This window comes from Cellulomonas fimi, from assembly GCF_028583725.1.
Lineage (GTDB): Bacteria > Actinomycetota > Actinomycetes > Actinomycetales > Cellulomonadaceae > Cellulomonas > Cellulomonas fimi_B.
The window spans coordinates 4,245,057-4,475,742 of sequence record NZ_CP110680.1; the positions used below are offsets into that span (position 1 = coordinate 4,245,057).

Sequence of the window (230,686 nt, forward strand, 5' to 3'; positions counted from 1 at the left end):
GGCTGCACGTGGCTCCAGAACGTGCCCGACAACGTGCGGATGACCGTCGACGTGTGCGACTGGATCTACATGTCGTCCAACCGCAACCGCTGGTTCTGCCAGAGCATCACGATCACGTCCTGACGCCGCTCGTGGCTCCGCGTGCCGGCCGGCTCGTCCTCGCGACGGGCCGCCGGCGCGCGTCCGGGTCCTCCACCCGCGGCCCACGCGGCACGGCCGCGCGTCCCGGCACAGGAAGCTGTCAGCGCACGTCCAGGTGTGCGACCTAGGCTCGGACGCATGACGACGACGGCGCCCGGCGACGCGACGCCCGCCGACCCGGGGCGCACGAGCGCCACCGCACACGCGACCGTGGTGTCACCCACCGACGACGACGCCCGGCCCCCGTTCGCTCCGCCGCCCGGTCCGCGCGCGGTGAGGCGCCGGCTCACCGCGGAGATCTGGATCGTCCTCGGTCTGTCGCTCGGCCGGTCCGGCGTCTACGCCGTCGTCGCGATCCTCGACCGGCTGACCCGCGAGCAGGCGCTCGGGGACCAGACCGCCACGCTCAACCCGAGCCGCTCGCCGCGCCCCTGGCTCGACCTCACCTACCAGCTCCTGTCGATCGGGTTCGCCCTCGTCCCCGTCGCGCTCGCGCTCTACCTGCTGTCCGCCAACGGCCGCTCGGCGGTGCGCCGCATCGGGCTCGACGGCACCCGGCCGTGGCGTGACCTGGGCGTCGGCGCCGGGCTCGCGGCGCTCATCGGGATCCCCGGCCTCGGCCTCTACGCGGTCGGGCGTCTGCTCGGCATCACGGTCGAGGTGCAGGCCGCGGCCCTGAACGCCGCCTGGTGGACCGTGCCCGTCCTCGTGCTGTCGGCGTTGCAGAACGCGCTGCTCGAGGAGGTCATCGCCGTCGGGTACCTCATGGAGCGGCTGCGCGACCTGCGCTGGAGCGCGCCGGCGATCGTCGTCGCGAGCGCGCTGCTGCGCGGCTCGTACCACCTCTACCAGGGGTGGGGCGCGTTCGCGGGCAACGTCGTCATGGGCCTGGTGTTCGCGGAGTACTACCGGCGACGACGTCGTGTCATGCCGCTCGTCGTCGCACACACGCTCATGGACGTGTTCGTGTTCGTCGGGTACGCGCTCGTGCCCGACGAGTGGCGGGACGCGCTGCTCCTGTCCTGACGCGCCCCGCCGCTCGCGGACCCGTGCGCGTCAGACGACCGCCGAGCCGCGCCCGACCGCCCGCACGAACGACTTCGTCGCGAAGCCGCTGACGATCAGCACGACGCCGCCGACGAACGCGAACAGCCCGAGCAGGACCATGACGACCGCGATCGTCTCCTGCGGGTTGATGAGGACGAGCAGGCCGAACAGGAACGAGACCAGCCCGAACGTCAGCACCCAGTACCAGCCGATGTCCCGCGCCCGGTACAGGGTCACCGACGCGATGATCGCGAGGACGCCCAGCACCAGGATCCAGAGCGAGATCAGGTAGAACACGACCGTCACCGACTTGTCGGGCCACACCATCGCGATCACGCCGAACGCGATCCCCACGAGCCCCGCGACCGCCCACCAGCCGGCCCCCGGCTCCTTGCGGTTGCCGAGCCACATCCCCAGCGACAGCACGCCGTCGATGACGGCGAACACGCCCCAGATCCACATGAGCAGCGTCGCCGTGTCGATCGGTCGGACGAGCATCAGCAGACCCAGGACCAGCAGCACGGCTCCGCGCAGGACGGGGAGCCACCAGATCTTGCGCAGCGTCGTCTCGACCTCTGCGCCCACCTCGTCGACCACGTGACCTCCTCGGGCACACGCCCCGGGGCACCTCGCGGGACCGCACCCGCACGCCAACGGTGTCCCTCGTCGGCCACGCTAGACCTGCGGATCGGGACGAAGCGCGTCGAACACGCCCGCACCGGGCGCGGACCGGCGTCCACGTCACGTACAAGCTCCCGGGCGGACCGGCCCCCGCTGCCTAGACTCGCCGGTATGTCGTCGACGCCGCCCTCGGGTCGTGCGGCCGCCGTCGACGCGGACCGCACGCGCGGCGGCGCGCCCGCCGACCCCACGGTCGACTCCCACGGCGGCGACGAGGCGCACGACGCCCGCGTCGTCGTCGAGGACGTCCCGACCGTCCGTGTGCACCACCCGACGGACCTGCTGAACGCGGTCGTCGCCGCCGTCGGCGTCGTCCTCGTCCTCGCGCTCGCGTTCTACGCGCCCAACACGACGAGCGGCGTCGCGGAGGACGTCCAGGGCTTCGCCGACCTGCTGCGCAGCATCCTGTTCATCCCCGTGCAGCTGCTCGAGGTGCTCGTCGCGCTCGTCATCCCGCTCGCCGTGCTCGCGGAGCTCGCGATCCGCCGGCTCGGCCGCCAGCTCCTCGAGGGCGTGACCGCGGCGGTCGTCGCCGTCGCCCTCAACGAGGCGCTGCGGTTCGTCATCGTCGAGTGGGCGTCGAGCGACCTCGCCGACGGTCTGTCGATCCGGGTGAACGGCGACCTCGTGGTCTCGCTGCCGCCCGTCTTCGCGATGGTCCTCGCGCTGCTCACCGTCGCGGGTCCGCGGGGCCGCCGCCGCACGGTCGACTGGTCGTGGAACGTCGTCTGGATCAGCGCCGCGGTGCTGCTCGTCATCGGGCGCGTCTCGCTGCCGGGTCTCGTCGTGTCGCTGCTCATCGGGCGCGTCGCGGGCATGGTCGTGCGGTACGTGTCCGGCGTGCAGTCCGAGCGTGCGTACGGCACGAGCCTGCTCGACGGGATCCGGCGCGCCGGGTTCGAGCCCGGCCGGCTCGCCCGCGTCGCCGACGACACGACCGACGCCGACGCGGCACGGCTCGCGGCCCGCGAGGGGACCGACCCCGTCCAGCTCGACGGGTCGCCCGCGTCCCGCGCCCTCACGCGCTCGACCGGCCACCGCGTGTACGAGCTCACGACGACCTCCGGGGACGAGCTCGACGTGCTCGTGATCGACGGTGACCGTCAGGTCGTCGGCGGCCTGGAACGCCTGTGGCGGTCGATCCGCATGCGCGGCATCGAGGGCCGCTCGGTCGTCTCGCTGCGGCAGGCCACGAGCCGGGCCGCGCTCCTCGCCTACGCCGCACGCGCCGCCGGGGTCCGCACACCGCAGCTGCTGTCGATCGCCGAGGCCGAGGACTCGATGCTCCTCGTGCAGGAGCGCCCCGGCCGGGCCGTGCCGCTCGCGGACCTGCCGCCCGAGCGGCTCACCGACGACCTGCTGCGGGAGATCTGGGCGCAGCTGCAGCTCGCGCACGCCGCCGGGGTCGCGCACCGCGCGCTGACCAGCGACGCCGTGCTCGTCGACGACCTCGTCGGGCAGCCCGTCGTGTGGCTCGTCGGGTGGGAGCAGGGCGACGTCGCCTCGTCCGACCTCGCGCGCCGGATGGACGTCACGCAGCTCGTCGCGCTCCTCGCGCTGCGCGTCGGGGCGAACCGCGCGCTCGCGTCGGCCGCCGCCGTCCTGCCCGAGTCGGACCTCGCCTCGGTCGGCCCGCTGCTCCAGACGATCACCCTGCCGCGCGAGACCCGCGTGGAGATGCGCGCGCACAAGGAGGTGCTCGCCGACCTGCGCACGTCGCTCGTCGCGCGGCTGCCCGAGGCGTCCGTGGAGCCCGAGCAGCTCGTCCGGTTCGGCGCGCGGACCGTCCTGACGATCCTGCTCACCGTCGTCGCGATCTTCGCGATCCTCACGACGATCAACGTCGAGCAGATCGGCGAGGCGCTCGCCGAGAGCGACTGGCGCTGGTCGGTGCTGGCGTTCGCGCTCGGCATGAGCACCCTCGTCACCGCGGCGCTGGCGTTCGTGGCGTTCTCGCCCGTCCGGCTGCCCGTCTGGCGCGCGACGCTCGTCCAGACGGCCGCGACCTTCGTCGCCCTCGCGGCGCCCGCCGGCATCGGCCCGGCGGCGCTCAACCTGCGGATGCTCACCAAGCGCGGCGTCTCGACGACGCTGTCCGCGGCGACGGTCGCGCTCGTGCAGGTCAGCCAGTTCATCGTGACCCTGGTGCTGCTGCTCGGGCTCACGATCATCTCGGGCCGGAGCGAGTCGCAGCTGCCGATCTCCGGCGCGATGCTCGTCGCCATCGGGATCGCCGCCGCGCTCGTCGGCGCGTCGCTGCTCGTGCCGCCCGTCCGCCAGTGGGTCCTCGCGAAGTCGCTGCCGACGCTCCAGCGCACCTGGCCCCGACTCATCGAGGTGCTGGGGCAGCCGTGGCGACTCGCGCTCGCCGTCGGCGGCAACCTCGCGATGACCCTCGGGTACATCCTGGCGTTCGACGCGTGCCTCCAGGCGCTCAACCAGGACGCGAGCCTGATCCAGGTCGCGCTCGTGTACCTCGCGGGCAACACCGCCGGGGCGCTCGTCCCGACGCCGGGCGGCATGGGCGCCGTCGAGTTCGCGCTGGCGACGACGCTCGCGGGCGTCACCGGGATGAACATCGGTGTCGCGACGTCGATCGCGGTCCTCTTCCGCGCGCTCACCTACTGGCTGCGCATCCCCTTCGGGTGGGCGGCGATGCGGTACCTGCAACGCACCGGCGAGCTCTGACGCCGACGGGCCGGCACCCACGCGCGGGGTGCCGGCCCGTCGCCGGTCTCGTGCCGGCGCCGACCGTCAGGCGAGCGCCTTGGCCTTGAGGCGGCTGAACTCCTCCGGGGTGATGACGCCCTGGTCGAGCAGCGCCTTGGCCTCGGTGATGTGCGCGGCCGGCGACGTCTCGGCCACCTCGCGGATGTAGCGGTCGGTGTCCGCCTGCGCCTTCTTGACGACGGCGACCTGGCGGTCCGCCATCCCGTTGCCGCGCGCGATGACGTAGATCAGCGCCGTCAGGAACGGGAAGACGATCAGGCCGACGATCCACACGGCCTTCCACCAGCCGCTGACCGTGCGGTCACGGAAGAGGTCCGTGAGGATCTGGAAGAGGATGACGAGGTACGCGAAGAACAGGAACCACCAGATCAGCAGCCAGAACCAGCTCCAGAAGCTGTCCATGCGACCTTCTCTCGGAAGCGAGCCGCCCCGAGTGGCGAGCCCGGTGAGGCGAGGCTAGCCAAGAACCACCCCGAACGACGCGAACCGGGCGCTCGCGTCGTCGGGCGCGGCCGGCGTCGGTCGGGGGCGGCCGGCGTCGGTCGGGGACGCACAGACGCGAACGCCGGCCCCGGGTGCACCGGGACCGGCGTTCGTGAGGTGGTGTCGTCAGGCGGCGAGGTAGTCGCGCTGCGCCGGGACGAGCTCGAGGGTGTGCTGCCGCTCCGCGAGAGCCGCCCAGGCCTGCAGGCGCGAGGCCGGGAGGACGAAGGGGGTGGCTGCCTCGGAGGGGTCGACGGAGAACCCGCGCTGGTCCATGTCATCTTCCTGTCTGTTCGGTAGCCCGGCTGACCTCGTGGGTCCCGTGGCTTTGCGTCCCCCCCTTGCGGAGGGTTTGCCGTTTCGCTGACAAGTCCGACATTAGAGCAACATGAGACGAGAAGGGAAGCGCTACCAGCTCCGAGTTTGATACGGGCGTCCAATTCACCCGGTCGGCGCACATCCCGGGCCAGTCCCGCACGAACACGCGGTTCGGCACGTGTCACCGGGCGGGCGGACCCACGACGCGGAAGGCGAGCTGGGTCTCCCAGCGGCTCATGTCGGGCTCCACGCGCGGGTCGGTCAACATCAGCTCTAGTCGGCATCCCCACGCCTCGCCGGCCTCCGTCGGCCACCGGTCCCACTCCTCGCCGTGCGCCTGCGCCCAGGCCAGCACGTCCGCCGTCACCTGCACCAGCTCGTCCGGATGACCCACGTGCGTCGTCACCACGTACCGCCCCGCAGGCAGGACGTCGGGCGTCACCTCGCCGTCCGGCTCGGCCACCGCCTCGTCCAGCGGCAGACCCACCTCGACGAGCAGCTCGTGCTCCGCGTCCACGACGCGGTACCGGAAGAACGGCGGGCCCGCCGGCGTCAGCGAGTGGGCCGCTGCCCACGCGAAGAGGTCGTCGAAACGATCGGTCAGGGACGACAGCGCCGCGGGCGTGACGCGCGCCGCGACGCCCACGTACGGCACCTCGGGCCGCTCGACGACCACGGGCTCCGCGCGCCGACGCTCCATGCGACGAGCGTAGGGCGAGCCACGCACGCACGCCGGACGACCGGGGGCGGCACCGCGGACGGCGCCCGCACGACCGGGGGCGGCACCGCGGACGGCGCCCGCACGACCGCGGCCGCACCGGGACGCCGACCGCACGCGCGCCGTCGCGGCGCGGGACGCCGACCGCATCGCGACGCGGGACGCCGACCGCACGCGCGTGATCGCGCCGTGGGACGGGCGACCGAGGCCGGTCAGGACGGGTCGAGCGTCCCGCCGCACAGCCCCGCGCGCACCGACGCGGTGCCCACCCCCGCCTCCCACGCACCGCCCGCGCCCGCCTGCGCGAGCACCGACCGCGGCACCGGCAGGACCAGCCCGCCCAGGACCGGGCCGTCGTCCGGGACGAGCGTCCCGCGACGGACCGTGCCGCCGAGCTCCGCCACCGGGTCACCCGCCGCCGTCGTGACCCGCACGCTCAGGCGGGTGCCGTCGGGCGCCTCCTCCTGGTCGGCCACGACCCACGACACCGTCGCGTCCGCCGGGCCGCCGACCTGCCGGGTCACACCGAGCCGCGTCTGCCGGGTCGTCGGCGGGACCCGCAGCTCGACCGACGCGATCGGCGGGTCCTCCCCCATCGGCCGGTCCGCGAGCCCGCACGTCCGGTCCGACGCGGGCGTCTCGGCCGTCGACCCCACCGCGGCGAGCGCCACCGCCGCGCCGCACAGGGCGACCGACGCCGCCGTCACCACCGCCCCGGCCCGGGCCCCGCGCGCCCGCTCGCGTCCGGCGGCGGCACCGCGCCGTCGCCCGTGCGGCCCGCCGCGGCGCGGGACGCCCCGCGCGACCTGCACGTCGGTGCCGCACAGGCTGTCCGCGAACGTCCGGCGCTCGGGGTCCCACAGCGGGCGCACGAAGCCGACGAGGAGCAGCACGTCGAGCACGTGGGCGGCGGTCCGGACCAGCGTGCGCACCGGACCGAGCGGCCGGCCGTCCCTGCGGCCGACCACGACGACGCCGACCACCCGCTTGCCCGGCGTCGCACCCGTCCACGCCTGCGCGGCCAGCAGCACGAGCCACGTCGCGCCGACGCACACGAGCACGCCGACACCCGGGACCGGGTTGGTGCCGCCCAGCACGACCGACCACTCCCACGGCCAGCCGCCCGGCCCGACGACCAGGAACGTCACCGCACCGACGACGGACGCGTCGAGCACGAGCGCGACCGCCCGCCGCCACCAGGGTGCGAACGGGGTGCCGTCGACGCCGACGCGCACGTCGTCGGGCACGTCCACCGCCGCAGTCATGCCGAGCATCCTGGCAGCCGGTGGGCGCCACCCGGGGGTGAAACGTCCGGTGCTCGCCCGGGCGCCGAGCCGTCGCGGACGGCGCGAGAGCCCGGCGGGCGGCGGCGTCGCGGGCGGGGCGAGGTTCAGACGGGCGGGGCGGGGCTCAGGCGGGCGGCGGCGTCGGGGACTCGTCGCGTAGCCGCGGCTCCGTCCGGCGGGACGGGGTGTGGCCGGCCTTGTCGGCGTAGAACGCGCGCACCAGGTCCATGTCGGCCCGCACGTCACCGGTCAGCGTGAGGGTTGGGCCGAGGCCCGTCGTGCGGGTCGTCCGGTCGACGTACCCGAGGGTCACCGGGAGGCCGGTCGCGCGGGCGATCCGGTAGAAGCCCGACTTCCACCCGTCGCCGCGACGCGTCCCCTCGGGCGTGACGACGAGGTAGAACCGCTCGCCGCCGCCCAGCCGCGCGACGAGCTCGTCGACGAGCCCCGCCGGGTCGCGCCGGTCGACGGGGATCCCGCCGAGCGCGCGCATGAGCGGGCCGGCGACGCCACGGAACAGCGTGTGCTTGCCGAGCCAGCGGAACGTCAGGTCCGCCTCGCCCGCGATCGCGAGCATCAGGACGAAGTCCCAGTTCGACGTGTGCGGGGCGCCGATGAGGATGCCCGCGCCGTCGGCCGGGACGCGCTCGGTGCGCAGGGTCCAGCGGCTGACCCGCCAGTAGGCGCGTGCGAGGGTGCGGCGGACGCTCACGATCCCGCCACCGCGTCGACCGGACCGGCCGTCCCGGTGAGCGCGCCCTCCGCCCGCACGGCGGCGAGCAGGCGCGCGACGATCTCCTCGCCGCCCGCGACGCCAGCACGGCGCGTGACCGTCAGGTGCGGCGCCTGCCAGCCGGCCTCGTGCAGCTCGCCGTGCGCGGGCCGGAACGCCCGGTCGGCGGCGACGAGCAGGTCCGCGTCGAGCAGCGAGTCGCCCGCCGCGAACGTCAGGTCGGCGCCGACGCGCTGCGCGACCTCGGCGACCGCGGCGGACTTCGTCAGCGGGGCGGGCACGCAGTACACCTTGCGCCCCTGCAGCGACACCGTCCACCCGCGCTCCGCGCACCACGCCGTCAGGTCGTCGACGAACGTCGGCGGCAGCAGGTCGCGGTTCACCACGAGGTACGTGAACAGGTCCTCGGCGACACGGTGCTTGCGGACCCACGGCTGCTCCGCGACGACGCGCAGGTGCTCGACGACCTCCGCGAGCGGCGCGCACTCCCCCAGCCGCGTCCGCACGGTCGCCGACCAGTCCTCGCACGGCTCCCCGTCGACGAGGATGTGCCCGCCGTTCGACGTCACCGCGTACCGCGGGCCCGGCTCGGGGAACCGCACGCGCGCGTACTGCTTGCGGGTGCGCGTCGTCGTCGGGACGAACCAGGCGGCCTCGACGAGGTCGCCGATCATCTCCTCCGCGTCGCGCGTCCAGAACGACACCGGCTCGCCCTCGAACACCTCCGCGACGGTCATCGCGGGCGCCTGCTCGTCGTCGCCGCCGAGCCGCAGCGCGGCCGCCGAGTAGATGAGCGTACGGTCCAGGTCGCACGCGACCACGACCGCGCTCACGCGTCACCCCGCACGGCCCGGCCGTCGGCGCCCGTCGCGCCGGCGGTGAACCGCGGGTGGATGAGGCCCACGCACGAGTAGGGCAGGTCGGCGACGGTCTCCACGGGTACTCCTCGTTCGGCGGCCAGGTGCCGGACGTGCGCGACGTCGGCGGGGTCGACGTCGGGGCGGACGAGGACACGCCACGGTACGCGTCGCAGCAGCACGCGCGTCGTCTCGCCCACGCCCGGCTTCACGAGGTTCACGTCCCCGATGCCGTACTCCTCGACGATCCGCTCGACGGCCGCCCAGCCGGCCCAGTCGACGTCGGCGTGCGCGTCGGCCAGGCCGCGCCAGTCACGCTCGACGGCCTCCCGGACGTCGGGGAAGCGCGCGGCGACCGCGTCGAGGAAGCGTCCCGAGACGTCCGCGGGCGCAAGGTCGGCGTAGAACTTCGCGCCGTGGAACTGGTCCGGGCCGATGAGGTCGCGGTTCAGCACCGTGCGCGACACCAGTCCCGACACCGTCGAGTTCAGGCACGCCGACGGCACCAGGAAGTCGTCGCGCGTCCCCGCCAGCCGCACGCAGCGGCCCGGGTCGGCGAGCACCGCGAGGTCCCGCGGGAACGCGACGCCCGTCCGGCCCTCGTGGTCGGCCAGCGCGGCGTCGAGCTCGCGCGCGATCGCGCCCTTGCCCGTCCAGCCGTCGACGAACACCACCGACGCCGGGTCGTGGTGCGCCGCGAGGTACCGCAGCGCGACGTCGTCGATGCCGCGACCGCGCACGATCGACACCGCATGGTGCGGCAGGTCGACCCCGTGCACGAGCTGCGCCCACCGCCGCACGAGGATGCCGACGGGCGTGCCCGCACGGGCCAGCGACACGAGCGTCGCCCCGTCGCCGCGCGCCGCGAGGATCTGCTCCGCGACGACGCCGACCGCGTGCGCGAGCCGCTCCGCACCCGCCTCGAGCGCCTCGTCGAACAGCCGCACGTACGCGGCGCTCGGCTGGTACTCGACCGGCAGCGACTCCGCGTAGTGCGCGCCGCCCGACTGGACCGCCTCCTCGCGCTCCTCGACCGGCGCCTCGAGCGCGACGCCCGACAGGTCCGTGAGCAGCCACGTCACCTCGTCCGGGGCGTACGAGCCGAACGCGGGACCGCGCAGCGGCTGGGGCAGCGGCTCGGGCAGCGGGGTGTCGACGGGCGGCACCGTGCCGGCGGTCGAGCCGGCACGTGTCGCCGTCGCGCGCCGCGCCGCGGCGTCGGGGAGCACGACGAGCAGCACGTCGTCCGTGTGCGCCGCGACCTCGTCGAGCAGCCCGCCCGGTGCCGTGAGCGCGGGTGTGTCACCGGGGGCGTCCGTGACGACGACGACCGCGCCGAACCGGTCCGCGGGCGCGCTCGGCGCGACGTTGTACGCGAAGCGGCGGTGGCCCGGCTCGCCGGGGGCCGCGTCCGCGGGGTCGTCGTGCGCCGCGAAGGTGAGCGCCGACCGGATCGCGTACGCCGCGTCGTCGACGGCCAGCACCGGCGAGCGGGTCGTCGTCGAGAAGCGCACGTCGGTCGACCCGTCGAGCGCCGTCGCGAGCGCCTCGCCCAGGCGCAGCGGCGCGTCCATCAGCTCCTCGGTCCCGAGCACCAGCACGCGGCGGCCCGCGACGCGCGCACCCGCGGGTCCGCTCACGATCGCCGCGGTGAGCGCGGTCGTCCCGGCCGCGACGGCCGCGTCGAGCGCCCGCCGGTCGTCGGCCGTCACGCCGTGCCGCCCGGTCTCGGGGACGTCCGCGGGCCAGCCGACGTCGATGCGCCGCACGGTCGCCCGGCCGGGGCGCCCGGCCGCCGTCGTGCTGCCGACCACCCGGCCCGCGGCGTTCGCCGCCGTGGACGCGTCGACCTCGGCGACGAGCGCGGCACCACGGGCCACGACGTCCGCCGGCGCCTCGACCTCGCCCGCGGCGAGCGCGACGACGTCGATGCGCGTGCCCAGTCGGTCCGCGAGCGCCGCGGCACGCGCGCGGTCGTCGTCGGTGCGCAGGTCGACGAGCGTCGCGACGACGTACCGGTCGCGCGCGGCGAGCCGGTGCACGGCCTCGATCGTGTGCAGCGCGGTCGTCCCCGTCGAGAGCTCGTCGTCGACCAGCACGAGCGGCGCGTCCGACGCGAGCAGCGCCGGGTCACCCGGCAGCAGCAGGTGCGTCGTCGCGTGCGAGTGGTCCTCCTCGAACGCGCCGACCGACGGCACGCCCGCGACGGGTCGCCGCGTCGAGTGCAGGTACGGCGCACCGCCGAGCGCGTCGGCGACCGCGTGCCCGAGGGCCGTCGCCGTCTCCGCGTACCCGAGCACGACGGCGCGCGCGGGGGCGTCGGCGACGAGGTCGGTGACGAGGTCGGCGACCACCCCGGCGAGCAGCGCCGGCGCGACGGGGTCGCCGTCGAGCGCGTCGCGCAGGACCGCGCCCGCGCTCACCAGGCGGCCGTCGAGGTCGGACGTCGCGGCGGTCTCGACCCCGTCGACCGAGGCGTCCTGCGCGCTGCCGCCCGTGCCGGGCGCGGCAGCGGGCGGCCGCTCGTCGAGGGAGCGGGACGCGAGCGCGCCGAGCAGCAGGCCCGCACCACGGACCACGCGCGGGTCCGTGGGGACGTGCTTGCCGAGCACGCGCGACACCAGCAGGTGCGCGCGGCGCGGGTTGCGCCGGACCGCGAGCCCGACGAGGTCCGTCAGGTCGAGCCCGACGGCCGACCCCGTCGTCCGCAGCGCGAGGTCCAGGCGGTCCGACACCCACGCCCCGGACCAGGCCGCACCGGAGCCCGCGTCGGGCGTCGCACCGGGCGTCGCACCGGGCGCCGCGCCGGCCGTCGCACCGGGAGCGGTCGGGCGGAGCGCGTCGACGGGCGCCGTCACGCGCGTCCCGCCGTCGCCGCCAGCAGGTCGACGAGGCCCACGTCCTCCGCGGCGACGCCGAAGGCCCGCGCACGCAGGACCGTCCGCTCGGCCCAGGACAGGTGCGGCTTCGACTCGTTCATCTTGTTGCCGTAGCGCGACGCCGAGACGCCGGACCGACCGGCTGCCTCCAGGACGTCGGTCGCGTCGGCGTACTCCTCGTGCGTGACGACGGACAGGGCGTGCACCACGGGCACGTGGCTCGGGTGGATGACGGTCTTGCCGGTGAGGCCGTTGACCTTGTCGAGCACGACCTCGCGGATCAGCCCGTCGAGGTCGCGCGTGATGAGGTCGGCGCGCAGCCGGTTCGCGTCGTGCTGGTCGAACGGCGTGTGCCGCAGCTGCGGCTTGAACAGCCGCTCGTCGCTGCTGAAGTACTCCCACACCGGCCCGGTGACGACGAAGCCCGTCCCGTCCGTGCGGCCGAGGACGTTGATGACGTCCGTGAGCACGCCCGCGACGAGCCGCACGTCCCAGATCGTCAGGTCACGCCCGCGCCGGATGCCGTACACGCTGCACAGGTCGGTCGCGCCGGTGCGGACCGCGAGCACCGACGAGCGGTGCTTGTCGAGCAGCCGCTGCACGCCGAGCAGCGCGTCCTCGCGCGTCTCGCGGTGGATGATCTCGGGCGACTCGATGACGGGCATCGCGAGCAGGCGGACGCCCGCCGTCGCGGCGGTGTCGTCGACCGCGTCGAGGAACGCGGCGCCGTGCGTCTCGGTGAACTTGGGCAGCACGAACCCCGACAGGATGCGCGCGTCGTCGCCGAGCGCCGTCACGATCGCGGGGATCTGCTCGGGGTGGCGCACGCGCACGAAGACGAACGGCGCGGCGGACTCGTCACGCGCGAGCTCCCGGAGCTGCGCGACGACGTTGCGCTCGGCCTCCGGCACGTCGGCGTCGGCGACCGAGTCCTCCAGGCACACGACCGAGCTCACGGCGCCCGCGGCGGCCCGTCGCACCAGGTCGCGCGCGAGCTGCGGTCGCGTGCCCGGCATGTAGAGCGTCGCACCGAGGGCCACCGCGAGGAGCGCGGGCGGGCACGAGCGGCCCAGCGCCTCGGGCGGCCGGGAGAACAGGCGCTCGACGTCCTCGTCGGGCAGGTGCGAGAAGTGGCGCGCGCTCACGCGGCGCCCGGTCCCGGGGGTGTGGTGACCTGCATGTCGACTCCGTCCGTCTGCGGCCCGCCGCGAGGGGGTGGTGCGGGGCGCGCGGACACGGTAGCCCAGCGGTGTTCCGCGCACGACGCGTCCAGGTGAACGTCCGGTGCACGTCCCCGGTTCCGACGCCGCCGACAGCGCTCGCGCCGCACACCCGACCGGCCCGTCCTCGCGCCGGCGTCCCCTTCGCGGCTCCGACGCCCGCCGACCCGGGCCTGGTGACCGGTGCGGGGCCCTGAGCGGTACCCCGCCCCGGGTCGCGCCGGTCGAGCGTGGGTGGGGGACGTCGCGGTCAGGTGAGGGGGGTCCAGGGGTCGACCCACGTGATCGTCGTGAAGCCGTAGGCCAGAGCCGCGTCGCGGAAGGTGCCGTGGACCAGCTCGTCCTCGGCGCGCAGCACGAGCTCGCCCGCGACCTGTGTGATCGACAGCGCGACGAGCACGCCCGACGCGGGCTCGCGGTCGAGAGCCACGTCGACGCGCCCGCCGTCCGCGGTCTCGACGAGCAGCGCCCCGCCCCACCGCAGCGTCGCCCCGGACGGCGAGAACGCGAGCACGACGAGCCGCTCGAGCCGGCGCACCTGCCGCAGGTCGAGGCGGAGCACGTCACCGTTGTCGCGCGCCGCGACGACGACGTAGCGCGACGTGCCGACCGGCGCGACGGTCAGCCCGCGCGCCTCGTCGAGCACCGACGACTCGCCCGTCGTCAGCCGGTACGCCGCCGCGAGCCGCAGGTCCCCGATGTGCTCCGACACCGCCGCCCGGACGGTGAGCACGCCGATCCCCGACTGCAACCGGTCGAGCGTGAGCGTCGGGCGGTCGTCGGTGAGCGACGCGCGCCCGCCGGGGGCCAGGCGGTCGGGCGTGTAGCCGAGAACCAGGTCTCCGGTCGCGGCGGACGGACGCGGGCGCGCGGCTCGCGACGGTGCCGCCACGGGCGACGCCGACCCCGACAGGTCGAGCGACGTGCCCGACGACGCGGACGCCGAGCGTGCCGCCGACGGCAGGTCGAGCGACGTGCCGGACGCGGACGACGGTGCAGACGGCCGCGCAGGCGTCGACAGGTCCAACGACGTCCCGGACGAGGGCGCCGAGGGCCGCTCGGGCGTCGAGACGTCGAGCGGCGTGCCCGAGGACCCGCCCGTCCCGGCGGCGGCGGGACCCGAGAAGTCCAGCGACGTCCCGCCCGCCGGCGCGGCCGGGGGCGCGGAGAGGTCGAGGGAGGTGCCCGAGGAGGCCGCGGGCCGCGGCGGCGAGGGCGGAGCGGCCGGCCCTGCCGACTCACCCGACGTCGGGCGGGCGGGAGCGTCGGGACGCAGGCGCCGACGGCGGAGCCAGGGCAGGTCGTCGCGCGGCGGTGCGCCCGCCGGTCCGAGGCCGACGCCGCTCACGGTCGCAGGCCGTGGTCGCGCAGGATGCCCGCGATCCCGTCGGCGTACCCCTGCCCGACGACCTTGAACTTCCAGTGCGGACCGTTGCGGTAGAGCTCGGCGAGGACGAGCCCGGTCTCGGTGGACAGCGCGGGCGCGAGGTTCTCGGACACGACGAGCTCGTCGTCCCCGGCGAGGTCGAGCACGCGGACGCGCGCCTCGCGGAGCTGCCCGAGCGAGCGCCGGTGGCCCAGTCCCTCGTTGATGTAAGCGACGACGACGATGCGCGACACCTCGGCGGGCACGTCGCGCAGGTCGACCTCGATCTGCTCGAGGTCGCCGGTCGCGCGCGCCTTCTCGAGCTGCGTCACGGACAGGTCGGGCGACGTGAGCTGGTTGAAGAACACGACGTGCTCGCGCGAGAGCAGCTGGGTCGCGTCGTCGCACAGCAGGGTCGCGACGACGAGGTTGTCGACGAGCACCGTCTCGGGGGACGCGAGCGCGACGCCGACGACGACACCCGTGAGGTGCGGGATCTCGCGCGTGAGGTTGGCGTTGCCGCCGCGGGGCATGGGTCGGGCTGCCATCACAGGTCTGCTCACAGGTCCAGGTCGGAGCGGGAGAACTTGGTACGGAGGAACGCGCCCTGCGTCATGAGGGCGTCGGCGTCCTGGTGCTGCACGGCGTCGAGGGTGGCGGCGACGGACGTCGTGAGCGTGTCGAGCTGCATCATCAGCGCCTGCGTCGGCGTGTGGCCGGACCCGCGTGGGACGTCGCGCAGCGACTCGTCGACGGCCAGGTAGGTGCGCAGCGTCGTCGGCAGGTAGTCGGTCGCGGTGCCCTGCACGGACATCACGGCGTACACGTCGAGCGGGCGCACCTCGGACGTGTCGACGACCTCGCGCAGCAGGTCGGTGAGACGGCGCGCGTTGACGACGGCCGCGACGGGCAGGTCGCCCGACCGCGAGTTCACCAGCCGGACGACCTCGGCGACCGCGCGGCGCAGCTCGGCGGGGCTGTCGCCGGACGGGGCCGGCGGCTGCACGACGGCGACGGGCTCGTCGCGGTCGCGCAGCCGCTGCCAGAACCCCCGGCGGCGGGCGCCGCCCTCAGGACTCGAGCTCACGCCGGCGGGTGCGCTCCAGGTACGGCTGGGCGCGCTGGATCTGGCCCTCGAGGGCGGTGACGGTCTGCGCCATGGAGTCGACGGCCTGCGCGCGGAAGGTGTCGAGCGCGTCCATCGTCTGGAAGACGTTGTCGAACGCGGCCTGCAGCTTCGCGACGTCGAGCGTCGCCTCGGACGCCTGCTGGTTGATCGCCGCGCCCTGGATCTTGAGCTGCTCGGACGTCGACTCGATGAGGTTCGAGGTCACGGTGTTGAGCGCGGTGATCTGGTCGAGCACGAGCTTCTGGCGCGACAGCGCCTGCGCGACGATGACCGCGGTGCGCAGCGCGGCGACGGTCGTGGTCTGCGCGCGGTCGACGCCCTTGATGAGCTCGAGGTTGTTGCGGCGGACCAGGTCGAGCGCCATGTAGCCCTGGACCGAGACGGCCATCTGCGTCATGAAGTCCTGCCGGCGCTGCCGCACGGGGAACAGCGCGTCGGCGCGCACGGCGTCGGCGTCCTCCTGCCGGCCGGCGGCCTCGAGCTCGGCGATCTTCTGGACGAGCGCGTCGTCGAGCGCGGACGCGAGCGAGTTGTACTCGGCGAGGCGGCCCATCGCGGCCCACAGGTTCGCCTTCTCGGTCTCGATCGCGGCGTTGTCCTTGCGGAGCTCGTCCTGGCCGGACGCGAGCGCCTTGATGATCGCGTCGAGGTGCTGCTGCGCCGACTGGTACTTGGCGAAGTACTGGTCGATCTTCGAGCCGCCCGGGATCCACTTGAGGACCTTCTTGGCACCCGTGAGGTCGGCCCGGTTCGGGTCGAGGTCGGTCACCGTGTTGCGGAGGTCGACGAGCGTGTTCGCGACGCGCGTCTGGGCGTCGCCCTTGTTCTTGCCCTGCACGATCGCGGCCGGACGGTCGAGCATGCGGCTCGACACCGTCGCGGCGGCGCGCATGTCCTGCTCGCCCATCGACGTGATCGACGCGACCTTCTGGCTGAACGCGGGCGACTTGGCGTCGATCGCGGTGAGCTCGGCGACGAACGCGGTCGCCTTCGTGCGCAGCTCCGCCTGCTTCGCGTCCTCGAGCGGCACCGCCCCGACGGCCTGCTCCTCCTTGACCACGACGACCGGGGCGGGCGGCGTGAGGACGAGCGCACCGGGCGCCGCGGCCGCGGGGGCGGCGGGGGCGGTGGGCGTCGACCCGAGGTCGAGCTCGGACATGGGGAGACCTCCAGGCAGGGCGTTCGGGCGGGTGGCCCGGCGCCGCCGGGCACGATGACGACTCTAGGACGCCGCGGCGACCCGTGTGCTCGTCCGGGCGGGCGGATCATCCCGGAGTCCGACGTCCCGGGCACCGATGCGTGGATAGCATCGCCCGGAACCCCAGCCGCCACCGGGTCGTTGGGATCGTCCGACGGGCGGGAGAGCCGCTCCCCCCGGTCCGCGAAGGAGGAGCACGTGTCTCTCAGCCTCACCAAGGGCGGGAACGTCAGCCTGACGAAGGCGGCGCCCGGGCTGACCGCCGTCGTCGTCGGTCTCGGCTGGGACCTGCGCACGACGACCGGTGACGACTTCGACCTCGACGCCTCGGCGATCGTCGTCGGCGCCGACGGCAAGGTCCTCTCGGACAAGCACTTCGTCTTCTTCAACAACCTCACGAGCGCCGACGGCTCCGTGCAGCACCTCGGCGACAACCTCACGGGTGAGGGCGACGGCGACGACGAGCAGATCAAGGTCAACCTCGCCGGCGTGCCGGCCGAGGCCGACAAGATCGTGTTCCCCGTCTCGATCTACGACGCCGACAACCGTCGCCAGACGTTCGGCCAGGTCCGCAACGCGTTCATCCGCGTCGTGAACCAGGCGGACAACAGCGAGCTCGCGCGCTACGACCTGTCGGAGGACGCGTCGACCGAGACCGCGATGGTCTTCGGCGAGCTGTACCGCAACGGCGAGGAGTGGAAGTTCCGCGCGGTCGGCCAGGGCTACGCGTCCGGCCTGGCGGGCATCGCCCGCGACTTCGGCGTCGGCGTCTGATGGGCGTCGTCCTCGCCAAGGGCGGCAACGTCTCCCTGACGAAGGAGGCGCCGAACCTCACCAAGGCGCTCGTCGGGCTCGGCTGGGACGTCCGCACCACGACGGGTGCCGGGTTCGACCTGGACGCCAGCGCGCTGCTCGTCGGCGCGAACGGCAAGGTCCTCTCGGACGCGCACTTCGTGTTCTACAACAACCTCACCAGCCCGGACGGGTCCGTGACGCACACGGGCGACAACCGCACGGGCGAGGGTGACGGGGACGACGAGGCGATCGTGCTCGACCTGGCCGCGGTGCCGGCCGACGTCCAGCGGATCGTCTTCCCCGTCTCGATCTACGACGCACCCGCGCGGCAGCAGAGCTTCGGGCAGGTGCGCAACGCGTTCATCCGCGTCGTCGACCAGTCCGACGGCAACGAGCTCGCGCGGTACGACCTGTCCGAGGACGCCTCCACCGAGACGGCGATGATCTTCGGCGAGATCTACCGCAACGGCGCCGAGTGGAAGTTCCGCGCGGTCGGCCAGGGCTACGACACCGGCCTGGCGGGCATCGCGACCGACTTCGGCGTCCAGATCGGCTGAACCGCTGCACGGCCGGCCGCGGTCGCTCCTAGACTGCGGTCGGCCCTGCAGCGGTCACCCCACCCCTCCACGAGATCGAGAGTCCCGTGTTCTTCCGCATCTTCGGCTGGTCGTTCGCCGTCACGATCGTGTCGCTCGTCGTCGCGTTCTTCTACGGCGGCTGGAACGCCTTCGTGCTGTGCCTCATCCTCGGCGTCCTCGAGGTGTCGCTGTCCTTCGACAACGCGGTCGTCAACGCGAAGATCCTCGAGCGGATGAGCCCGTTCTGGCAGCGGATCTTCCTCACCGTCGGCATCGCGATCGCCGTCTTCGGCATGCGCCTCGTGTTCCCGCTGCTCATCGTGGGCATCACCGCGAACCTCAACCCGGTCGAGGCGATCCAGCTCGCGATGGAGAAGGGCAACCCCGAGGACCCGGGCACCTACGGGTACCTGCTCAACGAGGCGCACCCGCAGATCGCGGCGTTCGGCGGCATGTTCCTGCTCATGCTGTTCCTCGACTTCATCTTCGAGGACCGCGAGATCACCTGGTTGTCCTGGCTCGAGAAGCCGCTCGCCAAGATCGGCAAGCTCGACCAGCTCTCCGTCGTCGTCGGCGGCATCTCGCTCGTCCTCGCGGCGGAGCTCCTCGCGGAGGACCCCGCGATCGTCATGGTCTCCGGCGTGCTCGGCATGATCACGTACATCGCCGTCAACGGCCTGGGCTCGCTCTTCAACGTGCCGGACGCCGCCGACGAGGACGCCCCCGCCGAGGTCGAGGCCGTCGCGGACAAGGCGACCGGCCGCTCCGGCCCGACCGAGCTCGCGAAGGCCACCGGCAAGGCCGGCTTCTTCCTCTTCCTCTACCTCGAGGTGCTCGACGCGTCGTTCTCGTTCGACGGCGTCATCGGCGCGTTCGCGATCACGCCCGACCCGATCATCATCGCCCTGGGCCTCGGCTTCATCGGCGCGATGTTCGTCCGGTCGATCACCGTGTTCCTGGTCCGCAAGGGCACGCTGTCCGAGTACGTCTACCTCGAGCACGGCGCGCACTGGGCGATCGGTGCGCTCGCCGCGATCCTGCTGGTCAGCATCGGCTTCCACGTCGACGAGATCATCACCGGCCTGGTCGGGGTCGCGTTCATCGGCGCCGCGTTCGCCAACTCGGTCGTCCGCAACCGGCGCGCACGCGCCGCAGCGGGCGACGCGTCGGAGGACGACCGCGAGCCGCAGCTGACGCCGGCTCCCTGAGCCCGGCCCCTGATCCCCGCTCCCCCGTCGAAAGGCCGCACGTGTCCGTCAACCTCACCAAGGGCCAGACCGTCTCGCTCACCAAGTCCGACGGCGGCACCCTGACGCAGGTCCGCATGGGCCTCGGCTGGGACGCGATCAAGGTCCGCGGGCTGTTCGGGCGCGCGAAGGAGAAGTCGGTCGACCTCGACGCGTCCGCGCTGCTGTTCGACGCGAACGGCGCGCTCGTCGACCAGGTCTGGTTCAGCCAGCTGGCCAGCAAGGACGGCGCGGTGCAGCACACCGGCGACAACCGCACGGGTGCGGGCGACGGCGACGACGAGTCGATCCGCGTCGCGCTGACCGGCGTCAACCCGGCGGTCAAGACCCTCGTGTTCGTCGTCAACAGCTACACCGGCGAGACGTTCGCGCAGATCGAGAACGCGTTCTGCCGCCTGATCGACGAGACGACGGGTCAGGAGGTCGCGCGCTACGACCTGTCCGGCTCGGGCCCGCACACCGCGCAGATCATGGCGAAGGTGACGCGCGACGGCGCCGGCTGGAGCATGACGGCGCTCGGCGTCCGCACCAGCGGCCGCACGATCAAGGACATGCTGCCGGCGGTCTCGCAGGTCCTCTGACCCAGCGCGCACCGCACGACCGCCGAGGGCGGGTCACCTGCCGGGGTGACCCGCCCTCGGACGTCTCCGGCGTCGTCGTTGCTGCGGGACAAGGGGAGCACCCCCATGCGCGGGATCAGCGGTGCCGTGGGTGCGGTGATGACCACCATCTGCGCGAGCGTCGCCACCGCTGACATGCACGGCGCTGCGACGCAGGCGCCGGTGCCCGCTTCAGGACCGTGCGGTCGCGAGCGTCGCGGCGCCGACCGGGGCGTCGGCCCGCCGTGTCGCGTCGTCGCCGACGCGTCGCGCACGGTGGGCGTGGCGGCGGCGCAGCTCGGAGGGGATCGCCAGCGCACGGCGACGGGACGGCATGAAGCGCAGGAAGAACACGAGGCGCAGCGCCCACGCGAGCGGGCCGGTGACGCTCAGGCCCCACACGTCAGCGACGCCGTGGCCGACACCGAACGCCGCTCCCTGACCGAGCCCGAGGTAGCGGAACGGGAGCCCGGGACGGCTCTGCAGCGCGCGGGCGACGTTGCGACCGACCTGGTCGCCGGCCTTGATCGCCCACAGGGCGTTGGCCGGGACCGGCTCGCGCGTGCGCGGGTGCAGGACGCGTGCCGCGTCGCCCGCCGCCCACACCCCGTCGCGGACGGTGAGGTCGGGCAGCGTGCGCAGGCGGCCGTCGTCGTCGCGGGCCAGGGGTTCGGTGCCGGGCAGGCGGACCGGGCGCTGGCCCGTCGTCGCGAGCACGGTCCGGGTGCGGACGCGGGTGCCGTCGGAGAGGTCGACGCCGTCGTCGTCGGCGGCGACCACCGCGACGCCCGTGCGCACGTCGACGCCCAGCCGGTCCAGCTCGCGCTCGACGTGCCGGGCGAGGCGCGGGCGGCGCGCGTGCAGCGCCGGGACCACGCGCTCGCCGCGGTGCACCAGCACCACCCGACCGGGCCGGCCGCCCGAGCGGTCCGCGAGCGCCCCGGCGAGCTCGGCACCCGCGAGCCCGCCGCCGACCACCACGACGGGGTCCGGGTCGTTCTCGGCCGCTTCCGCACGCGCCGCGAGCGCCTCCAGCCCGCCGGGGTGGCGCAGCGTGAGGGAACGGCCGGTCAGGCCGTCGACGTCGTCGACCGGCTCGCTCGCGCCCGTGCCGAGCACGAGCGCGTCGTAGGCCACGGAGCCGGGCTCGCCACCGTCCGCGGGCCGGTAGGTGACCGTGCGGGCGGACAGGTCGACGTGCTCGACGCGCGCGTGCACGACGGTCGCGAGCGGCATGGCCTCCGCGAGCGGCGTCTGCGTGAGGCGGGCGGGCAGCAGGCCCGACACGACCTCACCGGTGAAGCCGTGGAAGTTGTGCACGGGGTTCTCGGACACGACGACGATCTCGACGGACCCGTCGCGGAGCATCCCGCGGACGCGGCGCACGAGGGCGCCGTAGGCGTGCAGCGTGACGTACCCGCCGCCGAGCAGGACCACCCGCCGGGTCACCGGACCGTCCCCACCGTGACGAGCCCGGCACCGCTCCGCCCGGATCCGGCCTCCCCGTCACCGTCGCCCCAGCCGCGCTCCGGCGACCCGGGGGTGGTGACCGGTCCGGACCGCGTCTGCGGTACCCACGCCCGGGTCGTCACGTGCGCGGCCGGCCGAGCCGTGCCGACCGGCTCGTGCGAGGTGGCGACCGCCTCGACGGCGGCGCGGTGGTCGGTGCCGTCGGTCGTGAGCGGGCGGCCGAAGGTCGTCGGCGGCGCGGCGCGGAAGCCCAGGCCGGCGAAGCGGCGGGCGATCGTGCGGAGGTGGTCGACCTGGTCGAGCGTCGGGACGCCGAGCGAGAAGTGGCCGGTGTGCCCGTACAGCGCGAGCAGCGCGGTCTCGGCGAAGCAGCCGTAGGTGAGCCCGGGCGGCTGGCCGATGTCGCCGCCGCGCAGCCGCAGGCCCGGCACGGCGACGACGCCCCCGTCGACGACGGTCACGTCGGGCCGCTCCACGAGCAGGTCGGGCGACGTGTTGCGGGGCTGCGTCGCGTCCAGCACGACGGCGCCGTCCGCCAGGTGCTCCGACCGCAGGAGCGCGTCGGCCGCGGCGGTGAGGAGCACGACGACGCCGCACCCGCGCACGTCGTGCAGGTCCGTCGAGACGGTCGTCGGGATGCGCCGGCAGACCTCGCCCGCGAGCGCCCCCAGCCGGCCGCCGGCGCGCGCGACGAGGGTCAGGTGCTCGACGGCCCGGTCCCGCGCGAGCAGGCGGACGAGGGTCGTCCCGACGCTGCCGGTCGCACCGACGACGGCGACGCCGCGCGCGCGGTCCGGCTGTGCGGCGAGCAGCGCGCGCAGCTGGTCCTCGACGATCGCGGCCGTGTACGCGTTGCCGTTGGTGACGCCGATGTCGGTGCGGCCCGCGAGCGTCGACCCGCCCGCGGTCACCGTCGCGGTGAGCGCGCCGAGCCCGACGATCCCCGCGCCGTGCCGGGCGGCGAGGTCCACGGCCGCACCCACGCGGTCCCGGGCGGCGTGCGGCGCGTCGAGCATGTGCCGGGCGCCGAAGGGGACGAGCACGACGCGGCCGACGGGGTCGGGGGTCACGTCCGGCAGGTGCACCCGGGCCATCGTGAACGGGCGCAGCGGGAGACGGCGCACCGCCCGGTCGGCGACGCGCTCGGGGATGCGACCGAGCGGCGACCAGACGCGCGCGAGGTCGTCGGACACCCGGACCCGCGGATGGACCAGGAACGCGAACGGGACGGCACTCATCGGCGGTTCTCCAGGGGATCGCGGCCGCGGGAGGCCGGTCGAGGGTGCGGCCCGGGGGCCGCGACGGAGGTGAAGAGGTCCGGCGGCGGCGGCCAGATACGTCGGTCACCCGGTCGGCCGCCCGTGCACGCCCATGCTCCCGGCGCGCGAGACCCGGGGGCGTCCGCCGTCGGTCGCGTCGTCGGCGGCGCGTCGTCCCCCGACGGGCTGGTCCTGCTCCCGCGCATCCACCGGGCGACGGACCTCAGAGCTCCGTCGGGACGCCCGGAGTCGGGGGTGACCCTGAGGGGACATCCGGGGGCATACCGGATGTCGGCCCCCGGTGCGGGATCCCTAGGTTCGGGCCATGACCTCCGACCAGCCCAGCGCGACCCTGACCGCGCCGCCCGCGGCCGCAGCTCCCGCCGTCGCCGCCCCGCCGCCGGCCGCGCCGGACCGCCGCTCGCTGGCCCCCGACCTCGCGCGCGGCATGCTGCTGCTGTTCATCGCCCTCGCGAACGTGTGGGGCTACCTGTGGTCGACCGGCGACACCGGGCCCGGCGGCCGACCGGCCGGCGGGTCGGGCGTGGACCACCTCGTCGACGGGCTGACCGCCTTCTTCGTCGACGACCGCTCGCGGCCGATGTTCGCGATCCTCTACGGGTTCGGCCTCGCGACGATGGCGAGCCGGCTCGCGTCGCGCGGCGAGGATCGCAAGGGCGTGCGCCGGGTGCTGGCGCGGCGCAGCGCGTGGCTCGTCGTGCTCGGCCTCGCGCACTCGGCGCTGCTGTTCGGCGGCGACATCCTCGCCGCCTACGGCGTGACGGGCCTGGTCGCGCTCGCGTTCCTGCACCGGTCGCGCGTGACGCTCTGGGTCTGGTTCGCCGCCGGCACGCTGCTGTCGACCGCGGCGGGCGTCGTCGTGCTGGTGTTCTTCCCGGACGGCTTCGGTGGTGACGGCACCCCGACGACGAGCTACCTGGCGTCGGTCGGCGAGCGGCTGGTGTCGTCCGGCGCCTCCCTGGGCCTCGCGGTCGTGCTGCTGTTCTTCGTGCCGCAGGTCGTGCTCGGCATCCTGCTGTCCCGCTCCGGGTGGCTGACCCGCCCGTGGGAGCACCGCCGCCGCCTCGGCCAGGTCGTCGTCGTCGCGCTCGCCGTCAACGTCGTCGGCAACCTGCCGTGGGCGCTCGTCGTCGGGCACGCGTGGGAGCCGTCGGCCGCCGTCGGCGGGGTCCTCGAGATCGTCCACATCGCGTCGGGCGTCGTCATGGGCCTCGGGTACGTGTGCCTGTTCGGCTGGCTCGCGGCCGTCTGGCACGACCGCCGCGACCTGCCCGTGGTGCGGGCCGTGACCGCGGTCGGCGAGCGGTCGCTCACGTCGTACCTGCTGCAGTCCGTGATGTTCGCGCCGCTGCTGAGCGCGTGGGGCCTCGGGCTGGGCGGCCGGATCGGCACGGCGACGGCCGCCGCGCTCGCCGTCACCGTCTGGCTCGTGACCGTGGCCGTCGCCGTCGCGCTCGACCGCGCCGGCCGCCGCGGTCCTGCCGAGGTCCTCCTCCGCCGCCTCACGTACGGCCGCCGCCCGTCGTCCCGCTGACACCGGCGACGCCGGGACGCCCGCGTGGAAGTCCTCGGCCGACGTCAGCAGGGTGGAAGGATCGTCGCCCATGAGGCGATCGAAGGCTGTCCTGCGGGCACGCGTCGAGGACGGGACGACCTACGACGACCCGTCGGAGGACGCGCTGTTCCTGCTCTTCGAGGACATCGAGTCGGGCGACGGCACGTGGCTGGTCGTCGAGAACCTCACGGACCGCTCGCACCAGACCTACGCTCAGTGCGCCCGGCAGGACGACGGCTCGTACGAGGTCGAGCACCGCGCGGGTTCCGCCGACCGGCACTTCACGACGACCGTGCTCGACTTCCGTGCCGCGCACGAGGTCGTGACGGCGTGGGCGTTCGACCTTCCCGGCTGGCAGGACCTGCCGTGGGAGCGTCTCGAGCTCTGATCGGCTACGCCTGGGCGCCCGGGAGGCGGGAGCGCCAGGTGTGGGTGGGCTCGTAGCCGAGGAGGCGGCGGGCCTTGTCGATGGACAGCAGCGTCTCGCGGCCCTCGACGGGTCGGCGGAGCTCGACGTCGGGGAACTCGGCGGCCAGCAGCTCGGCCGACGGGGTTTCGAGGACGGTGTCGGGTGCGGCGATGATGAACGCCTCGAAGCCCGTGAGGTCGCTCTCCAGGGCGAGTCGGACGGCCTGCGCGCCGTCGCGCGCGTCGATGTAGCCCCACAGGTTCCACCGCCGCGACTGCGCGGTGAAGACGCGGAACGCCGGGTAGTCCTCGTCGACCATGACGTTCGAGAACCGGAGGCCGATCAGCTTGGCGGACGGGTCCCAGCGCGTGAAGTGCCGGGCCATCTCCTCCTCGACGGCCTTGCCGAGCGAGTACGTGCTCTCGGGGCGGACCGGGTACTCCTCGTCGACGGGCGCGTACGGCGGCGGGGTGTCGAACGGCAGGCCGAGGACCGTCTCGCTCGACGCCCAGACGACGTTGCGGATGCCCGCCCGGCGCGCGGCGGAGAACACGTGGTGGGTCGACACGACGTTGTTCGCGAACGTCGCACCGCTGGGGATCAGACCGGGCGCGGGGATCGCGGCGAGGTGCACGACGGCGTCGACGCCCTGGTAGCGGTCGTCGATGCCGGTGAGCGCCTCGGTGACCTGACCGAGGTCGGTGAGGTCGACGCGCGTGAACAGCGCCGGCTGGCCCGGCGGCGGCGGCGCGACGTCGACGTTCACGACGTCGTACCCGTGGGCGGCGAGGTCCTCCACGACCGCCCGCCCGAGCTTCCCGCTGCCACCTGTCACCACGACGCGCGTCATGCGACGACCGTAACCCGGCACGCCCGCGACGCCGACCGGGCTACGCGTACCGGCGGTGCTGGAGAGGCAGGAACCGGTCGACGGAGTGCCGGAGGCTGAACCGCGGCTTCCGCAGCCGGACGTCGACGGAGTAGTAGTCGGCCCACGTCCGGAACGCCTCGTAGCCGCGCCAGTCGAGGTCCAGCCCCTCCACGACCTCGACCGCGCGCGCCGCGAGGTCCGGCCAGCCGAACCGGCGCGCCGCCTCGTACGGGTCGGTCACGCGCGCCAGCAGCGGGTCGCGGCCGTCCGACGGCGGGACGTCGCCGTCGAGCACCATCTCGGCGATCGCGCGCACGCTCGTCGCGCGGTCGACGAACGGCAGCGTCAGCCGCGCGAAGTCGTCGACGATCACCTGCGGGAACCCCGGCGTCTCGGCGGTGTACTCGCCGCGCCACCCGAACGCCGCCGCGGCCTGGTTGTACTGGTGCACGAACCGCTCCGCCGCGGTCTGCTGCCCCTCCGCGGGCGCGCACTCGACGGTGATCGTCCGGACCCGGTCGACGCGCGCCTGCGGCTCGCACCGCACGACCATCGCGACGTCGCCCGACCGCCCCCGGAACACCGGTCCGCCGCGCGTGAAGCCGCGCTCCGCGAGGAGCGGCTCGAGCGCGCCGGGCAGGTCGAACGTCGCGCCGGGGGTCGCGTCGGTGCTCACTCGGCGTCGAGCCAGGTGCGGGCGGGCGGGAGCAGCGCCTCGAGCTCGGGCCACAGCGCGTCCGGGAGCTCCGCCGACGCGGCCGCGACGGTCTGCTGGACCCGCTGCGGGCGGCTCATCCCGACGATCGTCGCGCCCACGCGCGGGTCGCGCAGCGAGAACTGCAGCGCCGCCGTCGCGATGTCGGTGCCGTGCGCGGCGCACACGCGGCGCATCGCGTCGGCGGCCTCAAGCACCTCGGGCGGTGCCTCGCGGTACCCGTACGTCGTCGGGCCGCCCTCCTGCTTCGCGAGGATGCCCCCGCCGTGCACGGCCGCGTTGAGGATCCCCATGCCCTGCCGCTCGGCCTCGTCGAGCAGCGGACCCGCCGACCGGTCGAGCAGCGTCCAGCGGTTGTGCACGAGCAGCACGTCGAACACCCCGAGCGCCAGGTAGCGCGCGATCTCCTGCACGCGACCGCCCGCGAGCCCGATGGCCCCGACCTCGCCCGACTCGCGCAGCGCGACGAGCGCCTCGACGGCACCGCCCGGACCGGCGAGCTCGTCGAACGACCAGGTCTCCGGGTCGTGCAGGTGCACGAGCGGCAGGTGGTCGAGGCCCAGGCGCTCGCGGCTCTCCGCGACCGACGCCCGCACCCGGCCGCCCGAGTAGTCGCCGTCCTTCGGGTCGACCTTCGTCGCGACCGTCACGCCGGCCGGCAGCCCGCCGACCTCGCGCAGCGCCGCACCGATCCGCCGCTCGCTCTCGCCGTCGCTGTACCCGTTCGACGTGTCGACGAACCGGATCGGGCTGTCGAGCGCGGCGAGCACCGTCGCCACGCCCTCGTCGGCCGGGACGTCCCGCCCGAACAGGTTCGGCATGCTCCCGAGCGGGCCGCCGCCCAGGCAGACCGCGGACACCTCCAGACCCGTACGGCCCAGCGGGCGGATCCAGCCGGGCGTGCCGGGGGCGAACGACGTCATGACGGGCTCCTGGGGGCGATCACGGATCGACGGCGATCCGACGGCGGCGGGCTCGTCGCATTCCATCACGGGACGACGTGGCCGGCCGACGCTCAACGCAGGCGGGCGAGCGAGTCCAGCGCGGCGACCGGGTCCGGTCCGAGGGGGAACAGGACCGCCGACGACACGCCCGCGTCGAACAACGCGTCGAGCCGCGCACGTGCGGCGTCGGGCGGCCCGACGATCGCGAGGTCGTCGACCCACGCGTCGGGCAGCGCCGCACCGAACTCCTCGGGCGACGCGACGCCGGCGCGCAGGGCGGCGATCTCGTCGGCGTACGGCAGCGGGGCGAGGTGGGGCGCCCAGTCGGGCTCGCCGACCCACGCGAGCGTGGGGCGGGCCAGCGCGCGGGCGGCGTCCGCGTCGTCGTCGACCGCGGCGACGCAGTACGCGACGACCCGGTGCTCGCGCGTGGGGGCGATGTGCCCCAGCGCCGTCGCGACGTACTCGGGCGTCACGGGTTCGGCGAGCACCGTCCCGTCGGCGTACCGGCCCGCCACGGCCAGCGACTTCGGCCCCCGCACACCGGCGAGGATGCGCGGCGGCTGCGCGGGCGGGGACTCGAGCTGCACGCCGTCGAGGTGGACGTACCGGCCGTCGGCGTCGACGCGCTCGCCGTGCACGATCGCGCGCACCGCCCGCAGGTGCTCCTCGAGCATCGTGAGCGGGCTCGCGGGCCACGCGCCCACCTGGCGCATCCAGCCGGGCATGCCGTGCCCGATGCCGACGTCGACGCGGCCGGGGAACAGCTCGGCGAGCGTCGCCGCCTCCATCGCCGTGAACGCGGCGTCCCGGACCGCGGCCGGGAGGATGCCGATGCCGACGCGGATCCGCTCGGTCCAGGCCAGCACGGCGGCGGCCTGCGCGACACCGCCGCGGAAGAAGCAGTCCTCGACGACCCACACCTCGTCGAAGCCGAGCGTCTCCGCACGGAGCGCGAACTCGCGGACCCGTCCGACGGGCAGGTCACGGGGCAGCAGCACGCTCAGGGCACGGTCGGTCATCGTCGTCCTCCTCCGTCGCTCCCGCCCGGGACCGGGCGGGCGACGACCGCGCGTCAGCCCGCGGCGGCCTCGAGGAATCGCTCGAGCAGCGGGCCCGCGGTCGTCGAACCGTAGTCTCCGACATCCACGAAGACGGCGACGGCCAGGTCGCCCTGGATCGCGATCATCCACACGTGGTTCTGCAGGTTGGCCGCGTCGCCGAACTGCGCCGTCCCGGACTTCGCCATGACCTCGCCGCCGGGCGTGTCCTGCAGGAACGACCCGCCACCCTCGGTGACGACCGCGCGCATCAGGGTCTGCAGCGACGCGGCCTCGGCGGCGGTGAGCGGCACGTGCGGACGCGCCGTCTCGGTCTCCGCCGCGGGGGTGGGCGCGTCGGACGGGTCGGCCGTCGCGTCGTCGGCGGCGGCCGTGGCGTCACCGGCGTCGAGCACGAGCCGCGGCGTCACCGTCGAGCCGGCCGCGACCGACGCCGCGACCGTCGCCATGCCGAGCGGGGACGCGAGCACGCGCCCCTGGCCGATCATCGACGCCGCGTGGTCCGTGCCGTCCGAGTCCGACGGCACCGCGCCGAGGAACGCCGCGAACCCCAGCGTGGCGTCCGGCACGAGGCCGAGCGACCCCGCGGCGTCGACCAGCGCGGACTGCTCCGCCTTGTCGCGCGCCGAGATGAAGGCCGTGTTGCACGACTGCGCGAACGCCGTGCGGAGCGGCACCTCGCCCAGCGCGTTCGACGGGTAGTCCGGGAAGTTCTGGAACTGGCGCCCGTCCACGGTGGTCGTCGGCGGACACGAGACGGTCGAGTCGGCGGTCAGGCCGGAACGGAGCAGGGCCAGCGCGCTCGCGACCTTGAACGTCGACCCCGGCGCGTACTGCCCGAGCGTCGCCGTCGACATGCCCTCGCCGCCCGGTCCGCTCGCCGCCGCGACGACGTCGCCCGTCGACGGGCGGATCGCGACGATCGCGCTCGCCGGGCCGACGTCCGCGAGGATCGTCTCCGCGTCGTCCTGGAGCGTCGGGTCGAGCGTCGTGCGGAGGTCCGCGCCGGCGGTCGGCTCGGACGTGAACAGCTGCCGGACCGCGACCCCGTCGGCGGGCACGGCCTCGACCACGAGGCCCGGCCGGCCGCGCAGGAGGGCGTCGTACTGACGCTGGAGCCCGGACAGCCCCGTGAGGTCGCCCGCCGCGATCGCGCCCTCCGACTTCTCGACGATCTCGGCCGTCGCCGACCCGACCGTGCCGAGGATCGGGCGCGCGAACCGGCGCGACGGGGCCAGCGGGATCGTGTCCGCCACGGCGCGCACGCCCGGCGTCGCGACGAGCGCGTCGACGTCGTACTGCGGGTCGCCGTCCCGCACGACGATCGCCTCGACGAACGCCTTCGGCCCCGCCGCCACGACGCGCTGCACGTAGGCGTCGACGTCGGAGCCCAGGGCCGTGGCGAGCGCACGGGCCGCCGCCTCCTGGCCCGCGGCGTCGACCAGCGTCTTGTCGACGCCCACCCGGCGCACACCGCGCGGCTCGACGATGACCTGGTCGCCGGCGCCGAGCACCCGGCCGCGCTGCGCCTGCTGACGCGTGACCCGCAGCGTCTCCGTGGGCTGGAGGTCGGGCACGAGGATCGCGGGCTTCCACGCGACCCGCCACACCGCGGCGTCCTCGGCGTCGCGCGCGAGCGACACCTGCGTCGTGTACGTCCAGTCGGTGTCGCCGTCGTCGACGTCCCACGTGTACGCGAGCTCCGCCGTCGCGACGTCGGCGTCGTCCTCCGGGACCGTGACCTCGCCCCTCCGGACGTCCGGCACCCACGGCTCGACGCCCTCGAAGGTCGCCGCGCGGAGCTCCGCCGCGGCCGCCGCGTCCCCGGAGCCCGCCTGGAACTGCACGTCGCCGAAGTCGCCGGACTCGATCGCCTGCGTGAGCGTCTCGATCGCCTCGTCCGGGCCGGGCGGCTTCGGAGAGCACGCCGTCAGGCTCCCGACGACCAGCAGCGCCGTCGCGGCGACCGCCCCCAGCGCCGCCGGCCCGCGGCGGTGACGCGGTCGCGGCCGGAGGGCGGGCGCGTCGTCGCGCGCACGGTCGAGCGTCATCAGGTCTCCTGTCGTCGGACCGGCGGCGGCGCCGGCCCGTCTGCGTTCCGTCCGAGCGGTCATCCTGGCCCGTCGCGCGGGCCCGGGGCCAGCGAGTTCGAGAGGCGGGACGTCCCCGGCAGCGTGGCACCACCCGCGGTGGGAGCGGGTGAGAACACGGAACCCTTCACCCTTCCTCCTCACCGCCCGGTCGCCGTCGCCGGCCCCGACCGGGACGAGGGTCCCGGGTCGGCGGCGCGGGTCGGCGGCAGGGCGGCGGCGCGGGCGCGCGGTCAGCGCTCGGGCAGCGAGGTCCCCGTGAGATCCTCCGCGACGTGCCACAGCCGCGCGGCCGTCGCGTCGTCGCGCATCCGTCGCCCGAGCCGCGCGGGCCCCGGCGGTCCGACGATCCCGAACGTCCCCGTCGGCCCGAGGTACGCGCCCTGCGCGACGTCACCCGTCGCCGCGAGCAGCAGCGACCCCGCACCCTCGGCGGGCGCCATCGACGGCAGCAACGACCGCTCGCCGAACGGCGACCGTCGCGGGGTGTCGCGCCCGACCGACGCGCCCGCGGTCTGCAGGTTGGTCCGCGTGAACCCCGGGTGCGTCACGGCGGACAGCAGGGGCCAGCCGCGACGGTCCGCGACGTGCGCGAGGTGCCGGGCGAGCAGCACGTCGGCGAGCTTGGACTGCGCGTACGCGCGCCACGGCCGGTAGCGACGGCGGGCCTGCAGGTCGTCGAACCGGATGCGGCCCACGTGCGCGACGCCGCTGCCCGTCCACACCACGCGCGGCGCGGGCGCGTCGAGCAGCAGCGGCAGCAGCCGGTTGGTGAGCGCGAGCGGACCGAGCGCGTTCGTCGCGAGCTGGAGCTCGAAGCCGTCCACGGTCTCGTGCCGGTCCGGCACGGCCATGACGCCCGCGTTGTTGAGCAGCGCGTCGAGGTGCGGCAGGTCCCGGGCGAGCGCGTCGGCGAACGCCGCGACCGACGACAGGTCGGCCAGGTCGAGGAGCCGGAGCTCGACCTGCGCGCCCGGCGCCGCGGCACGGATCTCGTCGACCGCGGCCGTCCCCTTGGCCTCGTCGCGCGCCGTGAGGACGACGTGCGCCCCCGCGGCGGCGAGCCGCTGCGCCGCCTCGCGGCCGATGCCGCTGTTCGCGCCGGTGACGACGACCGTGCGGCCGGTCTGGTCGGGGACGGGCTGCACGGCGCTCTCCAGGGCTGGACGGCGGGACGACGGGCTGGACGGCGGGACGACGGGCTCGACGCCGGGACGACGTGCCCGCTCCGGACGGACGACGGGGCGACGAGCCCGGCGGCGGGTGGACGACGACCGGGGCGACGCGCTCCCGCTGGGCTCCGGTCGACGAGGCGCCGCCAGCCTCGCACGCGCCGCCGGGGCGTGCGCGTTGCGCGCTACGCGTCGACGAGCGCCGGCGCGCGGCGAGGCCAGAGCGCGACGGCGGCGGCGGTCGCGGCGGCGCACACGAGCGCGAGGGCCACCGCGGCGCCGGTGAGCCCGACGGCGCCCAGCCACCCCGCGACCGGGTACGTCACGAGCCAGCACGCGTGCGACAGCGAGAACTGCGCGGCGAACGCGGCGGGGCGGTCGGCCTCGGGCAGGTCGCGCACGACGAGCCGCCCGACCGGTACCTCGGCGCACGCCCAGCCCGCACCGACGACGAGCCAGAGCAGGCCGACGAGCAGGAGCCCGGCGCCGGCGAGCACGCGCAGCGCGACGGGCACGAGCGCGGTCGCGACGGTGAGCGCGACGGCGCCGCCGAGCATGACGGTGCGGTCCGGGACCCGGCCGAGCACGCCCGGCAGGAGCAGCGCCGCGGCCATCGACCCCGCGCCGTTCGCGGCGAGCAGCAGCGCCACGGCGGTGTCGCCCTGCCCGAACGTCGAGCGCGCCACGACGACCGTCTGCACGAGGACGAAGGCGCCCGCGGCGGCGACCGCGAGGTTGAGCGCGAGCACGGGTCGCAGGGCCGGTGTCCGGACGAGCAGCACGGCGCCGTGCCGCACGCGCGCCCCGAGTGGGAGCTCGGCGAACCCGGCGTCGTCGCCGGACGTCGGACGGGGGCGGCCGAGTGCGACCGACGCGACGAGGACGGCGGACGCGGCGAAGCCGACCGCGGTGCCGACGAACAGGGCGTGCGACGGGATCACGAGGAGCAGGGCGGCGGCGAGCACGGGCGACAGGACCATCTCGAGGTCGTCGGCGAGCCGCGCCAGCGAGAGCGCCTGCGTGTACTCGCGCTCGTCGGGCAGGACGTCGGGCACGAGCGCCTGCCACGTCGGCGTGTGCGTGGCCGACGCGGCCTGCAGCACGAGCACGAGCACGTAGACCTGCCAGGTCGCGTCGACGAACGGCAGGCAGAGCGCCGCCGCGGCGCGCACGACGTCGGCGGTCACGAGCACGGCCCGGCGCGGCAGCCGCACGACGAGCGCCGCGGCGAGGGGGGCGACGACGACGTACGCGACCATCTTGATCGCGAAGACCGTGCCGAGGACCTGACCCGCGCGGTCGCCCGCGACGTCGTACGCGAGCAGGCCGAGCGCGACGGTCGCGAGCCCGGTGCCCGCGAGGGAGACGACCTGCGCGGTGAACAGCCGGCGGAACGTCGGGTGGACGAGCGGGGTCATGGCGTCACGGGCGCCCGGTGGTGCGGGGGGACGTCCTCCAGGGCGTGCTGCGCCTGGTAGAGGGCCTGCGTCACGAGCGTGCGGGCGTGCTCGTCGACGAGCGAGTAGAAGACGCGCGTGCCGTCCTGGCGGGTCTTGACGACGCGCCCCCACCGCAGCTTCGCGAGGTGCTGCGAGACGGACGTGGGCGACTTCTCGACGAGGTCGGCGAGGTGGTTGACCGACAGCTCCTGGTCGCGCAGCGCGAGCACGATGCGCACGCGGGTGGCGTCGGCGAGCAGGGAGAACACCTCGACGACGAGGTCGACGTACGGCGAGTCGACGGCGAGACCGTCATCCTGCATATCTGCATGCATGCGCAGATAATAACGAATCGTCGGGTCGTGGTCGCGCGTCCGGTGCTCGCTACGGCCGCAGGCGCGTCGTCGGCACGATCTCCGACGCCTGCGACGTGCTCGACCACCGGAGCTGGGCGACCGCGTGCCCGACGCCGTCGAAGTACTCGAGGACGATCGGCACCGCCTGCCCCCCGGTCAGCGTGACCGTGCCGGTGTCGACCCGACGGGCGTGGTTCGTCCAGGCGTCGATCACGAGCCGCCCGTCGACCCAGAGCCGCACGCCGTCGTCCGACGTCGTCGCGAACGTGTAGGTCTGCGAGTAGCGCGGCACGACGGAACCGCTCCAGCGGACCGAGAACGTGTCCGCCCGGATGCCGCTCACCGGCGCGGCGGTGCCCCAGTCGAACGCGACGACCGGGTCGACACGGGTGACCGTCGTCCCCGTGAGGTCCGCGTTGTCGTAGTACACCGCCCGCAGGCCACGCTGCCCGAGCGTCGCGGTCAGGGTCGTCGCCGACGCGGGCGTCGTCCACGTCCGGGTCGCCGCCGTCGACCCGTCGGACCACCGGTCGAGCTCGTACGGTCGGCCCTGCGCGTCGGTCTGCGACGGCACCGCGAGGCGCAGGTCGAAGCCTGCCCACGACGTCAGCGTCGTCGGGCCCGTGACGGTCTGGCCGTTGACGGTGAGCGTGCGCCCGGCGGGCGAGGTCGCGAGCGTGACGTCGACCTTGCGGGGCAGGAAGTCGCGCGTGACGGTCGTCGTCGCGCCCTGCGCGTCCGTCGCGGTCAGGGCGATCCGCAGGTGGCTGTTCGCGGCCGCCGCGAGGTCCTCGGGGCCGGGTGCGTCGAACGACACCGACGACCCCGTGACCGGGCCGAGGAACGGGTGCGTGTGCTGGTCGTGGACCCGCACGACCGTCCACGACAGGCGCGACCCGGGGAGCGTGCCGTCCTGCGCGTCCGTCGCCGAGCCCGAGAGCGCGTACGGCTGCCCGACGACGAACGTCGCACCCGCCGCGGGCGACGTGATCTGCGCGGTCGGCGCGGTGTTGCCCGAGCTGATCCGGGTCGTCACGGCGGCCGACGTCGCGCCCTGCGGGTCGCGCACGCGCAGCGTCGCGGTCCACGTGCCCGCCGCGTAGGTGTGCGCGACCGTCGGGGTCGTCGTCGTCGCGTCGGGCGTGCCGTCGCCGAACTGCCACAGGTACGTGAGCGCGCCGCCGTCGGGGTCGCTGCTGCCGCGGCCGTCGAGCGTCGTCGTGAGCGGAGCCGCGCCGCTCGCCGGGGACGCGGTCAGCACGGCCGTCGGCGTGCGGTTGGCGGTGCCCGTGTACGCGAGCCGGCGGATCTCGCCGCCGTTCGCGTACGTCGTGTAGTAGAGCGCCTGGCTGCCCGACCACGGCCCGAACTCCAGGTGCACCGCAGCGCCGAGGCCCGTCGAGACGTCCGTGCGCGTCCCGCCCTTGAGCATCATGAGCCGGCCGCAGTTGTAGTCCGAGAAGAGGTACCCGTCCTCGTACGCCGCGGGCCAGATGCCGTCCGGCACGAACGCGCCGCCGGTGATCGAGCCGCAGCCCGTGCTCCGGTCGTAGTCGTGGATCGGGTTCGTCATTCCCGCGGGCAGCGCCCCGCCGCAGCTCGTCGCCGAGCCCGTCTGCGCGCAGTGCCCCTCGCGCACCGGCCAGCCGTAGTCGGCGCCCGACGCCCCGAGGTCGATCTCCTCCCACACGTTCTGGCCGACGTCGTTGACGTGGAACACCGTGCCGCTCGCGTTCGGGTCGAACGCGAACCGGAACGGGTTGCGCAGCCCCCATGCGAACGTCTCGCGGCAGATCGTCCCCGCGGCGGCCGGTGCGAGCCGGCACGTCGCCGTCCCCGTGCCGAGGAACGGGTTGCCCGGGGCCGGTGCGCCGGTCGTCCGGTCGACGCGGAGGATCTTGCCGAGCAGCACGTTGCGGTCGCGCGACGCGTCGTTGTTTCCCCCGCAGCCGCTGTCGCCCCTGTAGTCGCAGCCGCCGTCGCCCGTCGACACGTAGAGGTAGCCGTCCTTGCCGACGTGCAGGTCGCCCGCGTTGTGGTTGCCCGCCGGGGACGCGATGCCGTCGAGCAGCACCGTCTCGCTCGCCGGGTCGACCCGGTTGTCGTCGCCGAGGACGAACCGCGACACCCGGTTCACCGGCGCACCCGCGGGCGTCCCGCCCTGGCTCGTCGGGCACGAGGTGCCCGTGCGCGCGGTGTAGAAGAGGTAGATCGCACGCGTCGCGGGGTCCGGGTCGGTCGCGACGCCGAGGAGGCCGCGCTCCGAGTTCGCGCACAGGCGGCTCGCCAGGTCGAGCGCGGGCGTCGAGAGCAGGGTGCCCGCCGCCGTGCGGACGCGCAGCAGTCCCGACTGCTGCGTGACGAGCATGCGCCCGTCGGCCGTGAAGGCGATCGCCGACGGGTTCGGCACGCTCGCGACGAGCTGCTCGGTGAACCCGGCCGGGACCGCGGCGGTCGCGGGTGGCGACCCGGTCACGGTCAGCCCGGCGGCGACCAGGGCCCCCGCCACCACGGTCACGAGCGCACGCATGCGGTTCATCGAGGGCCCCCGTCCTCGTCGACGCGTCAGGCCGCCACCCTCCCTCCGCACGCGCCGGACCGCAACGGCCCGGACCGATTCGTACGGCACCCCGGACTCGCCCCCGATCCGCCGTCGGCCGACCCGGGGTCTGTTGCCGGAGGTCGGCCCACACCGGTCACCACACCCGGGTCGACGGGCGGGGGTGGGTGGGTGGGGGCGGGTGGGCGGGGGGTTGGGTCGGCGGGGGTGGGTGGGTTGGCGGGGGTGGGTGGGGCGGCGAGGGTGGGTGGGGCGGCGGGGTGGGTGGGGTCAGCCGCCGATGATGACCGTCGGGCAGCCCGGGCCCGGGACGACGGGGGTGCCGTGCATGCTCGTGTCCGCGAGGCGGGCCGCCGGGAAGTTGCCGATCAGCACCGTGAGCGACCCCATCGCGATCCCGTTCGGCGCGGGTGACACGCACGGGATCCCGCCGGGCATCGCGTTGGCGACGGCGGCCGGCTGGTTGCCGATGAGGACCGTCATGACCCCCGCGGCCGGGGTGATCGGCCCGCCGACGTGCGGCTTCGGGCCGTCGAACAGCGGGCACAGGGCGGTGTCGCCGACGCGCAGCGCGGGACCCATCGGCACGGCGGGCCTCCCGTCAGGGCGCCGGCGGCGGGGCCGGGACCGCGAGCTGGCCGCTGAACACGAGCGCGTCGTCGCACTGCGTCGGCGGCGGCGTCTGGTTCTGCGGGACGCCCGGCGCGCGGCACAGCACCGACATCGTGAGGGCCGTCCCGGCCGGCAGGACGATCGGCGTCTGGAAGTGGAAGTCGTTGTCGCGGAAGTTCTCCAGCGCGACGTCGAACAGGACCACCGGGTCGCCGCCCGCGGGGGTCTGGGTCAGCAGCAGGCGGCCGAAGTCGCCCTGCGGGTTGTTCAGCACGAGGTCGGTCAGCCGGAACGTCCCGCCCGCGGGGACGACGAACGGGTCGGCCGACGCGGCCGTCGCCGACGGTCCCGTCTGCACCGTCATGCGCTGCGTCGTGGGCGTGAGGATCTCGGTCGGCGGCAGGAAGTTCTGCGTCAGGTCCTCCATCTGCGCGACCTGCTCCTGCGCCGCGGCCGCGGCCTGCCCGGCACCGTTCGACGCCTGCTGCGCGGAGGTCGCGGCCTCCTGCGCCGCGGCGGCGGCCTCCTGCGCCTGCGCGACCTCGTCCTCGACCGACGACCGCGCGGCCGACTCGATGACGGGCTTGAGCAGCGTGAACCACAGCAGCGCGAGCAGCGCCAGCAGGAGCAGCAGCGCGAGCAACGCCTTGAAGAACCACTTCGGGATGGTCGCGACCTGCACGTGCGCGCCGTCGAGCAGCACGGGCGTCGTGTTCTCGGCCGCCGCCGTGACCGTGAACGGCATCGTCACGTCGGGACCGCGCCACAGGCGCTTCTCCGGCTTGACCCGCACGTCGGCGAACTCGACGGTGCCCGGGTCGACCGACACGATCTGCGGCCGCACCCGGAAGTCGAGCGCGCCGTTGTCGTCGGCGGCGGTCAGCGAGACGGTCACCGGGACGTTGCCGCGGTTGTCGAGCGCGACGCGGTGCCGTCCCCCGTTCCGGCCGTGCGACGTCCGGGGCAGCAGCTCGGCGGTCGTGTCGAGGAACGGCAGGACCTCGACGACGCCCTCGGGGATGACGGTCTCGTCGACGTGCTCGAACGGGACGACGCGGATGCCGAAGTCGAGCGTCCCCGCGGGCACGGCCGCGGACCGCGGCGGCGCGAACCGCACGGTCGCCGTCGTCGTCGTGCCCGGGTAGAGCCCCTCGATGACGGCCGGCTCGACGGTCGTCCACGCGGCGGGCGCACCCAGCACCTCGATGCGGTAGCCCTCCACCACGTCACCCGTGTTGCGGATCTGCAGCGGGACGACCGCCTCGGTGCCGGGGCTGAGCTCCACGCGCGCCGAGTCCAGCTTCGCCGTCGTCGTCATGCTCGCGACGCTAGGAGCGCGCACCGCGGCGCGGTACGGCGTCCGGCCCGGCCGTCCGGGCACCCGCCGTGCCCGTTGAGTCGTTGTTGACTGCACGATCAGTACGCCCGGGCACGCTGTCGACCTGCGCACCCGAGCAGCGGGTGCCACGGGCCGGGGGGCGACGATGGACAGGGTGGCGGTGTGGGTCAGCGCGAGGGACCCGATCTCGGAGGCGGGAGTGGTCAGCGCGCTGCGGCCGCGACCCGAGGTGCGCGTGGTGCCCGCCGAGGAGGCGTCGAACGCGCAGGTCGCGGTCGTCGTCGCCGACTCCGTGGACGACGACGCGCTGCGCCTGGTCCGGATGGTGCGACGGCAGAGCGCCGCGCAGGCCGTGCTGGTCGCCGGCCGGCTCGAGGACGGGGACGTCGTCACGGCCGTCGAGGCCGGCGTGCTCGGGCTCGTGCGCCGCGCGGAGGCCACGCCCGACCGGCTCGTGCGCGTGATCTGCGGCGCCGCGACCGGCGAGGGCAGCGTGCCGCCCGACCTGCTGGGCCGCCTGCTCGACCAGGTGGGCACCCTGCAGCGGCAGGTGCTCCGCCCGCGCGGGCTGACGTTCACCGGTCTCGCGTCGCGCGAGATCGAGGTGCTGCGCCTCGTCGCGGACGGGTACGACACGGCCGAGATCGCCCAGCACCTCGCGTACTCCGAGCGGACCGTCAAGAACGTCCTGCACGACGTCACGACCCGCCTGCAGCTGCGCAACCGGTCGCACGCCGTGGCGTACGCGCTGCGCGAAGGGCTCATCTGACGCTGCCCGTCCGGGCGATCGCGCTGCCCGCCCCGGCGGGTGCGCGCCGGCCGCGTCGCCGCACACCGCGTGCGGCGCGGCCGGAGCGGTCGCAGAAGGAGTGCTGCCATGCCTCGTGCGCGCCGTTGCACCGCGCTCGCCGTGGGCGCCGTCCTCGTCCTGCCTGCGGCCGGCGCCGCGGGCGATGCCCCGCTCGGTGGGCGCGTCGCGAGCGCGCTGCCCGTGGTCGAGGACCGGGCGCCCCGGCTCGCCCTCACCGACGAGCTGACGACGACGCTCGTCGAGGTGCCCGTGACGCACCCCGTGCGCAGCGCCTTCCTCACGGGCGGGACCACGCCCCCGACGGCCGTCGTGCCAGGCACGCCCCCCGTCACCGAGTGGTCGGGGCAGGCGCACGTCGCGGACGTGTGGGACCTCGGGCGGACGTGGGTGTTCGTCACGAACCGCGACGAGGTGCCGGACCGGCACGCCGCGGGCGACGTGTACGCGGCGACGGCGGTCGACGGCGGCTGGGACGTCCGGCGGCTCACGTGCGACGACGCGCGGGAGTCGCACCCGGTCGTCCACCCCGACGGCACGGTCGCCTACGCGACCGACGTCGACGGCGACTGGGACCTCGCGCTCACGACGCTCGGCCCGGACGACGCGTGCGAGGACCCGCCGCCCCCGCCGCTGCACGCCCCCGGCGACGACCTGTGGCCCGCGTGGCTGCCGCAGTCGCGGCTGCTCGCGTTCTCCAGCACGCGCGCGGACCCGCTCGCGGACCTGTTCCTCCTCGACGCCGACGCGCCCACCGCCGAGCCCGCGCGACTGACGTCGTCGCCCGAGGCCGAGACACAGCCCGCGGTGTCCGGGCTGGACTCCGCGGGTGACGGGTCCGTCGCCTCGCTCGTCTACGTGCGCAGCGCCGCCGACGAGCCCGCGGGCACGCTCAACATCATCGACCTGCGGGACACCGTCCGCGGGAAGGACCCGTTCTCGCCCGACGCGTTCTCCGCGCCGTACAAGGTGTGGGGCGGGTGGCAGGCGTCCGAGCCGGCCTTCGGCCCCGACGTGACGACGACGGACGACGAGGTGCCGCCCGACGCGCGGGTGCTCGCGTGGACGTCGACGCGGTACGACGCCGCGGGCGACGTCGTCGCGACGATCGCGACCCGGCTGCCCGAGCAGGAGGGACGTCTCGACCTCGGCGACGACGTCAGGGTGGCCGGCGAGCCCGGCCGCGCGGAGTCGCACCCGGCGTGGTCGAGCGGGTTCTCCGAGGTCGACGACGGCCGCGAGCAGACGTGGCTCACGGTGCAGGTCGCCGACGGCGACGCGGACCTGGTCGACGTCCGCGCGGACGACGGCGGCGACGGCCGGGTGCTCGCGTCGAGCGTCTACCCGCCGCCCGACGACTCGTCGGCGGGACCGCGACCCGACGCGCTGGGCGACGTCGGCCCGGCGTACTCCCCGACGGGCGACCGTCTCGTGCACAGCGCGCAGCGGCAGGTGGTGCCCGGCTCGGAGGACCTGCGCACGGCGTGGGCGCTGCGGCTGCACGACGCGCGGTCCGGCGCCGAGCTGCCGCTCGACTACCCGCGCGAGCCCGACGACGTGGACCTCGACGCCGCCTGGTCGCCCGACGGCGGGCGGGTCGCGTTCGTCCGGCACCGCCTCGTGGCGCCGACCGCGACCACACGCGAGGCCACGTTGCAGGTCCTGGACCTGCGCGCGACGCCTCCGACCCTGACGCAGGTGCCGCTCCCCGGCGACCGGTGGCGCGGGCAGGTCGGCCTGCGTGACCCGTCGTGGTCGCCCGACGGCACGCGGATCGTCGTGTCCAGGTCCTTCGAGTCGTTCGGGATCGGGCTCGCGGCGGCGGTGCCCGACGACGAGGGCGACGAGTCGGAGCTCTGGGTCGCCGACGTGGTCGCGGGGACCGCCGCGCCGCTCGCGACGGTCGTGCCGCCGTCGGAGTGCGTGCCGGGCGAGCCGTGCGAGCCGTTGCGGCTGGCGGTCCAGGGTCGTTCGCCGGCGTGGTCGCCCGACGGCCGGGAGATCGCCGCGGCGTCGCTCGGCGTGTGGCTGCCCGAGCTGTCGGACGTCCGCTGGTTCCAGCGCGCCCAGGTCGGTGTCGTGACGCTGGAGTCGCCCGCGTCGACCGCGATCACCGCGGTGCGTGCGCTCACCGGGTTCGCGCAGGACGGCTCGCCGACGCCGACGCGTGCGGTGCTCGCCGCCGCCGACGACCCGGCGTGGTCGCCCGACGGCCGCGAGATCGCCCTGACCGGGGTGCGTGCGGGCCGCGAGCGCGACACGAGCGTCTGGGTCCTGGCCGCCGACGGCAGCACCGCGCGCCCGCTCGTCGACACCCCGGTGCTGGAGCGCGAGCCCGTGTTCCAGCCGTGGACCGACCTGGTGCTCACGCTCGCCGCGTCGGTCGGGGGCGAGGGCGCGGGCACGGTGACGGCCGCGGTCGCGAACGCCGGGCCCGGCCCGGTCGACGACGCCACCGTCACGCTGGCCCTGCCGGCGGGCGTCTCCACGTCCGGCGCACCGGGCTGCACGGTGGCCGGTGCCGAGGTGACGTGCACGGTGCCCGGCCGGCTCGCCGCGGGGGGACGTGCCGACGTGGTCGTGCCCGTCTCGGGCGCCGGGGGTCTCGCCGACCCGACCGTGCGGGGGGTCGCCACGAGCACCACGCCCGAGCGCGTCGTCGCGAACAACTCCGCGACCGTCGACCTCGCCGCGGCGGGCAGCGTCGGCGTGCAGGTCGTGCTGTCCGCGCCCGTCGCGTGGGTCGGGGGCCGGACGGTCGACGCGACCGTCACGGTCCGTAACGCCGGCCCGTCCCCGGCGACGGACGTGCGCCTCACGACCGGCTACCCGGGGACGGTCGTGCCGTCGGGGCTCGCGCCGTGCGCCGCGCCGGCGGGCACGTGCGACCTCGGCACGCTGCCCGGCGGCGCGTCCGTGGTCCTGACCGTGACGCTCGATCCGAGCGTCGTCGTCGAGGGGCCACCGCAGACGGGCATGGTGACCGCCGCGGTGACGACGGCGACGCCCGACGTGCAGCCCGCGGACGACACCGCGTCGGCGCCGCTCGAGGTCCGACGACCCGTGCTCACGCTGTCGCCCGGCGTCACGCGGCCCGGCGAGGTCACGTTCGCCGTCGGGGACCTGCTCCCGCCGGGCGAGCAGGTCGTGCTCGCGTGGTCGACCGGGATCATGAGCGCACCCGGACCCCACGTGGTGGCGGCCGACGGGAAACTCCGGGTGACGCTCCCCGTCGTCGCCGACACGCTGCTCGGACCGCGCACCCTGACGGCGTCGTCGCCCGCCGTGCCACCGACGTTCGGCCCGGTCACGACGTCGCTGCTCGTCGTCCCGCGGTCGGCTCAGGCGCCGTCGTTCCTGTTCCGCGACTGAGCCGCGCGGCGGGCGGACCTGCACCGCGCACCGCGCCCGGCCCCTGACCCGGCACGCTGCCCTTTCGGCCCCGGGCGGCTGCCCCGACGGCTGACCGCCTGCGGCTCCTCGACGGACGTGCCGGGCGGCACCGTGAGACGGCACCGGTCGCGGGAGGAGGCGTCGTGCGTCGAGCACTCACGGCAGGGCTGGTCGCTGCCGTCGTGCTGCCCTCCGCGGTGCTCGCGGCCTCGGGCGTGGGGCCACGCCCGGCGGCGCTGCCGACGCCGCTCGTCACGGAGCCACGGCTCGCGTACGCGGACTCCGAGCAGAGCCTCGTGTCCGTCCTCGTCAGCGACCCGCCCGAGGAGGAGGACCCCGAGATCCCCGAGATCGAGCGTGGTCCGGGGGGCGCCGGCGCGGGGCTCGGTGCGCGCGCGCCCGTCGGCGCGAGGACGGTGCTGCCCGCGTTCGGTGACCTCGACGTCGAGAGCATCGACCCCTGGGACGCCGTCGAGCAGGACCACCGGTACGACGCCGAGGCGTCGGTGCAGCAGCCGGGCGGCCGTCCCGCCGGCCGGTTCGAGACGCAGCCGCCGACGGCGTTCGTCAGCGCGCGCCACCTCCCCGAGGGCGACGTGTACCTGCGCTACGAGCCGTCCGAGGAGTTCGGCTCGGGCGTCGTGCGCATCACGTGCGACGCCGCCGTCGACTCCCACCCCGTCATCTCGCCGGACGGCGCGTGGCTCGCGTGGGCGACGACGCGCGACGGGACGTGGTCGATCGTCCGCGCCTCCCTCGACGACCTCGACTTCCCGGACGACCTGGACTGGTGCGAGGAGGTCGGCGACCGGGCCGAGCCCGTCACGACGGGCGACTTCGACGAGACGTGGCCCGCGTGGACGTCCGACAGCGACCGGATCGTCTACAGCAGCACCGAGTCCGACCCCCTGGGCGACCTGTGGTCGGTGTCGACCGAGACGCTGGTGCCGGTCCGGCTCACCTCCGGCGCGGCCGCCGAGACCCAGCCGACGGTCTCGCCGTGGGGCGACCCCGTCGCGACCGTGGCGTTCTCGACGACGCAGTTCCGCCCCGACGGGTCGATCGCGCTGGTCGGCATCGCCCGGGACGGGGAACCGGCGAGCCTGTTCGAGGGCAACGAGGGCGAGGTCGTCGACGTCTACCCGCCGGGGTCCGGCACCACGGAGTACCCGAACCGCGTGCAGGGGTCCGAGCCGACGTTCGGGCAGGTCGACGACGTCGCGTGGCTCGCCTGGACCAGCCGGGAGCTGGACCCGGCGGGCGACGTCTGGGTCGGCTTCCTCGACGACGGTGCCGTCGGCATCGGCGTGATGTTCCAGGAGCCGGTGATCGCGAGGCTCGGGCGGGCGGAGATGCACCCGTCCTGGGGGTCCGTCTTCGAGTCCGACGAGGGCGGGACGCCCGCGGCCCGCCTGACGTTCACCGACGCGCCGCGGCTCGTCGACATCCACGACGTGCGCGCCGACGGCAGCGGTGACCTGCGGGTCCTCGCGCAGCGGACCGAGCAGCCGCCGCCCGACCAGCCGAGCGCCCCGTCGCCGGAGCCGCTGCACGAGCTGTCGCCCGCCTACCGGCCCGCGGGCGACGCGCTGTCCTACGCGTCGGAGAACGCCGTCGCCCCGGAGTTCGGCGACTGGATCCTGACGCAGGTCGTCCGCACGACCCCCGCCGACGTGAACGCGGGCGTCGTGGAGGACTACCCGGCGGGCCCGTTCGACGCGGAGCCCGCGTGGTCCCCGGACGGCACCCGGCTGGCGTTCGCCCGGTCCCCGGACCCGGCCGGCAACGCGCCGACCCTGCTGTACGTCGCCGACTTCCGCACGAGCCCCGCGACGGTCACGCAGGTGACGCAGGGAGGCACGGGAGAGACCTTCGAGGACCACGACCCGACGTGGACGCCCGACGGGTCGCGGCTGTTCTTCAGCCGCTGGTCGCTCACCGACCGCGGGACGGGCGTACCGGCCTCCGAGCGGTACGCCGTCGAGGCGACGACGATCTGGTCGGTCGCCGCGTCGGGCACGACGCCTGCGCAGCCGGTCGTCGTGTCGGACCCGTGCGCGCCGCTCGCGCTGTGCCCGCGCGTCCTCGCCGGGCGCTCCCCCACGCTGTCGCCCGACGGCACGCGCCTCGCCGTCGTCGACCTCGGCACCCGGACACCGAACGCCGAGGGGAACCCGTTCGTCGGGGTCGCGCCCGGCGGGATCGGGATCGTCACCCTCGGCCCGACCGCGGGCGCACCCGTCGTGCAGAGCGCCGTCGCGCTGACCGGCATCCGCAGCGACGGCACCGCCACACCGGCGCGGCTCGTCGTCGACGGCACCGACAACCCCGCGTGGTCGCCGGACGGGAGCGAGGTCGCGTTCTCCGCGCACCGCGCGGGCCAGCCGCAGCAGCGCGGGATCTGGGCCGTGTCCTCCGCCGACGGGTCGGGCCTGCGCGTCGTCACGGACACCCAGGGCACCCAGGACGAGCCCGCGTACCGGCCGTACGCCGACCTCGCGGTGACGCTCGACGTGACGCCGTCGGCCGACGGGTCGGCGACGCTCGTCGTGAGCGTCTCGAACGCCGGGCCGGGCCTCGTCGACGCCGCGCAGGTCGACGTCGAGCTGCCGCCGGGGCTGTCGACGACCGGCGTCCCCGGCTGCACCGTCACCGGGCAGCAGCTCACGTGCCCCCTGTCCGAGCCCCTCCCGCCCGGGCGCGCGCCGGTCGTGCTGGGCGTGCCCGTGCAGGGCGTGTCCACGACGGTGGGGCCGATCACCGCCGTCGTGACGAGCACGAGCCCCGAGCGGGACGTCACGGACAACACGGCGAGCATCACGCCGACCGTCGCGCAGGGCGTCGCGGTGACGCTCACCGTGACCCCGCCGACGCTGTGGGTGGGCGGGCTGCCCGCGACGGCCACGTTCACCGTGACCAACCTCGGGCCGCAGTCGCTGGGCGACGTGACCCTCACGACGACCTTCCCGCCGTTCGTCACCACGGCCGGCTCGCCGAGCGCCCCGTGCACGCAGGCGTCCGGGACGTGCACCCTCGGCACGCTGGGGCCGCGCGACACCGCGACGCTCACGACCGAGCTGCGGTCCGTCGACTTCGCGGGCCCGCCCCAGACGGGCCAGGTCACGGGTGCGGTGACGACCTCCTCCCCCGACCCCGCGCCGGGCGACGACACGGCGAGCGCACCGGTCGAGGTCCGCGCGCCGGAGCTCTCGGCGTCGCCGGGCGTCGCGCGGCCGGGCGGTGTCGTCTTCGTCGCCGGCCGGTGGTTCCCGCCCGGCGAGCCCGTCCGGCTCGGGTGGCAGCCGGGGATCATGAGTGTCCCCGGTCCGTACCCCGTACAGCCCGACGGCACGTTCCAGGCGTCCGTGCCGGTCGTCGCGGACACCATCCTCGGGCCGCGCCGGCTGGTCGGCACCGGCACGACGCCCGGGCCCGCGTTCGGGCCGGTCGAGGTCCCCGTGCTCGTCAACCCGAGCTCCGTCGCCGCGCCCGACTTCCTGTTCCGGAGGTGACCACGTGATCGGCTCGGTCGACGAGGCGCTGCGCGCCCTGGTCCGCGAGGCCGTGGACAGCACGTCCGTCGAGGTCGTCCTCGACGCCCCGACGAAGGACTGGGCCGCGCGACGCAACGCGCCCACGGTCGACATGTACCTCTACGACCTGCGCGAGGACCTGCGCCGCCGGTCGCGCGGCTTCCTGGAGAACCGTGTGGAGGGCGCCGTCCAGACCCGGTTCCAGCCGCCGCGGCACTTCCGCCTGTCCTACCTCGTCACCGCGTGGACGCAGCGGCCCGAGGACGAGCACCGGCTGCTCGACGCGGTGCTCGTGCACCTGCTGCGGTTCGACGCGCTCCCGGCGCGCGTGCTGGAGGAGCGGCTCGTCGCCGCGGGTGCCCGGGTGCCGCTGTTCGTCGGGCTGCCGCCGCCCGAGGACCGCGGCTTCGCCGACGTGTGGTCCGCGCTGGGCGGCGAGCTCAAGCCGTCGATCGACGTCGTCGTCGACGTGCCCGTCCTCACGCCCGTGCCCGGCGACGTCGTCGGGCCTCCCGTGCAGGCACCGCTGCAGCTCGACGTGCGCGACACGGACGGCGGCGGGTCGGACAGCGGCGTGCACCGGCACGTCCCGCCGCCGCCGTCCGGTCCGGACGGGTCCGGCTCCGGACCCGCGTCCGCTGAGGGGCGGACCGGGACGCGACCCGTCGCCCGGGCACGGAGGCGGCGGTGAGCGTCGAGGCCGGCGCCGGGCGCGCGACCGACGCGAGCACCGCGCACGTCCTCGGCCGGCTCGCCGCCGTGGAGGAGCGGGTGCGGGCGCTCGTCGCGCGTCGTCGCGTCGGTGACCCGCAGCCCGACGACCCGTTCCGCGGCCTGTACCTCAACGACGAGACCGTCGACCGGCTGCTCGCGGGCCACGGCACCGAGATGCTGTCCCCCGCGGTGGACGACCGGACGCGCGCGGCCGAGCGGGCCGCCGACGCCGCCGAGGCCGCCGGGCACGTCCTGCGGCTGCGGGCGCTCGTGCGCGCGTTCGGGCTCGACGACCTCGACGTGGAGCTGCTGCTCGTGGCGCTCGCGTGCGAGGTCGACGTGCGGTTCGAGCAGCTGTTCGGCTACCTCAACGACGACGTGACGCGGCGGCGGCCGTCCGTGTCGGTCGCGCTCGCGCTGTGCGGCGTGCCGCTCGCGTCGGCCGCCGGGCGGCACCGCGTGCAGCAGGGGCCGCTGCTGCGCGGCGGGCTGCTCGAGGTCGAGGACCTCGACCGTCCGCTGCCGGGCCGGCAGCTGCGGGTCCCGGACCGGGTCGTGGGGCACCTGCTCGGGGACGACGCGCCCGACCCGGCGCTCGCCGCCGTCCTCGTCGACGACGAGGACGTGCCGTGGGGCGACCCCGGGCGGCTCGTCGCGGCCCTGACCGCCGGGACGCCGCTCGTCTACCTGCGCGAGCCGCCCACCGGCTCCGGCCGGGTTCTCGCGGTCCGCGCCCTGCAGGCCGCCGGCCGCGGCGCGCTGGTCGTCGACGGAGCGGCGGTCGCCGCGGCGCCCGAGCCCGAGGCCCTCGCGCGCACCGCCGCGCGCGAGGCGCTGCTCACCGGTGCCGGGCTCGTCGTCCTCGGGACCGAGCCGCTGACCGAGCAGCCGCGCGCGTCCCGGGCGCTGCTCGCCGCGTCACCCGTGCTCGTCGTCGGGCGCACCACCTGGGACCCCGTGTGGAGCGAGTGGCCGCCGCTGCTGCTCGACGTCCCGCCGTCGACCGTCGCGGAGCGCACGACGCTCTGGCAGCAGTCCCTCGGCCCGTCGCCCGACGCCGACGGCGTCGACACCGCCCGCACGACCGCGCCCTACCTGCTGCGCCCCGAGCAGGTCGCGCGCGCCGCCCGGGCCGCCCGGCAGCAGGCCACGCTCGACGGCGGCCTGACCGCCGAGCACGTGCGCGTCGGCGCGCGCGCCGAGAACGGCACCGCGCTCGAACGGCTCGCCCGGCGCATCGAGCCCGCCGTCGGCTGGGCCGACCTCGTGCTGCCGCCCGACGTGCTCGGGTCGTTGCAGGAGGTCGCGACCCGCGCCCGGTTCCGCGAGCAGGTGCTCGGCGACTGGCGGATGCGTCCCGGCGGCGGGCGCGGGCACGGCGTCGCGGCGCTCTTCGCCGGGGACTCCGGCACCGGCAAGACGATGTCTGCGGAGGTCGTCGCGCACGAGCTCGGGCTCGACCTGTACGTCGTGGACCTCGCGACCGTCGTCGACAAGTACATCGGCGAGACCGAGAAGAACCTGGAACGGATCTTCGCGGGCGCCGCCGGGGTCAACGCCGTCCTGCTGTTCGACGAGGCCGACGCCGTGTTCGGCCGCCGCAGCGAGGTCAAGGACGCGCACGACCGGTACGCCAACATCGAGTCCGCCTACCTGCTGCAGCGCATGGAGACGTTCGACGGGCTCGCGATCCTCGCGACCAACCTGCGCGCCAACATCGACGAGGCGTTCGTCCGCCGCCTCGACGTCGTCGTCGACTTCCCCCTGCCCGACGCGACGCAGCGGGTCGCCCTGTGGGACGCCTCGCTCGGCCCGCGGGTGCCGCGCGCGTCCGACGTGGACCTCGAGTTCTGCGCCGACGCGTTCGAGCTCGCGGGCGGCGCGATCCGCTCTGCCGCCGTCACCGCCGCGTACCTCGCCGCGCACGACGGTGGGACGGTGGGGATGCGGCACGTCGTCGCCGCCGTCTACCGCGAGTACCGCAAGCTCGGGCGGCTCACGCTGCCCAGCGAGTTCGGCCGGTACTGGAGCCTGCTGGCCTGATCCGCGGCCCGGCCCGAGGCCCCGGACGGGTGCCCGATCGGGCGGGCCGGAGTGCCTCATGGGGTGGACCGGGCGCTCCTGTCGGGCGGCACCGGACGGTGGCAGCGTCGGGTCGGTCGAGGACGACCTGCGTCGAGAGGGGCCGACGATGCACAGCCACGACCACCTGGAGGGCACCGAGACGCTGCGGCCCAAGGCCGCCCGCGTCGACGAGCGGGACTCCGCGCCCGTCGTCGCCCGCGCGCTGTCGGAGGGCCGTCCCGACCGGCTCGACGCGAACGGGCTGGCGTACCTGCAGCGCACGGCCGGGAACGCGTCGACTGCCGGCCTCGTCGAGGAGGAGCGGTCGCCGGTGCTCGACGTCGTCGGGTCCGGGGGCGGTCGCCCGCTCGACCCGGACACGCGGTCGGACATGGAGGGCCGGCTCGGCGCCGACTTCGGCGACGTCCGCGTGCACACCGACGGTGCGGCGTCCGACTCGGCCCGGTCCGTCGGCGCGCACGCGTACACCGTGGGGTCGGACATCGTGTTCCAGCGCGACGCGTACGACCCGACGTCGACCGCGGGCCGCACGACGCTCGCGCACGAGCTGACGCACGTCGTGCAGCAGCGCAGCGGCCCCGTCGACGGCACGCCCACCGGGAGCGGGATCAGCGTCTCCGACCCGGGCGACCGGTACGAGACCGCCGCCGCCGCGAACGCCGAGCGCGTCATGGCCGACCCCGCGCCCGCAGCCGCGGCGACGAGCGCGGACCCCGCCGGCGCCGCTGTCGTGCAGCGCGAGGAGGCCCCCGAGGAGGAGCAGGAGGAGCCCGTGCAGGGCTCGTTCGTCCAGCGGCAGGAGGCCGAGGAGGAGCTGCCCGAGGAGGAGCCCGCGGGCTGACCGACCCGGGTCCGGGGCATCGAGGGAGGGTCCGTGCCGGGCCACGCTCATCCGCGCGGGGCCGAGCACGACCCGCGCGTCGACCGCCGGCCGCCCGTCGCGCGGGTCGACGCATCCCCCGGGCCGCCGGCCCTCGCCCCGTCCGCCGTCGCGTCGTCGGACCGTCCGCTCGAGCCCGTCGCCGTCGCGCCCGACACCGCGCGCGGGTCCGCCCGCGTCGCGACCCGGCCCGCGGACCTGCTGCGGTTGCAGCGGCTCGCGGGCAACGCCGCGGTCGCCGCCGCCCTGCGCCCGCCGCGCCCCGCGCCCGCGCGGATCCCCGACCCGGCCCGTCAAGCGCCGTCACCCGCCGCACGTCCGGGCCAGGGCCACGCGACGCCGACCGGCACGACCGTCGACGCGGCCGCCGCGACGCCGACCGACACGACCGTCGACGCACCCGCCGTCACACCCGCCACCGTGCAGCGCGGCCTGCTCGACGACGTCGTCGACGCGGCGGCGGGCGCCGCCGGAGGGGTGCGCGACGCGGCGCTCCAGACGGTCCGCGACTACGCGCGCCGCATGCCGGGGTACGAGCTCCTGTGCGTCGTCCTCGCGCGCGACCCCGTGACCGGTCAGGCCGTGCCGCGCACGGCCACGGCGATCATCGACGGGTTCCTCGGCCTCGTCCCCCGCGGCGACGCGCTGCGGCAGCAGCTGCGCGACTCGGGGGCCGTCGAACGGGCCGGGGCGTGGTTCGAGCAGGAGATCCCGCGGCTCGGGCTCACGTGGGAGACGATCCGCGGGCTGTTCAGCCGCGCCTGGGACGCGCTCTCCGTCACCGACCTGCTCGACCCCGCGGGTGCGTGGGCGCGGCTGTCGACGATCTTCGGCCCGCCGCTCGCGCGCCTCCGCGACTTCGCGACCGGTGCCGTCACCCAGGTCGCCGAGTTCGTGTTCGAGGGCGCGATGACCGCCGCGGGCGGGGCGGGCGCCCAGGTGATGGGCATCGTCCGCCGGGCCGGCGACGTGTTCCAGACGATCCTGCGTGACCCCGTCGGGTTCGCCGGCAACCTCGTCGCCGCCGTCCGCGGGGGCCTCGGCCAGTTCATGACGAACATCGGGCGGCACCTGCGCACCGGGTTGATCGGGTGGCTCACCGGTGCGCTCGGCGGGCTCGTCCGGATCCCCGCGAGGTTCGACCTGAGCGGCGTCCTCGGCATGGCCCTGGAGCTCCTCGGCCTCACCTGGGCCAACGTCCGCGGGCGGATCGTCGGCGTCGTCGGCGAGCGGGCCATGAACGGCATCGAGCAGACCGTCGAGGTCGTCGGCGAGGTCCGCGAGCGCGGCCTGTCCGCGCTGACCAGCCGCATCGCGCAGTTCACGTCGGGCCTCGTCGAGACCGTCGTCGGCGGCATCCGGGACTGGGTCGCGAACAGCGTCGTCGGCGCCGCGATCACCAAGCTGATCTCGATGTTCAACCCCGCCGGGGCCGTCATCCAGGCGATCATCGCCGTCTACAACACCGTGCAGTTATTCATCGAGCGCGCGCAGCAGCTCGGTGCCCTCGCGAACGCGGTGTTCGACTCGATCTCCGCGATCGCGTCCGGCTCGCTCGGCAGCGCGATGACCGCCGTCGAGAACGCCCTGGGCCGCACCGTCCCCGTCGTCCTCGGCTTCCTCTCGCGTCTCATCGGCCTCGGCGACATCGCCGCGCCGGTGCGGAACATCATCCAGCGGGTCCGCACCGTCATCGACGGCGCGCTCGACCGCGTCGTCGGCTGGATCGCCGGCCTCGCCCGCCGTGTCGGCGGCGCGGTCCGCGGCGTCACGTCCCGCGTGGGCGGCGCGATCCGCGGCGCGACGGCCCGTGCGGGTGCGGCGGCGCGGGCCGTCGGGGAGCGGCTGGGGATCGTCCGCCGCCGCATCTCGATCGCCGGTGAGGACCACACCCTGATCGCAGATCCCCAGACGGGCCACATCTCGATGGCGAGCGTGCAGGAACGGCTGTCCGCGAAGGTCGAACGGCGCAGGGAGGCGCTCCTGCGCGAGCCGGAGACCCCGGAACGCCCGCGCGCGGTCGTCGTCCAGGAGGCGGACCGACTGCTCGCGGCCGTCCGGCAGGCCGAGGCGGCGATCGCGGCTCGGCGGCAGGGAGCCGACGCGACCGCGAGCGCCCGGCTCGACCAGCTCGCGTCGGTCGTCGTCGGCCTGTTCACGCGGTTCTCGTGGGCGGGTGCGACGCGGCCCGGTGACCGTGGCAACGCCCCTGCTGGGCTGGGCGCGGTCGTCCGCTACTCGGCGAAGGGCTCCCAGGTCACGGACCAGACCCGGGGCCTGTTCGAGGGCGAGCACGTCATCCCCTCGAAGACGATCTCCTACCTCTTCGTCAACACCGGCCTGCCCCCGATGACGGAGAGCGAGTACCGGGAGCAGCACGTCGTCCTCATCTACCGGTCCGCGGCGAGCCTCAAGACGCACGAAGGGTCGGGGACGCTCGACGAGGACTCGTACGTCATCCGTCAGCTACGGCAGCTCTCGACGGTCGGCAGCAGACGGCTCGAAGGGTCGAGCAGGAAGGCGCAGGAGACGCGCGAGCGCTTCGAGGGTGACGAGGAGGGCTACCGGCGGTTCGTCGAACGGGAGGCGAACAAGGCGCCGGAACGTCAGCGCCGGTTCGCGGAGCTGCTGCCGTACATCCTCGCGCCGCGCGTGCGGCTCACGGCGCGGGCGGTCGCCGACGACCACGCAGCGAAGGGCTACACCCACCCGGTGCACCCCGGACCCGCGGAGATCACCGACGCCGCCACCCGGCAGGTCCACGACATCGTCGCGATCTGGCTCCGGCGGATCTGACGTCGCCTGCGGACGCCCGATCGGGCAACACCCGTTCCCTTCCGAGCGTCCGGGCGGACGGGACCGCCGACGGGTCCCGTCCCAGGCTGGGACACACGACTCCCTGTGCCCGAAGGAGGGGACATGCCGACCTACCTGTCACCCGGCGTCTACGTCGAGGAGGTGGAGGCGGGCACCCGGCCCATCGAGGGGGTCGGGACGTCCGTCGCCGCGTTCGTCGGCCTGGCGGCGAAGGGACCGTTCAACACGCCGACGCTCGTCTCGAACTGGACCCAGTACGCCGAGACGTTCGGCGACTTCCTGCCGAACTCGTACCTCGCACACTCCGTGTACGGGTACTTCCTCAACGGCGGCTCGAACGCGTACATCGTGCGGATCGGCACCGACGGTGCCGCCGACGACGCGGACGCCCAGCCGCGGACCCGCACGTCGCCCAAGGCGCTGCCGGCGGTGCCGCAGGCGGTGCTCGGCGCGTACCGGGTGTCCGCCGCGGACAAGGCGCCGAAGACGAAGAAGCTGAGCGTCGAGGTCGCGGAGCCGGGCGGCGAGAACCCGCCCGACGACCACTTCAAGCTGGTGGTCCTGGTCGACGGCAAGGCGACCGAGACGTACGACAACGTCACGACGAAGCGTGGCGACGACAACGTCGCGACGAAGGTCAACACGCAGTCGAAGCTCATCACGATCGAGGAGCTCGCGAGCGGCAGCGCGCTCGTGAAGCCCGACAAGGGCGTCGCCGACCTGATCGAGCCGGAGCCCGAGCCCGAGCCGCCCGCGACCGGCGACCTGGGCGCGGACGACTACATCGGCGACGCGGCCGACCGCACGGGCTTCTCGGGCCTGGAGGCGATCGACGAGGTCACGATCGTCGCGGTGCCCGACCTGGTCGCGGCGCTGGAGCAGGGCGCGATCGACCTGGAGACGTTCCAGGCGGTCCAGCTCGCCGTGATCGCTCACTGCGAGCTCATGGGCGACCGCATGGCGATCCTCGACCCGCCGCCCGGGCTCGGCCCGCAGGCGATCAAGGACTGGCGCGTCGACACCGCCGGGTACGACTCGAAGTACGCGACGCTGTACTGGCCGTACATCAAGGTGTTCGACCCCGCGTCGGGCTCGAACAAGTTCGTGCCGCCGTCGGGCCACATGGCCGGCATCTGGGCGCGCAACGACGACACCCGCGGCGTGCACAAGGCGCCCGCGAACGAGGTCGTCCGCGGCGCGATCACGCTGCAGACGCAGATCACGCGCGCCGAGCACAACCTGCTCAACCCGGTGGGGATCAACGCGATCCGCACGTTCCCGGGCCGCGGGGTGCGCGTCTGGGGCGCCCGGACCCTGTCGTCCGACCCGGCCTGGCGGTACGTCAACGTGCGGCGGCTCTTCAACTACCTGGAGGAGTCGATCCTCATCGGCACCCAGTGGGTCGTGTTCGAGCCGAACGACGACGCCCTGTGGGCACGGATCCGTCGCACCATCGCGGCGTTCCTGGTCAACGAGTGGCGCAAGGGCGCCCTGTTCGGGCTCAGCCCCGAGGAGGCGTTCTTCGTCCAGTGCGACCGGGAGACCAACCCCGCCGAGGCGATCGACGCGGGTCAGGTCACCTGTCGCATCGGGGTCGCGCCGGTCAAGCCCGCCGAGTTCGTGATCTTCCAGCTGTCCCAGTTCTCCGGCGGCACGAGCCTCGTCGGCGAGTGACCGGTCCCCACGACCAGAAGGAAGGTGAACCATGGCGCTTCCCGACACCTTCGATCTCGCCACCGCGTACTCGTTCTCGGTGAAGATCGACGGCATCCAGGTCCCGCACGTGATGGAGGTCAGCGGCCTCAAGGCCGAGGTCGACAAGGTCACGTACCAGCAGCAGGCGTCGGACGGGAAGTTCGTCACGCGCCAGATGATGGGCCGGCAGAAGGCCGGTGAGTTCAAGGTCAAGCGCGGCCTGACGGACTCCACGACCGTGACCGACTGGCTCAAGGCGGTCTTCGAGGGCAAGCTCGCCGACGCCCGCAAGACGGCCGAGGTCGCGATCTACACGTCCGACAACCAGCTGCTCAAGCGGATGAACTTCCGCAACGTCTGGGTCAAGGACGTCGAGCTCGGCGGCACCCTCAAGGCCGGGTCGACCGAGCCGCTCTCCGAGACGTTCACGGTCTGCTGGGACGAGATGGAGTTCGCCTGATGCGACGCTCCCTGCCCGTCCAGCTGGACGAGCCCGAGGTCGACGAGGTGCCCACGGGCACACCGTCGGCCTCGGCCGTCCGGCGGGACGCGCTGCGCACCGAGTTCGACTTCCAGCTCCCGCGCGGGTACCTGGACGGCGACGGCGTGCTGCACCGGCACGGCACCATGCGGCTCGCGACGGCGCGTGACGAGCTGCTGCCGCTGTACGACGCGCGCGTGCAGGAGAACCCGGCCTACACGACGGTCGTGCTGCTGAGCCGCGTCATCACGTCGCTCGGCACCCTCGGCGCGGTCACGCAGAGCGTCGTCGAGAACATGTTCGCGTCCGACGTCGCGTTCCTGCAGGACCTGTACCGCCGCATCAACGCCGAGGGGCACACGCGCGCCGCCGTCACGTGCCCGTCGTGCCAGCACCGCTTCGACGTCGACATCTCCGGTGGGCGCCTGGGGGAATCGTGACGTACGCGCCGGCCCGCATCCGGGAGGAGGTCGCGTACGTCGCCTACCACTTCCACTGGTCCCACGACGAGATCCTCGACCTCGAGCACCCGCAGCGGCTGGCCTACGTCCAGGAGATCGCGGCGATCAACCGTCGCATGAGCGAGGAGCGCTGACGTGCGCTGGCCGTGGCAGCGGGACCGTCGCGTCCCGCCGGTCGCCGACCCCGGGGCGCGTCCGGCGGGGACCGGCGCGAGCGCGGTGTCGACGCCGCCCGGGTCCGGCGACGCGCCGACGAGCGCCCCGGCCGTCACCGCGCCCGTGGCGCGCGAGTCCACCGCCGGGTGGGCGTTCCTGCCGCCCCTGCAGCGCACGGTCGGGCCCGTCGAGCTGACCAGCCGCCCCATCGCCTTCCTCGCGGACCTGCCGACCCGCTCCGGGCCCCGGTTCACCGGTCCCATGACGCACGTCGTCGACCACCGCGCGCCCTCGGGGATCGTCGACGGCGACGGCGACCGGTCCGCCCCGCCGGTCCAGCGGTCGGCGGACGTCGACCTCACGGTCCTGCCGCCCGCCCCGCGTGCCGCTGCTCGTGTGCAGCGCCGCACGGGTGGCCTGGTGGCCCTCGACTCGGCGCCGGTGGGAACGCCACGACTGCGGGCCGTGCCCGTGGACCCACCGGCGCCGGACACGCCTGTCACCGCGCCGGACCTCGCTCCGGAACCCGTCGCCGTCCCCGCGCCGTCCGGCGACGGGTGGACGGCCGACGGCTGGGCCGCGCCGGACGCGCCCGACGGTGCCGCCGACGGGTCGTGGCGTGACGGTGGCGCGACGACCGTGCCGATCGGCTCCGTGACGCCACCCGCCCCGACCACGACGCCCGCCACGCCCGCGCGACCGGACGGGTCCGCCGCCGTGCAGCGCCGTGTCGGCCTCGGGGCGCCGATCAGCCGGTCGCCGCTCCCCGCGACGCCGCCCGACCTGCCGCTCGTGCAGCGGGAGGTCTCGTCCGAACGCGGGTCGGCTCGCGCGGACCGAGAGGGCGCGGCAGCGGTCGGACGGTCGGCCGAGACCGGCAGTGGTGGACCCGACGGCGGCGCGACCGTCGCACGGTCGGCCTCCGGCGACGCCCCGACGACGTCCTCTCCTCCCGGCGCCGGCGGCGCCGGGAGCCCGACGGCCTCTCCCCCGTCGGGATCGCCTGTCGCACCGCCGTCGACGCCCGCCACCGCGCCACCGTCGGCAGGTCCCGGCCCGGGCCCCGCGTCCGGCGACAGCGTCGTGCAGCGGTCGAGCGGCCCCGTCCCCGCGTCCGGCGACGGCGTCGTGCAGCGGTCGAGCACGGCCCCGGACGGCGGAGGCGACCCCGCCGGCGACGCGCCGGCCGTGCCCGTCGACCCGCCGTCCGCCGCGAGCGCACCCTCGCTCGACGTTGCGCGACGCGTGTCGCCGCCCTCCTCCGACCCCGGTGGCGCCCTCACGGCCGGCGGCGATCGGGTCTCTGCCGAGCCGGTCGGAGGCGGGACCGCCCCGAGCGACGGCGGCGGGAGCACGACGATGGGCGGCGCGGGCTCGTCGATCGGTGACGCCGGTACGGCGGCCGGTGACGTGGCCGCGGCGCCCGGCGAGACGCCCGGCGCCTCCGGCGTCGGCGCCACGACCTCCCCGGACGCGGCGTCGTCGTCCGGTGGCGGCGCACCCGCGACCGGTACCGGTCCGGACGCGCCGAGCGTCCAGCGGGTGGTGGGCGAACCGTCGGGCGCGCTCGGAGCGCTCGGCACCGACCCGTCGTCGCGCACGTCGGCGTCGACGTCCGACGCCCGGGGCACGGACGCACCGGCGCCCGTCGTGCCCGAGGGTCCCCGGCACCCGTCGACGGAGGCGCTGCCGGTCGCCCAGCGCCGGACCGACGCCTCAGCCGCCGGCTCGGGCGGCGCGACGTCCCGCGGTCCGGCACCCACGGCCGCGGCGACGCCCTCCCTCGCGGGCCGTCGTGACGAGGCGCCGAGCGGGCACGGCGGTGCCGCGACGTCCCCTGCGCCCTCCGCGAGCGTGCAGGCCCTGTCGTCGGCGTCCGCCCCCGCGGCCCCCTCCCCCGCGACCGACGCGTCCCCGGGACTCCCCGGCACCGCGGGCCCGGGCGGCGGGGAGTCCGCCGCCCGCCGAGCGGACCCGGCGAGCGAGCCCGACGCGTCCACGGCCGCGGCGTCCCGGGTCGACTCGGCGGATCCGGGCACGAGCACCGTCGACGTCACGGACTCCGCCCCCACGCTGGGCGGCACCGCACCCCTCACGGCGCTCGACGACGCGGACCGGGCGCCGGACGCGCCACGTCCCGGCGCGACCGCGCACGGTCCGGGTGCCGCCGTCGACCTCGCGGTCGTCACGCCGTCGACGTCCGTCCAGCGGTCGACGGGGACGACCTCCGAGCCCGCCGGGCCGACCGCGTCGCTCGCGCCCACACCCCCGGATGCCGCACCGCCCGCGCCCGGCCCGAGCAGCGCCGACCGTCCGAGCACCGCCGACGGGCCGACCGACGCCGCCACCGGACCGACGGGCCCGACCGGTCCGGGCCCCGGTCCGGGTCCGGGAGCGCCGTCGACCCCGACACGCACGCTGCACGTCGGTCCCCTGCTCGCGGGCGCACCAGTCGCCGTCCAGCTCACGGTCCGCCCGTCCCCGACGCTGCTCGCGGGCCGCCCCGCGGGCCGTCGAGCCGTGCCCGTCCAGCGCGCCGTCCTCGGCGCACCCGCACCCGCACCGGAGCGGGCGGCGGGCTCGACGGTGTCGGCCCCTGCGCTCGACCGTGCGCCCGGTGGCGCGTCGGCGGGTGCCGTCGTCGCGCGGCGTGCGGACGGCGCGTCGCACCCGGCGGACCCGGTCGCCGGGACGGGCTTCGCCGGGCCCGGGGCGGTCGCGTCGCCGCCCGCGGCGGCCACCGACCCGGACGACGCCGGCCCCTGGACGGCGGAGGGTGGTGCGTTCACGGTCCCGTCGGCGCCCGGCTCCCCTGCGCCCGGCTCCCCGGTGCCCGGCCCGCTCACGGTGCTCCAGCGCTCGACCGCCGCGACGTCGCGGTCCGGCCCCGTGGCGGACGCCGCAGCCGCGACCGCCCGGGGCGTGCGCGCGACCACCGACCGGCCCCCGGCACCCCTCTCCCCAGGCGGCGCCGGGGCGCCGGTCGGCCTGACGGTGGCCCGCACGACGACACCGGTCGGGGCCACAGCGGTCGGGGCCACAGCGGTCGGGACGACCCCGGTCGCGCCGGGCCGGGTCGGGACGCCCGACGGCGCCGACGCGGCGCCCGCGGAGCTCGCGGTGGTCCAGCGCCGCGCCGAGCGTGCGCCGACGGCGAGCACCACGGAGCCGCCGAGCACGCCGAGCACGCCGCCGACGGTCCAGCGCGCCGAGGACGCCGCCCCGCCGCCCCCGCCCCCGGCACCGGTCGTCGCGCCCGACGCGGCGAGCGCGGCACCGGAGTCGTCGGGGGCCTCGCCGTTCGCGGCGGCCACCCCGGCCGACCTGGACGAGCTGGCACGGCGCCTCATGACGCCGCTGATGCGCCGGGTCCGCGGGCAGCTCCTCGTGGACCGCGAGCGCCGCGGCACGCGGATCGACCGGTGAACGACGAGCAGGGCGTGACGACGACCGAGAGGAGGGACCCGTGCTGGAGGACACCGCGACAGCCGTCGGGCTGCAGTACTTCGTGACGGTCGACGGTCACAAGCTCGGCGCGTTCAGCTCGTGCGAGGGGCTCGGGCTGGAGGTCGTCGTGGAGAGCCGCGAGGAGGGCGGCTTCAACACGGGGGTCTGGCAGCTGCCGACGCGCGTGAAGTACCCGAACGTGAAGCTGACCCGGCCGCTCGGCAAGGAGACCGCGGACGTCATGGCGTGGCTCTCGACGGTCAGCCAGGGCCTGGTGGCGACGACGGCGAGCATCGAGGCGCGCACGACGGACGGCACGAAGGTCGTGCGCTGGACGCTGCAGGGCGTCGTGCCGATCCGGTGGACCGGGCCGTCGCTGACGCCGGACACGACGAAGGTCGTGACGGAGACGCTCGAGCTCGCGCACCACGGCTTCGGCAAGGGGTCGTGAGATGGGCTCGGCGACGGGGTTCAACGCGAGCGCGGCCTCCGCGGCACCGGCGGGCGCGTCGACGCTGACGCACGCGAAGCTCGACCTGCACGAGCCGTCGAAGGACGGTGCGCTGGACAAGCCGGGGCCGCTCATCGGGTCGGTCGCGTTCCAGTTCAACCCGAAGGAGCTGACGCTCCAGAAGTCGGCGAAGTGGACGCGCCCGACGACGAAGGGCAGCACGCGGTCGAGCCCGCCGCAGTACCAGGGGCCGCAGCCGTCGAAGCTGACGCTGGAGATGTTCCTCGACGAGTCGGTGTTCTTCGACCCGGGCAAGAAGCAGGACGGGTCCGTCGTGAAGACCGTCGAGCAGCTCTTCAAGTGCTGCGTACCGACGGACGCGTCGCACGGGCAGAAGAAGGACTCGCCGCCGTGGGTCAAGTTCTCGTGGGGCGGCCTGACGGGCTTCCTCGCGTACATCGAGCAGGTGCAGGTGAAGTACACGCTGTTCACGCCGGCGGGGCTGCCGGTGCGGGCGGTGTGCACGGTGACGTTGCAGGAGCTCGCGGGCGAGCCGCCGGGCACGAACCCGACGTCGGGCGGCCGGGTGCCGCACCGCGAGCACGTCGTGGTGCAGGGCGACACGCTGCCGGGGGTCGCGTACCAGGAGTACGGGGACGCGGCGCTGTGGCGCGCGGTCGCGGACGTGAACGGCATCGACGACCCGGCGCGGCTGCGCCCGGGCCGGCGGCTGCTGCTGCCGACGGCGGACGAGCTGCTGCGCACAGCGGCCCCGACCGCGCCGCGCACGCCGCTGACGACGCCGAGGCCGGGCGCACCCGCGGTCACGCCCGCGCCCCGCCGGGACAGGGAGGTGGCCGGTGCCGTTCGGTGAGGAGCACAGCGCGACGCTGCTGGTGTCGGTCGACGGAGCACCGCTGCCGGCGGACGTCGCGCCGCTGCTGGTGTCCGGGTACGTCGACAGCGCGCGCAGCGTGCCGGACCTGTTCGTGCTGCGGTTCTCCGACGAGCACGGGACGGTCCTCGCGAAGGGCGGCTTCACGATCGGCGCGAAGGTCGAGCTCCAGGTGCAGGCGAGCGGGCCGGGCGGCCCGAAGCCGCTGCTCAAGGGCGAGGTCACGGCGGTCGAGGCTGAGCTCGACCCGGAGGGCCTGTACACGACCGTGCGCGGCTACGACGTGTCGCACCGCCTCTTCCGGGGCCGCCGGATGGAGGCGTACCGGACGATGAAGCCGGGCGAGATCGTCCGCAAGGTCGCGCAGCGTGCGGGCCTGACGGTCGGGACGGTGTCGTCCGAGGGCGCCGTCATCGAGCACGCCGTGCAGGACGACGTCGACGACTGGACGTTCGTGTCGACGCTCGCCGACGAGCTCGGCTGGGTCGTGCGCGTCGTCGACGGCAAGCTGCACGCCGGTCCGCCCGCCGAGGCGACGGCCGCGCCCGCGACGAGCGGCGAGGCGCGCAAGGACCCGCTCGTGCTGGAGGCGGGCGTCAACCTGCAGTGGCTGCGGGCGACGGTCACCGCCGCAGGTCAGGTGCCGGACGTGCAGGTGCGCAGCTGGGACGTCAAGCAGAAGAAGGCGCTCGTGGGCACGGCGACCGCGTCGACCGTGAGCGCGCAGCTCGCCGACGCGGACCCCGTGAAGCTCGCGAAGAAGTTCGGCGGGCCGACCCTGGTCGAGCCGGCGTCGCGGCTCGGGACCCAGTCGGCGGTGACGGCGCGCGCCAAGGCGCTCGCGGACCGGATCGCGGGCGGGTTCGCCGAGCTCGAGGGTGCGGTGCACGGCAACCCGACGCTGCTCGCGGGAGGGTCGGTCGCGGTGCGCGGCATAGGGTCGCCGTTCGACGGCCAGTACGTGCTCACGTCGGTCCGGCACGACTTCGACGCCGAGCGCGGGTACGTCACGTCCTTCACGGTGGCAGGCGCATCGGAGCGGTCGCTGCTCGGCACCGTGCTCGGGTCGTCGGGCGGCGGGATCGGTGCGGCGGGCGGGCCGACGGGTCGCACGCCGACGCTCGGGGTGATGCCGGCGATCGTCACCGACGCGAAGGACCCGGAGTCGCTCAACCGCGTGCGGGTCAAGCTGCCCGTGCACTCCGACACGTACGAGTCGGGGTGGGCGCGCGTCGTGCAGCCGGGTGCAGGCGCGTCGCGCGGGACCGGCCTGCTGCCGGAGGTCGGCGACGAGGTGCTCGTCGCGTTCGCCGAGGGCGACCTCGCGCAGCCGTACGTCCTCGGCGGGCTCTACAACGGCAAGGACGCGCCCGACAAGGACCAGGTCGGCGGCACCGACGGCAAGATCCAGAAGCGCGTCTTCGTGTCCCGCACGGGGATGCGCGTCGAGCACCTGGAGAAGCCGGACGGCGAGGAGCTGACCATCTCCACGAACGCGGGCGCGCAGAAGGTGCGGCTCGTCCAGAAGCCGGACGCGGCGATCGAGATCATCTCGGAGGGTCCGGTCACGGTCACCGCGAAGAAGGCGGCGACGGTCACCGCGCAGAACGACGTGTCGGTGACGAGCAAGACCGGCGCGGTCACCGTCAAGGGTCTCGACGTGACGCTCGAGGGCTCGAAGTCCGTCATGGTCAAGGGGCCCAAGGTGACCATCGAGGGCACCGCGACCACCGACGTGAAGGGCGCCGTCGTCAAGGTCGCCGCGCAGGGCACCGCCGAGCTGTCGGCGTCCGGCATCACGACCGTCCGCGGCTCGCTCGTGAAGATCAACTGAGGGGGCGCGTCGTGGGCCAGGAGTTCATCGGTGCCGGGTGGGCGTTCCCCGTGCGCACCGACGCGACGGGCCGCATCGCGCTGTCCCGTGAGGGCCGCGAGATCGAGGAGAGCATCCGCCTGATCCTCGCGACGGCCCCCGGCGAGCGGCCCATGCGTCCCGAGTTCGGCTGCGCGGCGCACGACTACGTGTTCGCCCCGGCGGACGCGTCGACGGCGGGCGCGATCGCCGACGCCGTGCGCGTCGCGCTCGACCGGTGGGAGCCGCGGATCGACCTGCAGGACGTGCTCGTGCGCTACGACGAGGTCGACCGCGGCCTGCTCTACATCGACGTGCAGTACGCGCTGCGCGGCACGAACGACCCCCGCAACCTCGTCTTCCCCTTCTACACGATCCCCGACGAGCGCCCGGGCACCCCCGCGGGCACGGGCGCCGCCGGGCCGACGGGCGGAGGTGCCTGACGTGCTGCCCACCCCGAACCTCGACGACCGCCGGTTCCAGGACCTCGTCGACGACGCGAAGCGCATGGTGCAGCGGCGCTGCCCGGAGTGGACCGACCACAACGTGTCCGACCCGGGCGTGACGCTCATCGAGACGGTCGCGTTCATGGCGGACGAGCTGTTCTACCGGCTCAACCGCGTGCCCGACCGGCTGTACGTCGCGTTCCTCGACCTGCTGGGCGTCACGCTGCACCCGGCCGGCGCGGCGACCGTCGACGTGACGATGTGGCTGTCCGCGCCGCAGCCGGAGACGGTCGTCGTGCCCGAGGGCACCGAGTCCGCGACCCAGCGCGCCGAGGGCGAGGAGCCCGTCGTGTTCGCGACGACCGCCGAGCTGCGCATCCCCCCGCGGTCGCTCACGCACGTGCTGACCCAGCGCCCCGGCGGCGAGCCCGTCCCGCACGACGAGCAGCTGTCGTTCCGCGAGCCGTTCCCCGTGTTCGCCGACGTCCCGCAGCTCGACGACGTGCTGCTGCTCGGCCTCGACGACGCGGCCCCGTCGTGCGTCGTCGTCCTGCGCTTCGACTCCGACGTGCAGGGCGTGGGCGTCGACCCCCGGCACCCGCCGATCGTCTGGGAGGCGTGGGACGGGCGCGCGTGGGTGTCGTGCGACGTGGACAGCGACGGCACGGGCGGCCTCAACCGTCCCGGCGACGTCGTGCTGCACGTCCCGCCGACCCACACCGCGCACGTGCTCGCCGACCGCCGCGCGGGCTGGCTGCGCTGCCGGGTCGTCCCGCCCGACACCGACTACACGGGCTACTCCGCGTCGCCGACGGTGCGTGAGGCGAGCGCGTTCACGATCGGCGGGACCGTCGCGGCCGTGCACGCGGCGACCGTCGAGGACGAGGTCGTCGGGCTGTCCGAGGGGACGTACGCGCAGGTCTTCCCGCTCGAGCACGGGCCCGTCGTCGCGGGCCCGCCCCTGACCCTGGAGGTCGCCGCCGGGCCCGGCTGGGACACGTGGACCGAGGTCACGTCGTTCGCGGGGCACGGGCCCGACGACCAGGTGTTCCTCGTCGACCGCGCCGCCGGCGCGCTGCACCTCGCCCCCGCCGTCCGGGAGGCCGACGGCACCCTCCGCGCGTACGGCGCCGTCCCGCCGAAGGGCGCCCCGATGCGCCTGCCCCGCTACCGCACCGGTGGCGGGCCCGACGGGAACGTCGCGCCCGGGACCATCCAGGTGCTGCGCGGTGCCGTGCCGTTCGTCGACCGTGTGTCCAACCGTCGCGCCGCCGTCGGCGGGGTCGCCGCGGAGACCGTCGACGAGGCGAAGGAGCGCGGGCCGCTCGCGCTGCGCGTCCGCGACCGGGCCGTCACGACCGAGGACTACGAGGAGATCGCCCGCGACGCGACCACCGGCGTCGCCCGCGTCCGGGCCGTGGCCGCGGGCGACGGTGCCGACGCCGGGGCGGTGCGCGTGCTCGTCGTGCCGACCGCCGTCCCCGACGCCGCCGGGATGCTGCGGTTCGAGGACCTCGTCCCGCCCGCGGAGACGCTCGCCGCGATCGCCGACCACCTCGACGACCGCCGGCCCGTCGGCGCGCGCGTGCTCGTCGAGCCGCCGTTCTACCAGGGCGTCACCGTCGTCGCGCGCCTGTCCCCCCGCCCCCGGGCCGACGTGGCGCTCCTCGCAACCGAGGCCGAGCGTGCGCTCTACCGGTACTTCGACCCGCTCACCGGCGGGCCCGACGGCGACGGCTGGCCGTTCGGCCGGCCCGTCCAGGCCGGCGAGGTCTACGCCGTCCTGCAACGGCTGTCCGGCACCGAGCTCGTCGAGGACGTCAAGCTGTTCGCCGCCGACCCCATCACGGGCCGACGCGGCGAGGCCGTCCAGCGCATCGACCTCGACAAGCACGCGCTCGTCTTCTCCTTCCGGCACCAGGTGAGGGTGGCGAAGCACTGATGCCCGACGTGCGCGGCCGGCGCGGCATGGTCGACGGGCTCACGACGCCCGTCCCCCTCGGCACCCGCCTGCCCGCCGTGCTGCAGGAGGACGAGTTCCTGCTGCGGTTCGTCGCCGCGATCGACGACACCTTCGCGCCCGTCCACCTCACGCTCGACGCGCTCGCCGCCTACGTCGACCCGTACCTCGCGCCCGCCGACTTCCTGGAGTGGCTGTGCGCCTGGGTCGGCATCGAGCCCGACCAGACGTGGAGCGTCGAGCGGCGACGCGAGGTCGTCGCGCACGCGTCCGCCGTGCACCGCTGGCGCGGCACCGCACGGGGCGTCGCCGAGGCCGTGCGGCTCGTCGTCGACGGCGACGTCGAGGTGACGGACACCGGCGCCGCCGGCTGGTCCGCGACCCCGGGCGGCCCCGTGCCCGGCGAGCCCGTGCCCGGCCTGCTCGTCCGTGTCCGCGCGAGCGGTCCCGTCGACCGGCGGCGCGTCGAGCGAGTCGTCGGCGCCGTCACCGCCGCGCACGTGCCCTTCACGCTCGACCTGGAGGAGGAGACCTCATGATCGTGTGCCCGTCGTGCGGCAGCCGGAACGAGGACGACGAGCAGTTCTGCGGCGAGTGCGGCAACTACCTCGACTGGGACGAGGTCCAGGTCGTCGAGGAGCCGGCCGCCGTCGCGGCCCCCGCACCCGCCGCGTCGTCGGTCGCCGGAACCGCACCGGCCCCCGCGCCCGCTCCCCTCGCCGAGCCGGCGCCCGCGGACCCCGGTCCACGCGTCGAGCGGGCACCCGACGCCGGCCCGAGCACGCGCGAGGTGCCGTCGCCGCGCACCACGGCACGCCACCAGACCGCGACCGACGGACTCCCGCCGGCACCGAGCACCGCGTCGGTACCTGCCGCGAGCGACGACGCATCCGACCCGGCCGTCGCCGCAGCCGCCGCCCCCGACACCGAGCAGGACGTCGCCGAGCGCGCCGCTGCCGCCGAGCGCGACGCCGAGGCACGGGCCGCGGCCGAGCGCGCCGCAGCCGACCAGGCCGCGGCCGAACGCGCGACCGCCGAACGCCGCGCCGCGGAGCGGGAGGCCGCGGACCGCGCGGCCGCCGAGAAGGCCGCCGCGCAGAAGGCCGCCCGCGACGAGGAGGCCGCCCGTCAGGCCGCCGCCGACGCCGCCGCCGCGCAGCAGGCCGCCGAGGCGCGCGCCGCCGCGGACAAGGCCGCGGCGGAGAAGGCCGCCGCCGAGCGCGAGGCCGAGATCAAGGCCGCCGAGGAGAAGGCCGCGCAGGAGCGTGCCGCGCGGACCGCCGCGGCGGCCGCCCTCGTCGCACCCCCGCCCCCGGCCCGCCCGGCCGCTCCCGTCGCCGCCCAGCAGCCGGCGGCCGTCAGGCCGGGGACGCCGCAGGCGCCGCGCAAGCCCCGCCCCGCCCCGAAGGCCGACGACGCCCCGCCCGCGCCGGGCGACCTCGTCTGCGGCCACTGCGGCGCGGGCAACGCGCCCACCCGCAAGTTCTGCCGCCGCTGCGGCACGAGCCTCGCCGACGCGCCCGTCGCGCAGCGCCGGTCGTGGTGGAGCCGGCTGTGGCGCCCCGACCCGAAGGCCGCACGCGCCGCCGGCTACCGGCCCCCGCGCCGGCGACGGTTCCCGACGCGGCCCGTCGTCGCGATCGTCGTCATCGGCGCGATCGTCGCCGCCGTGCTCGCGTTCCGCCCCGAGATCGACCGGGCCCGCATCTCGCTGCTCGACCGGTTCCAGGGGAACACCGCGGTGAACCCCACCCAGATCGCCGCGTCGAGCGAGCTCCCCGAGCGGCCCGCCGCGCAGATCCGCGACGGTGCGACGAACCTCGCGTGGTCGCCCGCGGTACCCGGCGACGGCGTCGGGCAGTTCGTCGACATGGCGTTCGCGCAGCCGTTCCGGCTGACCCGCGTGCTCGTCATCCCCGGGGCGTCGGACGTCGAGAAGGACTTCCTCGAGGGGTCGAGCCCGCGCGTCCTCACGCTCACGGCGACCACGTCGGCCGGCACGCAGCAGACCGTCGACCTGCCGCTCGCCGACCGTGTCGGCCTGCAGTCCGTCGCGACCTCGATCGACGACGTCGTGGCGGTCCGACTGACGATCAGCTCCACGTACCGCGCGACGCCCGAGACCCACGTGGCGATCGCGGAGGTGGAGTTCCGCGGGCGGTCGTGACCGCCGGACCGGTCGGCCCCACGGGGCCGCGCAGGGGCGTCGGGACGACGCCGACCGCCACGGCGGCGGGCTCGTCGCCCACGGCCACCCCGAGCGTGTCGAGCATCGCGCGGTAGCCCTGCGTCGCCCGGTGCGCGGCGGCCGCGTCGCCCGCCGCGGTGAACGCCGTGACGAGGAGCCGCCACGCGTGGTCGCGGCACTCGTCGAGCCGGATGGCCCGCGTCGCGGCGGCGACGGCACGGTCGAACCGCCCGTGATCGACCTCGAGCTCGGCGAGCTCCACCGCCGCGTCGGCCGCCGTCAGACGCAGCCGCTCGCGCTCCCCCACGACCCACTCGGCGGGACCGTCCTCCGGCAGCAGGTCGCCCGTGTACAGGTCGACGGCCCGCCCGAGCTCGTGGCGCGCCCCGGCGTGGTCACCCACCGCGCGTCGGCGACGCCCCTCGCGCACCGCGCGGTCGAGCTGCGCCACGTCGCTCGTCGACCCGGGCCGCAGCACGAGCGTGTACGTCTCGCCGTCCCGCACGAGCAGTCGGCTGCTGCGCGTCGGCACGCCCGGCTCGAGCGCACGCCGCACGGCCGACAGGCTCACGTGCAGGTTGTGCAGCGCCGCCCGGGGGTCGAGGTCGCCCCACAGCGCCTCCGCGAGCTGCTCGCGGTGCACGGGCCGCCCCGCGTGCAGCGCGAGCACCCGCAGCGCGGCGCGGGCGCGCGGGCGCACGCCCGACAGGTCGGCGTCGACGCCGTCGACGCGCAGCCGGAACTCGCCGAGGCAGCGCACGTCGAGCAGCGGCACGCCACCCCAGACCGGGTCGTCGACGGCCCGCGGACGCGTGCCGGGTGTGCCGGGGCTCGTCGCGTCGAGCACGGCCCACGGGCGCACGTCGACGCCGTGGTCCTCGGCCGTCGCGACCGCGAACGCCCGCAGCTCCGCGCCCCCGTCGGGATCGGTCGCGGCCAGCGCCGCGTACGCGTACGCGAGCGCGCCCGGCGACCCCGCGGTGCGCGCGACGGCCTCGGCGGTCCGCGCGTCCTCGCGCGCCTCGGGGAGCTGCTGCGCGGCCGAGGCGAGCGCCCGGCACGCCGTCATCCACGCCGCCGGGACCGCCGCGTCGAGATCGCGCCACCGCCGGTCGAGGTCGTCCCACACGTCCGTCTCGGCGGACCCCGCGGTCATCGCCGCGAGCGCCGCCCACGTCAGCACGAGCGCGGCCCCCCACGGGTCGCCGGACCGCTCGGCGCGCGCCGCGATCGCCGCCGCCTCCGCGCGGGCCGTGCGGGTGCCGTCGGCGCCGACCACCAGACCGTGCGCGAGCCGCGCCAGCCACGGCAGGCCGTGCGCCCGCGCGGCCGTGTGCACCCGGTCGAGCGTCGTGAGCGTCCGGCCCGGCGACCCGACCGTGAGCACGGCGTCCGCGAGCGCGGCACCCAGCGCGAGCGCGGGCGGCGCGTCGGGGTCGGCGGCGGCGCGGCGCAGCGCGTCCCGGCCGGACCGCTGCGCCCCCGCGAGCACCAGGCACAGGCCCTCCGCGAGCGCACGGTCCGCGCCCGTGAGCGCGGCGGCCGACCGCGCGCCCGCGAACGGGTCCCGGTGCGTCGCGGCACGGACGACCGACGCCCACGTGCGCAGGGCCGTGGACGTCCAGTCGGTGTCGTACCCGCGCGGTGGTGGCGTCGCCGGCGGCTCGTCGCGGCGGGCGACGAGCACCGCCCGCTCGCGCCACGCGCGCGTCGCCGCCGGGCCCAGGTGCTCGGCGTGCGCGGCGCGCAGGTGCCGGCGCAGCACACGTGGCAGGCGGTACCGGACGCCGTCGTCGGTCCGCGCGAGCGACCACCGGCGGTCCAGGGCCCGCAGCACGCCGGCAGCGCCGTCGGCGGTCGGGGTCTCGCCCCCGACGAGGTCCGCGACGCGGCGCGCGGTCAGGTCGTCGAACGCCGAGCCCCAGTGCAGGACGTCGAGCTGGCCGCGGTCGAGCGGCGCGAGCACCTCGTCGACCAGGTAGTCGCGCACGTACCCGGTGTCGGTGGGGAGGCCGCGCACCGCGCGGCGGCGGTCCGCCGGGAGCAGGCCCGACGTCGACCGGTGGAACAGGTGGACGGCGGCCGCCCAGCCCTCGGTCTCGTCCGTCAGCAGCTCCACGTCGTCGAGCGCGAGCGGGTGCCCGTACACCTCGCGGAACAGCCGGTCGACCTCCCAGACGCGCAGGCGCAGGTCGTCCGCGTCGAGCACCGTCGGCGGCGGGAACTCCGACCGGGCGAGGCTGAACGCGGGCCGCCGCACCGTCCCGAGCAGCACGTGCACGTCGGGCGTCGACGACAGCAGCAGCCGTTCCAGGTCGTCCTCCACCCGGCCGACGAGCAGCTCGTGCGCGTCGTCGAGGACCAGGAGCGTCGGCGCGCCGCGCGCGAGGACCGTCCGCCCGACCTCGTCGGGCGCGAGCACCTCGGTGCGCGCCCCGGACCGCACCGCGACCCCCGCGGGCGTGCAGCGCCCCCACACCACCGGCAGCCGGCTCGACCGCGCCCACTGCCGCATCACGGTCGTCTTGCCGGAGCCGCGCGGGCCCACGACGAGACCGCACCGCGTGGTCAGGACGTCGTCCAGCCGGTGCATCAGCGCACGCCTGACCACGCCTCGCCCGGCGGCAGGGACGCACGCGTCCAGCGCCGGGACGGCGACGGCATCGCGCCCTCGCGACATCGAGCCCCCCGGACCCCCTTGGGTGCCGGGCAGCCCCCGTCGCCGGCACCTCTCCGGCGATCCTCGCAAAGTCATCAGCCCGATAACAGGGCGATACCGGGCGAAATACTGCGATACGGGATGGGCACTCCCCGTCGCCCGGTGCGGCGCGTCAGACCTCGGGCGCGACCAGGTCGGCGAGGAGCACGGCGACACGTCGCTGCTCGAGCGTCGGGCGGGCGATCCGGGTCGACGCCGTGATCAGGAAGCACCCCGCGGTCGACTCGCGCGTCCGCACCTCGAGCGTGATCGTGTCGTCGGTCGGCAGCCCGTGCCGCTCCACGTCGAAGGGACGCCCGTCGCGGGTGACGGTGCCGTCGTGCCGCAGGGTGGTCGCGGACGGCGGGAGGGGCTCCGAGCGCGCCCGGAACCGGCAGCCGTCCGCACCGAGCAGGTCCGTCATCCGGTGCGCGACGTCGTCGAGGAGCGCCGCGGTCGGCCCGGACCGGAGCGCGGCCACGTCCGTGACGGTGAGGACGCCGTCGAGGTAGCCCGCGCGTCGACTCGCCCGCGCCTCCTGCCGTCGGCCCCACAGCGCCAGCTCCGAGACGGCGACCCCGACGACGAGCAGCAGGATCGCCACCGTGACGTCCTCGGCCGACGTGATCGCCAGGCTGGTGTACGGCTCCGTCAGGAAGTAGTCGAACCACAGACCCGCGGAGAGGGCGGCCCCGACCCCCGCGGCGCGGGAACCCGTCGCGGCTGCTGCGACCACGACGAGGACGAGCACGAGGACGGCCGTGCTCGGCGCGACCTGCTCGCGCAGCGCCCCCATGGCCGCCGCCGCGACGAGCGGTGCCGTCACCGCGTACGCGAAGACCACCCAGCGGTGCGACTCGATCACGGCCCAAGTCATCGTCTGTCAGCCTCCCGTCTCGAGCGCGACACCGACGCGCCCGGCCGACTCGTCGGTGCGCGCATGTGTCGTCGAGGCCAGCATCCGCGCGACGCCGGACGGCGGTGCTCGCCCTGACGGCTTCCGTACGACCGCCACCGGGATCCTGACGCTCCCCTGCCGCCCCGGCGCGCGGGCCGGCGCGACCCGACGTAGCGTGACGCGTCCCCGACGCACACGGAGCGTGGTCCCGATCGTGACCGGTCCCCATCACCACGACGTTCTCGTGATCGGCGGCGGCAACGCCGGCCTCTCGCTCGCGGCGAAGCTCCGCCGCGACGGCTGCCGCGACGTCGCTGTCGTCGAGCCGAAGGACGTCCACGAGTACCGCCCGCTGCTGTCCTACGTCGCCGGCGGCATGGCGACGCTCGACGACCTGCGACGACCGCAGACCGACGCGATGCCGCCCGGGGTGCGGTGGTACCGGGACGCGGTCACGGCGGTCGACCCGGCGCGGTCGGCGGTCCGCCTCGCGAGCGGCGGCGAGCTCACGTACACCGACCTCGCGGTGTGCCCCGGCTCGCAGGTGGACTGGGACGCGATCCCGGGCGCGCAGGACGCCGTGCGCACCGGGTCCGCGTCGACCAGCTACCTGCCCGAGCACGCGCCCGCGGCCTGGGAGCTGCTGTCGTCGCTCACGTCGGGGACGGCGGTGTTCGCGATCTCCGACCGCCACGTCCCGTGCGCCCCGGTGGGCCTCAAGCCGCTGTTCCTGGCCGCCGACCACTGGCGCCGGGCGGGGGTCCTCGACGGGATCCGGGTCGAGCTGCTGCTCGAGGGCGACCGGCTGGTCGACCTCCCGGAGTCCGACCGTGAGCTGCGGGCGGCAGCGGCCGGGTACGGCGTGCACGTCCGGACGTCGACCGCGGTCGAGCACGTCGACGGGACCGCCCGACGTCTCCGGCTCCGGACCCCGGGCGGCACCGACGACCTCGCGTACGACGCCCTTTTCCTCGCGCCGCCGCACCGCGCGCCGCAGTGGCTGGCGTCGAGCGGGCTGACCTCGTCGAGCAGCGACGGGTTCCTCGCGGTCGACCCGCGGACGCTGCAGCACCCCGACCACTCGACCGTCTGGGGTCTGGGCGACGCGGCCGAGGTCGACGCCCTCCCCTCGGGCGGTGCGCTGCGCAAGCAGGTCCCGGTCGTCGCGCACAACATCGCCGCCCGGCGGACGGGCGCGACCATGCGGCACTACGACGGGTACTCGGTCGCTCCCGTGACGACGTCCCGCGGCCGGCTGCTGCTCGCGGAGTTCGACCGTCGGCGCCGCCCCGAGCCGACCGTCCGCGTGCCCGACCTGGCGCGGCCCCGCCGCAGCCTCCTGATCTTCGACCGGTACCTCGAACCGCCGATCTACTGGCGGCGGCTGCTGCGCGGCAAGGTGTCCTGAGCGACGCGGACGCCGCTCCCGACCGGTGTGACCGGGGCCCGCGTCATGCGCCCGCCGGGACGGGTGCGGCTAGCCGCGCACCGGCTCCGGCCGGGCGACGACGGCGGGGTCCGGGGCGTCGTCGTGCCACCGGAAGCGGCTCACGACCGGAGGGGCGGCGGGCACGCGCGACAGCGCGACGAACGCCGCGGAACCGAGCGCCCCACCCACGACGTTGAAGACCAGGTCGTGCACGTCGGCGACGTGACCCCCGCCCAGCAGGTGCGCGGTGACGGCCTGCGTGACCTCGATCGCCAGGCTGACGACGGCCGCCACACCCACCGCCCGCCACCACGACACCCGGACCACCAGCAGCGGCACCAGGAGACCGAGCGGCACGAGCAGGAGCACGTTCATGACCGCGTCGGCGACCTCGTACGGCGTCCACGGCACGACGACGACGCTGCCGGTCCAGGGCGCGCTGCTCACCGGCTTGTCGAGGTAGATCGGGAAGACCGTGTTCGCGACGACCCCGGCGGCGTAGACGCACAGCACGACCGCGACGGCGGCACGCGGTACCGAGAGCCGTCCGCGGCGGGCCAGTGACCGCAGCAGCACCGCGAGGACTGCCGCGGCGAGGGGGACGACGACCGGGAGGACGGGGACCTGACGAAACACGCGTGACCTGTTCTGTACGACGACGCTCCGGCACGTCGACGAGGCCGACGGCACGGCGCCACAGTGCCAGCCGGCGCGTCGCAGGTCATCCGCCCGTGGTCGGACCTGGGTCGGGTGCGGGTCGGGTGCGGGTCGGTCGTGAGCCCGCCGCGAGCGCGTCGGGGAGAGGGGCGGGGTGCCGGTGGCGTGCCGAGAGGGGGGTGGCACGCCACCGGCGCTCGGGCGGCCCGCGGTTGACGCGACCGTCGGCCCACCCGCCCGGACCCGGCGGACGCGCCGTCGGGCCCGTCTGCGAATCTAGCGATCCGGACATCTCCTGCCCAGGGTGCGGGCGAGGGTGCGCGGCGGGAGGGGAGTCAGCCGTGGGTCGCGCGGGCGGCGGCCGCCGCGGCGCGCTCGGTCAGCAGCCGGCGCTCGCGCGGTGTCGGGGCGATCGTCGCGGCGTGCTCGAGCTCCTCGGCGGCCTCGTCGTGCCGGCCGAGCCGCGCCAGGACGTCGGCGCGCACCGCGCCGAGCAGGTGGTAGCGCGCGAGGCGGGGGTCGTCGCGGATCGCGTCGACGGCCGCGAGCGCCGCCTCCGGGCCGTCGGCGTGCAGCACCGCGACGGCCCGGTTGAGGTCGACGACGGGCGACGGTGCGAGCTGCGCGAGCGCGTCGTAGAGCGCGACGACCGCCTCCCAGTCGGTGTCCTCGAACCGGGCGGCCCGGCTGTGGCACGCCGCGATCGCCGCCTGGAGCGTGTAGGGCCCGAGCGGGCGACCGAGCGTCGTCGCGCGGTCCAGCGCGGCGAGCCCGTGCATGACGAGCGTGCGGTCCCAGCGGCCGCGGTCTTGGTCGGCGAGCAGCACCGGCTCACCCGCCGCGTCGGTGCGCGCGTCGAACCGCGACGCCTGCAGCTCCATGAGCGCGACGAGCCCGTGCACCTCGGGCTCGCGCGGCATGAGCCCGCTCAGCGCGCGCCCGAGCCGCATCGCCTCGGCGGCCAGGTCGCGCCGCACCCACGCGTCGCCGCTGGTCGCCGCGTGCCCCTCGGTGAAGACGAGGTAGACGACCTCCAGCACCGACGCGAGCCGCGCGGGCAGCTCGTCCGCCTGCGGCACCTCGAACGGCACCCGCGCCTCGGCGAGCGTCCGCTTGGCGCGCGAGATCCGCTGCCCGATCGTCGGCGACGGGACGAGGAACGCGCGCGCGACCTCGTCGGTCGTCAGCCCGCAGAACAGCCGCAACGTGAGCGCGACCCGCGACTCGCGCGGGAGGACCGGGTGGCACGTGAGGAACACGAGCGCCAGCAGGTCGTCGTCGACGGGCCGGTCGACGACCGCGTCGGCGGCGGGCTCGTGCCGCCCGTCCGCCGCCGCCAGCGCGTACTTCGCGTCGCGCGTCTGCTCGCGCCGGATGACGTCGACCGCGCGGCGCCGGGCCGTCGTCATGAGCCACGCGCCCGGCCGGTCCGGGACGCCGTCGCGCGGCCACTGCTCGAGCGCCTGCACGAACGCGTCCTGCGCGAGCTCCTCCGCGAGCCCGACGTCCCGGACCAGCCGGGTGAGCGAGGCGACGAGCCGCGGCGACTCGATGCGCCAGACGGCCTCGACCGTGCGTCGCGGGTCGGTCATCGTCGCGTCCCGTCGCCTCGCCGCGTCCCGTCAGCCGTGCTGCGCCTTGATCTGCTCGGCGAGCTTCTCCTCCGCCGCCGCGACCTCGGGCGTGTACGCGTCGCCGAAGTCCTCGATCGACGCGATCGGCCGGATCTCCAGGACCGCGCGCGGGCCGGAGGCGTTCGCCGGGCAGCGCTTGGCCCACTCGACGGCCTCCTCCAGCGAGGACACCTCCCAGATCCAGTAGCCCGCGACGATCTCCTTCGCCTCGACGAACGGGCCGTCGACGACCGACGTCGTCCCGCCCTCGAACACGACGCGCGCCCCGCGCGCGCTCGGCAGCAGACCCTCGCCGCCGAGCATGATCCCCGCCTGGACCAGCTCCTCGTTGTAGCGGCCCATCTGCTCGAACATCTCGGTGGTCGGCTCGATCTTGTCCTCGTCGGCGCCCGCACCCTCGATCATCACCAGGACCTTCATGACCGTTCTCCTCCTCGTGGTGGTCCGTCCCGACGCTAGTGCCGGACCGGCTCTCACTCCCCTCGTCGAACGGTCCGCGCGTCCTTCGACACGACGTCCCGACGAGTTCTCCGTCGACCGTTCGTGGTCCGAGGGCGCGCCGGCGAGTCAGCGGTCGTCTTCCTCGCCAACGACACGACCAGTCCCACCTCGGGCGTCGCGCCCAGCAGGTGTTTGACCCGCAGGCGCTCTCACTCGGGGAACCCACCTGGTGGTGGAACCCGCTGAGCCACGTCACCGACGAGGTCCGCGCCGCCGGCCTGGCCGAGCACTTCGCCACAGGGTCACGCGACCCCGGCGCGCGCACCGATGCCTACTTCGACCCCGCCGGGCAGGACCTGCTCGCGGGCCTGCTGCTCGCGGCCGCTCTCGACGGACGCCCGATCACCGACGTCTACACCTGCCTGACCCGCCCGACTGACGAGACCGCGGTCGACGTCCTGCGCGAGCGCGGCTTCCCGCGCACCGCCGACCAGGTCGCTGGCGTCGTCGCCGCCCCGGAGAAGCAGCGGGGCGGCATCTACGGCACTGCCCGGCAGATTGCCTCCTGCCTGACCAACCGGCAGGTCGCCGCATGGGTCACCCCGCCGGGCCAGGCCCACCGGCGGCCGCCGTTCGACCCGCACGAGTTCGTCCGCGCAGACGGCGGCACCCTCTACTCGCTGTCCAAGGAAGGCCGCGGCACCGCCGGCCCGCTCGTCACCGCGCTCACCGTGGCAGTGGTCGAGGCCGCCGAGGAGCTCGCCGCACGCTCGCCCGGCGGGCGGCTCACGACGCCGCTGCTCGGCGTGCTCGACGAGGCCGCCAACGTCTGCCGGTGGCGCGAGCTGCCCAACCTCTACAGCCACTACGGCTCCCGCGGCATCGTCCTCATGGCCATCCTGCAGTCCTGGTCGCAAGGCGTGGAAGTCTGGGGCGAGCACGGCATGAAGAAGCTGTGGTCCGCCGCCAACGTCAAGGTCTACGGCGGCGGCGTCAGCGACGCACACTTCCTCGCCGACCTCTCACGCATCATCGGCGACTACGACCGGCTGGCCTCCTCGACCTCCAGCGGGCGCGGGCAGCGCACCATCTCCCAGCAGCTGCACCGCGAACGGATCCTCGACGTCGCCGACCTCGCCGCCATGCCCAAGGGCCGCGCCGTCGTCCTCGCCTCCGGCTCCCGCCCGACCCTCATTCGCACCCAGCCCTGGATGACCGGCCCGCACGCGGCCGCGGTGCGGGCCTCGATCGCCGCGCACGACCCTCAGGCCGCCAACACCATCGACGAGGCACAAGCCGAGCTCGGCACCGCCGCGTCAGGTGAGGCCGGGGAGACGTCGTGACCGACTGGGGCACTGACGACGAGCAGGACGGCATCGAGGCCGAACCGATCGACGTCGACGACGAGGTCGCACGCGTCGACATCGCCGCGCCGGCCGGAGCGAGCCTTTACTACGGCTCGGTGGATGAGTTCGTGCGCGAGTACCTGCGCCACGTCTACCGGCGCCGCATCGACGGTCGCCACCGGGTCTGGGCAAGGGAGTGGTGGCGCTACGACGAAGCGCTCATCCGTCTCGAGGCGCTCTGGCGGGCCTGGGAGCATCTGCGTCTGGACCCGAGCATGGGTATGAGTGTGTGGTGGCGCGACCATGCCGACCACCACATGGCCATCCTGATGGACCCCGACGGCCCGTTCGCCGGCGCCATCGACGGCGAGACGAACACCTGCAAGCGAGGCGAACCGCTGCCCTACATCCCCCCTCCGGAAGGCATGTTCCCGAACGTGCGATAGCCGCTGCAGGCACCCAGCGTCTTAGTCGCCGACCGCTGGTCAGAATGTCGAACGGCTTCACAAGCCGTCGAGGACGACACCGACGGTGATGAGTATCGCGGCGAACAGCGCGATCACGAGGTCAAGCCAGGAAGGTTGGAGCAGCCACGGGAGTGGCGCATCGCGGTCTTTCCACGCCTTCTTCTGCATCGGGAGCAGGAGGAAGCGCAGCCACTGGGTTATCCCTACGCAGACCACAAGAGAGGCTGCACTGAAGGCCACATCAATGAAGACGTCCGAACCGCTGGCGATGCTCGCGACGAGCCCGATCAGGAAGAGCACGAACCCCGCGATGGAGCCGAGTGTTGTACCGATTAGCAAGAGGCGCCTGAGACGCGCAAAGTCGGGCGGTGACGCTTCCAGTGTTCGCGCGATCTCCTGCTCCGCTAGCCGACGAGACTCGGACCTCGAGCGACCGGCGCGCGTCAGTAGTGCGACGTACTCGGTGTAGATCAGGCGCATGTACCGGACGCCTTCCAGACGGCAGCTCCGCTCATGAGGGTGTAGTTGAACCAGGGGGCGCCGATCCCGACCCAGTCGCTGAGCTTCCCAGCTGTCGAGTACCACGATCCCGAGCGGGCGATCGTCGCACCTGTCGCTGAGGCCCGCGCCGACCTGGACGCGAGACCGAGCACGCGCGCCCCGGCCCCCAGCCCTGGAAGGGCCGCAGCAGCCGAGGTGATCGCGGCGACCATGTCGCCCTCCTTATAGCTCTGGTAGGCGCCGTAGCCGCCTCCGACGGTTGATGCCACGGCGAGGCTGGCGCCGACCCCCCCAGTCGCGAGGATCGTCACTGCGCTAGCTGTACTGACCAAGACCGTTGTTGACGTAGCGAGAGACCTCCGGGTCGAGTTGGAGCTGTCTAGGAACCGACTCGGACCACGGAGGTCTCTCGTGTCTCACGCTAATGCCCGGCTGACACCTGCCGGCAGGTTCGTGATGGTCCAGCGCATCGCGGCTGGCCGCCCGGTCGCCCACGTCGCCGCCGAGATGGGCGTCTCGCGCACGACCGCGTGGCGGTGGTGGCGCCGATTTCGGATCGAGGGCCGCGCAGGCCTGGTGGACCGGCCGAGCTGCGCACGCACCCATCCGCGTCGCACGCCCGCATGCGTGGAGACCCGGGTGCGGATCGCTCGGATGCTCTCGCGGCGAGGGCCGGTCTGGATCGGCTATCACCTGGGTCTTCCCGCCTCCACGGTCGGGCGCGTCCTGGCCCGTCACGGCGCACCCCTGCTGCGCGAGTGCGACCCCCTGACCGGCCTGCCGATTCGTGCCTCGCGGCGCTCACCGCACCGCTACGAGCACGCCTATCCCGGCTCGCTGGTCCACATCGACGTCAAGAAGCTCGGGCGCATCCCGGACGGCGGCGGGCATCGGGCACTGGGCCGAGCCGACGGTCGACGAGACCGCCGCCGCGGGGTCGGCTACGACTACATCCACACCGCGATCGACGACCACTCCCGGCTGGCCTACGCCGAGATCCACAACGACGAGAAAGGCACGACCTGCGCAGGGTTCCTGACCCGTGCAGCGGCGTTCTACGCCTCTCACGGCATCACGGTCGAGCGCGTGATCAGCGACAACGCCAGGAACTACCGAATCTCCCGGGACTTCCTCGAGACGGCCGAGCAACTCGGCATCCGCCTGAAGCTGATCCGGCCCTACTGCCCGTGGACCAACGGCAAGGTCGAGCGACTCAACCGCACCCTCGCCGCCGAGTGGGCATACTCACGCGTCTTCACCACCAATGCCGAACGCGCCGCCGTCTTGCCCGACTGGCTCGACCGCTACAACCTGGACCGACCCCACCTCGGCATCGGCGGCCTACGACCCATCGACCGCGTCAACAACGCTGCGGGTCAGTACAGCTAGCGGCAGCACCACCGATGCTGCCCCACGTGTAGAAGTCGGAGTCGTGGTCAGCCATGTCGTCATCGACGCCGTTGAGCTCGTAGTTGATCAGTCGGCGGATCTGTCGTGTCCCCCCGAACGTCACGGTGTCACCGAACGCCGCGCTCCAGTGGGCCTGCTGCACGAGTAGGTGACACCTATGACCTGCCACCTACTCGTGCAGCAGGCCCCTCGCACCAATACTCTGGCGAGACTGTCGTGTCCGCTCCCCGGGGCGGACCGTGTTCGCGGCGCCGACGCTGCGCACGAGTCCCGGGCACCCAGCGCCGACAGTTGACAGGAGCAAAGACCAGGTGCGAGGACAGGCCGGGTGCTCATAGGGCGGTCACACGACGATGCCGTCGGGGCCGAAGTGCTCCCACGCGAGTCCGCCACCCCGGACGGGTGCGTCGTGCGCTGGCTCGCGAGGGCGTGAGTGCGCTCAGTTCGAGCGACCAGGGCGTCAGGTCGAGTCGTCGTTCGATCGACCCGGCGGCCCGCTGGGCAGGCATGCGAGGACCTCGCCCACGGCGAGGCCGACTCCGTGCCCGTCGAGCCTCACGGTGAGGGCGACGGCGGCGACGGCAGCCAGGGCTACGGCGGCCGGGAGTGCGACGCGCCCGCCGCGGTGGCGCAGGTCGGCGACGAGCAGCGCGACGACGACGCTCGCGACCGGTCCGGCGACGAGATAGCCCGGGCCGACGCCGGTGAGCAGGACGTACGGCACCCAGAACGTCGCGTAGACGAACGGCAGCAACGGCGGCGTCGCACGCTCCCGCCACGCGCGGACGAGCAGGAACCCGACGAGGCCGCCGACGGCGTCGGACGTGCCCGCCTCGACGAGCGAGGGTTCCGCGACGGTGAGGACGACCGCCGCCACGAGGCCGCCGCCGAGGGCCGCGGCCGCCCACCACCCGGTCCCCCACCGCCGCTCGACGGCCCACCCGACGAGCACGAGACCCGCGAGGTTGAACGCGTACTGCCCCCACCACGACTGCACGAGCATCGACGACCCGAGCCGCCACCACTCGCCGTCCGCGATGAGCGCCGGGTCGCGCGTCAGGGCGTCGTGCACGTCCGGCACGAGCAGCCCGACCACGCCGAGCGTCGCGACCGTCACGCCTGCGACGGCGGTCCCCCACGTCGACCTCGTGCCCCACGGACGAGGGGCCGCGGCCGGCGGTGACGCCGACGGGACGGTCACGTCCGGGGGACGCCGCGACGGATGCGGTCGGTGAGCGCCTCGTACGTGGAGCCCGGGCCCTCCCAGCGCGACTCGACGAACCACGTCGCGCCCGCCTCCGCGAGCGCGGCCGCGTGGTCCTGCGCCTCGGCGGGGTCCTCGGGCAGGACGCCCTGAAGCACGATCTCGAACGGGCCGTCGTCGGGCGACCGGTGCTCGCGGACCCATCCCGCGATCTCGGCGACCTCCTTCGGGCCGAGGTGCTCCATGGCGCGGTCGCCGCGCAGCTGCGGGACGACGCCGTCGTAGCGCAGCGCGCGCCCCATCGACCGGTCGCTCGGGAACGCGCCGACGACCCAGATCGGCACGCGCGGCCGCTGCACGGGGCGGGTGCTGATGCGCAGGTCCTCGACCTTGTGGCGGTGGCCGTCGTAGGAGAACGTCTCGCCGCGGAACGCGAGGTCGAGGATCGCGAGGTGGTCGTCGAGCAGCTCGGCCCGCTCGCGTGTGCTGGTGAGCTCGCCGGAGACGCCGACGAACCCGCGGTCGATCGGCACGCCCAGGCCCGCGGGGATCACGAGCCGGCCGTTCGAGAGGTGGTCGACGGTCACGGCCTGGCGCGCGACGACCCACGGACGGCGCCGCGGCAGCGCGAAGACGAGCGCGCCGAGCGTGATCCGCTCGGTGCGGACGGCCGCCGCGGCGAGCACGGCCCACGGGTCCCACACGTCGCCGTCGAGCCCGAGGTCGATCGCGTCCCACGTGAAGAAGCCGTCCCAGCCGGACTCCTCGGCGTCGACCGCCATCCCGAGCACCTGCTCCGTCGTGCCGAACGTGCCGACGATCCCGAACTTCATGACGCCCCCGTGTGTCGTCGCAGTCGTTGCCGGCGACGCTACCGACGACCTCCGACACCCCCGTCTCCGGCGCGAAAGGCGTTGGTCCTGTCGGTGGTCCGTCGGAGGATGGGTGCGTGACCGACGACGCCCACGCACCGGCGACCCCGGCCCAACCCGACCCGCACGTCCCGACGGCCGTCCCCGACGCGGGCGCGCCCGACGACGCCACGCCCCCCGACCGCCCCGGCTGGGTGCGCGACACCGTCGTCTTCCTGTCGGGGCAGACGGTCTCGCTGTTCGGCTCGATGCTCGTGCAGTACGCGGTGCTGTGGCACCTGACGCTCGAGACCCGCTCGGGTGCGGTGCTCGCGCTGTCGTCGGTGTTCGGCTTCCTACCGCAGGCGGTCGTGTCGATCTTCGGCGGCGTCTGGGCGGACCGGCACAACCGCAAGCTGCTCGTCATCGGCGCGGACGCGACGATCGCGGTCACGACGCTCGCTCTCGCGCTCCTCATGCTGTCCGGCCACGACGACCTGTGGCTCATCTACGCGGCGCTCGCGATCCGCTCGGCGGGTGCGGGCGTGCAGACCCCGGCGGTCGCGGCGATGGTCCCGCAGATCGTCCCGATGCGTCACCTGATGCGCGTGAACGGCATCAACGCGACGATCCAGTCCGCGATGATGCTCGTCGCCCCGGCCGTCGCGGCCGCCGTGTACGCGAGCGCGGACATCGTGGCGGTCTTCTTCGTCGACGTCGTGACGGCGGTGATCGGCATCGGGATGCTCCTGCTGGTCCCGGTCGCGACGATCGTGCGGACCCAGGGCGACGGCCCGACGAGCTACTTCGGCGACCTCGTCGGCGGGCTGCGGTACATCGCCGGGCACGCGTTCGTCCGGTGGGTGCTCGTGCTGTTCGCGGTCGTGTTCGTGCTGATCGTCGCGCCGTCGTACCTGACGCCGCTCATGGTGGCGCGCACCTTCGGGCCCGAAGTCTGGAAGCTCACCGCGAACGAGCTCGCGTTCAGCATCGGGATGCTGCTCGGCGGCGCGGCGGTCGCGATCTGGGCGGCGAAGCGCAGCCGCATCGGGCTCATCATCGGCTCGACGCTCGCCTTCGGGGGCATCTCGATCGGGCTCGGCGTCTCGACGAACCTGTGGGTGTTCCTCGGGTTCATGTTCCTGCTCGGCCTGGCGGTGCCGTTCTTCTCGACGCCGTCGACGACCGTCCTGCAGGAGACGGTCGAGCCGGAGATGCAGGGGCGCGTGTTCGGGTTCGTCGGCATCGTCATGGCGGTCGCGATGCCGCTCGGCATGGCGGTGTTCGGGCCGCTCGCGGACCTGGTCAGCGTCGAGCTGCTGCTGGTCCTCGCGGGCGTCGCGCTGTTCGTGGTGGTCGGCGTGGCGCTCGCGATGCCGTCGGGCCGCCGCGCGCTCGACGACGCCCGGCGCCAGTCGGCTGCCACCGAGAAGGACGCTGTGACCACGGACGCCTGACGGCAGCGCGTCCCGTCAGGACGCCCGCGTGACCGGCTGGCGCAGGATCGTCCGGAGCTTCTCGGGCGCGGTCCGGCGGGCGTCGCCGAGGTAGATCTCGTGGTGCTTGCCGGTCCGGTGCAGACCGTGGCCGGGGATGACCTCGTCGTGCATCTCCGCGAGGACGGGACCCTCGGCGTCGTACGGGCCGACGTGCAGCGTCTGGACGCACAGCCCCTCGTCGAGGCGTGCGAGCCGGATGTCGTCGAGCCGGGGTGCGCCGCCCTTGCGGGCGACGGTCGCGCGCGCGGTCTCGACGTGCTCGGCGTCGAGCCAGTCGGGCACGAGGACCAGCAGCGTCCAGTCCCACCGGGACTTGTCGCGCGCGCTCGTGAACGACTCCATGTCGGACGACCACCACAGCCCTTCGAGCGGCATGACGGTGTAGTCGCGACCGAGCTCGGTCTTGCTGAGGAACTTCAGCGCGTACGCGAGCGGGTAGAGCGACGACACGGACGCCGTGTACTCGGGGGCGGTGTTCGGGTCGCCGTGCCCGTCGACGGCGAGGTAGGTCAGCGGCGGGACCTCGACGACGTCGAACCGGCCCCGCCGGGCCGTGTACGCCGCGATCTGCTTCTTGAGGTCGGTCTTCGCGGTGGCTCCGGCGCTGGTCATCCGCCCTCCTCATCTTGACGCGGGTGCGCGGCTCATTCTGCTCGGTGATCGATATTGCACCAACTGGTTCACTGTCGTAAGGTGAACCACATGGTTCAGCAAGTAGTGCTCGACCGGATGTTCTCCGCCCTCGCGGACGGCACCCGACGCGCGGTGCTCGAACGGCTCGGCCAGGGGCCGGCGACGATCGGGGAGCTCGCCGCGCCGCACGACATGACCCTCACGGGCATGAAGAAGCACGTGCAGGTGCTCGAGGACGCCGGGCTCGTCGTCACGGAGAAGGTCGGCCGGACCCGGCAGTGCCGGCTCGGCAACGAGCGCCTGGACGACGCGATGGCATGGATCTCCTTCTACCAGCGGCTCTGGGAGCGTCGGCTCGACGGTCTCGAGGCCTACTTCCTGCTGCGTCCGCCGGCGGACGCCCCACCGAGAGGAACGGACGCATGACCACCGACACCACCGACCTCGAGCTGCGCACGTCGCGGCTCCTGCCCGCCCCGCCCGCCGAGGTCTGGGACGTCTACACCGACGCCGAGAAGCAGAAGGTGTGGTTCTCGATCCTCGACGAGGAGCCGGGCATCGTGCGCATCGAGACGGACCTGCGCGTCGGCGGGCAGCAGACCGCCGTCTGGGGGCCGAGCGAGGACCAGCTCTTCACCGAGGTGCAGACGTTCCTGGAGATCGACGCACCGCACCGGCTCGTCACCGAGTCGACGGGCAGCACGCCCGACGGCCAGACGATGACCACGCGCATCGAGGTCACGTTCACCGCGCAGGACTGCGGCACGCTCATGGAGGTCGTGCAGAGCGGCTTCCCGACCGTCGAGATCCGCGACTTCTTCGTCGAGCACGCCTGGTCGGGCGCGTTCGACCGGCTCGCGGCGTACCTCACGCGCTGAACGGCGGACGACGGGAGGCGACCCGCTGAGGGCGCCTCCCGTCGTCGCACCCCCACCCGGGCGACCGGATGCGGGACCGGGCGGGCTGCCGCAGGCTGGGTCCCCGCCCTGCTGCTCCCCCTCGGAGGTCCCGTGCCGACTGCCCTGCCGCCCGTCCGCGGCGTCGCCCTCGACGACGCCGTCACGCAGGTGCTCGGCCCGGACGCCCGGCTGCGGGACGCGCAGGCCGACGCGCTGCGCGGGCTCGCCGACCGCGACACGCTGCTCGTCGCCCGCACCGGCGCGGGCAAGTCCGCGGTGTACGCGATCGCGACGCTCGTCGCGGCCCGGCTGACGCTCGTCGTCTCGCCGCTCGTGGCACTCCAGCGCGACCAGGCGCAGTCGCTGCGCGAGGTCGGCCTGCGGGCAGCCACGGTCAGCTCCGCCGTGTCGCGCGGGCGGCAGGCGCAGGCGCTCGACGACGCGGCGCACGGGCGGCTCGACGTGCTGCTGCTGGCCCCCGAGCAGCTGCACCGTGGGCCGGTGGTCGAGGCGCTGCGCACCGCCGACGTCGGGCTGGTCGTCGTCGACGAGGCGCACTGCGTGAGCGAGTGGGGCCACGACTTCCGGCCCGACTACCTGCACGTCGCGTCGGCCGTGCGCGCGCTGGGTGGTCCCCGGGTGCTCGCGATGACCGCGACGGCGTCCGCGCACGCGCGCGACGAGATCGTCGAGCGCCTCGGCCTGACCGACCCGCGCGTGCTCGTCCACGACGCCGACCGCCCGAACATCTGGCTGGGCGCGACCCCGGCGTCGACCGCGGCGGACCGCGACGCACGCGTCGTCGAGGAGGTCCTGCGCACCGAGGGGGCCGTGATCGTCTACGCCCGCACCCGGGCGCACACCACCGAGCTCGCGGACCTGCTCGACCGCGCCGGGCGGCCCGCGCTCGTCTACCACGCAGGGCTCGCGGCGAAGGAGCGGGCCCGTGTCCAGGACACGTTCCTGCACGGCCGGCACGACACGGTCGTCGCGACCAGCGCGTTCGGCATGGGCGTCGACCGCGCCGACGTGCGCGCCGTCGTGCACGCCGGTCCCCCGCCCTCGCTCGACGCCTACTACCAGGAGGTCGGCCGCGCCGGACGCGACGAGCAGCCCGCGCGGGCGGTCGTCGTGCACCGCCCGGACGACACCGCGCTCAACCGCTTCCTGCGCAGCGGCGGCGGCGCGAAGCCGGGGACGTTGCGCGCCGTGCTCGCGGCCACGTCGCACGGCCCGGCGGACCGGGCCACCGTCGCCGAGCGCGCGGGCCTGGGCGCCCGCACCGTGTCGCGCGCGCTCGCCGAGCTCGCCGCGGCGGGCGCCGTCCACGACGACGACGGCCGTTGGGTGGCGACCGGGACGTCCGTCGCCGACGCCGTCGCGGCCGTCACCGAGGCCCGCGAGCGCCGCGCGACCCTCGACGCGTCGCGCGTCGAGCTCGTCCGGACGTACACCGACACGACCGACTGCCGGCGCCGGCTGCTGCTCGAGCTGCTCGGCGAGGTGCGCCCCGACCCGTGCGGCGCGTGCGACTCGTGCGACCGCGGCACGAGCGCACCGGCACGGTCGACGGGCGTCCACCCCGGGCAGGCGGTGCGGCACGAGCAGTTCGGCGACGGGACGGTGTCGGTCGTCGAGGCGGACCGGCTCACCGTGCTGTTCGAGGAGCACGGGTACGTGACGCTCGACGCCGCGGTCGCGCTCGACTCGGAGCTGCTCACGGTCCGCTGAGGGTCCGCGGCATCGACATCGGTGTCGACGTCGCTGACCTGCGTCGTCATCCCGCTTCCGCGACGCGGGCGGGTGGCGCGATGATCGGCACGGGTGCCCGGTTCGTCCGGTGCCGCCCGAGGCACGTCCCGTCACGCCGCACGTCGCTCCACGTTCCCGCACCGAACGCCCGAGAAGAGGACGGACCATGACGACACCCGACACCATCGTGCTCGTGCACGGCCTGTGGATGACCCCCCGCAGCTGGGAGCACTGGGTCCCGTACTACGAGGCGAAGGGCTACCGGGTGCTCACGCCCGGGTACCCGGGCTTCGAGATCGAGGTCGAGGGGTTGCGCGAGAACCCCGAGATCATCGCGACGCTCACCGTCCCGGAGGTCGTCGACCACCTGGCCGCCGTGATCGAGGGGCTCGACGCGCCGCCGATCATCATCGGCCACTCGTTCGGCGGGACGCTCACGCAGCTGCTGCTCGCGCGGGGGCTGGGAGCCGCGGGCGTCGTCGTCGACTCCGCGCCGACGGAGGGCGTCCGAGTCACACCCCCGTCGCAGCTCAAGTCGCTCAGTCCCGCGTTCACGAGCCTGCACAAGCGGCACGAGGCCGTCGCGTTCAGCCCCGAGCAGTTCCACTACGCGTTCGCGAACACGCTGAGCCGCGAGGAGTCGGACGCGGTCCACGAGCGCTACGCGATCGCGGCGCCCGGCTCGTGGATCTGGGCGTACGGGCTCATCGCGAACTACAAGCCCGGCCACCAGGAGACGTGGGTCGACTACAGCAAGGACCGCGCGCCGCTGCTGTTCATCGCGGGCGGCAAGGACCACATCATGCCCGCGTCCGTGAACCGCTCGAACGCCAAGCACTACGACAAGTCCCCGGCGGTCACCGAGCTGTTCGAGTTCCCCGACCGCGACCACTGGACGTGCGCGGCGCCGGGCTGGGAGGCCGTCGCCGACAAGGCGCTCGACTGGGCGCTCGCGCACGCCCGGACGCGCACCGAGGCCTGAGCCTCACCCGGCGAACCGCTCTGCCCGGACGTCGCCCGGCGGTAGCGTCCGGGCATGGCCCGCCGCGGGGAGCTCCGGCACGTCGAGCTCGACGAGCACGACGACGGACACGGCACGCCGCCGCCACGCCGGCCCGGCGACGGTGACAGCGGCGGCGGCACCGGCGGCGACACGGCCCCGGACCACGAGGGCGACGCACCCTCGGGTCGGCGCGGCGCGCCGCGGGCCGTGCTGGTCGTCGGGGCCGCCGTCGCGGTCGTCCTGCTGGTGCTCGGCGGCGTCCAGGTGGCCCTCGACCGGCGCGAGGCCGCCGTCGACGACCGGATCGCCGCGCTGCGGGGCGCGAGCGTCGACGTCGGGACGGAGCTCACGGCCCTCTGGGAGCTCGACGCCACCCGGCCCTGGTACCCGATGCTCGTCGACGGCACGGTCGCGACGGGCCCGACGCTGATCGACGGCGCGCACGGGCTCCTCGCGCGCGACCTCCGCACGGGCGAGGAGGTCTGGTCGGTCCCGATCGGACCCCCGGTCGCGTCACCGGACGGCGGGTGGGGCGGCTCGATCACGTGCGCACCCCCGCCCGTCGGCACCTCCGACCCGAACCACGTGCCCGAGGTCCTCGTCTGCCACACCACCGACGCGGAGGTGGGCTCCGAGGCCGCACCCACGGCCGCGTCGTGGGCGCGCGTCGTCGTGGTGGACCTGCGCACGCACACCGTCCGCTCGTCGGTCGAGGTCCCGCGCACCCCGCACGCGGCCGTGCTCGACGGCGTCGTCGCCCTCGGCCTCCTCGACGGTGAGCGGCACGTCGCGGTCGTGGGCGTCGACACCGCCACGGGCGCCGAACGCTGGCGCTACCGCGCCCCCGACGCGTTGCCCGAGTACGCCGACGACTCCGGGTGGATCTCGTTGCACGCCGCGGGCGGCCACGTGGTCGTCTTCGACACGTCCGGCCGGGACTACGCGCTCGACTCCGACGGCGTGCGCGTCGACGGCCTCCGCACCGACGCGACCGGGTTCGACGGTGCGTGGCTCGCCGTACCCGCCCGGGACGGTCGGTCGCGGGTCCTGCGCCCGCGCGAGCCCGACCTCGAGGTCGCCGGGACGCTGGCGCGCCGCACGCTCGACGACGGCAGCGCGCCCGGGCTCGAGGTGTCGAGCAGCGGAGCGCTCGCGTGGGGCTGGGACGCGACGACCGGCGAGCAGCGTTGGGAGACGGCCGTCGACCTGTCGTCGTCGGTGGGCGCGCAGACCGTCGTCGTCGCCGAGGGGCGCGTGCACTCGACGTCGAGCGCGGGCGTCCGCACGCTCGACGCCCGCACCGGCGCGCTGCTCTGGTCGTACGACCTGCCGTCGGGGACCGTGCGCAGCGGCGTGCTGTGCGACGGTCCGCACGTCATGGTGCTGCGCGGGTCGGAGGACGCCGCGACGGTCGACTCGCTCGTCGTGCTCGACCGGCGCACCGGCGACCTCGTCCGCGAGCTGCCCCTGCCGCCCGGCGTCGAGTGGACGTCCCAGCTCGGTCCGTACGTCCTCGCGGCGGCCGCCGGGAGCGCGACGCTCCTCGGCTGACCGCGAGCCGGCCCGCCGGCGGGCAGGGCTGCACGAGCAGGGTCGGCGAGCGGCGTCGCCGTGCGCCGTCGCGGGCCGGGGCCGCTCGCCGTCGGCGGAGGTACCCTCCGCGCATGGCCCGCGGTGAGCGCCTCTCCTTCGTCGAGCTGGTCGAGGACGACGACCTCGACGCGGCCGCGCCCGCTCCCGCACCGGCCGAGGCGACGACGGCCGCCCGACGGTGGCGACGGCCCGCGCTGGTGGCCGGCGCCGGGGCGGCGGTCGTCGTGGTCGGGCTCGCCGTCGTGCAGGGCGTGGCCGACGCACGCGTGCGCGCCGTCGACGCCCGGATCGCCGCGCTCCCGGGTGCGCTCGGGGAGGTCGGCGACAGCCTGGAGCCGCTGTGGACGCCGGACGAGGCGTGGTGGCCGACGACGACGTCCGGCGGCGCCGCGATCGGTACCGCCCTCCAGCCCGACGGGTCGACCGCCCTCGTCGCGCTCGACGTCGACACCGGCGAGCAGCGCTGGTCGGCGACCGTGGCACCGGCCGTCCCCGGTGCGGAGCTCAGCGAGGCGCGGTGCGTACCGCCGGAGGGCGAGGGCGTGCCCGAGCCGGCGACGATGGTGTGCTTCGCGACCGACGCGCGCCAGTCGTTCGGCTCGATCGACCCCGACGCCGCGTGGCGACCCGGCACGTGGTCGCGCCTCACGGTCGTCGACCTGCGCGACGGGACGGTGGTCGCGGCGCACGACCTCGACGAGCCCGCGCTGCACGCCGCGGTCCTGCGGGACGTGACCGCGCTGCTGCGGCTCGACGACGGCGGGCACGTCGTCCTCACGGCGATCGACCCCGTCTCCGGTGCGGAGGCGTGGCGCTACCGGCACCCCACGGTGCTCCCCGGCGCCCGCGACGACCGCTGGTCCTGGGTCACCGAGGCGGCCGGGCACGCCGTCGTGCAGACCCCGCTGGACACGCTCGTGATCGACCCGGCGGGCCGGCCGCGCGACGACGTCCGAGGGATCGAGCTCTGGGCCGGCACGTTCCTGCAGGCGCCGCACGAGGGCCGCACGGTCGTCGTGCGGGCGGGACGGCCGGACCTCGAGGTGCTCGGCGACTTCGCCGCGCGCCAGCTCGACGACGGCAGCCTGCCCGGCCTGGAGGTGTCGTCAGGCGGCGGCTGGGTCTACGGGTGGGACGCGGACAGCGGCGAGCAGCGCTGGGAGGTCGAGCTCGACGTCGGCCAGATCTGGGCCGCGCTCGTGCTCGACGGGAGCGTGCACGTCGCCACGCGCACCGGCGTCGCCGCGCTCGACGGCGGGACCGGCGAGGTGCTGTGGTCGTACGACCTCGCGCCCGGCACGACGCCGTCGCAGGTCCTCACCGACGGTCCGCACGTGCTCGTCGAGCAGGTCGACCCGGAGGGTGTGGACCCGTCGGTCCTCGTGGTCCTGGACCGGCGGACCGGCGTGCACGTGCGCGACGTGAGCATGCCGACCGGGGTCCAGGGCGTCATCCCGTTCGGGCACCGTCTCTTCGCGTTCACGACCGAGCCCGTCGTGCTCGGCTGAGCGCGGGGCGTCCCCGTCCGCGCCGACGTCAGGTGGTCCGGCCGCCCACGAGCGGCGCGGGGAACCGCGGCACGACCGACGTGCCCGCGAGCCACGCGCTCAGCCGCTCCGCCTCCGCCTCGACCGCGGCGGCCGCCTCCCGCCCGACGTCCTCCAGCGGGTAGAGCGCGACCTCGCCGGCCGGGGTCACCGTCCACGCGCCGGTGATGCGGCCGTCGACCCAGATCGCGGCACCGCCGTTGCCGACCGAGTCGTACACCTGGGAGCGGTGCGGCCCGACGTACCAGTCGCGCTCCGTCCAGCCCATCGTCGTCGGGTCCAGCCACGGCAGCAGCGCGACCCACGGCTCGACCGGCCCGACCCGGTCGACGTCGTCGGGCAGCACCCACCCGGTCACGCCGCCGTCGAGCGTGACCTCCACGGCCCGGACGTCCGCGAGCGCGCGCCGCACGTCGCGCAGCGTCGACCCGAGCCACCACCGCACGTCCCGCTCGGTCGCGGGCCCGAACCGCCCGAGCCACGCGCGGACGAGCGTCGCGCGGGCCTCGTGCTCGTCGAGCGGGTCGATCTCGGCGCCGAGCCAGTCGCGCGCGAGCACCCACGTCGGGCGGGACGCCGTCCAGCGGCCGAGGTTGCCCGCGCGCACGACGGTCCCGGCCGCCTGGAGGCACGTGAGCACGCGCGACGCGACCGAGAACGACCCGGCCCACGGCTTGTCGCCGCCGTACGCGACGCGCGCGTCGATCACCGCGAGCCGCTGGCGGAGCTGCGTGGACGTGAGCGGCTCGCCGCCCGCGAGCTCCGCGACCGTCGCGGCGACGGCCTCGTCGAACCAGCGCGCGCCGTCGGTCGCGAGCCCGGCGGCGACGACGTCCTTCTCCAGCCGGCGACGCTCGGTCGCCGCGACCTTCGCGCTGCACGCGGCCTGCACGACGGGCAGGACGTCGCGCGGGACGGCGAACAGCGTGCGGCGCATCGCGAGGTGCTTGACCAGGGTGCGGTCGGCGTAGAACGCGCGGTCGAGGTCCTCGACCGTGAAGCCGTCGGTGCGGGCCCACGCCGACAGGTAGAGGCCCGCCGGGTCGGTCGCGTGCAGGCACACGACGCTCGCGGCCGAGTCCTCGACCGTCGCGACCCGGTGGGCGGGCGCGAGCGCGTGCCGTCTGGCGAGCCGGGCGCGGCGCTCGGCGGTGTCGAGGTGCTGCACGCGCCGATCGTCGCAGGTGGCGCCGACGTCAGCCGACGAAGACGCAGAACGGGTGTCCGGACGGGTCGGCGTACACGCGCAGCGGCTCGTCGGGGTCGTCGGTGCGGTCGAACAGGACGCGGGCACCGAGCGCGAGCGCGCGCTCGTGGGCGGCGTCGAGCGAGGCGACGTCGGGCACGCTGCTGTCGAGGTGGAGCTGCTGCGGGACCGTGTGGTCGGGCCACGTCGACGGCGGCAGGTGCTCGACCTTCTGGAACGCGAGCGGGACCCCCTCGCCGCCGCGCAGGACGAGCCAGTCGTCGCCGTTCGGGTCGGGCTCGCCGGGTGCGGGCGGCTCGTCGCCGTCGCGGTACGTGAGGCCGAAGAGCTCGCGGTAGAACTCGGCCAGCCCGCGGGGGTCCGTGGTGTCGAGGACGACCTGACGGATGACGGGACGGACGTCGGGCATCGGGGACCACCTCCGCGGGCCACACTGGTGCCGCGTGCGGGCTCCCGCCACTCGGCGACTGCTCACCGCGCGACCGGCGCGGTCGATCTACTTACTGACCAGTTGGTAATTGTTCGCTAGACTCCTGCGACGCTCGAATCGATTCGCCCGCGCGTCGACGCACGCACGCCCCGCCCGTCCCGCCCTGCACCGCCGCCGTGAGAGGACCCGTCCGTGCCGCACCCGTACCAGGACCCCGCGCTCCCTGTCGCCGAGCGCGTCGCCGACCTCGTCGGCCGGATGACCCTCCCCGAGAAGGTCGGCCAGATGATGCAGCTCGACGCGCGCGCGGACGTCCGCAGCCTCGTCGAGGACATGCACGTCGGCTCGATCCTGCACGCCTCGCCCGAGCACCTGCACGAGGCCGTCGAGCTCACCGCGCAGACGCGGCTCCAGATCCCGCTGCTCGTCGGCGAGGACTGCATCCACGGCCACTCGTTCTTCGAGGGCGCCACGATCTACCCCACGCAGCTCGGCATGGCGGCCTCGTGGGATCGCTCCCTCGCCGAGCGCGTCGCCCGCGCGACCGCCGTCGAGGTCGCCGCGACCGGCATCCACTGGACCTTCTCGCCCGTCCTGTGCATCACGCGCGACCTGCGCTGGGGCCGCGTCGACGAGACGTTCGGCGAGGACCCGTTCCTCATCGGCGAGCTCGCGTCCGCGATGGTCGCGGGCTACCAGGGCGACGGGCTGCACGACCCGACCGCGATCCTCGCGACCGCCAAGCACTTCGCCGGGTACTCCGAGACGCAGGGCGGGCGCGACGCGTCCGAGGCCGACATCAGCCACCGCAAGCTCCGGTCCTGGTTCCTGCCGCCGTTCGAGCGCGTCGCGCGCGAGGGCTGCCGCACCTTCATGCTCGGCTACCAGTCGACCGACGGCGTGCCCGTCACCATCAACGACTGGCTGCTGTCCGACGTGCTGCGGGGCGAGTGGGGCTACACCGGGACGCTCATCACCGACTGGGACAACGTCGGCCGCATGGTCTGGGAGCAGCACATCCAGCCCGACCACGCGCACGCCGCGGCCGCCGCCGTCAACGCCGGCAACGACATGGTGATGACGACCCCGCAGTTCTTCGCGGGCGCGCAGGAGGCCGTCGCCGCCGGGATGCTCGACGAGTCCGCGATCGACGCGGCCGTCGCCCGCATCCTCACCCTCAAGTTCGAGCTCGGGCTGTTCGAGGACCCGCGCCGTCCCGACCCCGCGCGCCAGGCCGAGGTCATCGCGTCCGCCGAGCACACCGCGCTCAACGTCGAGGTCGCCCGCCGCTCGCTCGTCCTGCTCACCAACGACGGCACGCTCCCGCTCGCAGGCGGGCTCACCGCCGACGCCGGCTCGGGCCGCGCGCTCCCCGCCGACCGCCCGCGCCGCGTCGCCGTCGTCGGACCCAACGCCGACGACCCCGACACCACGCTCGGCGACTGGGCCGGCCGCTCCGGCCAGGCCGACTGGCTGCCCGACGGCCACCCGCGACACATGATCTCGACCGTCCTCGACGGCCTGCGCGACCACGTGCCCGCCGACTGGACCGTGACGCACGCGCGCGGCGCCGACATCCTCACGCTCCAGCCCGACCCGGCCGGCGCGTTCTTCCCCGACGGCCAGCCGCGCCCGCCGGTCGTCGTGCCCGCCGACGTCGACGACACGCTCATCGCCGAGGCCGTCGCCGCCGCGCAGGACGCCGACTACGTCGTCGCCGTCGTGGGCGACCGCATCGAGCTCGTCGGTGAAGGCCGCTCCACCGCGACGCTCGACCTGATCGGCGGGCAGGTCGCGCTGCTCGACGCGCTCGAGGCCACCGGGACGCCCCTGGTCGTGGTCGTCGTCGCGTCGAAGCCGCTCGTCCTGCCGCCGTCGGCGCACCGCGCCGCCGCGATCCTCTGGGCCGCGAACCCCGGCATGCGCGGCGGTCAGGCCGTCGCCGAGGTGCTGCTCGGGCTCGTCGAGCCGACCGGCCGCCTGCCGATCTCGTTCGCCGCGCACGTCGGCCAGCAGCCGACGTACTACAACCAGATCCCCGGCCAGCACGGCGACCGGTACGCCGACCTCACCCAGCGCCAGCCGTTCGCGTTCGGCGAGGGGCTGTCGTACACGACCGTCGCGTACTCCGACCTGCGGGTGTCGACGCCCGAGGTCGGCGTCGACGACACCGTCCGGGCGCAGGTCACGGTGTCGAACACCGGCGATCGCCCGACGCGCGAGACCGTCCAGGTGTACGTGCGCGACGTCGTCACGTCCGTGACCTGGGCCGAGAAAGAGCTCAAGGCGTACCGGCAGGTCGACCTCGCCCCCGGCGAGTCCGTCGTCGTCGACCTGACGCTGCCCGTCGCCGACTGCACGATCGTCGACCGCCGCGAGCGCCGCGTCGTCGAGCCCGGCGCGTTCGACCTGCTCGTCGGCCCGTCGTCGCGCGACGAGGCCCTCCTGAAGGCCCGCTTCACGGTCGCCTGACTCCCCCGCGTCCCCCCGCGTCCACCCGTGGACGCACGGGCGGACCCTGAGGCCGGCGCGCCCGGTCCCAGGGTCCGCTCCGGGACGGTCCCCGATGTGCCGGGCACGCCCGGCACGCGAGGCTGGGATCACCGCCGAGACGCGACCGTCGCGTCCGGCGGCCCAGAAGGGAACCACCGTGAACATCCACGACCAGATGAGCCGCCAGGGACTGGTCCGCCCCGTCCAGGGCCGCGTCCTCGCCGGCGTGTGCGCCGGCCTGGGTCAGCGGTTCGGCATCTCGCCGTGGGCTGCTCGGCTGCTGTTCGTCCTGCTGCTCATGGTCATCCCCGGCAGCCAGATCCTCGTGTACCCGATCCTCTGGATCCTCATGCCGTCGGAGTCCCCGCAGCCGGCCTACGCGTACGGCCCGCCCCGCGCCTGACCCGACCCACGACCGGCGGCCGCGACCTGGAGGGGGTCCGGCCGCCGCGTCGTGTCCTCAGGCGTCAGGGGGCGACGCGGCCGTGGGCGTTGAACGCCGCGTGCGTCAGGGGCATCAGGCCCGCCCAGAGCGCCTCCATGCGCTCCGCGACCATCTCGATCTCGCGCTGCGGGAACGACGGGACCGTCGCGCGCTCGTCCTTGGTCCGCAAGGACAGGAAGTGCATGAGCGAGCGCGCGTTGCACGTCGCGTACATCGACGAGAACAGGCCCACCGGCAGCACCGCACGGGCGACCTCGCGGGCGACACCGGCGGCGAGCATGTCCTGGTAGGCGTCGTACGCCCCCTGGTACGCGTCGAGCATCGAGCGGGTCACGACGTCGTGCTGCTCGGGGGTGCCGTCAACGAACTCGTACCGGCCCGGCTTGCCCTGCTGCACGAGCTTGCGCTCGGGCGACGGGACGTAGAACACGGGCTGCAGCTCGCGGTAGCGGCCCGACTCCTCGTTGTACGAGAAGCCCGCGCGGTGCCGGTGGAACTCGCGGAACACGAAGATCGGCGCCGAGACGAAGAAGGTCATCGAGTTGTGCTCGAACGGCGTGCCGTGGCGGTCCCGCATCAGGTAGTTGATGAGGCCCTGCGAGCGGCTCGCGTCCTTCTCGAGCTCCTCGAGCGACGCCTCGCCCGCGGTCGACACCCGGGCCGCGAACAGCACGTCCGCGTCGTGCGCGGAGTGCCGCACGAGCTCGACGGTGACGTCGTCGCGCACCCGCACGGGCTCGTGCACGGGCCCCTGCGTCTCGGGCTGGGTGTCGGGCTGCAACGACACGGCGGGATCCCTTCGTCGGGCGCCGCGGCGCGACGCTCCGCACACCCTACGGCTCCCCGGCGCACCGCCCGACGACGGCCCACCGGGCGCCGCCGATGTCGTCCGCGGAGCCCGTCGTCAGGCTCGGGTGGGGGCCACAGCCCGCACCCGACGCACCCGCAGGTCCACGAGGTCGTACCCCTGCGCGACCTCGTTCCACCGCACGACGGGCGGCCCGGCGACCTCCAGGTCCAACGCGAGCAGGGTCGTGACGAACGCCTCCGTCTCGGCCATCGCCAGCGGGGCACCCGGGCACTTGTGGTGCCCGTCGCCGAAGCTCAGCAGGGTCGGCGGCACCGCGCGCGGGACGTCACGGCCCGGGCACAGTCGGTCGCCGTCGTCACCCACCATGCGGGCGTCCGCGTTTGCCGCCCGCACGTCGACGTCGAGCACCGACCCGGCGGGCACGTGCACCGGCCCGTCGGGGCCGTCGAGGGTCAGCGGGCCCGTCGTCTCGCGGAGCAGGTGCGCGACGACCGGCTCGAGCCGCAGCACCTCGTCGAGGATCGCGAGCCGCTCCTCTCGCGGCGCGACGCGGTACCGGGAGCGCAGCACGTCGTCGTCGAGCAGGTGCCACACCGCCGCCGTGATGAGCTCGCGCGTCGTCGCCATGCCCGCCGCCGCGTACGTCACGCACTCGGTGAGGACGTCGAGGTCGCTGAACCCGTCGTCCACCAGCTGGCTGATGAGGTCGTCGCGCCGGCGGCGGCGCCGCGCGCGGATCGCCGGGCGCACGTCGAACACGTAGAACCGCAGCATCGCGGTGTTGCGCCGCGCGGCCAGCCACCGCCGCAGCCACGGGCCGGCGCCCGGCGGGTCGGGCGCGAAGAACACGTCGAGCCGCCGGTGCAGCCCCGCCGACGCGGCCCGGTCGATCCCGATGACCGTCGCCGCGACCTGCACCGCCATGCCCATCGCGAGCCGCGCGACGTCCGACCACCGGTCGGTCCCGACCGTCGCGACCAGACGACGGCTCGTCGCCTCCAGCCACGGGCGGTACTGCTCGACGGTCCGCGGCGCGAAGAACCGGGCCGCCGCGCGCCGCTGCGCATGGTGCTGCTCGCCCTCCAGGTAGAGGATCGGCGGCCGGATCCGCGGGCCCGTCGTGCCGCCCGCCGAGCCCGTGCGGTGGAAGTTCTCCGCGTTGAACCCGCCCTGCCGCGTGTGCTCCGGGTGCCGCAGCACCGTGCGCGCGAGCGCGAACGAGCGGATGCGCCACCGTCGCTCCCCGACCTGCTCCAGGTCGGGCACCGTCCCGTCGCCGGGCTGCGTGAGCTTGCGGGCCGGGCAGCCACCGGCGTCCACGGGAGCCGTCATGCCGGGAGCGTAGGTCGCACGGCCCCCGGCGGCCATCGCGGACGGGTTAGCCTGGCCGTTCGTCGAGGGGGTGGTGGCGTGCCGGTCGAGCGGGTCGCGCTGGTGTCCGACGTGCACGGCAACCTCACCGCGTACGACGCGGTGCTCGCCGACATCGACGCGCGGGGCATCGACACCGTGCTCAACCTGGGCGACGTCGCCGGCAAGGGGCCGCGCGGCTCGGCCGCCGTCGCCCGCACCCGCGAGCGCTGCGCCGTCACCGTCCGCGGCAACTGGGACGACTTCATGCCCGGCCCCGGGCCGTTCGACGACCCCGCCGTGACGTGGTGGCACGACGAGCTCACGGACGACGACCGCGCCTGGCTGCTGTCGCTGCCGCTCGCGCACGACCTCGTGCTGTCCGGGCGGCGGGTGCGGCTGTTCCACGCGTCGGCGACGAGCGTCTACACGCGCGTGTTCTTCACGCACACCGACGACGAGTTCGACGGGATGTTCGCCGCGACGCCCCTGACCGGGCCCGGACCAGCCCCGGACGTCGTCGTCTACGGGGACGTGCACGACGCGTACGTCGAGACGCGCGAGGGCCGCACGCTCGTCAACGCGGGCAGCGTCGGCAACCCGCTCGACGAGCCCACCGCGTCCTACGTCGTGCTGGAGGGCGTGCGCGACGGCACACGGTCCGACGCGTTCGGGCTGCAGGTCGTGCGCGTGCCGTACGACGTCGAGGCGGAGATCGCGGTCGCCGTCGCCGCGGGGATGCCGACCGTCGAGTCCTACGCGATCGAGCTGCGGACCGCCGTGTACCGCGGGTTCCACGTCGAGCGCGGGCTGCGCGCCCCGGACGTCGCGTCGCGCTGACGTCGCACGACCTCACCGGCGCCCGGGACCGCCAGACCGTCTACTGGTCGCCGACCCGCTGGTCGGCCGCGTCCTGCGCCTTGTCGATCTGCTCGTCGTGCGAGCCGCCCGTCGCGGACGACGCCGCGTCGGCGCCCTTGTCCAGCGCGGAGTCGCTCGCCTGCTCGCCCTTGTCGCTCTTCAGCGCGTCGGACGCCTTGTCGCCCAGGTCGTCGATGCCCATGAGGTGCTCCCTGCTCGGTTCTCGCCGGCACGCCGCGCTGCTGGAGCGTCGTCCCATGCTGCGCCGGGGCGCGCTCACCCGCACGCGGGCCGATGAATCGCGGCGCCGGGGCCGGTCGGTAGGGCAGCGACGTCGACGACGTCCGCACCGGCCCGACGACGGAGGACCCGATGACCGCGACACCCGTGACCGCCCCCACGACCGGCCTGCTCGACGTCGGCGACGCCCGGCTGCACTACGAGCTGCGCGGGTCCGGCCCGCTCGTCGTGCTCGTCGCCGCGCCCATGGACGCCGACGCGTTCGCGCCGCTCGGGGACCTGCTCGCGACGGACCGGACGGTCCTGACGACCGACCCGCGCGGCATCCGCCGGTCGACGGTCGCCGACCCGGACGCCGACGCGACCGTCGAGCTGCGCGCCGACGACGTGGCGGCGCTCGTCGCGCACGTCGGCCTCGGCCCCGCCGACCTGGTGCTCGGGTCGTCCGGCGGCGCGGTCACGGTCCTCGACCTCGCGACGCGGCACCCCGACGCCGCCCGCGTCGTCCTCGCGCACGAGCCGCCGCTGCACGCGGTCCTGCCCGACGACGCCGAGCTCGCCGAGCGGACCCGGCGGATGGTCGACACGCACCTGGCGGGGGACGTCGTCGGGGCGTGGCAGCAGTTCATGGACATCGCGGACATCCCGATGCCGCCGGAGCTCGTGGCGCAGATGTTCGGCGGCGAGCGGACGCCGCAGGAGGTCGCCGACGACCACATGCAGTTCGCGCACATGCTGTGGCCGACGGTCCGCTACCGGCCGGACGTCGAAGCGCTGCGCGCCTCGCCGACGCGGGTGCTCGTGGGGATCGGCGAGGAGTCCGCCGGCCAGCTGTGCGACCGGTCGTCCCGGGCGCTCGCGGCGCTGCTCGGGGTCGAGCCGGTGCTGTTCCCGAGCGACCACATCGGCTTCGTCGAGGACCCGCCCACGTTCGCCGCCCGCCTCCGCGACCTGCTGTCCCCGGAACCCTCCACGGCCGCCTGAGTCCCACCGGTGCCGCCTGCCGGACGGCGTCGACGGTCGTCGGCGGGCGTCGACGGCCGGCGACCCGGTGCTGGTGACCGCAGAACGGCTCTGAGCGGTAGCCATCACCGGGTCGTCGGGCGGGGCCGCGGTCAGGCGAGCGGGCGCACCTCGGCGTGAGGCGGGCGAATCCGCGGTCAGGCGGGCGGGTGGGCGGACCCCGGCGTCAGGCGGGCGGGTCCGCGGTCAGGCGGGCGGCGCGGAGGGTGAGGTAGCGGCGCTCGGGGACGGACGTCGCCGCGGCGGCGGCGCGCTGGTAGGCGGCGCGCGCACCGGTCGCGTCGCCCGCGGACTCCAGCAGGTGCGCGCGGACCGCGTCGAGCCGGTGCCCGGGCAGGTCCACGGCGTCGAGGAGCCGGAGCCCGGCGTGCGGGCCGTCGACCATCGCGACCGCCACGGCCCGGTTCACGGCGACCACGGGGCTGCCCGTCATCTGCGCGAGCAGGCCGTACAGCGCCGCGATCTGCGGCCAGTCGGTGTCGTCGGCGGTCGCGGCCCGGTCGTGCACGGCCGCGACGGCGGCCTGCAGCTGGTACTCCCCGACGGACCCGGCCGCGATCGCGGAGTCGAGCAGCGCCAGCCCCTCGGCGACCAGCGCGTGGTCCCACCGCGACCGGTCCTGCTCCGGCAGCGGGACGAGCTCGCCGGACGCGTCGGTGCGGGCGGGCCGGCGCGCGTCGGTGAGCAGCATGAGGGCCAGCAGGCCGGTGACCTCGGGGTCGTCGGGCTCGAGCGCGTGCAGCCAGCGGGTCAGGCGGACGGCCTCGTCGGAGACGTCGACCCGGTGCAGGTCGCCGCCCGACGTGCTCGTCGACCCCTCGGTGAACATCACGTAGAGCACGTGCAGGACGCTGCGCAGCCGGGCCGGGCGCTCGTCGGGTGCGGGCATCGTGAACGTCGACCCGGCGTCGGCGACACGGCGCTTCGCGCGGCTGATGCGCTGCGCCATCGTCGCCTCGGGGACGAGGAACGCGCGGGCGATCTCGGCGGTCGTGAGACCGCCGACGGCGCGCAGCGTGAGCGGGATCGCGGACGAGGGCGTGAGCGCCGGGTGGCAGCACAGGAACAGGACGGTGAGCGAGTCGTCGTCGTGCGCGACCTCGGGCGTCACCTCCTGCGCCGCCCACCGCTCCTCGCGCAGCCGCCGGGCGGCCTCGGAGCGGACCGCGTCGAGCAGCCGCCGGGTCGCGGTCTGGAGCAGCCAGCCGAACGGCTTCTCCGGCACGCCGTCGCGCGGCCAGTGCGTCACCGCGACGACCAGCGCCTCCTGCACGGCGTCCTCGGCGGTGGCGAAGTCGCCCGACCGTCGGCCGAGCACGCCGAGGACCTGCGGCGCGAGCGTGCGCAGCAGGTCCTCGGGCAGCGCGGCGCGCCCCTCGGCAGTGCCCGGCGCGCAAGCGGCGTCGCGGGTCGTGTCCGACGAGGTGGCGGCGTCCTCGCCGACGGGCGGCCCGGCCGTGTCCGGCGCGGCGTCGTCCCGCGGGGTCAGGCGACGCCGTCCGCGGTGCGCAGGTACTCGCGCATGCCCTCGACGTCCGACGCGCCGCCCTCGTCCATGACGCGCCGCACGTGGATCGGCTGGCCGGAGGGCCGCCCGCCGGGCCCGGGGACCGCCGAGACGAGCGCCGCGATCTCGACGGCCCGCTCCTCGCTCTCGACGTCGACGATCTGGTAGCCCGCGAGCCACTCCTTGAACTCGGCGAACGGGCCGTCGGTCACGACGGGCGCCCCGGCCGCGTCGACGCGCACGATCTTCGCGAGGTCGGGCCCGGTGAGGATAGTCGTGGCGACCAGCTCGCCGTTCGCCTCGAGCTCGCGGTTGAGCGCGGCGTAGTAGTCGAGATGGGCGGCGATCTCCTCGGGCGCCCACTCCTCCATCGGCGTCGGGTCGGTCCCGGGCTGGAAGTCGACCCCGATCAGGTAGCGCGGCATCGTGCTCACTCCTCGTGCTCGTCGTGCCCAGACTGGCACTCTCACCCGGGGAACGGAGCCGGCTCGCGGTTCTCGACACCGGCAGCGGGCGCGGTCGTCGCCGGCGTGCGGCGGCTGCGGACGGCGAGGGCCACGGCGGCCACGAGCACGACGGCCGCGGCGGGCAGGGGCAGCGCGGACGGGCCGGACCGGTCGACGACGGCCGCACCGAGCGCGGCGCCGACGGCGATCCCGAGGTTGAAGACGACGGGGATCACGGTGCCCGCGGTCGTGCGGTGCTCGGGACCCGCGGCCCGCAGGATCGCGGTCTGCGCGAGCGGCGGCAGGGCACCGGTGGTCAGCCCCCAGGCCGCGACGACGAGGACAGCGGCGGAGGGTGCGTCGACCACGAGGAGCGCGACCAGCGACGCGGCGACGAGCACGGTCGTGACGACCAGCGCCGCGGCCGGCCGACGGTCGCCGACCCGCCCGACGACAGCGACGCCCACGGCGGACGCGACACCGAACAGCAGCAGGAGGCCGCTGACGCCGCCGGGCAGGTGCGCGGCGGGCACCTCGACGAGCCGCGTGACGAACGTGAACGCGGCGAAGTGGCCGACGAGCACGAGCCCGACGAGCGCGGCGACGACGAGCACGGGCCGCAGCGACGGTCGCCCCTGACCGCCCGGTCCGTCGACGGTCCCCCCGTCGCTCCCGGCCGGTGCGGCCGCCGCCCGGACGACGACCCGCACGAGCACCGCGGCCACGACGGCCAGGACCGCGAGCGCGACGAACGCCCCACGCCAGTCCCACGCCTGCGCGACGACGCTCGCGAGCGGCGTCCCGAGGACCGTCCCGAGGGTGGCCCCGCCGAGGACGACCGCGATCGCCCGGGCGAGGTGCGACGGGTGGACGAGGTCGGCGGTGTGGGTGTTGACCGCGGCCCACAGCAGCCCGGTCGCGGCAGCCCCGGCGACGCGTGCACCGGCGGCGACGGCGTACGTGGGTGCGGCGGCGGTGAGCGCGGCGCTCACGGCGAAGACCAGCAGAGCCCCCGCGACGACCGTCCGCCGGTCGAACCGGGTCGTGAGCCGGACCAGCGGGAACGTCGCGACGACGACCGTGAGCGCCCACAGCGACACGAGCAGGCCGGTGCGCGCCTGCGGCACGTCGAGGTCGGCGCTCATCGCGGGCAGGACCGCGGTGGGCAGCATCTCGCCGGTCACCATGACGAACGTGGCGCCGCCGAGCACGAGGAGGCTGGGCCAGGGGAGACGGCCGGTGGTGTCCATGTTCGTGACGCTAGAGTTTGACATCAGTGTGAAGGTCAAGAGGTCGGCGCACCGCGTGCGTCGGGCCGCGTCGAGGGGCCGGTGGTCGTCGTGAAGATCGGTGAGCTGTCCCGCCGCACGGGTGTCTCGACCCGGCTGCTGCGCTACTACGAGGAGCAGGGCCTCATCTCCCCCGCACGCGCCGCCAACACCTACCGCGAGTACGACGAGGCCACCGTCGCCCAGGTCGAGCGGGCGGTCGGCCTGGTCCGGTCCGGCCTGCCGACGCGTCTCGCCAAGGTCGTCCTCGACCTCGAGCGCACGCAGGACGAGGACCTCGCGGCGTCGTGCCCACGCACGGTCGCGGAGATGCTCGCCACCGAGCTGGAGGGCCTCGACGCCCGCATCGAGTGCCTCACGGCGAGCCGGCGGACGATCCACGACTTCCTCGTGCGGACGTCGCACGCCGCCGACGTCCTGGAGGCGGGGCGGACCCCGTCCTGACGCGCCTGCGCGACGGATCGGACGACCGTCCTATTCCCCTGTGACTGCCGTCACGGCTAGCATGCACCGTCCGGTTCGCACCACGACGGAGGTCCGCTGTGCAGCATCGCCACAAGCTCACCGTCCTCGTCTCGGCCCTCGCCCTCGCGGGCGCGGCCGTCGCGACACCCGCCGCCGCCGCCGACACGCTCGGCGGTCCCGGCCACGGAGGAGGCCACGGCTACCCGCCGAGCGCCGCCGAGAAGTTCTCCAAGAAGGTCACCGAGCGTGCCGTCTTCCGGCACCTGCAGGAGCTCCAGCGCATCGCGGACCGCAACGACGGCAACCGTGCCGCGCTCACCTCCGGGTACGAGGCCAGCGCCCGCTACGTCGAGAAGACGCTGCGCAAGGCCGGCTACACCACGACCCGCGACCCGTTCACGTTCGACCTCGAGATCGAGGACGCCGCCACCCTCACCGTCGCGGGTGGCCCGACGTACACCGTCGACCAGATGACGTTCGCCGTGAACACGCCGGTCGGTGGCGTCAGCGGCGTCACCGCGTCGCCCCTCGACACGTTCGGCTGCACCGCCGACCAGTGGACCGGTGTCGACCTCGTCGAGAAGATCGCCGTCATCAGCCGCGGCGGCTGCTCGTTCGCGATCAAGGCGCAGAACGCCCAGGCCGCGGGCGCCGCCGGCGTCGTCGTCTACAACAACCTGCCCGAGACGCTGCTCATCGGGACGCTCGGCGAGGGCAGCGGCGTCACCATCCCCGTCGCCGGCCTCACGCTCGAGGACGGCCAGGCGCTCGCCGCCACGCCCGGTGTCTCCGTCACGCTCGACACGCGTGTGCACACCGAGACCCGCGAGAGCTTCAACGTCATCGCCCAGACCAAGGCCGGCCGGCAGGACAACGTCGTCTTCCTCGGCGCGCACCTCGACGGCGTCGAGGACGGCCCCGGCATCAACGACAACGGCACCGGCTCGGCCGCGCTGCTCGAGACCGCCGTCCAGCTCGGCCGGGACAAGAAGATCCCGAACGCCGTGCGGTTCGCGTGGTGGGGTGCCGAGGAGCTCGGGCTCATCGGATCGACCGCGTACGTCGAGGACCTGGCGGCGCAGCCGGGCGAGCTCGACAAGATCGCGACCTACCTGAACTTCGACATGGTCGGCTCGCCGAACTACGTGATCGGCGTGTACGACGCGGACCAGTCGACCTACCCGGCCCCCGTGCCGGTCCCGCCGGGCTCGCCCGAGACCGAGGACGTCTTCACCGACTACTTCGACTCGATCGGCCAGGCCTGGGTCGACACCCCGTTCTCGGGCCGGTCCGACTACCAGGCGTTCATCCTCAACGGCATCCCCGCGTCCGGCCTGTTCACCGGGGCCGACGACGTGAAGACCGAGGAGGAGGTCGCGCTGTTCGGCGGCACCGCCGGGATCACGATGGACCCGAACTACCACTCGCCCGGCGACGACATCTCGAACGTGAACCGCGACGCGCTCCGGATCATGACGGGCGCCATCGCCTACGCGACGTACAGCCTCGCGCTCGACACGTCCGCCGTGAACGGCGTGGAGAGCCCGACCAAGCCGCGACCCGGCCACGGGCACGGGCCCGGCAAGGGTCGCAGCGGCGTCGGGACGTACGGCCACCAGGAGGGGTGGGACCGGGCGTCCTGACACAGGCACGCACCCGCGCCGGTCGGAGGAGGGACCGGTCGGCGCGGGTGCGGACCGCGCGGCACGACGGGGTGCGTGCGCGGCGCCGATCACCCCGCGCGCGCCGGCGTTCGGGGTGATCGCGACCCGGACGGCACATGGGGTTCTCGCCAGCCGACCGGCGTGCGGGGTGATCGCGACCCGGACGGCAGTCCCGCCGCAGATGCGCGGCGGGCAGCATGCGCGCATGACGCGCCTGACCGTGCTGTTCCTCGGCGACTCGTTCGTCGCCGGCGTCGGCGACCCGACCGCGCTCGGCTGGACCGGGCGCCTCCTCGCCGCGGCGCACCACCCCGACCGCGACCTCACGGGCTACGTGCTCGGCGTGCGGCGGCAGACCTCCGACGACGTGCTCGCCCGCTGGGAACGCGAGGCCGACGTCCGTCTGCCCGGCGTCGGCACCGGTGCCGTCGTCGTGTCGTTCGGGGTCAACGACGCGATCGTGGAGGACGGTCGACGCCGCGTGCCCGAGGAGCGGACCGTCGAGAACCTCCGCACGCTCGTGAACCAGGCGCGGGCACGGGACCTCGCGGTGCTGGTCGTCGGGCCGCCGCCCGTCGCGGACGACGACGTCACCGCGCGCGTCGTCGCGCTCGACGCGCGACTGGGAGCCACGGCCGCCGCGCTCGACGTGCCGTACGTCGGGACGGTCGGCGCCCTGCGGGACGACCCGGTGTGGCATGCCGAGGTCGACGCGGGCGACGGCGCCCACCCCGGCGCGGCGGGCTACGAGCGGCTGGCGGCGCTCGTCCGGCCCGCGTGGGACGTCGTCGTCGACGGCCTCGCCTGACCTGCCACGGCGGGGAGACGGCGGCGTGCCCACCGGCCGCCGCGGGCGCGCCGTCAGGACGGGCGCGTCGCCTTGCCGTCCAGCCACAGCGTGTCGGACTCGTCGCGGTGCGTGCCCGACGTACCGACGTGCTTCTGGCTGATCGACGGGCCCTTGGTGATGACGTGCACCATCGCCATCCCGTGCCCACGCCCGAGCCCGTAGTCCTCGGCGAGCCACGCGAGGATCTCCCCCGCCTTGGTCCCCGGGCCGTAGCCGCGGGCCGTCGCCTGGTCGAGCAGCTGGCGCGGCGTGAGGCCGGTCTTGTCCTCGACGGCGTCGAGGTAGGCCTGGAACGACATGTGATCCTCCGGTGGCGCTGGTGCGGTCCGACGCGTCGCGCCGCAGGTCAGGGACCGCACCGCGCACGCCGCTCGTGGACGATCCTTGCGGCGACCACCGACAGAGGGAAGGCTCGACGTCTCGACGGGACACCCGTCGGTGACGGACGGAGGGGCATGGGGCACGGGCACGGACACGACCACACGCACGGCGTCGCGGACCACCGCGGACGTCTGGCGGTCGCGTTCGGCATCTCGGTCGCGATCCTGCTGGCGCAGGCCGTCGGGGCCGTGGTCACGGGCAGCCTCGCGCTGCTCGTCGACACCGCGCACGTGCTGACCGACACCGGCGGGCTCGCGCTCGCGCTCGTCGCCGCGCACCTGGCGCTGCGGCCGCCGTCGCCGACGCGCACGTGGGGCTACCGCCGCGCGGAGGTGCTCGCGGCGCTCGCGCAGTCGGCCGTGCTGCTCGTGGTCGGCGTGTACGTGCTGGTCGAGGCCGTGCAGCGGCTCATGGACCCGCCCGAGATCCCGTCGACGGCCCTCGTCATGTTCGGCCTCATCGGCCTCGCGGGCAACCTGGTCGCGCTGGGCGTGCTCGCGTCGAGCCGGTCGGCGAACCTCAACCTGCGCGCGGCGTTCCTGGAGGTCGCGAACGACGCGCTCGGGTCGGTGGCCGTCGTGATCGCGGCCGTCGTCATCGCGACCACGGGCTGGCTGCGGGCCGACGCCGTCGCGGCGCTCGTCATCGGCGCGCTCATCCTCCCGCGCGCGCTGCGCCTGCTCCGGGACGCGACGAGCGTGCTGCTGGAGTCCACGCCGCCGGGCCTCGACCTCGACGAGGTGCGCGCGCACCTGCTGCGCGTCGAGCACGTGCGCGAGGTGCACGACCTGCACGCGTCGCTCATCGCGACCGGGCTGCCGGTCATCAGCGCGCACGTCGTGGTCGACGACGGGTGCTTCTCCGACGGGCACGCGGGGCGGATCCTCGACGAGCTGCAGGAGTGCGTCGCCCGGCACTTCGACGTGTCGGTCGAGCACTCGACGTTCCAGGTCGAGACCGCGTCGCACCGCCGGCACGAGCACCCGAGCCACGCCTGACGCGCGCTCCGCGCACCCCGTCCCGGACGAACCGGGCGCGGGACCGGATGTGTGCGCTGATCTGCACAGGTCCTCCACCGTGCCGTCGCGCGACCGGGTCCGCGCGGGCGCCCGGCTTCCTACGGTCGAACCGTGCCCACGACGCGCCACACCGCCGCCCACCGACCGCGTGCCGCCCGGCACGCCCGACGGCTGCGAGGCCGCCCCTGGCTGCGCGTCACGGCCGTGACCGCGGTCGCCGTCGTGGCGTTCGCGGGGACCGCCGCCGGCGCGCTCTACCTGCGCCTGCGGGGCAACGTCGAGACCGTCGACACGAGCGGTCTCATCGACGTCCCGCTCCCGACGGACACCGCGCCGCCCGACCCCGACGACCCGAGCGCCGGGCGCGCGGTGAACCTGCTGGTCATCGGGTCGGACGACCGCAGCGGCGAGAACGGCCAGATCGGCGGGTTCGTCGAGGGGCAGCGGTCCGACACGACGCTCCTCGTGCACCTGTCCGCCGACCGGCAGCGCGTCGACGTCGTCTCGATCCCCCGCGACTCGCGCGTCGACATCCCCGCGTGCAACCTCACGGGCGGCGGGTCGATCGAGCCCCGGCGCGGCAACTTCAACGACGCGTTCGCGCTCGGCTGGGACCACGGCGGGGACATCGCGTCGGCGGTCGCCTGCACCGTCATGACCGTCTACGAGAACACCGGGATCCTCGCCGAGCACACGGTGATCGTGGACTTCAGCGGCTTCCAGGGCATGGTCGAGGCCATCGGCGGGGTGTCGATCTGCGTGCCGGACGACATCGACGCGGACTACGTCGACCTGACGCTCGCGGCGGGTCAGCACCACCTCGACGGCCCGACCGCGCTCAACTTCGCGCGCGCCCGCAAGGGCAAGGGGCTGGGCGACGGGTCCGACACGAACCGCATCGGCAACCAGCAGCGGCTCGTCGCGGCGATGGTCGACGAGGTCTTCGCGAAGAACGTGCTGACGGACGTGCCCCAGCTGGTGAACTTCCTGGGGGCGGCGACGCAGTCCCTCACCGTCGACCCGGCGCTCAAGGACTCGATGATCGGGCTGGCGTTCAGTCTCCGGTCCGTCCGGGCGGAGAACATCACCTTCCTGACGGTCCCCTTCGTCGACAGCACCGAGAAGCGCTACAAGGTCGACTGGACCGCGGAGGCCGACACCCTCTGGGCCAACGTGCTCGCCGACGTGCCGCTCACACAGGCCCCCGCTCCCCCGCCCGGCACGACGGACGGCGACGGCACCGGGGGTGCGGCCACGCCTCCCGCGACGACGGCACCTCCGCAGACCCCGACCCCGTCCGAGACGAAGAAGGCCGGCCGCGAGCCGTTCACGGTCGACGACACGACCGCCGTGTGCGCCTGACCTGAGACGCCGCGCCCCACCGCGCGGGGCGGGTCGGGTCAGCCGGCGTCCGGGTCCTGCTGGGCGTGGCGGTCGAGGAACGCGTAGACCTCGGTCGCGTCGACGCCAGGGAACGCGCCGGTCGGCAGGGCCGAGAAGACCTGCTGGTGGATGCGCGCGCTGGGCCAGGACGCGTCCGCCCAGCGGGCCGTGGCGTCGGCGGGCGGGCGGCGGCAGCACGCCTCGTCGGGGCAGGTCGAGCGGTGCCGGACGGTCGTGTCGCGACCGCGGAACCAGGTCGCCGACGCGAACGGGACGCCGACGGCGAGCGCGACCTTGCCGGTGGTCGCCCAGCCGGTCTGCGTCGAGCACCAGAACGTCCCGGCGGGGGTGTCGGTGAGCTGGTAGGACTCGGTGGCCTGGTCGCGGCGGGCGAGCGCGCGGCGCACACCCCAGCGACGGCAGACCATCTGCCCCTCGATCGCACCGGTCACGTCGGTCGGCAGGACGAGGCCGTCGTTGGCGTAGGCGCGGAAGATCGCGCCGTCCTCGGCGACGCGCAGGAAGTGCACGCGGATGCCGAGGTGGTGCGTCGCGAGGCTCGTGAACCGCTGGGCCGCGGCCTCGTGCGTGACGCCGAACGCGTCGCGGAAGTCCTCGATCGCGAGGTCCTTGGCGCGCTTGCGCTCCTCGAGGAACCCGACGGCCGCCGACTGCGGCATGAGGCAGCACGACGCGAAGTAGGTGATCCCGAGCCGCTGGCGCAGGAACGCCTCGTACGACGTGGGCCGCTCGTGCCCGAGGACGCGGTGCGCGATGGCCTGGAGCGCGAGCGAGCGCAGCCCGTGCCCGCCGGGGGTCGACGCGGGTGGCAGGTAGATGCGGCCGTTCGCGAGGTCGGTGACGGTCCGGGTCGAGTGCGGCAGGTCGTCGACGTGCCGGATCGTCAGGCCGAGCTGCTCGGCCATGCGCGACACCGTGCGGTGCGTGAGGGCGCCCGACGTGTACCCCGCGCGGCGGGCCATGTCCTCCGCGAGCGCCTCCAGGTCGGGCAGGTAGTTGTCGCGGGCCTGCCGTTCGAGGCGGAGCTGGGTGTTGACGCGACGGGCCTCCTCGGGGGTCGCGACGGCCTCGGTCGCGCGGCGGGTGAGCTCCGCGTGCAGGCCGACGAGCTGCTCCAGGACGGGCGTCGGAAGGCTGCGGCTGGGGCGGACCGTCGGGAGCCCGAGCTGCGCGAACTCGCGCGTCTGCTGGGCGCGGTCGAGCGCGATCTCCAGGGCGGCGCGGCGCGTGGGCGGCTCGTCGTCGAGCAGGTCGGGCACGGTGACGCCGAGCGCGTCGGCGAGGTCGCGGAGCAGCGCGAGGCGCGGCTCGCGGCGGCCGTTCTCGATCAGGGAGAGCAGGCTGGGGGTGACGCCGACGGCCTTGCCGAGCTGGTCGAGGGTCAGGCCGCGCGCGGTGCGGGCGTGCCGGAGGCGTCGTCCGAGCGTCAGGGCGTCGGCGGCCGGGACGTTGCTCATCCCTTCACGATATGTCAAGAACGTCGATACTTGACGGCCGCTGCGGTCGGCAGACACCCCGTCGTTGACGTGAGGATCGAAGGGAGACGTTCCTTCGTCCCCTCGTCCTCGTCTGGAGCACCGATGACCGTCACCACGCTGCCGCCCGCCGCCCGCACCGACGCGCCCGTGCGCGACCTGCGCGCGTGGGTCGCCGACGTCGCCGACCTCACCGAGCCCGACGCCGTCGTCTGGTGCGACGGGTCCGACGCGGAGCGGGAGGCGCTCGTCGCGCGCATGGTCGAGACGGGGACGCTCCTGCCGCTCGACCCGGTCCTGCGGCCCGGCAGCTACCTCGCGCGGTCCGACCCGTCCGACGTGGCCCGCGTCGAGTCGCGCACGTTCATCTGCTCGCGCTCGCAGACCGACGCCGGCCCGACGAACAACTGGCGCGACCCCGACGCGATGCGCACCGAGCTCGCGGGCGTGTTCGCCGGGTCGATGCGCGGCCGGACCATGTACGTCGTCCCGTTCTCGATGGGTCCCGTCGGAGGCCCGATCTCCCAGGTCGGGGTGCAGCTCACCGACTCGCCGTACGTCGTCGTGGGCATGGGCACGATGACGCGCGTGAGCCGCGCGGTGGTCGACCTCATCGACGGCGGGGCGCCGTTCGTCCCCGCGGTGCACTCGGTCGGGATGCCGCTGCGCGCCGACGACGGCACCACGCGCGACGACGTGCCGTGGCCCTGCGACGACACCAAGTACATCGCGCACTTCCCCGAGACCCGCGAGATCTGGTCCTACGGCTCGGGCTACGGCGGCAACGCGCTGCTCGGCAAGAAGTGCTTCGCGCTGCGCATCGCCTCGGTGATGGGTCGTGACGAGGGCTGGCTCGCCGAGCACATGCTGCTGATCCGCGTCACCTCGCCGCAGGGGCGCCGGTACCACGTGGCCGCCGCGTTCCCGTCGGCGTGCGGCAAGACGAACCTCGCGATGCTCACGCCCACGCTGCCCGGCTGGCGCGTCGAGACGCTCGGCGACGACATCGCGTGGCTGCGCCCCGGGCCCGACGGGACGCTGCGCGCGATCAACCCCGAGGCCGGGTTCTTCGGCGTCGCGCCCGGTACGTCGGTCGCGACCAACCCCGCCGCGATCGCCACGCTCGACCGGGACACGATCTTCACCAACGTCGCGCTCACGCCCGACGGCGACGTGTGGTGGGAGGGCCTGACCCCCGAGCCGCCCGAGGGTCTGATCGACTGGACCGGCCGGCCGTGGACGCCCGACTCCGGTCGGCCCGCCGCGCACCCGAACTCGCGGTTCACCGTCGCCGCCGCGCAGTGCCCGACGATCGCCGACACGTGGGAGGACCCCGACGGCGTCCCGCTCGACGCGATCGTCTTCGGCGGCCGGCGCGCCACGAACGTCCCGCTCGTCGTGCAGGCGCACGACTGGGAGCACGGCGTCTTCCTCGGCGCGACGATCTCCTCCGAGCAGACCGCCGCCGCCGAGGGGACCGTCGGCGAGCTCCGTCGCGACCCGTTCGCGATGCTGCCGTTCTGCGGCTACGACATGGCTGACCACTGGGCGCACTGGCTGCGCGTCGGGGCGTCGCTCGACGCCGAGACCCGGCCGCTGATGTTCCAGGTCAACTGGTTCCGCAAGGACGCGTCGGGCCGCTACCTGTGGCCCGGCTTCGGGGAGAACATCCGCGTGCTCGCGTGGATCGTCGCGCAGGTCGACCGCGCGCGCGGCACCCGCACCGACGTCGGCGCGGTGCCCAGCCCCGTCGGCCTGCTGCCCGCGCCGGACGCCCTGGACCTGTCCGGCCTCGACCTGCCCGATGACGACCTCGCGACGCTGCTCGACGTCGACCCGGCCGGCTGGACCGTCGAGGCGGACCTCACCGAGGACTTCTTCGCCGGCTTCGGCGACAAGGTCCCCGCCGCCCTGCACGCGCAGCTCGACGCCCTCCGCACCCGCCTGACGACCCCCTGACCCGGCCATCCCACCACGACCGGCCCCGCCGGCCCCCGCCGTCACCGGCCGGCGCCGCCGAACGCAACATCAGGCCGGTTCGCGGGCCTCGAAGCGCGCGCAGTGTTGCGTTCGGCGGACGGGAGTCGGCCGGGGGGCGGCCGACCGGGCGTCAGGGAACGTCGGTGCGCAGGCGGGCGTGCAGGTGCATGTCGTGGTGGCCGTCGGCGTGCAGCGCGTGCCCGCGTCGCACACCCTCCGCCCGGCAGCCCAGCAGCTCGGCGACGCGGCAGGACGCCTCGTTGCGCGTCGAGTGCTCGACCTCGACCCGGTGCAGGCCGAGCTCCTCGAACGCCCAGCGCAGCACCTCCGCGCCCGCGCGGACGGCGACGCGGCGGCCGCGAGCGGACGGGACGACCCAGTACGCGAGCGCGCCGAACCCTTCGTACAGGTCGAGGTGGTGGAGAGCGACCCGGCCGACCACCGTGCCGGCCGGCGGCGCGTCGAGACGGCGCAACGGCGGGGTGGCGAGGTGCCGCGCGGGCGCGACGCGCGGCAGCGGTCCCGAGGTCGGCACCGGCGACGCGTCGTCGGCCGGGCCGGGCGGCCGGTGGGCGCCGGCCAGCGCGAGGGCGGGAGCCGGCGCACGGTCGGCGACCGACACCGACACCGACACCGGTACCGGCACCGACACCGGTACCGGCACGGGAGCCGGAACAAGGCCCGGAATCGGGGCCGGGGCCGGGGCGACCGTGACGGCCCACTCCGCGGCCCGCTCGTCGCGCCACGCGGCGTTCTTCGCGTCGATCCACGCGAGCGCCTCGTCGTCGTCGGACATCGAGCGCGCGTGCCACCAGCGGATCGCAGGGTCCTCGTAGGCGGCGCGGACGGCGGGCACGTCGACGGGCGCCCAGGGGCGCAGCACGAGGCCCTCGGCGGTCAGCGACGGCTGGGGGCGCACACCCCAGCGACCGGACGGGACGACGGGCGCGGCGAGCAGCGGCACGGCGGAATCATCCCGGTTCGGGCACCCACGAGGCACGACGCCACGCGGGTGGGCGTCGTCGAAGCCGCGGCTACTCCCCGACCAGCCCGTCGACGGACTGCCGCAGCAGGTCGGCGTGGCCGTTGTGCCGGGCGTACTCCTCGATCATGTGCACGAGGATCCAGCGCAGCGACGGCGCGGTCCCGTCCGACGCGGGCCGTCGGGCCAGGGTGTCGAGCCCGCCGTCGGCGAGCGCGCGCTCGGTCCGCACGCGGGACCGCTCGACGGCGCCCTCCCACACCGCCCGCAGCTCCTGCGGCGAGTCGCCCGCGGCCGACGTCCACTCCCAGTCGCGGTCGGCGTCCCAGTCGGCGACCTCCCACGGCTCGTCGGTGGGCTCGTCGTGCAGGCGCGCGCCGAACCACTGGTCCTCGACCCACGCGACGTGCTTGAGCAGCCCGCCGAGCGTCATGTCGGTCGGCGCGAGCCGCGCGCTCAGGCCCGCGGTGTCGAGGTCGGCGGTCTTCCAGCGCAGCGTCGCGCGGTGGAAGTCGAGAAACCCGAGGAGGGTCGACACCTCGTCGGCGGCGACCGGCGGCTCCGGGCGGCCCTGCTCGTCGATGACGCTCATGCGCCCATCCTGGCGGACGGTCCCGACGACGCGTCCGGCGCGACCGCATCACGGCTGCGGCGGGTCCTCCCCGACGAGCCCGTCGACGGCCTCGCGGAACAGGTCGGCGTGGCCGGTGTGGCGGCAGTACTCGTCGATCAGGTCGACGAGCACGCGGCGCAGGTTCGGCGACCAGCCCTCGGGGGTGCTGAACAGCGACGGCTGGTCGAGCCCGCCGCGCTCGAGCGCCGCCGCCCAGCCGGCCCGCGAGCGCGCGACGGCCCGCTGCCACAGCGCGTAGAGCTCCTCGGGGGTGTCGGACGCGGCGGAGTGCCAGTCCCACTCGGGGTCGGCCTGGAAGTGCTCCTGCCGCCACGGCTCGGTGAGGTGCTCGCCGTCGACGAACTCGGCCATCTTCATCTCCTCGACGAGCGCGAGGTGCTTGACGAGGCCGCCGAGCGTCATGGCGGACGGCGGGAAGGGGCGGCGCAGCGCGTCGGCGTCGAGCCCGCCGACCTTCCACGCGAACTGCGCGCGTGCGCGCTCGAGCGAGAACAGCAGCATCTCGGTCTCGTCGGCGGTGGCGGAGGGCTCGGTGATCCGGGTGTCGAGCGTGTTCTGTGTCATGACCGCGACGCTAGGGTCGATACCGGACGTTCCACTTCCGGTTGGAGAATCCGATGCCCGACGCCAGCCCGACGGCACGCGCGCTGCTCACCCTGGAGCTCATCCAGAGCAGCCCGGGGATCACGGCCGAGCAGCTCGCGGACAAGCTGGGCGTGTCCGAACGGGCCGCCCGCCGGTACGTCGGCGTCCTCCGCGAGGCGGAGCTGCCCATCGAGTCGCTGCGCGGGCGGTACGGCGGGTACCGGCTCGGGCGGGGTGTGCGGCTGCCGCCGGTGACGTTCAGCGCGGCCGAGGCCCTCGCGCTCGTCATGGCGGCGCTCGACGGCCACCACGAGGCGGGCGACCCGACGGGCCCGGTCGGCGCCGCGCTCGGCAAGCTCGTGCGGGCGCTGCCGGTTGGCGTCGCCGCGCAGGCGGAGGTCGTACGTCGGACCACCGCGCCCGCCCCCGACCGGTCCGCCGCACGACCCGACCCGACCACGACCGCGGTCCTCGTCCAGGGCTGCGCCGAGCACCGGCGCGTGCGTCTCACCTACCGGTCGGGCTCGGGGACGCAGTGGGACGCCGACGTCGAGCCGTGGTCCGTCGTGGTGCGGCACAGCCGCTGGTACCTGCTGTGCCGGACGGCACGCGACGAGGTGCGCGCGTACCGCGTCGACCGGGTGCTGGCCGCGACCGTGCTCGACGACACGTTCGAGCCGCCCGCCGACCTCGACCCTGTCGCGCTGCTGGAGGAGAACCTCGCGACCGGGTGGGAGTACGCGACGGAGGTCGAGATCGCGGCACCGCTCGACGACGTCGCACGGTGGGTCTCCCCCGCGCTCGGTCGGCTCACCGCCGTCGACGAGCGGACGACGCGCCTGGTCGGGAGCACGAGCAACCCGTGGTGGTACGCCGAGCAGCTCGTGCGCACGCCCGCCCCGTACCGGGTGGTCGGCTGCCCGGAGCTGCGCGAGACGACCCGCGCCCTCGGCCGGCGGCTGCTCGACGCGGCCGGCTGACGCCCGCCGCCACGCACGGTGGCGAACGTCACCCCGGCGCCGCGCGCACGCCCCCGGGCTGCACCGATGCGGCACCGCGGCGCCGGAACCGGACGATCGGCCCGATCCGGCCGCACCCGGACGGGTGACACTAGTCGGACACCCCGGTCGTCTCGCGCACATCCGCGCGCCCGGAACCGATGGGACCACCATGAGACCTCTCGCCCGCCGCACCCTGTCCGTCGGCACCGTCGCCGTGACCTCCGCCGTGATCGGGCTCCTCGCCCCCGCGGTCGCGTCCGCCGCCGACGGCACCGACGCTGCGCCCACGACCACCACCGGGCAGGCTGACGTCCAGGAGGTGACGTCCGTGTCCGCCATCACCGCGATGTGGCTCTGGGACAACTCGGTCGACCCGTCGGTCGACGGCCGCGGCACCGGGTACGCGTTCGCGACCCCCGGTCAGGTCGTCGCGTTCGCGCAGGAGCACGGCCTCGCGACGGTCCACGTCTCCGCGCCGTGGGCGTCCGACGAGGGCCCGGTCGCGACGTGGATGACCGACACGCTCGTCGCGCTCGACGCCGCGGGCATCGACGCGGGCGTGCTCGGCGGCGACCCGCCGTGGCTCGACGACCCCGCGCTCGCCGTCCAGTGGATGACCGCCGCGACGCACGACCGTCCGGTCACGCACGTGCAGCTCGACGTCGAGCCGTGGACGCTGCCCGCGTGGCAGGCCGACCCGCAGGCCGCGAGCGCCCGGTGGCTGCACATGCTCGACGTCGTCCGCGCCGCGATGCCCGCGGGCGTCGACCTCGCCGTCGACGCGCCCTGGTGGCTCACGACCGTCGCGAGCCCCGACGGGACCGGCACGCTGTTCGACGACGTGCTCGCGCGCGTCGACCGCATCGGGATCGTGACGTTCATCGACCACGCCGAGGGCGAGACGGGCATCCTCGCGAAGTCGGCCGCCGCGGTCGCCGCCGCCGAGGCCGCCGCGACGCCCTACACGATCGGCCTGGAGACGGACACCCCGGCCGTCGCGGGCGGTGCCGAGTTCACGTTCTACGACGACGGCGCGCAGGCGCTCGAGCGCGAGGCGCACGAGGTCGCCGCGGCTCTCGCGGGGCACACCTGGTTCCGCGGGATCGCCGTGCAGCACTACGAGGCGTGGCGGGACCTCATCGACCGCGGCTGACCGGCGGACGGGTGAACGGGTCCGCCCGGCCGTCCACCCGTCCGGGCTCGTCGCCTAGCGTCGTGCCCGAGGAGGCACCGTGGACGAGGCGTCGAGGCCGCTGGCCGCGCACGGCTGGGCGCGCACGCCAGCGGTCGCGCTGCGTCTGACCGCCGACCGCGTGCGGTACCGGCGGCGGCGGTGGGCCGCACGGCTCCTCACGGCGGCCGTCGTCGTCCACCAGACGGTCCTCGTCGTCCAGGTCGTCGCGCGGGCCACGGACTCCGCCCCCGACGTGCGGGCGACCGCCGCGTGGGGGCTGTACCTCCTGGGCGTCTCGTCGCTGCTGGCCGGGCCGCTGCTGTGGTGGGCGTGGCGCCGGGTCGCGGAGGTCCGCCCGGTCGTGCTGCCGCTCGACGTGAGCGCCGCCGCGGCCGTCGGCGTCCCGGAGCTCGAGTCCGAGCCGGGACCCCACCTCGGGTTGTCGGGGGTCGTCGAGCCACCGCGCCGCTGGTAGCCGGGCTCCCCGGCGGCCACCGGCTGACCCGTCCCGAGATGCCGGACCCGCGCGGCATCGGCAGGGTGGGGGCATGTCGTCCGTCACCGTGCCCCGGTCCGCGCCGCTCGCGCCGTCCTCCGCCGACCGCGTCCGGCAGGTCGTGGTGGTGGTCGGCGCGCTCCTCGCGATGGCCGGCGCGGCCGTCGGGTCGGGTGCGTTCGGCGGGCAGCAGGTCGAGGACGCGGCCGGCGGTGCGCTGTCCGCCGACGCGACCCCGCTGGCGCCCGACTCCCCGGCGTTCCGGATCTGGTCGGTCATCTACCTCGGGCTGCTCGCCCACGCCGTCTACCAGGCGCTCCCGGGGAACGGCGCGCAGCCGCGGCTCCGCGCGACGGGCTGGTGGGTGCTCGCGTCGATGGTCCTCAACGCCGCGTGGATCGGCGTCGTGCAGCAGGGCTGGGTGGTCGCGTCGGTCGTCGTCATCGCGACGCTGCTCGCGGTGCTCGCGCTGCTGCTCGTCCGGCTCGTCCGCACGCCGCCCGAGAGCGTCGCGCAGGCGGTCGTCACCGACGGCACGATCGGGCTCTACCTCGGCTGGGTGAGCGTCGCGACGCTCGCGAACGTGGCGGCGACGCTCGTCGTGCTCGACGTCGGCGGGCTCGGGCTGGGCGCGACGGCCTGGTCCGTGGTCGTGCTGACGCTGGCCGCCGCGCTCGCCGTCGCGTACGCCGTCTACGCCCGCACGCGGCCGCTGCTCGCGGTCGCGATCGGCCTCGCGATGGCCTGGGGCCTCGCGTGGATCGCCGTCGGCCGCACGTCCGGGGCGCCGCAGGACGCGGTCGTCGCGGGGGCCGCGGCGGTCGCGTCCGCCGTCGCCCTCGCCGCGCCGGTCGTCACGACGCTCGCCGCGCGCCGCTCGGCACGCTGACGGGCGCCGCGACCGCCCGGCGCGTCAGCTCCGCGCGACCTGCGCCGCGAGGACCTTGTCGACGGCCGGCAGGAACGCGGGCAGGTCGTCGGGGTTGCGCGACGTGACCAGCGGGAAGCCACCCGCCTCGTCGGTCACGACGTCCGCGTCGCGCCACTCGCCGCCCGCGTTGCGGACGTCCGTGCGCAGCGACGGGTACGACGTGAGCGTCACCCCGCCGAGCACGCCGGCCTCGACGAGCGCCCACGGACCGTGGCAGATCGCGGCGATCGGACGGCCCGACCCCGCGAACGCGCGGACCAGGCCGACGGCCTGCTCGTCGAGCCGCAGGGTGTCCGCGTTGATCGTGCCGCCCGGGACGAGCAGCAGGTCGTAGTCGCCGGCGTCGACGTCCGCGAACGTCGTGTCGGGCGTGACGGTGCGCCCGGGGTCCTTGTCGCCGACCAGGGTCTGCACCGGGTCGGTCGACTGCGCGGCGACGGTGACACCGACGCCCTGGTCGGTCAGGTGCTCGACCGGGACGACGAGCTCGTCCTGCTCGACGCCGTAGTTCGTGACGATCGCCAGGACCCGGCGACCGGTGAGGGTGCTCTCGGACACGTCTGCCTCCTCGCGGTGGCGGGTGCGCCGTCGGCTTCAGCGCGCCCGGTCACCGTAGGCACGCGACGCGCGGGTCACCACCGCTGCGGCGGGACCGGCGTGCCCGGCGGGGGCGGACCCTGCGGGGGCGGACCCTGCGGCGGCGACCAGGAGCCGGCGGGCGGCGGCGACGGCGGGGTGGCCGGGCCGGTGTAGAGGGGCACGGTCGGCGCCGAGGAGAACCGGGGGTCGCCGAACCCGCCGCCGAGGGCAGGCGACGGGACCGACCGCAGGCGCGGGTCGCTCGACCCCGCGATCGCCTGCGCGGTCAGGAGCCGGCCACGCAGCTCCCGCAGCTCGGTCTCGACCGGCCACTCCTTGAACGCGAGGACGAGGACCGCGACCAGGCTCACGACGGGCACGACCCCGAGGACGCCGAGCCACGGGCTGAACCCGGCCTTGCGCGCGATGCGCACGCAGATCCACACCTGGAGGACCGCGGCCACGCCGTACACGAGGAGCATCGCGCCGAAGTAGCCCGCCAGGTAGGCCGGGGTCGGCGTGCACGAACCGCCGTAGCAGTCGACGGCGGCCAGCATGACGCTCCCTCACGGTGCGGACGCTCGCCGCACCTCCTCCCCGTCCGATCGACGACGGCGAGCCGCAGCTGACCCGCACCGGTCACGGATCACCCGACGGTGGCGCGACGCCACCCGGACGGCCCAGCGCCGTGCACCTCCGCGGTCAGCCGACCCGGTCGAGGAAGGCCAGGACGCGCTCACGCAGCAGCGCCGCCGCGTCCTCGTCGTAGGCGGGCAGGCTCGCGTCGACGAACAGGTGCCGGTCGCCGGGGTAGAGGAACAGCTCGCCGTCCGGCACCGCCTCGACGAGCTCGCGCGCGGCCTCCACGTCGCCCTCGCCCACGAACACCGGGTCCGCGTCCATGCCGTGCACCTGCACGGGCACGTGGTCGGGCCACGGCGATCCCAGCGCCTCCGGCGGCACGCACGACCCGACGAGCACCGCGCCGAGGACACCCGGCCGCGTCTGGGCGACGGTCTGCGCCGACATCGCACCGAGCGAGATCCCGAGCACGACGAGCCGCGGGGGCAGGTCCCGGACCGCCGCGACGCCCCGGTCGACGACCGTCTGGAACCCGGTCCGCTCCGCGTAGCCGATGCCGGACTCCAGGTCGTCGAACGTGCGCCCGTCGTACAGGTCGGGCACGTGCACGGTGTGCCCGGCGTTCCGCAGCGTCTCCGCGAGCGTCTGCACGCCCGGCGTCAGACCCTGCGCGTGATGGAACAGCACCACCTCGGCCACGTCGTGCTCCCTCCGGTCCACCGGCCCCCGGCCGCGTCGGTCGCGCGGACCCGCGACCGCGCACGAGCCTGCCACCGGCGTCCGACACGGGCGCGTCGGGGTGCGCGGCGCCGCGCGGCGGGTTGTGATGGACGCAGGACCCCACCCCCACGACGAGGAGCAGCACCCCCATGACCGTGCCCACGATCACCCTCAACAACGGCGTCGAGATCCCCCAGCTCGGCTTCGGCGTCTTCCAGGTGCCGCCGGAGGACACGAAGGGCGTCGTGCTGGAGGCGTTCGAGGTCGGCTACCGGCACGTCGACACCGCGCAGATGTACCGCAACGAGGCCGGCGTCGGCGCGGCGCTCGCCGAGTCGGGTCTGGCCCGGGACGACGTGTTCGTCACGACGAAGCTCAACAACGGCTACCTGGAGCACGACGCCGCGCTCGACGCGTTCCGGCGCTCGCTCGACGCGCTCGGCACCGACCACGTGGACCTGTTCCTCATCCACTGGCCGCTCCCCACGGTCGCGGACTACGTGGCCCGGTGGCGCACGCTGGAGCAGATCTACGCCGACGGTGGCGCGCGCGCGATCGGGGTGTCGAACTTCCAGCCCGCGCACCTGCACCGACTCCGCGACGAGACGACGGTGACGCCCGCGGTCAACCAGATCGAGGTCCACCCCTACCTGCGCAACGACGCCGCGCGCGCCGCGGGCTCGGAGCTCGGCATCGTGACCGAGGCGTGGTCGCCGATCGCCCAGGGCAAGGTCCTCGACGACCCGGTGCTCCTGCGCATCGCGGAGTCGGTGGGCCGCACGCCCGCGCAGGTCACGCTGCGCTGGCACCTCCAGCGTGGTGACGTCGTCTTCCCGAAGTCCGTGACGCGCAGCCGCATGGAGGAGAACTTCGCGCTGTTCGACTTCGAGCTGTCGGCGACCGACATGGCCGACATCGACGCGCTGGACCGGCACCAGCGGACCGGCCCGGACCCGGACGTCTTCGACTACGTCCCGGCGACCTGACGGGCGTCAGGCGAACGGCAGGACCAGCAGCGTCTCGTTGCGCGCGGGGTCGCCGTCGGGCGACGGCTCGGTGACGTACTCCTCCCAGAAGTCGCCGCGCCCGTCCCGGCCGTGCTCGGCGCGACGCGCCTCGACCTCGCCCCACGCGGCTCCGAGGTCGTCGTAGGGGCCGACGAAGAGCCCGACGAGCGCCGGGCCGCCGGGGAGCTCGACGACCTCGACGCGTCCCCCGAGCGGCCCGGGCTCGACGCCCTCGACGGGGAAGCCCGCGGCGACGTCGACGGTGTCGGTGGGCATGCCGTGGTACCAGCCGATGGCCGGGCCGACGATGCGCGCACCCGCCTCCCCGACCGTGCGCGCCACCTCGCCGTACGCGGTGTCGTAGAACGCGGCGAGCTCGTCCGTGCGTACCGGGCGGCGCACGACGGCGACGGTCCTCGTCGGCTGCATGCGGACGTCGACGTCCATGGGGTCCTCCTCGAAGGGTCGCGGTCCTCCCCCAGCATCCCGCACGAACCGGTCACCCGGGAGCGGTCGGCACGGTAGCCTCCGGAGCGCTCGAGGTCCGCGCCCGTCCGTCGGGCGTCCGCCGCTGCGAGGAGTCCCATGGCCGAGCCCGTCGTCGTCGCGCCGCCCAGCGCCGCCTACCCGTGGGCCCGCGTGCTCGGCTGGACCGCGCTGCTGCTCGCCGCCGTCGCCGCCGTCGGGGTGCTCGGCGCCGCCGCGTACCTGGTGGACGGGTGGCTGCACCCCACGTCGTGGGGTGACCTGGCGGGCGCGATCCTGCTGACGTGGTCGTGCGTGCCGGCGCTGGTCGCGCTGCCCGTGGGTCTGCTGCAGGCGCACCGCGAGGTCGGGCCGCGGTGGCGGTCAGTCGCGACCGTCGCGATGGCGGCGCCCGCGCCCGTCCTGGCGCTCACGATCCTGCTGGCGCGGGCGGTCGCCGACCTGCTGCCCTGAGCGCGACGCGGGCTGCCTCGGTCCGCTCAGTCGTCGGCGCGCCAGCGGGCCGCGGCGTACCAGACGAGGAACGCGGTCGTCGTGATCTCGATCACCGAGAAGTACGCGTAGTGGGGCGCGACGGTCCCCACGAAGAGCGACCCGACCTGCACGGCCGTCATGACGGCGGCCGCGACGACGGTCGCCCACCGCGCGACGCGGTGCGGCGCGACGCGCGAGACGAGCACCATCCCGATCGGGATCGTCATGAGGACGCTCGCCGCGAGCAGGAACGAGTCGGTGATCGTGATTCCCCCGATCCGGCCGTCGAGGATCGCGCGCAGGTCCTCGGTGCGGAACAGCCCGAGCACGTCGCAGTAGAGGTAGCAGAGCAGCACGAACAGCCAGAGCGAGGCGACGACGGTCCGGCGCGGGACGCGGCGGGCGCTGGTCGCCGGGGCGGTCGGCGTGGGGGCGGAGAGCGTGGTCACGGGGTCCTCCTGCGGGGTGTCGGTCGTAGCCTTACGGCGTAAGACTTACGATGTAAGGGGAACGTACAGCGTAAGGTCGACACGTCACAAGGGAGGACCGTCATGCCGTCGTCGCCGGCCTCGTCGCCGCAGCCCCCGCACGCCCGCGAGGCGCTGAGCCGCGAGCGGGTCGTCGCCGCCGCGGTCGCGATCGCCGACGCCGACGGGCTCGCCGCCGTCACCATGCGCCGCGTCGCCGCCGACCTGCACTGCGAGGCGATGTCGCTCTACCACCACGTGCCGAGCAAGGACGCGCTGCTCGCCGCCCTCGCCGACGAGGCGCTCCGGCAGGTCGCCGAGGCCGCCGCACACGTCACCGACCCGACGTGGGACGTCGCCGTGCGCCGCCGCTGCCTCGCGGCGCGCGACGTCATGCTCCGGCACCCCTGGGCACCCGGGCTCGTCGCCGCGCAGACCACGTCGCCGCCCTCCGTGTGGCCCGTCTACGAGCAGCTCGTCGGGACGCTCGCCGACGCCGGGTTCGACGACGACCTCGCGCACCGCGCGATCCACGCGCTCGGGAGCATGCTGCTCGGCTTCTCGCGCGAGCTCTTCGAGCCCGAGGGCGACGACCTGACGCCCGACCCGACGACCACGGCCCACGTCGACGAGCACCTGCCGAACCTCGCGCGCATGGCCGCGTCCGTCGTCCACGAGACGGACGGCGCGCTCTCGGTGTGCGACACCCGCGCCGAGTTCGAGTTCACCCTCGACCTCATCCTCGGCGGGCTCGACCGGCACCGCCTCGCCCGCAGCACGGCCTGACGTCAGGACAGGTGCTGCTCCAGGAGGTCCGCTGCGGCCGCCGTGCCCCCGAGCGCGCGGAGGTCGGCGCCGAGCCGGCTCGCCGCGCGGCGGTACGACGGGTCACCGGCGACCCGCTGGTAGGCCTCGGCGACGGCCCGTGGCCGCGGCCTCCCCGTGCGCAGGTCGACGCCCGCGCCGTGCCAGGCGATGCGCGCAGCGATCTCGGGCTTGTCGAGGTCGCCGCCGGCGACGACGAGCGGGACGTCGTGACGCAGCGCCTGCAGCACCCCGCCGTAGCCGCCGTTCGTCACGACGACGGACGTCCGCGGGAGCAGGTGGGGGTACGGGAGCATCTCCGCGACGCGCGCGTTGGCGGGCAGCGGTCCGGGCAGCGGGTCGGTCCGGTGCCCCAGCCCGACGACGACCAGCACGTCGAGGTCCGCGAGCGCAGCGAGGGTCGGCAGGACGAGGTCGCGCGGGCCGACGTTGGCGGTGCCCTGCGTCACGTGCACGACGGGCACGTCGTGGGCACCGGCGTCCAGCACGTCGTCCCACCACTCCGGCAGGTGGACGTCGGGCGGTGGCGCGCCGTCGTCGGTCAGGTCGCCGACGAACCGGACGTGCGGCGGCAGGTCGTCGCGCGGGTAGTCGAGGCCGGCCGACCCCGAGGCGACGACGAGCTGCGGCGAGAACCACATCGTGCCGAACGTCTCGCGGTCGGGCGGCAGGCCGACGTCACGACGGGTCCGCTGGTAGAGGCGCGTGAGCGCGGCCGTCCCAGCACCCGACGCCGCCCCGAGCACCGCGTCGCGCAGCCGCCCGAGGGGCCCGGACGCCGGCCGCAGCCCCAGACCCGTGGGCGGGATGCCGCGGCCCGGGGGCCAGTACGCGATCGGGGAGACGGTGGCCCACGGGCAGCCGAGCCGCTCGGCGGCGAACCGGCTGCCGAGCGCCATCGGGTCACCCGCGAGCAGGTCCCACGGCTCGGCGGCGTGCTCGGCGAGCAGGTCGTCGGCCTGCGCGGGCGCCGTGCCGAGGAACAGGTCCTCGAGGTTGACGAGCACCTGGCGGAACCCCTTGCGGCCACGAAGACGCGGGAACGTCGCCGCGAGGTCGCGCTCGTCCATGTCGGGGACCGTGCGCCAGGGCACGCCACGCGCCCCGACCTCCTCGAACGTCCGCGTGTACGACGGGCCGGTCTGGACGCGGACGTCGTGACCCCGCCGGACGAGCTCCGCGGCGACCGCCCGGACCGGCCGGGCGTGCCCTGCGAACGGCATCGCGGTCAGCATGATCGACGCCATGACGTGAGTATGGCGCTCGCCCCGGCGCCGGTGGCCCTGCCGCGGCCTAGTCCGACTGGCGGCGCGGGATGCGGCGCACGGCGCGCTTGCGGCCCGGCGTCCACACCCCGACAGGCCGGCCCGACTCGACGTCCTGCGCGTCCTCGAGGCGACCCGCCTCCCGGTACGCCTCGGCGAGCGCCGCGCGGCTCGCGGCCGTCTGCGGGTCGTCGGGCCCGAGGATGCGCTCGTCGTCGACGCACGCCCGCTCCAGCAGCTCGACGACGTCGTCCAGCCGGTCCTCCTCGCGGTACACCTCGATGAGCAGGACCCGGCTCGCGGCGGTGTCGACGTGGTCCGGGCCGAGCATGCGCTGCCGGTCGGCGAACGTCTTCTCCAGCAGCGGGACCGCCTCCTCGGCCCGGCCCGCCTCGCGGTAGGCCACGGCCAGGTTGTTGCGGCTGGTCAGGGTCGCGGGGTGCAGCGGACCGAGCACGCGCGCACGGTCGGCGAGCGTCGCCTCCAGCAGCGCGAGCGCATGGTCCGTCCGGCCCGCGTCGTGGTGCACGAGCGCGAGGTCCCCGCGGGTCGCGAGCGTGTCCGGGTGCTCGGCACCGAGGACGCGCTGCCGGTCCGCCATGGTCCGCTCCAGGACGCGCACCGCGTCACGCAGCCGGCCCGCGTCCCGGTACGCCAGGCCGAGGCTGTTCGCGCTGCTCAGCGCCTCGGGGTGGTCGGGTCCGAGCACGCGCTCGCGGTCCGCGAGCGTGCTCTCCAGCAGCGGGATCGCCCGGTCGAGGCGGCCAGCGTCGTGGTACGCGAGCGCCAGGACGCTGCGGCTCGTGAGCGTGTCCGCGTGCTGGTAGCCGTGCGTGCGCTCGGCGTCGGCGAGCATGCGCTCCAGCAGCGGCAGCGCCAGGTCGGGCCGGCGGGCGTCGCGGTACGCGAGCGCGAGGTTGCCGCGGCTCGTCAGCGTCACCGGGTGGTCCGGGCCGAGCGCGCGCTCCGCGTCCCGCAGCGTCGCCTCCAGCAGGGGCAGCGTCCGGTCGAGACGGCGCGCGTCGCGGTGGAACGGCGCCATGTCGTTGCGGCTCGTCAGCGTGTCCGGGTGGTCCCGGCCGAGCAGCCGCTGCCGGTCGGCGAGCGCCCGGTCCAGCAGCGGGAACGCGCGGTCCGGCCGGTGCGCGAGCCGGTGCGTCAGGCCCAGGTCGCGGCGCACCGCGATCGTGTCGGGGTGGTCGGGCCCGAGCACCCGCTCGGCGTCCTCCAGACCGCGGACCAGCAGCGGCAGCGCCTCGTCGAGCAGCCCGGCGTCCCGGTACGCGAGCGCCAGGTTGGTGCGGCTCGCGAGGGTGTCCGGGTGCTCGCTGCCGAGCGCACGACGCGACGCCGACAGGTTGCGCTGCAGCATCTCCAACGCGCGCTCGAGCATCCCCGCGTCGCGGTACGCCATCGCGAGGTTGTTGCGGCTGGTCAGCGTCGCGCGGTGCACGGGCCCGAGGACACGCTCGGTGTCCTCGAGCGTGCTCACGAGCAGCGGGATCGCGCGGTCGAGGCGACCGACCTCGCGGTGCGTGAGCGCCAGGTTGTTGCGCGCGGTCAGGACGTCGACGTGGTCCTCGGGCAGCGCGCGTGCCGCGGTGTCGACGAGCCGCTCCCAGTACGCGACCGCCTCCTGCACGAGCCCCGCCCGCGTCAGGCTCGACCCCGCCTCCCACAGCACGGGGTGGCCGTCGGGCTCCCACAGCACGCCGCGGACGTCGAGCGACGCGACCGTCGACGTGCAGGAGCGGAACACGTGCGCCGTCAGCGCGGCGTGCCCGAGGCCGTCGTCGGCGGGCCACGCCTCCAGCAGGGCGTCCGCGGCCGTGCGCAGGACGGTGTCGACCGTCGAGACGTCGAGGTGCTCGCGGGCCACGCGCTGCACGAGCGGGTGCACGTGGGCGAGGGTCGCGTCCTGCGTGGACCCGTCGACGAACGACGCGAGGCCGACCGCGCACAGGTTGCGCAGCCCGTGCTGGAGCTCCTCGGCGGTCACGGCCGCGCTCGACGACGTCCACCGGCTCCGCCACGTCCGCGGCCGCACGAGCTCGTCGATCCCCGCGACGGCCGCCGACGTCGAGAGCAGCTCGACCGGGAACGTCGGCCCGAGGACGCTGACCAGCACGAGCACGAGCTGCGCGACGCCCAGCGGCTGCTGCGCGTCCGCGTCGTCCACGGCGAGCGTCCCCGTGGCGAGGACGGCGGCCGGCACGTCCGCACCACCGTCGTCGGGCAGCTGCAGCGCGCGGCGACGCTCCGCGAGCGCCTCGACGTAGTCCTCGACCGACCCGCCGGTGACGCGCAGGTCGCCGACGACGAGGGACAGCGCCAGCGGGACGCGGCCGAGGTCGTCGACGAGCCGCTCGACGACCTCCGTCGGCGCGTCTGGCGCCACCGTCCCGACGAACTTCCCCGCCTCGTCGCTCGACAGCCGGTCGACGGCCACGGCGCGCCCACCGGAGCGCGGTAGGACGTTGTTGCTCTCGCTGGTCAGCAGCACCTGTCCGGTCACGCCGCGCGGCCACAGGTCCGTGAGCAGCGACGGGTCCGGGACGCCGTCGAGCACGACGAGCCAGCGCCGACGCGTCGACACGAGCCACGCGAGGAACGCCGCGGCCGCGGCCTCGTCGGCGCCGCTCGATGTCGTCGGGTGCACGACGCGGTCGGCTGCCGCGAACGTCGTGAGGATGCCGTCGCGCGTCGCGCCCGGGACCCACACGAGCAGGTCGAGGTCCCCGGCGTCCCACATCGCGTGCGCGTGCGCCCCCGCGACGGCCGTCGCGCCGTACCCCGGGGGGCCCGCGAGCAGCGTGGTCGTGCCTGCGGCGAGCCGCCCGTCGTCGTCGGTGAGGGCCGCGAGGAGGTCGGTGCGCACGGCGTGGTCGGGGGCGTGCGCGGGCGGGTGCCCGACGCACACGGGCCAGCTCACGTCCGCGCGGGCGTCCTGCTCGCGCCGGCGCCGCAGCTGCCCGGGCGTGGCCGTCGACTGCGTCCAGCGGCCCGGCCCGGCGTCCGCCGCGACCCACCCCGCGATGTCGGCGTGGTCGGCGAACTTGCGCGCCGGGACCACCTGGAGCGCGGGCGCGTTGGGCTGGTCGGGCCGCGGGTCGCTCAGCAGGACACCGACGAGGACGTCCTCGGCGACGAGCGCGCCGCCCGCGTGCCCGGCCCACGAGCCGCCGGGGGGACCGCCGGGAGGGGCCGTCGCGAGCTCGACCGACCAGCCACGCGCCCGCGCGCGGGCACCCGGCCGGACGACGATGCCCAGCTCGCTCGCGCCGGGTCCCCCGGCGTCCGCGTCGAGCGCGACGGCGCGTCCGGCGGCGAAGCCGACCGTCCGGCACTCCGTCGCCTCGTCGGGTTCGGACCACGCCGTCGCGAGCTCGTCCGTGAGGGGCACGAGCGGCTCGTCGTCGGTGCAGAGCAGGAGCGCGACGTCGGCCTGCGGGTGCGTCCAGATCAGCGCCGCCGAGCGCAGCCGGGTGCCGCCCGCGTCCCCGAGCGCGCGCACGCGGATCCGGACCGGCAGGTGCTGCTTGGCGAGCCACTCCGGGGTGAGGCCGGCGGACGGCGGGCGCAGCCGCGCGACGGGCAGCGTCCGGCCGAGCACCCGGCGCGCGGTGAGGACCACGCGGGGCGCGATCAGGTAGCCGGCGGCGACGGCGTTGCCGTCGTCGGACTCGAGGCGCACGACGCGCGAGAGCGGGACGTGCGGGGCGGGCGGGACGTCGGCGACGCCCGGTGCGACCGGGTCGAGGGCAGGGTCCGGCGGCGGCGTGACCGTGTGGTCACGCTGCACGGCGACCTCGACGTCGACCATCCCCGGACTCCTTCGCGCCGCCTGCGGCAGGCAGCGACCTTGCGCGCGTCACGGCGGTCGGGGTGGTGGTGCGGCCATCGCCCCGTCGCCGCGTCGGCCGAGTGTGCCACGCCACACGCGCCGACCGGTTGCCCCGGGCGCGCTTTCCTGGACGGCCGCCCAGTCGCGGGTGCGGGAGGCGGCCCCGAGGGACGTCGCCGCTGGTCACAGCGTCGCACACCGCGGTCACGGAGTCGTGTGCGACTCCCCGCGACGGTCGCCCGGCGGCATCGCCGCAGGTGCGGACCCTGCCCACCGGACCGCCCGCCCGCCCAACACCCCGCCACGGCACCCGACCGCCCGTCAAGTCCCCGGAGGACGACTCCGGCGAGACGGGACATCCGGGCCGCACGCTCGACACCCACCCGACGCGCGCGAACCACGTCGCCCGACCGGTCCGTCCCGGAACGTCCGGCCACGAATTCACCCGCCCCGACCGCCCGGCCGCTACGGCGATCGGGGGACCCCGCCGGGCGACGTAGGCTCGGACCGTGGCCACGTTCTCCGCCGTGACGCGTCAGCACATCCTCCAGGCGATCGGGGAGCACGACTCCCGCGGTCGCGACGACTTCCTCGGCGTCTACGGGTTCACCCCGGACGCCGGCTACGCCCTCCTCCACGAGGGCCGCGCCTACGAGCCGCGCGCGATCGTCGGCGTCGCGCACCGGTACGCCACCGGGAGGCTCGCGATCGCCGACGAGGTCGCCGTCGACGCCGCCTCCGCCGTGCTGCGCAAGCGCGGCTTCGACGTCAGCGAGCCGGTCGTCGCGACCCGTGCCCCGGTCGCCGCCGCCCGGACGGCGCGCGCGCCCCGGTCCACGACGCGCACGTCGACGCCCCGAACCACGACGCGGGCCAGCAGCGCGGCGCCCGAGCGGGTCGCACCGATCTGCCCGACGTGCTCGATGACCCTCCCGGCCACGGGCGTCTGCGACTACTGCGGCTGACGCCCGCGCCGCTCCGGCGGACGGCTCAGCGCCGCGGCTCGAGCACCACCACGGCCGTCTCGGTCGGGCGACGCGTCGCGAAGCCGTCGAGGCCCTCGTCGAGCTTGCGGTACTCCGCCCACAGCCGCTCGCGCTCGGCACCTGCGGCCGCCCGGGCTCGCACCGCGCGCGGCCCGTCCTTGAGGACGACCGTCGCGTCGGGGTGCGCCTGGAGATTCAGCCACCACGCCGGCTCCGGCGCCGCCCAGCCGTTCATCGCGAGCGTGACCAGGTTCGGCCCGTCCTCCATGTACGCGACGATCGCCTCGCGCTCCTGCCCGGTCCGCCGGCCCGTCGTGCGCAGCACGAGCGTCCCCCACCGGTCCGGGCGCGGACGCCAGAGCCCCCGCCGCCCACCGGTCACGCGGTAGATCGCGCGGTGCACCACCCAGGCGGTGCGGACGAACCACCGCGGCGGCAGCCGTGGGCTGCGCGCCTCGTCGACCTGACCTGTCGTCTCGTCCATGGCCGCTCCCCGGTCCGGGCGTCCGCGGTCCGGCGCCGGCCCGCAGGTCGCACGCTACCGACGCCGCGGGCGCCCGGGAACACCCGATCCGTCCGGATCGGGTGTCGGCGCCCGCGGGCGCGGCGTCGACGGGCGGGCCGCCGTGCGGTCAGGTGAGGACGACGCCGCCCTCGGACGTCAGCTGGTCGGCGTCCGCGTCGTCGAACCAGCGACCGTGCTCGCCGAGGTACCGGAACGTCACCGTGGAGCCGACCGGGACCTTGACGGACGTGCTCGACGTGCCGTTCGACCGCTTCTTCAGCGGGTGCAGCCCCGGCGTCCAGCCGTTGAACGAGCCGACGACGCTGACCGGGCCGTCGAGCGTCGCCGTCGGCAGCGAGAACGTGAGCGTGCAGGTGGCGGACGCGGCGGAACGGGACTTCTTGAGCACGGGCGGACCACTCTTTCCCTCGGACGGGCGACCCTGACGCGCGCATCGTGGCGCGCCCATGTTTCGGGCAGTGAAACTCGCAGGTGAGCGCCCGGTGACGCCCGGGTGACGCCGGCCACCGCCCCGCCGGACCGTCAGCCCGCGAGCATCACGAGGCGCTGCGTGGCGCGGGTCATCGCGACGTAGCGGTCGACCGCGCCCTCGATCCCGTCGCCGAACGACTCGGGCTCGACGAGCACGACGAGGTCGAACTCGAGGCCCTTCGTGAGGACCGGCGCGAGCGACCGCACCCGGTCGCCCTCGGGGAAGGTCGGGTCGCCGACGACGCACGCGACGCCGCCGTGCGACGCGAGCCACTCCTCGACGACGGTCGCGAGGTCGGCCCGGCGGCCGTGCTGCACGGGCACACCGGTCCGGCGCACGGACGTCGGCACGTTGGCGTCGGGCAGCGCGGCACGGATCACCGGCTCCGCCTCGGTCATGACCTCCTCGGGCGTGCGGTAGTTGAGCGTGAGCGAGGCGGTCGCGATCCCGGTGAGGCCGACGCGTGCCAGCCGCTCCTGCCACGACTCCGCGAAGCCGTGGCGGGCCTGCGCGCGGTCCCCCACGACGGTCAGACTGCGCGGCGGGCAGCGCGCGAGCAGCATCTGCCACTGCGCGTCGGTGAGCTCCTGCGCCTCGTCGACGACGACGTGCGCGAACGGCCCGGCGAGCGGGTCCGACGGCTCGTCGTCGGCGGCGGGGTCGACGAGCGCGTCGCGCAGGTCCTGGCCCTTGAGCATCGACATGAGGAGCAGCTCGCTGTCGTCGGCGGCGATCAGCTCGTCGACGACGCGCTGCCGCTGCTCCTGCTCGACGGCCCGCTCGGCGTCGCGCCGACGTCGCCGCGCGGGCGCGTCGGCGTCACCGAGCCGGCGGCGGGCGGCGTCGAGCAGCGGCAGGTCCGACGTCGTCCACGCGCGCGGGTCGTCACGCTGCAGCAGCCGCACCTCTGCGGGCGTGAGCCAGGGCGCGCACAGCCGCAGGTAGGCCGGGACGGACCACAGGTCGCCGACGAGGTCGGGAGCGTCGAGCAGCGGCCATGCGCGGTTGACGGCGCGTGCCAGGTCGCGGTTCCGCAGCAGCGCGCGGCGCAGCTGGTCGGTGGGCACGTCGTCGTCGTGCTTCGCGACGAGGATCTCCAGCAGCGCCTCCCACACCTGCGCCCGGCCCTCGTTGTGCGGGGTGCCCGGCTCGGGCGCGTCGAACACCTCGGCCCAGTCGGTGGGGGTCAGCAGGACGTCGGCCCAGGGCGTCTCGACGGTCATCGCCTCCGTGGGCGGCCGCTCGGAGAACCGGACCGCAGGCTCGATCGCCCGGACCATGTCGGCCGACGCCTTGAGCCGCGCGACCTCCGGGTCCGCCTCGCCGAGGGCCGTCAGCCCCTCGGGCACCAGGTCCGCGAGCGTGCACGTCCGCACGCCCTCCTCCCCCAGGCTCGGCAGCACGTCGGACACGTAGTCGAGGTACGGCTGGTGCGGCCCGACGAACAGCACGCCGCCGCGCCGGTGCCCGAGGCGAGGGTCGTGGTAGAGCAGGTACGCGGTGCGGTGCAGCGCGACGACGGTCTTGCCCGTGCCAGGCCCGCCGTCGACGACGAGCGTCCCCTGCGAGCCCGCGCGCACGATCGCGTCCTGGTCCGCCGCGATGGTGCCGAGCACGTCGCGCATGCGCGCCGACCGGTCCGCGCCGAGGCTCGCGACGAACGCCGACTGGTCGTCGAGCGCCGCGTTCGCCGCCAGCCCGTCGGCCGTGAAGACCTCGTCCCAGAAGTCCGTGACGTGCCCGGCCGTCCACTGGTACCGCCGCCGGCTGACGACGCCCATCGGGTTGCCGTGCGTCGCCCCGAAGAACGGCTCCGCGACCGGGGACCGCCAGTCGACCAGCAGCCTGCGGCCGTCGGCGTCGGTGATGCCGAGCCGCCCGACGTGGACGGGCTCGCCGCCGTCCGCCGGGACGACGCGGCCCAGGCACAGGTCGAGGCCGAACCGCTGGAGCACCCGCAGCCGACCCGACAGGCGGTGGATCTCCTGGTCACGCTCGAGGGCCGCCGTGCCGTGCCCGCCGGGTGCGCGACGGGCCTCGTCCAGGCGGGTCGCCACGTCGGTGCGCTGGTGGTCGAGGGTGGCCGCGAGCGCGGCGAAGAACTCCTCGTCGGCGGCGACGAGGGCCGGGTCGGCCTTGGCCGCGAGGGAGTCGGGGAGGTGGAACGCGCTGGTCGTCTGCGAGGTCACGGTCGGCGATTCTTCGCCGCGAGGGGGGCCTTGCCGCAAGACCCCCCGTGCTCTATACGTTGAGAGTGGCGGGGATGTCCCCGCCGTCGTCGTGTCCGGGGGCGTCCACGCGCTCGCGCGGGCGTCGGCGCCGCTCGACGGCTCGCCCCCAGAGCGTCGCGGCACCGATCGACGCGGCGAGCAGCACGGCGGTCCCGACGACGTCGAGGACGTAGTGGTTGCCCGTCGTGAGCACGACACCCGTCATCGCCAGCGGGAACAGCCACGCCGCCCACGCGGCACGTGGGTGCGACGTCCGCAGCGCGAGCCACACCGCGTACGCGCACCACGCCGAGAACCCCACGTGCATGCTCGGCATCGCGGTGTACGACATGCCCTCCCGCTGCACGCTCGCGTCGCCGAACGGGTCGTGCCGTGCGACGACGTCCACGACGCCGGCGAGCGCGAACCGCGGCGGCGACATCGGCACCGCCGCGTACACGGGCAGCACCAGCAGCATCATCGCGAGCAGCGTGCGGCGTGCCCGCAGGTACACCTCGGGGTGGCGCACGAACACCCAGACCAGCACGCCGAGCAGCACCAGGTAGTACGACCGGTAGACGTAGACGGCACCGACCTCGACCCACGTCGGCTGCGCCACCAGCCACCGGTTCGCCGCGAGCGCGACGTCGATCCCGAGCGCGCGCTCGACGTCCTGGAGCGCGAGCGCGTGCGCCGTCGCGGCGGCGACGTCGTGCGCGACGCGCCCGTGCACCCACGTGAAGACCGCGAACGCCCCGAGCACGACGACGAGCTCGACGAGCACCCTCGGGTGTCCCGTCGGCCGTCCTGGCTGCGCTGGTCCGCCGACCACGCGGCGATCCTGCCAGCGGGAGTGCGTCCACGACAGACCGGGCTGTTGTACGGCACATGTACGGCGTAGGGTGGAGGACCAACCCGTGAGGAGCGACCCGTGCCGAAGACCGACCGCATCGAGGTGCGCACCGACGAGACCACCGGTGAGCTGATCCGTCGTGCTGCCGAGCTGTCGCGCGCCTCCACGTCGCAGTTCATCATCGCGGCGGCAGTCGATCGCGCGGAGGCTGTCGTGGCCCGCGCGGACCTGACGCTCATGCCGGCGGCGCAGTTCGACGCGATGATCGAGGCGATCGACCGAGCGAACCCGATGCCGAACCTCGCCCGTGCCGCGGCCACGCCGCGGAGGTTCACGGGTTGAGCGAGGACACGTACTACTCGCACCCACTCACACCCGACGACGACCTCGACCCGTTCGACTGCGGTGTCGAGAGTCTGAACGGCTGGCTGAAGCAGCACGCGCTACGCGCTCAGGCGCAGGATGTGACCCGCACGTTCGTGTGGAGCGAGCTCCACAGCTCGCGTGCAGTGGCCTACCACTCGATGTCGCCGACCCAGGTCGTCCGGACGGACGTCACCGCGGGCCTGGCCGGTGGCAACGCCGTGATCCCGGCCTTCCTGATCGGCAGGCTGGCCCTGGACAAGTCTCTGCACGGGCAGGGCCTGGGCTCGCAGCTGCTGATCGACGCGCTGTGGAAGGTCTGCAGCGCCTCGCAGTACGGCGGCGGGCGGCTCATCGTGGTGGACCCGATCGATGACGTCGCGGCAGCGTTCTACGCCCGGCACGACTTCCAGCGAGTCCAGGGATCGACGCGCATGTACGCCAAGATCGCGGCCGTCCGCGCCGCGATCGGGTTCGACGAGTAGAGCGCGGAGAGCGCCGTGCTCCCCGCCCGACGGGCGACGCGCCTCAGTCGTCGCGGGCGGGGCGGCCGGGGCGGCGGACCGGCGTCGCGTCGCGCGGCAGGCGTCCCGCGTCGGCGAGCGCGCGGCGCAGGATCAGGTCGACCTGGGCGTTGAGGCTGCGCAGGTCGTCGGCGGCCCACCGGGCAAGCGCGTCGTGCGTCGCCGGGTCCAGGCGGAGCAGCACCTGCCGGCGCTCACGCCTCGGGGGCGTGGCGCCGGCGGGCTCGGTGCTGCTCACGGTGCGCTCACGAGTAGAGCGAGCCCGCGTTGACGACGGGCGTCGCACGGCTCTCGCCGCACAGGACGACGAGCAGGTTCGACACCATGGCGGCCCGCCGCTCGTCGTCGAGCGACACGATCCCGTCGCGCTCGAGGCGTCCGAGCGCGTCCTCGACCATGGACACCGCGCCCTCGACGATGCGCTCGCGGGCGGCGATGATCGCGCCGGCCTGCTGACGCTGGAGCATCGCCTGGGCGATCTCCGGCGCGTACGCGAGGTTGGAGATGCGCGCCTCGATGACCTCGACACCGGCGATGACGACGCGCGCGGCGACCTCGGACGCGATCTCGCCGGACACGAGGTCGGTCGCGCCGCGCAGCGACCGCTCGCCCGCGTCGGCGTCGTCGTAGGGGTGCGACATCGCGACGTGCCGCAGCGCAGACTCGGACTGGACCTTGACGAAGCCCTCGTAGTCCTCGACCGCGAAGGTCGCGCGCGCGGTGTCGGTGACCTGCCAGACGACGATGCACGCGATGTTGACGGGGTTGCCGTCGGCATCGTTGACCTTGAGCTCGCTGGTCTCGAAGTTGCGGACGCGGACGGAGACCTTCTTCTTGGTGGTCAGCGGCACGGTCGCGACGAGGCCGGTGCGGCGGATCGTGCCGAGGTAGCGGCCGAACAGCTGGACGACCTTGGTCTGCCCGGGGCTGATGACGGTGACGCCCGACGGGACGAACAGCGCGACGACCATGAGGAGGATGCCGATCGCACCGAGGCCGGGGGCGTCGTCGGCGTCGGCGAGCGCGACCAGGACGATCCCGAGCGCGACGAGCCCGAAGAACGCGAGCAGGACGAGCAGGGCCACGGCGGTCCCCCCGGACGGTGCGGGGCGTTCCACCACCTCGACGCGCGCCCCGGCGTGGCCGACGGGACGGCCGCTGGGGTCGCCGCCGACGGAGTCCTGCGGGGGCGTGGTCGGGTCGGGCATGGTGCTCAGCTCCTCGGGTCCGGCGCGCCGTCGGCACGCGACACCTAATGTGATATCACATTATTGAGGAGCGGGGAACGCCGACCGTGGGCGCGTCAGTCGCCGGACGAGAGCCTGCTGCGCAGGAGCCCGAACGCCTTCCCCATGTTGAGCGTCCAGCCGACGCCGAACACCTTCGGACCGATCAGGTGCTCCGCGTCGGGGTCCCACACGCGCTCCTTGAACCGCTCGACCGTCGGCATCCGGAACTCGTACGGCACGAACCCGATGACCTTGCCGTTCCACTCGCGCTCGTCGGCCGGGGTGCGGAGCTCCTTGACGACCGCCGTCACCGCGAGGGCGATCGAGATCAGCCGGAGGATGCCTTGCAGGTCGGGCCGCCGCCGGGCGGCTTCGTCGTGGGACACGCTGCGCCTCCTGAGTCGTGGTGAGGCCATGATCCACCCGGCGGCGGATCCCTGGGAGGGCCTGGCGGGCGGCAGGTCCACCGGAAGGGGGTCCTGCCGGAGCGCGCGCTCGGCCACGATGGCCACCGTGCACCAGGACGACGACCTCACGACCTCCGACGCGACCGTGCTGCGCGTGCCCGACGGCGACGTCGCGGTCACGTGGGCGCTGCTCACCGTGGGCGGTGCCGCCGCCGGCGTGGCGGTCGGCCTCCTCCGCGACTGGGCGCTGTCCCTCGCGTGGGTCCCGTTCCGCGCCCTCCTGGTGACGCTCGACGCGATCGCCGACGCCTGGGGCGTGTGGGGCCTCGTCGCACTCGCCGCCGCAGGGGCCGGGATCGGCGCGCTCGTGGCGGCGGACTGGCAGGCCAAGCAGCCGCGGATCCAGGTGTCGCGGCCCGAGGTGGTCGTCGCGCACCAGAAGAAGGTGCGCCGCTACCGGCGCGACGACGTCCGCGAGGCGCTGCACGAGGACGGCGCCCTCGTGCTGCTCGCCGCGAACGGCACCGACCTCGCGCGCGTGCCTACCGAGGTTGCCGCGGACGACCTCGCGGCCGCGTTCCGCTCGCACGGGTACGTGTGGACGGAGACCAGCCCGACGGCCGGCACATGACCGGAGCCGGTCACGGTCGGAGCGCGACGTCGCCGCCCGCGCCGACGTCGAGCACCCGCACCCGGTCGACCAGCATCGTCGCCGGCAGCACGAGCCCGGACGCGTCGTTGCCCGGCCAGCGACCGCCCACCGCGAGGTTGAGCAGCAGGTGGAACCCGCGCCTGAACGGCCACGGCCCGGGCACGTCGTCGGGGGTCACCCGGTGGTACTCGACGCCGTCCAGGTCCCAGACGATCGCGTCGTCCGCCCACGTCACGGCATAGGTGCGGAAGCCGTCGGCCAGCGGGACACCGGCGTCGTACGACCCGCCCGCTCCCCCGCCGATCCCCGCGTAGCCGGGGCCGTGGACCGTGCCGTGCACCGTGCGCGGCTCGGCACCGACATGCTCCATGACGTCGATCTCGCCGCACGCCGGCCAGCCCACGTCCTCGAGGTCGTCGCCGAGCATCCAGAACGCCGACCACGTGCCCGCACCGCGGGGCTGCCGGATCCGCGCCTCGACACGACCGCGCCGCACGGTCAGCCGCCCCAGCGTCGTGAGCCGCGCCGACGTGACGTCACCGTCGGGCTCACGGTGCGCCGTGATCGCGAGCCGTCCGTCGCCGGTCAGGTGCGCGTTGCGCGTCGACGCGGTGTACCGCTGGAGCTGCTCGTCGCCCCACCCGCCCGCACCCGTCTCGTGCCGCCACACCCGCGGGTCGGGCGGCGACCCGGCCGGCCCGCGGAACTCGTCGGCCCACACGACCGTGGCCTGTCCCGACTGCGTCATCACTCCTCCGCGTGCCCACGACGCCGCTGCCGATCGTGCGGGCCGGCCCCTCCGAGCGCAACCGCACGAACCGAGGCCGGAGCGCCTCGTCGGTCACAGGGCCGACACCGGCGACGATGGCGTCGTGGACGACCTCCGCCTGATCGGCTACTGGCGCAACGACGACCATCCCGAGTACCCGGACCCCCACGACCTCGTCGACGAGGCCTGGGACCCCACCGAACGACATCGGGTCTGGGCGTATCTCAGCAGCGGCACGATGCGGTCCGCGTACATGGGCCACTCGCCGTGCCGCATGTGCGACGCCCAGAACGGAGCTCTCGAGTTCACCGACGGCGTCTACGTCTGGCCCGAGGGTCTCGGCCACTACGTCTACGACCACGCGGTCCGGCTACCGACGGAGGTCGTCGGCCACGCCGTCGCCCGTCTCGACGACCTCGAGTCGCGGAGGGTCTCCCGGCAGTGGTGGCTGCAGCAGTTCGGCGAGGACGGTCCGACGACGTAGCGAGACAGGACGCCGAACGACGGCGGTCGTCGACCGGCTGGCGAGTCCAACGCCGCACCGCCGGGACACAGACTCGCGGCCTCGTCCGACGCCCGGAACGGGCGCGGCACCCGAAGGCGCCGCGCCCGTCCGCGGGATCTCAGCGGGTCAGGACGCCGAGCAGGTGATGCTCGGCCACGTCCAGTTGCCACCGTGCTGGACGGTGAAGCCGAACGAGGTCGTCTGGCCGGCCGACAGCGCACCGCTGCCGCTGGGACGCATCGTCATGACGTTGCCCGACGAGTCCCACGTCGGGGAGCCGTTCCAGGTCGCGATGATCTTCTGCGGCGAGCGCACGGTCACCGTGGACTGCCAGCTGCTGATGTTGGTGTTGGCGCGGATCGTCACCGTGCCGTTGAAGCGGTCGTTCCACTTCTGGCCCTCGGAGTACGTCGCCGTGCAGCTCGGCGTGCTGCCGCCCGGGTTCGTCGGCGTGGGCGTCGGGTTCGGGTTGGTCGGCGTAGGCGTCGGGTTCGGGTTGGTCGTGCCGCCCGAGTTCAGCTGGTTGAGGACGCTCGTGTAGGCGGCCTTCTTGTTGCCCGAGCCGTCGAAGAGCAGCGGCGTGCCGGACGCGCGCCACGAGTCGGAGTCGCGGACGCCCCACACGGTGATGCCGGTGCAGCGGGAGACCGCCATGCACGCCTGCACGACGCCCTGGTACTGCTGCGCCTGCGACGAGCCCGAGCCCTCGATGTCGAGCTCGGTGATCTGCACGTCGACGCCGAGGTCGGCGAAGTTCTGCAGGGTCGTGTGGTAGTTCGACGGCACCGGGTTGCCCGAGTTGAAGTGCGCCTGGAAGCCGACGCAGTCGATCGGGACACCGCGCGACTTGAAGTCGCGGACCATGTTGTAGACGCCCTGCGTCTTGGCGTGCGACCAGTTGTCGGTGTTGTAGTCGTTGTAGCAGAGCTTCGCGCCGGGGTCGGCGGCGCGGGCGGCACGGAAGGCGGCCTCGATCCAGTCGTTGCCCGTGCGCTGCAGGTTGGAGTCGCGGCGGGCGCCCGAGGAGCCGTCGGCGTACGCCTCGTTCACGACGTCCCAGGCGTAGATCTTGCCCTTGTAGTAGGACGCGACCTGGGTGACGTGGTTGAGCATCGCGTTGCGCAGGTCGGTCCCGGACAGGTTCTGCATCCAGCCGGGCTGCTGCGAGTGCCAGGCGAGCGCGTGCCCGCGGACCTGCTTGCCGTTCTGGCGGGCCCAGTTCACGATCCGGTCGCCGTTGGAGTAGTTGAACTGGCCACGGTTGGGCTCCGTGGCGTCCATCTTCATCTCGTTCTCGGCCGTGATCATGTTGAACTCACGGTTCGCGATGTTCGTGTACGTGCCGTCGCTCAGCTTGTTCGCGGCGATGGCGGTGCCGAAGTACCGATTGGTCTCGGCGGCGGCGGCCTGCAGCGTGCTGCCGGCGGCGGCGGCCGGGACGGCGATCGTCACGGCCAGCGCAGCGGCGGCCAGACAGCCGGCGGCGGCGGCGAGACGGCCTCGCCGGTGCGTCGGGCGTGGGGTCGTCATCGAACCCTCCTTGGTGGTGGTCGGTGGCTCCAGCGGGAGCCGGCACGTCACCTTCGCCAGGGCGTTCGCGCCGGTCAACGGCCTTGACCGGTACGGAAACTTTCGAAACTGCGAACGAAGCGTTTCAGCACACCATCGGGTGACTTCACCGGTGTAGATCCGCTCTTGGCGGCGAGATTGCGCCGCGCGGGCGCGATGTCGTGGGATCGATCCCATTGCAACTGCCCGCAACTATCGACGCACGCAGCCGGACTTTCGGACGAGAGCGCCCGTCGTCCACGGCGCCGTCAGCCCTTGACGGCGCCCGTCAGCCCTCCGACGATGCGCCGCTCGAACAGGCTGAAGAAGACGAGCGCGGGCAGCATCGCGAGCGACGTGAACGCGAGCACCTTGGCGGTGTCGACCGAGTACTCCGACGCGAACGCCTGCACGCCGAGGGGCAGCGTGAACGTCCCCGCGTCGTTGAGGATGAACAGCGGCAGCAGGTAGCTGTTCCAGCTGTTGATGAACGCGAGGATCCCGACCGTGATGACGCCAGGCAGCGACAGCGGCAGGACCATCCGGAAGAAGAACCCGAGGCGGCTGCACCCGTCGATCGCGGCGGCCTCCTGGAGCTCCGCCGGGATCGCCCGCAGGAACGGCACGAGGATGATGACGGTCGTCGGGAGCGCGAACGCGATCTGCGGCAGGATCACGCCGCCGAGGTTGTTCATCAGCCCGAGCGTCCTGACCATGATGTACAGCGGCGTGATCGCGACCGTCATCGGGAACATCAGGCCCGCCGCGAAGAACGCGTACATCGCGCCGCGGCCGCGGAACGGGTAGCGCGCGATCGCGAAGCTCGCCATGAGCCCGAGCGCGACGACACCGGCCGTCGTCGCCCCGGCCGCGATCGCGGAGTTCAGCACCTGCTGCCAGAACACGCCGCCCGTCAGGACGCCGACGTAGTTGTCGAGCAGCCACGGGTCCGGCAGGCCGGACGGGTCCGACGTGATCTGCGCGTTGGTCCGGAAGCCGCCGACGACGATGTACGCGACGGGCGCGAGCATCGCGACCACGAGCAGCGTCGCGAAGCCGTACACGGGCGGGCTCCCCCACGGCAGCCGCTCCCGACGGCCCCGCGTGCGGACGGGGACGACCGTGACGGGCGCGGCGGTGAGGGTCGGGGCGGCCATCAGCGCACACCTCCGGTCAGGGCGCCCTCGGTGTCCCGGCGCAGGACGAACCGCTGGTACACGAGGGCGACGACGAGCGAGATGAGGAACAGCACGACCGCGACCGCGTTGCCGAAGCCGTAGCTCCCGGCGTTGCGGCCGAACGACACCATGTACGTCGCCATGGTCGAGGTGCCGGCGGTGGAGGCGATGTACTGCCCCCAGATGATGTAGACGAGGTCGAACAGCTGCAGCGCGCCGATGATCGACAGGAACGCCCAGATGCGCAGCGTCGGCGCGAGGAGCGGCAGGGTGATGCGCCGCTGCACCTGCCAGTACGACGCGCCGTCGATCGACGCGGCCTCGTGCAGCTCCTCGGGGATCCCCTGCAGGCCGGCGAGGAAGAGGATCACCGCGAAGCCGATGTACTTCCACGTGATGATCCCCATGAGGGTCCAGATGGCGATGTCCGGGTCGGACAGCCACTCGTTCGTCAGCGCGCCCAGGCCGATCCGGTCCAGCAGGTCGTTGAGGGCGCCCGTGCTCTGCAGCATGAGGCTCCACCCCGTGCCGACGACGACCTCGGAGATGACGTACGGAACGAAGATCAGCACGCGGATGATCGACTGACCGCGCATCCGGCGGTTCAGCAGCAGCGCGATGAGGATCGCCGCCGGTCCCTGCAGGACCAGCGAGAACACCACGATGAACGCGTTGTGCCGCAGCGCGTCGTGGAACAGCGGGTCGGTGAGGATCGTCTGGTAGTTCCGCAGCCCGACGAAGTCGGTCGGCGGTCCGTACCCCTCCCACCGGAAGAACCCGTAGTAGCCCGCCATGAGGACGGGCACGATCACGAACGCGGAGAACACCACCAGCGCGGGCACGGTGAGGACCGCGACCTCGGCCCGCTCGCGCCACGTGCTGCCCCGGGGCCGCCGGCGCGGCGGGGACGACACCGCGGTGGTGCCGTCCCCGTCCGCGTCGAGGCCCACGGGCGAGCCCTTCGCGGGGCGCGAGCTCTCGTGCGTGGACGTCATGTGCGCGACGTGCTCTCTACGCCTTGGCGGCTGCGGCGTTCACGGACTCGACGAGACCCGCGGCGTCGCTCTTGCCGGCCAGCATGTCGACGACCGCGACGTTGAGCGCGTTGCCGACGTTCTGCCCGTAGACGGTGTCGAGCCACTGCGACACGTACGGCGCCGCGTTGTAGGCCTCGAGCACGCTCTGCAGGTAGGGCTCGGTGATGACCTTCTGCGACTCGGTGTTCACCGGGGGCGCGTTGAACGCCTTGTAGTAGGCCTCCTGCACCTCGGTGCGCGCGATGTAGTTGAGGAAGTCGGCGCACGCCTGCTCCGGCGCCTGCGCCGAGCACGAGTACCCGTCGACACCGCCGAGGATCGAGCCCGGCTCGCCCTCGCCGCCCGGGACCTCCGGGAACGCGAACCAGTCGAGGTCGGGGAGCGGCTGCTCGTCGGGCGTGAGCGACGCGATGACGCCGGGGTTCCACGCGCCCATGAGCTCCATCGCCGCCTGGTGGTTGGCGAGCAGTCCCGCCGACGAGCCCGCGCCCTGCTGGGCGGACGTCGTCAGGAAGCCCTCGTTGAACGGCTCCGTCGCCGCGAACGCCTCGAGGTTCTCGGCCGCCGTCGTCCAGCACGGGTCGTCGAACGTCATGGACTTCGCGGTCGCCTCGAGCGTGTCCGCGCTGCACGCGCGCAGGGCGAAGAAGTAGTACCAGTGCGCGGCGGGCCACGCGTCCTTCGCGCCGAGCGCGATCGGGGCGACGCCCGTGCCCTTGAGCGCCGTCACGGCCGCGTCGAGGTCCTCGATCGTCGTCGGCGTCTCGGTGATGCCGGCCGCCGAGAAGAGGTCCTTGCTGTACCAGATGCCGCCGGGGAGCACGGCGATCGGCATCGCGTACGTCTTGCCCTCGATCTGGTTGGCCTTGAAGGAGCCCTCGGGGATGAGGCCCTTCGTCTCGTCGGTGACCAGGTCGGTGATGTCGAGCAGCTGGCCCGCGCGGACCATCGCCGCCATCTTGCCGCCGCCGCGCTGGAGGAAGACGTCCGGGGCGTCGCCCGAGTTCAGCGCGGTCTGGAGCTTGCCGTCGAGGTCCTCGTTCTGGATCGACTGCACCTTGATGGTGACATCCGGGTTCTCCTCCATGAACGCCGCGACCGTGTCGTCCCAGAACTGCTTGCCGGCGCCGGTCGACGCGTTGTGCCAGAACGTCATCGAGACGTCGCCGCCACCGTCTCCGCCGTCTCCGCCGTCGCCGCCGTCGTTGCTGCACGCCGCGAGCCCTGCCGCGCACACCAGTGCGGTCGAAGCCGCGAGCACCGCCCTCATCTTCATCCGAGCTGCCCTTCTCTCGTCGTCGAGTGATGCAGCCGCGCCGCTCAGGGCGACGCCCTGCGGACCGCGCGGCGACCCTGGCGCAACGGCTTCTTCACCGGTGAAGAAGCCGTGCCTCCACCGCGGGGGACGCGAGTCCGAGGCCCACCGTCGCAACGGTGCCCGGTATGTGTCAATCGTTCTCGACAACGTTTTAGCAACGGTCTGCACGGTATGGCCCGGCGGTTCACGCGCGCCGGGAAGAGGGGCTCCTCGACGGTCGGGACGTGGGAACGCTTCCGGCGGTCAGCGACGAGCGGGGGTGCTGCCTCGCTCCACGATCCGCATGTCCGCGACGTGCAGGACGGGCTCCGTCGGGGCTCCCGGCGCCGACGTCAACCGGTCGTGCAGCAGCCCGACCGCGACCTCCGCGATGACGCGCCGGCCCGGGTCCACCGTCGTCAGCGCCGGCATCGAGTACTGCGCGTCCTCGATGTCGTCGAAGCCCACGACGGCCACGTCGTCCGGGATCGAGCGACCCCGCACCTGCAACGCGTACATCGCCCCCAGGGCCAGCGCGTCGTTGAACGCCACGACCCCGTCGACCTCGACTCCCGAGTCGAGCACCTGCTCCATCGCGCGCGCCCCGTTGCCCCGGTGCCAGCCGTCGTCCGCCCAGCCGAGCAGCCGCGGGTCGACCGTGATCCCCCGCGCCGCGAGCGCCTCCCGGTACCCGGTGAACCGCAGGTTCGACGATCCCGCCGTCGGCGAGTGCAGCATGCCGATCACCGCGATGCTCCGACGACCCGCGTCGAGCAGCAGGTCCGTCGCGGCGCGCGCACCCTCGACGTTCTGCATCGTCACGTGGTCGACCTTCGTCGAGAACATCTGCTCGCCCAGCAGCACCAGCGGGTAGCCCAGGTCGTCCAGGAGGTGCGCGTCCGCCTGCTCGAGCGCCGCCGGGCTGAACAGCAGGCCGTCGACGAGCTTGCGCCGCGGCTCCCGCAGCGCGGCCAGCTCGCCCTCGCGCGTGAAGCCCGTCGGCTGGATCAGCACGTGCAGGCCACGGCGCCGGGCCGCCTCGAGGATCTCGTCCGCGAGCTCGCCGAAGTACGGCTGACCCAGCTCCGGGACGGCCAGGCCCACGACGCCCGTGCGGCCCGAGCGGAAGATCCGCGCCGTCACGTTGATCTCGTAGCCGAGCTCGTCGACCGCCGCCATCACGCGCTCGCGCGTCGACTCGCGGATGTACGGGTAGCCGCTCAGGACGTTGGAGACGGTCTTCGCGGAGACGCCGGCGCGACGTGCGACCTCGGCCATCGTCGCCACGCCAACCCCCTTCGCGTCCGCGCCTCGGGCCCGCGCGCGGCTCATGGTCGACGTGCAGCGGCGCAGGCAGCCGCAATCTACCGGACCACCGCGCGTCGACCCGGTGCCGCCGGCCTCGGGGTCGGTCAGCCGCGATCGCCGAGGTAGGCGACCGCGTCGACCATGACGAGGCACGCGGGGTCGAAGAAGTCGGTCGTCGCGGTCATCCGCGCCGGCGGCTGATCGCCGAAGAACTCGGCAAACACGTCCCACGCAGCCCGGGTCTCGTCCGTGATCTCGCGCAGCCACAGGGTCACCTGGACGACGTCCTCGAACCCGGCGCCCGCGCTCGCGAGCGTGTCGCCGAGGCTGCGCAGGGTCGCGCGCGTCTGGGCCGCGTACTCACGACGGTCGAAGCCGCCCGCGTGGTGCGCGAGGAACAGGAAGCCGCCGGCGCGGACCGCGCTCGCGCAGGTGGGGTCGCCGACGTGGGAGGGGAACCGGGTGATCACGGGCGCGACCGTACGCCCCGCCACCGACAGCGTCCGTGCAGGTCACCGGCACACTCGCCGGAGCGCTGCGACGGGCCGGCCGGCGCGACCCGGGGCGACGGGCCGGCGGGCACGGCCGGTACGACGGGTCGGCCGGTGGCGGGGGCGGTGCGGCGTGGTCAACCGGCGGGCGCGGACGGTACGGGCGTCGGGGGCGCGGCCGAGCCCGGCGCGAGCGTCGGGAGCGTGACGTCGCGGCACCCCGTCGCCACCGGGTCGCCGCCCGCGAGCGCCGTCACGCGCGCGGCAGCCTCCGCCAGCCGCTCCTCGGGCAGGCGCCCGCTGGCGACGGCGTCGACGAGGGCGTCCCGCATCCGCACCGCCTGGCCGCCGTCGGTCGCGAGCACCGCGTCCGCGCCCGCCCCGACCGCCATGACCGCCGCCTCGGGGAAGTCCCAGCGCACGTTGACCGCCCCCATCCCGACGGAGTCCGTGATCGCGACGCCGTCGAACCCCATGTCGCGCAGCAGCGCGTACGCGCGCGGGCTCAGCGACGCCGGCAGGTCCGGGTCGAGCGCCGCGTACTGCAGGTGGTTCATCATCACGACCGGTGCACCCGCGTCGATCGCGCGCTGGAAGGGCAGCAGGTCGGTGGCGCTCAGCTCGTCGACGGTCGCCTCGACCAGCGACGACTCGGTGTGCGAGTCGACGGTCGAGCGGCCGTGCCCCGGGAAGTGCTTGACGGTCGGCGTGACGCCCGCGTCGGCCAGCCCGGTCGCGAACGCGAGCCCGTAGTCCGCCGCCGTCGCCGGGTCGGCGCTGAACGACCGGTCACCGATGACGCCCCCCGCGGGTCCGTCGTCGAGGTCGAGCACGGGTGCGAGGTCGACGTCGACGCCGACCTGGGCCAGCGCCACACCCGTCGCCGCCGCACGGGCCCGGACCTCGTCGGGTGTCTCGCGTGCCGCCATGCGCCGGGCCGACGGGCCGGGGCCCACGACGTCCCGCATGAGCGCGACGCGGCCCGACTCCTCGTCGGTCGCGACCACGAGCGGACGGACCGCCTGCGCGCGCAGGCCCTCGGTCAGGCGCGCGACCTGGCGCGCCGACACCACGTTGCTCTCGGAGAGGAAGACGCCGCCGACCCCGAGGGCCGTGACCTCGGTCGCGAGCGGGTCGTCGGCACGCGTCACGCCGGGCAGGCCCACGACGAGCACCGCGGCGGCCTGCTGCTCGACGGGTGCGGGCGTGCAGGTCGGCGTGGGTGCGGGCTCACGGCGCGGTCCGGGCGCCGACGGACCGGTGTCGCTCGCGTCCGCCGCACCCAGCGCCGTCGCGTCCGCGGCGGGGTCGTCGTCGGCGGTCGCCGCGACCGTGCCCGCACCGACGGACAGCAGCGCGGCGAGCACGAGCACCGCGCTGCGGGCGCGCCCCGGCCACCGACCCGGACGGCCGTGCCGGGGTGCACTCCCTGCGAGGGGCGTCCCCGCGGCGGCACCGTCGGCCCGACCGGTGTGCGCGGGTCGACCCGCGCGCTCGGTCGCGTCGGACGCGTCTGGCTCTGCCACGCGCGCAGGTTAGGTCGGGCGCCGCGGATCGGCACCCGGACGGCGTTCCGGTGCGGGTCGTCACCGCGTGCAGGGGCCCTCGCCGGCAGAGCCCTCGCGGGCAGGACTCTCGCGGGCATGGCTCTCGCGGGCAGTGGCTCTCGCGGGCAGGGCTCTCGCCGGCAGCGCTGCCCGCCGGTGCGCGCCGCTAGCCCGTGAGGCCGAGCGGCCCGCCGACGGCGCGCGCGACCGGCCACGCCGCGGACGCCGTCGTCCCCGCCACCGTGACCGTCGCCTCCGGCGGCCCACCCGGGACGGCGGCGCGGTGCGCGGACCAGAACGACACGCCCGCGTCCTCCCCCTCGAGCTGCACCACCCCGGGTGCCCCCGGCGGCAGCCACAGCCCGAGCCCGTAGGCGTACGCGCCGTCGGCGGTCGTGGCGTGCGGCGTCGTGGCCTGCGCGACGATGTCCGGCGGCAGGATGCGGCCGCCGAGCAGCGCGTCCCAGAACCGCTCCATGTCGGCGGCCGTCGTGTACGCGCCGCCGTCGCCGCCCGCGACCACGGGCAGGTGCAGCACGTGCGACCGCCACGCGTCGCCCACCCGCACGTAGCCGATCGCCGCGTCGGCGGGCAGCTCGTCGGACCGCAGGAAGTCGGTGCGCGTCATGCCGGCGGGCCGCAGCACCCGCTGCCGGACCAGGTCGTGGAACGGCACGCCCGACGCCCGCTGTGCGAGCAGGGACAGCAGCACGAACGACGCGTTGCGGTACTCAAGCGGTCCCCCCGGTGCGTGCTCGGGGACGACGCGCGCGAGCACGGGCAGGTAGTCCTCGGGCGACACGAGCGTGTGCACGGGCACGTCGAGCAGGTACGCGTCCTCGTCGGCGTCGTCGTCGATGACGTCGGAGAGTCCGGACGTGTGCGTGAGCAGGTGCTCCAGGGTGACGTCGTCGGGGATCGCGGGGAGGTCGTCGCCCAGCAGCTCGCGCGCGGTCGTCGTCAGGGCGACCGTGCCGTCCGCGACGAGCGACAGGACCGCGAGCGCCGTGAACCCCTTGCTGCCCGACGCCATGGCGAGCCGGTCGTCGGTCGTGAGCGGCCGGCCCCAGCGCCGGTCGACGACGCCCCACGCGCGCTCGACCAGCACCTCGCCGCCGACGCGGACCCGGACGACGCCCGCTGCCTCCCGTGGGCCGTCCCGCTCGACGGCCTCGTCGACGAGCGTCGCCACCTCCGCCGCGGACACCGACCTCACGTCACCCATCCCGGCAGCCTACGGACGGGCGTCGCCGGGTGCCGAGGCCTTCGTCAGCCCGTGCCGCCGACGCGGCGGGTGAGGTCGGCGGCGGCCCGCTGCGCGGCCCGTGCGAGCGCCTCGGCGGCGTCGTCGTCGACGTCGTCGCGCGCGAACGTCACCGCGAGGCCCGCGATCGGGTGGCCGGTGTGGTCGCGCACGGCGACGCCGACCGACGCGAACCCGGGGGTCACGTCGCCGTCCTCCGCGGCCCAGCCGCGCCGCCGCACCTCGACGAGGACGTCGCGCAGCTCGCCCGGCCGGCGGGGTCCCAGCCCGGTGCGGTCGACGAACGCCTCGCGGTCGGGGAAGAGGGCGCGCACCTGCGGGCGGGGCAGGACGGCGAGCATCGCGCGGCCGCTCGCGGTGAGGTGCGCGGGGAGGCGGACGCCGACGTCGGTCACGAGCGCCGGCCGGCGGGACGCGCGTTCCTCGACGACGTAGAGGACCTCGCGGCCGTGCAGCACCGCGAGGTGGGCGCTCTCCCCCACCTGGTCGACGAGCCGGGCGAGCACGGGGCGTGCGGCGCGGGCGAGCGGTGCCTGCCGGGAGTAGGCGGAGCCGAGCTCGAACGCCCCGAGGCCGAGGCCGTACCGGCGTTCCTCGGGCAGGTGTGCGACGACGCCGTGCTCCCGCAGGACGGCGAGCAGGTGGTAGGTCGTGGAGCGGGGCAGCCCGACGGCGTGCGCGATCGCCGCGGCGGGCAGCGGGCCGGTGCGGGACAGGTGCCGCAGGATGCGCAGCGTCGCGTCGGCGGCGGGGACGTCACTGCTCGGCACGCCCTCTCCCCTCCCGCCGGCGTCTGGTATCCCAGACGATATCCCCTCGCGCCCCGGCGACCCGGCCCGCGGCGCGGAGGTGTCATGGGCACATGAGCACCGTCGTCGAGCCGTCGCCGGACCCGGCGCCGAGCCCGCGCGCGGACGGGCCGGCCCCGTCCGCGTCGTCCGCCGACCGCACGCGTGACGACCGCGCGTCTCACCCCCACGGCGCCGCACGGCGCACGGTCGTCGTCGGTGTCGGCCCCGTGCCCGCCCGCGACGTCGTCGCAGTGGCGCGGGACGGCGCGGGCGTCGCGCTGGCGCCCGAGGCCCTCGCCGCGATCACCGCCGGGCGTGCGGTCGTCGACGCGCTCGCCGACGACGACGAGCCCCACTACGGCGTCTCGACCGGGTTCGGCGCGCTCGCGACCCGGTGGATCCCGGCCGACCGCCGCGCGGACCTCCAGCGCAGCCTGATCCGGTCGCACGCGGCCGGGACGGGCGCGGAGGTCGAGCGCGAGGTCGTGCGCGCGCTCATGCTGCTGCGCCTGTCGACGCTCGCGACGGGCCGCACCGGCGTCCGGCCGTCCACCGCGCAGGCGTACGCCGCGATGCTCGACGCGGGGATCACGCCCGTCGTCCGCGAGTTCGGGTCGCTCGGCTGCTCGGGCGACCTGGCGCCGCTCGCGCACGTCGCGCTGGCCCTCATGGGCGAGGGCGAGGTCCGCGACCCGTCGGGCGCGCTGGTCCCCGCGGCCGACGCGCTCGCGCGCACCGGTCTCGCACCCGTCGTGCTCGCCGAGAAGGAGGGGCTCGCGCTCGTCAACGGCACCGACGGGATGCTCGGCCAGCTCGTGCTCGCGCTGCACGACCTCGACCGGCTGCTCGCGACCGCCGACGTCGCCGCCGCGCTGAGCGTCGAGAGCCTGCTGGGGACCGACGCCGTGCTCGCCGACGACCTGCACACGCTGCGCCCGCACCCGGGTCAGGCCGCGTCGGCGCGGCACGTGCGCGCGCTGCTGCGGGGCTCCGGGATCATGGCGAGCCACCGCGGCCCGGGGTGCACGCGCGTGCAGGACGCGTACTCGCTGCGGTGCGCGCCGCAGGTGCACGGCGCCGCGCGCGACACCGTCGAGCACGCGCGGGCCGTCGCGGAGCGCGAGCTCGCCGCCGCGATCGACAACCCCGTCGTCACCGTCGACGGTCGCGTCGAGTCCAACGGCAACTTCCACGGCGCGCCCGTCGGGTACGTGCTCGACTTCCTCGCGATCGCGGTCGCGGACGTCGCGAGCATGTCCGAGCGGCGCACCGACCGGTTCCTCGACGTCGCCCGCAACAACGGGCTGCCCGCGTTCCTCGCGCACGACCCCGGCGTCGACTCCGGCCTGATGATCGCGCAGTACACCGCGGCCGGGCTGGTCAGCGAGCTGAAGCGGCTCGCGGTGCCGGCGAGCGTGGACTCGATCCCGTCGTCGGCGATGCAGGAGGACCACGTGTCGATGGGCTGGCACGCGGCACGCAAGCTGCGCCGGGCCGTCGACGCGCTCGGACGCGTGCTGGCGATCGAGGTGCTGACCGCGACGCGTGCCCTGGACCTGCGCGCACCGCTCGCCCCCGCGCCCGCGACCGGTGCCGTCCGCGACCTGCTGCGCACCCGCGGCGTCGCGGGCCCCGGACCCGACGCCCACCTCTCCCCCGACCTGGAGACGGTCGCCGCTCTCGTCGCCTCCGGCGAGGTCCTGGCCGCCGCCGACGCCGTCACGTCCCCCGAGGAGACCCGATGACCGCCGGTCCCCGTCCCGTCCGCGCGCCGCGCGGCACGGCGCTCACGGCCCGCTCGTGGCAGACCGAGGCGCCGCTGCGGATGCTCATGAACAACCTCGACCCCGAGGTCGCCGAGCGGCCTGACGACCTGGTCGTCTACGGCGGCACGGGGCGGGCCGCACGGTCGTGGGACGCGTACGACGCGATCGTCCGCACGCTCACGACGCTCGGCGACGACGAGAGTCTGCTCGTGCAGTCCGGCAAGCCCGTCGGCGTGCTCACGACGCACGAGTGGGCGCCGCGGGTCCTCATCGCGAACTCGAACCTCGTCGGCGACTGGGCGACGTGGCCCGAGTTCCGCCGGCTCGAGCACCTCGGCCTCACGATGTACGGGCAGATGACCGCCGGGTCGTGGATCTACATCGGCACGCAGGGGATCCTCCAGGGCACGTACGAGACGCTCGCCGCGGTGGCGGCGCAGCGGTTCGGCGGGACGCTCGCCGGGACGCTCACGGTGACCGGCGGGTGCGGCGGCATGGGCGGCGCGCAGCCGCTCGCGGTCACCCTCAACGGGGGCGCGTGCCTGATCGTCGACGTCGACGGCGACCGGCTGCGGCGACGCGTGCACGACCGCTACCTCGACCGCGTCGCAGGCTCGCTCGACGAGGCGCTGTCGCTGGTCACCGCCGCGAAGCGCGACCGGGCGGCGCTCTCGGTCGGCGTCGTGGGCAACTGCGCCGAGGTCCTGCCCGAGCTGCTGCGGCGCGGGGTCGAGGTCGACGTCGTGACCGACCAGACGTCCGCGCACGACCCCCTGGCGTACCTGCCCGTCGGCGTCGCCGTGGAGGACTGGGCCGACTACGCCGCCGCGAAGCCCGACGAGTTCACGGACCGCGCGCGCGAGTCGATGGCCCGGCACGTCGAGGCGATGGTCGGTTTCCTCGACGCGGGCGCCGAGGTCTTCGACTACGGCAACTCGATCCGCGACGAGGCCCGGCGCGGCGGCTACGAGCGCGCGTTCGCCTTCCCGGGGTTCGTGCCCGCGTACATCCGGCCGCTGTTCGCCGAGGGCAAGGGGCCGTTCCGCTGGGCCGCGCTGTCGGGCGACCCGCGCGACATCGCGACGACCGACGAGGCCGTCCTCGACCTGTTCCCCGACGACGACCACCTGCACCGGTGGATCCGGGCCGCGCAGGAGCGCGTCGCGTTCCAGGGCCTGCCCGCACGCATCTGCTGGCTCGGCCACGGCGAGCGCGACCGGGCGGGGCTGCGCTTCAACGAGCTCGTCGCGTCGGGGGCGCTGGCCGCGCCCGTCGTCATCGGCCGCGACCACCTCGACGCCGGGTCCGTCGCGTCGCCCTACCGGGAGACCGAGGCGATGGCCGACGGGTCCGACGCGATCGCCGACTGGCCGCTGCTCAACGCGCTCGTCGCCGCGTCCTCCGGGGCCACGTGGGTGTCGCTGCACCACGGCGGCGGCGTCGGGATGGGCCGGTCGATCCACGCCGGGCAGGTGTCCGTCGCCGACGGCACCGACCTCGCGGCCCGCAAGCTCGCGCGCGTGCTGTCGAACGACCCCGCGACAGGCGTGATCCGGCACGTCGACGCCGGGTACGCGCGCGCCGAGCAGGTCGCGGACGCGCACGGCCTGCGCGTCCCGATGCGGGAGGGAGGGGCATGACGACAGCCCCCGACCGCGGCGGTGCCGTGCCGGCCGAGTCGTCCGGCGGCGTCGCGTCGGACCCGGCGACCCGCGGCGACGTCGGGGTCGCGACGTTCCGGCGCGCGTGGTCGGACCTCGCCCCGGTCGGGCGCGCCCCCGGCGGCGCCGGGTACCACCGGTTCGCGTGGACGCGCGACGACCACACCCTGCGCGAGTGGTTCGCCGGGGAGGCGGCCGCGCGCGGCCTCGACGTCGTCGTCGACCGCGCCGGGAACCAGTGGGCGTGGTGGGGCGACCCGGACGCGCAGCCGGGCGTCGTCACGGGCAGCCACCTCGACTCCGTCCCCGGCGGCGGCGCGTTCGACGGGCCGCTCGGCGTCGTCAGCGCGTTCGCGGCGCTCGACGTCCTGCGGTCGCGCGGCGTCCGGCCGGCGCGCCCGCTGGGGATCGCGTGCTTCGTCGACGAGGAGGGCGCGCGGTTCGGGGTCGCGTGCGCCGGGTCGCGGCTCGTCACCGGCGTGCTCGACGCGGACCGCGCGCGCGGCCTGCGCGACGCCGACGGCACGACGATGGCCGACGCCCTGCGCACCGCCGGACGCGACCCGTCCGCGCTCGGGCCGGACACCGAGACGCTCGCGCGCGTCGGCGCGTTCGTCGAGCTGCACGTCGAGCAGGGCCGGGGCCTCGTGCACGCGGGTGCGCCCGTCGGCGTCGGTCGCATGATCTGGCCGCACGGCCGGTGGCGCGTCGAGCTGCGGGGCGAGGCGAACCACGCCGGGACCACGCCGCTCGCCGACCGACGGGACCCGATGCTCGACCTCGCGGCCTTCGTGCAGCACGTCCGGGCGGCCGCGGTCGACGCGGACGCGCTCGCGACCGTCGGGAAGGTGCGCGTCGAGCCGAACGGCGTCAACGCGATCCCGTCGCAGGTCACCGCGTGGCTGGACGTCCGCGCGGAGGACGAGGCGCGCGTCCGCGCGGTCCTGGCCGCGCTCGCGTCCTGGGCGCCGGCCGAGGAGTCGTGGACGCCTGTCACGTGGTTCGACGCCGACCTCGCGAACGACGTCGCGCGGGTGCTGGGTGGGTCCGCGGCCCCGGCGGCACCCCTGCTCGGGACCGGCGCGGGGCACGACGCGGGCATCCTCGCCGCGGCGGGCGTCCCGACGGCGATGCTCTTCGTCCGGAACCCGACGGGCGTCTCGCACGCGCCCGCCGAGGACGCCGACGAGGCCGACTGCCTCGCGGGCGTCGACGCCCTCGCGACGACGCTCACGCACCTGCTGACCCGGGACCAGCCGTGACGACGCGCGCGCTCCCCCCGGCGGCCCCGCCGCACGGGGCGGGCACGGGGTCGCGATGACGGCGGCGCGCGCGTTCTGGGCCGCGCAGGCCTGGCTCCCCGACGGGCTCGCGCGCGACGTGCGCGTCATGACCGACGCCGGCCGGATCACGGGCGTCGTCGCGGGCGTCCCGGCGCGGCCCGACGACCACCGCCTCCCCGGCGTCGCGCTGCCCGGGTTCGCGAACGCGCACTCGCACGCGTTCCACCGCGCGCTGCGCGGCCGCACGCACGCCGACGGCGGCACGTTCTGGACGTGGCGCGAGCGCATGTACGCGCTGGCCGCGACCCTCACGCCCGAGACCTACCTCGACCTCGCGCGCGCGACGTTCGCGGAGATGGTGCTCGCGGGCGTCACGGCCGTCGGCGAGTTCCACTACCTGCACCACGCACCCGGCGGGGTCCCGTACGACGAGCCGAACGTCATGGCCGAGGCGCTCCGCACCGCCGCCCACGACGCGGGCCTGCGGGTCACGCTGCTCGACACCGCGTACCTCGCGGGCGGCATCGGCCGGCCGCTCGACGGCCCGCAGCTCCGGTTCGGCGACGCCGACGCCGACGCGTGGGCGGCGCGCGTCGACGCCCTGCGCCCCGACGGCACGCTCACCGTCGGCACGGCCGTCCACTCGGTCCGCGCGGTCCCCCGGGACGCGATCGCCCAGGTCGCGGCGTACGCGCGCCGCGACGACCGCCCCCTGCACGTCCACCTGTCCGAGCAGCGCGCGGAGGACGACGACTGCCGCACGGCCTACGGCACCACGCCGACCCGCACGCTCGCCGACGCGGGCGCGCTCGGCCCCTCGACGACCGTCGTCCACGCGGTCCACGTCACCCCGCCCGACGTCGCACTCCTCGGCGCGGCTGCCGTCGGCGCGTGCCTGTGCCCGTCGACCGAGCGGGACCTCGGCGACGGCCTCGCGCCCGGCGCGGCGCTGCGCGCGGCGGGCTGCCGCCTGTCCGTCGGCTCAGACCAGCACGTCCGCACCGACCTGCTCGCGGAGGCCCGGGACGTCGAGCTGCACGAGCGCGTCGCGCGCGAGTCCCGCGGCGTCCTCGACCCGGCGGCGCTCGTCGCCCTGCTGACGTCGGGCGGCCACGCCGCGCTCGGCGACCCGACAGGCGGGCGGCTCGCCGTCGGCGCCCCCGCCGACCTCGTCGCGGTCCGCACCGACACCCCGCGCACGGCCGGCGCCGAACCCGCGCAGCTCGTGCTCGTCGCCGGCAGCGGTGACGTCGACACGGTGGTCGTCGGCGGCACGGTCCGCGTCGACGGCGGGCGGCACGTCCTCGGCGACGTCGGTGCGCTGCTCACCCGGGCGGTGGCCGCCGCCTGGCGCGACGCGGAGGAGGTCCGGTGACGTCGCACCTGGTCACGGGCATCGCGCAGCTCGTCACGCACGACGAGAGGTTCGGCGGGCCGCTCGGCGCGCTCGGCGAGGCGGCGCTCGTCGTCGACGACGGCCGCGTGGCCTGGGTCGGTCCCGCCGCGTCCGCGCCCGACGCCGACCGGCGCACGGACGTCGAGGGCCGCGCCGTGCTGCCCGGCTTCGTCGACTCGCACACGCACCTCGTCTTCGCCGGCGACCGCGCGGACGAGTTCACGCACCGCATGGCCGGCGCGGGCTACACCGGGGGCGGCATCGCACGGACCGTCGCCGCGACCCGCGCCGCGACCGACGACGCCCTCCGCGCGCGCCTGTCCGCGCTCGTCGCCGAGGCGCGCGCGCAGGGCACGACGACCCTGGAGATCAAGAGCGGGTACGGCCTCGACGTCGAGCACGAGGAGCGTCTGCTGCGGCTGGCCCGCGAGGTCACCGACGAGACGACGTTCCTCGGTGCGCACGTCGTGCCGCCCAGCGTCGACCGGGCCGACTACCTCGCGCTCGTGACGGGCCCCATGCTCACGGCCTGCGTACCGCACGCGCGGTGGGCGGACGTGTTCTGCGAGCCCGGCGCGCCGCTCGCGTTCGACCGCGACGAGGCGCACGCCGTCCTCACGGCGGCCGCGCGCGCGGGGCTCGGGCTGCGGGTGCACGGCAACCAGCTCCGGCCCGGGCCCGGCGCCCGGTTGGCCGTCGAGGTCGGTGCCGCGAGCCTCGACCACGCGACGCACCTCGACGACGCCGACGTCGCGGCCCTCGCCGACGCCGCGCGCCACGGTGGCCCGGTGGTCACGCTGCTGCCGGGCGTCGAGCTGTCGACCCGCTCGCCGTACCCCGACGCACGCCGTCTGCTCGACGCGGGCGTCGAGGTCGCGCTCGCCACCGACTGCAACCCGGGCACGTGCTTCTCGACGTCGATGCCGCTCATGGTCGCGCTCGGCGTCGCGCACCTGCGGATGACCGTCGAGCAGGCGGTGCGTGCGGCGACCCTCGCCGGTGCGCTGGCCCTGCGGCGCGACGACGTCGGCCACCTGCGCCTCGGTGCCCGCGCGGACCTGTGCGTGCTCGACGCGCCGTCGGTCGCGCACCTCGCCTACCGCCCGGGCGTGCCCCTCGCCCGCACGCTCACGCTCGGCTGACCCGCGAGCGCTGCGGCCCAATCAGTACCAGCCGTGCGACTCCGAGTGCGCCCACGCCCCGCACGGCGAGCCGTAACGCCCGTGGATGTAGGACACGCCCCAGCGCACCTGCGTCATCGGGTTGGTCTGCCAGTCGGCCCCCGCGGACGCCATCTTGGCGGCCGGCAGCGCCTGCGGGATGCCGAACGCGCCCGACGACCGGTTCTTCGCGGCGGGGTTCCAGCCGGACTCGCGCTGCCAGAGCGCCTCGAGGCAGCCGAACTGGTCCGCGGCCACGAGCGACGCCGCGTACTGCTTGACCTCGCCGACGGGCGTGCGTGACGGCAGCGTCGGTGCGGCACCCCGGCTGCGCGCCGTGTCCCGCGCCGCCTTCGCGGTCGCGGCCTCGTGCGCCGCCTGCGCGGCGGCCGCGGCGGCCGCCGCCTCCGCCGCCAGCCGCTCGGCCTCGGCCTTCTCGGCGGCGATCCGGTCGGCCTCCGCCTTGATCGCCGGGGCCAGCCACGCGGCCTCGGCGTCGGGGGCGGTCCACGACGCGTCCGTGGGGACGGTCACGGGGGTCGCGACGGGTGCCAGGAGCGCGGCGGACAGCACCTCGCGCGACGGCTCGGCGACGGTCGACGGCATCCGCGAGCTCGCGCTCGCGCTCGTCAGCACCGCGGCGGCCACGACGCCGACGGCCACGGCCGGGGCGACCGCGCGCGACCGGCACCACGCGGGCAGGCGGCGCGGCGCGGGCTCGGCGCGGTGCCGGTGCCGCTTCGGTGACGCTGTCATGGCTGGCGGGCTCCTCACGTCGGGCACCGGGTGCCCGGTCCGTGGTCGTCGGACGCAACCACCAGATCGGCACGGCGCCCGCCGCACATGAGCCCTGGGCGGCGAGGTTCGCGCGGTCGGCCCCGCCGGACGGTGCTCCCGGAGCAGCCGCGCCGTCGGTGCGGGACCGTCGGACCGCCCGCGTCACGACCTCTCAGGGCACGTTCGCCCCGCCGTTGACGTTGATGACCTCGCCCACGACGAAGCTCGACTCCGGCGACGCGAGGAACACGTACGCGGGCGCCTGCTCGACCGGCTGGCTCGTCCGACCGAGCCACGACGACTCGCCGAACCCGTCGAGCTTCTCGGCCGGCTGCCCGTCGCTGACCTGCAGGGGCGTCCACACCGGCCCGGGCGCGACCGCGTTCACGCGGATGCCGCGCGGGGCGAGGTCGGCCGCGAGCGCCTTGGTGAACCCGATGATCGCGAACTTCGTCGACGCGTAGTTGATGATCATCGGCGACGGGTTGTAGCCCTGGACGGACGTGCTGTTGATGATCGTCGCGCCGGGCGGCAGGTGCGGCAGCGCGTCGCGCGTGATCCAGAACATCGCGTAGAGGTTGGTCTGGATGGTGCGGTCGAGGTCGGCCTCGTCGAGCTCGTCGAACGACGGGTGGTACACCTGGTGGGCCGCGTTGTTGACGAGGACGTCGAGCCCGCCGAGCCCCGCCACGGCGTCGGCGACCATCGTGCGGCAGAACTCGCGGTCCCGGATGTCGCCGGGCAGCAGGACGCACGTGCGGCCCTCGGCCCGGACGTGCTGTGCGATCGCCTCGGCGTCGACCTGCTCCTCCGGCAGGTAGCTCAGCGCGACGTCCGCGCCCTCGCGCGCGAACGCGATCGCGACCGCGGCGCCGATTCCCGAGTCGCCGCCCGTGATCAGCGCCTTGCGGCCCGGCAGGCGGCCCGTTCCGCGGTACGTCGTCTCGCCGTGGTCGGCCTTCGGGTCGAGCTCCGCGTCGAGACCCGGCAGCGGCTGCCAGGAGGCGTGCGGCTTGATGTGCGCGTGGCGCTCGACGGGGTTGTCGAACGTGAGCTGGTCGGACGGCATCGTCTTCTCCTTCACGGGTGGCGGGACCACGGGGGCGAGGCGCGGCGGCGGTCCTGCCGCCCGACCCTAACCGCGCGGACGGCCCTTCGACATCGTTATCGAACCCGCGGGTCCGGTGCCGGCGCGTGGCGACCTCCCCGCCGCGCGCCGGCCGCCGACCCGACCTACCGTGGCGGGACGCCGCACCCGCGGCGCACCCGGCGGCGGAGGAGCACCGGCATGACGCACGACGACGAGATCGCCAAGGTCACGGAGCTCATCCGCGACGCGAAGGTCTCCATGCTCACGACGGTCGCGGCCGACGGTCGTCTCGTCAGCCGACCCATGGGCATCCAGGAGGCCGAGTTCAGCGGCGACCTGTGGTTCTTCGCCGACGCGGACAGCCACAAGGTCGACGAGATCGCGCACGGCAGCCCGGTGAACGCGGCGTTCGTCGGCAGCACGTCGTGGGTCTCGGTCTCCGGCACCGCCGAGGTCGTCCGCGACGTGGCGAAGGCCCGCGAGCTGTGGAACCCCGTCGCCGAGGCGTGGTTCCCCGACGGCCCCGAGACGCCCGGTCTCGTGCTCCTCGTCGTGCACGGCGAGACCGCCGAGTACTGGGACGCGCCCGGCAACCGGCTCACGACCGCGATCAGCCTCGTGAAGTCCAAGCTCACGGGCGAGCGCTACGACGGCGGGGAGAACGAGACCGTCCGGCTCTGACGTCGGGCGGCGGGGCGATGTCGGACCCCCGCCGTACCGTCCGGACATGGTGGACATCGAGTTCGAGGACCGGCGGGGCAGCCGCATCCAGCACCAGGACCTGCGGGGCGCGCAGTTCGTGCGGGACCGCATGGGCGACGCCGTCTTCCGCGACGTCGGGCTGCAGCGCGTGCGCATGCGGGGCGTCGAGCTCACGGACGCCGACATCGACGGTGAGATCGACGGGCTGACCATCTGGGGCGTCGAGGTCGCGCCCCTCCTGATCGCCGAGCTCGACCGCCGTCATCCCGAGCGCTCCGCCCTGCGGGCCAGGACCCCCGACGAGGTGCGCGCCGGCTACGAGGCGCTCCAGCGCATGTGGGACGCGACGATCGGACGCGTGCGCGAGATGCCGCCGGGGACGGCGGACGTGTCGGTCGACGGCGAGTGGTCCTTCACCGAGACGATCCGGCACCTCGTGCTCGCGACCGACGCCTGGCTCAACCTCGCGATCCTGCGCCGCGAGCAGCCGTTCCACCCGCTCGGCCTGCTGTTCTGGGAGGCGCAGGGCCTCGAGGACAGGTACGGGCTCGTCCCGCTCGGCACCGCCGTGACGCTCGACGAGGCCCTCGCCGCGCGCGCCGACCGCGTCGCCCAGGTGCGCGCCCACCTCACCGGGCTCACGCAGGACGAGCTCGACCGCGACGCCGGCACCAACCCGTGGGGCGACGGGGGTGCCGACGACTCGCGGGTCACCGTGCGCCAGTGCCTGCGCGTGATCTTCGACGAGGAGTGGCAGCACCACCGCTACGCGACGCGCGACCTGGCGACGATCGCCACGCAGGGCTGACGGTCCCGCCCACGGGCAGCGCGCCCGTCCGATTCGGGCGACCTCGGAGTCCGTCGACCGTCGCTCGCCGCCGACCGAGACGGAGCACCCCGGCGCCGGCGAGCAGCAGCACGAGCGCGCTCGTCGGGATCACGAACGGCCCGTGCGGGCCGAGGCCCGCGTACGCCAGCACGAAGATCCCGAGGATCGCGGCGACGTACGCGCCGACGACGACGGGCGTCCGCGTGACCCACCGGAGCGTCGGGCTGAGGTCGCCGGTCGTCCTCGCGCTCGCTCGCGGGCCCGCCGCGATCCGGCGGCGCGTCGCCGCGGTCTCCGTGCGGCCGAGCAGCGCGACCACGACGGCCTGCACGACGACGAGCGTGAGGATCCACGGCACGCGACCCGCCCACCATGCGGAGGACCCGGCGTCGGCCGACGGCAGCAGCCCGAGCGCGTCGAGGAGGACGGCGCCCGCGAGCGCCGCGACCATGTGCCACAGGAACAGGGTCAAGATCATCGAGTTCACGCCGACGACGACGGTCCACGGTCGCGGACGTCGCAGCCACCGCTCGGACGGCCCGGCGACGAGGCCGACGACCGCGAGCTGCGCGGCGGCGAGCGCCATGAGCGCGAGGGTCGGCGGGCCTGCGTTCTGCATCGCGGCGCCGGGGACGCTCACCATGCTGACCGGGTAGGGGCCGGGACCGGTGAGCAGGACCAGCGCGGTGACGGCGCCCGCGAGCAGCGCCACGGCCCGTCGCCGCGTGAGCCGCAGGCGGCCGTCCTCCCACGCGAAGCCGACCTGGTGCACGGCGAGCCAGGCGAACGCGAAGTTGCCGTACGCCCAGACGTCCTGCCCGCTCGCGAGGTGGGCGGCGTCGCCGACCGCGACGCCCGCGAGCAGCACGAGCGGGACGGTCATGCCCCACCGCTCGTGCGCGCGGTACATCAGCGGTGTCAGCGCGATCACGGCGAGGTAGACGACGAGGAACCACAGCGGCAGCGTCACCAGGTGCACCGCCTGCGCGACCGTCCCGGGCTCGACGCCGAGCCGGCCCGCGACGAACGCGCCCCCGGCGACCGCGACGAGCAGGGCCGTGACGGGCGGGAAGACCCGCGCGCTGCGGTCCAGCAGCCAGCGCGCCGCGGTGCCGTCGCGGTCCTGGTGCCGCCGCCACGAGATCGCGTTGGCGATGCCGCCGACGAGGAAGAACACCGGCATGACCTGGAACAGCCACGTCGCCGGGTGCAGGGACGGCGCGTCACGCAGCGCGGTGAACCCCGTGAGGCGGCCGGTCGCGTCGCGCTCGACCGTCATGACGAGCCAGTGCCCGAGCACGACGGCGGTGATCGCGACCGCGCGCAGCAGGTCGACGTGGCGGCGGCGCGTGTCGGGCGTGCCGTCGACGAGCTCGCGGATCGTCGGCACGATCATCCCCCCAGTGTGGCCCGGTCGCGGGACCGCGGACCGACCCGCTGGGCCCGGAGACCCAGCGGGTGATGCCCGGTGCCGACGGCGATCGCGAGCACACCGTCGCCGAGCTCGCGCACGGTCACCGGGCGCCACGCCTCCGCGCGCTCACGGTCGACGACGTCGGGAGCGCCACGGCCGACGCCGACGGTGCGGCGGGCGTCGTCGGGTCGACGGGCGGTGTGCTGTTCGGGTCGGTCCATCGGGGCCGTCCTCCTCGGGTTCACGCCGCGGTGACGGCGTCACCCGGCAGGTGCGGCCGGTGCTCGCGGAGGGCTGCGGGTGCACGGACGAGCGTGCTGGACCTGCGCCGTGGGTCGGTGGCCCTCCTGCGGGAACCACGCAGGCGCGACCGTGCTGCCCGGGTCGCCGTGGGAGGGACTCCCCCGACACCGTTCGCCCCGGCCGTCACGAGGCCCGCACCTGACCCTCGCCGCGTTCCGCACGCCCGTCGGCCGGGAGACGCGCACACCCGTGGCGCCGACCTGCCGGCCGACGCCACGGGATGCTGACGGCGGGCTCACTCCGGCCAGGCGTAGCCCCATGCCTCGCTGACCGGGCTGCCGTCCGCCCGAACACCCGTGACCTCGACGGGCAGGGCCGCGCTCGGCCACCAGGCGGCGAACACGCCCTCCGACGCCGACGCGTCCACGACCGTCCCGTCGTCGAGCACCACGCGGACCGACCCGACGTCCGACGCGACACGTCCGAGCACCGCGCTCCACCGCCCGCTCTGGTCGTTCCCGTACGAGCTGCCCGCCCCGACCGTGAGCTCGCCGGGCTCCGGGTCGTCCAGGCCGCCGGTGGGCACGACGCTCACCATCGACACGTCGGACTCGCCGCGCGGCTCACCCGTGACCCACCCGTAGGCCGCGCCGTCGTCGTCGAACCCGGTCGCGAAGCTCTGCGACGGCCCCTCGAGGCAGGTCAGCAGCACACCCCCGACGTCGGCGACGGTGAACGACCACGGACCTCGCAGCTCGGACAGGACGGGCGCCGCGGTGCCCACCGGCATGCTCGGGTTCTCGGCGGCGAGCTGCACGCACGAGTCGGTGTTCGCGGCGAGCGCGGCGGGGTCGGCCGCCGTCGGCACCTCGCTCCACCCGGCGAACGCCGGCTGGTCGCCGAGCGACGGCAACGTCAGGCCCGCGACCGTCAGGACGGCCACACCCGCGGCCGCCACACCCCAGCGCTGCGCAGGGCGGCCGTGCCGGGCGGGGAGCGGCGTGACCGTCGCGTCGAGACGGTCGAACGTCGCGAGCCTCGCCTCGGTCAGCCCGTCCGGGTCGACCGGAGGGCGGGGTGCGTGGCGGGTCAGGATGTCGGTGCTGGTCATGGTCAGCCTCTCGGAGTCGTGGCGGATGTGGTGGCGGGAGTCGCGGTCGTCGACGGGGCCGGTGCGCTGGGCGACGTCGACGCGACGGCCGGCCCCGGCGCGGTGGACCGTGCCGAGGGGGTCGACGTGGTCGGGGTGCGCAGGGCGGTCACGACGCCGACCTGCGGACGAGGCGACGCCCGCGGCGTGGCGGGTGGTCGCTCGTCGGACGTGATCGCGGCGTCGAGCCGGCGGCGGGCACGGTGCAGCCGGACGTTGAACGTCGCGGGGCTGCACCGGGCGACACCCGCTGCCTGCGCGGGCGTGAGGCCGTCCCACGCGACGAGCAGCAGGGCCTCCCGCTCGCGCGTCGTCAGCCGCGCCAGGGCGCGCAGCAGCGCGTCACGCTCGGCCACGAGTCCGTCCGTGGCGTCCGTCGTCCGGGGCATCACGAGCTCCAGACGGGCCACCGCGGTCACGAGCAGCCGTGCCCGATGGTGCGCCCGCCGATGGTTGGCGATGGTGTGGCGTGCCACCACGAGCAACCACGGGAGCGGCTCCGCCGGCACGTCGGCCCACCGTCGCCACGCCACGAGGAACGTCTCCGACACGACCTCCTGGGCGGTGTCGCGGTCGACGTGCCGCAGCGCGTACGCCTGGACGCGTGGTGCGTACCGGTCCCACAGGTCCGCGAAGCGGGCGGCGTCCCTCGGCGGCTCGGGGAGCCCGACGACCGCGTCGGCGTCGGACCCGAGGGAAGCGTCGTTCGAGGTCATACCGGGAAGTGTCGCGAGACGGCCGGAAGTTACACCGCGCTTCGGGCCGTTCGTCGCGCCCGCGAGGGCCGAGCCCAGGACGGCGGCTGGCTGCTGGCGTCGACGAGTCGGTCGCGTGGATGTAGCGAGCTGCGGCTCCGGGGTGAGCGAGATGGGGCTGGGAGCCCGCCCCTCTGGGTGCGGGCGACCGCGAGGCGGTCCGCCCGGCGCCGTGGATCGATCCGACCCAAGAAACGATTTGCCTCTGGTTTCTCCTCTTGCCGTGGTGCGAATGTGAGCGCTCACACTGTCGGTCGCCGGAGTGTCACGCCCAGCGACCGCGCCCCCGTGGGCAGACGACGCCGTCAGCCCACAGCTCCGCGCTGACAGCCCACCGGTCGGTCCCGTGGGTGCTCCGAGAGAGGTGTTGCATGACGACCACACCACGACGAGGGCGACGCGCAGTCGTCGCCGCGTCCTTGACCCTGGCAGTGGCCGCCGCGGGCCTCGCCGCGGCCATGCCTGCCCAGGCGGCGGCGAGCACGCTCGGTGCAGCTGCCGCGCAGAGCGGGCGGTACTTCGGCACCGCGATCGCGGCGGGCCGGCTGGGTGACAGCACGTACACGAACATCGCGAACCGTGAGTTCACCATGATCACGGCCGAGAACGAGATGAAGATGGACGCCACGGAGCCGAACCGTGGCCAGTTCAACTACTCGAGCGGCGACCGGATCCTCAACTGGGCGCGGCAGAACGGCAAGCAGGTCCGCGGGCACGCCCTGGCGTGGCACTCGCAGCAGCCCGGCTGGATGCAGAACATGTCCGGGACCGACCTGCGCAACGCGATGCTCAACCACGTGACCCAGGTGGCGTCGTACTACAAGGGCAAGATCTACGCCTGGGACGTCGTCAACGAGGCCTACGCCGACGGCTCGTCCGGGGCGCGGCGTGACTCGAACCTGCAGCGCACGGGCAACGACTGGATCGAGGCCGCGTTCCGTGCCGCCCGCGCCGCCGACCCCGGCGCGAAGCTCTGCTACAACGACTACAACACCGACGACTGGTCGCACGCCAAGACGCAGGGCGTCTACACCATGGTCCGCGACTTCAAGTCGCGCGGCGTGCCGATCGACTGCGTCGGGTTCCAGTCGCACTTCAACGCCCAGAGCCCCGTGCCGTCGAACTACGAGACCACGCTGCGCAGCTTCGCCAACCTGGGCGTGGACGTGCAGATCACGGAGCTCGACATCGAAGGCTCGGGCTCGTCGCAGGCGCAGTCGTACCAGCGGGTCGTGCAGGCGTGCCTCAACGTGTCGCGCTGCACCGGCATCACCGTGTGGGGTGTCCGCGACTCCGACTCGTGGCGGTCGTACGGCACGCCCCTGCTCTTCGACGGGTCGGGCAACAAGAAGGCCGCGTACACCTCCGTGCTCGACACGCTGAACTCGGCCACGCCCAGCCCGACGCCGACATCGACCCCCACGCCGACGCAGAGCCAGACGCCGACACCCACCCCGACGTCGAACCCCGGCACCGGCTGCTCGGTCAGCTACACCGCGAACTCGTGGGCCACCGGCTTCACCGCCAGCGTCAAGATCACCAACCTCGGCTCGGCGATCAACGGCTGGACGCTCACGTGGGCGTTCCCCGGCAACCAGACGATCACCCAGGCGTGGAGCACGACCGCCACCCAGAGCGGCAACCAGGTGACGGCCAAGAACGTCGGCTACAACCCGCAGATCCCGGCGGGCGGCACCGTCGAGTTCGGGTTCAACGGCGCGTACAGCGGCAGCAACCCGTCGCCGACGAGCTTCAGCCTGAACGGGACCGTCTGCAACGGTGGCGTCACACCCACCCCGGACCCGACCCCGACGGTCACGCCCACGCCGACCGCCACCCCGACCCCGACGCCCACCAGCACCCCGACGTGCTCGCTGCCGTCGACCTACCGGTGGACCTCCTCGGGCCCCCTCGCCCAGCCGAGGTCGGGCTGGACGTCGCTCAAGGACTTCACGAACGTCGTCCACAACGGCAAGCACCTCGTCTACGCGACGAAGGTCGAGAACGGCAGCTACGGCTCGATGGCGTTCAGCCCCTTCACGAGCTGGTCGGACATGGCCACCGCGAGCCAGAACGCGCTCCCGTCGGGCACCGTCGCTCCCACGCTGTTCTACTTCGCACCCAAGAACATCTGGGTGCTGGCGTACCAGTGGGGTCAGTGGCCGTTCATCTACCGGACCTCGACGGACCCGACGAACGTGAACTCGTGGTCGTCGCCGCAGCCGCTCTTCACGGGGAGCATCTCCAACTCCGGGACCGGTCCGATCGACCAGACGCTCATCGCCGACGGGCAGAACATGTACCTGTTCTTCGCGGGCGACAACGGGAACATCTACCGGGCGAGCATGCCGATCGGGAACTTCCCGAGCAGCTTCGGGTCGAACTACACGACGATCATGAGCGACACCCAGGCCAACCTGTTCGAGGGCGTGGAGGTCTACAAGGTCGCCGGGCAGAACCAGTACCTGATGATCGTCGAGGCGATGGGCTCGCGCGGGCGCTACTTCCGCTCGTTCACGTCGTCGAGCCTGTCGGGCACGTGGACACCGCAGGCGGCCACCGAGAGCAACCCGTTCGCGGGCAATGCCAACAGCGGCGCGACGTGGACGAACGACATCAGCCACGGTGACCTGGTCCGGTCCAACCCCGACCAGACCAAGACGATCGACCCGTGCAACCTGCAGCTGCTCTACCAGGGTCGTGACCCCGACGTGAACACCGACTACAACAACCTGCCCTACCGCCCGGGTCTCCTGACCCTGCAGCGGTGACAGGCGGGGTGCGCGGTCCGGCCCGACGTCACTGACGGGCACGGAACGGCACACCCACGACCGTGGGAACCGGGGAGGGTGGGCTCGATCCGATCGAGCCCACCCTCCTCGTCTCCATGGCCGCGAGCGACGACTACCAGTCGGTGGCGTGGATGTAGCGGGCTGCGGGCTCCCCGAGCCACTGGGTGATCTGCATGACCAGCCCCATGTCGGCGAGCCGCGCCGTCCTGAGGTTGGTGAGCCGGTTGGGCGTGCAGTCGAGCTCGGCCCCCAGGACCGCCCAGGTGAGCCCCCGGTCCCGGCGGCGCGCGTCGACCGCCGCGTGCAGCTCCGCGAGGTCCCAGCGCAGCTGCCGGTCGGGCCCGGCCTCGGGGAGCCGGGCATCGCCGGTTTCCGCCCTCTCACCGACGAGGAAGTCCTCGGGCGGTCGACCCAGCCATCGCAGGAGCGGCAGCGCGTACTGGCACGACATCGTCCCCCGCAGGGAGGTGCGGTAGAGCGCACCCGGGCACAGCGCGTCCCCGCCCAGCCGCGCGTTGAGCACGGCGGTCTGCTCCCAGAGCTCGACGGCGAGCCTCGTCCACGTCAACCCGCGCGCGGTCCGTTCCTCGTCCAGCGCGTGGATGAGCTGCTCGCCGTCGAAGACGGCCCGCGTCCTGGTGGCCCCGCCCATGTTCGGACAGTAGGCCCGGCCGGTGACACCCGGCCCCTCGGCTCGGGATCAGCTGCGACTCCACCGCTGGTTGCTGCCGCCGGTGCAGGTCCAGATGGCGACCGGGCTCCCGTTGGCGGTGGCCGCACCGGTCACGTCCAGGCACAGCCCTGACTCCACGCCGACGACGGTGCCGTCGGGGTTGAGCCGCCACTGCTGGTTGGCGCCGCCGTTGCAGGTCCAGATGGTCACCCGGGTGCCCGGCGCCGTGGCGTGCCCCGGCACGTCCAGGCACTTGTTGCCGTAGACCACGAGCTGGTTGTTGGCGGTCGCGGTCCACTGCTGGTTGCTGCCGCCGTTGCAGTCCCACAGCGCGGGGACGGTGCCGTCGGTCTGGCTGGCGCCCGGGACGTCCAGGCAGCGCCCGGAGCCGACCCCGCGCAGCACGCCGCTCGAACCACCGGTCCCGGTGCCGCTGCCGGGCGTGATGGTGAGGTTGTCGAACTGCGCCGTGACGCCCTGACCGGTCGCGTAGCCGACCTGACCGGCGCCCGACGTGTAGTCGGTGACCGAACCCACGGTCGTGCCGTCGATCGCGGCCGTGATGGTCCCGCCGTCGAACGTCAGCGCGAGGCGGTGCCAGCGTCCCGTGCCGAGCGCCGCGACGGTCCCGCTGGCGAGGGTCCGCGCGTTCCCGCTGGTGTCGTTGCGCCGGATCGACCATGCGCCCCCGGTGTCCAGCCGCAGGTAGTACGCGGTGAGGTTCGCCGGCGCCTGGAACTGGTACGACGCCGCGCGGCCGATCAGCTGGGCGTACCCGCTCTTCTCGAGCAGCACGTCGGACGAGACCGTGTAGTTGGTCCAGCTCGTGTCACCCAGGAGCGTGTACGGCTCGGCGCCCTGCGATGTCCACTTGATCGGCGTCTGCTCGGACATCTGCCGCACGCACCGGCCGGTGCGGCCGCCGCCGCACGCGACGATCTCGAACGAGCCCTCCTGGTCCATGAGGTACTTGGCCTCGCTCGAGAGGGCGTAGCCGTCGTACGTGTCGCTGTAGGGCAGTGCCAGGTTGCCGCGGGCGGGGCTGGTCGCGGTGCCCTTGCCCTGGCCGCTCGTGGTGGTGAGGGAGTAGACGCGGCCGGGCTGGACGGTCAGGGAGAAGCGGCCGCCCGACGGCGTGAGGTCGGCCTGCCGGACGAAGTGGTCGGCCGAGCTGTTCGACCTCACGTTGGTGGACCAGACGCGCACGGTCCCCTGGGACAGGCCACCGGCCACCGTGAAGTTCAGGGTCTGGGCGCTGGAGGCGTCCATCGTCTCGACGACCGTGCTGTAGTCGGTCCCCGTGGGCGACCTCAGCGAGACGTAGCTGCCGGCGTTGCGGTTGCCCCCGATGTACCCGCTGGACGCGTCCAGGTAGCGCCAGCCCGGCGCGGTGAACTGCGTGGTCTGGGCCATGACCCAGGCGTTCTTGCCGATCGAGTAGTACCCCGACCACGGCTGGGGCGCGGTGGCGACGCCCATGGTGGGCCAGGGGAGGTTCGGGGTGATCGCGGCGATGATCGGCCAGTTCATGTACGCCGTCATCCGCCCGTCGATGTAGCCGCGGTTGATGCCGCGAGCCACGGCCTCGGCGCCCCCGTTGTAGTCGTCGGACCCGTTCTCGCTGGCCCACAGCGGCTTGCCCGTGGCGATCGCGTTGGACGAGCTCGGGCAGCTGGTCTGCGCGCTGCGGTACCCGCACACGTAGTGCGAGCCGAACACGGCCACCGCCTGGGCGATCGACGGGTCACGCAGCGCCTGGTCGGCGGCGGCCCAGCCGAAGTCGTCGGACGCGACGATCCTCACCGAGCCGTAGCCGCGGGCGTCGAGGGCCGCGCGGAGGTTCTTGTACCAGGTGGCGTTGAACCCCTTCTCGTTCCATCCGCCCAGGTAGTCGATGGTCAGCCCGTGCGACCGGGCGCAGCCGAGCCAGTCCGTGAGGTAGGTGATCGCGTCGTTCGTCCAGAAGTCCGAGCCGATCCAGCCCGGGGCGCCCCACGTGAGGCCGACCAGCCGGATGCCGGGGTTGCGCGCCTCGGCCTGCTCGGCCAGCCACCACTGGTACCCCCGGTTGCAGTCGACGACGCCGCGCGTGTGCTCGTGGCTCGGCTCGGCGCCCGACGTCGTGTTGGTGTCGCCGCCGATCTCGAGCTTGAGCAGCTGCACCGCAGCGCCGTAGCCGGGCCTGAAGAGGTAGTCGAGGATCTGGCTCCGCTGCGGCTCGGGGTAGTCGATGAGCAGCCGGCTGTTGCCCCCTCCCCCGCTGATCGCGCCGACGCCGTCGAAGACCCGGCCACCCGACGAGCCGTCGATGGTGATCGCCGCGTCGGCCGAGGCCGGCGCGGCGGCGAGCGGGAGCCCGGCGCACACGGCGACGCCGGCCGTGACCAGGGCGATCGCCGCCCGCCGTGCCCTCGCGGCTGTGCTGCGATGGGTGGATCCGACCATGGCTCTCCCCGTCCGGTGCGACGCCGTCGTCGACGCGGGACGATCCTGGTGCCAGTCCTCGGACGTCCCGTGTCCCTTGGTTAGCACCGCGCGAAAGTGCCGCGCCACGGGAGAAACGGTTCGGATGTGAGCGCTCACACGGCGGGTGCGCGGCGGGTGCTGTATGCCTGCGCGCGGGCGTCGTCATGGGGCGCGGCGTCCACGTCGATCACCCGTTCACGGCCTCCGCAGCGATCTCGACGAGCAGACGGTCCCGGGCCTCCTCGTGGGCCGTGATCGTGACGACCGCGTCGCCGTTCGTGGGGAGGTACACGAACTGTCCGTAGAGCCCGTCCAGGCGCCAACCCTCGCCCGGGCCCTCCCACACGGCGACGCCGTAGCGCGACGAGGCTTCGCCCCAGCCCGTGGCGACCCAGCTCGAGTGCATGGCGTCGATCCACGAGCCACTGACGATCCGATGCCCGTGCCAGCTCCCGCGGTCGCGTAGCACACGACCGATCCGCGCGAGCTCCTCCGTTCGCAGCTCCAGGCCGCTCCCCGCCACGATCCAACCCTGTGGGCATCGATGCCACTGCGGATTGTGGATGCCGAGCGGGTCGAACAACCGCGGCAGGAGCCAGTCGCGCACGTCGCCGACGACCGAGCCCACCATGCGCATCGCGACGTAGGTGCTGGCGTCGGAGTACTGGAAGACCGCGCCGGGCCCGCGCGTGGGGCGGCGCAGCATCTCCTGGGCGAGATCAGGCCAAGGGACGACCTGGCTGCCGAACCACTCGAAGTCGATGCCGCTCGTCATGGTCAGGAGATGACGCAGGGTCACGGCCTCGACGCCGTCGCCGAGACGCATCGCCGGCAGCAGCTCGGCGGCTCGTGTCTCCATCGACAGGAGCCCTTCGTCGACGGCGATCCCGGCCGCGAGCGCGCTCACTCCCTTCGAGACGGAGTAGACGTTCACGCGATCGTCGCTACGCCAGCGGTGCTGCGCCTCGTCGTCGCCGACGAGAACGTGCACGCCGTAGGCGGCCAGCTTCTCGGCGTTGATCGCCGTGACGACTCGGTCGAGGACGGATGTCGCTGTACGCACGCCGTGAGACTAGCGACGACGTCGTCGAGGCAAGTCGGCTGCGGTACCGGCCTCGGGGCCGCAGACGGCGACCTCACCTCACACGAAGCGCCAGAGGTGGTCGTTCGTGCCGTTGTCGTCCCAGACGAGCGCCTGAGCCCCCTGCGTCGTCGACATGTCGGCGACGCCGAGGACACGCCCGCCGGCCGCCTGGATGCGGAAGGTGTCGCCCGCGGTGTACCGCAGCCGCCACTGCTGGCTGCTCGCGCCGGTGTCGGTCACCTGCACCGCGCGGGTGCCGTTGCCCGTGCCGCCGCCCTCGACGGCGAGCACCTTGCCGGTGTGCTGGTTGCGCAGCCGGAGGTAGCCGTTGCTCGCCACGACGGCGGTCCACAGGTGGTCCGCGGTGCCGTTGTCGCCCCACTGGATGACGGCCGCGCCGTCCGCCGTGGACATGTCCCGGACGCCGAGCACCAGGCCGGTGTGCACGTTGAGGATCCGGCGAGCCCCCGACGGGACGAAGCGCCAGCGGTTGTCGGCCGAGCCGTTGTCGGGATCCATCACGACCGCGGCGCCACGCGCCGTCGACCCACCCGCCGTGCCAAGCAGCTTGCCGGTGTGGTTGTTGCGGACCCGGTGGGTGCCGTCGCCGTTGTCGAGCACGGTCCACAGGTGGTCCGCCGTCCCCGTGTCGCCCCACTGGACGACCTGGGCACCGTCGGCGGTCGACATGTCCCGGACGCCGAGGACCTTCCCGCCGTTCGCGCAGCGCAGCTTGAGGGCGGTGCCCGAGACGACCAGGCCCCAGTCGTGGTCGGCCGTGCCGTTGTCGTCCCAGACGAGCGCTGTCGCCCCGTCGGCTGTCGAGGCGTTCTGGATGCCGAGCACGAGGCCGCTCGCCACGTTGGCCAGACGGAACGCCCCGGTGGTGGCGACGCCGGAGCCGTTGGTGGACCAGTACACGGTGTAGTTGAAGCCGTGCGCGTCGTAGAACGGGACGAGGTTCACGGTGGAGCCGTCCGCCTGGGCCGTGAACGCGAGCGCCGTCGTGCTGGTGCGCGTGATCGACGACGTCACGAGCGCCGGCGGGCCTGACAGCGACGTGCTGCCGTAGTTCCCCGCCAGCACGACGGGTCCGTAGAGGATCGCGGCCACCGCGGGGTTGTCGTTCGTCGGTTCGACCCGCACGGTCATCGGCAGCCGGACCGTCACCGTGTCACCCGACGTCCACGACCGGGTGAGGCTCGCGTAGGTGCCGGGCGTCGTCGGGATCGCCTGGACGGCGCCGTTCACCGCGACCGTCGCGCCCGTCGCCCACGAGGGGATGCGCACGCGCATCGTCCACGAGCCGGAGACGGACCCGGTGACCGTGAGCGTCGTGGTGTCGCTCGCCGGGTACGTCGTCGTCTGCGTGACGGTGATCCCCCGCTCCGCCCACGTCAGCACCGACGGCACGAACAGGTTGACCGTCAGCGTCGTGCCCGACCGGAAGTACACCGAGTCGGCCAGCTTGGTGTTCGTCTCGATGCCGGTCCCCTGGCAGCACCAGAAGCTCGCGTAGTCGGTGCTCCACGTGCCACCACCCCAGGCCGGGCCGACACCCTTGCGGCCGCCGGGCTGCAGCGGCGTGAAGTAGGTGATGTGCCCGTGCGCGCTGGTCGGGTCCTGTGCCCCGATCAGGTGGTTGAGGAGCGCCCGCTCGTAGAAGTCGAAGTACGACGCCTTGTCCGGCTCCATCACCCACAGCTCGCGCGTCAGCTTGAGCATGTTGTACGTGTTGCACTGCTCGCAGGTGTCGTTGCGCAGGTAGGTCGAGATCGCGTTCGGCGCCCGGAAGTGCTCCGCCTGGCTGTTCCCGCCGATCGCGTACGTGTGCGCGCCCACGGTGAACGCCCACGCGTTGCGCGCGATGTCGCGGTACCTCGTCGTGCCCGTCGCCTTGTACTCGCGGGCCGCGCCGATCCACTTCGGCACCTGCGTGTTGGCGTGCAGGCCGTCGAGGCGGTCGGTGTTGGCGGCGAGCGGGTCGAAGACGGCGGCGTGGTCGAACCGCCGGGCGACCGTCAGCCAGCGCGCGTCGTTCGTCATGAGGTGCAGGTCCGTCAGGACCGCGTTCATGCCGCCGAACTCGACCCTCAGGGTGGTCTGCATCTGGGTGGTGCTGAGCCTCGCGGTGCGCGTGTCGACCCACGCGGCGAGCCGCAGCAGCACGTCGCGGGCCTGGGTGCTCTCCAGGTAGCGCCACACGTCGAGAAGACCGGCCAGGGTCTTGTGCAGCGCGTAGTACGGCACGTTCCCGTTGCCGGTGCCCGTCTCGGCGACCGAGAAGTCCGACTCCGGGAAGCCGGCGAGGTAACCGGCGGCGAACCCCTTGGCGCCGTTGTTGGCCTGGCACTTCGCGAGCTCCGCCACCATGTACGCGGCCTTGTCCCGGCACACGGTGTCGCCGAGCGCCGCCCACGCCTGCGCCCACGCCGACAGGAAGTGGCCCTGGCTGTGCGAGCGGAACGGGAAGCTCGGTGCCTCCCACCCCCCGAGCGGCGCTGCGCCCGCGGTGGAGAGCCCGTGGTTGGCGCGGAAGTTGTACAGCAGGCGGTTCACGTCGACGAACCGGAGGTACGCCAGCGTGCGGTTCTGGTTGTCCATCCACCGGCTCGCCGTGAGGCGGACCTGATCGAGGGAGAACTCCGCGGCACCCACGCCGACCTCCCCGCGCGCGGGCGGGACGACGGCGGCCGCCGGGGCGGCCGTGAACAGGGACGGACCGATCGCCGTGACCGCTCCGGCGAGTGCGGCACCAGCCAGGACCGTACGGCGGCTGACCTCGGCGGATGCTGGGGTCGCAGACTGCTGACGTGTCATCGGATTCTCCATCGAATCGGCGCGGAGCGGCGATGTTAACGCTCACACACGCAGCCGGTCCGGAGAGCGAAACGGTTCAGCCCCCCAACGCCTGCCGCGGCAGCGAGAAGGCATCGACCGCGTGGCCGTCGCCGTGCCGACACCTCGCTAGCGTCGGTCGCATGTCCTTCGACCTTGCCGTCTGGCGCCGTGCCCCCTCGGCCAAGACCGCGATGATCGTCGAGGTGTACGACAGGCTCGGCGAGCGTGACCACCCAGCGGCCGGGATGTTCGACACCCATGAGTTCATCGCCGCCGCCGGCGAGAGGTACGGCCTGCTCCCCGACTCTTCCGAAGGCGTGACGTGGATCGGCATCTCAGACGATGCGGGAGAGCGTGCGGGTGTCTCGATGTCGGCGTGGACGGGCCGCACGTCGGCGGTCGTCCACGTCTCCGGACCGTTTCCCTGGCTCAAGCCGACGATCATGTCGCTGCGGCCACTCGTCTGCGCGCGCAACCTGATGCTCTATGACCCCCAGGACCAGGCGGTGTACAACAACCGGCGTCGGTATCCCGAGATTCACACGGAACGCTGATCGAACAGCGGCGGCGGACGCTCGCGGACGGCTGGGGTGCCCTCTCACAGGGCCCGGACGAGCCGTCGACGACGGCACGACGGAAACCACGCAGACAGGTGCCCGCCCGCCCGGGGCGACTCCCGACGTGACGCGCAGGTCAGGACGGCGACGAGGCCGTGAGGCGAGCGGGCTTCCGCCAGCAGTCCCGCGGGATCTCGCCGATACGGTTCCCGAGCCCGTCGCGGACGACCTTCGTGCCCGTGGCCGAGTCCCACCGGACGAGGAATGCACCGTGGCGGCGGTAGAGGTCCGCGAGGTACTCCCCGGCGCACGCGACCTCCTCGGTCTTGCGCGCGATGTCCGCGTGGCGCGAGCGCTCGTACTCACCGATGACGGTCCCGTCGAGGGTGATCTCGAGGCGGAAGAGCGTGTCGGAGACCGGCTGGGCCTCGACGTCGAGGGGCATGGCGCTCCGATCGATTCTCGGTCGACGGTCCATCTCGAGCGCGGCCAGGCTATCGGCGCCGCTCCGGGATCCGGTCACCACCAGTTGCCCAGCGGGACGCGGTACGTGAACGCCGACCCGGTGCCGAGCGTCTTCGCGACGATCGCCATCCGTTCCAGCGTCGTCGTGTAGTACGTCTGCACCGGTGCGGGCACGGCGACGTCACCGTGACGCCCTTGGTACAGGGTCACGGCCCACAGGGACACGTCGAGCTGCTCGATCACGATCAGCTCGGCCCACGGATTCGGCCTGTCGTCCCCGTCCCGCAGCACCCATGCCGCTACCGACGGGTCGGGGTGATCGGTCCGTCCGACGACGTGGAACCGCGCGAGCTCGGCGACGATGGCTGCCCGCTCGGTGGCGCTCACCACTCGTGGTGGGTTGCGCGCGTACGCAGCATCGATCCGCGCCGCTCGCGACTCGTGCGTGTCGCGTGCGGCCTGCCCGGTCGTCTCGTCCATCCGAGAGCTCTCCGTGGGAAGCCGGAACTGGTTCGCCTGCTCGCCACCGTACGGGAACCATCCGCGCCCGGCGCTTGGCCGGCGCTTGGCCGGCGCCTGCGTCGTGACCCGGTCGTCCCCACCACGGCGTCGCGTCAGGGCGACTCGCTGACTGTCCCACGCCTCGCCCTACGCGGCGAAGAGGTGAGTTCGGTACCGGTCGATGAATGCGTCCAGCGTCGAGGTCCTGGGGCGGGACGCCCCGGTCGTCTGCGGCGCCCGATGGCGGCGAACGACGACGCCGCACCACCGCTCGGCGTCGTCGCGGGGCGCGTCGCGCGGAACGCGTCGCGCGGGACGGACTGCCGTCAGCGGGACCGGCGCGCGACGACGGCGACCAGCTCCCGGCTGCAGCCCAGCGCCGCGGCGATCGCGGAGTAGCTCCACCGCGCGGGGTCCTCGGCGCGGAGCTGGAGAACGAGGCGGTCGCGCTCCAGGCGGTACCGCGCGGCCACCTCGTCCGCCTCGGCAGCCTTGCGATGGAGCTCGCGTGCGCGGGCGGCCCGGGGATCCGAGGTACCCCGGCGGGACGGTCTCGGGGGTGCGTCCGAAGGTGCGGACGCCGGCCGTGCGGGCGCCGATCGTGCGGACGCCGGCCGTGGGGCGGCCCCGTGATCGGTGCCGCCCCCGGCCGGCGCGTCGGACCGGCGCGGGGCCCTAGAGGCCACGCGCGAACTCCGTGATGAGCGACGGCACCGCGCCGTCGAAGCCGACGACGTCGAGCATCCCCGCGTCCGACGGGTCGGCGATCGAGAAGCGCGTCGCCGTCATGCCGACGACCACGAGCCGCGCGTCGATCCCCGACCGTCGCCGGTACTCGGCGAGCGCCTGGTGCGGGTGCACGTTGCCCGCCCAGGTCTCGTTGTCCGTGTAGATGACGAACGTGTCGACCTCGGCGCCCTGCTCGCTCGCCCACACCATCGGCAGCGAGCAGTCGGTCCCGGACATCGGCATCGCGTCGACCACGCGCAGGGCGTCATCGAGCCGCTGCCGCGGCGAGATCGCGAGCGGCCGCAGCGCGCTGTCGTTCCAGCCGCCGCCCAGCCGCGTGGTGAACCCGACGGCGGAGACCGCCGGCTCCGTCGCGAGCTGCACCAGGGCCAGCGCGGCAGACGCCTCGCGGGCCGTGATCGGCATGCCCGAGATCGGCGCCGCCATCGACCCCGAGACGTCGAGCGCGAGCAGCGTGCGCTTCCCCGAGGGCTCGACGGCCCCGAACGCCGCGTAGAACGCGGCATCGAGGGCATCGGCGACCTTCCGGCTCGGCGACCACTCCCCCGCGCCGCTGGCCGAACGCCCGGAGGCGTACGTCCGCTGCGCCACGAGCACGTTGACCGGGTGGACGCGCGCCGACCGCAGCCGGTCGGGGTCGACCAGCTGCGCGACGACCTCGTCGGTCCGGCCCCCGAGGTCCGGGAGCATGCCGAGCCGCGTGAGCCGGGGCAGCTGGCGCATCAGCGCCGTCTGCGGCACACCGACGTCGAGCAGCGCGTCCCACACCGCGACCTCGGCCAGCGCCGCGTCGGGCAGCATCTCCCACGACAGCCGGTGCCGCTCGACGAGGTCGACCCACACCGCGGTCTCCGTGGCCGCCTGCGCCGCCACGAAGCCCTCGACGAGCGACGGTGTCGCGTCGCCGACCGAGCCCCGGACGATCCAGTCGAACGTCGCCCGCAGCTCCGGCGAGGCCGTCGTCGGGTGAGCCAGGCGCAGCAGGTCGCGGTGCGACCAGCCCTCACGCTGGCGGTACTTGACCGCCTGGTACGCGAGGGCGTCGGCGTCCTTGGACGTGTACCAGCCGCCGACCGCGCGCCGCAGACCTCGGCCCCAGCCGCGGAACTGCTCGACGTAGCCCGCGAACAGGAACAGGTGCGTCCCGGTCCGGGCCACGGCCGGCAGCGCCGCGAGCGCGAGCTGTGCCGACTCCGGCACCGACGCGGCGTACGCCAGGGCGAACAGCGCGGGGTTCTGGCGCGGGGCGACGCCACGGACGGACACGTCGACGATGGTGCTGACCAGCGTCTCGGGGTCCTCGTGGGCCATCCGCCCGACGACCTCGGCGTGCTCCCGGGCCCGCGCGCGCGGCGCGGCGTAGTACGTGCCGCCGTCCACGCCGAGGGTCAGGAAACGCCGCAGCCGCGCGACGTCGTCGAGCACGAACGCGTAGCCACCGGCGGCGTTCAGCTCCTGGCGGGTGTCGGCGCGCTCGCTCTGCGGCGTGCGCCGCAGTCCGAGCGTGCGCAGCACGTCCATCGGTCGTTCCTCTCGGTCGGTCGTCGGGGCGGTGGCGGGCGTGGTGCGCGCACCGGGTGGACCCGGCGAACCGGGCTGCCCTCCTCCGAGGGCGTCCAGAGAGGTGAGGAGAACCGATCCGCTCCGGCCCGCCACCGCTCCGACGTGGGTGGAGCGGGCGTGTGGTCGGGTCTCCGGTACGACAGCTCGCGCCGCCGGGCAGTACCCCGAGGGGTCGGGGGTCGAACCCGCACTGCCATCACCAGGTAACCGAAGACACTCCGGCCCGCTCCGGGGAGGCTCGGGTGGGCGTGTGATGACGCCGGGATCCTGCTCTGCCATCTGAGCTACGTCACCGAGTGACGGCGGGACTCGAACCCGCGACCTGGCCATTAGGAGTGGTAACCGACAGTCTCCGGCCCACCCGAGTCTCCCCGTGTGCTGTTGTCGTCGAGGACTGTAGGGGTCTACACAGGGCTGCCAGTAGCGCTTTTCGAGAGTGTGTCACCCGGTCGGACAAGCGAGCCGCACGCGCGGGGGCCCGGGCGGGCGTGGGGTGGCCGCCGGAGAGCCACCGCCCCTGACGGGACGGTGCGCAGCCCGCTGCTCTGCCGACTGAGCTACGACGTCGAGACGCCGGAGGGACTCGAACCCTCGACCCGCGGAACCAGATAACCGATGACCTTCGGCCCGCCCGGGCCGAGGCGCCAGTATGCCGTCCAGGCCCGCGGCGCGGACGCATCGACGCCCGGACGTGCGCCGGCACACGCAAACGGACGCATCGTGGGACAGTCGAAGTGACAACCGTCGATGCCACGGGAGCGCGGCTTGCCGCGCCCCCGCGGACGATGTCGGGCAGCAAACGTGCGACCCGCGGCTCAGCGACACACGCGCCGAGCGCGGTCAGCACGGCGCTCGTCGTCCGCGGGCGGAGCTGCTCTGTGACGCCGCGACTCAAGTCGCACTGTCGAGATGTAGGACATATTGACCGGGGCTGAGCGTCGTACTTTGACCGGCTACCGGTCGCGATCGGTCACCAGTCAATGTGTGCAGTCTGCGAGCCCCTCGGCGAGCGGTCTGCCCTGAGAGCGGTCAGCGTCGCCGCCAGCCCTCGCCGGATGGCGGCTTCCTGCTCCACCGGGAACCCACGCTCGAGCACGTCCCCCGCGAACCGTGCCACCCACGGGTTCGGGTCCTGGGCGAGGTTGACCAAAGCCGCCTGTGAGGTCGCGGAGAACGCCCGGGTCGGTGCCGGAGCCCACTGCCCTACATCGATGACGGTGGGGCTGTGCCCGGCTCGCAAGGCCGGCGCGAGCCGCCGGGCGATGTACACCCCTCCCAGGTCGGCGTCCGGTGCGAGCAGGACCGGTATGCCCCGGTCGGCGGCCTCGTGGGTCAACGGCCGGCACACGTCCAGCACGGTGTCGGCTGGCTGCCCGGCGAACCAGATGACCGCGACATCGCCGAACCGGTCGCACACGGTCTCGGCCGCTTGAAGGTTCTCCACCAGCACCAACGCCGTCGCGTCCGCACCCAGCCGGGTCCCCCAATCCTTCCCGGTCGCGCGAAGGCGAACCGGACCGGCGAACATCGTCAAGTCCAACCCCGGGACGACAAGCGCCCCACCGAGGCCGACGTGCGGTGAACGCGCCAGCCCAAGCCGCGTAATCGTCTCGTCACTGACACCGGCGTCCCGCAGCAGCTTATGCGCGTCCTCACGAGCTTTCGTGTTCTCGAAGTGGACCTGGGAGAAGGCGCGGGGCCCGTCGTGCGCCACCCCGTCGAGCAGATCCCGGCCCGCCGCGAGCAGCACCCGCGTGGTGACGGTGTGCCCAGCGGTGGCCCGCAGCGCCTGCGCGAGGGAACGGTCGAGGCCCTCCACCTCGTCGGCCAGGTCGGATGCTTCACGTGCCACCGTGAGCCGCTCGTTCTCGCGTTGCTGGACGCGTTGCTTCCGGTGCTGCGACCACTGCGAGGAGAGCACCCAGCCGGCGGGCCGGTGGTCACGACGTCCTGCCGGTGCGGTGTGCACGTCGAGCTCGACCACACCGGCGCTGACCAACGCCATCGCTTCGTCCAGCGCACCGGTTCCCCACCGCTTGCGGACCGCGTCCCAGCCGCGCCGGTCCGCTCCGAGGACCCATTTCCAGTCCGAGTCGCCCAGAGTGAGGTCGATGGCGTCCCGCGCCGGTGGGTCGTTCGCCACGAGCCATAGCCGCTCCGTCTTGACGCGCCCGTACCGGTCCAGGGGGTCGCGACATTCCCCGTTCCTGACCACACGCGGCAGCACCGCACGCACCTGGTCGCTCGGGTCCGCCCACGACACGCGTCGGCGCCCGTCGGGTAGACGCTCGACGGCGTCCTCGCTCACAGCCACGGTCGTCCGGCGCGCACCTGCTCACCGAGCAGGTCGACCCGTCGCCGCTCGTCGTCGTACCCCCACGCCTTGACCGGCTGGTTGTACGGGTGGTCGACGGACGCGTGGGTGAACCACAACAGCTCACGAGAGGCGGTCACCGCGTCGTCGAGCACGGAGTCCTGGCACACCCCGAGGATCGTGACCCGGTTGCTTTCCGCGACGGACTGCAACGACTTGAGCACGTCGCGCCGGTTCACGTCCCCCAGGGAGTTGCCGAGCTCGTCGATGACCAGGACCTGCCCGGCGCGCGCGTCCGGGTCACCGGCGATCAACGCGGACAACGTGACGTGGAACGCGGCGACCTTGATCTGCGCACCGTTGGCGGCCTGCTGGTAGCTGACCATCTTCGCCCCGCGTGCCCGACGCCACTGCGGGGTGACCCGCCACTTCCACGCCCCGGTCGCGGTCTCGGGTCGTTCGGAGACGACGAGAAGCTCACCACCGAATCCGCCGTGCTGGATCGTCAACGTGTTGAACGCCGTGCTCATCCGCGCGAACCGTGACTCGACGGACCGCTCGATCATGTCCTGTACCTCCGTGAGCGAACGCGACGCACCGTGCATCTCGGTGGTGAGCTCCGCCAAGGTCTGCTCGCGGTGCGCTCGGTCACGTTCGATCCCGGCGCCGATGACCAGGTCACGTTCGGCCGACCCGTCCAACCGGGTCTGCAAGGGCAACGCCAGCTCGGCGAACGACGGCGGGAACGGCTTACCGGCCCCTTCCTCGCGGCCTTCTTCGGGTTCTAGCTCCGAGCGTCGGCCTTTGATGGCGGCGATGTCGTCGGACAGGTCGGTGTCGTGCCCGTACGCGTCGATCGCTTCGGCGAGCGCGTCGGTCGCACGGTGACGGATCGTCTCGTGCTTGAGGTTGCGCACGTCCTCAGGTTCGGCGTCGAGAGCGACCTGCGCGTCCTCTACAGTGCCGCCCCACCCGAGCGTCCAGTACGTGATGTTCAGCTTGTCGAGCCGCGTCTGCACCCGGGCGCGGTCGTCGACGGCGTCGGCGTGCTCCTTCTCGCGGCCGTTGAGCGCCATCTCGGCAGCCAGGACACGGCTCTGGTGCCCGCTGACGGCCGCGACGGCGACCTTCCATTGCGCTTCGGCGGCCTCGTACTCCGCGAACGTGGCCGGGCGCGGCTTGGCCGCCTCCTCGAACCGCTCGTGCATCACGGTGATGGCGGCCTCGAGTGCCGCGAGGTCGTGCGCCGCCGTCGCGACCTCCAACCGCCGCTCCGCCTCGGTCAGGTTCCGCTCCGCGGCGGCGAGCTCGCCAGCCTTGGCGTCTGCTTCGCTCACGGCGGCGTCCAGGGCGGCTTGCGCCTGGGCGACACGGGCGTTCCTGCCGGTGACGGGTGCGTCGAACCCGCCGACGGTGACGATGCCTGCGTCGAGATCGTGCGTGCGGTGCGGGTCGTGCTCGTGCCGGGACCGGGCCGCGAGCGTGCTCAGGAACGCACCCAACGGTGCAGCGGACTGCACACCGGCAGGTGCAGCCGCGGTGCGGGTCGCGTCGTCAGCAGCCACGAGGGTGGTGCCGGGCAGGTGCGCGACCGCACGGACTGCCGCGCTGAGCTGGTCACCGGAAACGACGATCGCGTCGCGCCACGGCCAGAGCAGCGGCTCCCAGTACGCGCGTGCGGTCTCGTCGAGCGTGACGGTGTCAGCCAGGCCGACGCACCCGACACCGGCGGCTTGCAGCGCGTCGATGACGTTCGTGGTGTGCGGGCTGCGACCGGTCTTGGCTTGCTCGAGCGTGCTCTCGGCGGCGGCGGCCCGTTCCGCGGCTTGGGTGGCGTGCACCCTTGCGGTCGCGCGCGCGTCCACAGCGGCGGCCTGCGCGGCGGTGGCGTCCTCGACCGAGGCGCCATCCCACCCGTGCGCGGCGTGCTGCAACGCAGGACGCTTCTCCTCGGCGCCGTTGATGCGTCCTCGCCACTCGTTGACGGCCGCGTCGATCCGTTCGACGGCACCGCGTGCCTGGTCCATGACATCCTTCGCCTCGCGTTCACGGCGTTGGGCGTCCTGGTCGTTCTTCACCGCCGTCAACGCGGCCCGCGCCCGGTCAACGTCCTCCTTCGCGAGCCGGATCGTGTCGTTGGCGTCGGCGAGCTCGCCGGTGAGGCGGGCGTGCTCAGGGACGGCGTCGACGAGCCGCTTGGCGAAGTGCAACCGCCACATGTGCGCCCCGTACGTCAACCGTTCCCGGGCCTTGGTCCGGTTCCGGATGGCAGCCAGCTCGGCGTCCTCGATCCGCCGCTGTTCCTGGTGCTTGAGGCGCGCCTCGATGAGGGCACGCTCCATGCCGGCGAGGTTGTTGCGCTGGTCCTGCTCGGCGTCAAACGAGTGCCGCATCCCGGCCAGGTCGATGAGGGCCTGCCCGATGTCGGTCGGGCTCATGTCCGTCATCGCCTGCGACAGCAGCGACGGCGCGGCCTTGCGCAACGGGGTGTCCAGGAACGCCAGGCACCGGGGCGCATCGCCGTACAGCGTCTCGGACATCTTGCGTGCCGAGCACTGCGACGACTTCGGCAGCGACGCCCACAGGTCGTTCGCCTGCTTGTACCGGGCGTCGTCGTTGTCGGCGTCCACGACAACGATGCCCCGGGTGGAGCGCACCGTCAGGTGCGGGCTGGTGGTCTGCAACCGCACCCACACCGTCACCGACGTGTCTGGCATCGGGAAGTCCGGGTCGGCGAACACCCCGATGATGTAGCCGTGGTCGGCGGAGTACGACACGTCCAACCCGGCCGAGGCCGCCTGGAACAGCAGCCCGGCCGCGAGGGCTCCGCCGTTGATGTCGAACCGCCACTGCGGGTCGGCCAGCAGCACCGTGACCGCCGCCTGGAAGCTGGTCTTGCCGGACCCGTTGGAGTCACCCTTGGGGCCACGACCGGAGATCGCGATGAACGCCCCGGGCACGATCGGTGTGACGTGCGGGGTGAGCCGGGCGATGTCGATCGTCTGGATGGCGACGAGCTCGCGGCCGCCGATAACTCCCCGGTCGGTGACGGACACCGCTGATGTGGCGGTCATCGTGCTCATGTCAGGGCACCTCCGGAGCGGGTCGCGCGGCGACGCTTGATGGACTCAGCCAACGGCCCGTTCGGTTCTGCGAGCAGGACGAGGTCTTGGAACAGGTCTTCTTGGACGCGGGCGGTCAATCGGTGGAACGCCGGCCCGGGCACCAGCCACCGGTTGGTCCCCCACCCGAGGATCCCGGCCGCCCGCAGGCGCGTGATCGCGGCCCTGGCGGTCGTGTCGGGTAGCTTGCTGCGCGCGATCAACATCTTCGGGTCGACGGGCTCCCCCACGGTCCAGTGTGCTTCGGCAGGGATGGTCCCTAGAGCGCGCGGGATGGCAACCGACCACAGCAGCACCAGGGTCAGAACGGCCCGGTCGGTGTCGGGCAGCACCCCGATCCCTCGGCGCGTGAGTGCGTGGCGGGTGGTGTCGTCGTACCCGCTGGTGAACCCTGCGGGTGTTTCCAGCAGCACCCGCCCCGAGGCGGCCAAGGTTCGTTCCAGGGCGCCGCGAAGGGTCTGGTCGGTCACGGCACGAACGAGGTGCCGGGGTACGGGCTGCTCGGCTTCGTCCAAGATGCGCACGGCGGCGTACACGTCCTGGCGTTGCGCTTCGGTCAGGTCGTCCAGGTGGGTGCTCATGCGGTGTGCCTCCCCACGGTGGGGACGGCCGGCAGCCGGTGCCAGTGGGCGCGCAACAGGTCTTCGTCGCGCGCGGGCCACGTCGCGACCAACGGTCCGAGCCGCAACGTGTCCTCACCGTCGCCCGGTTCGATGAGCCCGGCCGCTTCCAGCGTCTTGAGCGCACCCTTGGCGTGCCGGGAGGCCATCTCGGTGCTGCCGGCATCGTCGGTCGCGGACCCGAGCGTCCCGTACGCCTCCAGCACCTTGGCGCGGGTGGTCGCCGCCCCGGGGTACAGCGGCTTGTCAGGGTCGGGCCAGCAGCAGCGCACGCACGCGGCCAGGACACCCAGCAGCGGCTTGGACAGCTTGTGCGTTGTGCGCACCTGGTCCATGCCGTCGCCGAACCACACACCGTCGGTCAACGGGTTCCACCCGAGGGTCACTCGGCCACCGGTGACATCCACGACGGTCCGAGCGCTGTGCGCGGTGTCGTGGTGCACCTCGTCACCGGCGGGGACCGTCAGCAGCACCCGGGCGGCGGCGACACGTTGCGCGGCGGTCAGCCCGCTCAGGTCGCTCATGAGGTCACCACCGTCTCGTCGGTGCGGTCCTGCGGTGCTGGGGTGTCGGCGGCCAGGGCAGGTGCGGCGCGGTGCACGGTGACGGGGCTGAGGTAGGTGACGGAGCCGTCAGCATCGACGAGCAGCGCGTCGGACATCGTGATCGTGTACGGCTGGTCAGGGTGGGCGTCCAACGCTATGAGGTCCACAACCATCTGCCCGGCCGCGGGCCACCCGGCACCTTGCAGGCGGCTGGTCAGGTCGACGTCCTGCTGGCCCTGCAACGCCGCTTCAGCGCGTGCGACTCGTTGCGCGAGGATCCGTTCCTTACGTTCCCGGGCCGCGTCCACAGGGTCGGGACCGGTGTCGATGGCCTCTGTCCGCACGGGCCGTTTACGCACGGGCCGTGGCCGCACGGTGTCGAGCAGGTCGAGCACGGCGGCGACGTCCACGGCCGGGTGCGGCGGGTCGAACAGCACCCGCTCGAACGGCACCGCGAGCTCGGTGACGGTGCACGTCTGCGCGGCGGTGCGGTACTGCTCGGGGTCGAGCATGGAGAAGTCCCGACGCCGGCCGCTTTCGTCCAGGAGCCGTTCCATCAGGTTCTGCACGGCCTGGGTGTACTGGGTCGCCTCGAAGATGACCCGGTCCCCGGCCGACGCGAGATCGGGGTGGCGCGTGGTGACCTGATCGATGAGGTGCTTCGCATCGCGCAGCAACCGGTCGGCGGCACGGTGGTGACGACGCTGCGCGATGAGCTCGGCGTGCGGTTCGTCAGCGACGAGGCGACGCAGGTGCGCGGTGTGGATTGAGAACATCCGGCGGATCTTGCGCAGCGCGGCGCTGACGGTCGCGTGGGTCGCGGTCCCGGCAGTGACGGCGTCCGCGGTCCGATCCAGCAACGTCAGGAGCTCTTGGACGCCGCCGTCCTCGGCGAGCCGCCCGAACACGGCCAGCGCAGCGGCGGCTTCGGGGTTGAACAGGTACCGCTGCTGGGAGGTCTTGGGCAGGTGCAGCATCCCCATGCGGATGAACACCCCGATGCGCTCGTCGATGAGCGCGGTGTCGGGGCACACCCGCTTGCACCGTTCGACGAGCTGGGCGCGGGTCAGGCCACGGGCGGAGTCGATGTCGCCGTACGCCTCGTACACCTCTTCGGCGATCGCCAGGGCGGTGTCGGTGTCGTCGTGCACGGCGGCAGCGTTGGCCGCGACCGGCGCGAGGAACGCTTCGAGGCGGGTGCGGTACGCGTCGGAGGGGTCCTCCGCGTCGAACAGCGTGGCCTTCACGATGCTCCTTGGGGTGCCGGGCTGGCGGTTGAGCTGGAACGTACTGATCGCCTCTGACACGCCTTGACGAGCCCTGCCCCAATTTGCTGGGTCCGCCCTCGTCTTGGTCCCCCGTTCAGCGGATCTCGAGCGGTGGTCAGCCCGTGCGGAGATGTCGGAGGTTAGGCGCTCTGTGCCCGGATGGGGACTTGAACCCCGACGCCGCGCAGCTCGCTAGGTCTAGCCTCCGGTCATGCCTTGGACACCGCTACACGCCGCCTTGGGTGAGGCCGAGCCAGTCCTCGATTACGCCTTGTTCGAGCGTGCGTGCCAGGCTCGAACGCTCGAGTCAACCAATCTCGACTGGAAGCGTGCGCTGCCACTCTCACCGGCACCGGAGGCCGGCAAGCAGGCACAGGAACTCGAGCTCGCCAAGGACATCGCGGCGCTGGCCAACAGCGGCGGCGGGATGATCGCGTACGGGGTGGTCCAGAAGGGCGGCAAGGAGGGATACCCCTCTGCCGCCGAACGCATCGCGCCCGTCGGCCCCCTGGACGAGGGCACTCTGAGGGACATTCGGCGAGTGGCGGGCATCCTGGTCTATCCACCGGTCACCGGGCTCGAACTGATACCGGTGACCGCCGCACCAGACGACGACATGGGAGTGCTCGCCCTGCTGGTCCCGGACAGCCCTGAGACGCCACACCTCGTGCATCCGAAGGCTGGTCAGCGAGACTGGTTCGTCGCCCCCTACCGCGACGGGCCGGAGACGGCGTGGATGGTGGAGCGTCAGATCGCCACCGCGTATGTCGCGCGCGAGGCGCGCCGGCGCCAGGGGCAACAGGCCTTCGACGAGCGCTTCAACGGGTTCGTCGACTCGTTGCCCGGCGGCGACTCGACCTGGGTCGTCGCCTTCGCGGTGCCAGACGTTCCACTTCCCCGACCGCGAGACCTTGGTTTCTCGACCGCCCACAGGATCATCAGCCGTGCCTCGGACACCCGCCCGCTTGTCAGCTCGTTCGGACCACTAGAACTCACGGCCGCCGCCGCCACGCGACGAGGTCTTCAGCGGTTCGTTCGACAGGCGCAGCGCGCCCTGACCGCGGGCGGCCTGGACGCGGCCCCCCGTGCGCGGGTCGAGCTGCACGGCGACGGCAGCGTTGCGGTTGCATTCACACGCGACGGCTACATCCCGGCCGAAGGGCGGGCGCGAGGGCAGGTCGCCCTCGACGACTTCGAGGCGGTGGCACGCGACCTGTTCGCGTTGCTGTGGGAGGCGCGGGTGCGCCTGCGGGTCACGAGCGACTACATCGCCCGCATAACCGTGACTCCGACCACTCAAGTGTTCCGCGTCCCTAGCCAACAGCTGGCAGGGGCTTACGAAGCCTTCAACGAGGCGGGCCGGGTCTACGGGTACGGCCCGGTGTCCGGGCCGATCGTCGCGTCCGAAGGGCTGGAGGGAGCCCTTCGGACGTGGTTCGACGTCGCCAACGACGCCATCAACCAGACCGGGTACACCTGGCCGCTTGATGCCAGTCACGTGCTGCTGGAGATCCAGCTGGCCGACTAGAGGGGCCGACGAGTTCCTGTGGAACGGCGACGGTGGTCTAGCCAATCGGTGCAGTCAGCCGAGCCGAAGCTGGCTGGTACGACGAAGCGGCTGTCGGGCGTGCTCAAAGTATCCGGGAGTGATTCTGAAACTATTGTCGAGATGCGGAACAAATTGACCAACGCCGGGCGTCGCGGTTCGAACGCACGCGCTTGGCCGCGATTGTGGGTCAAGGTACGCGCTGAAGCGCCCTGGGTCTGGTGGAGGCTCTGGTGGTTACGCGTTGTGGGCTCGCGACAGATGAGCCGGGCATATCGGTCCGGCAGGACCTCGCTGACTCACGGCGCTGTCAGTCACTCGGCGCCAACTCGCCCTTGACTGCCATCCACGCGACGAGCCGGACCTCGTGCTTCTCGACCGCAGGTAGCGGCTCGCGCAGCGGCGCCGCGACAACGCCCGCGGCGTCGAGCACCTCGGTCACCTTGGCGATCTGCTCCTCGGCGGTCCGTCCCTCAGTAAGCGCGCGCCGCACCGCCCTCGCGACCTTGACCGGGGGCACGCTGCGAAGTCGGCGCAGCAAAGCGGTCTTCGCCTCGCGGTCGAGGTAGCGGCCATGTGCGCGGATCAGCTCGGTCGCATCGCGGAATGCGGCAGGTACGTCCGGCTCGAACGCGTTGGGATCGGTCATCCCCGTCCAGGTGTCGTAGACGTCGTCTCGTGCGACCGACCACGCGGCGAAGGCCCGGGCGTACACGTCCTCGGGAAGCCAGCGGTCACGATTAGTCGCGACTGGATCAGCGACCCGGAGCGAGATGAGCGTGTCGGAGGAGACCAGCGGAACGCCAGCGGCGCTTCGGCGCACGTTCCAGACATCGTCGGCTGCGACGTAGCGGAACCACGGCTTCGCCTCGGCACCGATGCGAACGCAGAAGACAAATCCATTACCCCGGACGTTCTCACTCACGAAGCCCGCGCCGGACCCGTACGGCAGCGCCAGCACGTCGGACTTCATCGTGGCATCCACCTGCACCGCGTCGAACAGCCGTCGCCGATACTCCTCTCCGGACAGCGACGCCGAGGAGCCGCCGTTGTCCAGAAGTCGCGCGAACTCGTCCATTGCGGCGGCGTCATGGAAGTTGATCTCGCGCCCTGACACGCGGCCGGGAAGGACGTCGCCGACGCCGACCGCCGCGTCCGCGAGGGCGAGCTTCCGGTCGATCGTCTCTTCGAGGCGGAGCATCTCGTCGAGTCGGCGCGACGGGAAGAAGAGCCCGAGGTGCACGTAGTCATGTCTCGACCCGATGCGATCGACGCGGCCGTGTCGCTGAACGATCCGCATCGGGTTCCACGGAAGGTCGTAGTTGATCATCTGACCGGCCTGCTGGAGGTTGACGCCTTCGGCGAGCACATCGGTGGTGAAGAGGATGTCGAAGCGGTCCTCGTGAACGGGCTTGCCACCGACTCGCTCGCTAGCGGTCTCGGGAGCAAAGCTACCGATCACGGCGGCGCGTCCACCCTGGTCGACGCCACCGGTGGCACCCCGCGCGAGCGTCTTGGCGTAGGCACCCATGATCGGCTCGGCGACGCGCTCTCGATAGTCCGACAACGGCGAACCTGCCGGGGCTGCGTTGATCGCGGCGACGACGGCGTCGTGAACGGGGATCACGGTGTCGGCGAAGGCCGAGAAGATCACCACCTTGCGCCGATCGCGTCCGGAGACGCCTCGGGCGTCGATCCTGCGCGCGGCCTCCGCGATGCGCGCGAGTTCCACGACGAGCGCGCCCACCTTTGACATCAGGCGGGAGTCCGTGGGATCCACGGCGTCAACACCCGCCGAGATCGCCACGGTGAGCTCCATTGACTTGCGCTCGCTCGTCGTGACGACACCCTGCGTCAGCGCGTGCAGGCGCCGAAGCAGCTCGATGTCGGAGGTGACGTCGGCGGTGAGCTCGGCGAGGTGGTAGTCCGCAGCAGCATCCGGACGCTTGTCCGCGTCGAGTGTCTCGACGAACGCGTCGAGGTCGTCGCTGTCGGACGATGTCCAGTCCGCGAGGGAATCGCCTGTGAGGACCCACCCACCAGCCAGGGCCGCGAGGAACGCCTCGTGCGAGCCGATCATGCGTTCCAGCGACGCCGCGAGCGCCTCGGGGCTCGACTCGAGACGCTTGAGCAGGCCGGAACGGAGGAGGCCGACGTTCGTGATCTGGTATGTCTCGAGATCATGCGCGAGCGTGTACCAACTCGACAGGTAGCGCGCGAGCATGAGGCGATCTGGGTCGACGACGCGCTGCGACCACGCGTTGGGCCGATGCGGGTCGGTTGGGTCGTCGAGCGCGTAGACCATCGCGTCGATGAGGGCCACGCCCTCGTCATCGATCGGGTAGTCGATCCGCCGCGGCTTCGCCTGGGGGAATCGGAGGGTGGTCGGCTTGCCGTCCGGCCCGGTGATCGTCTGGTTCGGGTAGTGCTCCTTGACGAACTTCCGGGTGCGGCGCACTGCCACCTGGTCCATGAGGTCGAACAGGTGCTCCGGCGTCAGGTTTGCCGGGTCGACGTCCTGCGCGGCGCGGATGTACTTCTTGATGGACGGGATGCCGATGCCGGCGAAGCGCGCGTCGTCCCGGATGAAGTACTTGACGAGGGTCTCAAGGTCCGCGAGCGAGTTGTTGACCGGCGTCGCGGTGAGAAGGACGACCTTCTTCGGGCTCGCCCCCGCGGCAATCACGGAATCGATCGCGCCCGAGCGCTGGGCGCCCGCGTTCCGGAGGTTGTGCGCCTCGTCGACGACGACGAGCGAGTAGTCGTCCATCTTTGCTGCGAACGAGGCGTCGAACGTCGACAGCGTCGGGTCGACCTGGTTGCGCACCTTCTCGTAGGAGTAGACGTCGACCCACCTGGAGAACCGGGGGTCGTCGAGGAACGGGGTCCACATGGACGTGACGAGCGCCGCGGGGGCAACGATGAGGACGCGCTGCCGGTTCGCCGACGCCCGGGCGATGACCTCACCCGCGAGGTAGGTCTTGCCGAGGCCGACCTCGTCGGCGACAAGCACTCCGCCGTTCTCATCGAGAAGGCGCTCCATTCGCGCTACGCCGTCCGCCTGGAACTCTGTCAGCCCGAGAAGAGTGCGCGAGTTCGGTTCCTCCTCAGCGATCGCCGAGCCATAGAGTTCCCAGAGCATGCGCAGGTAGATCGTCCACGGGGCGTGCGGGTCCCACAGACGTCCGTAGAGGCCGGCAAGGTCGTAGGGCTCAGAGCGCGCCCAGTAGTGGTCAAACCACTCGGACACCTTGGCCGCAGCGTGGGTGCCGCCCATCGTGCCGAGGTTGAGCTCCGCGTTGTAGGCGAGACCCGCGTACGTGAGGTTCGAGGACCCGGCGAGCGCCGCCTGAGCGGCGCCGTCTTCGACGAGATACGTCTTGCCGTGGAGGAACCCACGCACATACCGACGTACCTCGACCTTCGCAATGCCGCTGGGGTCCACTGACTCGAGCCACTGGACCATCCGCCGCGCCTCCTGAGTCGGCGTGTAGTCGAACCCCATCGTGTCGCGCTCGGCCTCGAGCCACGCCTGGTGACGGTCGAGGGCGGCGTCACGGCGCTCGACGGCGTCAGAGTCGCCAGCGTTGACCGAGCGGACAGACTCGGCATCCGGCTCGGCGCCGAGTAGCAACCGCACTCGCGGCGCCTTCTCTAGTTCGTCGGCAATGAGCACAAACCCTGCGGGGTTGACGTATGCCGTAGCGATCGCGACTGGCGGCGGAACGACCTTATTGTCTCGCGCCGAGCAGAGCAGCTCATTGACCTTGTCAGCAACCGTCTCGTGAAAGACACCATCCAGTGGATTTGTCGCGAAGTCGGGCAGACCAGTCACGCCTTGCCTCCATCGATTAGGGGCACAAACGGGCTCATCGCCGAGAGCTGCCGCCGCGCCGATCCGGACGTCAGGGCGGACTCAAGGAGGCCGCGGTATTCGAGGGACACGGAGTCGCGCGAGTCCTTGAAGTCTTCGAAGACGACGGCGAGTTCGTCTGGCGTGATGCCGAACCCGAGCGCCGCCGTCGCATCGATGAGGACTCGCATGTCGGTCGCCGACATAGCGCCAAGTTCACTGTTCGGGGTCAGGGCGATCCGCCCGGGAAGTTGAGTGCACCCAAAGCGAAACGTCAGCTCAGCTGTCAGTGCGGCGACCCGACCTACCGTTTCGGCATCCCACGCCGGGAGCCTGAGCCCGTTGACAATCCTCGCGCCAACGTGGCGATCGACCAATCGACGGGCCCACCAGTCCGCAACGATTGAGTTCATGTACCCGAGCAGAGCGAGCTTCTCCCTCGTCTCCGTGGCGTCCGGATGCGCGACTCCATGCGAGTAGCCAGTCGAATACAGGTAGCCGCGCTCTGGCAACGCCGCAGCGATTATTGTCCGCGAATCGTCGCTTCGCGAAGGGAACCTGTAGGTGATCAGTGGATGCGACTCATCGAGCGCTGCCACGCCGTTCGCCACGATCAATCCACGGCCGGGGTTGGCCGCCGCGAGAGCCGGCGGGTCGTTCACCCACTTCTGGATCGGATCGTCCGCAATCGCGAAGGGATCAACATGGCGTGTCATCAAGACGCCCCAGGCCGCGGGGGCCGACTTTGAGGTCGTAGCGAACGCCTTGTGCCGCCCGGATCCGGAAAAATCCCACTGGCCTGAGTTGCTCTTGCCTTCAACCCATGCGCTGCCGCTGGATAGAGTCGGCCTGTTGCGGATCTTGTCGAAGACGACTCGACCTCCGGCATCGTCAAACCACGGGACCATCATCGTCTCGGACAGTTCGGCGAGTTGGTCCCGCGAAAACTCGATTGCCTGAGCCTCCTCGAAAGCAAGAAGATCGGCGCCCGACCCGACGACACCAACCCGGATCGGCAGCCCTTTGAGCGGTGACGCGTTGAGCAGGACCACTGCATATCTGCTGTCGACCCCTTCGAAGAGCCACTCGCCTTTGTTCCGTCCCTGAACAAGGAGCGCGTCGCGGAGGTCAAAGAGCTCCGCTCTCAAGGTCTTCCAGCCAGCCAGCACTGTGAACTGACGAGGTAGGACGAGCGCGACTTCGCCGTCGCGGTTTCTGGCAACCTTGAGCGCTCGCTCCAAGAAGAGTTGAGCCAGCTCAAGGTGCGTACCACCTCGCCATTGGAACGCGGTCTTGAAGAACTCCTGGAGCGCCTCTCGCTCCAAGCGTTCGGCGTCCTCGACCGCTGCATCCACCGGGCGCAGCAACCTGAGATCTTCGATTCGAGCGGTTCGCCGGCCAGCCGAGAGTGCGTGCAAGCCAGGATCACGGACGGCCCAGAAGGACGTCGACTCATGTCGCACTTTGTCCCACGGAGGGTTTCCAAGAACGACGTCAAAACCAGGATCCTCCCGAAGGAATACCTCAGGAAACAGAACCGGCAGGTTCGCGGGCCGAAGCGGTGCGACGATCTCCGAGGGCGTGCGGTCTTCGGTAAGGCGTCGCAGCGTTGCCTGGGTCGTGATGTGCGTGGTCCAGGCACCCATGCGGATCGCGATTGCGGCATCAAAGAGTCGCGCGATGGGAGTGGACGCCTCGCGCGCGGCAGCAAGTTGCGTCGCCGCGGCCTCGACCTCCGCCTTCGTCGCCTCGGACGCATTCGCGACGTCGAGGAGCAGTGGGGTGACTCGGTCGAGGTGCTCGCGCAGCAGTGCCCGGATCGCGGCCTTGTAGCCGACGCTCGCCTTCGCCCTCGGGCGCTTCGGCGCCAGCGCGGACTCGTGCTGAACGTCGCCGAACAGAGCTTCCTGCTCGAAGTCCAAGGAGTCGGCGGCTTCGCCGGGCTCAACCGCCAGGGTGGTCTCCGCAACCTTGGCGAGCGCATCGACGGCCTCGTCCACTGTGCCGATTCCCGTGAGCGAGTTGGAACAGACGAGCCCGTGGTCGAGGTTCGACATCGGCAGGCCGGGCACGAAAGTGTGAATCCACAGGGCGAGACGGGCAAGCTCTACGGCCATGAGGTTGATGTCGAGACCGTAGATGCAGCGGCGCGCGATCTGGCGACGAAGCAGACCTACCTCGTCGACGTCGAGCTTGGCGACGTCGTCGCTGCCGAGTGCCTCCTTAGCTACCTCCGCGAGGCGACGCAGTTCCTCGGTGACCCCGGGGACGGAGTGCTGGGTGAGGAACGTGCGCATGAGCGCCTCGATCTTGTCGATCGCTGCGACGAGGAAGTGGCCGGACCCCATGGCGAGGTCGGCGACGCGGAAGTCGAAGAAGTCGCGAGCCGCGGCCGCGGCGTCGCCCGCACTGAGGTGTGCGGCGATGCGGTCGAGGTGCTTCGTGAGCGCCGGGACGATCGAACGCTCGACGAGGTGGTCGACGACGACCTTCGGGGTGAAGTACGAGCCGGTCGCCTTCCGCTCGCCCGATGCCGAATGGAAGTACACGCCGCCCGCACCTACGAGCACGCGGTCGCCGTCCTGCGCGGGAACCCAGGCGCCCTTGGCGTCCTCGGTGAGATCCTGGTCTGCTCGCGAGAGCGACGACTCGAGGAGGCCTTCGTAGATGGTGCCGAACTCGCGCACCGACAGGGAGCGGAAGTCGACGAGGCCGTCCGTGCCGTCCTCGGTGCGATCGACGAGAAGTGAGCGAAGCACCGGCGCGAGAACCCGGTCGGGTAGTTCGATGCTCGCGATGAGCGCACCGTCAGGCGAGCGGTCAGCGTCGGAGGCGAACAGTCCGCCGTTGTATGCCGGGACCTGCCAGAGCGGTTGACCTTTGTCGATCGCGAGCCAGACCTGCTCCAGGTCGCGCCAGAGGATGGGCGCATCACCAAACACGAGCTCACCGGCGTCGAGCAGACGGCGCCCTTGGCTCTTGAGCGAGTTGGCGTCGAAGCCTTCGTTACGGCCCGCAGGCAGCAGGCCCCGATCTTCGGCGTATGCCTGGAACAGGAGCCGAAAGAGGATGCGAAGCGTCACCTGGTACGCCGTCGCCAGGCCATCGGCATCGAGCGCTCGACCTTGCTTTGCGAGCTGGTGGGCGACCTCGACAGCGACCGGCGGCACCACCTCGCCATAGACGCGTTCGCGGAGCCGCTTGCCCAGCTCTGTTGCGTAGCGAGCGGAGTCGGCGAGAATCTGGTCCGTACTGCCGTCGGTCGCGAGCGCCGCGGCGGAGAACACGAGCGGGAGCAGGGCCGCGTGGTCGGCGTCGATGGTCGCAAGATCGATCTCGAAGTACGTTTCCGTCTGGCCCTTGGCGCCCACACCGACGCCGTCGCGGCCCGGGTAGAGCCGGATCTGGTCCTTGCGGATCACCACCAGCCACGGGATCTCCTGCTGCTGGGCGATCGCGAGACCGTAGGCGACCGGCGATCCGCTGAGCCGAGCCGACTTCTGGTCGAACTGCTCAGTCGCGTCGATCAGGACCGCCACGGCACGTGGGCGGTGATCGTCGCTCGCGAGGAGAAGCGCGCTCGACGTGTGGCGAGTCGCGTGGAACCCGAGCGACTGAATGAGGTTGGTATCCCGCTTGGTCAGGATCGCGCGGCCGGCCTCCCCAAGTGACGCCCAGTCCGGACGCCTGGGCAGGTTCGCCGTGAGGTGGTGGGTCGCAAAGAGGCCGGAGTTGGTGAAGCCCGCCGCCGTCGACTCCTGTGCCTTCCGAAAGTTGGCGAGCCGTTCTGAAGCGCGTTCGACGTCCGGCTCCGCCAGCGCAGACTGAAGCTGCCGCTGCGCCGCCTCGACCGGCAGTTCGACGGTCGCAGCCTGCGGGTCTGGACCGAACAGGTAAGCGGTGTCGCCGTGTGTGACCGCGACGACGAGGGTGATCTGACGACGACCCCTTCGCGCCGTGTAGAGCTCGCGAAGCGCGGACCGAGACGGGGCAGCGGCGGCCTCCGCTGTAGCAACCTGGAGACTGCCGAGCCCATCCGCGTCGGGGCCGAGGAATACGGCCTGCGGCGTGATCCCCGCGGCCGCCTCGGGCTGAGTCCATGGCACGCGCCGGTCCGCATCGAGCTGCACTGTTCTCGTCTCCCCGTAGCACGCGTGGTTCTAGCCGACAAGACCCTACCCACGACGATCGGCGCTCAGGCGGACCGCCACGTCGACTCGACGACGATCACGACGCGGATCGGCTCGTCTCCCGCCTCCTCGACGTGCGAGCCCTGTGCCGCGGCCACAGTTCTCCGGGCTTGGCCGAACTCACGACGGCGCGAGCTCAAGGGCGCGGGCGCCATCGTCGAGCCCGGGACGCAGGTGTGGGTGTGCGAGAACCCGCAGGTGTTGCAGGTCATAGCCCCCGAGCGTGTGGGCCACGTCGTGGTGTGCACCGCCGGGAACCCCGCGTCAGCGGGCTGGATGCTCCTGCGACAGGTCATGGCCGACGGTGGGCAGATCGCCTACCACGGCGACTCGACTGGGCGGGCGTCGCGATCGCGGGCCGGGTCATCGCCGCCGGTGCGCGCCCGTGGCGAATGAACGGGAACGACTACGCGACTGCGCTGCCGCGTGCCGGCGGGCAGTTGCTCACCGAGTCACCCGTCGCCACGCCGTGGGACCCGCAGCTGGCGGTGCTGATGAGACATCTCGAGGTGGCCGTGCACGAGGAGGCGCTACTCGGCGTCCTGCTGGCCGACGTGCGCTGAGCCCCCACCGTCGTCGCCCTGAGGTGAGCGGCTGGTGACGCTGTTGTAGGGGTCACTGCGGACACACACGGCGGCGTACTTAAAGTATCGAAGCGCGATTCTCAAACTAAATTGCATCTCGACAGCATCTCGACGCTCGCCAGCGCGTCACGCCTGCATGTCGACGAAGCGCGAGTAGTGCCCCTGGAATGCGACGGTGATGGTGTCGGTCGGGCCGTTTCGGTGCTTGGCGACGATCAGGTCGGCCTCGCCCGCGCGCGGGGACTCCTTCTCGTAGGCGTCCTCGCGGTGCAGCAGGATCACCATGTCCGCGTCCTGCTCGATGCTGTTGTGGACGGCGATGCCGTTGGCGACGAAGTTGTGGGTGCCGAGGACGGTCGCGTCGAAGACGGGCTGCTCCCCCATCGGCTCGATCGCGACGACCTCGTCCCACAGCAGGTCGTTGACCGCCATGATCTCCAGGTCCTCGCTGCCCAGGACCTCGGCGATGCGGCCCAGTCGCTGCCGTGACGGCGCGTGCTTCCACATCGTCGACCCGCAGAACTGCGTGCCCATCGCAGCGGCGAGCTCGCGGTGCGTCATGCCGTTCTCGACGAGCAGCTCACGCACGTCGTCCCACACCTGGCGCGGCACGGTGTCGACATTCGGGTTCCCCGTCTTCGCCCGCACGATCTCGAGCAGACGCTCCGCCTGGAGGCCGCGCGCGCCGTGCACGCCGATCTCCTGGAGGAACCGTCGCTGGTCGTCGACGCCGGAGACGTCGAGCGTGTACCCGTCGCGATAGCCGGCCTTCGGAGTCGCTCTCCGGACGCGCGTCGAGATGCCGAAACGCAGCAGGAGCCGGGACAGGTCGTCGACGAGCCGGCGGGACGTCGACGCGTAGTAGATGCGACCACCCTGACCGTTCGCGTTGACCGTCACCGAGCCGTCGGTCGCCCAGATGTGCCGGAGGAAGAGCGCGATCTGCTCCTTCGGCAGGTGGAAGACGTCCGTGGGGACGAACTTCTCGTGGCTGCGCGCACCGAAGAGGCCGAAGTCGTCGAGCCACTCGGCGATCGGGTTCCGCTTGCCGCGCGCCAGTCGGTACGGCGCGGGCAGGCGCAACGTCGTGACGCGCGCTGTGGCGTACTCGTCGCGGATCGGCGTGATGCCGAACGCCGTCGCGGCGTCCGAGACGGCCGACAGGTTCGCCTCGTCGATCGAGGCGTACCGCACCGGCTGCCGCTTCACGAACGACCCGTCGCCCAGCAGGTGCGCGAGCATCACGACCTTGCGGTCGTCCCACGCCGCGCGCTGCTCGGGCCCGGGCACGTGCCGCGGCACACCGAGCCGGGATCCGACCTCGAGCTCGCCGAGCGGAGTCCACCCCTCGTAGGTGAGGAACGGGTGGTTAGCCGTCGCCGTGACCTCCTTGCCGGAGGCCAGCCGCAACCGGTACACCGGCTTCACGCCGGTCGGGAAGACGTGGGTCATGTGGCGGCGGACGTACTGCAGCCGCTCGTCGAGCGCCCAGACGGGCACGTCCGTGGCGCCCAGCGCGTAGAGCTCGCCGAGCGTCGTCTCCGCCCCGGTGTCCGCACGGAGGATCCGCGTGTCCTCGGTGAGGCAGCCGGACTCGCGCAGGTCGCTCATCTGCGGCTTCTTGTCCGTGCGCTGCTCAGGGCCACGGTTCAGCTGCGAGATCGCGATGACCGGGACCTCGAGCTCCTTCGCCAGGAGCTTGAGCGCGCGGGAGAACTCCGAGACCTCCTGCTGACGCGACTCGACGCGCTTGCCCGATGTCATCAGCTGGAGGTAGTCGATGATGACGAGCTTGAGGTCGTGCCGCTGCTTGAGCCGCCGCGACTTCGCGCGGATCTCCATGAGCGACATGTTCGGCGAGTCGTCGATGAACAGCGGCGCCTCGGAGATCTTGCCCATGGTCGCGGCAACCTTGGCCCAGTCGTCCTCGCCCATCTGGCCGGTGCGCATCTTCTGCAGGTGCACGCGCGCCTCGGCGGACAGCAGACGCATCGTGATCTCGTTGCGGCTCATCTCGAGCGAGAACACGACGGACGTCATCCCGTGCTTGATCGACGCCGACCGAACGATGTCGATGCCGAGCGTCGAGTTGTGCGTCGGGATCATCGACCGGCTCGCGAGGTACAGGTGCGAGTCGTGATCGATCTGCACGCACCGCACAGGCACGGACTCGATCGGCTCGACCGACACGACTCGGCGACTCCGGCGGACGACCTGCCGCGCCGCCTTGTGGTCGAGGTGCTTGTCGGCGTGCAGGAAGACGTCGTCGTCGGCTGCGAACCGAAGACCGTCCGGCCCGGCGTCGACCTGGTAGCCGAGCGAGTGGACCAGTTCAGCGACGTCACGGAGCAGCGCCTCGTGACCGTCGACGCGGATCGTTCCGTCGGACTCGACGGCCCCGATCGCGTCCAGCACTCCGGCGAGCAGGTCGCGACGCTGTCGCTCCGCTGCGCGCAGGTACGACGTCGGGATGCGGTCCGCGTCGGTGTCGCCGCCTCGACCGCCACGGCCCGCGACCCGCATCGCGACCTCGTCGTCGACCTCCGCAGTGCCGACGGCCGCCGTGACGCCGACGACGTACGGGTCTGCGGGAAGGTCGGCGTCCGGGAGCACGAGCGGGCGCGCGTGCTCCACGCGGACCACGGCCGCGACCTCGCTGTCGAGCGCGCGGTGGATCGCCTCGGTGGTCTGGATGCCCGTGGTGCCGTCGGTGCGCGTCTCCCACTCGTGCTGGGCGTCGGCGACGATCGTCGTGCCGTCGTCGAACGTGACGCGGTAGCAAGGGCGGCCGGTCATCGCGGGGGTCGCGGCGACCACCTGGGTCGGCGTGCCGTCGGCGGCGATCAGCCAGTCGCCGACGGCGACCTCACCCATCGTCGTCCAGCCGGTCGGCGTGGGCAGCGGCGTGTCGAGGGCAAGCGCCTTGCCGATGGCCGGACGGGCGGCGACGACGATCATCTGCCCGGGGTGCAGGCCGTTCGTCAGGCGGTCGAGGTCCGAGAATCCCGTGGGGACGCCGATCATGCCCTCGCCACGGTGGCCCGCTGCCTCGATCTCGTCGACAGTGCCGCCGATGATCTCGCCGAGCGGGAGGTAGTCCTCCGACGCGCGCCGCTCCGTGACGGCGTAGACCTCGGCCTGCGCGTTGTTGACGATCTCGTCGACGTCGCCGCCGTCGGTGCCGTAGCCGAGCTGGACGATGCGGGTGCCGGCCTCGACGAGCTTGCGGAGGATCGCGCGCTCGCGCACGATCCGCGCGTAGTAGCCGGCGTTCGCGGCGGTGGGGACGGACGCGATGAGCGTGTGCAGGTAGGGCGCGCCGCCGATGCGGCCGATGTCGCCGCGCTTGGTGAGCTCGTCGGAGACCGTGATGGCGTCGGCGGGCTCGCCGCGTCCGTAGAGGTCGAGGATCGCGTCGTAGATCGCCTCGTGCGCGGGGCGGTAGAAGTCGGTGCCCTTGATCTGCTCGATGACGTCGGCGATGGCGTCCTTCGAGATCATCATGCCGCCGAGGACGGAGCGCTCGGCGTCGAGGTCCTGCGGCGGCGTGCGGTCGAAGCCGCCGTTGCCGCGACCGGAGTCCGCGGGCGCGCCGTACTCGAGCTCCTCGATCGTCACTGGCCGCCCATCCCCGTCATCCGTTACCGTCGAACATCTGTTCTAGCAGGGGCCACCGACAACCCCGTCCGCGCACACCGCACTCGCGTCCGGTCCTGCCTCGCCCGCGAGGTTAGGACGCTCCGGCCGGGGTTCCAAACGGGCCTGTGGACAACGTTGTGAGGTCCGCTGTGGACGGCGCCGGAGCGCTTGTGCACAGTCCGTGGACAGTCCTGTGGATACGGTGGACGAAAGACTCCGTACGAACCCCTGACCGGCCCGGACGCTGTGCACGGCATGTGGATGCGAGAAAGGTTGGACGAGATTTCATCTGACGGACACCGCACGTCCGCCGTCGACCGGCAGATTCTGTCCCTTGCCGTCCCGGCGCTCGGTGCACTCGTCGCGGAGCCGCTCTTCGTCCTCGTCGACTCCGCGGTCGTCGGCCACCTGGGGACGGCGTCGCTCGCCGGTCTCGCGCTCGCGTCGACCGTGCTCGTCACCGTCGTCGGCCTGTGCGTCTTCCTCGCGTACGCCACGACGGCGGCCGTCGCACGACGACTCGGTGCGGGCGACCGCGGTGGTGCGCTGCAGGTCGGCGTCGACGGCATGTGGCTCGCGCTCGGGCTCGGCGTCGCGCTCGGGGCCCTCACGTGGCTGACGGCGCCGTGGCTGATCGGCGCGCTGGGCGCGACGGGCGAGACCGCGCGCGAGGCGGTCGTCTACCTGCGGGCGTCGTCGCCGGGGCTGCCCGGGATGCTGCTGGTCCTGGCGTCGACCGGTGCCCTGCGCGGGCTCCAGGACACGCGGACACCGCTCGTCGTCGCCACCGCGGGCGCGATCGTCAACGGCGTCCTCAACGTCGTCCTCGTCTACGGCGCCCACCTCGGCATCGCCGGTTCCGGGCTCGGCACCGCGCTCACGCAGCTCGCCATGGGTGCGGTGCTGGGCGGCGTGGTCGTCCGCGGGGCGCGGGCCGCGGGAACCCGCCTCACCCCGCACGCCGCCGGTCTGTGGGCGAACGCCCGCGCGGGAGCCCCGCTGCTCGTCCGGACCCTCACCCTCCGCGCCGCGATCCTGCTCACGGTCTGGGTCGCGACGGCCCTCGGCGCGACGGCGCTGGCCGCGCACCAGGTCGTCAACGCCGTCTGGGGTCTCGCCGCGTTCGCCCTCGACGCCCTGGCGATCGCCGCGCAGGCCCTCGTCGGGCACGCGCTCGGCGCCGCCGACGTCCCGCGCACCCGTGCGCTGCTGCGTCGCACGCTCCAGTGGGGTGTCGGTGCGGGCGCGGTGCTCGGCCTGGTGCTGGGTGGTGCGTCGTGGCTGTACGTCCGGGCGTTCACGACCGACCCCGACGTGCAGCGGGCCGCCGTCGTCGCGCTCGTCGTCGCGGCCGTCACGATGCCGATGGCCGGGTGGGTGTTCGTGCTCGACGGCGTGCTCATCGGCGCGGGCGACGGCCGGTTCCTCGCCTGGGCGGGCGTCGTCACGCTCGTCGCGTACGTGCCGTTCGCGCTGGCCGTGCGTGTCTACGCGCCCGACGGGCTCGTCGGCCTCGCCTGGCTGTGGGCGGCCTTCGCGGGCGTGTTCATGCTGGCCAGGGCGCTCACCACCGGCTGGCGGGCGCGCGGCACCGCGTGGATGGTGACGGGCGCCTAGCCGAAGGGGCCCGTCTGCGACGCGCGTCGGCGTGCGACCCTCACGCGTCCGCGGACCCCGACGGCGTGGCGTAGCGCGCCGCGAACGCGCCCGGCGTCATCCCCGTGACGCGCCGGAAGTCGCGCGACAGGTGCGGCTCGTCGGCGTACCCGAGGCGGGCGGCGACGTCGGCGACGGTCGTGCCCCCCGCGCGCAGCAGCCCGGCGGCCTCGTGCAGCCGACGACGCTGCACCAGCCACTTCGGCGACAGCCCGAGCCTGCGTCGCGTCAGTCGCTGCAACGACCGCTCCGTCATGCCGAACCGCTCGCACAGCTGGGCGACGCGCAGCAGCTCGGGGTCGTGCTCGACGGCGTCGACGATCGCGTTCACCTGACGGCCCTCGTCGTCCACCGGCAGCCACCGCCGCAGGAGCTCGCCGACCAGGTCGGTCGCCGCGTGCTGCCGGGACTCGTCGGTCGGGTCCGGTCCCATCTCCGCGCGCACGTCCGCGACCAGCCGTCCGACGTCCGCCGCCGGCGTGGTCCCCGCGAGCGCCGCCGCGACGTCGGCGTGCCGACCCGTCCACGCCGCGACCGACCCGCCCGTGAGGAGCGCCCCCGCCGCGGGCTGGAGCAGCACGCCGACCGCCCAGCCGCGGCCGGTGAGCGTCGTCGTCGACAGGCCCGGCGCGACGCCGTAGAACCGCGCGTAGGAGTCGGCGACGACGACGAGGCAGACGGGGTACTGCAACACCTGCTGCGCGGCCGACCCGTTGCCCGGCACGTCCCACGTCGGCACCCAGTACCGGCGGACGAGGTCCGTGAGGTCGGCCTCGGGCGCCCACCGGCCGATGCGGAACGACCGGTCGGCGGGGTCGACGAGGTGCGCGCGCTCGACCTCGTCGACCGCCGCACCGGACCCGCCCCGCGCGTGCGCGGCCCCGCGAGCCGCCGGCGTCGTGCGTCCGGCCGCTGCGTGGTCGCCCGTGTCGGGTTTCATCAAGCCGCCCTCCGTCCCGCCGCCTAGCGTCGCAGTCATGACCGACAACCCGACCCTGCAGACCTACGCCCGCCACGCCGACGGCATGCAGGCGACGCTCGACGCGATCGCCGCGCCGTCCTGGGACTCCCCTTCGGCCTGCGCGGGCTGGACGGGGCGCGACGTCGTCGCCCACCTCGTCGACAGCCAGCGTGACTTCCTCACGACGCACGGTGCCGCGCTCGGCCCGCGCCCCGACCTCGCCGATCCCGCCGCGGCCTGGCGCGCGCACACCGCCGAGGTCCGGGGGCTGCTCGCCGAGCCCGGCTTCGTCGAGCGCGAGTACGAGAGCTTCGGGTCGACGACGACCGTCGGGGCGACGCTCGACATGTTCTACGGCTTCGACATGATCGCCCACCGCTGGGACGTCACCGCCGCCGACGGTCGCGCGTACACGTTCGACGACGCCGACCTCGACGTCATCGAGGGGATGGTCGCGGCGATGGGCGACACCCTCTACACGAGCGGCGTCTGCGCGCCGGCCCTCGACGTCGCCCCCGACGCCGACCGCCAGACGCGGGCCCTCGCCGCCCTCGGCCGACCGGCGACGGTCGGCGTCTGACGCGCTCACCCGGAGCGCCTGTCCGCTGAGGGCAGACACGACACCGGGCCCGACGACGGCGACGCGGGTCTAGCGTGGCGGGCAGGCGCGACGACGACGGGAGCACCCATGACGCACGAGCTGACGGCCCGGCCGCACCGGGTCGCGCACCCCTCCGACGCCGCCGGCCCGGCGGGCCACCGGGTCGGGGACCGCGTCGAGCCGCTGCTCCGCCGGCTCGTCGGCGCGATCCTCCGCGAGCGCCGCGAGGACCAGGGCCGCACGCTGCGCGACGTCGCCGTCGACGCCCGGGTGTCGGTCGCGTACCTCTCGGAGATCGAGCGTGGCCGCAAGGAGGCGTCGTCCGAGGTGCTCGTCGCCGTGTGCCGGGCGCTCGGGATGCGGCTCGTCGACCTGGTCGGCGCCGCGCACTCGGAGCTCGCGCGCGCCGAGGGTCGCGTCGTCGTCGACCTGGCCGACCCGCGCCGCGCGCCGCGCGACCCCGCGGCGGCGGACCCGACGCGGGCCGTCGTCGTCGACCTCCACGCCCGTGTGCCGGGCCCGGACCGCGTCGTCACGACGACGGACGCGGTCCTGCTCGCCGCCTGAGCCGCGGAGCCCGCTCTCGGCCCCCGGGGGCCGTCGGGCACGGGTGCCGCCCGGCGTGCCGTCAGGACGGCCCCGACGCGACAGCGCCGGGCATGCGGTCGGACACGCGCCGAGCGCCCGGCGTGCGGTCGGGCACGTGCCGAGCGCCCGGCATGCGGTCGGACACGTGCCGAGCGCCCGCCGTGCAGTCGGGCACGCGCCCGGCGCCCGGCGTGCGGTCGGGCACGCGACCGGCCCGACCGCACGCGACGTCACGCCGCGGGCAGCGCGGTCGGCACGTCCTTGAGCGTCGCGACGACGCGGTCGGCGAGCCCGTACTCGACGGCCTGCTCGGCGGTGAGGATGAGGTCGCGGTCGGTGTCGCGCCGCAGCCGCTCGACGCTCTGCCCGGTGTGCCGGGACAGGATCTGCTCGACCTGCCCGCGCAGCCGCTGGATCTCGGCGGCCTGGATCTCCAGGTCGGCGGCGGTCCCCTCGGCTCCACCGGACGGCTGGTGCAGCAGCACGCGCGCGTGCTCCAGGACGTGCCGCTGCCCCGGTGTGCCCGCGGCGAGCAGCACGGCGGCGGCGGACGCGGCCTGACCGAGGCAGAACGTCGCGACGGGGGGCCGGACGTACTGCATCGTGTCGTACACCGCGAGCAGGGCCGTGAGTGAGCCGCCCGGGGAGTTCACGTAGACGTGGATGGGCAGCTCGGCGCTCTCCGACTGCAGGTGCAGCAGCTGCGCGATGACGACGTTCGCGACGCCGTCGTCGATCTCGGTGCCGAGGAAGACGATCCGGTCGGAGAGCAGCCGCGAGAACACGTCGGACGTCCGCTCGCCCGTCGGCCGCTGCTCGACGACGTACGGGATCGTGTACTGGCCGGCCATCAGAGCCCCGCCTTCCGCAGGGCGCCGTCGGGGCGGACGTCGTCGAGGTGCTCGACGACCTTGTCGACGAACCCGTACTCGAGCGCCTCCGCGGCGGTGAACCAGCGGTCGCGGTCGGAGTCGCGCTCGATGGTCTCGACGCCCTGCCCGGTGTGCTCGGCGATGAGGCCCTGCATCGTGCGCTTCACGTGCGCCATGTTCTGCGCCTGGATCGCGATGTCGACGGCCGTCCCACCGATCCCGCCCGACGGCTGGTGCATGAGCACGCGCGCGTGCCGCAGCGCGAACCGCTTGCCGGGCGTCCCCGCGCTGAGCAGGAACTGCGCGGCCGACGCGGCGAGCCCCATCGCGAGGGTGGCCACGTCGTTCGGGATGAGCCGCATGGTGTCGTACATGGCGAGCGCCGCGCTGACGGAGCCGCCGGGCGAGTTGATGTAGAGCGCGATGTCGCGCCGCGGGTCCTCCGCGGACAGCAGCAGGAGCTGCGCGCAGACGCGGTTCGCGACGGCGTCGTCGACCTCCTGCCCCAGCACGACGATGCGCTGGTGCAGCAGCCGGGTCGCGAGGTCGTCGTCGAACGGCCGTGCGGTCGGTGGTGCGGCGGTGCGGGCGGTGACGGTCATCGGGGTCCTCCTCGGTTCGTCGGTCCCTCGACGTTCGCACCGCACCGGCTGCCCCGGCCGCCCGCTCTGCCCTGAGCAGATCCGCCCCGGGCAGACACCCGCTGGCCCACCGACGACCCGTCCACGCGACGACCCGGCGCCGGCGACCGGAGACGGCGTCTCAGCGGTCACCATCACCGGGTCGGACGCGGCCGACGATCGCCGCGAGAGCGGCGCAGTGACGAGACGCGTGCCGGAGAGGTGTGCCGCCACGGCGGACGGCAGAGGCCCCCGGGACCGGACGGTCCCAGGGGCCTCGCGTACGTCAGGCGGGTGTCAGCCGGCGACGACCTTGACGGTCACCTTCGCGGCGACGTCCGCGTGCAGGCGGACGGACACCTTGTACTCGCCGGTCGCCTTGATCGGCTGGCCGATCTCGACCTTGCGCTTGTCGATCGCCGGGGCGCCCGACGCCTTGACCGCGTCCGCGATCTCGGCGGTCGTGACGGCACCGAACAGGCGACCCGAGTCGCCCGCCTTGGCGGTGATGACGACGGCCTTCGACTCGAGCGAGTCGCGGACGGCCTTGGCGTCGTCGAGCGTCGCGATCTCACGGGCCTTGCGGGCCTTGCGGATCGCGGTGACGTCCTTCTCGGCACCCTTGGTCCACGGCGTGGCCAGGTTGCGCGGGATGAGGTAGTTGCGGGCGTACCCGTCCTTCACCTCGACGACGTCGCCGGGGGCACCGAGACCGGTGACCTCGTGGGTCAGGATGATCTTCGCCATGTCAGGTCTCCTTTCTCAGCGGGCCGACGACGAGTACGGCAGCAGGGCCATCTCGCGGGCGTTCTTGACGGCACGCGCGATCGCGCGCTGCTCCTGCACGGACACGCCCGTCACGCGACGCGCGCGGATCTTCCCGCGGTCGGAGATGAACTTCCGCAGCAGGGCGGTGTCCTTGTAGTCGACCGTCTCGATCTTGGCGGCCTTGAGGGGGTTCTGCTTCTTCTTGGGCTTGCGAACAACGGCCTTGGCCATCGTGGTGCTCCTTCGTTCGGAGCCCCGGGCTTTGCCGGACCCGGGGATGGGATGTCTGGGGGTTGGGGACCCGCCGGTCAGAACGGGGGCTCGTCGGAGTAGCCGCCGCCACCGGAACCACCCGCGGGAGTCGCCCACGGGTCGTCCTGCTGGCCGCCGCCGCCACCGCCGCCGTAGCCACCGCCGCCACCGGAGTAGCCGCCGCCGCCGCCACCGCCACCGCTGAAGCCGCCGCCACCCGAACGCTGGGTCCGGGTGACCTTGGCCGTGGCGTAGCGGAGCGAGGGGCCGACCTCGTCGACCTGCAGCTCGTACACGGTGCGCTTCTCGCCCTCACGGGTCTCGTAGGAGCGCTGCACGAGCCGGCCGGTGACGATGACGCGGGTGCCCTTGGTGAGCGACTCGGCGACCGACTCGGCCGCCTCCCGCCAGATCGAGCAGCGCAGGAACAGCGTGTCGCCGTCCTTCCACTCGTTGCTCTGGCGGTCGAACGTGCGCGGCGTCGACGCGACGGTGAAGTTCGCCACCGCCGCACCCGACGGGGTGAAGCGGAGCTCGGGGTCCCCCGTGAGGTTCCCGATCACCGTGATGGTGGTCTCACCAGCCATGCCAGCTCCTCGCTCGTTCGATCAGTCGGAAACGGTCCTGGGGACCGCACGTCGGTTCCGCACGGTACGCGCGGAGACCGACACTCACGCGTCGGCGCGCAGCACCTTGGTCCGCAGGACGACCTCGTTGAGGCCGAGCTGACGGTCGAGCTCCTTGGCGGTCGCGGGCTCCGCGGTGAAGTCGACGACGGCGTAGATGCCCTCGGACTTCTTCTTGATGTCGTACGCGAGGCGACGACGGCCCCAGATGTCCACCTTGTCGACGGTGCCACCGTCGGTCTTGACGACCGACAGGTACTTGTCGAGCGACGGGGCGACGGTGCGCTCCTCGATCTCGGGGTCGAGGATGATCATGATCTCGTACTGACGCAGGCTCATACCCACCTCCTCTGGTCTCGGCGGTCACGGTCGTTCCGTGACAGGAGGGTTCTGTGCGTCGCTGCGCGTGCTCGTCGGGCCGATCGGCGGCCGCCGGGCACAGGCACAGCAAGGGCCAAGCCTACCGGCCCGCCGCCACCCGCCGAAATCGCGGGTCGACGACGGGCCGGCAGGCCCGGACGTGCGGGGGCGGCGTCAGCCGCCGTTGCCCCCGCCGCCGCCGTTGTTGCCACCCGCGTTGGCGGGCTGCGTCGGCTGCGGCGTCGGCTGCTGGGTCGGCGGCGGCTGGGTCGGCTGCGGCTTCGGACCCGTCGAGACGACGATGGTCACCGTGCTGCCGGGCGCCGCCTGCCCGCCGCGCGGGTCGGCGCGGATCACGCGACCGGTCGTGACCGTGTCGGACGACTCCTTCTGGACCACCACCACGAGTCCCAGCGCGTCGAGCGTCGCCGTGGCGTCGGCCTCGAGCTTGCCCTCGACGTTCGGCACGTCGACCACGGTCGGCTCCGGCGGGGCCTCGGTCGCGGGCGCCTCGGTCGCCGTCTCCGTCGGGAGGGGCGTCGCGCTGGGCTTGCCGCCGACGTTCGCACGCGGCGGGAACTGCTGGACGTCGGCGTACTGCGGCAGCGTGAAGGCCTGCTTCATGTACGACTGCCAGATGAACGCCGGCCAGGTGGAGCCGGTGACGTACTTGACGCTGCCGATGGGCGAGATCGACTCGTCCGACGTCCCGTCCGGCGCCTTCTGCGACATCGCCACGACCGTCGCCATGTTCGGCGTGAAGCCGGCGAACCACGCCGCCTTGTTGTCGTTCGTCGTCCCGGTCTTGCCGGCGATCGGACGTCCGAGCGGCTTGATCCACGTCTTGCCCGAGCCGTTCTGCACGACCTGCTGCATCGCGAAGCTGGTGTCCGCCATGACGTCGGCCTGGAAGACGCGCTCACCCTCGCTGGGCGCCTGGTACGCGGTGCTGCCGTCCGGGTTCGTCACGATCGCGACCACGTGGACGGGGAACTTCACGCCCTGGTTCGCGAACGTCGCGTACGCGTGCGCCAGGTCGATCGGGTGGATCGCGTCGGTCCCGAGCACGTTCGACACGTTCTGCGGGCTGACCCCGGGCACACCCGCCCGGGCGGCCACGTCCGCCGTCTTGTCGGGGCCGACCTCGATGTTGAGCTGCGCGTAGACGGTGTTGACCGACAGCTCCGTCGCCTTCACGAGGTCGATGGTGCCGAAGTTGTCGCCGTCGAAGTTCCGGACCGGCGTGTTGCCGCCGTCCCACTCGGGGAACTTCTGCCCCGAGCGCCCGTTGTACGTCTTCTTCAGCGGGATGCCGTTCTCGAGCCCGGCGACGAGGGCGAACGGCTTGAACGTCGAACCGCCCTGGACGTTCTCGAACGTCGCGTGGTTGCGCTGGTCGGTCTCGTTGTTCGGGCCGCCGTAGAGCGCGACGATCCCGCCGGTCTGCGGGTCGATCGACGTGATGGAGTACTTCGTCCGCTCGCCCGGCACCGCGCCGTCCTGGCGCTCGAGCGCGCCCGCCCGGAACCCGTCGGCGGTCGCGATCGCCATGTCCTGCAGCGGCTTGCGGATCGTCGTCACGACGGACATGCCGGCGCGGTTGATGTCGTCCTCGGACATCGTCAGCGGCGAGCCGGCGAGCTCCTTCTTCACCATCTGCAGCAGCAGGCCGTTCGGGCCCATCTTCGACTGCGACGGCTGCTCCGGGATGAGCGTGGCGGAGGGGAACACGAGCGTCGCGCGCTCGGCCGCCGGGAGCGCGCCGATGTCGACCATGTTGTCGAGCACGTAGTTCCAGCGGGCCTCGGCCTTCTCGGGGCTGACCGCCGGGTCCCAGTTGTTGGGCGACGGGATGATGCCCGCGAGCACGGCCGCCTCGGACACGCTGAGGTCCTTCGCACCCTTGCCGAAGTACGACTGGGCGGCGGCCTCGATGCCGTACGAGTCACGGCCGAAGTAGATGGTGTTGAGGTAGCGCTCGAGGATCTTGCCCTTGTCCTCGGTGCGCGCGAGCTTGATCGCGAGCAGCGCCTCGCGCGCCTTGCCGACGTAGTCGGTGGTCGTCGAGAAGTAGTAGCGCTCGACGTACTGCTGCGTCAGCGTCGAACCACCCTGCGTCTTGCCGCCGCGCACGTTGTTGAGGAAGGCGCGCGCCATGCCGACGGGGTCGACGCCCGAGTTGGTCTCGAACGTCTTGTCCTCGGCGGCGATGACCGCCTTGCCGACGTACTCGGGCAGCGACGCGAGCTCGACGATCGTGCGCTTCTGCACCGCGAACGTGCCCATGACCTCGCCGTGCGGCTGGTCGGGGGTCTCGGGGGCGAAGTAGACGGTCGTCGTCTGGGCTGCGGTGTCGGCGTTGGGGTCCGGGATCGTCACGCTGTTGTACGCCGCGACCGCGCCGCCCAGCATGAGGAAGACGAGCGTCACGAACGAGCCGAGCACGAAGCGCCACGACGGCAGCCAGCGGTGCAGGCCGGTGTAGCCCGAGCGCGGGTAGTCGAAGAACCGGCGCTTGCGCGGCGCGACGCCGGCGGCGCCCGTGGTGGAGGCGGTGGTGGCGCTCGACGCCGGACGGGTGCGCGTGCTGCGACGCGACCGTGCGGGCGCGGCGCGCCGGTTCGTGCCTGCCAAGGCGGTGCCTTCCTGACGACGACAAGTCCGCGGGACGTCGCGCCGGTGGCCATCGGGGGTCGGCCGGATCCGGGCGCACGTCTACCGCGGAGCCCAGTATGGGGGCACGCGCTGTGTCCGCCCAGGGATGGGAGGCCCGTCCGGCCGGACCCTTCACACGATCGGCACGGAGCACCCAGCCCTCCCCCGCGAGCGGCCGTTCCTGTGTGGCGTGGGTCACCGATCGCACAGGTCGGAGGCCGTCCGCGCACGCGTGACTTGTCCGGAGGCATCGGCTCGACATACTCTCCGGATGTATCGAGTTGATACATCGACGGCCATCCGCCTCGACGAAGCGGTCCGGACGTCGTCCTGTTCGTCCCGGTGCGCCTCCCGCGCCCGGACCGTACCAAGCCTGGAGGAGGTAGCGCCGTGCGTGGTCGTTCCGACGTGCTCGAGCCCGCCATCCTCGGGCTGCTGCACGAGTCCCCCATGCACGGGTACGAGCTGCGCAAGCGGCTCAACCTCGTGCTCGGGTCGTTCCGCGCGCTGTCCTACGGGTCGCTGTACCCCTGCCTCAAGTCGCTCGTCGACCGCGGCTGGATCGTCGGCACCGAGTCCGCCCCCGGCGCCGCGCACGGCGTCGGCAGCAAGCGCGCGCGGATCGTCTACCAGCTCACGGCCGACGGCAAGGAACACCTCCAGCAGGTGCTCGCGTCGTCCGGGCCGTCCGCCTGGGAGGACGAGAACTTCGACGTCCGGTTCGCGTTCTTCGCGCAGACCGACGCCGAGACCAGGCTCCGGATCCTCGAGGGCAGGCGCACCCGCCTGACGGAACGCCTCGAGACGATCCGTGTGTCCTTCGCCCGCACCCGCGAGCGCATGGACGAGTACACGCTCGAGCTCCAGCGGCACGGCCTCGAACAGGTCGAGCGAGAGGTCCGCTGGCTCGACGGGCTCATCGACAACGAGCGCGGCCACCGTCGCGCGCGTACCGCAGGCACCGGCCGCCCGGCCGGAGCCGACACCACCGCTGTGCCGTCCGACTCCGTCGACACGGCGAACACCACCGAGAAGGAGCGAGGATGACCTCCATCCGCGTCGCCATCGTCGGCGTCGGCAACTGCGCCGCGTCGCTGGTCCAGGGCGTGCACTACTACGCCGACGCCGACCCGAACGGCACCGTGCCGGGTCTCATGCACGTGCAGTTCGGTGACTACCACGTGCGTGACATCGAGTTCGTCGCGGCCTTCGACGTCGACGCGAAGAAGGTCGGCTTCGACCTGTCCGAGGCGATCGTCGCCTCCGAGAACAACACCATCAAGATCTGCGACGTCCCGCCGCTCGGCGTGACCGTGCAGCGCGGCCACACGCTCGACGGCCTCGGCAAGTACTACTCGCAGACCATCGAGGAGTCCGACGCCGAGCCCGTCGACATCGTCGCCACGCTCCGCGAGGTCCAGGCCGACGTCCTCATCTGCTACCTGCCCGTCGGGTCGGAGGCCGCCGCGAAGTTCTACGCGCAGGCCGCCATCGACGCGGGCGTCGCGTTCGTCAACGCCCTGCCCGTCTTCATCGCGTCCGACCCCGAGTGGGCCGCGAAGTTCGAGGCCGCCGGTGTCCCGATCGTCGGCGACGACATCAAGTCGCAGGTCGGCGCGACCATCACGCACCGCGTGCTCGCCCGCCTGTTCGAGGACCGCGGCGTCATCCTGGACCGCACGTACCAGCTGAACGTCGGCGGCAACATGGACTTCAAGAACATGCTCGAGCGCGAGCGCCTGGAGTCCAAGAAGGTCTCGAAGACGCAGGCCGTCACCTCCAACCTCTCCGGCCCGCTGGCCGGCAAGAAGGAGGACCGCAACGTCCACATCGGCCCGTCGGACTACGTCGCGTGGCTCGACGACCGCAAGTGGGCGTACGTCCGCCTCGAGGGTCGCGCCTTCGGTGAGGTCCCGCTGAACCTCGAGTACAAGCTCGAGGTCTGGGACTCCCCGAACTCGGCCGGCATCATCATCGACGCCCTGCGCGCCGCGAAGATCGCCAAGGACCGCGGCATCGGCGGCCCGATCCTGTCCGCGTCGACGTACTTCATGAAGTCGCCGCCCGTCCAGATGGAGGACCAGAAGGGCCGCGCCCAGCTGGAGTCCTTCATCCGCGGTGAGGTCGAGCGCTGATCCGGAGCGCAGCGGAGGTCGAGAGGGTCGGTGCGCCAGCACCGGCCCTCTCGGCCGTAGCGGAGCGCAAGATCAGCGCGACAGGCCCTCAACGCGTCACCGCGTCGGCAGGCCCACTCCCCGCACGGCCCAGCTCGACATCCCTACGGCCCACTGCGGCACGTCCGCCGTGGGCTCGGGCTGCGGTGCGACGACCACCGACGTACCCGCGTCGACGTCGTACGCCGTCAGGACAGCGGGCGTCGCCTCCTGGCACGAGCTGCGCGACCTGACGTAGGCGACCCCACCGGCAGCGGTGACGTCGACGCTGCCGGCGGGCGCGTCGAGCAGCGGCACGAGCCGCCGCCCGTCCCAGACGGCCGCGCCTGCGTCGCACGCGTCGGCGCCACGTTCGACCATCCGCACGACGGTCCTGCCACCGGTAAGGGTGGCACCGCCCCACCGTTCCGGGATCGGTTCACCGTCCGCGAGCTGCTGGAGCAGCGTGACCTGGGTCGACGCGCCGGCGATGTCGAAGCGGTACAACGCCGCGTCCGCCGCGACCTCCTCGCTGCCGACGATCGTCCGGTCGGCGCAGACGACGAGCAAGGAGCCCTCGTCGAGCCAGCTCACCGCGTCGCACCGCTTCCCCGGCACGCCGTACTCCAGCTCGGTGCGGTGACCGTCCCGGACGTCGATCACCGCGAGCAGGGTGTCGTACCCCCAGACGCTGGTGGCGATCCTCGTCTTCGTCGGGTCGAGGAGCGGCGCATGCAGGCCAAGGCCGCCGACGAGCTCGAGCGCGCCGTCGTCGGTCCGGCGGAACACGTCCGAGGTGGCGGCGTCCGTACTGGTCGCGTTGCTCCACAGTTCGTCGCCGTCGGCCGTGAGCCCGTGGTACCAGGGGCCGTCCGCGTAGCGGTTCAAGTCGAGGGGGGTCGGCGTCAGCGTGCCGGTCTCGAGGTCGAGCTCCGCCCGGGGTTCGCGCGCGCTCGAGGCGCCGCCGACGGAGTCGATGCTGACCACCGCGGTCGTCGAGCCGGCGTCCCACCGCAGGAGCGACACGGCGGTGTCGAGCGGCAGGTCGACGACCCGGTACCGCTCGCCCGTCGGGGACACCAGGACCACGGTGTTCACGAGCGCGACGGGCACCTGCAGGTCGTGTTGCGAGGGCTCGGACCGGTAGACCGTGAGGACCCAACCGGGCGTCGTCGCCGCGAGCAGCCCTGGCGGCAGGGCCGTCGTCGGCGGGAGTCCGGGGATCTCGTCGAGCGTGGCGCTCGCCGTCGGCGACGGCGCCGGCGTGGCGGACGAGCGGGGGGTCGCGCTCGCGCTCGGCGTCGGCGTGTCCGCCGGGACGGGGGCCTCGCGCTGCTGCCAGCCGAGCCACGACGCGGCCCCCAGGACCACGACGGCCGTCCCCGCACCTCCGACCTGGAGCGTGCGGCGCAGGGCGCGCCGACGACGGACGCGACGCGCCGTCCCCGCCAGCACCGACGCGGTCGGCTCCAGCCCGGCCATCGAGCTCTCCCGGGCGGCGACGTTCTCGTGCATGAGGTCGGTCAGGTCACGCGTCACGGCGCACCTCCTCGGTCGGGACGAGCAGGACGGCGTCGCGATCGGTCGCGACCGTCGTCCCGAGCAGGGCGTGCAGCGCGGCCACCCCGTCGGACACGTACCTCTTCACGGCGCCCTCGCTCAGACCGAGCACCGACGCGGTCTCACGGATCGAGAGGTCGTCCAGGTGCCGCAGCACCACGCAGGCACGCTGCCGCGGGCTGAGCCGGGCGAGCGCGAGCTCGAGCTCGGTGGAGATCCCCCGCTCCTCGGGACCGGGCTGCACCAGTTCCGGGTGCGGTCCGGCGGCCGCCCACGCGGACCGTTCCGTCCCGCGTCGGCGCGTGCGGTCGACGAACCGGGAGACGATCGCCCGCCGGACGTACTGCTCCGCCTGTCCGACGGAGTCGAAGCGCGCCCGCGCGCTGAACGTGGCGACCAGCGCCTCCTGGACGAGGTCCTCGGCGTCCGCCGGCGGCACCATCAGCATCGCCCGCGCGACGAGCACCGGGTAGCGCTCACGCGCCACCTGCTCGAGCATCGGCTCCCATCGTCGGACCACCCGACCTCCTTCCCGCGCCCGTAGAACGCAGACCGACCCCGAAAGGTTGTGATCGGTCCGTGCTCGCGGAGGTCAGGTCACGGCCGACGGAGGCGTCGGTCGCTCACGGAGCGACGACGGGGGCCGAGGCGGACATCACGGCACCGTCGCCGGGCCCGGGCGGGAGGGTCGTCGTCCGACCACTCATGAGGTCGAGGACGACCGACGTCGACCGCGTCTCGTCCCCGAGGCACTGATCCCGGCCGGTGATCACGAGCCGGCCCCCTGAGACGCCGAGCGACACGTACCCCTCGGGGAGGTCGGCGTCCAGGGCCGCCATGGCGCCGTCCCGCCACACGCCGACCCGGTCCATGCAGGACTCGGGCAGGACGTCGGGACCGATCGCGTACGCCGTCGCCGCGACCCGTCCGCCGGGGAGGGTCACGCCCTGCACGGGGACGAGGTCGCCGACCGCGAAATCACGCAGGACGACGGGTGCGGAGGACCCCGTCACGTCGCCACGCACGAGGCGGGGACGACCGGTGGTGTCGGAGAACGGCCGCGCCTCGAAGGAGCTGTCCCCGCACACCGACAGGACGGTCGTCGCCGACTCCCACGCGACGAGCTCGCACATGGTCCCGGCGAGGCCGAGTGCGAGGTCGCGCGACCCGCCCGCCACGAGGTCGACGACGCGAGAGGGAGCGCCGTCGACCGACCACGTCGTGACGAGGGCCGCCGTCTCGCCCGGGTTCACCACGGCGGTCGAGGCCGTGTACGGAGGAAGGTCGTCGGCGACGAGCCGTGCGGGTCCCCCGCCGTCGCTCGTCCAGATCGACCCCTTCCCGTTGTCGTGGTCCGCCGTCCACAACGTCGCCGAGCTGCGGAGCGGCCTCGCGTCGGCGGGGAGACCGGCAGGTCGCGGGAGCTCGGTCACGTCGCCGGTGCGCAGGTCGAGCCGACCGCGCGCCGTGCCCCCGCCGGTCACGACGGGCACCTGGGGCGAACCATCCCACGGCCCGATCACCGCGTCGACATCGTCCCCGACCCAGTAGAGCTGCCCGTCGGGCGATGCCAGGACCAGCACGTTGCCGACCGCCCCCGGGCCCAGGGCGCTCGCGTCCCCGCCCGTCGCGACGTAGAGCGTCAGGGCCCACCCGGACCCGACGGACTCGAGGACGGCGTCGTCGACGGCGACCATCGGCGGCATCCCTGGCCGCTCGACCGCGACGCGGGCGGCGGTCGGCGTGGGGGTGTGCGCGGGCGTGCTCGAGGGCGTGACCGACGGCGCGGGGGTCGGTGTCGTCGCCGGCAGGGGCGGAGCGGCGCGGACGCCGATCCAGGTGGCAGCTGCCACCACCGCGCCGACGGCCGCGACGCCCGTGGCGGCGGCGAACGTCCGTGCCGCGCGACCACGCCGGACACGTCGGACGACGGCAGCCCGCGTCGCCGGATCGGGAACGAGACCGCCAAGCCGCCCCTCGGCGACGTCCAGCTCTCGGGTCAGCCGGGCCGTCAGGTCCTCAGCCATCGCGCCGGCCCTCCCGTCCGCTGCGTAGGACGTCGACACGACCTGGCTCGCCCTCGTCCTGCACGACAGGGCCCAGTGCCGCGCTGAGGGCGCCAACGCCGTCGGCGACGTAGCGCTTGACCGCGCCTTCACTGATGCCGAGCACGTTCGCGGTCTCCCGCACGGAGAGGTCTTCGACATGGCGCAGCACGACGCACGCGCGCGTCCGCGGGGGAAGCGCACCGAGCGCCCGGACGACGTCCGCACCGAAGAGCCCGTGCTCGAGGGTCGCCCCGGCATCAGGCGCGTGACCGGACAGGCGTCGCACCGCGGACCGCTCGCTCGCGCGCCTCCGGGTCTGGTCGACCCACCGCGAGGCGACAGCCCGCCGGACGTACGACTCGGCCTGCGGCAGGGACCCGAACCGTGCGCGGGAGCGGAACACCGACACGAGCGCGTCGTGCACCACGTCCTGCGCCTCCTCCCGTGAGCCCGTGAGGAGCGTGGCGTACGCGACGAGGGAGCCGTACCGCTCCGAGAGCAGCACGTCGAGCATCGCCTCCCACCGGCGGCTCACGTCGCGGCCTCGTGTCGCGTCACCGCTCCTCCTCGTCCTCGTCGTCGTCGCGACCATAACGACGGAGGGGGGTCACGAGGTTGGGTCGGGCACGACCGTGCGGAGTCGGAGCTGCGTGAGGAGCACCTCCCACGCTCTGGTCACCCTCGTCCTCCTCTGGGGCGTGCACCTTCTCACGACGAGAACGACGCACCCCGCGGGGAGGTTGGGGGTTCATCCGACGGGGTCAACGCGACGGGCCCAGTGACCGCGCCGGGCGGTGGGACGCGTCCGCACGAACGGCGGACGGGACGTGCTACTTGGTGCCGCCCGTGGCGACCAGCCACACGGCGAACGCGACGACCGCGACGACCGCGACGAGCACGGCGACGGCGACGCCGAGGCGCGCGGTGCGGTTGCCGCCGACGGGGACGGTCGCGCCGTCGGCGCCGACGACCTCGGGTGCGGCGACGCGCGCCGCGACGGACACGAGGGCCGGGACGCCGACGCCGAAGACGAGGCTGAGGCCGAGGACGGTCAGGACGGTGACGATCACGGGGTGCTCCTGGGCGCTCAGACGGCGAGGGGCGCCGGGGCGGCGGGCGGGACGGCGGGGGTGCTGACGTCGGCGGTCGACGCGACGGCGACGGCTCCCGCGACGGGCGCCGGGGCGGGGGCGTCGCCGTCCCAGTCGGCGGTGACGTTGTGGGCGTCGACGGCGGCGCGGCGCGAGATCCACCAGATGACGGCGCAGACCGCGGCGACGACGCCGAGGACGGCGGGGATGCCCGCGTCGCCGCCGACGACGTGCTCGAGCCCGACGGCGAGCGCACCGAACGCGGCGGCGGCAGGCAGCGTGACGAGCCACGCGACGCCCATCCGGCCGGCGACGGCCCAGCGGACCTTCTCGCGCCGCCCGACGCCGGAGCCGAGGATCGAGCCGGTCGCGACCTGCGTGGTCGACAGCGGGAACCCGAAGGCGCTCGACACGAGGATGACCGACGCGGACGACGTGTCGGACGCCATGCCCTGCGGGACCTGGATGTCGGTGAGGCCCTTGCCGAGCGTGCGGATGACGCGCCACCCGCCGAGCGCGGTCCCGGCGGCCATGGCGACCGCGCAGGACACGACGACCCACATCGGGACGCCGGACCCGGCGGGCACCGCTCCCCCGGCGACGAGCGCGAGCAGGATGATGCCCATGCTCTTCTGCGCGTCGTTGGTGCCGTGCGCGAGCGAGACCATCGACGCCGACGCCATCTGGCCCCAGCGGAGCTGCTTGTCGCGCGCGTCGGCGGGGACGCGTCGCGTGATCCGGTAGACGAGCGCGGTGGACAGCGCCGCGACGGTCCCGGCGATGACGGGCGCGAGCAGCGCCGGGACGACGACCTTCTGGACGAGGCCCGACCACACGACGCCCCCGGTGCCCACTGCGGCGAGCGTGGCGCCGACGAGCGCACCGACGAGCGCGTGCGACGACGACGACGGCAGCCCGAGGTACCAGGTGACGACGTTCCACAGGATCGCGCCCGCGAGCGCGCCCACGACCAGCGGGAGCGTCACGACGCCCTGGTCGACGATGCCCTTGGCGATGGTCGCGGCGACCGCGAGCGAGAGGAACGCACCGACCATGTTGAGCGCGGCCGACAGGAGCACGGCGACGCGAGGCTTGAGCGCCCCGGTCGCGATGGACGCCGCCATCGCGTTGCCGGTGTCGTGGAAGCCGTTGGTGAAGTCGAACGCGAGGGCTGCCGCGACGACGAGCGCGAGGATGAGGGTCCCGTCCACGCTCTAGAGGGTGCAGGGTCGCGGGGGGTGCTCGGGACGAAAATGGTCCTAGTTCACCGAGCGTTCATCTTCTGCGGCCTGATGTTCACGCGTTCCGGTGGCGGCTGTGGTGGATGTCACCTCGACGTCGCGGCCGTCACCGTGCCGCGCGGACCGGGTGCGAGGATGGGCCGCGTGCAGGTGATCGACGACCTCCGGGCTCTGTGGCCGCTGCAGGGCTTCCGCAGGCTGTTCGCCGTGCGCCTCGTCAGCCAGACCGCCGACGGCATGTTCCAGGTCGGCCTGGCGACGCTGTTCTTCTTCTCCCCCGAGAACGCGAGCACGGCGACGGGCGTCGCGGCGGCCTTCGCCGTGCTCCTCCTGCCGTTCACGATCGTCGGCCCGTGGGCGGGCGTGCTGCTCGACCGGTGGCGGCGGCGGCAGGTGCTGCTCTACGGGAACCTCGTGCGCGTCGTGCTCACGGTGACGATCGCGGTGCTCATGGCGACCGACGGCGTCTCGGTGGCGGTGTACGTCCTGGCCCTGGTCAACCTGTCGATCAACCGGTTCCTGCTGTCGGCGCTGTCCGCGTCGCTGCCGCGCGTCGTCGACGGGCCGCTGCTGATGACGGCGAACTCGCTCACGCCGACGCTCGGTGCGGCCGCCGCCGGCGTCGGCGGGGGCGTCGGGCTCGCGCTCGGGCTGGTCCTGCCGTCGGGTCGCGTCGAGGACGCCGCCGCGCTGGCGCTGGCCGCCGCCGTCATGGGCGCCGCCGCCGCGCTCGCGACGCGGCTGGGTCGCGACCAGCTCGGACCGGTCGAGCGGGCCGACGCCACCGAGCTGCGGCACGCGCTGGGCACGCTCGCGCGGGGTCTCGTCGCCGGTGCTCGGCACCTCGTCGAGCGCCGGACGCCCGCGTACGCGCTGGGCATCATGGCGACGCACCGGTTCCTGTACGGCGTCACGTTCATCGCGAGCATCCTCATCTCGCGCAACCTGCTGTCGGACCCGGCGGACGCGAGCGCAGGCCTGGCCACGTTCGCGTCGGTGCTGGCCGCGTCCGCGCTGGGGTTCGCCCTGGCGGTCGTGCTCACACCGGTGCTGTCGCCGCGCACCGGCGCGCACACCTGGATCGTGCTGTGCCTCGGGCTGGCGGCGCTCAGCCAGGGCCTCCTGGCGGTGACCGTCGACCGCACCGCGGTGCTCGTCGGGGCGGCCGCGCTGGGGCTGGCCGCGCAGGGCGCGAAGATCGCCGTCGACACGATCGTCCAGCGGGACACCGACGACGCGTTCCGCGGCCGCGCGTTCGCGCTCTACGACGTCCTCTACAACGCGGCGTTCGTCGGGGCCGCCGCGCTCGGCGCGGTGACGCTGCCGGACACCGGCTGGTCCCGCGGGCTGTTCGTCGTCCTCGCCGTCGGGTACGTTGCGGGCGCCCTGCTCTACGGCGCCGCGACGACGCGGGTCGCTGGCCGGTCCGGCCCGGCGGACGTGGCGGACCACGACCGTCCGGCCGCCTCGACGTCCCGGGAGGTGACGGGCTCGTGATCGACCTGACTCCCGAGGAGGCGCTGCGCCTCGCGCTCGTCGACGGTGAGGTCGCCGCCTGCATCAGCGACCCGACGCAGCCCGACGACCCGCTGATCTGGGTAAACGCTGCGTTCGAGCGTCTCACGGGGCACCCCGCGTCGGAGGTCCTCGGCCGCAACTGCCGGTTCCTGCAGGGCCCCGGCACCGACCCCGGCTCGCTGGGCGAGCTGCGCACGGCGCTCGACGAGGGCCGGACGGCGGGTGCGCTCCTGCTCAACTACCGGCGCGACGGCACGCCGTTCTGGAACCAGCTCGTCATCATGCCCGTGCACGACGCCGACGGCGCCGTGGTCCGTCGCGTGGCGGTCCAGACCGACGTCACGGCCCGCGTCCAGGCGGAGCACGCCGGTCTGGGTGACGACCGGTCCGCCGCGCGCCTCGACCTGCTCGCGCGTGTGAGCGACGAGCTCGCGCTGCACCTCGACTACAACGACGCGGTCGACGCGCTCGCCGACGTCGCCATCCCGCCGCTCGCCACCTGGGGGTTCGTCGCCGTGACCGACGAGCGCGGCCGGTTCGAGCACGTGCACGTCGTCGCGGGCAGCGCGGCCGACGTGGCGCTCGCCGACAGCCTGGGCGCGCAGGACGTCAGCTGGTTGCAGCGCTCGCCGCGCACCCTGCAGGCGCTGTCCAGCCCGCCCGGCTACGTCGCGGAGCCGTTCCCCGTCGACGTCGGCTCGCTCCCCGGCCGGACGACCCCCGCGCAGCTCGCGCTCCTGCAGCGCCTCGGGCTCGGCAGCGCGATGGTCGTGCCGCTGCGCGCCCGCGAGCGCGTCCTCGGCGTGCTGTGCCTCGTGCACGAGAAGGTCGACGGCTTCACGCCCGACACCGTGGTCACCGCCGCCCACCTGGGCCGGCGCGCGGGGCTCGCGCTCGAGAACGTGCGGCTGTTCCTCGCGCAGCGCAGCGCGGCCCTGACGCTCCAGCACAGCCTCCTGCCCGAGATCCCGCGGGTCCCCGGGCTCGACGTCGCGGCGTCCTACCTGCCGTCGAGCCGGCTCGCCGAGGTCGGTGGGGACTGGTTCGACGTCCTCCCGCTCGCGGGTGGCACCGTCGGGCTCGCGGTCGGCGACGTCGTCGGGCACGACCTGCGGGCGGCCGCCGCGATGGGCCAGCTGCGCTCCCTGCTGCGCTCGTACGCGTGGGAGGGCTCCGCACCGGGTGCCGTGCTCGACCGCATCGACGGCGTCGTGCGCGGCCTCGACCTCGCGGACATCGCGACGTGCGTGTACGCCCGGTGGTCGCCCGACGGCGACGGTGGCGTGCGGCTCGACTACGCGCGCGCGGGTCACCCGCCGCCCATGCTGCGGCTGCCGGGCGGGCGCGTGCTGCGGCTCGACGGCTCGCTGCGCACGCCCGTCGGGCTGCCGGGGCTGCCCTCCGTGCCCGACGCGACGGTGACGGTGCCCGAGGGGGCGACGCTCGTGCTCTACACCGACGGCCTCGTCGAGCGGCGCGACCGCGCGCTGGCCGACGGCCTGGCCGTGCTGGAGGCGACGCTCGCCGCGGTGCCGGACGGGACGGACGCGGCAGGCGTGCGCGACGCGCTCGTCGACGCGCTCGTCGCGGTGCAGCAGGAGGACGACGTGTGCCTCCTGGTCGTACGCCGCGGCTGACGGCACGTCGTCACCCCGCGGAGCGGGACTCCCACCACGCGAGCAGCTCCGCGCGCGCCGCGTCCTCGCCGAGCGGGCCGCGCTCCATCCGCAGCTCCAGCAGGTGCTTGTACGCGGCGCCGACCTCGCGCCCCGGACCGATGCCGAGGATCTCCATGATCTGCGTCCCGTCGAGGTCGGGGCGGATCGACGCGAGCTCCTCCTGCTCGCGGAGCGCCGCGATGCGGGACTCCAGGTCGTCGTAGGCCGCGGACAGCCGGGCCGCCTTGCGCTGGTTGCGCGTCGTGCAGTCCGACCGGGTCAGCCGGTGCAGGCGCTCCAGCAGCGGGCCGGCGTCGGTGACGTAGCGGCGCACCGCCGAGTCGGTCCAGCCGCCCTCGCCGTACCCGTGGAAACGCAGGTGCAGCTCGGTGAGGCGCGCGACGGCCTGCACGGTCGCCTTGTCGAACCGCAGCTCCTTGAGCCGCTTCGCGACCATCTTCGCGCCGACCACCTCGTGGTGGTGGAAGCTCACGCCGCCGCCCGGCTCGAAGCGGCGCGTGCGCGGCTTGCCGATGTCGTGCAGCAGCGCCGCGAGGCGCAGCACGAGGTCGGGGCCGGGCACGGCGCCGTCGGGGCCCGTCTCCAGCGCGATCGCCTTGTCCAGCACCGTGAGCGAGTGCTCGTAGACGTCCTTGTGCCGGTGGTGCTCGTCGATCTCCAGCCGCAGCGCCGGCAGCTCCGGCAGCACGTGGTCCGCGAGACCCGTCTCGACCAGCACCTCCAGGCCCGCGCGGGGCTGCGCCGAGACCAGCAGCTTCGACAGCTCGTCACGGACCCGCTCTGCCGACACGATCGCGATGCGGTCCGCCATGTCGGTGATCGCCGCGCGCGCCGCCGGGTCGACGTCGAACCCGAGCTGCGCCGCGAACCGCGCGGCGCGCATCATGCGCAGCGGGTCGTCGTCGAACGACTGCCGCGGGTCCACCGGGGTGCGCAGCACGCCTCGCGCCAGGTCCGCGAGACCGTCGAACGGGTCGACGAACGTCAGGTCCGGCAGCCGCACCGCCATCGCGTTGACCGTGAAGTCGCGGCGGGACAGGTCGCCCTCGAGCGAGTCGCCGAACACGACCTCGGGCTTGCGCGAGGACGGGTCGTACGCGTCGGTGCGGTACGTCGTGACCTCGACGAGCACGTCGCGGGTGCTCCCCCGCCGGCCGCCCGGCATCCGTCGCGCGCCGATCGTGCCGAACTCGCGACCGATGTCCCAGTGCGCGTCGCCCCACCGCGCGAGGATCGCCTCCGACTCGTCCGGCGACGCGGACGTCGTGAAGTCCAGGTCCGCGCTCAGGCGACCGAGGAACGCGTCGCGCACCGGTCCGCCCACCAGCGCGAGCTCGTGCCCCGCCGCCCGGAACAGCTCACCGAGCTCGATCGCGTCGGCCGACAGGCCCGCGAGGACGCCGAGCGCACGGCGGCGCAGCGCCGCGAGGGCCGCGGACGGGTCGGTGGTGCTCACGCCCGTGGGGGCGCCGGTCGGGTCGAGGGAGGGCACTCGTCCAAGCCTGCCAGACGCGGTCGCCCTCGCGCGGCGCGCACCCGCACGGCCGACACGGAACCGGACGCTCCCGACGAGTCGTTACAGTGGCCGCATGTCGAGCCCGGCGCAGCCCTCCGTGCCCGGGGGTGTGCCTGCGCCACCCGGTGGGCACGCGCTGCGGATCGACCCCCGGCACGCCGTCGTGCGCCCCGCACCTGCACCGTTGCCGGTCGTCGACGAGACGTCCGCGGGCGGGATCGTCGTCCAGCAGCGCGACGGCGTGTACCAGGCCGCCGTCATCGCCCGCCGCAACCGGGCGGGCCGCCTCGAGTGGTGCCTGCCGAAGGGCCACCTCGAGGGCACCGAGACCCCCGAGCAGGCCGCGGTCCGGGAGATCGCCGAGGAGACCGGCATCACCGGTCAGGTCCTGCGGCGCCTCGGCGTGATCGACTACTGGTTCTCCGGCGACGACCGCCGCGTGCACAAGGTCGTCCACCACTTCCTGCTCGGCGCCGTCGGCGGCACCCTCACCGTCGAGGGCGACCCCGACGGCGAGGCCGAGGACGCGGCGTGGGTCCCCGTCGTCGACCTACACGACCGCCTCGCGTACCCGAACGAGCGGCGCCTCGCGGAAGCCGCGCTCGTGGTCCTCGTCGGCGAGGCATGACCGCGGCCCTGCGCCGCGGCCAGGTCCACCGCGCGGCCCTCGTCCTGCTCGCCGTCACCCTCGCCGTGCTGTGCCTCGGGACGGTGGTCGCCGTGCCGCCCGCGGGCGCCACGTCCACGCCCTCCCCCAGCCCCACCGCCACCTGGCCCGTGTCCGTGCAGGTCACGCGCGTGACGCCCGAGGTGCTGCGGCCCGGCGACGAGCTGACCGTCACCGCGACGATCCGCAACGACGGGTCCGAGGACGTCGCGTCACCGTCTGCCGTGCTGCGGCTGAGCCGCGTCCGCCCCCACACCCGCGCCGACCTGCAGACGTGGGTGTCGGGCGGCCTCGCGTCGGGCAGCGTCGTCGCCACCGCCGCGATCGAGGGTCCGCTCCCGGCCGGCGCGAGCGTCCAGGTCGAGCTCACCGTCCCGCCCCAGGACATCCGGCTCGCCGGCGGCGCCGACGTGTGGGGCCCGCGCGGGCTCACCGTCGACGCGCGGACCGGCAGCCGCCTGGTCGGCCAGCAGCGCACGTTCCTGCTGTGGCTGCCGTCCGACGACGTCCCCGCGACCGACGTCTCCGTCGCCGTGCCCGTCGTCGGGCCGCCGACCGCTCCGGTCACCCCCTCCGCCGACGACGCCACCGGGGCGGACGGCGAGGGCGGGACGGGCGACGAGGGCGGGACGGGCGACACCGCGGCCGACGACACCGCGGCCGGCGACGACGCGGCCGAGGACGGTGCGACCGCCGCCGGGCCGAGCCCGACGAGCACGCCCGCGACGACCGTGCTGCCGCCCGACCCGTCGTCCGTCGACCGGCTCGAGGACGCGACCGCGACCGGCGAGCGCCTCGCGCAGACCGCCCGGCTGCTCGCGGAGACGCCCCACGTGAGCGCCGTCGTCGACCCCGCGCTCCTCGCGCAGTCCGCGCTCGCCGGACCGCGCGCGCGGCAGTGGTCGCACCAGGTCACGCAGGTCCTCGCCGAGCGCGACGTGCTGTCGCTGCCGTGGGCCGACCCCGACGTCGCGGCGATCGCCCACGGCGCACGCCCCGACCTCGCCGCCGCGGCCGGTGCGGCCGCGCGCACGTGGACCGAGCAGACCGGTGCCGGTGACGTGCCCGTCGTCCTGTGGGGCACGGGAGCGCGCACTCCCGACGAGGCGACCGTCAGCCTGGCCACGAACGCCGGGGCCGCCGCGTTCGTCCTGCCCGTCGCCGACGTCGACGACGCCGAGGCCGCCGTCACCGCACGCACGCAGGTCCGCGCCGGCGGCACGAACGTCGCCGCGCTCGCTCCGGACGCCGTCCTCACGCACCTCCTCACCGACCCGCGCAGCGTCGAGCCCGGTGCGTCGCCCGCGACCGCCGTGCAGCGCACGCTCGCCGAGCTCGCGGTCGCGACCCGCCAGGAGTCCGGCCCGCCCGACGTGCTCCTCGCACCCGACCGCGAGTGGGTGCCCGACGTCGCCTACACGACGGCCCTGCTCGACGCGCTCGACGCCGCCCCGTGGGTCCGCCTGCGACCCGCGTCGACCCTCCTCGACGGCGCCGCGCAGACCCGCACGCCCGCGTCCGACTCCGCCGTGGACGACGCCGAGCTGCCGCCCGGCCAGGTGCAGGTCCTCGCCGCCGCGCGCGAGCGCACCCTCGCCTTCGCCGACGTCACCTCCGAGCCCGAGACGCTGCTCGCCGGCGTCGACCAGGAGGTGCTGGCCCCGCTCGCGGTCGCGTGGCGGGCCGACCGCACCGGCCGCAGCGCCCTGGTCGCGGCGGTCGTCGCCGACCTCGACGCCCGCACCAGCGGCCTGGCGATCGTCCAGCCGCGGACCGCGAACATCTTCGGCTCGTCGACCGACGCGCGGATGACCGTGCGCAACGACCTCGACGTGCCCGTGACGGTCCAGCTCGTCGTCACACCGGGCAAGACGTGCCTCGAGGCCCGGCCCGTCGCACCGGTCGACGTGGCCGCGCGCGACGAGGCGAGCGTGGTCGTCCGGTTCGTCGCGCACGCGAACTGCGAGGTCCGGGTGTTCGCGCACCTGGAGACCGTCGACGGTGCACCCGTCTCCTCGCCCGTCGAGTTCAGCGCACGCGTGCAGCCGACGATCGAGGACGTCGGCACGGTCGTCGTCGGGGTCCTGCTGCTCGTCGGGCTGGTCCTCGGCATCGTGCGCACCGTCCGTCGCGGCCAGAGCGCCCGCCGCGGCGCCCGGCTGGAGGCGGAATCCGACGCGCCGACGTCGCTCGGCGTGCTCGGCGGGGTCGCGGACGCGGGCGACGGCGACGCGTCCGCACGGCACACCCCGCCCGTCGGGACCCCGCCCGCGCCGCCCCGACGAGAGGACCCCTCATGAACGGCCCCGGCAGCATCGGACGCGGCGCGGCGCTCATGGCGTCCGGCACCGCCGTCTCCCGGGTCACCGGGCTGCTGCGGATGATGGTGCTGGTCGCCGCGATCGGCGTCACCGGCGAGGCCGCCGATGCGTTCTCCGTCGCGAACAAGCTGCCGAACATCCTGTTCATGCTGCTCGCGGGCGGCGTGCTCAACGCCGTCCTCGTGCCGCAGGTCGTCCGTGCGTACAAGCGCGACGCCGGGCAGGAGTACGTGGACCGGCTGCTCACCCTCGGCTTCGTCGTCCTCGCCGTCGCGACCGTCGTCCTCACGTTCGCGGCGCCGCTCCTGGTGAACCTGTACGCCGACGCCGCCCCCGACCAGATGGCGCTCGCCACCACGTTCGCGTACTGGTGCATCCCGCAGCTGTTCTTCTACGGGGTGTACGCGCTGCTCGGGCAGGTGCTCAACGCCCGCGGCTCGTTCGGCCCGTTCATGTGGGCTCCCGTCGTCAACAACCTCGTCGCGATCGGCGGCTTCGTCGCGTTCCTCGTCGTGTTCGGCGACCCCGCCACGAGCGGCGTCGGGGTCGCGTCGTCGTGGACGAGCGGGCAGGTCGCGCTGCTCGCGGGTGTCTCCACGCTCGGCGTCGTCATGCAGGCTCTCGTGCTGGTGCCGTCGCTGCGCCGCGCCGGGGTCCGCTACCGCTTCCGGTGGGGGCTGCGTGGCTCCGGCCTGGGTCGCGCCGGGCAGGTGGCGACGTGGACCCTCGTCGGCCTCGCGATCGGGCTGCTCGGGAACGTCGTGGTGTCGCGCATCGCGTCGCGCGCGCCGAGCGCGTCGGAGGCGACGACGGTCGCGTCGAACAACGCCTACGACGTCGCGTTCAGCATCTTCATGCTGCCGCACTCGCTCGTCACGGTGTCGCTCGCGACCGCGCTGTTCACGCGGCTGTCGGGGCAGGCGCACGACCAGGACCTCGACGGGGTCCGGTCGACGTTCTCCCACGGGGTCCGCGTCGTCGGGCTGTTCACCGTCGCGGCCGCCGGCCTCCTGCTGGTCCTGGCACGGCCCGTCACCGACATCATCGCGTTCAACTCCCCCGCCGACGCGGTCGACGCGACCGCGCGCGTCGTGCAGGCGATGGTCGTCGGCCTGCCCGCGTTCGGCGCGTGGTCGATGGCGCAGCGCGTCTACTACGCGTACGAGGACGCGCGCGGCATGGTCCCCATCCAGGTCGCGATGGCCGTGGTCGTCGCGGGCGGCGCGCTGCTCGTGAGCCTCCTCGCCCCGCCCTCGTGGTGGACCGCGGGCGCCGGTCTCGCGATGAGCGTCTCGTACCTGGTGGGCGCCGTCGCCGCGACCTGGTACCTGCGCCGCCGGCTCGGTCGGGTCGACGGCGGGCGCATCGTGCGTCTGCACGTGCGGGCGCTCGTCGCCGTCGTGCCCGCCATGGCCGTCGCGTGGCTCGCGACGCGGGCGGTCGCGGCGGGGCTGTCCGACGGCCTCGGGCAGTCCGTCGTCGTGTGCGTCGTCGCCGGGGGCCTCGGCGGTGCCACCTACCTCGGGGTGCTGCGGCTCCTGCGCGTCACCGAGCTCGACGGGCTGCTGCGGCCCGTGCTCGCGCGGCTGCGACCCGGTCGCGGCTGAGGTCCGCCCGGGCGGTCGGCCCGGCGGTCCGGCCCGTCGGCGACGGTTCGCCGGCCGTCCCCAGGTCGCCCGGCTCATCCCCGGTGGTCCCGTTCGTCCGGATATCATGCCGGTCTGCCGTGCCGTCCAGGGCCGCCGTCTACCATGCAGGTGACCTCCCCGCGGCCCGCCCCGTAGGGTCGGCGGAGACGGACGGACATGACCACCCGGAGGAGGTGCTGGTGAGCGAGGTCGGACGAGGCACCGTGCTCGCGGGCCGCTACCGCATCGTCGCGCCCGCACCCTCCGACCTCGACGGCGCCAGCGCGTGGCAGGCCACCGACCAGATCCTCGACCGTCCCGTCCGGGTCCGCGTGCTCGAGGCCGGCGCGGTCGCACCCGCGCTCGACGCCGCCCGCCGCGCCGCGCTCGTCACCGACGCCCGCCTGGTCCGCGTGCTCGACGTCGGCACGCACGAGGGCGTCGGCTACGTCGTGTCCGAGCAGGTCACCGGCCCGTCGCTCGCCCAGCTCGTCGCCCGCGCACCCCTCACCCCGGACCAGGCGCGCGCCGTCATCGGCGAGGCCGCCTCCGCGCTCGAGGTCGCCCGACGTCGCGGTGTGCACCACCTCGCGCTGCGCCCGTCCGTCCTGCACGTGAACTCCGACGGGCGCGTGCTGCTCGGAGGGCTCGCGCTCGACGCCGCGCTCCTCGGCACCGCCGGCGGCGACGCGCGTGCGACCACGCGGTCCGACACCGTCGGGCTCGTCCGGCTGCTCTACGCCGCCCTGACGGGCTGCTGGCCCGCCGACGACCGCGCCGGCGGCGGCGACCCGCTGCCCGATTCCCCGCTGCTGGGCGGCCGGCCCGTCCCGCCGTCCGACCTGGTCGCGGGCATCCCCGCCGACCTCGACACCCTCTGCGGCGTGACGCTCGGCCCGCACGACGACGGCCCGCACAGCCCCGGCGAGCTCGTGCGCGAGCTCGAGCCGTGGGGCGAGATCCGCGCCGTCGCGTCCGTGCCCGACACGACCTCCGTCCTCGGGGGTGCCGTCGCGGCCACCGCCGCGCCGTCGATCGCCGACGTCGTCTCGCAGGACACCGAGCCCGTCCGGGTCCAGCGGCAGTCCGTCCGCAGCGCGTTCGACTCGCCGCCGCCCGGGTCGAACCGGCCCGGGACGCCCCCGCCCGCCGCGCCGTCCCGGTCGAGCGCGTTCTCCGCCGCCGGGCCCGGAGCCGTCGCCGCTGGTGCCGGTGCCGCCGCCGGTGCCGCCGCCGGTGCCGGTGCGGCCGCCGGTGCCGGTGTCGCCTCCGGGGCACCCGCCGGTCCGCCGGAGCACGTGGACCCGACCATGCCGCTCCCGCCCGGTCTCGTGACCGCGCCCCCGCCCGGGCCTCGCGGGCCGTACGGCGACGCCTTCGGCGGTCACGATCGCGCCGGGCATGCCGACGGGGTCGAGGCGACGAGCGTCCTGCCTGCCGGCGGGCCGCCGACGGCGGTCGCTCCGCCCGCCGCGACCCCCGGCGCGTTCGCCTCCCACGGTGCGCCCGTGTCACCCGCCGCCGCGTCCGTTCCGCGCGCACCCGTCGGCAGCGTGCCACCCCCGCCGCAGAGCGGCCCCGGCGGCGCCTACGGGTCGGCACCCGTCCGCCGGCCCACGTCGGCGTACCGCGCCGACGGTCCGTACGGTCAGCCCCCGGTGCTCCCGCCCGACGACGGGATCGAGTCGTTCGACGAGCTCGGCTGGGACGAGCCCGTCGCGCCCGAGCGCCGGCGCTTCGACCCCACCAAGCTCGTCCTCGCGATCGTCGCGATCGCCGTCGTCATCGGCGTGGTCATCGCGTTCAGGTCGCTGTTCTCGTCCTTCGGGGGCGACACCGGCGCGCAGCCGGGCGGCGAGGAGACGCAGCAGGAGCAGCCCGCCGAGTCGCCGGCGCCCGAGCAGCCGTCCGAGCAGCCCGGCGAGACGCCCGCCAATGAGGCACCCGCCGGCGCGGCCCCGGTCATCGCGTCGTCCACCTCGTTCGACCCCTCGGACACCGACGGCGAGCACGAGGAGGCCGTCGCCCGCGCCTACGACGGCGACCCGTCGACGTACTGGTACACCCAGACGTACAAGCGGGACGACTTCGCCGGCTTCAAGAACGCCGTCGGCTACATCGTCAACCTGCAGGGCCCGGCGACGCTGTCGAGCGTGACGCTGCACGTCAACGGCACTGGCGGGAACGTCGAGATCCGCAACACGACCGCGGCCGACCCCGGCGGCGGCACGGTCCTCGCGTCCGGTCCGGTCGGCCCCGACACCGTGTTCCAGTTCGACCCCGTCGAGGCGTCGACCGTCGTCGTGTGGATCACGCAGCTCCCCACCGCGGCCGACGGCGGCTTCCGCCTCGAGCTCAACGAGATGTCGCTCGGCTGACCTTCGACGCCACGCGTCTCGCCCGTCGGGACGCGGAACAGAACCGGCCTACGATCGGTTGAGCGAACAGCCCGCTGCCGGCACCCGCCGGCCCGCCGTACCCCAAGGACTCACGTGAGCGACCAGCCCAGCACCGTGCGCGACCTCGTCATCGTCGGATCGGGCCCCGCCGGCTACACCGCCGCGATCTACGCGGCCCGTGCCGGCCTCGCGCCGCTCGTCGTCGCCGGCTCCGTCACCGCCGGTGGCGCGCTGATGAACACCACCGAGGTGGAGAACTTCCCCGGCTTCCCCGACGGCATCCAGGGCCCCGAGCTCATGGACGCCCTGCAGAAGCAGGCCGAGAAGTTCGGCGCCGAGGTCCTGTGGGACGACGCCGTCGCCCTGTCGCTCGAAGGCGACGTCAAGACGGTCACCGTCTCCGGCGGTGAGACGTTCGCCGCGCGCGCCGTCATCCTGTCGACCGGCTCCGCCTACCGCGAGCTCGGCCTGGACGACGAGAAGCGCCTGTCCGGCCGTGGCGTGTCGTGGTGCGCGACCTGCGACGGGTTCTTCTTCCGCGACCAGGAGATCATCGTCGTCGGCGGTGGCGACTCCGCCGTCGAGGAGGCCACCTTCCTGACCCGGTTCGGCAAGCGCGTCACGCTCGTGCACCGCCGCGACCAGCTGCGTGCGTCGAAGATCATGGCCGACCGCGCCGCCGCCGACCCGAAGATCGAGTTCGCGTGGAACTCCGAGGTCGTCGCGATCCACGGCGAGGACAAGGTCACCGGCGTGACCCTGCGCGACACCGTCACGGGCGAGACGCGCGAGCACCCCGCGACCGGCGTGTTCGTCGCGATCGGCCACGTCCCGCGCACCGACCTGCTCGTCGGGCAGATCGAGCTCGACGACAACGGCTACGTCTCGGTGCAGGGCCGCTCGACGCTCACCAACCTGCCGGGCGTCTTCGCCGCGGGCGACGTCGTCGACCACACCTACCGGCAGGCGATCACCGCGGCCGGGTCCGGCTGCGCCGCCGCCCTCGACGCCCAGCACTACCTGGCCGCACTCGGCGACACCGCGCACCACGTCGTCGACCCGGTCCCGCCGACCGTCGCACCCGTCCTCGTCCAGGAGGCCTGATGAGCAACGTCACCGCCGTCACCGACGACACCTTCCAGTCCGAGGTGCTCGACTCCGAGATCCCCGTGATCGTCGACTTCTGGGCCGAGTGGTGCGGGCCGTGCCGCATGGTCGCGCCCGTCCTCGACGAGCTCGCCGCGCAGTACGAGGGCCGCGTGAAGATCGTCAAGGTCGACACCGAGGCGAACCCGCAGGTCACGGCCGACTACGGCATCGTGTCCATCCCGACGCTCAACGTGTACGTCGGCGGTGAGCTCGTGAAGTCCGTCATCGGTGCACGCCCCAAGTCGTTCTACGCGGGCGAGATCGAGGGCGTGCTCGCCGCAGCCTGATCACCGTCGCGTCCGGACGGGCCGCCGACCCCACCCGGGGCGGCGGCCCGTTCGTCGTCCTCCCCTCGGCGGCCGCGCGTCGGGCCGTCCTGGGCGTCCGCGCTCCGTGCACACCCTGCCTGCTGACGGGGGCGCGCCCGGCGATCTGCACCGGATCCGCACGTCTCGGCGGCCGCACCCTGCGCGGGTGCCGCACCGTGACGTGCGACACTGCCGGGATGACCACGCAGCCTGGGCCCCCGCGCGAGACGTCGGGCGGCCACCCCACGTCCTCCGCCGCGGCGGGAACCGGCACGCGGCTCGACCCCTGGCTCTCCGCGTACGCCGCGCGCACGCACGGCATGCGCGCCTCGGAGATCCGTGCCCTGTTCGCCGTCGCGAACCGGCCGGAGGTCGTGTCCCTCGCCGGCGGCATGCCGTTCCTCGAGGGCCTTCCGCTCGACGACCTCGCCGAGCTGGCTGCCCGCGTCGTCGCCACCCGCGGCCTCCAGGCGCTCCAGTACGGATCCGGGCAGGGCGACGAGACGCTGCGCGAGCAGATCCTCGACGTCATGCGGCTCGAGGGCATCGACGCACACCCCGACGACGTCGTTGTCACCACGGGGTCGCAGCAGGCGCTCGACCTCGTGACCCGGATCTTCGTCGACCCGGGCGACGTCGTCGTCGCCGAGGCCCCGTCCTACGTCGGCGCCCTCGGCGTCTTCCGCGCCTATCAGGCCGACGTCGTGCACGTTCCCATCGACGCCCACGGCCTCGTGCCCGAGGCGCTCGAGCAGACGCTCTCCACGCTTGCCGCCGCCGGTCGCACCGTCAAGCTGCTGTACACCGTGCCGAACTTCCACAACCCGGCGGGCGTCTCGCTGTCCGTCGAGCGTCGCCCGCGCGTGCTCGAGATCGCGCAGCGCTACGGCGTGCTCGTCGTCGAGGACAACCCGTACGGCCTCCTCGGCTTCGACAGCGAGCCGCGGGCCGCGATCCGCTCGCTCGACGCCGACGGCGTCGTCTACCTCGGGTCGTTCTCGAAGACCTTCGCCCCCGGCTACCGCGTCGGCTGGGTGGTCGCCCCGCACGCCGTCCGCGAGAAGCTCGTGCTCGCCTCCGAGTCCGCCATCCTCTGCCCCTCGAACGCGTCACAGCTCGCGATCTCCACCTACCTGGCGACGTCCGACTGGCGGGGCCAGATCAAGGTCTACCGCGAGCAGTACCGCGAGCGACGTGACGCCATGGTGTCCGCACTGGCCGAGCACCTGCCCGAGGCGTCGTGGAACGTCCCCGACGGCGGCTTCTACACCTGGGTCCGGCTGCCCGCGGGGCTCGACGCGAAGGACATGCTGCCCCGCGCCGTCACCGCCCGCGTCGCCTACGTGCCCGGCACCGCCTTCTACTTCGACGGATCCGGCGCCGACCACATGCGGCTGTCGTTCTGCTACCCGACGCCGGAACGGATCCGTGAGGGTGTCCGACGACTCGCCGGCGTCGTCGCGGACGAGCGCGAGCTCGTCGAGCTGTTCGGCACCCGCGCCCGCGGCGTGCCGGACAGCGTGCAGTTCCCCGGCCCGGACGTCGCCTGACCGCGCTCCCCCGCACCGTCACCGTGGCCACAGCGTCGACCGCCCACGCGCCGTCGGCCGCGTCGTGATGGCTCTCTCTCAGTTCCACGCCCTCGGAGGACCCACGCCGTGACCATCCCGTCTTCTCCGCGCGTCGCCGTGCTCGCGGGTGGCCTGTCCCACGAGCGTGACGTCTCGCTGCGCTCGGGACGGCGGGTCGCCGAGGCGCTGCGGTCCGCGGGCATCGAGGTCTCGATCCACGACGTCGACGCCGACCTCGTACCGGCGCTCACCGACCTCCGGCCCGACCTGGTCTGGCCGCTGCTGCACGGCGCCTCCGGCGAGGACGGCTCCGTGCGCGACGTGGTGCAGCTGCTCGGGCTGCGCCTCCTCGGCACCGGCCCGCGCGCGAGCCGGGTCGCCTGGAGCAAGCCCATCGCGAAGACCATCGTCGCGCGCGCCGGTCTTGCGACCCCCGAGTTCGTGACCCTGCCGCAGTCGCTGTTCCGTGAGCTCGGCGCCGGTCGTGTGCTGGACGCCGTGGTCGCTCGACTCGGGCTCCCGCTCGTCGTGAAGCCGTCCCGTGGAGGGTCCGCCCTCGGCGTCAACCTCGTCACGTCGGCCGACGACCTGCCCCGCGCGATGGTCGACTGCTTCGCGTACAGCGACACGGCGCTCATCGAGCAGGCGATCTCCGGGACCGAGGTCGCGGTGAGCGTCGTCGACACGGGCGACGGACCCGTCGCGCTCCCCCCGGTCGAGATCGTGACCGACGGTGCCTACGACTACGACGCGCGCTACAACCCCGGACGTGTCGAGTACTTCACGCCGGCGCGGCTCGACGACGACGTCGTCGCGGCCGTGTGCGACACCGCGGTGACCGCGCACCGGGCACTCGGCCTCACGCGCCTGTCGCGCACGGACCTCATCGTCGACGACGCCGGCCGACCGTGGTTCCTCGAGGTCAACGTGGCCCCGGGGATGACCGAGACGTCGCTCCTGCCGCAGGCCGCGGAGGGTGCTGGGCACAATCTTGGGGACTTGTACCGGTCGTTGGTGCTTGCTTCCCTCGCGTGACGAGAAGGGCCGCGGATCAACCGATCCGCGGCCCTTTTCGTCGCTCTCGCCCGGGTGGCCGGGTCAGTTCTTGAGCAGGCCCGGGTCCTCAGGGGCCAGGCTCTCCAGGATGCGGTTGAGATCCTGCACCGACGCGAACTCGACCGTGAGACGACCGCGGGTCTTGCCCAGCGCCACCTTCACGCGCGTCTCGAACCTGTCGGACAGCCGGGCCGCGAGGTCGTCGAGGGCCGCGTTGCGGTCGCCCGCCCGGGGCGCGGCCCGCCGCGCCGGCGTCGCACCATCGACGCCCAGCGCGACGATCTCCTCCACGGCCCGCACGGAGAGTCCCTCGGCCACGATCCGCTGAGCCAGCCGCTCGATCGCCGCGCCGTCGCTCAGACCGAGAAGCGCACGTGCGTGACCCGCCGACAGCACGCCCGCCGCGACCCGCCGCTGGACGAGCGGCGGCAGCTTCAGCAGGCGGAGGGTGTTCGAGATCTGCGGACGCGACCGGTGGATGCGCGTCGCGAGCTCCTCGTGCGTGCAGCCGAAGTCGTCCAGCAGCTGCTGGTATGCGGCCGCCTCCTCGAGCGGGTTGAGCTGCGCACGGTGCAGGTTCTCCAGCAGCGCGTCACGCAGCAGGTCCGAGTCCTCGGTGTCCCGCACGATCGCCGGGATCGAGTCCAGCCCGGCCGCCTGGGTGGCGCGCCAGCGGCGCTCGCCCATGATCAGCTCGTAGCCCTCGTCGACCGCACGGACGACGACCGGCTGCAGCACGCCGATCTCACGGATCGACCCGACCAGCTCCTCGAGCGCGTCCTCGTCGAAGACGGTCCGCGGCTGGCGGGGGTTCGGGCGGATGGACGCGACGGGCAGCTCGGCGAAGCGCGCACCCGGCACAGGAACCAAGCCGTCGACGTCGGCACCTGCGGTACCGGCAGCGGGGACGCCGTTCGACGATGCGGCACCGGTCGCCGGCTCACCGCCGCCCGACGCCGACGGCGGACCGCTACCGTCGGTCGCCTGGCCGTTCGCCGCCGCCTGGCCGTTCGTCGGTCCGTCCGACCCCGCCCTCTGACCTGTGGGCGCCCCCGTGCCGTCGACCCCGGCGACGCCGTCGCGCACCAGCGCTGCGGCGTTCACCGCACCGTCGGACGCCGCACCGTTGGGCGCCGCGCCGGTCGACGTACCGGTCCCGTTGGCCGCGCCGGCGCCGCCGGCCGTCTCTGCGGCGTCCGGAGCAGTCGTGTCCGGAGCAGTCGTGTCCGCGGCCTGGTCAGCCACGGCGGTCCCCGTCGCGTTCCCGTTCTC

Annotated in this window: 197 protein-coding genes, 1 pseudogene and 1 riboswitch (2 of these 199 only partly in view); of the genes and pseudogenes, 87 read left to right on the forward strand and 111 right to left on the reverse strand. The window is 74.1% G+C overall.

What is annotated here, in order from left to right:
* Both OOT42_RS19190 and OOT42_RS19195 read left to right on the forward strand, forming a co-directional pair.
* Positions 1-123: the 3' end of a hypothetical protein gene (locus tag OOT42_RS19190; RefSeq protein WP_273652750.1), read on the forward strand. The gene continues 231 nt to the left of window position 1, outside the view; 123 of the gene's 354 nt are visible here — the last part of the coding sequence; its start codon lies beyond the left edge, outside the window; it ends in the stop codon at positions 121-123.
* A gap of 156 nt (positions 124-279) precedes the next feature.
* Positions 280-1,167: a CPBP family intramembrane glutamic endopeptidase gene (locus tag OOT42_RS19195; RefSeq protein ID WP_273652751.1), complete on the forward strand. Its 888-nt coding sequence runs from the start codon at positions 280-282 to the stop codon at positions 1,165-1,167.
* A 30-nt stretch (positions 1,168-1,197) separates the two neighbouring features.
* On the opposite strand, the gene OOT42_RS19200 is transcribed toward OOT42_RS19195, so the two are convergent.
* Positions 1,198-1,785 (reverse strand): HdeD family acid-resistance protein, encoded by a 588-nt coding sequence (locus OOT42_RS19200; RefSeq protein WP_124341042.1) that lies wholly within the window; start codon positions 1,783-1,785, stop codon positions 1,198-1,200.
* A 195-nt stretch (positions 1,786-1,980) separates the two neighbouring features.
* Here OOT42_RS19200 and OOT42_RS19205 point away from each other — a divergent pair, with 195 nt between their 5' ends.
* Positions 1,981-4,557 carry a lysylphosphatidylglycerol synthase transmembrane domain-containing protein gene (locus OOT42_RS19205; protein ID WP_273652752.1) on the forward strand — a complete coding sequence of 859 codons (2,577 nt, stop codon included), beginning with the start codon at positions 1,981-1,983 and terminating at the stop codon, positions 4,555-4,557.
* Positions 4,558-4,623: 66 nt separating this feature from the next.
* Here the strand turns inward: OOT42_RS19205 and OOT42_RS19210 are convergent, their stop codons facing one another.
* The 12 genes from OOT42_RS19210 to OOT42_RS19265 all read right to left on the reverse strand — a co-directional run bounded on the left by OOT42_RS19210 (position 4,624) and on the right by OOT42_RS19265 (position 16,747).
* The gene (locus tag OOT42_RS19210) at positions 4,624-5,001 is read right to left on the reverse strand and encodes an SHOCT domain-containing protein (RefSeq protein ID WP_273652753.1); all 378 of its coding nucleotides are present in this window, start codon (positions 4,999-5,001) and stop codon (positions 4,624-4,626) included.
* Positions 5,002-5,208: 207 nt separating this feature from the next.
* Positions 5,209-5,358: a hypothetical protein gene (locus OOT42_RS19215; protein WP_160142783.1), complete on the reverse strand. Its 150-nt coding sequence runs from the start codon at positions 5,356-5,358 to the stop codon at positions 5,209-5,211.
* A 16-nt stretch (positions 5,359-5,374) separates the two neighbouring features.
* Positions 5,375-5,449: riboswitch (cyclic di-GMP riboswitch) on the reverse strand.
* Positions 5,450-5,581: 132 nt separating this feature from the next.
* On the reverse strand, positions 5,582-6,100 hold the full coding sequence (locus OOT42_RS19220; RefSeq protein WP_273652754.1) for a GyrI-like domain-containing protein: 519 nt from the start codon (positions 6,098-6,100) through the stop codon (positions 5,582-5,584).
* Positions 6,101-6,330: 230 nt separating this feature from the next.
* Positions 6,331-7,383, reverse strand: coding sequence for an RDD family protein (locus OOT42_RS19225; RefSeq protein WP_273652755.1), 1,053 nt, complete (start codon positions 7,381-7,383; stop codon positions 6,331-6,333).
* Between the two features lie 145 nt (positions 7,384-7,528).
* The gene (locus tag OOT42_RS19230) at positions 7,529-8,116 is read right to left on the reverse strand and encodes a 1-acyl-sn-glycerol-3-phosphate acyltransferase (RefSeq protein ID WP_273652756.1); all 588 of its coding nucleotides are present in this window, start codon (positions 8,114-8,116) and stop codon (positions 7,529-7,531) included.
* Complete coding sequence (locus OOT42_RS19235; RefSeq protein ID WP_273652757.1) at positions 8,113-8,970, reverse strand: HAD family hydrolase; 858 nt, start codon at positions 8,968-8,970, stop codon at positions 8,113-8,115. The genes OOT42_RS19230 and OOT42_RS19235 overlap by 4 nt, the downstream gene beginning before the upstream one ends.
* Positions 8,967-11,852, reverse strand: coding sequence for a phosphoribosyltransferase (locus tag OOT42_RS19240; RefSeq protein WP_273652758.1), 2,886 nt, complete (start codon positions 11,850-11,852; stop codon positions 8,967-8,969). Before OOT42_RS19240 ends, OOT42_RS19235 begins: the two co-directional genes overlap by 4 nt.
* Positions 11,849-13,018, reverse strand: a complete 1,170-nt coding sequence (locus OOT42_RS19245) for an HpcH/HpaI aldolase/citrate lyase family protein (protein ID WP_273652759.1) — start codon at positions 13,016-13,018, stop codon at positions 11,849-11,851. Before OOT42_RS19245 ends, OOT42_RS19240 begins: the two co-directional genes overlap by 4 nt.
* A gap of 325 nt (positions 13,019-13,343) precedes the next feature.
* Positions 13,344-14,441 (reverse strand): hypothetical protein, encoded by a 1,098-nt coding sequence (locus OOT42_RS19250; RefSeq protein WP_273652760.1) that lies wholly within the window; start codon positions 14,439-14,441, stop codon positions 13,344-13,346.
* On the reverse strand, positions 14,438-15,007 hold the full coding sequence (locus OOT42_RS19255) for a TerD family protein (protein WP_273652761.1): 570 nt from the start codon (positions 15,005-15,007) through the stop codon (positions 14,438-14,440). Before OOT42_RS19255 ends, OOT42_RS19250 begins: the two co-directional genes overlap by 4 nt.
* Before the next feature lie 11 nt (positions 15,008-15,018).
* On the reverse strand, positions 15,019-15,546 hold the full coding sequence (locus OOT42_RS19260; protein ID WP_273652762.1) for a hypothetical protein: 528 nt from the start codon (positions 15,544-15,546) through the stop codon (positions 15,019-15,021).
* Positions 15,530-16,747: a toxic anion resistance protein gene (locus tag OOT42_RS19265; protein WP_273652763.1), complete on the reverse strand. Its 1,218-nt coding sequence runs from the start codon at positions 16,745-16,747 to the stop codon at positions 15,530-15,532. Before OOT42_RS19265 ends, OOT42_RS19260 begins: the two co-directional genes overlap by 17 nt.
* Positions 16,748-16,984: 237 nt before the next feature.
* Here OOT42_RS19265 and OOT42_RS19270 point away from each other — a divergent pair, with 237 nt between their 5' ends.
* The 4 genes from OOT42_RS19270 to OOT42_RS19285 all read left to right on the forward strand — a co-directional run bounded on the left by OOT42_RS19270 (position 16,985) and on the right by OOT42_RS19285 (position 19,987).
* Entirely contained in the window at positions 16,985-17,560 is a 576-nt protein-coding gene (locus OOT42_RS19270) for a TerD family protein (RefSeq protein WP_273652764.1), read from the forward strand.
* Positions 17,560-18,138 (forward strand): TerD family protein, encoded by a 579-nt coding sequence (locus OOT42_RS19275; RefSeq protein WP_124344308.1) that lies wholly within the window; start codon positions 17,560-17,562, stop codon positions 18,136-18,138. Before OOT42_RS19270 ends, OOT42_RS19275 begins: the two co-directional genes overlap by 1 nt.
* A gap of 86 nt (positions 18,139-18,224) precedes the next feature.
* Positions 18,225-19,367: a DUF475 domain-containing protein gene (locus tag OOT42_RS19280; protein WP_273652765.1), complete on the forward strand. Its 1,143-nt coding sequence runs from the start codon at positions 18,225-18,227 to the stop codon at positions 19,365-19,367.
* A gap of 41 nt (positions 19,368-19,408) precedes the next feature.
* A complete protein-coding gene (locus OOT42_RS19285) occupies positions 19,409-19,987 on the forward strand; it encodes a TerD family protein (RefSeq protein ID WP_273652766.1) in 579 nt (192 codons plus the stop codon).
* A gap of 210 nt (positions 19,988-20,197) precedes the next feature.
* On the opposite strand, the gene OOT42_RS19290 is transcribed toward OOT42_RS19285, so the two are convergent.
* The gene (locus tag OOT42_RS19290; RefSeq protein WP_273652767.1) at positions 20,198-21,454 is read right to left on the reverse strand and encodes an NAD(P)/FAD-dependent oxidoreductase; all 1,257 of its coding nucleotides are present in this window, start codon (positions 21,452-21,454) and stop codon (positions 20,198-20,200) included.
* On the reverse strand, positions 21,451-22,713 hold the full coding sequence (locus OOT42_RS19295; RefSeq protein ID WP_273652768.1) for a semialdehyde dehydrogenase: 1,263 nt from the start codon (positions 22,711-22,713) through the stop codon (positions 21,451-21,453). The genes OOT42_RS19290 and OOT42_RS19295 overlap by 4 nt, the downstream gene beginning before the upstream one ends.
* A 346-nt stretch (positions 22,714-23,059) precedes the next feature.
* Here OOT42_RS19295 and OOT42_RS19300 point away from each other — a divergent pair, with 346 nt between their 5' ends.
* Positions 23,060-24,289 (forward strand): DUF418 domain-containing protein, encoded by a 1,230-nt coding sequence (locus OOT42_RS19300; protein WP_273652769.1) that lies wholly within the window; start codon positions 23,060-23,062, stop codon positions 24,287-24,289.
* 70 nt (positions 24,290-24,359) lie between these two features.
* Positions 24,360-24,698, forward strand: a complete 339-nt coding sequence (locus tag OOT42_RS19305) for a hypothetical protein (protein WP_273652770.1) — start codon at positions 24,360-24,362, stop codon at positions 24,696-24,698.
* A gap of 4 nt (positions 24,699-24,702) precedes the next feature.
* On the opposite strand, the gene OOT42_RS19310 is transcribed toward OOT42_RS19305, so the two are convergent.
* The 11 genes from OOT42_RS19310 to OOT42_RS19360 all read right to left on the reverse strand — a co-directional run bounded on the left by OOT42_RS19310 (position 24,703) and on the right by OOT42_RS19360 (position 37,857).
* Positions 24,703-25,569, reverse strand: a complete 867-nt coding sequence (locus OOT42_RS19310; protein ID WP_273652771.1) for an NAD-dependent epimerase/dehydratase family protein — start codon at positions 25,567-25,569, stop codon at positions 24,703-24,705.
* Positions 25,570-25,609: 40 nt separating this feature from the next.
* The gene (locus OOT42_RS19315) at positions 25,610-26,266 is read right to left on the reverse strand and encodes a hypothetical protein (protein ID WP_273652772.1); all 657 of its coding nucleotides are present in this window, start codon (positions 26,264-26,266) and stop codon (positions 25,610-25,612) included.
* The gene (locus OOT42_RS19320) at positions 26,263-27,228 is read right to left on the reverse strand and encodes an aldo/keto reductase (protein ID WP_273652773.1); all 966 of its coding nucleotides are present in this window, start codon (positions 27,226-27,228) and stop codon (positions 26,263-26,265) included. The genes OOT42_RS19315 and OOT42_RS19320 overlap by 4 nt, the downstream gene beginning before the upstream one ends.
* A 92-nt stretch (positions 27,229-27,320) precedes the next feature.
* The gene (locus tag OOT42_RS19325; RefSeq protein ID WP_273652774.1) at positions 27,321-28,271 is read right to left on the reverse strand and encodes an LLM class flavin-dependent oxidoreductase; all 951 of its coding nucleotides are present in this window, start codon (positions 28,269-28,271) and stop codon (positions 27,321-27,323) included.
* Positions 28,272-28,324: 53 nt separating this feature from the next.
* Positions 28,325-30,361 (reverse strand): penicillin-binding transpeptidase domain-containing protein, encoded by a 2,037-nt coding sequence (locus tag OOT42_RS19330; protein WP_273652775.1) that lies wholly within the window; start codon positions 30,359-30,361, stop codon positions 28,325-28,327.
* 272 nt (positions 30,362-30,633) lie between these two features.
* A complete protein-coding gene (locus OOT42_RS19335; protein ID WP_273652776.1) occupies positions 30,634-31,548 on the reverse strand; it encodes an SDR family oxidoreductase in 915 nt (304 codons plus the stop codon).
* Between the two features lie 209 nt (positions 31,549-31,757).
* Entirely contained in the window at positions 31,758-32,990 is a 1,233-nt protein-coding gene (locus OOT42_RS19340) for an MFS transporter (RefSeq protein ID WP_273652777.1), read from the reverse strand.
* A complete protein-coding gene (locus OOT42_RS19345; RefSeq protein ID WP_423775938.1) occupies positions 32,987-33,346 on the reverse strand; it encodes an ArsR/SmtB family transcription factor in 360 nt (119 codons plus the stop codon). Before OOT42_RS19345 ends, OOT42_RS19340 begins: the two co-directional genes overlap by 4 nt.
* Before the next feature lie 49 nt (positions 33,347-33,395).
* Positions 33,396-35,906: a PQQ-dependent sugar dehydrogenase gene (locus OOT42_RS19350; RefSeq protein WP_273652779.1), complete on the reverse strand. Its 2,511-nt coding sequence runs from the start codon at positions 35,904-35,906 to the stop codon at positions 33,396-33,398.
* Positions 35,907-36,197: 291 nt separating this feature from the next.
* Positions 36,198-36,509 (reverse strand): PAAR domain-containing protein, encoded by a 312-nt coding sequence (locus OOT42_RS19355; RefSeq protein ID WP_162354423.1) that lies wholly within the window; start codon positions 36,507-36,509, stop codon positions 36,198-36,200.
* Between the two features lie 19 nt (positions 36,510-36,528).
* Positions 36,529-37,857: a hypothetical protein gene (locus OOT42_RS19360; protein WP_273652780.1), complete on the reverse strand. Its 1,329-nt coding sequence runs from the start codon at positions 37,855-37,857 to the stop codon at positions 36,529-36,531.
* Between the two features lie 166 nt (positions 37,858-38,023).
* Here OOT42_RS19360 and OOT42_RS19365 point away from each other — a divergent pair, with 166 nt between their 5' ends.
* From OOT42_RS19365 to OOT42_RS19455, 19 genes are all read left to right on the forward strand, one after another.
* A complete protein-coding gene (locus OOT42_RS19365) occupies positions 38,024-38,647 on the forward strand; it encodes a helix-turn-helix transcriptional regulator (RefSeq protein WP_273652781.1) in 624 nt (207 codons plus the stop codon).
* Between the two features lie 108 nt (positions 38,648-38,755).
* Positions 38,756-42,058, forward strand: a complete 3,303-nt coding sequence (locus OOT42_RS19370) for a hypothetical protein (RefSeq protein ID WP_273652782.1) — start codon at positions 38,756-38,758, stop codon at positions 42,056-42,058.
* Positions 42,059-42,222: 164 nt separating this feature from the next.
* Entirely contained in the window at positions 42,223-45,591 is a 3,369-nt protein-coding gene (locus OOT42_RS19375) for a hypothetical protein (RefSeq protein WP_273652783.1), read from the forward strand.
* Positions 45,592-45,595: 4 nt separating this feature from the next.
* A complete protein-coding gene (locus tag OOT42_RS19380; RefSeq protein ID WP_273652784.1) occupies positions 45,596-46,303 on the forward strand; it encodes a DUF4255 domain-containing protein in 708 nt (235 codons plus the stop codon).
* Positions 46,300-48,369, forward strand: a complete 2,070-nt coding sequence (locus tag OOT42_RS19385) for an ATP-binding protein (protein WP_273652785.1) — start codon at positions 46,300-46,302, stop codon at positions 48,367-48,369. The genes OOT42_RS19380 and OOT42_RS19385 overlap by 4 nt, the downstream gene beginning before the upstream one ends.
* A 148-nt stretch (positions 48,370-48,517) precedes the next feature.
* Positions 48,518-49,252 (forward strand): DUF4157 domain-containing protein, encoded by a 735-nt coding sequence (locus OOT42_RS19390; protein WP_273652786.1) that lies wholly within the window; start codon positions 48,518-48,520, stop codon positions 49,250-49,252.
* Between the two features lie 33 nt (positions 49,253-49,285).
* Positions 49,286-52,087 carry a phage tail protein gene (locus OOT42_RS19395; protein WP_273652787.1) on the forward strand — a complete coding sequence of 934 codons (2,802 nt, stop codon included), beginning with the start codon at positions 49,286-49,288 and terminating at the stop codon, positions 52,085-52,087.
* 123 nt (positions 52,088-52,210) lie between these two features.
* The gene (locus OOT42_RS19400; protein WP_273652788.1) at positions 52,211-53,782 is read left to right on the forward strand and encodes a phage tail sheath family protein; all 1,572 of its coding nucleotides are present in this window, start codon (positions 52,211-52,213) and stop codon (positions 53,780-53,782) included.
* A 31-nt stretch (positions 53,783-53,813) separates the two neighbouring features.
* On the forward strand, positions 53,814-54,263 hold the full coding sequence (locus OOT42_RS19405) for a phage tail protein (RefSeq protein WP_130782761.1): 450 nt from the start codon (positions 53,814-53,816) through the stop codon (positions 54,261-54,263).
* Positions 54,263-54,724, forward strand: coding sequence for a hypothetical protein (locus OOT42_RS19410; protein WP_273652789.1), 462 nt, complete (start codon positions 54,263-54,265; stop codon positions 54,722-54,724). The genes OOT42_RS19405 and OOT42_RS19410 overlap by 1 nt, the downstream gene beginning before the upstream one ends.
* Positions 54,721-54,879, forward strand: a complete 159-nt coding sequence (locus OOT42_RS19415; RefSeq protein ID WP_013769342.1) for a DUF6760 family protein — start codon at positions 54,721-54,723, stop codon at positions 54,877-54,879. Before OOT42_RS19410 ends, OOT42_RS19415 begins: the two co-directional genes overlap by 4 nt.
* Position 54,880: 1 nt before the next feature.
* A complete protein-coding gene (locus OOT42_RS19420; protein WP_273652790.1) occupies positions 54,881-58,327 on the forward strand; it encodes a hypothetical protein in 3,447 nt (1,148 codons plus the stop codon).
* A 40-nt stretch (positions 58,328-58,367) separates the two neighbouring features.
* A complete protein-coding gene (locus tag OOT42_RS19425) occupies positions 58,368-58,799 on the forward strand; it encodes a phage tail protein (protein WP_273652791.1) in 432 nt (143 codons plus the stop codon).
* A 1-nt stretch (position 58,800) separates the two neighbouring features.
* Entirely contained in the window at positions 58,801-59,673 is an 873-nt protein-coding gene (locus OOT42_RS19430) for a LysM peptidoglycan-binding domain-containing protein (protein WP_273652792.1), read from the forward strand.
* Positions 59,660-61,528 (forward strand): VgrG-related protein, encoded by a 1,869-nt coding sequence (locus tag OOT42_RS19435; protein WP_273652793.1) that lies wholly within the window; start codon positions 59,660-59,662, stop codon positions 61,526-61,528. Before OOT42_RS19430 ends, OOT42_RS19435 begins: the two co-directional genes overlap by 14 nt.
* 11 nt (positions 61,529-61,539) lie before the next feature.
* Positions 61,540-61,989, forward strand: a complete 450-nt coding sequence (locus OOT42_RS19440; protein WP_273652794.1) for a GPW/gp25 family protein — start codon at positions 61,540-61,542, stop codon at positions 61,987-61,989.
* 1 nt (position 61,990) lies between these two features.
* Positions 61,991-63,934, forward strand: a complete 1,944-nt coding sequence (locus OOT42_RS19445; protein ID WP_273652795.1) for a putative baseplate assembly protein — start codon at positions 61,991-61,993, stop codon at positions 63,932-63,934.
* The gene (locus OOT42_RS19450; RefSeq protein WP_273652796.1) at positions 63,934-64,491 is read left to right on the forward strand and encodes a phage tail protein; all 558 of its coding nucleotides are present in this window, start codon (positions 63,934-63,936) and stop codon (positions 64,489-64,491) included. The genes OOT42_RS19445 and OOT42_RS19450 overlap by 1 nt, the downstream gene beginning before the upstream one ends.
* Positions 64,488-66,119, forward strand: a complete 1,632-nt coding sequence (locus OOT42_RS19455) for a zinc ribbon domain-containing protein (protein ID WP_273652797.1) — start codon at positions 64,488-64,490, stop codon at positions 66,117-66,119. Before OOT42_RS19450 ends, OOT42_RS19455 begins: the two co-directional genes overlap by 4 nt.
* Here the strand turns inward: OOT42_RS19455 and OOT42_RS19460 are convergent.
* Together OOT42_RS19460 and OOT42_RS19465 are read right to left on the reverse strand one after the other, a co-directional pair.
* On the reverse strand, positions 66,046-68,733 hold the full coding sequence (locus OOT42_RS19460) for a BTAD domain-containing putative transcriptional regulator (protein WP_273652798.1): 2,688 nt from the start codon (positions 68,731-68,733) through the stop codon (positions 66,046-66,048). The two genes, OOT42_RS19455 and OOT42_RS19460, sit on opposite strands and share 74 nt — an antisense overlap.
* Before the next feature lie 238 nt (positions 68,734-68,971).
* The gene (locus OOT42_RS19465; RefSeq protein WP_273652799.1) at positions 68,972-69,715 is read right to left on the reverse strand and encodes a DUF4118 domain-containing protein; all 744 of its coding nucleotides are present in this window, start codon (positions 69,713-69,715) and stop codon (positions 68,972-68,974) included.
* Between the two features lie 235 nt (positions 69,716-69,950).
* On the opposite strand from OOT42_RS19465, the gene OOT42_RS19470 reads away from it, so the two are divergent.
* Positions 69,951-71,144 carry an NAD(P)/FAD-dependent oxidoreductase gene (locus tag OOT42_RS19470; protein WP_273652800.1) on the forward strand — a complete coding sequence of 398 codons (1,194 nt, stop codon included), beginning with the start codon at positions 69,951-69,953 and terminating at the stop codon, positions 71,142-71,144.
* A gap of 69 nt (positions 71,145-71,213) precedes the next feature.
* Here the strand turns inward: OOT42_RS19470 and OOT42_RS19475 are convergent, their stop codons facing one another.
* The 3 genes from OOT42_RS19475 to OOT42_RS19485 form a co-directional block, all read right to left on the reverse strand.
* The gene (locus tag OOT42_RS19475) at positions 71,214-71,801 is read right to left on the reverse strand and encodes a VanZ family protein (RefSeq protein WP_273652801.1); all 588 of its coding nucleotides are present in this window, start codon (positions 71,799-71,801) and stop codon (positions 71,214-71,216) included.
* A 356-nt stretch (positions 71,802-72,157) separates the two neighbouring features.
* The gene (locus OOT42_RS19480; RefSeq protein ID WP_273652802.1) at positions 72,158-73,414 is read right to left on the reverse strand and encodes an RNA polymerase sigma factor; all 1,257 of its coding nucleotides are present in this window, start codon (positions 73,412-73,414) and stop codon (positions 72,158-72,160) included.
* Between the two features lie 30 nt (positions 73,415-73,444).
* Positions 73,445-73,876 (reverse strand): YciI family protein, encoded by a 432-nt coding sequence (locus OOT42_RS19485; RefSeq protein ID WP_273652803.1) that lies wholly within the window; start codon positions 73,874-73,876, stop codon positions 73,445-73,447.
* A 209-nt stretch (positions 73,877-74,085) separates the two neighbouring features.
* Between OOT42_RS19485 and OOT42_RS19490 the strand changes: the two genes are divergently transcribed.
* Entirely contained in the window at positions 74,086-75,240 is a 1,155-nt protein-coding gene (locus tag OOT42_RS19490; protein WP_273652804.1) for a type IV secretory system conjugative DNA transfer family protein, read from the forward strand.
* A complete protein-coding gene (locus OOT42_RS19495; RefSeq protein WP_273652805.1) occupies positions 75,237-75,689 on the forward strand; it encodes a DUF4913 domain-containing protein in 453 nt (150 codons plus the stop codon). The genes OOT42_RS19490 and OOT42_RS19495 overlap by 4 nt, the downstream gene beginning before the upstream one ends.
* Positions 75,690-75,746: 57 nt before the next feature.
* On the opposite strand, the gene OOT42_RS19500 is transcribed toward OOT42_RS19495, so the two are convergent.
* Both OOT42_RS19500 and OOT42_RS19505 read right to left on the reverse strand, forming a co-directional pair.
* Positions 75,747-76,190 carry a hypothetical protein gene (locus tag OOT42_RS19500; RefSeq protein ID WP_273652806.1) on the reverse strand — a complete coding sequence of 148 codons (444 nt, stop codon included), beginning with the start codon at positions 76,188-76,190 and terminating at the stop codon, positions 75,747-75,749.
* On the reverse strand, positions 76,181-76,480 hold the full coding sequence (locus OOT42_RS19505; RefSeq protein ID WP_273652807.1) for a hypothetical protein: 300 nt from the start codon (positions 76,478-76,480) through the stop codon (positions 76,181-76,183). Before OOT42_RS19505 ends, OOT42_RS19500 begins: the two co-directional genes overlap by 10 nt.
* 142 nt (positions 76,481-76,622) lie before the next feature.
* On the opposite strand from OOT42_RS19505, the gene OOT42_RS19510 reads away from it, so the two are divergent.
* Positions 76,623-77,600 (forward strand): IS481 family transposase, encoded by a 978-nt coding sequence (locus OOT42_RS19510; protein WP_273652808.1) that lies wholly within the window; start codon positions 76,623-76,625, stop codon positions 77,598-77,600.
* Positions 77,601-78,081: 481 nt separating this feature from the next.
* On the opposite strand, the gene OOT42_RS19515 is transcribed toward OOT42_RS19510, so the two are convergent.
* Together OOT42_RS19515 and OOT42_RS19520 are read right to left on the reverse strand one after the other, a co-directional pair.
* A complete protein-coding gene (locus OOT42_RS19515) occupies positions 78,082-78,738 on the reverse strand; it encodes a rhomboid family intramembrane serine protease (RefSeq protein WP_273652809.1) in 657 nt (218 codons plus the stop codon).
* 80 nt (positions 78,739-78,818) lie between these two features.
* On the reverse strand, positions 78,819-79,658 hold the full coding sequence (locus OOT42_RS19520) for an LLM class flavin-dependent oxidoreductase (protein ID WP_273652810.1): 840 nt from the start codon (positions 79,656-79,658) through the stop codon (positions 78,819-78,821).
* A 116-nt stretch (positions 79,659-79,774) separates the two neighbouring features.
* On the opposite strand from OOT42_RS19520, the gene OOT42_RS19525 reads away from it, so the two are divergent.
* Positions 79,775-81,133, forward strand: a complete 1,359-nt coding sequence (locus OOT42_RS19525; protein ID WP_273652811.1) for an MFS transporter — start codon at positions 79,775-79,777, stop codon at positions 81,131-81,133.
* 15 nt (positions 81,134-81,148) lie between these two features.
* On the opposite strand, the gene OOT42_RS19530 is transcribed toward OOT42_RS19525, so the two are convergent.
* A complete protein-coding gene (locus OOT42_RS19530; RefSeq protein ID WP_273652812.1) occupies positions 81,149-81,787 on the reverse strand; it encodes a GyrI-like domain-containing protein in 639 nt (212 codons plus the stop codon).
* Between the two features lie 90 nt (positions 81,788-81,877).
* On the opposite strand from OOT42_RS19530, the gene OOT42_RS19535 reads away from it, so the two are divergent.
* From OOT42_RS19535 to OOT42_RS19560, 6 genes are all read left to right on the forward strand, one after another.
* Positions 81,878-82,234 (forward strand): ArsR/SmtB family transcription factor, encoded by a 357-nt coding sequence (locus OOT42_RS19535; protein WP_273652813.1) that lies wholly within the window; start codon positions 81,878-81,880, stop codon positions 82,232-82,234.
* Positions 82,231-82,686: an SRPBCC family protein gene (locus tag OOT42_RS19540; RefSeq protein WP_273652814.1), complete on the forward strand. Its 456-nt coding sequence runs from the start codon at positions 82,231-82,233 to the stop codon at positions 82,684-82,686. The genes OOT42_RS19535 and OOT42_RS19540 overlap by 4 nt, the downstream gene beginning before the upstream one ends.
* A gap of 132 nt (positions 82,687-82,818) precedes the next feature.
* Positions 82,819-84,438 carry a RecQ family ATP-dependent DNA helicase gene (locus OOT42_RS19545; protein ID WP_273652815.1) on the forward strand — a complete coding sequence of 540 codons (1,620 nt, stop codon included), beginning with the start codon at positions 82,819-82,821 and terminating at the stop codon, positions 84,436-84,438.
* A 187-nt stretch (positions 84,439-84,625) separates the two neighbouring features.
* Positions 84,626-85,441, forward strand: coding sequence for an alpha/beta hydrolase (locus OOT42_RS19550; RefSeq protein WP_273652816.1), 816 nt, complete (start codon positions 84,626-84,628; stop codon positions 85,439-85,441).
* A gap of 54 nt (positions 85,442-85,495) precedes the next feature.
* Positions 85,496-87,013, forward strand: a complete 1,518-nt coding sequence (locus tag OOT42_RS19555) for a PQQ-binding-like beta-propeller repeat protein (RefSeq protein ID WP_273652817.1) — start codon at positions 85,496-85,498, stop codon at positions 87,011-87,013.
* 113 nt (positions 87,014-87,126) lie between these two features.
* A complete protein-coding gene (locus OOT42_RS19560; protein ID WP_273652818.1) occupies positions 87,127-88,563 on the forward strand; it encodes a PQQ-binding-like beta-propeller repeat protein in 1,437 nt (478 codons plus the stop codon).
* Between the two features lie 28 nt (positions 88,564-88,591).
* Here OOT42_RS19560 and OOT42_RS19565 read toward each other — a convergent pair whose 3' ends face one another.
* Together OOT42_RS19565 and OOT42_RS19570 are read right to left on the reverse strand one after the other, a co-directional pair.
* Entirely contained in the window at positions 88,592-89,770 is a 1,179-nt protein-coding gene (locus OOT42_RS19565; RefSeq protein ID WP_273652819.1) for a winged helix DNA-binding domain-containing protein, read from the reverse strand.
* A 28-nt stretch (positions 89,771-89,798) separates the two neighbouring features.
* Positions 89,799-90,218, reverse strand: coding sequence for a VOC family protein (locus tag OOT42_RS19570; RefSeq protein WP_273652820.1), 420 nt, complete (start codon positions 90,216-90,218; stop codon positions 89,799-89,801).
* 213 nt (positions 90,219-90,431) lie between these two features.
* Here OOT42_RS19570 and OOT42_RS19575 point away from each other — a divergent pair, with 213 nt between their 5' ends.
* Positions 90,432-92,711: a glycoside hydrolase family 3 N-terminal domain-containing protein gene (locus OOT42_RS19575; protein ID WP_273652821.1), complete on the forward strand. Its 2,280-nt coding sequence runs from the start codon at positions 90,432-90,434 to the stop codon at positions 92,709-92,711.
* 178 nt (positions 92,712-92,889) lie between these two features.
* Entirely contained in the window at positions 92,890-93,135 is a 246-nt protein-coding gene (locus OOT42_RS19580; RefSeq protein ID WP_235843524.1) for a PspC domain-containing protein, read from the forward strand.
* 64 nt (positions 93,136-93,199) lie between these two features.
* Here OOT42_RS19580 and thyX read toward each other — a convergent pair whose 3' ends face one another.
* Together thyX and OOT42_RS19590 are read right to left on the reverse strand one after the other, a co-directional pair.
* Complete coding sequence (thyX, locus tag OOT42_RS19585; RefSeq protein WP_273654886.1) at positions 93,200-93,958, reverse strand: FAD-dependent thymidylate synthase; 759 nt, start codon at positions 93,956-93,958, stop codon at positions 93,200-93,202.
* 123 nt (positions 93,959-94,081) lie between these two features.
* Positions 94,082-95,320 carry a cytochrome P450 gene (locus tag OOT42_RS19590; protein WP_273652822.1) on the reverse strand — a complete coding sequence of 413 codons (1,239 nt, stop codon included), beginning with the start codon at positions 95,318-95,320 and terminating at the stop codon, positions 94,082-94,084.
* 78 nt (positions 95,321-95,398) lie between these two features.
* Between OOT42_RS19590 and OOT42_RS19595 the strand changes: the two genes are divergently transcribed.
* Complete coding sequence (locus tag OOT42_RS19595) at positions 95,399-96,178, forward strand: metallophosphoesterase family protein (RefSeq protein WP_273652823.1); 780 nt, start codon at positions 95,399-95,401, stop codon at positions 96,176-96,178.
* A 40-nt stretch (positions 96,179-96,218) separates the two neighbouring features.
* Here the strand turns inward: OOT42_RS19595 and OOT42_RS19600 are convergent, their stop codons facing one another.
* On the reverse strand, positions 96,219-96,401 hold the full coding sequence (locus tag OOT42_RS19600) for an antitoxin (RefSeq protein WP_273652824.1): 183 nt from the start codon (positions 96,399-96,401) through the stop codon (positions 96,219-96,221).
* A gap of 170 nt (positions 96,402-96,571) precedes the next feature.
* On the opposite strand from OOT42_RS19600, the gene OOT42_RS19605 reads away from it, so the two are divergent.
* A complete protein-coding gene (locus tag OOT42_RS19605) occupies positions 96,572-97,423 on the forward strand; it encodes an alpha/beta fold hydrolase (RefSeq protein WP_273652825.1) in 852 nt (283 codons plus the stop codon).
* Positions 97,424-97,628: 205 nt separating this feature from the next.
* Here OOT42_RS19605 and OOT42_RS19610 read toward each other — a convergent pair whose 3' ends face one another.
* The 3 genes from OOT42_RS19610 to OOT42_RS19620 all read right to left on the reverse strand — a co-directional run bounded on the left by OOT42_RS19610 (position 97,629) and on the right by OOT42_RS19620 (position 100,665).
* A complete protein-coding gene (locus OOT42_RS19610; RefSeq protein ID WP_423775939.1) occupies positions 97,629-98,780 on the reverse strand; it encodes an RNA polymerase sigma factor in 1,152 nt (383 codons plus the stop codon).
* 167 nt (positions 98,781-98,947) lie between these two features.
* The gene (locus OOT42_RS19615) at positions 98,948-99,394 is read right to left on the reverse strand and encodes a YciI family protein (RefSeq protein ID WP_273652826.1); all 447 of its coding nucleotides are present in this window, start codon (positions 99,392-99,394) and stop codon (positions 98,948-98,950) included.
* Between the two features lie 41 nt (positions 99,395-99,435).
* A complete protein-coding gene (locus OOT42_RS19620) occupies positions 99,436-100,665 on the reverse strand; it encodes an MFS transporter (protein ID WP_273652827.1) in 1,230 nt (409 codons plus the stop codon).
* 90 nt (positions 100,666-100,755) lie between these two features.
* On the opposite strand from OOT42_RS19620, the gene OOT42_RS19625 reads away from it, so the two are divergent.
* The 3 genes from OOT42_RS19625 (at position 100,756) to OOT42_RS19635 (ending at position 103,641) form a co-directional block, all read left to right on the forward strand.
* Entirely contained in the window at positions 100,756-101,148 is a 393-nt protein-coding gene (locus tag OOT42_RS19625; RefSeq protein WP_273652828.1) for a MerR family transcriptional regulator, read from the forward strand.
* A 98-nt stretch (positions 101,149-101,246) separates the two neighbouring features.
* A complete protein-coding gene (locus OOT42_RS19630) occupies positions 101,247-102,812 on the forward strand; it encodes a M28 family metallopeptidase (RefSeq protein WP_273652829.1) in 1,566 nt (521 codons plus the stop codon).
* A 226-nt stretch (positions 102,813-103,038) separates the two neighbouring features.
* Positions 103,039-103,641 carry a GDSL-type esterase/lipase family protein gene (locus tag OOT42_RS19635; protein WP_273652830.1) on the forward strand — a complete coding sequence of 201 codons (603 nt, stop codon included), beginning with the start codon at positions 103,039-103,041 and terminating at the stop codon, positions 103,639-103,641.
* A gap of 53 nt (positions 103,642-103,694) precedes the next feature.
* Here OOT42_RS19635 and OOT42_RS19640 read toward each other — a convergent pair whose 3' ends face one another.
* Entirely contained in the window at positions 103,695-103,982 is a 288-nt protein-coding gene (locus OOT42_RS19640) for a DUF4287 domain-containing protein (protein ID WP_273652831.1), read from the reverse strand.
* Between the two features lie 156 nt (positions 103,983-104,138).
* Here OOT42_RS19640 and OOT42_RS19645 point away from each other — a divergent pair, with 156 nt between their 5' ends.
* Positions 104,139-105,062: a cation diffusion facilitator family transporter gene (locus OOT42_RS19645; protein WP_273652832.1), complete on the forward strand. Its 924-nt coding sequence runs from the start codon at positions 104,139-104,141 to the stop codon at positions 105,060-105,062.
* Between the two features lie 132 nt (positions 105,063-105,194).
* Positions 105,195-106,445, forward strand: coding sequence for an LCP family protein (locus OOT42_RS19650; protein ID WP_273652833.1), 1,251 nt, complete (start codon positions 105,195-105,197; stop codon positions 106,443-106,445).
* A 38-nt stretch (positions 106,446-106,483) separates the two neighbouring features.
* On the opposite strand, the gene OOT42_RS19655 is transcribed toward OOT42_RS19650, so the two are convergent.
* Positions 106,484-107,944, reverse strand: a complete 1,461-nt coding sequence (locus OOT42_RS19655; RefSeq protein WP_273652834.1) for a helix-turn-helix domain-containing protein — start codon at positions 107,942-107,944, stop codon at positions 106,484-106,486.
* A 123-nt stretch (positions 107,945-108,067) separates the two neighbouring features.
* On the opposite strand from OOT42_RS19655, the gene OOT42_RS19660 reads away from it, so the two are divergent.
* A complete protein-coding gene (locus OOT42_RS19660) occupies positions 108,068-109,921 on the forward strand; it encodes a phosphoenolpyruvate carboxykinase (GTP) (RefSeq protein ID WP_273652835.1) in 1,854 nt (617 codons plus the stop codon).
* A gap of 151 nt (positions 109,922-110,072) precedes the next feature.
* On the opposite strand, the gene OOT42_RS19665 is transcribed toward OOT42_RS19660, so the two are convergent.
* From OOT42_RS19665 to OOT42_RS19675, 3 genes are all read right to left on the reverse strand, one after another.
* Complete coding sequence (locus OOT42_RS19665) at positions 110,073-110,906, reverse strand: GNAT family N-acetyltransferase (RefSeq protein WP_273652836.1); 834 nt, start codon at positions 110,904-110,906, stop codon at positions 110,073-110,075.
* A 70-nt stretch (positions 110,907-110,976) separates the two neighbouring features.
* Positions 110,977-111,516 carry a DinB family protein gene (locus OOT42_RS19670; protein ID WP_273652837.1) on the reverse strand — a complete coding sequence of 180 codons (540 nt, stop codon included), beginning with the start codon at positions 111,514-111,516 and terminating at the stop codon, positions 110,977-110,979.
* 48 nt (positions 111,517-111,564) lie between these two features.
* Positions 111,565-112,122 carry a DinB family protein gene (locus tag OOT42_RS19675; protein WP_273652838.1) on the reverse strand — a complete coding sequence of 186 codons (558 nt, stop codon included), beginning with the start codon at positions 112,120-112,122 and terminating at the stop codon, positions 111,565-111,567.
* Positions 112,123-112,175: 53 nt separating this feature from the next.
* Between OOT42_RS19675 and OOT42_RS19680 the strand changes: the two genes are divergently transcribed.
* From OOT42_RS19680 to OOT42_RS19695, 4 genes are all read left to right on the forward strand, one after another.
* On the forward strand, positions 112,176-113,123 hold the full coding sequence (locus OOT42_RS19680; RefSeq protein WP_273652839.1) for a helix-turn-helix transcriptional regulator: 948 nt from the start codon (positions 112,176-112,178) through the stop codon (positions 113,121-113,123).
* Between the two features lie 190 nt (positions 113,124-113,313).
* Complete coding sequence (locus tag OOT42_RS19685; protein WP_273652840.1) at positions 113,314-114,297, forward strand: hypothetical protein; 984 nt, start codon at positions 113,314-113,316, stop codon at positions 114,295-114,297.
* Between the two features lie 79 nt (positions 114,298-114,376).
* A complete protein-coding gene (locus OOT42_RS19690; protein ID WP_273652841.1) occupies positions 114,377-114,793 on the forward strand; it encodes a hypothetical protein in 417 nt (138 codons plus the stop codon).
* 73 nt (positions 114,794-114,866) lie between these two features.
* On the forward strand, positions 114,867-115,703 hold the full coding sequence (locus tag OOT42_RS19695) for a tryptophan-rich sensory protein (RefSeq protein WP_273652842.1): 837 nt from the start codon (positions 114,867-114,869) through the stop codon (positions 115,701-115,703).
* Between the two features lie 24 nt (positions 115,704-115,727).
* Here OOT42_RS19695 and OOT42_RS19700 read toward each other — a convergent pair whose 3' ends face one another.
* The 3 genes from OOT42_RS19700 to OOT42_RS19710 all read right to left on the reverse strand — a co-directional run bounded on the left by OOT42_RS19700 (position 115,728) and on the right by OOT42_RS19710 (position 117,605).
* A complete protein-coding gene (locus tag OOT42_RS19700; RefSeq protein ID WP_273652843.1) occupies positions 115,728-116,303 on the reverse strand; it encodes a type 1 glutamine amidotransferase domain-containing protein in 576 nt (191 codons plus the stop codon).
* 74 nt (positions 116,304-116,377) lie between these two features.
* Entirely contained in the window at positions 116,378-116,881 is a 504-nt protein-coding gene (locus tag OOT42_RS19705) for a hypothetical protein (protein WP_273652844.1), read from the reverse strand.
* Between the two features lie 145 nt (positions 116,882-117,026).
* Positions 117,027-117,605, reverse strand: a complete 579-nt coding sequence (locus OOT42_RS19710; protein WP_273652845.1) for a dienelactone hydrolase family protein — start codon at positions 117,603-117,605, stop codon at positions 117,027-117,029.
* Positions 117,606-117,775: 170 nt separating this feature from the next.
* Between OOT42_RS19710 and OOT42_RS19715 the strand changes: the two genes are divergently transcribed.
* Entirely contained in the window at positions 117,776-118,612 is an 837-nt protein-coding gene (locus OOT42_RS19715) for an aldo/keto reductase (RefSeq protein WP_273652846.1), read from the forward strand.
* A gap of 6 nt (positions 118,613-118,618) precedes the next feature.
* Here OOT42_RS19715 and OOT42_RS19720 read toward each other — a convergent pair whose 3' ends face one another.
* The gene (locus tag OOT42_RS19720) at positions 118,619-119,080 is read right to left on the reverse strand and encodes a GyrI-like domain-containing protein (RefSeq protein WP_273652847.1); all 462 of its coding nucleotides are present in this window, start codon (positions 119,078-119,080) and stop codon (positions 118,619-118,621) included.
* A gap of 138 nt (positions 119,081-119,218) precedes the next feature.
* Here OOT42_RS19720 and OOT42_RS19725 point away from each other — a divergent pair, with 138 nt between their 5' ends.
* Entirely contained in the window at positions 119,219-119,572 is a 354-nt protein-coding gene (locus OOT42_RS19725) for a hypothetical protein (protein WP_273652848.1), read from the forward strand.
* Between the two features lie 26 nt (positions 119,573-119,598).
* Here OOT42_RS19725 and OOT42_RS19730 read toward each other — a convergent pair whose 3' ends face one another.
* A complete protein-coding gene (locus OOT42_RS19730; RefSeq protein ID WP_273652849.1) occupies positions 119,599-120,042 on the reverse strand; it encodes a DUF6326 family protein in 444 nt (147 codons plus the stop codon).
* Between the two features lie 102 nt (positions 120,043-120,144).
* On the opposite strand from OOT42_RS19730, the gene OOT42_RS19735 reads away from it, so the two are divergent.
* Positions 120,145-120,846, forward strand: coding sequence for a TetR/AcrR family transcriptional regulator C-terminal domain-containing protein (locus OOT42_RS19735; RefSeq protein ID WP_273652850.1), 702 nt, complete (start codon positions 120,145-120,147; stop codon positions 120,844-120,846).
* 2 nt (positions 120,847-120,848) lie between these two features.
* Here OOT42_RS19735 and OOT42_RS19740 read toward each other — a convergent pair whose 3' ends face one another.
* The gene (locus OOT42_RS19740; protein ID WP_273652851.1) at positions 120,849-122,132 is read right to left on the reverse strand and encodes a glycosyltransferase; all 1,284 of its coding nucleotides are present in this window, start codon (positions 122,130-122,132) and stop codon (positions 120,849-120,851) included.
* Between the two features lie 46 nt (positions 122,133-122,178).
* On the reverse strand, positions 122,179-125,973 hold the full coding sequence (locus OOT42_RS19745; protein ID WP_273652852.1) for a tetratricopeptide repeat protein: 3,795 nt from the start codon (positions 125,971-125,973) through the stop codon (positions 122,179-122,181).
* 530 nt (positions 125,974-126,503) lie between these two features.
* Between OOT42_RS19745 and OOT42_RS19750 the strand changes: the two genes are divergently transcribed.
* Positions 126,504-126,959 (forward strand): hypothetical protein, encoded by a 456-nt coding sequence (locus OOT42_RS19750; protein ID WP_273652853.1) that lies wholly within the window; start codon positions 126,504-126,506, stop codon positions 126,957-126,959.
* Positions 126,960-126,984: 25 nt separating this feature from the next.
* Here OOT42_RS19750 and OOT42_RS19755 read toward each other — a convergent pair whose 3' ends face one another.
* From OOT42_RS19755 to OOT42_RS19770, 4 genes are all read right to left on the reverse strand, one after another.
* A complete protein-coding gene (locus tag OOT42_RS19755; RefSeq protein ID WP_273652854.1) occupies positions 126,985-127,464 on the reverse strand; it encodes a nitroreductase/quinone reductase family protein in 480 nt (159 codons plus the stop codon).
* A gap of 148 nt (positions 127,465-127,612) precedes the next feature.
* A complete protein-coding gene (locus tag OOT42_RS19760) occupies positions 127,613-127,894 on the reverse strand; it encodes an isoamylase early set domain-containing protein (protein ID WP_273652855.1) in 282 nt (93 codons plus the stop codon).
* Between the two features lie 134 nt (positions 127,895-128,028).
* Positions 128,029-130,167, reverse strand: coding sequence for an RNA polymerase recycling motor ATPase HelR (helR, locus tag OOT42_RS19765; RefSeq protein ID WP_273652856.1), 2,139 nt, complete (start codon positions 130,165-130,167; stop codon positions 128,029-128,031).
* 52 nt (positions 130,168-130,219) lie between these two features.
* Positions 130,220-130,972 (reverse strand): phosphatase PAP2 family protein, encoded by a 753-nt coding sequence (locus OOT42_RS19770; protein WP_273652857.1) that lies wholly within the window; start codon positions 130,970-130,972, stop codon positions 130,220-130,222.
* Between the two features lie 147 nt (positions 130,973-131,119).
* On the opposite strand from OOT42_RS19770, the gene OOT42_RS19775 reads away from it, so the two are divergent.
* Both OOT42_RS19775 and OOT42_RS19780 read left to right on the forward strand, forming a co-directional pair.
* Positions 131,120-131,383 (forward strand): DUF1778 domain-containing protein, encoded by a 264-nt coding sequence (locus OOT42_RS19775; protein WP_273652858.1) that lies wholly within the window; start codon positions 131,120-131,122, stop codon positions 131,381-131,383.
* Entirely contained in the window at positions 131,380-131,889 is a 510-nt protein-coding gene (locus OOT42_RS19780; RefSeq protein ID WP_273652859.1) for a GNAT family N-acetyltransferase, read from the forward strand. Before OOT42_RS19775 ends, OOT42_RS19780 begins: the two co-directional genes overlap by 4 nt.
* Before the next feature lie 43 nt (positions 131,890-131,932).
* Here the strand turns inward: OOT42_RS19780 and OOT42_RS19785 are convergent, their stop codons facing one another.
* The 3 genes from OOT42_RS19785 to OOT42_RS19795 form a co-directional block, all read right to left on the reverse strand.
* A complete protein-coding gene (locus OOT42_RS19785; RefSeq protein ID WP_273652860.1) occupies positions 131,933-132,166 on the reverse strand; it encodes a hypothetical protein in 234 nt (77 codons plus the stop codon).
* A gap of 7 nt (positions 132,167-132,173) precedes the next feature.
* A complete protein-coding gene (locus OOT42_RS19790) occupies positions 132,174-133,136 on the reverse strand; it encodes an SPFH domain-containing protein (RefSeq protein ID WP_273652861.1) in 963 nt (320 codons plus the stop codon).
* 95 nt (positions 133,137-133,231) lie between these two features.
* Positions 133,232-133,543 (reverse strand): DUF5808 domain-containing protein, encoded by a 312-nt coding sequence (locus OOT42_RS19795; RefSeq protein WP_273652862.1) that lies wholly within the window; start codon positions 133,541-133,543, stop codon positions 133,232-133,234.
* 127 nt (positions 133,544-133,670) lie between these two features.
* Here OOT42_RS19795 and OOT42_RS19800 point away from each other — a divergent pair, with 127 nt between their 5' ends.
* Positions 133,671-134,195, forward strand: coding sequence for a YqeB family protein (locus OOT42_RS19800; protein ID WP_273652863.1), 525 nt, complete (start codon positions 133,671-133,673; stop codon positions 134,193-134,195).
* A gap of 10 nt (positions 134,196-134,205) precedes the next feature.
* On the opposite strand, the gene OOT42_RS19805 is transcribed toward OOT42_RS19800, so the two are convergent.
* The gene (locus tag OOT42_RS19805) at positions 134,206-134,964 is read right to left on the reverse strand and encodes a glycoside hydrolase family 16 protein (RefSeq protein ID WP_273652864.1); all 759 of its coding nucleotides are present in this window, start codon (positions 134,962-134,964) and stop codon (positions 134,206-134,208) included.
* 124 nt (positions 134,965-135,088) lie between these two features.
* Here OOT42_RS19805 and OOT42_RS19810 point away from each other — a divergent pair, with 124 nt between their 5' ends.
* A complete protein-coding gene (locus OOT42_RS19810; protein WP_273652865.1) occupies positions 135,089-135,469 on the forward strand; it encodes a hypothetical protein in 381 nt (126 codons plus the stop codon).
* A 147-nt stretch (positions 135,470-135,616) separates the two neighbouring features.
* Here the strand turns inward: OOT42_RS19810 and OOT42_RS19815 are convergent, their stop codons facing one another.
* The 9 genes from OOT42_RS19815 to OOT42_RS19855 all read right to left on the reverse strand — a co-directional run bounded on the left by OOT42_RS19815 (position 135,617) and on the right by OOT42_RS19855 (position 145,930).
* Entirely contained in the window at positions 135,617-137,020 is a 1,404-nt protein-coding gene (locus OOT42_RS19815; protein ID WP_273652866.1) for an endo-1,4-beta-xylanase, read from the reverse strand.
* Between the two features lie 287 nt (positions 137,021-137,307).
* Positions 137,308-138,195, reverse strand: a complete 888-nt coding sequence (locus OOT42_RS19820) for a carbohydrate ABC transporter permease (protein WP_273652867.1) — start codon at positions 138,193-138,195, stop codon at positions 137,308-137,310.
* Positions 138,195-139,211, reverse strand: coding sequence for a carbohydrate ABC transporter permease (locus OOT42_RS19825; protein WP_273652868.1), 1,017 nt, complete (start codon positions 139,209-139,211; stop codon positions 138,195-138,197). The genes OOT42_RS19820 and OOT42_RS19825 overlap by 1 nt, the downstream gene beginning before the upstream one ends.
* A gap of 16 nt (positions 139,212-139,227) precedes the next feature.
* On the reverse strand, positions 139,228-140,529 hold the full coding sequence (locus tag OOT42_RS19830; RefSeq protein WP_273652869.1) for an ABC transporter substrate-binding protein: 1,302 nt from the start codon (positions 140,527-140,529) through the stop codon (positions 139,228-139,230).
* A 285-nt stretch (positions 140,530-140,814) separates the two neighbouring features.
* Positions 140,815-141,828, reverse strand: coding sequence for a LacI family DNA-binding transcriptional regulator (locus OOT42_RS19835; RefSeq protein WP_273654888.1), 1,014 nt, complete (start codon positions 141,826-141,828; stop codon positions 140,815-140,817).
* 134 nt (positions 141,829-141,962) lie between these two features.
* Positions 141,963-142,328: a RidA family protein gene (locus OOT42_RS19840; protein ID WP_273652870.1), complete on the reverse strand. Its 366-nt coding sequence runs from the start codon at positions 142,326-142,328 to the stop codon at positions 141,963-141,965.
* 158 nt (positions 142,329-142,486) lie between these two features.
* Positions 142,487-143,875, reverse strand: a complete 1,389-nt coding sequence (locus tag OOT42_RS19845; RefSeq protein WP_273652871.1) for a glycoside hydrolase family 3 N-terminal domain-containing protein — start codon at positions 143,873-143,875, stop codon at positions 142,487-142,489.
* A 187-nt stretch (positions 143,876-144,062) separates the two neighbouring features.
* Entirely contained in the window at positions 144,063-145,121 is a 1,059-nt protein-coding gene (locus tag OOT42_RS19850) for a serine hydrolase domain-containing protein (RefSeq protein ID WP_273652872.1), read from the reverse strand.
* A gap of 44 nt (positions 145,122-145,165) precedes the next feature.
* Positions 145,166-145,930 (reverse strand): IclR family transcriptional regulator, encoded by a 765-nt coding sequence (locus OOT42_RS19855; RefSeq protein ID WP_273652873.1) that lies wholly within the window; start codon positions 145,928-145,930, stop codon positions 145,166-145,168.
* A 92-nt stretch (positions 145,931-146,022) separates the two neighbouring features.
* Between OOT42_RS19855 and hutH the strand changes: the two genes are divergently transcribed.
* Genes hutH through hutI form a run of 5 tightly spaced genes read left to right on the forward strand, consistent with a single transcriptional unit; the run spans position 146,023 to position 153,199 of the window.
* Positions 146,023-147,696 carry a histidine ammonia-lyase gene (gene hutH, locus OOT42_RS19860; RefSeq protein WP_273652874.1) on the forward strand — a complete coding sequence of 558 codons (1,674 nt, stop codon included), beginning with the start codon at positions 146,023-146,025 and terminating at the stop codon, positions 147,694-147,696.
* On the forward strand, positions 147,693-149,357 hold the full coding sequence (gene hutU / locus OOT42_RS19865; RefSeq protein WP_273652875.1) for a urocanate hydratase: 1,665 nt from the start codon (positions 147,693-147,695) through the stop codon (positions 149,355-149,357). The genes hutH and hutU overlap by 4 nt, the downstream gene beginning before the upstream one ends.
* Complete coding sequence (locus tag OOT42_RS19870; RefSeq protein ID WP_273652876.1) at positions 149,354-150,640, forward strand: allantoate amidohydrolase; 1,287 nt, start codon at positions 149,354-149,356, stop codon at positions 150,638-150,640. Before hutU ends, OOT42_RS19870 begins: the two co-directional genes overlap by 4 nt.
* A gap of 55 nt (positions 150,641-150,695) precedes the next feature.
* A complete protein-coding gene (locus OOT42_RS19875) occupies positions 150,696-152,036 on the forward strand; it encodes a formimidoylglutamate deiminase (RefSeq protein WP_273652877.1) in 1,341 nt (446 codons plus the stop codon).
* Complete coding sequence (hutI, locus tag OOT42_RS19880) at positions 152,033-153,199, forward strand: imidazolonepropionase (protein WP_273652878.1); 1,167 nt, start codon at positions 152,033-152,035, stop codon at positions 153,197-153,199. Before OOT42_RS19875 ends, hutI begins: the two co-directional genes overlap by 4 nt.
* 21 nt (positions 153,200-153,220) lie before the next feature.
* Here hutI and OOT42_RS19885 read toward each other — a convergent pair whose 3' ends face one another.
* Together OOT42_RS19885 and OOT42_RS19890 are read right to left on the reverse strand one after the other, a co-directional pair.
* Positions 153,221-153,973, reverse strand: coding sequence for a transglycosylase SLT domain-containing protein (locus OOT42_RS19885; protein ID WP_273652879.1), 753 nt, complete (start codon positions 153,971-153,973; stop codon positions 153,221-153,223).
* 193 nt (positions 153,974-154,166) lie between these two features.
* Positions 154,167-155,063, reverse strand: coding sequence for an SDR family oxidoreductase (locus OOT42_RS19890; protein ID WP_273652880.1), 897 nt, complete (start codon positions 155,061-155,063; stop codon positions 154,167-154,169).
* 219 nt (positions 155,064-155,282) lie between these two features.
* On the opposite strand from OOT42_RS19890, the gene OOT42_RS19895 reads away from it, so the two are divergent.
* Together OOT42_RS19895 and OOT42_RS19900 are read left to right on the forward strand one after the other, a co-directional pair.
* Positions 155,283-155,765, forward strand: coding sequence for a pyridoxamine 5'-phosphate oxidase family protein (locus tag OOT42_RS19895; RefSeq protein ID WP_273652881.1), 483 nt, complete (start codon positions 155,283-155,285; stop codon positions 155,763-155,765).
* A gap of 46 nt (positions 155,766-155,811) precedes the next feature.
* Positions 155,812-156,594, forward strand: a complete 783-nt coding sequence (locus OOT42_RS19900) for a DinB family protein (protein WP_273652882.1) — start codon at positions 155,812-155,814, stop codon at positions 156,592-156,594.
* Here OOT42_RS19900 and OOT42_RS19905 read toward each other — a convergent pair.
* The 4 genes from OOT42_RS19905 to OOT42_RS19920 all read right to left on the reverse strand — a co-directional run bounded on the left by OOT42_RS19905 (position 156,497) and on the right by OOT42_RS19920 (position 160,138).
* Entirely contained in the window at positions 156,497-158,011 is a 1,515-nt protein-coding gene (locus OOT42_RS19905) for an acyltransferase family protein (protein WP_273652883.1), read from the reverse strand. The genes OOT42_RS19900 and OOT42_RS19905 overlap by 98 nt on opposite strands.
* A complete protein-coding gene (locus OOT42_RS19910; protein ID WP_273652884.1) occupies positions 158,008-158,250 on the reverse strand; it encodes a hypothetical protein in 243 nt (80 codons plus the stop codon). Before OOT42_RS19910 ends, OOT42_RS19905 begins: the two co-directional genes overlap by 4 nt.
* A 317-nt stretch (positions 158,251-158,567) precedes the next feature.
* Positions 158,568-159,383 carry a hypothetical protein gene (locus OOT42_RS19915; protein WP_273652885.1) on the reverse strand — a complete coding sequence of 272 codons (816 nt, stop codon included), beginning with the start codon at positions 159,381-159,383 and terminating at the stop codon, positions 158,568-158,570.
* A 2-nt stretch (positions 159,384-159,385) separates the two neighbouring features.
* Entirely contained in the window at positions 159,386-160,138 is a 753-nt protein-coding gene (locus OOT42_RS19920) for an RNA polymerase sigma factor (protein WP_273652886.1), read from the reverse strand.
* Positions 160,139-160,596: 458 nt separating this feature from the next.
* Between OOT42_RS19920 and OOT42_RS19925 the strand changes: the two genes are divergently transcribed.
* Entirely contained in the window at positions 160,597-162,948 is a 2,352-nt protein-coding gene (locus OOT42_RS19925; protein WP_273652887.1) for a non-reducing end alpha-L-arabinofuranosidase family hydrolase, read from the forward strand.
* Between the two features lie 133 nt (positions 162,949-163,081).
* On the opposite strand, the gene OOT42_RS19930 is transcribed toward OOT42_RS19925, so the two are convergent.
* The 4 genes from OOT42_RS19930 to OOT42_RS19945 form a co-directional block, all read right to left on the reverse strand.
* Positions 163,082-163,621, reverse strand: coding sequence for a hypothetical protein (locus OOT42_RS19930; protein WP_273652888.1), 540 nt, complete (start codon positions 163,619-163,621; stop codon positions 163,082-163,084).
* A 48-nt stretch (positions 163,622-163,669) separates the two neighbouring features.
* Entirely contained in the window at positions 163,670-166,087 is a 2,418-nt protein-coding gene (locus OOT42_RS19935) for a ricin-type beta-trefoil lectin domain protein (protein WP_273652889.1), read from the reverse strand.
* Positions 166,088-166,295: 208 nt separating this feature from the next.
* Positions 166,296-167,171: a serine hydrolase domain-containing protein gene (locus tag OOT42_RS19940; RefSeq protein ID WP_273652890.1), complete on the reverse strand. Its 876-nt coding sequence runs from the start codon at positions 167,169-167,171 to the stop codon at positions 166,296-166,298.
* A gap of 78 nt (positions 167,172-167,249) precedes the next feature.
* Positions 167,250-170,012, reverse strand: a complete 2,763-nt coding sequence (locus OOT42_RS19945) for a beta-L-arabinofuranosidase domain-containing protein (RefSeq protein WP_273652891.1) — start codon at positions 170,010-170,012, stop codon at positions 167,250-167,252.
* 161 nt (positions 170,013-170,173) lie between these two features.
* On the opposite strand from OOT42_RS19945, the gene OOT42_RS19950 reads away from it, so the two are divergent.
* A complete protein-coding gene (locus OOT42_RS19950; RefSeq protein WP_273652892.1) occupies positions 170,174-170,587 on the forward strand; it encodes a hypothetical protein in 414 nt (137 codons plus the stop codon).
* Positions 170,588-170,726: 139 nt separating this feature from the next.
* Here the strand turns inward: OOT42_RS19950 and OOT42_RS19955 are convergent, their stop codons facing one another.
* The 9 genes from OOT42_RS19955 to OOT42_RS19995 all read right to left on the reverse strand — a co-directional run bounded on the left by OOT42_RS19955 (position 170,727) and on the right by OOT42_RS19995 (position 181,717).
* Complete coding sequence (locus OOT42_RS19955) at positions 170,727-171,035, reverse strand: hypothetical protein (protein WP_273652893.1); 309 nt, start codon at positions 171,033-171,035, stop codon at positions 170,727-170,729.
* A gap of 74 nt (positions 171,036-171,109) precedes the next feature.
* Complete coding sequence (locus tag OOT42_RS19960) at positions 171,110-171,535, reverse strand: hypothetical protein (protein WP_273652894.1); 426 nt, start codon at positions 171,533-171,535, stop codon at positions 171,110-171,112.
* Positions 171,536-171,882: 347 nt separating this feature from the next.
* Positions 171,883-172,029, reverse strand: a complete 147-nt coding sequence (locus OOT42_RS19965; protein ID WP_273652895.1) for a helix-turn-helix domain-containing protein — start codon at positions 172,027-172,029, stop codon at positions 171,883-171,885.
* Between the two features lie 202 nt (positions 172,030-172,231).
* The gene (locus tag OOT42_RS19970) at positions 172,232-173,827 is read right to left on the reverse strand and encodes a TROVE domain-containing protein (RefSeq protein WP_273652896.1); all 1,596 of its coding nucleotides are present in this window, start codon (positions 173,825-173,827) and stop codon (positions 172,232-172,234) included.
* Between the two features lie 1,012 nt (positions 173,828-174,839).
* Complete coding sequence (locus OOT42_RS19975) at positions 174,840-176,177, reverse strand: hypothetical protein (RefSeq protein ID WP_273652897.1); 1,338 nt, start codon at positions 176,175-176,177, stop codon at positions 174,840-174,842.
* Entirely contained in the window at positions 176,174-179,266 is a 3,093-nt protein-coding gene (locus OOT42_RS19980) for a hypothetical protein (RefSeq protein ID WP_273652898.1), read from the reverse strand. The genes OOT42_RS19975 and OOT42_RS19980 overlap by 4 nt, the downstream gene beginning before the upstream one ends.
* Entirely contained in the window at positions 179,263-179,886 is a 624-nt protein-coding gene (locus OOT42_RS19985; RefSeq protein WP_273652899.1) for a hypothetical protein, read from the reverse strand. Before OOT42_RS19985 ends, OOT42_RS19980 begins: the two co-directional genes overlap by 4 nt.
* Complete coding sequence (locus OOT42_RS19990) at positions 179,883-180,449, reverse strand: hypothetical protein (RefSeq protein ID WP_273652900.1); 567 nt, start codon at positions 180,447-180,449, stop codon at positions 179,883-179,885. The genes OOT42_RS19985 and OOT42_RS19990 overlap by 4 nt, the downstream gene beginning before the upstream one ends.
* Complete coding sequence (locus OOT42_RS19995; protein WP_273652901.1) at positions 180,446-181,717, reverse strand: hypothetical protein; 1,272 nt, start codon at positions 181,715-181,717, stop codon at positions 180,446-180,448. Before OOT42_RS19995 ends, OOT42_RS19990 begins: the two co-directional genes overlap by 4 nt.
* A gap of 232 nt (positions 181,718-181,949) precedes the next feature.
* Between OOT42_RS19995 and OOT42_RS20000 the strand changes: the two genes are divergently transcribed.
* A complete protein-coding gene (locus tag OOT42_RS20000; RefSeq protein ID WP_273652902.1) occupies positions 181,950-183,266 on the forward strand; it encodes a helix-turn-helix domain-containing protein in 1,317 nt (438 codons plus the stop codon).
* Positions 183,267-183,594: 328 nt separating this feature from the next.
* Here the strand turns inward: OOT42_RS20000 and OOT42_RS20005 are convergent, their stop codons facing one another.
* Positions 183,595-187,119 carry a helicase-related protein gene (locus OOT42_RS20005; RefSeq protein ID WP_273652903.1) on the reverse strand — a complete coding sequence of 1,175 codons (3,525 nt, stop codon included), beginning with the start codon at positions 187,117-187,119 and terminating at the stop codon, positions 183,595-183,597.
* Positions 187,116-191,267: an Eco57I restriction-modification methylase domain-containing protein gene (locus tag OOT42_RS20010; protein ID WP_273652904.1), complete on the reverse strand. Its 4,152-nt coding sequence runs from the start codon at positions 191,265-191,267 to the stop codon at positions 187,116-187,118. The genes OOT42_RS20005 and OOT42_RS20010 overlap by 4 nt, the downstream gene beginning before the upstream one ends.
* 258 nt (positions 191,268-191,525) lie before the next feature.
* On the opposite strand from OOT42_RS20010, the pseudogene OOT42_RS20015 reads away from it, so the two are divergent.
* Positions 191,526-191,890 (forward strand): annotated as a pseudogene (locus OOT42_RS20015) (DUF2399 domain-containing protein).
* Positions 191,891-192,037: 147 nt separating this feature from the next.
* Here OOT42_RS20015 and OOT42_RS20020 read toward each other — a convergent pair.
* Positions 192,038-195,529 (reverse strand): replicative DNA helicase, encoded by a 3,492-nt coding sequence (locus tag OOT42_RS20020; RefSeq protein ID WP_423775940.1) that lies wholly within the window; start codon positions 195,527-195,529, stop codon positions 192,038-192,040.
* A gap of 276 nt (positions 195,530-195,805) precedes the next feature.
* Between OOT42_RS20020 and OOT42_RS20025 the strand changes: the two genes are divergently transcribed.
* Positions 195,806-197,167, forward strand: coding sequence for an MATE family efflux transporter (locus OOT42_RS20025; RefSeq protein WP_273652905.1), 1,362 nt, complete (start codon positions 195,806-195,808; stop codon positions 197,165-197,167).
* 40 nt (positions 197,168-197,207) lie between these two features.
* On the opposite strand, the gene OOT42_RS20030 is transcribed toward OOT42_RS20025, so the two are convergent.
* Positions 197,208-198,146: an AraC family transcriptional regulator gene (locus OOT42_RS20030; protein WP_337251899.1), complete on the reverse strand. Its 939-nt coding sequence runs from the start codon at positions 198,144-198,146 to the stop codon at positions 197,208-197,210.
* A gap of 37 nt (positions 198,147-198,183) precedes the next feature.
* On the opposite strand from OOT42_RS20030, the gene OOT42_RS20035 reads away from it, so the two are divergent.
* Positions 198,184-198,747: a TIGR03086 family metal-binding protein gene (locus OOT42_RS20035; protein ID WP_273652907.1), complete on the forward strand. Its 564-nt coding sequence runs from the start codon at positions 198,184-198,186 to the stop codon at positions 198,745-198,747.
* A 108-nt stretch (positions 198,748-198,855) separates the two neighbouring features.
* Positions 198,856-199,335, forward strand: a complete 480-nt coding sequence (locus OOT42_RS20040; RefSeq protein ID WP_273652908.1) for a helix-turn-helix domain-containing protein — start codon at positions 198,856-198,858, stop codon at positions 199,333-199,335.
* A gap of 251 nt (positions 199,336-199,586) precedes the next feature.
* On the opposite strand, the gene OOT42_RS20045 is transcribed toward OOT42_RS20040, so the two are convergent.
* The 7 genes from OOT42_RS20045 to OOT42_RS20075 form a co-directional block, all read right to left on the reverse strand.
* On the reverse strand, positions 199,587-200,207 hold the full coding sequence (locus OOT42_RS20045) for a ClpP family protease (protein ID WP_273652909.1): 621 nt from the start codon (positions 200,205-200,207) through the stop codon (positions 199,587-199,589).
* Complete coding sequence (locus OOT42_RS20050; RefSeq protein ID WP_273652910.1) at positions 200,207-200,830, reverse strand: ClpP family protease; 624 nt, start codon at positions 200,828-200,830, stop codon at positions 200,207-200,209. Before OOT42_RS20050 ends, OOT42_RS20045 begins: the two co-directional genes overlap by 1 nt.
* Before the next feature lie 315 nt (positions 200,831-201,145).
* Positions 201,146-201,595: a 50S ribosomal protein L9 gene (gene rplI / locus OOT42_RS20055; RefSeq protein ID WP_124343318.1), complete on the reverse strand. Its 450-nt coding sequence runs from the start codon at positions 201,593-201,595 to the stop codon at positions 201,146-201,148.
* Positions 201,596-201,610: 15 nt separating this feature from the next.
* Positions 201,611-201,847: a 30S ribosomal protein S18 gene (gene rpsR, locus OOT42_RS20060; protein ID WP_124343319.1), complete on the reverse strand. Its 237-nt coding sequence runs from the start codon at positions 201,845-201,847 to the stop codon at positions 201,611-201,613.
* A 77-nt stretch (positions 201,848-201,924) separates the two neighbouring features.
* On the reverse strand, positions 201,925-202,455 hold the full coding sequence (locus OOT42_RS20065) for a single-stranded DNA-binding protein (protein WP_162353561.1): 531 nt from the start codon (positions 202,453-202,455) through the stop codon (positions 201,925-201,927).
* 84 nt (positions 202,456-202,539) lie between these two features.
* The gene (rpsF, locus tag OOT42_RS20070; protein WP_013772912.1) at positions 202,540-202,833 is read right to left on the reverse strand and encodes a 30S ribosomal protein S6; all 294 of its coding nucleotides are present in this window, start codon (positions 202,831-202,833) and stop codon (positions 202,540-202,542) included.
* A gap of 195 nt (positions 202,834-203,028) precedes the next feature.
* Positions 203,029-205,488 carry a transglycosylase domain-containing protein gene (locus tag OOT42_RS20075; protein ID WP_273652911.1) on the reverse strand — a complete coding sequence of 820 codons (2,460 nt, stop codon included), beginning with the start codon at positions 205,486-205,488 and terminating at the stop codon, positions 203,029-203,031.
* Between the two features lie 411 nt (positions 205,489-205,899).
* Here OOT42_RS20075 and OOT42_RS20080 point away from each other — a divergent pair, with 411 nt between their 5' ends.
* Both OOT42_RS20080 and OOT42_RS20085 read left to right on the forward strand, forming a co-directional pair.
* Positions 205,900-206,556 (forward strand): PadR family transcriptional regulator, encoded by a 657-nt coding sequence (locus tag OOT42_RS20080; RefSeq protein WP_168678054.1) that lies wholly within the window; start codon positions 205,900-205,902, stop codon positions 206,554-206,556.
* Positions 206,553-207,644: an inositol-3-phosphate synthase gene (locus tag OOT42_RS20085; RefSeq protein ID WP_273652912.1), complete on the forward strand. Its 1,092-nt coding sequence runs from the start codon at positions 206,553-206,555 to the stop codon at positions 207,642-207,644. The genes OOT42_RS20080 and OOT42_RS20085 overlap by 4 nt, the downstream gene beginning before the upstream one ends.
* Positions 207,645-207,740: 96 nt before the next feature.
* Here the strand turns inward: OOT42_RS20085 and OOT42_RS20090 are convergent, their stop codons facing one another.
* From OOT42_RS20090 to OOT42_RS20115, 6 genes are all read right to left on the reverse strand, one after another.
* Positions 207,741-209,201 (reverse strand): hypothetical protein, encoded by a 1,461-nt coding sequence (locus OOT42_RS20090; RefSeq protein ID WP_273652913.1) that lies wholly within the window; start codon positions 209,199-209,201, stop codon positions 207,741-207,743.
* Positions 209,191-209,742 (reverse strand): RNA polymerase sigma factor, encoded by a 552-nt coding sequence (locus OOT42_RS20095; protein WP_273652914.1) that lies wholly within the window; start codon positions 209,740-209,742, stop codon positions 209,191-209,193. Before OOT42_RS20095 ends, OOT42_RS20090 begins: the two co-directional genes overlap by 11 nt.
* Before the next feature lie 103 nt (positions 209,743-209,845).
* The gene (locus tag OOT42_RS20100; protein WP_273652915.1) at positions 209,846-210,919 is read right to left on the reverse strand and encodes a hypothetical protein; all 1,074 of its coding nucleotides are present in this window, start codon (positions 210,917-210,919) and stop codon (positions 209,846-209,848) included.
* A gap of 322 nt (positions 210,920-211,241) precedes the next feature.
* Positions 211,242-211,805, reverse strand: coding sequence for an RNA polymerase sigma factor (locus OOT42_RS20105; RefSeq protein ID WP_273652916.1), 564 nt, complete (start codon positions 211,803-211,805; stop codon positions 211,242-211,244).
* A 295-nt stretch (positions 211,806-212,100) separates the two neighbouring features.
* Positions 212,101-212,340: a hypothetical protein gene (locus OOT42_RS20110; RefSeq protein WP_273652917.1), complete on the reverse strand. Its 240-nt coding sequence runs from the start codon at positions 212,338-212,340 to the stop codon at positions 212,101-212,103.
* 17 nt (positions 212,341-212,357) lie between these two features.
* The gene (locus OOT42_RS20115; protein WP_273652918.1) at positions 212,358-213,572 is read right to left on the reverse strand and encodes an inorganic phosphate transporter; all 1,215 of its coding nucleotides are present in this window, start codon (positions 213,570-213,572) and stop codon (positions 212,358-212,360) included.
* Positions 213,573-213,737: 165 nt separating this feature from the next.
* Between OOT42_RS20115 and OOT42_RS20120 the strand changes: the two genes are divergently transcribed.
* A complete protein-coding gene (locus OOT42_RS20120; protein ID WP_273652919.1) occupies positions 213,738-215,099 on the forward strand; it encodes an MFS transporter in 1,362 nt (453 codons plus the stop codon).
* Positions 215,096-216,757: a SpoIIE family protein phosphatase gene (locus tag OOT42_RS20125; RefSeq protein ID WP_273652920.1), complete on the forward strand. Its 1,662-nt coding sequence runs from the start codon at positions 215,096-215,098 to the stop codon at positions 216,755-216,757. Before OOT42_RS20120 ends, OOT42_RS20125 begins: the two co-directional genes overlap by 4 nt.
* A 10-nt stretch (positions 216,758-216,767) precedes the next feature.
* Here OOT42_RS20125 and OOT42_RS20130 read toward each other — a convergent pair whose 3' ends face one another.
* Entirely contained in the window at positions 216,768-218,291 is a 1,524-nt protein-coding gene (locus OOT42_RS20130; RefSeq protein WP_273652921.1) for a CCA tRNA nucleotidyltransferase, read from the reverse strand.
* Positions 218,292-218,388: 97 nt separating this feature from the next.
* Between OOT42_RS20130 and OOT42_RS20135 the strand changes: the two genes are divergently transcribed.
* The 8 genes from OOT42_RS20135 (at position 218,389) to OOT42_RS20170 (ending at position 229,393) form a co-directional block, all read left to right on the forward strand.
* Entirely contained in the window at positions 218,389-218,943 is a 555-nt protein-coding gene (locus tag OOT42_RS20135; protein WP_273652922.1) for an NUDIX hydrolase, read from the forward strand.
* On the forward strand, positions 218,940-221,282 hold the full coding sequence (locus tag OOT42_RS20140; RefSeq protein WP_273652923.1) for a DUF6049 family protein: 2,343 nt from the start codon (positions 218,940-218,942) through the stop codon (positions 221,280-221,282). Before OOT42_RS20135 ends, OOT42_RS20140 begins: the two co-directional genes overlap by 4 nt.
* A complete protein-coding gene (gene murJ / locus OOT42_RS20145) occupies positions 221,279-222,910 on the forward strand; it encodes a murein biosynthesis integral membrane protein MurJ (RefSeq protein ID WP_273652924.1) in 1,632 nt (543 codons plus the stop codon). The genes OOT42_RS20140 and murJ overlap by 4 nt, the downstream gene beginning before the upstream one ends.
* 221 nt (positions 222,911-223,131) lie before the next feature.
* Entirely contained in the window at positions 223,132-225,309 is a 2,178-nt protein-coding gene (locus OOT42_RS20150) for a protein kinase family protein (RefSeq protein ID WP_273652925.1), read from the forward strand.
* A gap of 114 nt (positions 225,310-225,423) precedes the next feature.
* Positions 225,424-226,434, forward strand: coding sequence for a thioredoxin-disulfide reductase (gene trxB, locus OOT42_RS20155; protein WP_273652926.1), 1,011 nt, complete (start codon positions 225,424-225,426; stop codon positions 226,432-226,434).
* Positions 226,434-226,766, forward strand: coding sequence for a thioredoxin (gene trxA, locus OOT42_RS20160; protein WP_273652927.1), 333 nt, complete (start codon positions 226,434-226,436; stop codon positions 226,764-226,766). Before trxB ends, trxA begins: the two co-directional genes overlap by 1 nt.
* A gap of 218 nt (positions 226,767-226,984) precedes the next feature.
* Positions 226,985-228,337 (forward strand): PLP-dependent aminotransferase family protein, encoded by a 1,353-nt coding sequence (locus tag OOT42_RS20165; RefSeq protein WP_273652928.1) that lies wholly within the window; start codon positions 226,985-226,987, stop codon positions 228,335-228,337.
* A gap of 108 nt (positions 228,338-228,445) precedes the next feature.
* On the forward strand, positions 228,446-229,393 hold the full coding sequence (locus OOT42_RS20170) for a D-alanine--D-alanine ligase family protein (protein WP_273652929.1): 948 nt from the start codon (positions 228,446-228,448) through the stop codon (positions 229,391-229,393).
* A gap of 63 nt (positions 229,394-229,456) precedes the next feature.
* Here OOT42_RS20170 and OOT42_RS20175 read toward each other — a convergent pair whose 3' ends face one another.
* A protein-coding gene (locus OOT42_RS20175) for a ParB/RepB/Spo0J family partition protein (RefSeq protein WP_273652930.1) crosses the window boundary here: on the reverse strand, positions 229,457-230,686 show its 3' portion. 120 nt of this gene lie beyond the right edge of the window; the window shows 1,230 of its 1,350 coding nt (coding positions 121-1,350); its start codon lies beyond the right edge, outside the window — the gene reads right to left on this strand; its stop codon occupies positions 229,457-229,459.

Coding starts and splice junctions, on each gene's coding strand:
- OOT42_RS19350 (WP_273652779.1), bottom strand. CDS start 35,906: ATGAACCGCATGCGTGCGCTCGTGACCGTGGTGGCGGGGGCCCTGGTC.
- OOT42_RS19620 (WP_273652827.1), bottom strand. CDS start 100,665: ATGGACACCACCGGCCGTCTCCCCTGGCCCAGCCTCCTCGTGCTCGGC.
- OOT42_RS19915 (WP_273652885.1), bottom strand. CDS start 159,383: ATGACCAGCACCGACATCCTGACCCGCCACGCACCCCGCCCTCCGGTC.
- OOT42_RS19455 (WP_273652797.1), top strand. CDS start 64,488: ATGATCGTGTGCCCGTCGTGCGGCAGCCGGAACGAGGACGACGAGCAG.
- rpsR (WP_124343319.1), bottom strand. CDS start 201,847: ATGGCCAAGGCCGTTGTTCGCAAGCCCAAGAAGAAGCAGAACCCCCTC.
- OOT42_RS19520 (WP_273652810.1), bottom strand. CDS start 79,658: ATGAAGTTCGGGATCGTCGGCACGTTCGGCACGACGGAGCAGGTGCTC.
- OOT42_RS19790 (WP_273652861.1), bottom strand. CDS start 133,136: ATGCCCGACCCGACCACGCCCCCGCAGGACTCCGTCGGCGGCGACCCC.
- OOT42_RS19755 (WP_273652854.1), bottom strand. CDS start 127,464: ATGGACGAGACGACAGGTCAGGTCGACGAGGCGCGCAGCCCACGGCTG.
- OOT42_RS20040 (WP_273652908.1), top strand. CDS start 198,856: ATGACGCACGAGCTGACGGCCCGGCCGCACCGGGTCGCGCACCCCTCC.
- OOT42_RS19225 (WP_273652755.1), bottom strand. CDS start 7,383: ATGACTGCGGCGGTGGACGTGCCCGACGACGTGCGCGTCGGCGTCGAC.
- OOT42_RS19870 (WP_273652876.1), top strand. CDS start 149,354: ATGACGACAGCCCCCGACCGCGGCGGTGCCGTGCCGGCCGAGTCGTCC.
- OOT42_RS19820 (WP_273652867.1), bottom strand. CDS start 138,195: ATGGCCGCCCCGACCCTCACCGCCGCGCCCGTCACGGTCGTCCCCGTC.
- OOT42_RS19325 (WP_273652774.1), bottom strand. CDS start 28,271: ATGACCGACCGTGCCCTGAGCGTGCTGCTGCCCCGTGACCTGCCCGTC.
- OOT42_RS19905 (WP_273652883.1), bottom strand. CDS start 158,011: ATGATCGTGCCGACGATCCGCGAGCTCGTCGACGGCACGCCCGACACG.
- OOT42_RS19550 (WP_273652816.1), top strand. CDS start 84,626: ATGACGACACCCGACACCATCGTGCTCGTGCACGGCCTGTGGATGACC.
- OOT42_RS19980 (WP_273652898.1), bottom strand. CDS start 179,266: ATGAGCACGATGACCGCCACATCAGCGGTGTCCGTCACCGACCGGGGA.
- OOT42_RS19950 (WP_273652892.1), top strand. CDS start 170,174: ATGTCCTTCGACCTTGCCGTCTGGCGCCGTGCCCCCTCGGCCAAGACC.
- OOT42_RS19530 (WP_273652812.1), bottom strand. CDS start 81,787: ATGACCAGCGCCGGAGCCACCGCGAAGACCGACCTCAAGAAGCAGATC.
- OOT42_RS19815 (WP_273652866.1), bottom strand. CDS start 137,020: ATGACGACCCCACGCCCGACGCACCGGCGAGGCCGTCTCGCCGCCGCC.
- rplI (WP_124343318.1), bottom strand. CDS start 201,595: ATGGCGAAGATCATCCTGACCCACGAGGTCACCGGTCTCGGTGCCCCC.
- OOT42_RS19535 (WP_273652813.1), top strand. CDS start 81,878: ATGGTTCAGCAAGTAGTGCTCGACCGGATGTTCTCCGCCCTCGCGGAC.
- OOT42_RS19265 (WP_273652763.1), bottom strand. CDS start 16,747: ATGTCCGAGCTCGACCTCGGGTCGACGCCCACCGCCCCCGCCGCCCCC.
- OOT42_RS19825 (WP_273652868.1), bottom strand. CDS start 139,211: ATGACGTCCACGCACGAGAGCTCGCGCCCCGCGAAGGGCTCGCCCGTG.
- OOT42_RS19310 (WP_273652771.1), bottom strand. CDS start 25,569: ATGACGCGCGTCGTGGTGACAGGTGGCAGCGGGAAGCTCGGGCGGGCG.
- OOT42_RS19830 (WP_273652869.1), bottom strand. CDS start 140,529: ATGAAGATGAGGGCGGTGCTCGCGGCTTCGACCGCACTGGTGTGCGCG.
- OOT42_RS19305 (WP_273652770.1), top strand. CDS start 24,360: ATGAGGCGATCGAAGGCTGTCCTGCGGGCACGCGTCGAGGACGGGACG.
- OOT42_RS19465 (WP_273652799.1), bottom strand. CDS start 69,715: ATGACTTGGGCCGTGATCGAGTCGCACCGCTGGGTGGTCTTCGCGTAC.
- OOT42_RS19485 (WP_273652803.1), bottom strand. CDS start 73,876: ATGAAGGTCCTGGTGATGATCGAGGGTGCGGGCGCCGACGAGGACAAG.
- OOT42_RS19215 (WP_160142783.1), bottom strand. CDS start 5,358: ATGGACCAGCGCGGGTTCTCCGTCGACCCCTCCGAGGCAGCCACCCCC.
- OOT42_RS19560 (WP_273652818.1), top strand. CDS start 87,127: ATGGCCCGCGGTGAGCGCCTCTCCTTCGTCGAGCTGGTCGAGGACGAC.
- OOT42_RS19600 (WP_273652824.1), bottom strand. CDS start 96,401: ATGGGCATCGACGACCTGGGCGACAAGGCGTCCGACGCGCTGAAGAGC.
- OOT42_RS19900 (WP_273652882.1), top strand. CDS start 155,812: ATGGTGGACATCGAGTTCGAGGACCGGCGGGGCAGCCGCATCCAGCAC.
- OOT42_RS19805 (WP_273652864.1), bottom strand. CDS start 134,964: ATGACGCAGTCGGGACAGGCCACGGTCGTGTGGGCCGACGAGTTCCGC.
- hutU (WP_273652875.1), top strand. CDS start 147,693: ATGACCGCCGGTCCCCGTCCCGTCCGCGCGCCGCGCGGCACGGCGCTC.
- OOT42_RS19405 (WP_130782761.1), top strand. CDS start 53,814: ATGGCGCTTCCCGACACCTTCGATCTCGCCACCGCGTACTCGTTCTCG.
- OOT42_RS19640 (WP_273652831.1), bottom strand. CDS start 103,982: ATGTCGTTCCAGGCCTACCTCGACGCCGTCGAGGACAAGACCGGCCTC.
- OOT42_RS19745 (WP_273652852.1), bottom strand. CDS start 125,973: ATGGTCGACGTCGAGGTCGCCGTGCAGCGTGACCACACGGTCACGCCG.
- OOT42_RS19400 (WP_273652788.1), top strand. CDS start 52,211: ATGCCGACCTACCTGTCACCCGGCGTCTACGTCGAGGAGGTGGAGGCG.
- OOT42_RS19955 (WP_273652893.1), bottom strand. CDS start 171,035: ATGCCCCTCGACGTCGAGGCCCAGCCGGTCTCCGACACGCTCTTCCGC.
- OOT42_RS19695 (WP_273652842.1), top strand. CDS start 114,867: ATGTCGTCCGTCACCGTGCCCCGGTCCGCGCCGCTCGCGCCGTCCTCC.
- OOT42_RS19255 (WP_273652761.1), bottom strand. CDS start 15,007: ATGGCAGCCCGACCCATGCCCCGCGGCGGCAACGCCAACCTCACGCGC.
- OOT42_RS19935 (WP_273652889.1), bottom strand. CDS start 166,087: ATGGTCGGATCCACCCATCGCAGCACAGCCGCGAGGGCACGGCGGGCG.
- OOT42_RS20165 (WP_273652928.1), top strand. CDS start 226,985: ATGACCACGCAGCCTGGGCCCCCGCGCGAGACGTCGGGCGGCCACCCC.
- OOT42_RS19635 (WP_273652830.1), top strand. CDS start 103,039: ATGACGCGCCTGACCGTGCTGTTCCTCGGCGACTCGTTCGTCGCCGGC.
- OOT42_RS19945 (WP_273652891.1), bottom strand. CDS start 170,012: ATGACACGTCAGCAGTCTGCGACCCCAGCATCCGCCGAGGTCAGCCGC.
- OOT42_RS19360 (WP_273652780.1), bottom strand. CDS start 37,857: ATGACGACGACGGCGAAGCTGGACTCGGCGCGCGTGGAGCTCAGCCCC.
- OOT42_RS19685 (WP_273652840.1), top strand. CDS start 113,314: ATGAGACCTCTCGCCCGCCGCACCCTGTCCGTCGGCACCGTCGCCGTG.
- OOT42_RS19330 (WP_273652775.1), bottom strand. CDS start 30,361: ATGACGCTCGACCGTGCGCGCGACGACGCGCCCGCCCTCCGGCCGCGA.
- OOT42_RS19720 (WP_273652847.1), bottom strand. CDS start 119,080: ATGGACGTCGACGTCCGCATGCAGCCGACGAGGACCGTCGCCGTCGTG.
- OOT42_RS20025 (WP_273652905.1), top strand. CDS start 195,806: ATGTGGATGCGAGAAAGGTTGGACGAGATTTCATCTGACGGACACCGC.
- OOT42_RS19355 (WP_162354423.1), bottom strand. CDS start 36,509: ATGGGTCCCGCGCTGCGCGTCGGCGACACCGCCCTGTGCCCGCTGTTC.
- OOT42_RS19985 (WP_273652899.1), bottom strand. CDS start 179,886: ATGAGCACCCACCTGGACGACCTGACCGAAGCGCAACGCCAGGACGTG.
- OOT42_RS19205 (WP_273652752.1), top strand. CDS start 1,981: ATGTCGTCGACGCCGCCCTCGGGTCGTGCGGCCGCCGTCGACGCGGAC.
- OOT42_RS19345 (WP_423775938.1), bottom strand. CDS start 33,346: ATGCATGCAGATATGCAGGATGACGGTCTCGCCGTCGACTCGCCGTAC.
- OOT42_RS19590 (WP_273652822.1), bottom strand. CDS start 95,320: ATGACGGCTCCCGTGGACGCCGGTGGCTGCCCGGCCCGCAAGCTCACG.
- OOT42_RS19615 (WP_273652826.1), bottom strand. CDS start 99,394: ATGCCGCGCTACCTGATCGGGGTCGACTTCCAGCCCGGGACCGACCCG.
- OOT42_RS19890 (WP_273652880.1), bottom strand. CDS start 155,063: ATGCCGTCCGACCAGCTCACGTTCGACAACCCCGTCGAGCGCCACGCG.
- OOT42_RS19895 (WP_273652881.1), top strand. CDS start 155,283: ATGACGCACGACGACGAGATCGCCAAGGTCACGGAGCTCATCCGCGAC.
- OOT42_RS19725 (WP_273652848.1), top strand. CDS start 119,219: ATGGCCGAGCCCGTCGTCGTCGCGCCGCCCAGCGCCGCCTACCCGTGG.
- OOT42_RS19300 (WP_273652769.1), top strand. CDS start 23,060: ATGACCTCCGACCAGCCCAGCGCGACCCTGACCGCGCCGCCCGCGGCC.
- OOT42_RS20140 (WP_273652923.1), top strand. CDS start 218,940: ATGACCGCGGCCCTGCGCCGCGGCCAGGTCCACCGCGCGGCCCTCGTC.
- OOT42_RS19990 (WP_273652900.1), bottom strand. CDS start 180,449: ATGAGCGACCTGAGCGGGCTGACCGCCGCGCAACGTGTCGCCGCCGCC.
- OOT42_RS19450 (WP_273652796.1), top strand. CDS start 63,934: ATGCCCGACGTGCGCGGCCGGCGCGGCATGGTCGACGGGCTCACGACG.
- OOT42_RS19295 (WP_273652768.1), bottom strand. CDS start 22,713: ATGAGTGCCGTCCCGTTCGCGTTCCTGGTCCATCCGCGGGTCCGGGTG.
- OOT42_RS19210 (WP_273652753.1), bottom strand. CDS start 5,001: ATGGACAGCTTCTGGAGCTGGTTCTGGCTGCTGATCTGGTGGTTCCTG.
- OOT42_RS20050 (WP_273652910.1), bottom strand. CDS start 200,830: ATGACCGTCACCGCCCGCACCGCCGCACCACCGACCGCACGGCCGTTC.
- OOT42_RS19670 (WP_273652837.1), bottom strand. CDS start 111,516: ATGAGCGTCATCGACGAGCAGGGCCGCCCGGAGCCGCCGGTCGCCGCC.
- hutH (WP_273652874.1), top strand. CDS start 146,023: ATGAGCACCGTCGTCGAGCCGTCGCCGGACCCGGCGCCGAGCCCGCGC.
- OOT42_RS19540 (WP_273652814.1), top strand. CDS start 82,231: ATGACCACCGACACCACCGACCTCGAGCTGCGCACGTCGCGGCTCCTG.
- OOT42_RS20120 (WP_273652919.1), top strand. CDS start 213,738: ATGGGCCGCGTGCAGGTGATCGACGACCTCCGGGCTCTGTGGCCGCTG.
- OOT42_RS20000 (WP_273652902.1), top strand. CDS start 181,950: ATGCCTTGGACACCGCTACACGCCGCCTTGGGTGAGGCCGAGCCAGTC.
- OOT42_RS19340 (WP_273652777.1), bottom strand. CDS start 32,990: ATGACCCCGCTCGTCCACCCGACGTTCCGCCGGCTGTTCACCGCGCAG.
- OOT42_RS20085 (WP_273652912.1), top strand. CDS start 206,553: ATGACCTCCATCCGCGTCGCCATCGTCGGCGTCGGCAACTGCGCCGCG.
- OOT42_RS19605 (WP_273652825.1), top strand. CDS start 96,572: ATGACCGCGACACCCGTGACCGCCCCCACGACCGGCCTGCTCGACGTC.
- OOT42_RS19920 (WP_273652886.1), bottom strand. CDS start 160,138: ATGACCTCGAACGACGCTTCCCTCGGGTCCGACGCCGACGCGGTCGTC.
- OOT42_RS19740 (WP_273652851.1), bottom strand. CDS start 122,132: ATGGCGTCGATCATGCTGACCGCGATGCCGTTCGCAGGGCACGCCCGG.
- OOT42_RS19680 (WP_273652839.1), top strand. CDS start 112,176: ATGCCCGACGCCAGCCCGACGGCACGCGCGCTGCTCACCCTGGAGCTC.
- trxA (WP_273652927.1), top strand. CDS start 226,434: ATGAGCAACGTCACCGCCGTCACCGACGACACCTTCCAGTCCGAGGTG.
- OOT42_RS19960 (WP_273652894.1), bottom strand. CDS start 171,535: ATGGACGAGACGACCGGGCAGGCCGCACGCGACACGCACGAGTCGCGA.
- OOT42_RS19970 (WP_273652896.1), bottom strand. CDS start 173,827: ATGGACGTGCTGCGCACGCTCGGACTGCGGCGCACGCCGCAGAGCGAG.
- OOT42_RS19655 (WP_273652834.1), bottom strand. CDS start 107,944: ATGAGCAACGTCCCGGCCGCCGACGCCCTGACGCTCGGACGACGCCTC.
- OOT42_RS19195 (WP_273652751.1), top strand. CDS start 280: ATGACGACGACGGCGCCCGGCGACGCGACGCCCGCCGACCCGGGGCGC.
- OOT42_RS20100 (WP_273652915.1), bottom strand. CDS start 210,919: ATGGTCGCCGTCGACGACGCCGTCCTCGAGTCCGTCGGGTCCGGGTGG.
- OOT42_RS19390 (WP_273652786.1), top strand. CDS start 48,518: ATGCACAGCCACGACCACCTGGAGGGCACCGAGACGCTGCGGCCCAAG.
- OOT42_RS19930 (WP_273652888.1), bottom strand. CDS start 163,621: ATGGGCGGGGCCACCAGGACGCGGGCCGTCTTCGACGGCGAGCAGCTC.
- OOT42_RS19220 (WP_273652754.1), bottom strand. CDS start 6,100: ATGGAGCGTCGGCGCGCGGAGCCCGTGGTCGTCGAGCGGCCCGAGGTG.
- OOT42_RS19480 (WP_273652802.1), bottom strand. CDS start 73,414: ATGACCGACCCGCGACGCACGGTCGAGGCCGTCTGGCGCATCGAGTCG.
- rpsF (WP_013772912.1), bottom strand. CDS start 202,833: ATGAGCCTGCGTCAGTACGAGATCATGATCATCCTCGACCCCGAGATC.
- OOT42_RS20035 (WP_273652907.1), top strand. CDS start 198,184: ATGACCGACAACCCGACCCTGCAGACCTACGCCCGCCACGCCGACGGC.
- OOT42_RS19275 (WP_124344308.1), top strand. CDS start 17,560: ATGGGCGTCGTCCTCGCCAAGGGCGGCAACGTCTCCCTGACGAAGGAG.
- OOT42_RS19570 (WP_273652820.1), bottom strand. CDS start 90,218: ATGCCCGACGTCCGTCCCGTCATCCGTCAGGTCGTCCTCGACACCACG.
- OOT42_RS20065 (WP_162353561.1), bottom strand. CDS start 202,455: ATGGCTGGTGAGACCACCATCACGGTGATCGGGAACCTCACGGGGGAC.
- OOT42_RS19910 (WP_273652884.1), bottom strand. CDS start 158,250: ATGGACCGACCCGAACAGCACACCGCCCGTCGACCCGACGACGCCCGC.
- OOT42_RS19320 (WP_273652773.1), bottom strand. CDS start 27,228: ATGACGTCGTTCGCCCCCGGCACGCCCGGCTGGATCCGCCCGCTGGGC.
- OOT42_RS19555 (WP_273652817.1), top strand. CDS start 85,496: ATGGCCCGCCGCGGGGAGCTCCGGCACGTCGAGCTCGACGAGCACGAC.
- OOT42_RS19500 (WP_273652806.1), bottom strand. CDS start 76,190: ATGCGCCTGATCTACACCGAGTACGTCGCACTACTGACGCGCGCCGGT.
- OOT42_RS20135 (WP_273652922.1), top strand. CDS start 218,389: ATGTCGAGCCCGGCGCAGCCCTCCGTGCCCGGGGGTGTGCCTGCGCCA.
- OOT42_RS19460 (WP_273652798.1), bottom strand. CDS start 68,733: ATGCACCGGCTGGACGACGTCCTGACCACGCGGTGCGGTCTCGTCGTG.
- OOT42_RS19875 (WP_273652877.1), top strand. CDS start 150,696: ATGACGGCGGCGCGCGCGTTCTGGGCCGCGCAGGCCTGGCTCCCCGAC.
- OOT42_RS19715 (WP_273652846.1), top strand. CDS start 117,776: ATGACCGTGCCCACGATCACCCTCAACAACGGCGTCGAGATCCCCCAG.
- OOT42_RS19705 (WP_273652844.1), bottom strand. CDS start 116,881: ATGCTGGCCGCCGTCGACTGCTACGGCGGTTCGTGCACGCCGACCCCG.
- OOT42_RS19645 (WP_273652832.1), top strand. CDS start 104,139: ATGGGGCACGGGCACGGACACGACCACACGCACGGCGTCGCGGACCAC.
- OOT42_RS19410 (WP_273652789.1), top strand. CDS start 54,263: ATGCGACGCTCCCTGCCCGTCCAGCTGGACGAGCCCGAGGTCGACGAG.
- OOT42_RS19430 (WP_273652792.1), top strand. CDS start 58,801: ATGGGCTCGGCGACGGGGTTCAACGCGAGCGCGGCCTCCGCGGCACCG.
- murJ (WP_273652924.1), top strand. CDS start 221,279: ATGAACGGCCCCGGCAGCATCGGACGCGGCGCGGCGCTCATGGCGTCC.
- OOT42_RS20030 (WP_337251899.1), bottom strand. CDS start 198,146: ATGAAACCCGACACGGGCGACCACGCAGCGGCCGGACGCACGACGCCG.
- OOT42_RS19835 (WP_273654888.1), bottom strand. CDS start 141,828: ATGGCCGAGGTCGCACGTCGCGCCGGCGTCTCCGCGAAGACCGTCTCC.
- OOT42_RS19660 (WP_273652835.1), top strand. CDS start 108,068: ATGACCGTCACCACGCTGCCGCCCGCCGCCCGCACCGACGCGCCCGTG.
- OOT42_RS19675 (WP_273652838.1), bottom strand. CDS start 112,122: ATGACACAGAACACGCTCGACACCCGGATCACCGAGCCCTCCGCCACC.
- OOT42_RS20045 (WP_273652909.1), bottom strand. CDS start 200,207: ATGGCCGGCCAGTACACGATCCCGTACGTCGTCGAGCAGCGGCCGACG.
- OOT42_RS19850 (WP_273652872.1), bottom strand. CDS start 145,121: ATGGGTGACGTGAGGTCGGTGTCCGCGGCGGAGGTGGCGACGCTCGTC.
- OOT42_RS19735 (WP_273652850.1), top strand. CDS start 120,145: ATGCCGTCGTCGCCGGCCTCGTCGCCGCAGCCCCCGCACGCCCGCGAG.
- OOT42_RS19365 (WP_273652781.1), top strand. CDS start 38,024: ATGGACAGGGTGGCGGTGTGGGTCAGCGCGAGGGACCCGATCTCGGAG.
- OOT42_RS19885 (WP_273652879.1), bottom strand. CDS start 153,973: ATGACAGCGTCACCGAAGCGGCACCGGCACCGCGCCGAGCCCGCGCCG.
- OOT42_RS19370 (WP_273652782.1), top strand. CDS start 38,756: ATGCCTCGTGCGCGCCGTTGCACCGCGCTCGCCGTGGGCGCCGTCCTC.